The sequence below is a fragment of the Salsipaludibacter albus genome (assembly GCF_019798055.1).
Taxonomy (GTDB): Bacteria; Actinomycetota; Nitriliruptoria; order Nitriliruptorales; family Nitriliruptoraceae; genus Salsipaludibacter; species Salsipaludibacter albus.
Map to the genome: position 1 here is coordinate 1 of NZ_JAHOPH010000002.1, position 219092 is coordinate 219092.

The window sequence follows — 219092 nt, forward strand, 5'->3', positions numbered from 1 at the left end:
CGCCCTGGCCACCGTCCTGGCCACCGTCCTGGCCCCCGTCCTGGCCCCCGTCCGCACCATCGACCCCGAGCAGGTCCGACAGGCGCCCGGCCGCGTCGGCGACCCGGTCGCCGGCACGGTCCAGCACCTTGTCCCGGAGCCGGAAGGTCGGACCGAGCAGGCACACCGCCGCCACCACGTCGCCCCGGGCGTCGTGCACGGGCGCGCAGACGGCCGTCACCCCGTCCTCCACGCCGTCCCGCAGGACCGCGGCCGAGCCGGCCAGGGCCGCGCCGACCGCGGTGCCCCGACGGGGCACGAGCCGCCCACGCCACCCGGAGTGGCGCAGGTGGTGGGTCCCCTCGGCGGCTGCCACGTAGGTCGCCGAGTCCGTGTCGTGGACGACCGCCAGGTACGACGACTCGCCGGTCGTCGTGGCCAGCTCGGCGAGCACCGGCGCGGCGAGGTGTGGCAGCGGGTTCGTGCCGACGACCCGGTGCGACCACCGCACCAGCGTGGGCCCCACCCGGTACCCGCCGGCATCGCCGCGCCGCACCAGTCCGGCGGCCTCGAGCGACGCCAGTTGGCGGGTGGCCGTCGACGGGGCGAGGTCGACGGCGTCGGCCAGCGCGCTGAGCGTCTGTTCGCCGTCCGCATCGACGACCGCGCCCAGCAGGGCGAGCACGCGGTCGGAGGAGCGCGGGGTCGACATCTTGTGATTTCCGTCCAGTGGTGTTAGATTCCGCTGCATGGAAACTCTAGCACCCCTCGAACTGGGCGACAACGGCCTCCACCGCGACGAGGTGGTGGCCGTCGCACGCCATGGACGCCGGGTGGCCCTGGGCGAGGACGCGCGTGCGGCGCTGGCCCGCGGTGCGGCTGCGGTCACCGCACTCGGCAACGCCGACGAGCCCGTGTACGGCGTCTCGACCGGCTTCGGGGCACTCGCCAACACCGTGATCCCGTCCGAGCGCAGCGCCGAGCTGCAGGTCGCACTCGTCCGTTCACACGCCGCCGGCATGGGACCGCCCGTCGAGGCAGAGGTGGTGCGCGCGATGCTGGTGCTGCGTGCCCGGAGCCTCGCGATGGGCTACAGCGGGGTCCGCGTCGAGGTCGCCCAGGCCATCCTCGGCCTGCTCAACCACGACCTCACCCCGGTCGTCGGTGAACACGGCAGCGTCGGCGCCAGCGGAGACCTCGCGCCACTGGCCACCGCCGCGCTCGCACTGCTGGGCGAAGGCGAGGTCGACACCCCGACCGGCCGGCACCGCGCCGACGTCGCCCTCGCGGGGATCGGCCAGGAGCCGCTGGTGCTGTCGGCCAAGGAGGGGTTGGCCCTGGTCAACGGCACCGACGGGATGCTGGGCATGCTGGTGCTGGCCCTGGCCGACCTCGACGACCTCTACCTGGCCGCCGACGTCGCCGCCGCGATGTCGGTGGAGGCACTGCTGGGCACCGATCGGGCCTTCGATGCGGACCTGGTCGCGATGCGGCCCCAGCCCGGCCAGCAGGTCAGCGCCGCCAACCTCCGCGCCCTGCTGGCCGGTTCGCCGATCGTGGCCAGTCACCGGTTCGACGACGACCGGGTCCAGGACGCCTACTCGCTGCGCTGCACACCGCAGGTCCACGGCGCCGGTCGGGACACGATCGCGCATGCCGCGACCGTGGCCGACGCCGAGCTGCGATCGTTCATCGACAACCCGGTGGTGCTGCCCGACGGCCGGGTCGCCTCGTGTGGCAACTTCCACGGGGCCCCCGTGGCCTACGCCGCCGACCACCTCGCCGTCCCGATCGCCGACCTGTCCGCGCTGTCGGAGCGTCGCACGGACCGGCTGCTGGACCCCGCGCGCTCACACGGACTCCCGCCCTTCCTCTCCCCCGACCCGGGCGTGAACTCCGGGCTGATGATCGCCCAGTACACCCAGGCCGCCATGGTCACGACCAACCGCCGGCTGGCCGCACCCGCCAGCGTCGACACGGTGTCGACCAGTGCGGGGCAGGAGGACCACGTGTCCATGGGCTGGGGCGCGGTCCGCAAACTGCGCGAGGCGGTCGACAACCTTCGTCGCGTGCTGGCCGTCGAGCTGCTCGCCGCCACCCACGGGCTGGCCCTGCGCGCGCCCCTGGAGCCGGCGGTGGCCACCGGCGCGGTCGCCGACCTCGTGACCCATGCCGCCGGTGGACCCGGCCCCGACCGCCACCTCGCGCCCCGCCTCGCCGCCGTCGAGAACCTCCTGCACGACGGCTCCCTCCTGGCCGCTGCCGCTGACCACGTCGACCTCGCCTGACCACCCGCCCACTTCGAAGACCCGGACGTTGCGAGGCCCCAGCCGAGCAACTCCAACGCGTCCGAAGGACGCGCGCTGACCGACACGGAGAACGACCATGGGACTGCCGGGAGCGAGACCTGTACGGGCGCCACGGGGGACCGAGCTGACGGCGCGGTCGTGGCAGACCGAGGCGCCGCTGCGGATGCTGATGAACAACCTCGACCCGGAGGTGGCCGAGCGACCCGACGACCTGGTCGTCTACGGCGGCACGGGTCGGGCGGCACGGTCGTGGGAGGCCTACGACGCGATCGTGGCGTGCCTGACCGACCTGGCCGACGACGAGACCCTGCTGGTCCAGTCCGGCAAGCCGGTCGGGGTGATCCGCACGCACGAGTGGGCGCCGCGGGTCCTGATCGCCAACTCCAACCTCGTGCCGGACTGGGCGAACTGGGAGGAGTTCCGTCAACTGGAGGCGGAGGGGCTCACGATGTACGGCCAGATGACGGCCGGGTCGTGGATCTACATCGGGACCCAAGGGATCCTGCAGGGCACCTACGAGTGCTTCGCCGAGATCGCGCGCCGTCGCTTCGACGGCTCGCTGGCCGGGACGATCACGCTGACGGCCGGACTGGGAGGCATGGGCGGCGCCCAGCCACTCGCGGTGACGATGAACGACGGCGTGGCGCTGTGCGTCGAGGTCGACGAGGGCCGGGCCAGGCGCCGGGTGGAGCATCGCTACCTCGACGTGGTGGCCGACGACGTCGACGACGCGGTCGCGCGCTGCCTGGCCGCCCGGGACGCCCGCGAGCCGCTGTCGGTCGGGCTGGTCGGCAACGCCGCGCAGGTCCTGCCCGACCTGCTCGAGCGTGGCTTCCCGGCCAACATCGTGACCGACCAGACGTCGGCACACGATCCGCTCAGCTACGTGCCGGTCGACCTCACCCCCGAGGCCACGGCCCGGATGGCCACCGACGAGCCCGCCGAGCTGACCCGGCGGGCCCGGGCCTCGATGGCGGCGCACTGCGCGGCGATGGTCGGCTTCCTCGACCGCGGCGCCGAGGTGTTCGACTACGGCAACTCGCTGCGCCCCGAGGCGGAGCTGGGTGGGTTCGACCGGGCGTTCGCCTACCCCGGGTTCGTGCCGGCCTACGTCCGTCCGCTGTTCTGCGAGGGGCGGGGCCCGTTCCGCTGGGCCGCCCTGTCCGGCGACCCGGCCGACATCGCCCGCACCGACCGCGCCGTGCTCGACACCTTCCCCGACGACGAGCCACTCGCACGGTGGATCCGCAAGGCGTCCGAGCAGGTCGCGTTCCAGGGCCTGCCGGCCCGGATCTGCTGGCTGGGGTACGGCGAGCGTGCCCGGCTCGGGCAGGTGTTCAACGACCTCGTCCGCGACGGCGAGGTGTCGGCGCCGCTGGTGATCGGGCGCGACCACCTCGACTCCGGCTCGGTCGCGTCGCCCCACCGCGAGACCGAGGCGATGGTCGACGGCTCCGACGCGATCGCGGACTGGCCGTTGCTCAACGCGCTCGCCACCACCGCGTCGGGTGCGACCTGGGTCAGCGTGCACCACGGCGGCGGTGTCGGGATCGGTCGCTCGATCCATTCCGGGATGGTGTGCGTCGCCGACGGCACCGACCTGGCGGCCCAGAAGCTCGAGCGGGTCCTGACCACGGACCCGGCGACCGGGGTGATGCGCCATGCCGACGCCGGGTACACCCGTGCCATGGAGGTGGCGCAGGAGCGTGGCGTGACGATCCCGATGCCCCGCACCACGCCGCTCGACGGCCCCGACCGGGAGTGATCGCCATGGCCAGCCACACCGACGCGGCGACCCGCGAGGCGTTCCGGCGCGACGGCGCCGTGGTCGTCCGCAACGCCTTCTCGTCCGAGCACGTCGCGCTGGCCACCGAGGCCATCGAGGCCAACCTCGCCGACCTGTCGCCCCGCGCGAAGCGGGCCAGTGCCGACGACGACGGGGCCTTCGTCGAGGACTTCTGCAACTGGCAGCGCATCGCCCCCATCGAGCGCTTCGTCCGCGAGTCTCCCGCCGCCGCGATCGCCGGCGAGCTCACCGGCTCGGACACGATCCGGCTCTACCACGACCACATGCTGACCAAGGAGCCCGGGACCCGCCAGCGCACGCCGTGGCACCAGGACCAGCCCTACTACAACGTCGACGGCACCATGAACGCCTCGATGTGGTTCCCGGTCGACCCGGTCACGCGCGACGCCACGCTGGAGTTCGTGGCGGGCTCCCACCGATCGGGCGACAAGGGGGGCCCGTGGTTCATGCCCAGGACCTTCCTCGACGACCGTGCGGCGTGGTTCCCGGAGGGCTCGCTGGCCGAGCTGCCCGACATCGACGCACATCCGGAGCGCCACCCCATCCTGGGCTGGGAGCTCGAGCCCGGCGACGCGGTGTTCTTCGACATGCTGACCCTGCATGCGGCGGGCGGGGTGTCGGGGAACCGACGACGGCGCGTGCTGTCGGTGCGGATGCTGGGCGACGACATGGTGCACGCCCCGCGTGACTGGACGACGTCACCACCGTTCCCCGGACTGGCCGACGAGCTGCCGGCCGGCGCCCCGATGGACCATCCGCTCTTCCCGATCCTGTGGCGACGCGACGCCGACGAGCACGCCCACGACGGGCCTGGCGTCGAGCGGGCGGGCGAACCGGCGTGACGGTCCGCCCGCTGGTCCACGTCGGTGACCCGGTCCTGCGGGCCGGCACCCGGGAGGTGACCCGCGACGAGCTCGCGTCGAGCGAGGTCCAGCGGCTCATCGACGACCTGGTCGCGACCATGCGTGACGCCGACGGTGCCGGCATCGCCGCGCCACAGGTGGGGTCGGACCTGCGGATCGCCATCGCCGAGGTCAGCCCCGAGACGGCCAACCGGCGCTACCCGTACAAGCCACCGATCCCCCTCACCGTGCTGGTCAACCCACGCCTGCGACCGGTCGGCGAGGAAACGGTCGCGATCAACGAGGGCTGCCTGTCGGTGCCGGGCCTGCGTGGCGTGTTGGAACGCCACGTCACGGTCGAGGTGACCTGGTGGGACCGCGACGGGATCGAGCACGTCGAGGAGCGACGCGGGCTGACCGCCGGGACCTTCCAGCACGAGGTCGACCACCTCGACGGCCGCGTGTTCCTCGACCGGGTCACGGACCCGACCACGTTCACGACCTGGGACAACTATGAGCGGCACCATCGTGCGTCCTTCGAGGAGCGCATCGGGGCGTTCGTGGCGCGAGTCGGCTCGTGAGCGAGGCCATCCCGCCCGACCGGGCCCCGTCGTCCGCCACCGCGACCACGACGCGGTGGCTGGCCTGCGACCACGCCTGGCTGGGCGACCGCATGGCCCACGACACCTGGTTGGGCATCGGTGCGGACGGGACCATCACCGAGCTGGTCCAGGAACCGCCCGAGCGCCCCGACGCGCCGGTCCAACGGGTTGCCGGGGTGACGCTGCCGGGCCTGGTCGACACACACGGCCACGCGTTCCACCGACACCTGCGTGGCCGGGCCCAACCCGACGGTGTCGGCGACGGGTCGCCCCGGGGTGCGCGGGACGACTTCTGGCGCTGGCGCGAGAGGATGTACGCCGTCGCGCGCACGCTCGACCCGGACGGCATGTTCGCCATCGCCCGGGCGGTCTACGGCGAGATGGCGCTGGCCGGGATCACGTGCGTCGGCGAGTTCCACTACGTCCACCACCAGCCCGACGGCACCCCCTACGCCGACCCGAACGCCATGGGTCGGGCCGTGGTCGCCGCCGCCGACGAGGTCGGCATCCGGCTGACCCTGCTGGACACCCTGTACCTGACCGGCCGGGTCGGGGCGACCCTGGACGACCCCGACCTCGACGACGTCCAGCGACGATTCAGTGACGGCGACGCCCACAGGTGGGCCACCCGCGTTGCGGACCTGTCCGAGACGGCGACGACCCGGCTGGGAGCCGCGATCCACTCGGTCCGGGCGGTGCCGCCGGAGGCGATCGCGGACGTCGCAGCCCTGGCCGTCGGGACCGACGCCGGGTCGGTCCGGGTCCTGCACGCCCACGTGGCCGAGCAGGTCGCCGAGGGCGAGGCGACCCGGGCGGTGCACGGTCGCAGCCCGACCCGCCTGCTGGCCGACGCGGGGGCCCTGTCCGAGCGGTTCACCGCCGTGCACGGCGTGTGGCTGGACGACGACGACCGGGCCCTGCTCGGCGACGCCGGCGCGACCGTGTGTGCCTGTCCCACGACCGAACAGGACCTCGCCGACGGGATCGTCGACGGCGCGGCGCTGGCCGACGCCGGGGTCCGGCTCGCGCTGGGCAGCGACCAGCACGTGGTCGTCGACCTGTTCGCCGAGGCCCGCGGCCTGGAACTGGGACAGCGGCTGGCCACCCGGACGCGTGGCCACCACGACCCCGCCGCACTGCTGGCCGCGGCCACGACCGGCGGGGCGCACAGCCTGGGGTGGCCGGAGCTCGGCCGCCTGGAGGTCGGAGCGCCCGCCGACCTGGCCGTGGTCGCGACCGGCTCGGTCCGGCTGGTCGGCATCCCCGACGACGACCTCGCGAGCGCGCTGGTCTTCGCCGCCACCGCCGCCGACGTCACGGCCACGATGGTGGCGGGTCAGTGGATCGTCCGGGACGGCGCCCACGTACGACGTGACGTCGGTGACGACCTGCGCCGTGCACTGGACGTCGACCTGGCCGGGGGCCACCGGTGACGCTCCTGCTGTCCGGCATCGGCCGCCTGGTCACCCACGACCCGACGCACCCGACCGAGCCGTCCGACGCCCGTCCCGACGTCGGGGCCGGGCTCGACGACGCCTGGCTGGTGGTCGACGACGACCGGGTCGTGGCCACCGGCACCGGGGCGCTGCCCGCTGCCGACGAGCGGATCGACGTCGCGGGACGGGCGGTCGTGCCCGGCTTCGTCGACAGCCACACCCACCTGGTGTTCGCCGGGGACCGGGGCCGTGAGTTCACCGCCCGGATGGCCGGGCAGCCCTACGCGGCGGGCGGGATCGCCACGACGATCGCCGCGACCCGGGCGGCCGACGACGACCACCTCCGCGCGCTGCTCACGCGGCGGGTGGCGGAGTCGCAGGCCGCCGGGATCACGACCCGCGAGGTCAAGTCGGGCTACGGGGCGACCACCCGCGACGAGGCCCGCCTGCTCCGGCTGGCCCGGGAGGTCACGTCCCACACCACCTTCCTGGGCGCCCACGTGGTGCCGCCCGGCACGGACGCCGACGCGTTCGTGGACCTGGTGGTGTCCGAGATGCTGCCGGCGTGCGCACCCCTTGCCGAGTCGGTCGACGTCTTCTGCGAGGTGGGCGCGTTCGACGTCGACCAGTCCCGCGCGGTCCTCGAGGCCGGGATCGCGGCGGGCCTGCGCCCCCGGATCCACGCCAACCAGCTGGGTCCCGGGCCCGGGGCCCGGCTGGCCGTCGAGCTGGGCTGCGCGTCCGCCGACCACTGCACGCACCTCACCGACGCCGACGTGGCCGCGCTCGCCGGCTCCGACACCGTCGCCACGCTGCTGCCGGCGACCGACTTCTCCACGCGCCAGCCCTACCCGGACGGGCGGCGGCTCCTCGATGCCGGCGCCACGGTGGCGCTGGCTACGAACTGCAACCCCGGCTCCAGCTTCACGACCTCGATGGCGTTCGTGCTGGCCCTGGCGGTGCGGCACTGCGGGCTGACCCTGGACGAGGCGCTGTGGTCGGCGACCCGGGGTGGCGCGCGCTCACTGCGTCGCGACGACGTCGGGCACCTCTCGCCCGGTGCCCGGGCCGACCTCGTCGTGCTGGACGCGCCGGACCCGTCCCACCTCGCCTACCGCCCCGGGATGCCCCTGGTCGCGGCCACGTTCGCGTCCGGGCGCCAGGTCGCCGGCGCACCCCTGCCGCCAGCCTGACGACCGGGGGGCACGAGGTCCCCGCGGAACACCGCGGGGGCGGGCGACGTTCGCGCCACCACCACACACCGTGCCCGAACGAGGACCCGTCATGCAGTTGGACCGCGCCACCGACTTCGCCGCCGAACGCCACGGCGGCGTGCTCATCACCCTGAAGCGCGACGGACGACCCCAGGCCTCCAACATCAACTACGTCTGCGACGCCCGGACGGTGCGGATCTCGGTCACGGCCAGCCGGGCCAAGACCAACAACCTGCAGCGTGATCCTCGGGCCAGCCTCCACGTCACCAGCGACGACTTCTGGCGCTGGGTGGTGCTGGAGGGAACGGCATCGTTCACCCCGGTCGCCACCCCCGACGACCCGGACTCGCTCGAGGCGCTGCGGTCGCTGTACCGCGACATCCGTGGCGAGGACCACCCCGACTGGGACGACTACGACCGCGCCATGGTCGACGACGAGCGCCAGGTCCTGACCATCACCCTCGAGCGCGCCTACGGCCAGCTCCCGGACTGAGCGTGGCTCCCGCCCGGTCGCGCCATGCAGGGCGACGGACCGGCCCGGGGGTCACGGGCGTGGCGCCAGCCGCAGTGCGAGGGCACCGCTGCTCGTGCGCGACCAGGACAGCATGCCCGTGGTGGCGTGGATCGCGACGAGCACGCCAGACATCTCGAGCAGTTCCTCCAGCCCCGTGACCAGGTGGTAGAGCCGCCCGATGCCACGCGAGTTGTCGATCCACCCCGACACCGCCTCCACGCCCAGTGCCCCGGTGGCGAAGATCGCCATCGCCAGCAGGAACTCGCGGCGGATCCCGGACGGCAACGCGACGCTCCAGCGGACGAACACCGCGACCCCGATGGCGGCGACGACCACCCCGGGGAGGATCCAGCGGTACGAGCCGGTCTCGATCCCGGCGCTCGCGGCGAGGGTCCCGATCGGCAGCAGGAGCCGCTCGTGCAGGACGAGCGCCTCGTCAGCGGCCATCGCCAGGGCCGCCAACCCGACGACCGACCAGCCCACCCGGCCGCCCGGTGGGGTGTCGTCCGGATCGCGGCCGAGTCCGAGGACCAGCACCACGGCGAACGACAGCCCGATCAGCAGGACGGTGTTGACGAACGTCGGGAGGCTCTCCTCGCGATGCACGTCGATCATCCGCAGCACGTCGATCGGCACCGCCGGGACGTACGGCTCGAGCAGCCGGACGACGACGTGCACGGCGACGACCGTCGCGACGACCATCGCGCCGGCGCGGACGAGGCGGTGTCCGGGCCGGGGGCCGGCGTGCGCCGTGGACGAGGACGGTCGCGCCGAGGGCGATCTCCCCGGGAGGGGCCGGACCTGCTCCGGGGTGGGCTCGTCGACGACCCGGTCGGGTGAGTCGACGCCTGCGGATGCGTCCATGACCGGCCTCCGGAGTGGGTGACACCCGCCCGGTCCTGGGGGGTCCCGGTCACCCGGACGTCGTCTCCGGTGCGACCGGTCGCGGGGAACCTACTCGGTGGTCGGGTGGAACTCCACGAGGTGGTGCGGCGCCCAACCCGTGACGCCCCCACGACGACGCCACCGCAGTGTTCAGCGCTGCGATGGTGTCTCGGCCGGCTCCCCCGACGCGGGGCCGCCGTCGGGGTCGTCGCGCTCGTCGTGGAGGTCGTCGTCCCACGGCTCGTCGTCGTCCCGGTCCTCGACCAGCCCGAGGTCCCGCGCCACTGCGGCCGGATCGGGCGGCTCCCGGTCCTCGCGCACGGCCGCCCACCAGCGATCCAGTGCCGCGTACGCCGGCTCGTCGGCGACCGGCCCGGCCTCCAGGCGCAGCTCCAACAGCCAGTCCCATGCCCGGCCGACCCGGGGCCCGGGGTCCATGCCGGTGTGGGCCATGACCTGGTTGCCGTCCAGCGGCGGTCGCATCGCGGCGAGCTCCTCCTGGGCAGCGAGCTTGTCGATCCGCACCTCGAGGTCGTCCATCCGGTTCTGGATCGCCCGGGCACGTCGGGCGTTGCCGGTCGTGACGTCGGCCCGGGTCAGGATGTTGAGGCGCTCGAGCAGGTCGCCGGCGTCACGGACGTAGCGACGCACCGCGGCGTCGGTCCAGCCCATCTTGTAGGTGTGGAACCGCAGGTGCAGTCGGACCAGTTCCGAGATCGCCTTGATCGAGTCCTTGTCGAAGGTCAGCTCACGGAGGCGATGGCGGGCCATGCGGGCACCGACCACGTCGTGGTGGTGGAAGGTGACCGTGCCGTCGGCATGGATCTCGCGGGTGTCCGCCTTGCCGATGTCGTGCAGCAACGCCGCGAGGCGCAGCACGACGTCCGGTCCGTCCTGCTCCAGCGCGATGGCGTTGTCGATCACGGCCAGCGTGTGGGCCCACACGTCCTTGTGGCGGTGCAGCGGGTCACGCAGGGTCGACAGCACCCGCAACTCGGGGACGACGTGTACGTCCAGGCCCGTGTCCACGAGCAGTTGCAGGCCGGTCGCCGGATGTGCGCCGGCCATCAGCTTGAGCAGCTCGTCGCGGATCCGCTCGGCAGAGATCGTCGTCAACCGGTCGGCCATGTCGGTGGCGGCCGCGAAGGTGTCGTCGTCGATGTCGGCGTCCAGCCGCGCCGCGAACCGGGCGAGGCGGACCATCCGCAGGGGGTCGTCGCCGAAGGAGATCCGGGGATCCAACGGCGTGCGGAGTCGCCGCGCCTGCAGGTCCGACAACCCACCGAAACGATCCACGAAGGCGAAGTCGGGCACCTGCACCGCCATCGCGTTCATGGTGAAGTCGCGCCGCGCGAGGTCCTCGTCGATGGTCTCGCCGTAGGTCACCTCGGGGTGTCGCGAGTCGGGTTCGTAGTCGTCGGACCGGTAGGTCGTGATCTCGATGATGCGATCGTCGCGGTCGGGCCGCCGACGTGCGGCCGAGACGGTGCCGAACCGGGCGCCGGTCAGCCAGACGGTGTGGGCCCAGCCGTCGAGGATCGCCTCGGTGGCCTCCGGTCGGGCGGACGTGGCGAAGTCGAGGTCGACGTCGGCCGTCGCGTCGGGATCCCCACCGGCCAGCAGGGCGTCCCGGACGGTCCCGCCGACCAGGAACAGCTCGTGGCCGGCGGCGACGAAGCGCTCCCCCAGCTCGCGCGCCTCGGGGAACACGTCGACCAGGCGGCCGAGCTGGAGGGCCTGCTCCGGGCTGAGCGTGTTGGTCGCGGAGGGTGCGGCGTTCGCGGGACCGGGGACCTCGTCGTCAGCGGGGTCGGGGAGGGGGCGATCGGACACGCAGGCACCCTTCGGGTCTGTGCGGGGGCGCGGCGGGAGGGATGCCGGCAGGGGAGGACGGACGCCACACACCCTATGCGAGGGCTCGCGGCCCGGCAGGGCGCCCGGATCGGCCCGTCGGTCAGTCGGACCAGTCGGACAGTCGCGTGGCCCCGGTGCGACGCGGGTCCCCCGCAGCCTCCAGTCGACCGTCCGCGTGGCGCAGGGTCGCCGCGACCCCGCCGAAGAACATCGCCCGGGGGTGGAACGACTCGGTCGGTGCGTCCAAGGCCGACACGTCGAGGTCCTCTTCGTGCCCGACCCGCCACAGGCTGCCGTCGGGGTGGTGGCGGACGTGCAGTCGCGGCGCGGCGATGGCGGTGCGCAGGTCCGCGTCGCCGAACAGGTGGACCAGGGTCTGCAGGATGGCCGTCGTGATCCGGTCCGCCCCCGGCGACCCGATCGCCAGCCGTGCCCCGTCTGGCGCCTCGACCACGGTCGGGGCCATGTTCGACGGCAGGTGGTCACCGGGCTCCCACCGATGGAGGCCGTGCGGGTTGAGCTCGTGCTCCCCGAGGCAGTTGTTCAGCCACAGCCCCGTCCCGGGGGGCATCACGCCCGATCCGTACCCGGCAGAGGCCGTGACCGCGCAGGCCAGGCCGGTGTCGTCCACCGCGGAGACGTGGATGGTGGACGGCGACGCCATCGCGGCGTCGAAGGTGCCGTCGTCGATCGCCGCGAGCAGCGCGGTGGCGGCCGCGGGACGGTCCCGGGCCGGGTCGAGCTCGGTCACGCGTCGTGACAGGACCAGGTCCTGCGCCCGGGCCATGCGCACGACCAGGTCGTCGTCCCAGGCGCCCGGCAGGGGCCCCGACCGGGTCAGCAGTTCCAGCATCGCCGACAGCGTGACGCCGCCGATCGCGGGCGGCGGGTTGGTGGCGACGCGCCACCGACCGGCGGGCGTGGTGGCGACGGTCTGCAGGGCCGGGCGGACGGTGGGCCGGTAGCGGCGCAGGTCGTCGCGGGTGAGCAGGCCGTCATGGGCCCGGACATCGTCGACGATCCGGTCGCCGAGCCAGCCGTCGTAGAGGACCTCGACCCCGTCGTCGGCGATCGCCTGCAGCGTCGCGGCGAGGTCGGCGATCACCACGGGCTCGCCCTCGGCGACGAGCTTGCCGTCGCCGTCGTGGATCGCCGCCCGGCTGGGCTCGTGCCAGCCGTACAGGTCGTCGTGCACGTAGCGCAGGTAGTACGTCGCGGCCGAGCCCATCGGGAATCCCTCGGCCGCGGCCCGCACCGCCGGTGCCCACACGTCGGACCACGCGGCGCGGCCGTGGCGCCGATGGGCCAGCGCCAGCCCGGCCGGGGTCGTCGGGGTCGCGACCGACCCGTGACCGATGGTCATCTCGACACCGCCGCCGTAGTCCGTCTGCAGCGTGAAGGTCCCCTGGCCCGGGGTCACGTCCAGCCCGGCACCCGGCATGGTCACGTTGGCGTCGACCACCTCGACCGGGGCGCCCGGGGGGGCGACGATCACGTAGCACCCACCGGCCAGGGAGCAGATGCCCGGCTCCGACACCATCGCCGTGACGGCGGCTGCCAGCGCCGCGTCGACCGCGTTGCCGCCCACGTCGGCCATCCCCGCACCGGCGCGGGCAGCGAGGTCGTTGGGAGCGGCGACGGCGATGGTCATCGGCGTCACGGTAGGACGCCGTGGCGCGGCGGTCAGGCGCTCCGGTCGCGCGGCGTCGTGGGCCCGGTGGCGGCGACGGTCACTCGGTCGGGTCGGGCAGCTCGGCCACCACCCCACAGGTCACCGCGTCCACGACCAGCACGCGATCGGCCAGGACGTAGGCGATGGCAGCGCGCGCGGGGGCGAGCACGATCACCTCGGCCACGATGACCGGCAGGTCGGTCGGCAGGCAGTCGGCCACGGTCTCGACGTCGACGTCGGTCACCTGGCCGTCGGCGATGCCGACCGCGTCCGACGTGTCGGTGGCCGTCTCGCCGTCGGCCGAATCCTCCTCCGGCTCGTCGATCGCCCCGAGGTCCACCAGTGGCTCGAGCCGCTGGCGCAGGGCGGTCGGGTCGATGTCGGACACGTCCGGGACGACCCGCTGGTCGTCGATGACCGGGATCGCGGCCATCATCGGGTCGCCTGCGGCGGCCGCCGCCGTCTCGTCGCCCCCGGCCTCGGTGGCGGCCTCGGTGGCGGCCATCGCCTCCTCGGTGCCCGTCGGCAGCTCCATCATCTCCTCGGTGGCCGTGTCGGCCTCGGACGCCTCCCGCGGAGCCGCGGCCATGTCGGCCGACCCTGCCATGTCGTCCCCACCCCCCACGCCGTTGAGCGCGACCGCGGCCACGCCGACCACCACCAGCAACGCGGCGGCGACCCCGACGAGCCGCATCGGGTCGAACCACGCCTGGCCGGCACCGGTGGCCGTGGTCCGCGCCGACCGACGCGATGCCAGGTCCACCACCTCGCCCGGATCGTCCCCACCGGCCGAGGCCGCCGCACCCACACCCGCGGCGGCGCCGGCGCCCGCCGTCGCAGCGGCCGCTCGCTCGTCGGCCAGCGCGGCCAGGTCCGCGTCGACGGCCGACGCCAGCCGCGCGGCCTCCTCGTCGGTCATCGTCACCACGGGCACCCCGACCAGCAGGTCGTCCAGGCGCTGCAGCCGCGCGAGGCGGGCCGCGAGCTCCGGGTCCCCGGGCAGGGCCGACTCGACCCTGGCCACCAGGGCCGGGTCCGCCTCACCGGCCGCGTAGGCAGCCAGTTCCTCGCCGGTGATCACGTCGTTCCTCGCTGGTCGTCGGTTCGCGCAGGACAGGTCGTGACGCACGCCGGGACGCGTGCGTCACCGGTGGGACGCCGTCGGGTGGCGGGGCGTTGCATCCAGGTCCCGGTCATTCGCGCACCCCCGAGTCGGCCAGGGATTCCGCCAGCGCGGCCCGTGCCCGGAAGATCCGGGACTTGATCGTCCCGACCGGCATGTCGAGCACCTCGGAGGCCTCCGGATAGGTGAGTCCCTGCACGGAGCACAGCAGCACGAGCGTCCGGGACACCGCGTCCAGCTCGCCGAGGGCATCACGCAGGGCGCTCGACAACTCGACGCCCCGGGCCACGTCGGCCACCTCGTCCGCCCCGTCCACCCGCCGCGCGATCGCCGCCTCGATGTCGTCGGTCGGGGTCGACGGGCGCCGGCCGTGGTGGCGTTGCAGGTCTCGACAGGCGTTCACGGCGATGCGGTAGACCCACGTCGAGACCTTGCTGTCACCACGGAAGTCCGTCGCCGAGCGCGCCACCTTGGCGAAGGTGTCCTGGGTCGCCTCCTCGGCGTCGTGCCGGGATCCGAGCTCGCGGACGCAGATCGCGAACACGCGATGGCGGAACCGTTCGACCAGGTCGCGGAAGGCGGACTCGCGCTCGCCGCGGTCGCGATCCAGGTCCGCCCACGTCCCGAGCAGTTCGGCCTCGACCGCGTCCCCGTCGGTCACGACGAGGCGTCCGCCTCGGCCGGCACCGGCACGCCGCGGACCTGGATCTCGGAGATGCGAGCACGTTGGAGCGACGGCTCGATCTCGGGCAGACCGGTGAGCCACACCAGCACCCAGCGACCCGTGGCCGCCTCGTCCAGGGTGAGCGTGGCCTCCTGTGCCAGGTCGGGGAACTGCTGGACGGGACTCCCCCAGCCCATGATGCGATCGACCTCGTCGGGCAGTCGTTCCGCCACGTAGACGTCCAGGGACAGGCCCGGTTCCTCGCTCAGCACGACCAGCTCGTCGACGCGGGACCGGCCCTCGAGCTCGAAGACCAGTCCGACGCCGGGCTGGTTGTCGCCGAACGGCTGGTCCGCCGGGGCCCGGTAGCTGTCACTGCTCCAGGACGTGGCCCGGTTGTTGTCCCACAGCAGGGGGACCTGGTCCGGGTTCTCCGACCCGTCGCCGAACGGGTCGAAGTCGGACCCACCCGCGATCGTCAGTGCACCGTCGGTCGCCAGGGCCGGGGGTGCCGGGTCGTCGCGTGTGAACAGGACCAGCAGGACGGCGGTCACGACCACCCCGGCGACGAACGCCCAGGCTGCCGGGACGCGGAAGGATCGGCGGCCACCCGCCGGCATGCTCGGGTCGGTCGCCGCGTCCGGGTCCACCTGGTCGGGCAGGGTCGGCACGTGGGGCGAGTCCGGTGGTGTCTCGTCGAGCAGTCGTGCGGTCAGTTCCTTCGCCGGCTTGCCACGGAGGCTCGACTGCAGGGCGTGGGCGACCGACGCGACGTCGTCGTAGCGGTCGTTGACGTCCCGCCGGGTCGAGCGCACGACCACGTCGTCGAGACGCCGGTCGATGTCCGCCCGGACCTGGCGTGGTGGGCGGACCTCCCGGGTCAGGCGTGCGGCCGCCGTGGCCGTCGCCGTGTCCCCACTGAAGGCCGGGCTGCCCGTCAGGCACTCGTACATGACGATGCCCAGTGCATAGATGTCCGCCCGCGCGTCCACCTCACCGCCGGCGTACTGCTCGGGCGCGATGTAGGTGGCGGAGCCCACCGTGGTGCCCTCGGCGGTCAGGTCGACGGTGGTCTGGGACAGCGCCTTGGCGATCCCGAAGTCGGCCACCTTCACCACGCCGTCGGAGTTGAACAGGATGTTGGCCGGCTTGATGTCGCGATGGATCAGGCCCTGGTTGTGCGCCTCCGCGAGCGCCTCGGCGATCTGCTCGCCGATCGCGGCGACCTGGCGAGGATCCGGGAACGCCCCGTGGGCCCGCATCAGGGTCTTGAGCGTCGGCCCGTCGACGTACTCCATCACGAGGTAGACGACGTCGTTGATCCGCCCCGAGTCGTAGATCCGCGTGGCGTTGGGGTGGTGGAGGCGAGCCGCGTTGCGCGACTCGCGCTCGAACCGTCGCACGGTGTCGGCATCCGCGACGAGGTGCGGGTGGAGGATCTTGATGGCGACCGAGCGGCCCAGGTGCACGTCGTAGGCCCGCCACACCGTGGCGGCACCGCCGGCCGCGATGGGCTCCTCGAGGTGGTAGCGACCCTCGTCGCCGAGCCGACGGATGGGTGGCCATGCCGAGGTCTCGTCGGTGTCGAACTCGCCCCCCGCCCCCGGGTCGGGATCCACGCCCTCCGCAGCCACCGGATCCACCCCGTCGGTGCCGTCGGCGTCCCCGGATCGGTCGGTGAGGAGGTCGCGGCTCGCAGCCGTCCCACCGGACGGCCCGTGGCGCTCAGCCATGACGGGCCCCCCGGAACACCGGTCGGGCAGCAGGAATCACGTCGAGTCTCACACGCAGGGGTCGACGACGGGGGACGCAGGCACCTGCGGACGACACGACCCGACGGGTGGTCGAACGGGGGATGCCCGTTCGTACAGTGTCCCATGCTCGCGGCGATCCTGCACATCGATGCGCGGGATCCGTGCACGGAGATCCGGGATCCACTGTCGGAACCCGGGTCAGCCCGGTCGGTTCGTGGGGCGTGGCTGGGGGACGGCGGGCTCGAGCAGGCGCGCCTCCTCGACCAGTCGCCGCTCGTTGCGGTGGGCGAGCCGGACCAGGGCGATCTCGGCAGGCACCCACTCGACGTGCTCGGCCTCGTCGTCGCGCGGTCCCGGGGCCAGGCCGTCCCACCACATGAAGAAGTAGTGGACGAACTTGTGGTAGCGGATCCGGTCCGGTCGCCACACGAACCAGTAGTCGATGGTGCCCAGTCGATGGCTGACGATGGCCCCGTGGCCGGTTTCCTCGCGCACCTCGCGCAGCGCGGCCTGCCGGTCGGTCTCGCCGTCCTCCAGGCCGCCCTTCGGCAGGGTCCACTGGGCCCGACCGGCCGCGTTGCGACGAGCGATCAGGAGCACCCAGCGTCGCCCGTCCGGTCGATCGTCGCAGACGATGCCACCGGCAGAGGTCGCACGCTCCGTCGGGTACTTGGCCATGGCCCCAGCCTACCCGCGATGGATGTGCGCCAACCGCGCGTCGGAGTGCGCCAAGACGCCCGGCACGGGGTTCGAGGCGACACGCCGCCGGGGCGGCCAGCACCCTCGCCGACCGGTCGGGATCGACCCCCCACCACCCCGCCTCGGGGCGCTGGACACGCGGCCCACCACGCTCCCACCGACCACAGGAGCCCATCGTGCGCGCACTCGTCCAACGAGTCCATCGTGCCACCGTGACCGTCGACGGCGACCAGGTCGGTCGCATCGGACCGGGACTCGTGGCGCTCGTCGGGGTGACCCACGACGACACACCGGCCCAGGCCACGAGGCTCGCCGAGAAGATCCACGACCTGCGGGTCTTCCCGGACGACGAGGGGCGGATGGACCGCTCGGCGCGCGACGTGGGCGCCGCCGTGCTGGTGGTCAGCCAGTTCACCCTGTACGGCGACACCACCCGTGGCCGGCGGCCGTCGTGGGTCGCCGCCGCGCGACCCGAGCAGGCCGAGCCGCTCGTCGAGGCCGTCGTCGCGCACCTGCGAGAGCGCGGGTGCGAGGTCGCCACGGGCGTGTTCCGGGCCGACATGGACGTCGAGCTGGTCAACGACGGGCCGGTCACGCTCCTGCTGGAGGTCGAGGCCACCTGATCGACCTGCGCCGAGCCACGCCCGACCATGCTGGACCTTCCTGCGGGATCACCGACGACGCCGGGTGGACCCGGCCGGGGACAGCGTCTCCCCCACGCCTGAGAACACGGTGAGACCCCCTCGGGGGTCGGGGGTTGACGGACCCGTCCAAGAGCGACACACTGATTGTGAAGTTCTTCACAATCGACTCCCGAGTGGCACCCGCATGACGCGCTCCCCGATCGACGCGGCTCCCGGCAGCCCGCCCCACGTCGTGGTGGTGGGGGGAGGCTTCGGCGGACTCGCCCTGGGCGTCGCGCTCCGCCGGGCCGTCTCGCGTGGGGAGCTGGCCGTCACCCTGGTGGACCGCCACAACCACCACACGTTCCAGCCGCTGCTCTACCAGGTCGCCACCTCCGGGCTCCAACCCCAGGACATCGGCCGCCCCCTGCGCCCGATCCTGGGTCGGAGGAAGCGGATGTGGCGCCGGGAAGCGGGCCCCGGCATCACCGTGCGCCTCGGCGAGGTGACCGACGTGGACCGGGACGCCCGGCAGCTCCACCTCGACGACGGCTCGCGACTGGACTACGACCGGCTCGTCGTGGCTGCCGGCGCGATCACCAGCGACTTCGACCTGCCCGGCGTGGCCGAGCACGGCTTCGGGCTCAAGACGATCCCCGACGCGCTGGCCCTGCGCGACCACGTCCTGCGGTGCTTCGAGGAGGCCGGCGCGCATCCGTCGCGCGTGGACGACGGGCTGCTCACCTTCGTCGTGGCCGGCGGCGGACCCACCGGCGTCGAGGTCGCCGGGGCACTGTCCGAGCTGGTCGACCACGTCCTGCGTCGTGACCACCCCGAGCTGGACGTCGATCGCGCTCGCATCGTGCTGCTCGAACCGACCGAGCGCCTGCTGGGCGCCTTCGACCCGTCGTCGAGCGAGCGTGCACGGGCCGGGCTGGAGGCCAAGGGCGTGGACGTGCGGCTCGGCCGTGGGCTGGCACGCGCCCACCCCGACCGGGTCGAGCTGGACGACGGGACGTCGCTGGCCACCGCCACGCTGGTCTGGGTGGCCGGCGTGGCGCCCTCTCCCCTGGCGGGCCGGCTCACCGACGACCTCGACCGGGGCCGGGTCCCGGTCGACGCGCACCTGCGGATGCCGGACGATCCCGCCGTGTTCGTGATCGGCGACATGGCCGGCGCCCACGACGACGACGGCCAGTTGCTGCCGCAGCTGGCACCGGTCGCGATGCAGCAGGGACGCCACGTCGCCGACGAGCTGCTGGCCGAGTTGTGCGGCGAGGACGACCCCGGGGCGTTCTCCTACACCGACAAGGGCATCATGGCCACCATCGGCCGCAACCGCGCCGTGGCCGAGCTGCCCGGCGGGATCCGGTTCGGCGGGTGGCCCGCCTGGATCGCCTGGCTGGGACTGCACCTCGCCTTCCTGGTGGGCTTCCGCAACCGCACGGCCGTCGCCGCGTCGTGGGTGCACAACTACCTGACCTATGATCGCGCCGCCCGCCTGATCCTCCACGGCGACGCGCCCGGCCTGGACCACGAACGGCTCGGCGGCGACCACCGGCTCGGCCGAGACCGACTCGACGGTCCCGGCGACTGACCGCCGCGGGAATGTCGGTCAGGGGGCCGGTCGTTGACCAGGGTGACGTCTGCCCGATCATCTCCCCCGTGGCCGCCGCGTCGACCACGGCCGCACCCACGTCCCGGACGTCCCGCCACGCTCACCGAACATTCGCCCCACACTCCCAGGATCCCGCGACATGAGCACCACCACGACCCGCGACGTCGTCATCATCGGTTCCGGCCCGGCCGGGCTGACCGCGGCGACCTACGCCGCCCGCGCCAACCTCGAGCCGCTCGTCATCGAGGGCGTGACCGCCGGTGGCCCCACCGGTGGCCAGCTCACCCTCACCACCGACGTCGAGAACTACCCCGGCTTCCCCGAGGGGATCATGGGGCCCGACCTCGTCGCCGGCATGCGGGCGCAGGCCGAGCGGTTCGGGACGGCCTACCTCACCGACGACGTGGTCCAGGTCGACCTGTCGTCGCGACCCTTCCGGATCGAGACCTCGTCCAACGGCGACGTCTGGGCCAACACCCTGATCATGGCCACCGGCGCGCGACCCCGTCGCCTCGAGGTCCCCGGCGAGGACGAGCTGTGGGGCGGGGGCGTGTCCGCCTGCGCCACCTGCGACGGCTTCTTCTTCCGTGACAAGGAGGTCGTGGTCGTCGGGGGCGGTGACTCCGCGATGGAGGAGGCCACCTTCCTGACCAAGTTCGCCTCCAGGGTGACCATCGTCCATCGCCGTGAGGAGTTGCGGGCCTCCAAGATCATGCAGGAGCGGGCATTCAAGGACGACAAGGTCGAGTTCGTCTGGAACGCCACGATCGACGCCGTCCACGGCACCGACGGCGTGGTCAGCGGCGTCACCCTGCGTGACACCGTGACCGACGAGACCACCGAGTTCGCCACCGACGGCGTGTTCCTGGCCATCGGCCACATCCCCAACACCCGCCTGGTCGCCGACGTGCTCGAGACCGACGAGGACGGCTACCTCGTGGTCGAGCAGCCGTACACCACCACCAACGTCGACGGCGTGTTCGCCGCCGGCGACGTGTCCGACCACGTCTACCGCCAGGCCGTCACCGCGGCGGGCATGGGCTGCAAGGCCGCGATCGACGCCGAACGCTTCCTCGCCGCCAACGCCTGACCACCGGACCAGCGGACCGCCGGAGGACCCGGGCGGACTTCGTCCGGTTGTCCCGAACGACCACCGACACCGTCGCCCCGCCGGCATACCGTCACCGACCGACCAGCACCCACCGGACCGCCGCCCACGGCGCCCGACATCACCATCCGAGAAAGGTTGCGCGCATGGCCGCCACCGCCATCACCGACGAGCAGTTCCAGACCGAGGTCCTCGAGGCCGACCAGCCCGTGCTCATCGACTTCTGGGCCGAGTGGTGCAGCCCGTGCCGCAAGGTCAGCCCGATCGTGGACGAGCTCAGCGACGAGCTGGACGGCCTCAAGGTCGTCAAGATGGACATCGATGCCCACCCCGAGGCCGCCCGCAACTACGGCGTGATGTCGATCCCCACCCTGCTGGTCTTCAAGGGTGGCGAACAGGTCGCCCGGATCGTGGGCGCCAAGCCCAAGGCCGCACTGCGCTCCGAGATCGACCCGCACCTGTAGGTCCTGCCCACACGTGACGACCCCGGCCACCGGTCGGGGTCGTCGTTCGCATCCGGCCGGACCGACCACCAGCCCGCGGAATAGTCTCGGAACCGATGGAACCCCTCTACCGCCACGGCGACTCCGGCCCGGAGGTCCGCGACGTCCAGCGACGTCTCGTGGACCTCGGCCACGACGTGGACGACACCCCCGGCCGGTTCGGCGATGCCACCGCGCGGGCCGTCCGCGGCTTCCAGCAGGAGCGTGGCCTGATCGCCGACGGCATCGTCGGGCCCGACACGTGGCGGACGCTGGTCGAGGCCGCCTGGAAGCTCGGCGACCGGGTCCTGTACCAGACCCGCCCGACCATGCGTGGCGACGACGTCCGCGACCTGCAGGACCGGCTCGACCGCATCGGCCTGGAGGTCGGGGGTCCCGACGGCATCCTGGGACCCGAGACCACGGCGGCGGTCGTGGAGTTCCAGTTGATGCAGGGACTGAAGGCCGACGGCCAGGCGGGGGCGCTGACGATCGACGCCCTGCACCGGGTCGGCCGGGACCACCAGTCGATCGCCGCGAGCCAGGTGCTCGAGCGCCACCGACTCGGCCGCCGACGTCACCTGCGGTCCCTGTCGGGGAGCTGCATCGTCATCGACCCCGGCGGCCGGCCGGGAGCCGGCACCCACGACAGTCCCGACGGCGTCCCCGACCACGAGATCACCTGGGCGATCGCCAGCCGCCTGCACGGACGCCTCGGTGCCCTGGGGGCCCGTCCGGTCCTGGCCCGTGGACCCACCAACGACCCCAGCTCGTCGGAGCGCGCCGCCCTCGCCAACCGCGAGGACGCCGACGTGGTCCTGTCCCTGCAGACCAACGGCCTCGACCAGCCCGCGGCGCACGGCGTTGCGGCGTACTACTTCGGCTCCGGCGACACCGTGTCGGTCCCCGGACGCGAGCTCGCCGACCGGATGGTGGCCACCGTCGCCGAGGCAACGGGGACCCTCAACTGCCGTGCCCACGCGTCCACCTCCACCCTCCTGCGCGAGACCCGCGCGGTCGCCGTGACCGTCGAGCTGGGCTTCCTCACCCACCCCGACGAGGGCCGGGCCCTGGCCGACGCCGCCCACCAGGCACACCTGGTCGAGGCGCTGCTGACGGGCGTGCGTGGGTGGCTCCTGGAGCAACCGGGCAACGACGAGGCCCGGACGACGCAGGCCGCCCCAGAGGCCTGAAGAGGGGCCCTGACGAGGTGGCCGGGCCGGACGTCAGCGGGTGTCGATCCGACCCCGGGACTCGACGGCCGGGCGGGGTGCGGTGGCACGACGCGGCAACCGGTCACGGACCTCCTCGACGGCCTGCTCGAGGCTGTCGGCCCATCGCACGGTGCGGGCGACCTCGAGGTGCAGCAGCGGATACCGCGGGTGCTCCCGCGCCACCTGGAAGCCCTCGTGCAGCAACCACGTGATGGGCAGCAGGCAGGTGTCCGGGCGCCAGCGACGATCGGCGTGGGCCTGGACCTCGCCGTGGCCACGCTCGATGGCCGCCCTCACGGCCTCGCGGACCAGCAGCCGGCCGATCCCGTTGGTCCGGTGGGCCGGATCGACCCACATGGTGGTCAGCACCAGGGCATCGTGGTCGGTGGGCGGGACCGGTGGCCGGCGCGTGGCGAGCTCACCGGCGGGGGCGAACTCCACGAACCCGACCGGCTGGCCGTCGACCAGGACCGCACGGCCCGCCGGGGTGCCGGCGTGCAGCAGCGCGGTCGTCCAGGCCTGCTTGCGGACCCGCGCGGCCTCGGCCCCGTCGTCGTCGCGCTCGGCCGGCCCGGGCTCACCGAACTGCCAGAACAGGCAGCCGCGGCACGGCACGTCCAGGCGCTCCCAGACGTCACCGGTCAGGTGGACCACGCGGCGGCTCATCGGCGCGTGTCCCGGCCCCACGATCCGCGCAGGTCGTCGGGCGTCCCACGGGCCTCGTCCAGCCCACGCGCGAGGCGATGGACCGCACCGGCGACGACCCCGACGGCGATGCCGGTGACGGCGCGGCGCCACCCTCCCGGCGCCACGACGCGCCCACCCGGCGTGCGGATCGGCTCCGGGTTGGTGATCGGGTCCGGATCCGTGTGGGGCGCATCCGCGGCGTCCGCCCCGGTGACGGCCTCGGTCATCACTGCTCCTCCCCACGTCCTCGCGTCGACGGTACTCCCCGGGGCACGCGGGCTCGACCGGCGTCCGCGTCCCGTGGCCGGTGGACGGCACGCGCGGGCAGTACGGTTGGGGCACTCGCACCCCGGAACTCGTCGCCATGCGCCTCGACACCGACCCCTACCTGCAGCACTACGCCGACCGTGTCGGTGGCCTGTCCGCGTCGGCGATCCGGGCCCTGTTCGCGGTCGCGTCCCGGCCCGAGGTGGTCTCGTTCGCCGGCGGGATGCCGTTCACGGCCGCGCTGGACTTCGATGCCGTCACCGACGTCGTCGCCCAGGTGCTGGCCGAGCAGGGACCCACCGCGCTGCAGTACGGGATCGGGCAGGGGCGACCGGAACTGCGTGAGCAGCTGGTCGAGGTGATGGCCCACGAGGGGATCCCGGCCCATCCCGACGACCTCGTCGTCACGGCCGGTGGCCAGCAGGCGCTCGAACTGACGGCGACCTGCTTCGTGGACCCCGGGGACATCGTCCTGGCGGAGGGCCCGACCTACGTGGGGGGCCTCGGTGCGCTGACCAGCCTGCAGGCCGACGTCCGCCACGTCCCGATGGACGCCGACGGCATGCAGGTCGACGTGCTGGCGGACCGGCTCGACGAGCTTGCCGCGCAGGGCCGTCGGGCCAAGTACGTCTACACCATCCCCAACCACCAGAACCCCGCCGGCGTGTCCCTGTCGCTGCCCCGCCGCCACCGGCTGGTCGAGCTCGCCGAGCAGCACGACCTGGTGATCCTGGAGGACAACCCCTACGGCCTGATCGACTTCGAGGGCGAGGTCCGCACCAGCCTGCGCGAGCTCGCACCCGAGCGGGTCGTGTACGTGTCGACCATGTCCAAGACCTTCGCGCCGGGGGTCAGGACCGGGTGGGTCGCCGCACCGGCGCCGATCCGCGACAAGCTCGTGCTGCTCCGCGAGGCCGCGGACCTGTGCCCCGCCCACTTCACCCAGATGGTCGTCGAACGCTGGTTGCTCACCCAGCCGTGGACCGACCAGATCGAGACGTTCCGCAAGACCTACCGCCACCGCGCCGAGGTCATGCTGGACGCGCTCGCCGCCCACATGCCCGACGGGGTCACCTGGAACGCGCCCACGGGCGGGCTGTTCGTCTGGGTGTCGGTCGGCGCCGAACTCGACACCGCCGACCTGCTCGCCAAGGCCATCCAGCAGCGCGTGGCCTACGTGCCCGGTGACGGCTTCTTCGCCGACGGATCCGGGCGGCACCACATGCGACTGAACTACTCGTACCCGTCCCCGGAACGGATCGTCGAGGGCATCGAGCGCCTCTCGGCCCTGCTCGTCGACGAGCGTGAGCTGGCCCGGGCGGTGTACGGCACGGCATCGGTGCCCGGCGATCGCGACGACCCTGCCCGCGCCACCCCGGATCCGGCCTGATGCCCGCGCCCCTGCACGTCGCCGTCCTCAACGGGGGCTCGTCGCTCGAGCGCGAGGTCAGCCTCACGTCCGGTTCCCGGGTCACCGCCGCGCTGGGCGACCTCGGCCACCACGTGACCCGGCTCGACGTCGACGCCCGGCTGGTCACGCGACTGGTCGACCTCGACGTCGACGTCGCGTTCCTCGCCCTGCACGGCTCCACCGGGGAGGACGGCACGATCCAGTCGCTGCTCGACCTGGTCGGCATCCCCCACACGGGCCCCGACGCGCTGTCGTCGGCACTGGCGTGGGACAAGCCGGTGGCGCAGGGGCTGTATCGGCGCGCCGGCCTGGCCGTTCCCGACCACGTGGTCCTGTCACAGGCCGCCTTCCGGGACCTTGGCGCGGCGGCAGCGGTGACCCGGGTCGCCGAGGCCCTCGGCCTGCCGCTGGTCGTCAAGCCCGCGGCCGGGGGCTCGTCCCTCGGACTGGGGTTCGTCGAGGAGGTGGGGGCACTGCCGGCCGCCATCATGGGCGCGTTCTCGTTCGACGACCGGGTCCTGATCGAGCGCCACGTCACCGGGACCGAGCTCGCGGTGACGGTGTTCGACGGCGAGCCCCTCCCCCCGGTCGAGATCAGCCCGCGCGGGGCGCACTACGACTTCTCCGCCCGATACACCGCCGGCGCCACCGAGTTCCACGCACCCTCCCGGCTGCCCCGGGACCGCAACGACGCCGCGTGCGAGACCGCCCTGGCGGCCTGTGCGGCCCTCGGGGCGCGCGACATCGTCCGGGTCGACATGATCCTGGAGGACGACGAGCATCCCACCATCCTCGAGGTCGACACCGGACCGGGACTGACGACCACCTCGCTGGTGCCACTCGCTGCCCAGGCGGCCGGGGTGGCGTTCGGTGACCTGTGCCAACGACTGCTCGAGCTTGCGCTGGCCGATCCCGACGACGGAGCACCCACCCCATGACCGAGTCCCCCAGCACCGTGGCCCCGGCCGACACGCTCCCCGAGGACGACGACGTGCTCGACGACCTCGAGTTCGACGAGGACGACCTGGCGGCGGACGACTCGCTCGGGCCAGCGCCCGAGGTGGTCGTGTTCGACGTCGGCGAGGTGCTGGTCGACGAGACCCGCGTGTGGTCGACCTGGGCCAGCCTGCTCGGGGTGTCCCCCCTGACCTTCGCCGCCGCGTTGGGGGCGGCGATCGCCCAGGGGCTGGACTACGAGGCGGCGTTCGACCACGTCGCCCCCAACGTGGTGTGGCAGGACTTCGCGGCCGAGCACGAGCGCCGCTACGGCGGCTTCGGCGAGGAGGATCTCTACAGCGACGTCCGACCCTGCCTCGAGGAGCTGCGCGGCGCGGGCATCCGGGTCGTCGTGTCGGGCAACCAGCCGGCGCGCCGGACCGAGCAGCTGCGCGCCCTCGACCTGCCCTGCGACGCCCTGGCGATGTCCGACGACCTGGGCCACGACAAGCCCGACCCGGCCTTCTTCGCCGCCGTGGTCGACCTCGCGGGGGTCCCGCCTGCACAGGTCCTCTACGTCGGCGACCGGGTCGACAACGACGTGCTCCCGGCTGCCGCCGCCGGCCTGCGGACGTGCTGGTTGCGTCGTGGACCCTGGGGCGTGCTGCAGGACCTGCCGGACGGCCACGACGCAGACGTGGTGCTGGACGGGCTGGGCGAGCTGCCGCTGCTGCTGGCGGAGTGGCGCGGCCCGGGGAACGACCCGTCGCAAGACTCGTAAACTTTCGAACCTTACGGGGGCTGGTCGTGGATGACCCTGCAAAGCGTGCTGCCGGCGTCGCAGCCCTGGACGAGGTGCGCGCCGGGATGACCATCGGGCTCGGGACCGGCTCGACGGTCGCCTACTTCCTGGACGCCCTCGCCGCCGACGGACCGTCGGGCGTTCGCGGCGTGCCGACGTCCGAGGCCACCCGGCGTCGGGGTGAGGAGCTGGGGCTGGACCTGCTCGCCCCCGACGAGGTCGACCGGCTCGACCTCGTCGTCGACGGGGCCGACGAGCTCACCCCCGCGCTGGACCTGACCAAGGGGGGTGGCGGGGCCCTGCTGCGGGAGAAGGTCGTGGCCGAGATGAGCGATGGGATGGTCGTCGTGGCGACGCCCGACAAGGTGGTGGACCGCCTCGCCGAGTCCTTCGCCCTGCCGATCGAGGTGGTGCCGTTCGCCGTGGGCCCGGTCCGGCGACGGCTGGCCGCCCGTGGCTACGTCGTGCAGCTGCGGGACGGGCACACCGACAACGGCAACGTCATCCTCGACGCGCGACTGCCCGGTGGCATCGAGCAGCCCGGCGAGGAGGCGACCTGGCTGTCGTCGGTGGCCGGGGTGGCCGAGCACGGCCTGTTCATCGACCTGGCCGTCGTCGCGCTCCTGGGGCGTCCCGACGGCACGGTGACGCGGCTCGAGGCCTGAACTCAGTCCTCCGCACGACCGTGGGTGGACAGGCCACTCGCGATCACCTCGACCAACCGCTCGAGGTCCTCGGGGCGGCGGAAGTCGATGGTCAACGACCCCTTCCGTGCCCCCATGCGAATCTTGACCTTCTGGCCGAGCGCCTCGGCGAGGTCGGCCTGCAGGTCCTCCATCCCAGCCGGCAGCGGACGCGACGCTCGACGACTCCCCCCGCCCGACGAGCCACCACCGACATAGCGCAAGCGGACCAGTTCCTCGGTGGCGCGCACCGACAGGCCCTCGCGAACGATCCGGTCCGCGACCTCCTCCTGGTCTTCGCGTGACGCCAGGCCCAGCAGGGCCTTGGCGTGTCCTGCCGTCAGGACTCCCGCGGCAACACGACGCTGGACGGCGGCCGGCAGGGCCAGCAGGCGCATGGCGTTGGTGATCGTCGAGCGTGCCTTGCCCAGCCGCGACGCCAGCTCCTCCTGGGTCACCCCGAAGTCCTCCAGGAGCTGCTCGTAGGCCGCGGCCTCCTCCAGCGGGTTCAACTCGACCCGGTGGATGTTCTCGATGAGCGCCTCCTTGAGGAGGTCACGATCATCCGTCTGGCGCACGACGGCGGGGATCCGGGTCAGCCCGGCCCGCTTCGCCGCCCGCAGGCGACGCTCCCCGGCGATCAGCTCGAATCGGTCCTCGTCGAGCGGCCGCACGACGACGGGCTGCAGCAGCCCGACGTCGCGGATCGACGCGGCGAGCCCCTCGAGCTCGTCGTCGTCGAACACCCCACGTGGCTGGCGGGGGTTGGCCTGGATGGCACTGAGCGGGAGATCACGCAGGGATGGTGTCCCGTCGTCCCCTGCAGGGATCAGCGCTCCGAGACCCCGTCCCAGCCCACTTCTGCGTCCCGTGCTCATGCCCACTCCTCCTGCTCGACGGACGGCGACGTGTCACCCACGTCCGGGCCTCCCACGCGATCCTCGGTCGACGAGCCGTCCGGCGGCGGACCCAGGAGGTCGTCCAGTGGCGACGAGGGCCGCTGGTCGCTCCTGCCGAGACGGTGTGCGAGTTCGCGCGCGGCCCGCTCGTAGGCGCGTGCGCCACGACTGGACGGGTCGTAGACCGTGATCGGCTGGCCGTAGCTGGGCGCCTCGGACAGCCGAACGGTGCGCGGAATGATCGTGGTGTAGGCCGTTTCGCCGAAGAACCCGCGCACCTCGTCCGCCACCTGCGACGACAGGTTCGTCCGGGCGTCGTACATCGTCATCAGCACGCCCCCGATGTGCAGGTCGGGGTTCAGGTCGTCACGAACCAGGTCGATGGTCTGGATGAGCTGCGAGAGTCCCTCCAGCGCGTAGTACTCGCACTGGATCGGCACCAGGACCTCGTCCGCCGCGACCAGGGCGTTGAGCGTCAGGATGCCGAGCGACGGCGGGCAGTCGATCAGGACCACGTCGTAGTCATCGCGAACGGGTCCGAGCGCTCGGGCCAGCTGGCGCTCCCGATTCAGGGTCGAGACCAGTTCGATCTCTGCGCCTGCAAGGTCCAGACTGCTCGGAACGACATGGAGTCCATCGACCTGCGTCGACTCGATGGCGTCACGCACCGGCAACCGCTCGGCCAGGACACGATAGATCGATGGCCCACCCTCCGCCACGCGGAGCCCCAGCCCCGTCGTCGCGTTGCCCTGCGGGTCGAGGTCCACGAGCAACGTCCGCACTCCCTGGGCCGCCAGCGCCGCCCCCAGGGAGATGGCGGTGGTCGTCTTCCCGACTCCACCCTTCTGGTTCGTGACGCAGATCACGGACGCGGGGGCCGACTCGCTCCTGCTCGCCTCGGCCTGCCGACGTCGCCAGCTCATGTTCCCACCTTCGTTCCTCGACGGAGCACCACGACCCGAGGCTGGTGCGGATCCTCGCTGGGCTGGTCCGGCGGCGTCGCCATGACCTGCGCGTCCCACGTGCGCAACTCCCCCACCGCCTCGGCCAGTTCCTCGCGCCACCGCTCGCCCTTCACCGCGTAGAGCAGTCCACCCGGTACCAGGAAGGGGATCGTCCAGCCCAGCAAGCGGCCCAGCGGCGCCACGGCGCGCGCGGTGACGATGTCGAAGGACTGCCCCAGCGGCCCCGATCGCACGTCTTCCGCGCGCCCCCGCTCGACCGCCACGTCGACATCCAGTTCGGTGATCACGTCGGCGAGGAAGGTGGTCTTCTTCTGGCTCGAGTCCAGCAACGTGACCTGCAGGTCGGGGCGGCGGAGCGCTATGACCATCCCCGGCAGCCCGCCACCGCTTCCCACGTCAAGGAGACGGCCCGGGCCAGGCAGGATCTCGGCGAGGGCGGCGGACTCCAGCACGTGCCGCTCCCACAACTCGTCCTTCGCCCGCTGGCTCACCAGGTTGTGCGGCGAGGCGATGACAGCGTCGGCGAAGGCGCGCAGGCGCGGATCGTCGTGCACGTGGGGGAGTGGTGGCATGCCTGCAACCTACCGCGTCGCACCACGGGCTGTTGACCCCGGACGTCGTTCCTGGTTCCACGTGGAACCCACCCGGCACACACGGGAGAATGTTCCACGTGGAACGGGGCTTCGCGTTCTCCCGCCCAGTCCCCGCTGTTCCACGTGGAACGACAGAATCGCAGTCGAGGTGATGAGCGGGGTGTCGTGGAACCAACACCTGAACAGGGGAAATCGGTCACGTCGTCGCTGTGGCGGTCTGCAACCACTCATTCGCAACTTCCAGACATGAATGCGCCCACGCCCCGCAGGGGGGACGTGGGCGCGTTCTGCCTGCTCAGGGATCAGTCTGTCGGCTCGATGACGATCCGGCGCGAGGGCTCGCGGCCCTGGCTGCGTGACAGCACGCCGTCCACCGTGTTGACGAACTCGTGGATGGCCTTGCGCTCGAACACGTCCATGGGCTCCAGGCGCTCCGCCTCGCCCGAGTCGAGCACCTGGTCGATGACCTCGTCGGCCTTGTCGAGCAGCTTCTCGAGACGGCGGGCGCGGTAGCCCTCGACGTCCACGTGCACGTGCACCCGTCGCTCGAACTGCGACTGGAGCGCGCACCGCATCAATTCCTGGACCGCCTCGAGGGTGCTCCCGCGGCGACCGATCAGTGCACCCGAGCCCATGTCGACGACCTCGACCTCGGCGCGGCGCGTGTCCTCGAGCACCCGGATGCGCAGTTCGCCCGGCAGGTCCATCGCGTCGAGCAGGCCCTCCACGAAGTCGGCGCCCGCATCGGCCTCCTCGTCCAGTTCGTCCAGCTCCTCCTCCGACAGCAACGTCGGGGCATCGGCGTCGGCTTCGTCGTCCTCGCCGTCCGCCTCGGATTCGTCGTCGCCGGCGACGGCGTCACGCTCGTCGGCATCGGCCTCCTCGGCCGGCTCGTCCGCGTCGATCGCGTCGACGTCCGAGTGCTCGTCGACGTCCGAGTGCTCGTCGACGTCGGTGGCTTCGTCGACGTCAGGCGACTCGTCGACGTCGGGCCGTTCGATGGTGGCGCGCAGCGTGACCTCGATGTCGCGCAGTGCGATGCCCTCCGGCAATCGGGCCTCGACGGCCACGTCGTCGGCCAGCAGGTCACCTGCGGCCGCGGCCAGCACCGTGGCGAGATCGCTGCCCGTGGCGCGGGCGGTCTGGGTGGACATGGAGCACTCCTCGTGGGATCGAACAGGGATGGTCGTGGGCGGAGTCGGGGGAGCGGCGGGCCGAGATCAGCCGTCGTCGCGACGGCGCGAGCGCCCGGGCAGTCGGGACGACCGCTTCGGGGGCGGCCGGTCGGGATCCGCGCCGTTGGTGGACGAACCCTCGTCCCGGGTCACCTTGCGCGTGTTTCCCGCGGTCCCCAGCGCGTTGCCGGTGGCATCGACGTTGCGGGGCCCGGACGACGAGGTGGTCGGGACGGGCTTGGTGTCGACAGGACCGACCTCTTCGTCCAGTCGGCGCGTGATCAGCCACTGCTGGACCATGGTCCACAGGTTCGTCGTGACCCAGTAGAGGAGGACACCGATGGGCAGGTTCCACCCGAACACGCCCATCATGACCGGCATGACGTACAGCATCACCTTCTGCTGGGTCGCCTGGGCACCCTCCTGGGGTGCCGTCCGGCTCGACATCATCTGGCGCTGGCTGACGAACATCGACCCGGCCACCATCACGAGCAGCAGGATCCCGGCCCAGCCGGCCGCCGAGGCAGCCGTTCCCAGCCCGCCGTCCTCGGGCGTGAAGAAGTAGAACTGGGCGTTGGTGAGTGCGCCGCCGACGGTCGTCGGATCACGCAGGACGCTGAACAGGGCGAAGAAGATCGGTCCCTGTGCGAGCAACGGGAGACATCCAGCCGCCGGGTTGACGCCCTCCTCGCGGTACAGCTCCTGCAGCTTCTCGTTCTTCTTCGACTGCATCTCGCGATAGCGCTCGGGGTCGCTCCGCATCATCGAGCGGTCGACCTTGTACTTGTCCTGCAAGGCCTTGACCCGTGGCTGGATCTCCTGCATCTTGCGCATCGACGTGAACTGCTTGGCCGCGAGCGGCAGCAGGATGATGCGCACCACCACGGTCAGGGCGATGATCGCCCAGCCCCACGACGCGTCTGCCAGGAAGGGGACCTGCGCGATCCACGTGTGCAGGAGCTCGATGCCCCCTGCGAAGATGTCCTTGAAGCCTTGCCAGATCTCGCCCACGGAATTCGGTCCTCAGGTGGTGGTCAGGCGACGGCGGCGTCGGAGGACGCGGCGTCGGTGGTCGGGGTGTGCGGGTCGTCGTGACCAGCGTCGTCGTGACCGGGAACGTGGTCGACGCCACCCGGGTTGAACGGGTGACAGCGACCGATCCTGCGCAGCGCCATCCAGCCACCACGCAGTGCCCCGTGCCGCCCGATCGCCTCCACCGCGTACTGCGAGCACGTGGGGTGGAACCTGCACCGTGGCGTCCGAACGACGGCGGTCGACTGGTACAGGCGCACCAGGGCGAGCAGCACCCGGGCCACCGGTGAGGGGCGAGGTTCGTTCGTCATGCCGGGATCCGCTCGACCAGGTCGGTCAGTTCATCGAGCACGCGCTGCAGGTCGGCGCCCGCGATTCCGGGCCGCGCGACCAGGACGGCATCGACACCGGACGGCCAGTCGACCCGCCGCGACGCCTCTCGCAACAAGCGCTTCGCCCGGTTCCGGGCGACGGCGTTGCCGACCCGCCGCGACGCCACCACGGCGACCCGCAGGCCGGTGTGACCGGTCTGCGTCCCGACGTGCAGGGACAACTGGCGACCGCCACGGCGGGTGCCGTGGGCCAGGACGTGACTGACGTCGCGAGACGAACCGAGACGAGCCGGGCGGACCACGGGAGTGGTCGAGCCGGACGTCGGCGCCGGGGCCGACACGCCGTCAGGCCGTGAGCTTGGCACGGCCCTTCGCGCGGCGGCGCTTGATCGCGGCACGACCCTGGCGGGTCTTCATGCGTGCGCGAAAGCCGTGCTTCTTGGCACGACGGCGGTTGTTGGGCTGGAAGGTGCGCTTCATGGCAATCGCCCTCCGAGACGGTGGTGGGGACGCACACGACGAAGGTCCACTGGGAGAAGGTCGGGACACGACGTGGTGCACGAGGGCACAGATGACGCAGCAAGCGTACTGCACCACCACGAGGGGCGACAACCCGTGGCCGGGTCCGGCCGCGTGGGGCCCTGGTCCTTCGCGACCGGGCGTCACCCCGTGGGTGGATCGTTCGGGGTGGGCCATTCGAACCAACCGTCGCCGTCTCGGTTGCGGGACGGCGACGGGATCCCTACAGTTCGCCATCGCGCCTGATGCCGGGCTCGGTGGCGTCGCCCCCCAACCACGGGGGTTGAAGTTTCCCCCGCTGCCCCCGGCCTTCCCCGCAGGCCACCAGGGAGCTGCCGCACGGCCCTCGCCCGAACGGACATCGAGTTGTCCACAATTGTGGATAACCTGTGGACATGTAGTTGACCAGTCCGTAGTGTGCGCGTCGCCGCGACGACCGTGTGCAGATCTCGCCCCGGTCCGTACGAGCACCCGAGAGCACCCGAGCACGTCCCCGAACCCCGTCGCCGTCCCCCCTGTTCCTGGAGTTTCCGTGGAGCCCACCGCACCGTTGGACCTCCCGGCCCTGTGGGCGGACTGCCTCCGAGACCTGGCGGGCACCACGCCGGCGTCACGCCAGTGGCTCGAGGCCACGGCACCCGTCGGCTTCAGCGACGACACCATCATCCTGGCCGCCCCGCACTCGTTCGCCCGGGAGTGGCTCGACCTCAAGATGGGGGACACCCTCACGGCCCAGTTGTCGCGCGCGCTCAACCGCCCGATCGACGTGATGATCACCGTGGCCCCCGGGGCCGCCACGCTGTCCCCGGCCGAGGAGGCCGCGGTCGTATCGGAGCTCGACGCCGAGCTGCTCGAGCAGGCCACCCAGGACGCACCGAGCCACGACCTCCACGACCCGGCCACCCACGACCCTCGCGGCGAGCCCGCGACCGCGCCGCACCTGGACCCGCGCGATCCCGACCCGTCGGTGCTCAACGACCTGCCCGCACGCCGCGAGGCCAACGGCCACCGACCGGCCAGCGGCCTGGACGCCCGGCCCGCCGGACCGACGGTCTACGTGCCACGCAACGACGAGGTCGACGCCCAGCTCAACCCCAAGTACGAGTTCGGTCACTTCGTCATCGGCGACTCCAACCGGTTCGCCCACGCGGCTGCCGTCGCAGTGGCCGAGGCCCCGGCCAAGTCCTACAACCCGCTGTTCATCTACGGTCCGTCGGGGCTGGGCAAGACCCACCTCCTGCATGCCATCGGCCACTACGTCCAGCGTCTGTACCCCCGGCTCCGGGTCCGCTACGTCACCACGGAACAGTTCACCAACGAGTTCATCACCTCGATCCAGAACAAGGATTCCGTGGCGTTCCAGCGGCGCTATCGCGACATCGACGTGCTCATGATCGACGACATCCAGTTCCTCGAGCGAGCCGAGCGCACCCAGGAGGAGTTCTTCCACACCTTCAACGCGCTGCACAACGCCGAGAAGCAGATCGTCATCTCGTCGGACCGCTCACCCCGCGCGATCGCCAAGCTCGAGGACCGCCTGCGGTCACGGTTCGAGTGGGGACTGCTGGTCGACGTCCAACCACCCGAGCTCGAGACGCGCATCGCCATCCTGCGTCGCAAGGCCGAGGCCGAACAGCTCGACCTCCCCAACGAGATCCTCGAGCTGATCGGTGCCCGGGTCCGGTCCAACATCCGCGAGCTCGAGGGTGCCCTGCACCGGGTCGCGGCATGGGCCTCGCTGTCGGGCTCCCGCCCCGACCTCGCCACCGCCGAGAGCGTCCTCAAGGACGTCCTGCCTGACGAGCGGGAACGCGAGATCACCTCCGACCTCATCATGGACGTCGTGGCCGACTTCTTCGGGCTCACGGTCGACGACCTGTGCTCGAAGTCCCGCAGCCGCCAACTGGTCAACGCCCGGCAGATCGCGATGTACCTCACCCGCGAACTGACCGAGATGTCCTTTCCCCAGATCGGCAAGGCCTTCGGTGGCCGTGACCACTCCACGGTCATGCACGCCAAGGACAAGATCGCCGACCTCATGAAGGAACGCCAGACCACCTACGACCACGTCCAGGAGCTGACCGCCCAGATCCGGTCGACGGCTCGCGGCGGGGTCTGACCGGCCCTCCTCACGGTCGGACCGCCCCACTCCCGTGCGGTGCCCGCTCGTGACATCGATGGGATTCGAAGCGATCGTCTCCCACACCCGCAACACGTCGGTGCGCACCACTCACGAAGACCGTGACCGCACCCTTCCCACAGGTTGTGGAAAACCTTGTGGACAACAGGGCCGTGATGGTGTGATCGTCCTGTGGACAACGTCGCGCCCCTGGGGACGACCTGCGGAGTACGCGCCCGGCCTTCCTGTGGACCGACCGTGGACGACCCGTGGACGACCATGCCCGTCCACCACACAGACGCTGAAACTACACTGGCGGAAGTGGACGGCTGTGGATGGTGCCCTCTTCGCTCCACAGGAGGGTCAACACCCTCGACCCGGCCCTGAGCAGGCCAGACCCCACCTCGTCCCCAGTGTCGACACCCCCGATGGTGACGACGAAGGAAGAAGGTTCCCACCAGTTCGTCCTTCGGAGCTGGGGATGGACCGGACCGATCGAGGACCAGCCCACCCATCCCACGACCGAACCCCCTGGCCCCACCCCAGCGGCTGCGCCACACCGGATCGGCCGCCACACTGGCACCTCCACCCCGACACGGTCGCCGACTACCGTCGCCACACCGACCCCACGGCCGAGACCAGCCGCCGCACCAGGAGCACCCGTGAAGTTTCGCGCTGAACACGACGAGTTCGCCACGGCCATCGGCTGGGTCACCCGCACCGTCGGTGCCAGGGTCACCCTTCCGGCCCTGGCCGGGGTGCTGCTCGAGGCAGACGACGGACGACTGACCTGCCGGGCCACCGACCTCGAGGTGGCAGCCGAGGTCTCGGTGCCGGTCCAGATCACGGAACCCGGCAAGGTGCTGCTGCCGGGCAAGCTGCTCGCCCAGCTCGTTGCACGGTTCCCGGACGCGGCCGTGGAGGTTTCGGGTGGTCCGGACGGGGTCGAGGTGACGTGCGGACGCTCGACGTTCCACGTCCGGGGCATGCCGGTCGAGGACTTCCCGGCGTTGCCGACCCCGGACCCCGACGTCACCCCCGGCACGATCCGCTCGGGCGCCTTCGGCCGGCTCGTCGGCCAGGTGGCACGGGCTGCCGCGACCGACGAGGCACGTCCGGCCCTGACCGGCGTGAAGCTGACCTCCACCGCCACCGAGTTGGCCGCGACCGCCACCGACGCCTACCGGCTGGCGACCCGGACCGTCCCGTGGGAGACCGGGGTCGAGGCCGAGTCGCTGGTGCCGTCGCGCGCGCTGCAGGAGGCGGCGAAGGCCGCGTCCGACAGCGGCGGCAGCCTCGAGGTGATCCTCGAGCAGGGACAGGCGACCTTCCGGATCGGGGACCGGCGGCTGACCACCCAGCTGATCGAGGGCAAGGCCATCGACGCCAAGTCGCTCGTGCCGGACGCCTTCGAGATCACCGCGATCGTGGATCGCGATCCGTTGATGGAGGCGCTGCAGCGCGTGGCGATCGTCGCCCAGGGACGGGCCAACTCGCCCGTCAACCTGGTCTTCGCGGAGGGCAGCGTCGACCTGCGCGTGTCCAACCAGGAGGTCGGGGACGCCTCGGAGGCGCTGCCCGCCGACATCGACGGCGAGGACATCACGATCGCCTTCAACCCGGCGTTCCTCCAGGCCGGCCTGGACGCCATCGGCACCGACCGGGTCGAGGTCCTCATGAACGGCGAACTGAAGCCGGCCGTGTTGCGCCCGCACCACGACGCCGACGACGAGGGCCCGGTCGACGACTACACCTACCTGATCATGCCCATGCGTCCATGACGTGTCCCCGGTGACATCGTGAATCTCGGCAAGGCGCAGCGACCACTGACTCCGGGACACGTGTGCACCTGACGCGGGTGGGGCTGACGGACGTCCGCAGCTACGACCGGGCGGAGGTGCGTCTCGAGCCGGGCGTGACCCTGTTCCTGGGGGCCAACGCCCAGGGCAAGACCAACCTGGTCGAGGCCGTGCTGCGGGCGGCGATCGGCAGCAGCCACCGGGTGAGCGGTGACCAGGCACTGGTGCGCCGGGACCACGACCTGGGCGTGATCCGGCTGGAGGCGCGGACGGACAACGGGCGACGCAGGACCCTCGACGTCGAGATCGGGTCCGGCCGTCGGACCCGCACCCGCGTCGACGGCAACGACGTCACCCGTGCGGCCGATGCCGCCGGGGTCGTGAAGGTCGTGATGTTCGCCCCCGAGGACGTGGCCGTCATCCGGGGCGACCCGGGCGAGCGACGCCGGTTCCTCGACGACCTGCTCGGCCAGCGGCGACCGGCGTACGTGTCGACCCGCAGCGACTACGACCGCGTGCTGCGCCAGCGCAACCAGCTGCTCAAGCAGGCTCGCGGCCTGTCCGGCTCGTCGGCCGAGGCCGCGGTCGCGACGCTGGAGTCCTGGACCCGCCAGCTGGTCCACCACGGTGCGACGCTGATGGCGGCACGGCTGGCAGCCGTCCACGCACTGTCCGGCATCGTCCGCGACACCTACCACGACGTCGCGGACCGTCCCGAGCCCGTGACGATGGCCTACGAGTCGTCGACCGGGCGGACGGTGCAGGCCGATCCGGGGGCCGGTGTCCCGGACCCCGCGCCGCTCGCGGAGGAGTTGCGGGCCGCACTGGCCGAGGTCGCGGACGAGGAGCGCCGGCGGGGAATCACCCTGGTCGGCCCCCACCGGGACGATCTCGTGCTTGCGATCGACGACCTCCCGGCACGCACGCACGCGAGCCAGGGGGAGGCCTGGTCCCTGGCGCTGGCCCTGCGGGTGGCCACCCACGACGTCCTGGCCGAGGTGGGGGACCGGCCGCTGGTGATCCTGGACGACGTCTTCGCCGAGCTCGACCTGACCCGTCGTCGTCGTCTCGCCGATCGCTGCGACCACTGGGACCAGGTCCTGGTGACGGCCGCGGTCGAGTCCGACGTCCCGCTGCGTGCGGCCCACGTCGTCGAGGTGACCATGCGGGACCGGGTGTCCTCGCTGTCGCCACGTGGCGAGGTCGCGGAGGAGTCGGCATGAGCGGGTCGGGCGGCGAGCGACCACCCGACGGACCGGGTCGGGACGAGGATCCCACCGGCGGTGCAGGCGATCCTCCTGGCCGGCGGTCGCGTCGACCCGACCTCGACGACGCCCGCAAGGCCATTCGCCGGGACCTGGACGCATCGGTCTACGCCCGCCGTCGTCGTCGCCAGGATGCACGCCGCGACGCCCTGGAGCGTGAGCAGTTCGACCCGTCGCCGCCGACCGACGACGACTGGACCGTCCCCGACCGCGACGGGCTGCGTCGGCTGCCGGCCGCGCCCGAGCCGCTCGGTGACCTGCTCGGCGACCTGATGGAGTCGCGCGGGTGGTCGGCCCGGTTGCGTGCCTCGACCCTGTTCGCCCGGTGGGAGGAGGTCGTGGGCGCCGACGTGGCACGCAACTGCGAACCGGTTCGGCTGGTGGGGGGCGTCCTGGTCGTCACCGCGACCTCGCCGTCCTGGGCGACCCAGCTGCGCTACCTCGCCGGCGATCTCCAGCTGGCGGTCAACCGGGCACTGGGTGAGCCGGTGGTCGAGCGCGTCGAGGTCCGGGTCAGCCGCTGACGTCGGTCGGCCCGGCTGCCGGGTCATCGATCGTCGGGGCCGGGGAATCTAGTTGCAGCCCGATCTCGGTGGCCTTGACGGCGAGCCAGACGGGCGTGCCGACGGCCAGCCCGAGCGCCCCGGTGGACTCGCGGGTGACCTCGACCGTCAAGGGCAGGGGCTGGCCGCTGCGGAGCCGCACGCGGTCGCCCAGGCGCTCGAGTCGATCCACCGTGGTGTGCCAGGTGTTGCGCTGGCTGCCCTCCGGCTGCTCCCGGTGCACGCTGACCGCCGTGGGGCGGAGCGTGAGCAGGACCGGGCCGGTCACGTCGTGGTCGGCCACGTGGAGCTCGCGGTCCCCGTGGGGTGGTGTCACCCGGACGATCCCGTCCCGGGCCTCGCCGACCAGCAGGTTCGCCCCGGCGAGGTCGGCCACGTAGGGCGTGCGCGGCCGCAGCCGGACCTCGTCGGGGCTGCCGACCTGGGTGATCCTGCCGTGCTCGAGGACGTGGACCTCGTCGGCGAGGAGGAACGCCTCGGTGGGGTCATGGGTGATCAGGAGTCGCGGGCCCGCGAAGTCGGCGAGGTGGGTCGCGAGGGTGCGGCGCAGCGACACGCGGGTGGTGACGTCCAGTGCCGACAGCGGTTCGTCGAGCAGGAGCAGGTCGGGCTCGGTCACCAGCGCCCGGGCCAGCGCGACGCGCTGGGCCTGGCCGCCGGACAGCTGGTCGGGGCGGTGGTGGGCGAACGCCGCGAGTCCGAGCAGCTCGAGCCAGTGGTCGGCGCGCTCGCGTGCCTCCCGTCGCGGGACGCCACGGCTGCGGGGCCCGAAGGCCACGTTGTCACGGACGTCGAGGTGGCCGAACAGCAGGTGGTCCTGGAACACCACGCCGACGTGGCGGGACGCGGCCGGCACGAACGTGTCGGTGGTGGGGTCGTCGAGGACCCGACCAGCCAGGCCGACGTGGCCGTCGTCGAGGGCGAGCAGGCCGGCCAGCAGCCCGACGACCGTGGACTTGCCGGCGCCGTTGGGTCCGAGCAGGGCGGCGGTCCTGCCGGCCGGGATGGCCAGGCGCGCCCGGAGCCGGAACCCGTCGTCGCGGGTGAGGTCGAGCGAGGCGTCCAGCCCGCTCGCCCGGTCTGCACGTTCGTGGGGGGCCGGCGGCGTCACGACGTCGGCCACCAGCGACCGCGCAGCCCGACCAGGACGGCCAGGGACACCGCGACCATCACGAGGCTGATCGCGACCGCGGTGTCGCGCTGGCTCTCGAGGGCGACGAAGACGGCCAGGGGGAGGGTCTGGGTGCGTCCCTGGAGGTTGCCGGCGAAGGTGACGGTGGCCCCGAACTCGCCGAACGCCCGGGCCCAGGTCAGGACCAGCCCCGAGACCAGCGACGGGGCGATCACCGGGAGCGTGACCCGGCGGAGCACCGTCCAGCGGGACGCGCCGAGGGTCGCGGCGGCATCCTCCTGGCGTCGGTCCATCGTGCGAAGGGCCCCCTCGACGGTGATCACCAGGAACGGCATCGCCACGAACGTGCACGCCAGCACCACGCCGGCGGTCGAGAAGGGCAGGACGAGCCCGGTCATGCGCTCGAGCGGACCTCCGACCAGGCCGCGACGGCCGACCGCGAACAGCAGGGCGGCGCCGCCGACGACCGGGGGCAGCACGAGCGGGAGGGTGACCAGCCCCCGCACCAGCGACCGTCCGGGGAACTCCACCCGTGCCAGGACCCAGGCCAGCGGCACGCCCAGGAGCAGGGAGACGACCGTCGCCCCGAGCGACGACACCAGCGACAGGCGGAGGGCGTCGGTGACGACCGCACCGGTCACCAGGTCGAGCAGGTCCGCCCACGGGGTCCGTGCCAGCAGGCCCACCAGCGGCACCACGAACAGGGCCAGGCCGATGGCCGCCGGCAGGAGGAGTCCGATCGGGGGTCGCGGGGAGGCGCGGCGCGAGGTCGGGTTCGTCATGGTGGTCCGAATCCGGCGGACGACAGCAGGTCGCGTCCCCGGTCGGACACGACGAAGTCGACGAACGCGCTGGCACCGGTCGGGTTCGGCGCGTCCGCCAGGGTCGCGACGGGATAGGTCGCGACGACGTCGACTCCGTCGGGGAGGTCGATCGCCTCGACCGACCCGCTGCTCGACGCGACGTCGGTGACGTAGGTGATGCCGGCATCCAGCTCGCCGGCCGCGATCTTGGTGAGCAGGGCGCGGACGTCCGGTTCCTCGGTGTCCACGGCCGCGACCACCCCGGCCATGTCCAGGGCCCGCCGGGCGAACATGCCGCAGGGCACGGTGGGTGCGCACAGGCCGACCAGCAGGTCGTCGTCCGCGAGGTCGTCCAGGCCGGTGAGCGCCCCCGGGTTGCCCGTGGGCACCGCGATCACGAGGCCGTTGGTGGCGAAGGTCGTGGGGCCGTCCGCCAGTCCGGCGTCGACCACCTCGGCCATCGTGTCGGGATCGGCCGAGGCGAACACGTCGGCGGGCGCGCCCTCCAGCAACTGCTCGCGCAGGGCCGAGCTGCCACCGAGGTTCAGGACCACGTCCACGTCGGGATGGGCGTCCTCGAAGGCGTCCTCGATCGCCCCGAACGCGTCGGTCAGTGATGCTGCTGCCGACACCAGGACCTCCCCGCGGGGCGTCCTGTCGCCCCGGGTGTTCTCGGCCGTGGGCGTGGCCGACGTGGTGTCGCCGCAGGCCGTCAGCACCAGCGCACCGACGAGGACGGCCACGACCAGGGGACGTGGCACGGATCGGGCCGGTCCACCCGGGCGGTGATCGACGTGGCGGTCCCCGGTCACTCGGGCAGTCCCACGACCACGTTGGTTGCCTTGATCGTCGCGATGACCTCGGTTCCGGGGGCGAGGTCGAGCTCGCGGATGCTCTCGGCGGTGGTCAGTGCGAGGAGTCGGTGCGGGCCGGCCTGCATCTCCACCGTGCCGGCCGCGGTGCCCTCGACGACGGCGGTGACCACCGCGGGCAGCTGGTTGCGGGCCGACGTGGCCTGGACCACGGGGGGCTCGGGGCGTCGCGCCGTCAGCAGGCGGCGGACCTCTGCCAGCGGCACCAGGCGCTGGTTGCCACTGGACCGGGTGACGGTCAGCTCGCCGTCGTCGGCCCAGCGCCGGAGGGTGTCGACCGACACGTCCAGCAGGCCTGCGGCCTGGCCGATGCGCAGGTGGTCGTCCATCCTGAACCTTGGAACGATGTCGATTTGCTTCGATACTACCTAGGTATGATGGATCGACAGGTCGATTCCCGCAGGATCACGCATCGACGACCTACCGTGTGGTCGCCCCGACGGTGGATCACGAGGCCCGCCATGCCAGAACTTCCCGACATCGAGGACTACCGCGCGGCACTGCGTGCGCGCATGGTCGGCAACGTGCTGGCCAACGCCCGGATCCGGGCGTTCACGCTCCTGAGCACCTTCGACCCCCCGGTGGACGCGCTGCACGGACAGGTCGTGACCGACGTGCGTCGGCTCGGCAAGCGGATCGTGTTCGTGTTCGGACAGGTCGACCCCCAGCCGCTGTTCGGGGTGCTCCACCTGATGGTCGCGGGCCGGCTGCGGTGGGAGGAGTTCGGTGCCAAGGTCCCGGGCCGGATCGGGCTGGCGGCCTTCGACGTCGAGACGCCGGGGGGCGAGCCGGTCGGGGCCCTGGTGCTGACCGAGGCGGGGACGAAGAAGCGGGCGCGGCTGGCCGTGGTGCGCGAGGAGGGCCTGGCCGACCACGACCGCGGGGGACTGGAGCCGCTCGAGACCGATCGCGCCGGGTTCGTCGCCGCAGTGACCGCCACGAACCGGACGCTGAAGCGGGGCCTGACCGACCCGCGCGTCCTGTCGGGGATCGGCAACGCCTACTCCGACGAGATCCTGCACGCCGCCGGGTTGTCGCCGGTGGCGCGCACCCAGCAGCTCGACGAGGACGAGCTGACCCGGCTGTACGAGTCCACCGTCGAGGTGCTGACGACGTGGCAGCGGCGCCTGCGCGACGAGACCGGGGACGGCTTCCCCACGAAGGTCACCGCCTTCCGCGACGACTTCGCGGCCCACGGTCGCTTCGAGCAGCCCTGTCCGGTGTGCGGCACCCCGATCGCCCGGATCCGCTACGCCGACAACGAGACGAACTACTGCCCGCGGTGCCAGACCGAGGGCCGACTCCTGAAGGACCGGTCGCTGTCGCGCATCCTCAAGGACGACTGGCCCTCGACGATCGACGAGGCCGAGGCCGACTGACACCGCAGGTCCCGTGGCGTTCGTTGCCGGGATGTGCGGTCCCGAACGCCATCGCGTGGCGGGGTTCGGCGTGCTGCAGTCGGTGGCGTGACCCGTCCTGCCCGGTGGGCCTATCGTGGGACTTCGTCGCTGAGGAGGACGGGATGGCACGGGTCGCGGTGGTCACGGGAGCGTCGAGCGGCATCGGCGAGGCCACGGCCCGGCGCCTGGCCGCCGACGGCTGGGACCTGGTGCTGGTGGCCCGCCGGCGGGACCGGCTGGAGGCGCTGGCCACCGAGCTGGGTGGTGCCACCGTGGTCGCGGTGGACCTGACCGACCCAGAGGCACCGGCCAGGGTGCGCTCGGCGGTCGAGGTGCGCCACGACGGTGTCGTGGACCTTCTGGTCAACAACGCCGGTGCGAGGTTCCCGGGCACGTTCGCCGACACCGGCCCCGAGGGGATCCGCCAGCACCTGGCGCTCAACCTCGACGCAGTCGTGGCGATGGTGGCGGCGCTCCTGCCGGCACTGCGTCGCAGCGGGGGCGCGATCGTGACGGTCGCGTCGGTCTCCAGCTTCATCTCCCGCGCGGGTGCGATCGGCTACTCCACGGCCAAGGCCGCCGTTCGTGCCTTCTCGGACGGGCTCGCGCTCGAGGAGACCGACGTGCACGTCGGCCTGGTGGTGCCCGGGTTCGTCGCGACCGAGGGGTTCCCCCAGACCGAGCTGGTGGAGAACCCGCGCACGCGCTGGGCCGTGTCGACGCCGGACGCCGTCGCCGAGGCGGTCCTGCAGGCCGGGCCCGGCGGGGCCGGGCAGGTGCACGTGCCCCGTGCCTGGGCGATCGCGACGGCGACGAGGTCGATCGCCCCGCGGTTGATCCCGGCCGTGGTCCGGATGCTGGGCGCCAACGTCAACCCCGAGGTCCGGTCGGTCGCCGACCGTGAGGTGGACGCGCCCGAACGGACCTGAGTCAGTCCTCGGGCCCGTGGTAGCGCGGGCAGTCGTCGTCCTCGGAGGGGGAGGCCTCGTCGCCCTCTGCCTGCTGGCAGGCGCGCCCGGCGTCCGGGTCGTCGTCGCGGGAGCTCGAGGCCGCGGCCGGGCCGTCGTCGCAGCCCCGGTCCTCGTCCTTGGGTCCGGCGTGGTCGGGTGGTCCGGCGTGGTCCGGCGGTCCGGGTCCGTCGCGGTCCTTGTCCTTGGGCCCGGCATGCTCCGGTGGCCCCGCGTGGTCCGGCGGCCCGCAGCGTTCGCCCGCCTCGCCCGCCTCGTCGTCGCAGCCCCGGTCCTTGTCCTTGGGTCCCGCGTGGTCGGGTGGGCCGGCGTGGTCGGGCGGCCCGGGTCCGTCGCGGTCCTTGTCCTTGGGCCCGGCATGCTCCGGTGGCCCCGCGTGGTCCGGCGGCCCGCAGCGTTGGCCCGTGGCGTCGTCGCCCTCATCGGTCCCCGCCCGGGAATCCTCGCCCTGGTCCCCGGCGTCCTCGTCGTCGCAGTCACGGTCCTTGTCCTTGGGACCGGCGTGGTCGGGTGGTCCGGGTCCGTCGCGGTCCTCGTCCTTCGGTCCGGCATGCGGCGGCGGTCCACAGGGCTCCTCGCGCGGGCTCGCGTCGTCCGTGGACTCGTCGGACGTCGCGGCGCTGGCCGTCGGGGCAGGGGTCGTCGTGGGACCCACGGTGGGGGAGGGCGTGACGTCGGTGTCGGCGCTGGCGGACGGCGTCGGCACGGGTGGCGTCGGGTCGCCCTCCTGGGCGCTGGCGATCCCCGCGAGCACGACGACGGCGGCCACGCCCGTGGCCGCGGCGACGCGAGCGGTCGACCAGGCCATGGATCCCCCGGGTGGTCTTGACCGGTGCCGGTTGCACCGCTGACGACCCTACCCCAGCCCGGGTGGCCTCCGGCAGGGACCGGCGTCCCGCCGCGACCCCCCGGCGAGGGCCGCCTACTGCGCGGTGTAGCCGCCGTCGACCAGGTGGTAGGACCCGGTCACGAACGATGCCGCGTCGGAGGCGAGGAACGCGACGAACTGGGCGACCTCGTCGGCCTCGCCCAGCCGACCGATCGGGTGCATGCCCGCGAGCTGGTCCAGCACCTCCTGCTCGAGGTTGGCCTCCAGCAGGGGCGTGTTGATGAACGCCGGGCCGATCGAGTTGACCCGGATCCCGTCGGCCGCGTGCTCGAGGGCCGCCGACTTGGTCAGGCCGACCACGCCGTGCTTGGCCGCCACGTAGGCGGGAGAGGTGGCGAACGCGACCGAACCCAGGATGGAGGCGATGTTGACGATGCTGCCCCCGCCGCGCTCCCGCATCGCGGGGATCTCGTGGCGCATCCCCAGGAACACCCCGGTGAGGTTGACGTCGATCACCTGCTGCCAGCTGTCGATCGGGTACTCGCCGGTCGGCGCCTGGGCGCCACCGATCCCGGCGTTGTTGACCGCGATGTCGAGGCCACCGAACGCGTCGACGGCTGCGGCGACCATCGCCTCGTTGGCCTCGGGCGACGACACGTCGGCGGCGAAGAAGCGTGCGGCGTCGCCCAGGTCGTCGGCGACCCGGGACCCGCCGTCCTCGTCCAGGTCGACCACCAGCACCTGTGCACCGCCCTCGGCCAGGCGTCGCGCGCACGCCTCCCCGATGCCACTGCCGGCGCCCGTCACCAGGGCGACCTTGCCGTCGAAGTCGAGGTGGTGCGTCATCGTGGACCTCCTGGTCGTCGTGGGGCCGGTCCCGACCCTGCCCCGACCGTAGGACCCCCACGCATGCCCCGACCCGTCTGGACGACCGTCCCCCACCGGGCCGAACGTCCCGATCCACGCGTCGGCGGCGACGTCACCTCACGACACCCAGATCGTCTTGGCGTTGGTGAACGCCTTGGCGCCGTACTCGCCCAGTTCGCGGCCGTAGCCGGAGTCCTTGACACCACCGAAGGGGACCCGGGGGTCGGACTTCACGAGCTCGTTGACGAACACGGCTCCCGACTCGACCTGCGCGGCCACCTCCTGGGCGTGCTCGACGTCGGTGCTGAAGATGGCGGCGCCCAGGCCGAAGCGCGAGGCGTTCGCCAGGGCGACCGCGTCCTGTTCATCGGCCGCCGGGAGGACCGCGGCGAGCGGGCCGAACGTCTCCTCCCAGCCGGCGGCGTGGCGCATGTCGACGTCGGTCAGCAGCGTGACGTCGTGGAACCAGCCGGGCCGGTCCTGCACCTCGCCACCCAGGACGAGTCGCGCCCCGTCGTCGACCGAGCGTCGGACCTGGTCCTGGAGGTCGTCGCGCAGGTCCTCGCGGGCGAGCGGCCCGACGTCGGTGTCGTCCTCCATCGGGTCGCCCACCGTCGCCTCGGCCAACTGTGCCCGGAACGCCTCGGTGAACGGCTCCAGGGCGTCCCCGACCACGATGAAGCGCTTCGCGGCGATGCACGACTGGCCGTTGTTGATCAGCCGCGAGCTCGCGGCGACCTCGGCGGCGTGGTCGATGTCGGCGTCGGGCAGGACGATGAACGGGTCGGACCCACCGAGTTCCAGCACGGTCGGCGTGAGGTGGGCCCCGGCCTGCTCGGCGACGGCCCGCCCGGCCGGCTCGGACCCGGTCAGGGTGACGCCGCGGATCCGCTGGTCGGCGATGATGTCGTCGATGGGGTCCGACCCGATCAGCAGCGTGGTGAACACGCCGTCGGGCGCACCGGCCGCGGTCAGCACCTCCTCGATCGCCATGGCGCAGCCCGGCACGTTGGAGGCGTGCTTGAGCAGCATCGTGTTGCCGGCCGCCAGCGCCGGGGCGAGCGCGCGGAAGGCCTGCCAGAACGGGAAGTTCCACGGCATGATCGCCAGGATCGGCCCCAGCGGGTCGAACCGGACGTAGCTGCGGGCGGCGTCGGTCTCGATGACGTCGTGGGCCAGGTAGCCCGCGGCGTGCTCGGCGTAGTGGCGACAGGCCCAGGCACACTTGTCGACCTCGGAGCCGGCCGCCGCCAGGGTCTTGCCCATCTCGGTGACCATCAGCTCGGCGAGCTCGTCGCGCCGCCGGTCCAGCTCGTCGGCCGCGGCAGCGAGCACCTCGGTGCGACGCGCCAGGCCCGCCGAACGCCAGTCCCCGAAGGCGTCCCAACTGCGCGCCAGTGCCGTCGTGACCTGGTCGGCGTCGTGGGTCTCCCAGGTCGCGACCTGCTGGCCGGTCGTGGGGTTGATGGTCGTGAGCATCGTGTGGCCTCCAGTGGGGCAGCCGTCGTTTCGACCGTAACCCGCCGGTCGTGGCGGAGGCCGGCCGATCCACCACCCCCGACCCCCGCACGTCGAGTGTGCGGCCCGGGGCCACCGGCGGCCTCGATCCGCACACTCGACGAGCAGCGGGGGCGGGCAGGTCGTGGTGGCTAGGGTGTGGTCCGGTGCCTGCCGAGGTGGCAGGACGGTTCGCACGAAGGATCCTCGATGTCGGCAGTCTCGTCCGTCGCTCCCGCACGACCACTCGCACTGGCGATCACGCCCGATCGCACCTGGGTCAAGGTCGCCCTGGTCGTCGGTGGAGCCGTCGTCACGGCGCTGACCGCCCAGTGGGAGATCCCGCTGTGGCCGGTGCCGATCAGCGCCCAGACCCTGTCGGTCCTGGTCGTGGGCGCGAGCCTGGGCGCGACCCTGGGGGGCCTGTCGATGCTGACCTACCTCGGGATGGGTGCCGTCGGGCTGCCGGTGTTCTCCGGTGGCGCGGGCGGCGCCGACCACCTGGTGGGTCCCACCATCGGCTACCTGGTCGGGTTCGTCCTGGCCGCCGCCCTGATGGGCTGGATGGCCGAGCGAGGCGGGGATCGCACCGCCCGCAAGGCTGCCGTGACCTTCGGCATCGGCACGGTGGTGATCCTGGCCCTGGGGGTCGTCGGGCTGATGGTCACCCTCGGCTACGACCTGCCGGAGGCGATGGCGGTCGGCGTCTACCCGTTCCTGCCGGGAGCGGTCCTGAAGGGCGCGATGGCCACCCTGCTGATCCCGATGGCGTGGCGCTGGTCCGAGCGTCGTGGCCTGACCGACTGAGCCGATCCGGCCGGGTCGTCACGCCGTCGCCGGGTGCACGTCCCGGCGGTCGACGGTCAGGGCCTCGAGGCGTTCGGGCAGGGGCTCGACACCCAGGCCGGGGCCGGCCGGCACGCGGATGTGGCCGTCCTCCAGGACGAAGGGCTCGGTGACGTCCTCGCGGTAGAACCGTGACGACGCGGAGACGTCGCCGGGCAGCGTGAACCCGTCCATCGCGGCCAGGGCGGCGTTGGCGGCCCGGCCCAGCCCGGTCTCGAGCATCCCGCCGACCCAGGCGACCACCCCACGCTCACGGCACCGGTCGTGGATCGCCCTGGCCTGCAGGTAGCCCCCGACCCGGCCCGGCTTGACGTTGATGATGCTGGCGGCACCCATGTCCAGGGCGGCGTCGGTGTCGGCCACCGACTCGATCGACTCGTCGAGGCAGATCGGGGTGGCCAACCGTGGGGCCAGCAGGGAGTGTTGCCACAGGTCGTCGTTGGCCAGTGGCTGCTCGACCAGCAGCAGGTCGAATTCGTCCAGCTCGGCGAGGTGGTCGGCGTCGGCCAGCGTGTAGGCCGCGTTGGCGTCGACCTGCAGGGGCACGTCGCCGTACGCCTCCCGGACCGCGCGGACCAGTTCGACGTCGTGGCCCGGCTTGATCTTGAGCTTGATCCGGACGTAGCCCTGGTCGAGGTAGTCGCCGACGGTGTCGACCATGTCACCGATCGTGTCGTGCAGCCCGACCGAGACGCCCGACGGGACCCGGTCCCGGGTCGCGCCCAGTGCCCGGGCGAGGGACTGGTCGCGGGCACGCAGCTCCGCGTCGAGCAGGGCCATCTCCAGGGCGGCCTTGGCCATGTGGTGGCCGACGATGGGGCGCAGGACCGCGTGGACGGCGTCGGCGGACAAAGCCTCGTCGCCGGCGGCGACCACCATCGGCACCAGGTACGTCGCCAGCACGTGGCTCGCCCCGGCGACGGTCTCGGACGAGTACAGCGGGTGCTCGCCGGCCACGCACTCGCCCCACCCGACGACGTCGACCGGCTGGCCGCCGGGCCCCGCGGCGGTGGCCTCGACCCGCACCAGCAGGGCGAGCCGGGTCTCCTGGGTGCCGAACGAGGTGGTGAACGGGGCCACCAGGGGGAGCCGGAGCCGGACGAGCTCGACACGGTGCAGCTGCATGGGTCCCTCGGGGTCGATGGGTCAGGCGGGGTCGGACGGCGACGCGGTCACGGGGTCACCCGGGACCAACAGGTAGTGCCGGTCACGCGTGAAGCCCGCCAAGCGCCAGCCGCCGGGTCGGTCCGGGCCACCCAGGCGGTCGGCCATGGCGTCGCGGACGGCGTGGCGCCAGCGTGCCGCGAGGTCCGGGTCACGGCGGCGGAGGTCCTCGACGTCGGCGGGCAGTGCCACGGCCACCACGTCGTCGGGTCCCGGGGTGGCCCCGGTCGACCGCGGCCGGTCCCCGTCGTCGTGGAGCACGACGACCGGCTCGGCGTCGGCGGTCGCCGGGACGGCAGGCGCGGGCTCGAACTCGTCGGACCACGTCGAGACGTCCCATGCCACGTGGAGCCGGTCGCTGCCCTGGCCCCGGTTGACCGCGTCGGGCATGTCGCCGTAGAAGTCGACCAGGTACTCGGTCACGGTGACCCCGAGCCGGGAGAGGTTGAACCACGCGTTGCGCGCCACCAACGGGTCGTAGGTCCACGTGACCACGTCGATGCCGTGGTCGGTGCACCACCTGGCCTGGTGGGCCTTCAGCGCCCGGCCGACCCCGTGACCGGCCGCGTCGGCGAGCACGCCGGTGATGTGGGAGTGCAGGACCGGCGATCCCGGGTGCGCCAGGAAGCCCATGCTGGCGCCCACCAGCCGGTCGCCGAGCCACGCGCCCGCCGCGTAGTTGCCGGCATGGACGTTGGCGCGCAGCAACGAGGCCTGCACCGGCCACGCCGTGCCTCCCCAGACGGTCCGCCACAGGTCGGCGGCCGCGTACAGGTCGTCCATGTCGTGGACGAGGTCGATCCGCGGCTCGGTCACGGTCACGACAGCAGTTCCTCCAGCAGCCCGGTCAGCAGCCGTCGGCGGGGGACCAGCGAGTCGACCAGCACGTGTTCGTCGCGGGCGTGGGCACCGGCACCGGCGGGTCCCAGCCCGTCCAGGGTGGGTACGCCGATCCCCGCGGTGAAGTTGCCGTCGGACGCGCCGCCGACCGCCCGGGTCGGCAGTGGCCCGATCCCGAGACGCTCGGCCACGCCGACCGCCAGGGAGGCCAGCCCTGCTCCCGTCGTGGGAGCCATCGGTGGTCGGTTCGCGCCGCCGGCCACCTCCAGCCGGGCGCCGTCCAGGACCGGAGTCAGGGCGTGCATGGCGGCGTCGACCCGGGCCTGCTCGGCGTCGGTGGCGACCCGGACGTCGACCTGCACGGTCGCCCGGTCGGGCACGGTGTTGACGGTCGTGCCGGCCGTGGCCAGGGTCGGGGTCACGGTCGTGCCCGACTCCGGGTCGTCGAGTGCGTCGATGCGGGGGACCTGGTGGGCCAGCTCCACCAGGGCATTGACCCCCTGCTCGGGGTCGAGGCCGGCGTGTGCGGCGTGGCCGTGGGCCGTGACGGTGTAGAGCGACACGCCCTTGCGGGCGACCTTGACCGCACCGTCGGCCATGCCGGGCTCGCACACCAGCACCGCCTCGTGGTCGGCCGCCTCGGACTCGATCAGGTCCCGTGACGTCGTGGAGCCGACCTCCTCGTCGCCGGTCACCAGGAGCGTCACCCCGTCGACGGCCGCCGGGTCGTCGCGTGCCAGGTCCGCGATGGCATGGATGGCCAGCACGATGCCGGCCTTCATGTCGAAGCAGCCCGGACCGCGCATGACGCCGTCGGTGACGGCGAACGGCATCTCCGCGAGCGTGCCCAGCGGCCACACGGTGTCGTGGTGGCCCAGCAGCAGGACACGCCGGGGTCCGGTGCCCAGTCGCCAGCGCAGGTGCGGGACGCCGTCGTCGACCAGCACCTCGGCGGGGGTCCCCAGCCGCTCCTCGCCCAGCCCTGCCAGCGTGGACGCGCTGTGCTCCAGGGCGCTGGGGTCCGACGACGGCGACTCGACACGCACCAGCGTCGCGATGTCGTCGACGAGCGCGGACAGGGCCGGCTCGGTGACTGCGGATGACATGGTCTGGCGTCCTGGGTCGAGTGGTCGCGGCCGGGAGCCCGGGATGGTCCCGGACAGCCAGCACCCTACCGGTGGGCCGGTCTCGTCCCGTGGTCGTGGTGGGTCCGGAGGGGCCCGCTGACCGCCGTCCCGGGGACGGGCTGGATGCCGGTCCCGGGCAGCCCGGTCGAGTACCCTGTGGAACGTGCAACGGTGCGTGTTCCGGCGGTCCTGCGGAGCGTCTCTGTGGCCCTCGGACCCCCGTCCGACGACCCGGCGTCCGCAACGTCGCGGGGGTGTCGACCCGCGGTCCCCGGGACGCCGCGTCCCGGTGGCAGCGTGTGGCCATGAACGAGCTCCGCGGAGTCGTCGCAGACGGGTCCTCGGCTGACCACGAAGCGCCCGCGACCTCGCCACCCGTCCCGGATGCACCCACGCACCCACGCACCCACGCACGCGACCGTCACCACCCGCCCGTCGAAAGCCATGAAGTGGAAGCCGTCGAGCCCGCTGCCCGCCAGGACTACAGCGCGAAGAACATCACCGTGCTCGAAGGCCTGGAAGCCGTGCGCAAGCGGCCCGGCATGTACATCGGCTCGACCGGGCCACGTGGCCTGCACCACCTCATCTGGGAGGTCGTCGACAACTCGGTCGACGAGGCCCTGGCCGGTCGCTGTGACCACATCGAGGTCACGCTGACCGCCGACGGCGGGGTCCGCGTCGTCGACGACGGCTCCGGCATCCCGGTCGACATGCACGCCAAGCAGAACCGGCCGGCCCTGGAGGTCGTGCTGACGGTGCTGCACGCCGGCGGCAAGTTCGACTCCCAGGCCTACGCCGTCTCCGGTGGGCTGCACGGCGTGGGCGTGTCGGTCGTCAACGCCCTGTCCGAGAAGCTGGTCGCCCGGATCCGTCGCGACGGTGCCATCTGGACCCAGACCTACGTCCGCGGGATGCCCCAGGGCCCGATCGAGCGGGTCGGTGACGCCGACGACACCGGCACCGAGATCACCTTCTGGCCCGACCACGAGATCTTCGACACGACCGAGTACACGGTCGACACGATCATCCGGCGGCTGCGGGACACGGCCTTCCTGACCGCCGGCCTGCGGCTGTCGCTGGACGACGAGCGCACCGACGGGGGCCTGCAGGTCGAGGACGCCGACGAGGCGACCCGGCACTGGGACTTCCACGCCCCCAACGGGCTGGCCGACTTCGTCGACCACATCCGCACGACCCGCAACAAGGACGGCCTGCACGAGCCGATCCACTTCGAGACCGAGGAGAACGGGGCGGACGGCCCGCAGTCGGTCGAGGTGTCGCTGCAGTGGATCAACGACTTCACCGACTCGATCCTCAGCTTCACCAACACGATCAACACCCACGAGGGCGGGACCCACGAGGAGGGCTTCCGCACGGCCCTCACGTCGGCGATGAACCGCCACGCCAAGGACAAGAACCTGCTGCGCTCCAAGGAGGTCGACTCGCTCACGGGTGACGACCTGCGCTCGGGCCTGGTGGCGATCATCTCCGTGAAGGTGTCCGACCCGCAGTTCGAGGGCCAGACCAAGACCAAGCTCGGCAACACCGAGGTCAAGTCGTTCGTGCAGAAGGCCACCTACGAGCACCTGCAGCTGTGGCTGGGCGAGCACCCGACGGAGGCCAAGGCGATCATCTCCAAGGCCGAGGGCGAGGCCCAGGCCCGGATCGCGGCACGCAAGGCCCGTGACCTCACCCGGCGCAAGTCGCTGCTCGAGTCGACCTCGCTCCCCGGCAAGCTGGCCGACTGCCAGTCCCGCGACCCGGCCGAGTCCGAGCTGTTCATCGTCGAGGGGGACTCGGCCGGTGGCTCGGCCAAGATGGCCCGGGACCGTGGCTTCCAGGCCATCCTGCCGATCCGTGGCAAGATCATCAACGTCGAGAAGGCCCGGCTGCCCAAGGTGCTGGGCAACAACGAGGTCCAGGCGCTCATCACCGCGATGGGCACCGGCTTCGCCGACGACTTCGACGCCGGCAAGGCCCGCTACCACAAGCTGATCCTGATGGCCGACGCCGACGTCGACGGGGCCCACATCCGGACCCTGCTGCTGACGTTCCTGTTCCGGCACATGAAGCCGCTGATCGAGGCCGGCTACGTCTACCTCGCCCAGCCGCCGCTGTACCAGATCAAGCACTCGCGACGACGCAACTGGGTCGAGTACGCCTACACCGACCCGGAGCGCGACGCGATCTTCGCCGAGCTCCCCGAGGGTGGCAAGGTCGACGTGCAGCGCTTCAAGGGCCTGGGCGAGATGGACCCCGAGCAGCTGTGGGAGACCACGATGGACCCGGAGCGACGGATGCTGCGCCTGGTGACCCTGGACGACGCGTCGGCCGCCGACGAGATGTTCTCGATCCTGATGGGCGACGACGTCCCCAGCCGGCGCGACTTCATCCAGACCAACGCCCGGTACGCCACGGTCGACGTCTGACGTGGCGTCGTCGGCCCACGATCCGGGCGGTGCGCCCCCGTCGCGGGACGACTACGTCCACCACCGGGTGCTCGACACGCGGTGGCGTGACAACGACGTCTACGGCCACGTCAACAACGTCGTGTACTACTCGTGGTTCGACACGGTCGTCAACGACTGGATGATCGACCACGGCCTGGACATCCACGGCGACGTCGTGGGCTTCGTCGTCTCGTCGGGCTGTGACTACTACGCCCCCGTGGCGTTCCCGGACCCGGTCGAGCTGGGCCTGCGGGTGGGCCGACTGGGCCGGTCCTCGGTGGTGTGGGAGCTGGGCGTGTTCGCGGCTGACCGCATCGAGCCGGTTGCGACCGGTCGGTTCGTGCACGTGTTCGTCGACCGGTCCACCGGCAAGCCGGTCCCCGTCCCCCATCCGCTGCGGCCGGGCATCGAGGGGCTCGTCGCTGACTGAGCGACCGCCCCTGGAGCCGATCGGACCTCAGTCGGTCGCGTGGCCCGGGTCAAGCGCGGCCAGGACCATCGTCGCGGCCTCGACGAGCGCGCTCCGTTCCTGCACGACTCGCCCATCGCCCAGTTGCACGATCGGCCGCGTCAGCACGCCGAGGGTGGCGCTGGCCGCGACGTCGTCGTGGGACACCAGTCGGCGCCACCGGTGCTGGAGTTGCTCGACCCGTGGGCCGACGCCGGGTGCATGTCGGACGGCGAGGTCGAGGTTCGCGAGCCGGATCGGTCCCTGCCACCGCATCGCCGTGTCGAGGTAGGCCGTCAGGACGACCTCCGCGTCCGCTCGAGAGCGCTCGAGCAGGTCGACGAGTCGTTCGGCCTCGTCCAACCAGTCCTCGAGGTCCTGCGGCGTGCACTTGGCGTGGAGACGGTCGAGCTGCTCACCTGTTCGTACGGCACCGGCGTGGCCCAGGCGTACCTGGAGCGGCATCCCGGCCACGTGCGCCGGGCCGTCCTCGACGGACCGGTTGGGCTCGACGTACCGTGGTCGGACCGCACCCGGGCGGTGCGGAACGCGGTGAGGGAGTCGCTGGACGCGCTGGCCGACTCCTGCCGGGACGCCTGCGACCGGGAGCTCGCGGCGACGCTGGAATCCGGGTACGAGGCGGTTCGCTCGCGCCTGCTCGATGCTCCGGCGCGGGTGGGCAGCGGGGACCTGGTGCCCGGCAGGACGTGCGCGTGCTCGGATCGAGCGCGGACGTGGTCACGCCGGCCGCACTCGCGGACGCCTCCAAGACATTGCGGGCCATGGCCGACCGATGCACGGTGGGCAGGCCACGGCACACTGGCTTCAACGACTCCGATGTCGCCATCGTGGTCGAGGAGTTCTTGGTGGACGGTGTGCTCCCGACCCCGTCGTCGGCCTGTGTCCAACTGCAGCGGTCCGAGGACCCGGCTGCCTCGGGGAGCGGGTGAGGATGGACACCCTGGCACAACGTTCTGGGCTGCCGGTCGTCGTGGCGGTCCTCGTCGTCGCGGCCACCGCGGTCGTGGCCGTCCGGGTGGCCCGGGACCCACGACATCGCGAGCGCCTCCCGATGGTCCTGCTCCTGGGCAGCGTGGCCGTGGTGCTGGCCGCCACCGCCCTGCCGCACGGATGGCCGCCCGCACTGGCCAGTGACGGGGACCTCGTTCTGCGCCCGGGAGGCGGCGGGCTGCAAGACCTGCCCGTGTTGTGGGACGACCCGCGCTCGCTGGCGGCGCTCCTGCTCGTCCTCAACGTCGTCCTCTACGTCCCCGTCGGGGCCTTCGCGCGGCTCGCCCTGCCCGATCATGGCGCCCGGGCGTTGCTGATCCCGCTTGTGCTGTCCGTGGCCGTCGAGGCCTGGCAGTTCGTCGGGCTTGGGCGGGTGGGCAGCCTGGACGACGTCTTGCTGAACCTCGCCGGCGCGACGGTCGGCTGGTTCGCCGCCCGCCTGGTCACGGACGCCCGAGGGCGGTCGCACCTCGTGGGTCAGGATGGCCGTCCGACGACGTGAGGTGAGTCGCGGACCCGCCGGCGACGCGCCTCCCAACGCAGGCGCGGCCACGGCATCGCTGCAGGCGAGCCGTCGGCGCCGCTGCCGCTGCGGGTATCGTGCGGTCGACCTGATCCCGGCTGCGCGGAGGCGACGTGACGGCCTTGGTGGCCATCCTGGTCGTGGCGGCCGTGGTGGGCGCCGCGATCGGCGCGGCGGTGACCTGGCCGGTCGGGCTCGTGGTCGCCCTGGTCGTCGCGGTCACCCTGCTGCCGCTGACCCGTCGACGGGGCGATGACGACGCCTGAGGCGCACCTCGAGTCGGTGGTCTCGTCGCGGGGCGATCGCCATGCCGTCGCCCAGCGTGTCCGCGTTGTCGATCAGGGGGATGTACTCGGTGACGGGAGCCTGCATCACCCGGCGCGAGTGATGCCCGTCGAGAACGCCGGCGCGGGTACGGTGCCGCCGATCTGCTGCCCCCGCCACCCGCACGACCGGAGGACCGCCCATGGATCGCACGTTGCGCGCCGCCGTGGTCGCCGCCCTGATCGGGTTGGTGATCGTCGGAGGCATGGCCTGGTTCCTGGGGCTCCCGGTGGTGACCTCGGTCCTGGCGGGCGTGGTGGCCGGTGCCCTGTTCGGCGGGTTGATCCTGGCGGCGGCGCACCGGGCCGACGACGGCCGCGACCCGCGCGACCCGCGCTGACGGCCGGATCACCCGGCAGGGGTGATTCGACCACGAGGGACATCTCGTAGCGTCCCTTCCAGTCGGAGTGGAGGACGGGCATGGCACAGCTGGGCGCCGATGTCGACCAGCTCGAGGCGTTGGCCCGGGCGATGTCGTCGCGGGCCGACCAGTGCCGCACCCAGGTCAGCCAGGTGGACGGCGCGGTCCGCTCGGCCTGGTGGCGGGGACCCCACGCCGACGAGTTCCGACGATGGTGGTCCGGCCAAGGACGCCAGCAGGTCCTGGTCGCCGCCGACCTCCTGCGGGCGCAGTCCGAGCACCTGGTCTCGCAGGCCGGCCAGCAGCGCCAGGCCTCGGACTCGCTGGCGGGAGGCGGTGGCACGGGTGGTGCTCCGGGACCCGGCCCGGCGGGCAGCGAGCCGGGATCGACCGGGTGGCCGGGCGAGGTCGTCGGGCAGTTCTTCGGTGCCGAGTTCTTCAACATCTTCGGGTTCGGCGACCACTTCCCGCTCGTCCCCCTGGCCCTCGCGTTCGGGAAGATGACCCGCATGGCCCGCGGGATCCCGCCGATCTTCCAGACCGGCATGGTGGGCCGCCACCTGCTGCCCCTGCTCGGCACGGCCCCGGGCGTGCTCGGCACGGCGGCGACGTGGCTGGACGGCCCCGCCGGCCGGCTGCTGACCACCCGTGTCGGGATCGTGGGAGGCGTGGTCGGCACCGGCGCCGGGATCGTGGACCTGTACCAGCAGGGCAACCCGATCGACGCCTTCGAGCGCGAGGGAGCCGGCTACGTCGCCGACGTCGCCTCGACCGCCTTCAGTGCCTCGACGACGGCCTTCCTGGTCGCCCCCAACCCGGTGACCGGGGCCATCGCCGTCGGCACCGGCCTGGTGTGGGCGGGCGCCGAGGTCGTCGACCACTGGGACGAGATCACCGACTTCGCCTCGGACGCGTGGGACGCGGGCACCGACATCGCGTCCGACGTCGTGGACTGGGGGTCCGACGTCGCGTCCGACGCCTGGGACGCCGGGACGGACCTGGTCGGGGACGTCGGCGGCGGCCTGGCCGATGCCGGCGGGGCTATCGTCGGCGGCCTCGGTGGCCTGTTCGACTGACCCCGCCCCCCGAGCCCCGGGCCCCGGACACGCCGGGACCCCCGAAGGACAGGACCCACGGTGATCACCCTGGAGCGTGGCGACGCGCGCCTGACCGTGCCGAACGAGCGACTGGTCGACCTGGCCCAGTTGGCGACCGGCACCGCGTCGGCCGTCCCCGAGGACCTGGTCGACGCCGGCCTGGTGGACCCCGACGGCACCGTCGAGCCCCTCGTCGCGGCCATGGCGACGCTGGCAGTCGCCCCGGTCCGCGCCACCGTGGTCGAGCGCTTCGACGGCACGGTGATGAAGCCGCTGTTCGTCGCCTGGGGCGCCGGTGGGCGGGCGACCCTGTCGGAGCCGGACGCGCAGGGCAACGTCGTCGTCACCGCGACCCAGCTGCGGCTCGTGCCCGCACTGCTCCTGCAGTGGACCAACCTGCAGGCTCGCGCCGAGCCCGAGGGCCGTAGCCCGCTCACCACCACCGCCCACGACCTCGACGCGTTGCTGCGACCCGGTGACGGCCGTCCGGTGCCCGCGGCGCTGGACCGGCTGGCCGACGCCTGGCGCCTGGCCTGGCGCGCCACGGGCAGCTGGGGTGAGCACGACGCCGACACGGTCGTGACGGTCGTCGACACCGGCACCGACGGCGTGTGGGTGGTCGACCACCCGCCTCGGTCGGGCGACGAGGACGTCCCGGTCACCCTCGAGCCGGTGACCGTCGCCCGGGCCACCGAGTTGCTCGGCGACGTCGTGACGGGACGTCGTGCAGATCCGCCGCCACGGTCCGACACGGCAGCCCGGGAGGACGACCGATGACCGGAGACGTCCCCATCGGCGAGGTCGTGACGCTGTACCGACGTGCTCCGTGGGGTCCGCTGGAGCTGGAGGTGGCCGACGACCGGGTCCGGGCCCGGGTCGCGGACTCGCCGCTGGTCGAGATCGTCTGCCCCTCCGGGCATGCCCACGCCGATCGTCCGCTGCTCGACCTCCTGCAGCAGGGGGTGGCGGTCAGCTTCGACGGGGACCCCACGTTGACGCTGGTCCAGCCCCGACGCGGGCTGGCCCGTCGGCGTGACCGGGTGATCGAGGTGCACGGTCCGGCCGAGGTCGTCCCGGCGCGGACGGTGCTGCGCGCTCGCCGGTACTTCTCCATGGGCATGGAGGTGGCCGGCGACCCGACCCGTCCGCTCGTGACCCCGCCGTTCGACCTGTTCGACGCCCCGTACCTCGGCGGGTTCACGATCGGGACGCCGACGGTCGACCCGGTCGTGGGGCCGGGCCTGCTGGCGACCTGGGGTGCCGCGTCCTGGCACCTTCTGCGTGCCGTCCAGCGCTGAGCCGGGGTCGTCGCCGCGTCGGTGATCGCAGACCCCCGTTCGAGTACACTGGGGGACAGGCGCAGCCGTGGCGTGGATGGCGTTTTCGACGTGTGAAACGCGTGTTCGTGAGGATCTCGCTCGTCCCCTCCCCGGCCCCCGCCGTCGGACGCGACGCATCGCGCACGCAGCACCGACCCGATCGCGACGATGCACCCGACGACGGTGCCCCGATCCACCTCCGTGGGCCGCCTCCCCGACTGACCGACGACGACTGGACGACGCGTGGCCGACGAGCCCGATCCCACGACCGACGGGACGCCCGGACCGTCCGGCGACGGCGCCGTCCCCGACCCCGTGGACGCCACCCCCGCCGACGTCACCGGTGACGGTGGCACCGTCGAGGTGACCGCTGCCGACCCGATCCCGCGGGCCGAGGACGGCACCCCCCTGGACGAGCGCGGCGAGCCGCTGGCCGCCCGGGTGTCCACGGTCGTCATCGAGGACGAGATGCGGGCGTCCTACCTCGACTACGCCATGAGCGTGATCGTGGGACGTGCGCTGCCGGACGTGCGGGACGGGCTCAAGCCGGTCCACCGCCGGATCCTGTACTCGATGGAGGAGACCGGGCTGGGCCCCACCTCCCCGTACCGCAAGTGCGCGTCGGCCGTCGGCGACGTGATGAAGAAGTACCACCCGCACGGCGACTCGGCGATCTACGACGCCCTGGTCCGGATGGGCCAGGACTTCTCGATCCGCTACGAGCTGATCGACGGCCACGGCAACTTCGGTTCGGTGGACGGCGACCCGCCGGCGGCGATGCGCTACACCGAGTCGCGCCTGTCCCGCCTGGCGATGGAGCTGCTGCGCGACATCGACGAGGACACGGTCGACTTCGAGCCCAACTACGACGGCTACGAGGAGCAGCCGGTCGTGCTGCCGGGCCGGTTCCCGAACCTGCTCGCCAACGGTGCCACCGGCATCGCGGTCGGCATGGCCACCAACATCCCGCCGCACAACCTCCACGAGCTGGTCGACGCGACCAACGCGCTGCTGGACGACCCGACCCTGACCGCGGTCGACCTGATGGAGTACGTCCCGGCACCCGACTTCCCGACCGGCGGGCTGATCCTGGGCCAGGCCGGTGCCTACGACGCCTACACCACCGGGCGTGGCTCGGTGAAGGTGCGGGCCGTGGCCACCATCGAGGAGGGTGAGGGCTCGCGTGACCGCACCCGGATCGTCGTCACCGAGATCCCGTACATGGTCAACAAGGCCAACCTCCTCATCAAGATCGCCAAGCTGGTCAACGACCGGGTGATCACCGGGATCGCCGACCTGCGCGACGAGTCGTCGCGCCAGGGCATGCGGATGGTGATCGACCTGAAGCGTGACGCCAACCCGCAGGTGGTCCTCAACCAGCTCTACAAGCACACCCAGTTGCAGGACACCTTCGGGGTCAACCTGCTCGCCCTGGTCGACGGGGTGCCCAAGACGCTCACCCTGGACCAGGCCCTGCGCCACTACATCGACCACCAGGTCGACGTCGTCGAACGGCGCACCGCCTACCGGCTGCGCAAGGCCCGCGCCCGGGCGCACGTCCTCGAGGGACTGCTCACGGCGCTGGACCACATCGACGAGATCATCGACCTGATCCGCTCGTCGGAGTCGGCCGACGCCGCGAAGCTCGGCCTGATCGAGCGCTACGCGCTGTCCGACATCCAGGCGCAGGCGATCCTCGACATGCAGCTGCGGCGCCTGGCCGCGCTCGAGCGCCAGCGGATCACCGACGAGTACGCCGACCTGCAGGAGCTCATCGCCGACCTGACCGACATCCTCGGGGACCCCGAGCGGGTCAAGGCGATCATCAAGGAGGAGCTGGCCGACGTCCGGGAGCGCTTCGCCGACGATCGCCGCTCCCGGGTGATCCCCTACGACGGCGAGATGACCGTCGAGGACCTGATCCCGGTCTCGGACGTCGTCGTGACGCTGACCGAGGGGGGCTACATCAAGCGCACCCCGGTCGAGGCGTTCAAGGTCCAGCGCCGTGGCGGCAAGGGCGTGCGTGGCCAGGCCACCCGTGGTGACGACATCATCTCGACGCTGCTGACCACCTCGACCCACGACCACCTGTTGTTCTTCACCAACCAGGGCCGGATGTACCGGATCAAGGGCTACCAGATCCCGGAGAAGGCACGGGACGCCAAGGGCGTCTACGTCGCCAACGTCCCCGGCCTGGCGTTCGAGCCGGACGAGACCGTCGCGGCGGTGATGTCGCTGACGGAGTTCGACGACGAGCGCTTCGTGACGTTCGCGACCCGCAACGGCACGGTCAAGCGCACGCCGCTGGACGACTTCGACTCGGCCTACAGCGTCCTGATCGCGATCAACCTGCGCGACGACGACGAACTGATCAGCGTGGCCGTGACCACCGGCGACGACGACGTGATGCTGGTGTCGCGTGCCGGCAAGGCGATCCGCTTCCACGAGTCCGACGTCCGGTCCATGGGCCGGACGGCGACCGGCGTGCGTGGCATGCGGCTGGTGAGCAACGAGGACGCCGTGCTGGGCATGGCGCCCGTGACCGACGCCACCGACCGGTACCTGCTGACCGTGACCCGCAAGGGCAAGGGCAAGCGGACCAAGATCGCCGAGTACTCGCGCCAGGGCCGGGGTGGCCAGGGACTGATCACCCATCGCCTGGACGACGACGAGTGGCTCGCCGGGGCGAAGATCGTGCCGTGGGAGGACGCCGAGATCCTCCTGGTCAGCGACTCCGGCACGCTGATCCGCATGGACGTGCTGGACGTCCGGCCGCTGGGTCGGTCGACCTCGGGCGTCCGCCTGATGGACACCGGCAACCACGCGGTCGTGGGCCTCGCACTGGTCGTCGACTCCGACGACCCGGAGGACGACCCGGACCTCGACACCGACGCGGACCCGGACGGCGACATCGTTGCCGAGCCGGCCGACGCCACCGTCGACGAGGCGGACGTGGACGAGGCGGACCCGGACGAGGTCCCTGGCGAGGTCCCGGGCGAACCGGACGCGAACTGACCCCCGGCCGGCCCGGGGCCACCCCTGCGGTGACCCCGGGCCGGTCGGCGACCGCCCCGCTCAGCGCCTCATGCGGGTGATGGCCAGCCCCTGGAACTCGGCCGGGTCGCCGACCAGCACGCCATCGTCGATCGCGAAGTCGGCCCAGGTGCGCACCTTCCACGTGGTCCCGTCCGGGCTCGTGGCCATGCCGTTGACCCCGTTGGCGTGCTCCTGGTACCCGTCGGGGTGGACCGTGATGCGCTCGGAGAAGTTTGCGCTCCCGGTAGCGAACGGTGGGACCGGCGTCGTCGCCGGGTCGCCGTCGAAGAGCGCCGTGCAGGTCGCGTCGATGAACTCCGGGGCGCCCAGCGGGGACCGGTACAGGAAGATCGGCATGTCGCCCGAGTTCACCTTGAGGTCGACGCTGCCGTCCTGTCGGTCGAACACCCGTGCCAGCACGATCGGCTCGGCCGCCCCGGTGCAGATGTTGGTGACCTCCGCGCCGGTGAACAGCAGGACATCGACGTCGAAGTTGCCGTAGAAGCGCCCTGCCAGGTGGTCCTCGGCGGTGTGGCCCTGCGGCGTGGCGCTGGCCGTCGTCACCGTTCCGGCCAGCAGCAGCGTGGCAGCGAGCACGGCGACCAGCGCGCGGCCGGTCGTCGTGGAACGAGTCGTGGATGGTGTCATCGTGGGTTCCCCCGTCGTCGTGGACGTCACCACCACACCATCCTCGACCGGTGCAAGACCAGCGCAAGAAGGACCCCGGGCGACCCGTGGGCGGCGCCGGCGACGACCGTCCATCCCCCGGCAGGGGTGATGGTCCGGCCCGGTCGATGCGCCATACTTGCTCCAGGTGGCCGCGGACCGTGCTGGCCGGGCCGATCAGGAGGAAGCGTGGGCGACGTGCTCGGCGCCGATCCCGACCAGCTCGAGACGCTGGCCGGGCGGTTCGAACGGCGCGCGTCCGAGCTGGCGGGCAGCCGGTCCTCGCTGACCGCGATGCTGTCCCGGGTGCCGTGGGTCGGGGCGGACGCCGACCGGTTCCGGACCACCTGGCGTCGCGAGCAGTCCCGCCACCTCGACCTCGTGGTCGACGACCTGCGGTCGATGGCCGCCGACCTGCGTCGCGAGGCCGCCGACCAGCGGTCGACGTCCGGCGGCATGCAGGGTTCCGGCTCGGCCGGCGGCGTTCCGGCCGGGGTCGCCGGCACCGACCCGGGCGGGGGACTGGCCGACCACGGCGGGGCACCCGACGAGGTCGCCCGTCGTGGCGTCACGGCGATCGCCCCCACCAGCAGTGCGGTGCGTCGGGTCCTGGCCGGATCCTCCGGGCCACGCCTCGACGAGCTCACCACCGGTGGCGCCGTGCCGGTCGCGGGCGGACCCGTGACCGTGCCCGACGTGGCACCGGCCGACGCCGACGCGCGCTCGACCGGCCTGCCCGCCCCCGTCCGTGAGCCGGCCACGGTGCGGACGCACCTGGATCGGTGGTGGACATGAGGACCGTCACGCTGGCCAGCAGTGGCGGGGTCGAGCTCGCCCTGCCGGGGGACTGGCGGCTGGCCGAGACCGGGCCCGAGGCCGCCGCCTTCGGCTCGTCGGACCCCGACGGGCCGGTCCTGGTACTGCGCGAGGCGCCGGTCCGGCTGACCGTGGAGGCGTGGTGGGACGCGGCTCGCAGTGCCCCGGGCGCGGTCCTGGTCGACGTGGACGAACGAGGCGACGGGTTCGTGGCGCGCCATGCATGGCTGGACGAGGACCGGTCCACGACGACCTGCACCCGGGTCGTCGGGGCGCCCGGCCGCAGCCTGGTCGCGGCCGTGACCGTCCCGACCGCCGTCCTGCCCGAGCGACACGACGACCTGCTGGCCCTGCTCGACGGCGTCCAAGTCACCGGCGTGCCGAGCGGGTCGCTGGAGGACGGCTGATGGCCACCGCCGTGCAGCTGTCGCGTGACGCCCTGGACCAGGCACGACGCGGGTCACCCGACCGGCTCGCCGACGAGCTGGCCGAGCTGGTCGGCGCGGACGAGCTGGTCGGTGCGCTGGCCGGCACGCGAGTCGTCGCGCGGTGCCTGCTGGCCGCGCCGGACGGGCTGACCCGCCTCGACCTGCACGCGGGCGACGGGGTCGCCCTGCTGCTGGACGGGGACGGGGGCGACCCGGCGCGGACTGGCGACGGCCTGGTGTCGTCCCACCTCGACGCGTTGGTCCACCTGGTGGTCGAGTCGGTGGGCCTCCAGTGGCGTCCCGTGCCGGCGTCCCCGCCCTTCACGGTCGACGATCCGACCGACGTCCCGACGGCGGTGCTCGACTACCCCGGCTCCGCCCTCGCCACGCACCTGCCTCCCAGCGTCGACCCCGCACGACTGCGCTGGTGGTCGTTGCAGTTCCCCGGTCCGTCCGGGGCCGTCGAGGCGGAGGTGACCGTGCTCGACGCCGACCGTGCCGGCCTGTTCCACCAGGACGGGACCCGGCTCGAGCCGACGACGTCGGCGCTGGCGTGGGACCGATTGTGGGCCGGCCTCAGCCGGGGCTGACCTCGCGACGGTGCACGCGTGCCTCCCACGGGCGCAGCGCGGCGGGGTCGTCGGGCGGGTCGCCGGACACGTTGCCCAGCAGCACCTCCGTGCCGGCCCAGTCGCCCGCGGCCTCGCCCAGGTCCACCGTCCGGTCGGCGTCGGTGAAGTTGCCCAGCACGAGCAGCTCGACGTCGTCGTGGCGACGCAGGAACGCGTAGACGTGCGGGTCCTCGGGCGCCAGCATCGTGAAGTCGCCGATCGCGACCACGTCGTGGTCGTGGCGCAGGGCGATCAGTGCCCGGTAGTGGTGCAGCACCGACGTCGGGTCGTCGCGCTGGGCGGCCACGTTCCAGTCGACGTGGTCCGGGTTGACCGCGATCCACGGCTGGCCGGTCGTGAACCCCGCATGCTCCGTCGCGTCCCACTGCATCGGGGTCCGGGCGTTGTCGCGGCTCATCGGCGCCATGGCGGCGAGCAGGTCGTCACGGTCGGCGCCCGCGGCCAGCGCGGCCGCGTGGTGGTTGACCGACTCGATGTCGCGGAACTGGTCCGCATCGGTGAACGGGAAGTTGGCCATCCCGATCTCCTGGCCCTGGTAGACGTAGGGCGTGCCGTGGTGCAGGTGCACGACGGTGGCCAGCATCGTCGCCGAGCGGGCGCGCCACTGGCCGTCGTCGCCGAAGCGCGACACGCTGCGGGGCTGGTCGTGGTTCTCGAGGTAGAGGCTGTTCCAGCCGACGTCGGCCAGCCCGACCTGCCACCGGTTCATGGTCGTCTTGAACTCCACCAGTGACAGCGGGCGGTGGTCCCACTTGCTGGCCGCCTGGTCCAGCGCGACGTGCTCGAACTGGAACACCATGTCGACCTCGGCCCGGGCGGGGTCGGTGAAGTCCCGGGCCTGCTCGACCGTGACACCCGGCATCTCGCCGACGGTCAGGAGCCGGTCGGTCCGGTCGGCGAACACCTCCCGGTGCATCTCCTGGAGGAACTCGTGGATCCGGGGCCCGCACACGTAGTGGGCCGAGCCGTCGCCGTACGGGGACCCGCCCATGACCGGACCGTCGGGCAGCTCGGGGTCCTTGGAGATCAGGTTGATGACGTCCATGCGGAACCCGTCGACCCCGCGGTCCAGCCACCAGTTCATCATCTCGTGCACCGCCGTCCGCACCGCCGGGTTCTCCCAGTTCAGGTCCGGCTGCTTGCGCGAGAACAGGTGCAGGTAGTACTCGCCCGACGACTCGTCGAACTCCCAGGCGGACCCGGAGAAGAAGCTGCCCCAGTTGGTGGGCTCTGCGCCGGGGCTCCCGGGTTCGTGGCCGGGGCGCGGGGGGCGCCACCAGTACCAGTCACGGCGTGCGGAGTCGGGCCCGGACCGCGAGTCCACGAACCAGTCGTGCTCGTCGGAGGTGTGGTTGACGACCAGGTCCATGACCAGTCGCATGTCGCGGGCATGCAGCTCGTCGACCAGGTGGTCGAACCCGTCGAGGTCGCCGTAGAGCGGGTCGATGTCCCGGTAGTCGGCGATGTCGTAGCCGTTGTCGTCCTGGGGCGACGGGTACACGGGCGACAGCCACACGACGTCGACGCCCAGCCAGGCGAGGTGATCGAGTCGGTCGGCCATGCCGGCCAGGTCGCCGATGCCGTCACCGGTCCCGTCGGCGAAGCTGCGGGGATAGACCTGGTAGACGACCGCGTCGTGCCACCAGGTCTCGGGGCGGGTCCTGGACATGCCGTGGTCCTCGGGGTGCGGTCGGGCGGTGGACCGTCCATGGTGCCGCGCGGTGTCCGGGCGTGTTCGGTGTTCGGCTGGCTCCTCAGGGGGTGGGGCTCGGCGCGGGCGAGGGCGCGGCCTCACCCAGGCAGGCGGGGGGGCTGTCCTCGGACAGGCGGCCGTTGGCGCCCAGGGCCCGCACGACGACGCAGGGCCGCTGACCGACGACGTCGTCCAGGACCAGTGGTGAGGCCTCCGCCGTCATGGCGGCCTCGTCACCGGCGGCCCCGTCGACCCGCTGCACCTCGAAGGTGGCGTCCTCGGGGCCCTGCCAGCGGACCTGGACCCGGCCGTCGTCGAGCTGCTCGAGCCGGACGGCGGTCGGGGTCGCCACCAGGTCGAAGAAGTCGTCGTCGACCACGGCGTCGTCGGTCGCGAGTGCCGTCGGCACCGGGTCGCTCGGCGGGGTCCGGGCCGCCGACCACGCCAGCAGGCCGATCCCGCCGATCGTCACGACGCCCGCCGCCACGCTGATCGCCAGGCGCCGACGCGAGACCGGCGAGCGCTCCGGCTCGTCGCTGGCGCGGGTGCGCTGGGACGGCCGCGCGACCGTGGCGGTCGGCTCCTCGAGGTCGGGTCCGGCGCCGGCGGGCGACGGGGTCGGGGCGTCGCCCGACACCGTGAACCGGGTCCGGGTCAGGCCGAGCGACTCCTGCAGGGCCTGCAGCTCACGCCCGAGCGAGGCGGCCGACGCGGGCCGTTCCTCGGGACGCTTGGACAGCGTGGTCATCACCAGCTCGGCGACCGGACCCGGGACGCCGGCCAGGCGCGGTGGCGTCTCGCGCAGGACCCGCAACGCGACGTCGCGGGTGGACTGACTGCGACCGGGCGTGGCGAACGGTCGACGACCGGCCAGCAGGGTGTAGAGCGTCGCGCCCAGCGAGTAGACGTCCGACAGGTGGTCGGCGTGGCGTCGCTCGATGACCTCGGGTGCGGCGTAGTGGATCGAGAAGCCCCCCACGCCGGCCCCCTCGCCGGTGCCGTCACCGGCGAACGCCGAGATCCCGAAGTCGCCCAGCGCCGGCTCGCCGAACGCCGACAGGAAGATGTTCTGCGGCTTGATGTCGCGGTGCAGGACGCCGCGGTCGTGGGCCGTCTGCAGGGCGCCGCACATCTTCACGCCGATGTCGAGCACCTCGGCATGGTCGACGGCTCCGTCCGCGCGCAGCAGGTCGGCGGTCGTGCCCCGGTCGAACAGCTCCATGACGATGCACGGCTCGCTGGCCTGGGTCCAGCCGGCCGAGTAGACCGTGACGATGTGGGGGTGCTGGGACACGACGCCCATGGCACGGCACTCGCGCTCGAACGCGGCGCGCTGGCGGGCGTCCAGCCCGACGTTGAGGACCTTCACCGCGACGTCACGGTCGAAGTCGGCCTGGCGCGCCCGGTAGACGGTCGCGAAGCCACCCTCGCCGAGGAGTTCGAAGTCGGTGAATCCCGGAAGGCGCACGGCGGCCATGCGGAAACCTCGTGTTCGGGACGGGACGGACGCGATCCGGTGCCGTCGAACGATACCTGAAGACCACGAGATTCCCCTCAGTTCTCCGGCTCGCGCCACGCTGCGTGGAACGTCCGTGGAGCGCCCGTTCGGGCCGATCGCGCTCGCCATCACCCGTGATGGGTGAGGTAGCCTCCGGTGTGATCTGGTCCCCTGTCGGGGAGCCGCCCCGCTCGGTCGCGAGCGCCCCGTCACGAACACGAGAGTCCCCCCATGGCCCTGTCCGCACGTCGGCTCCGGGGCGTCGCCAGCCTCACGGTGGCCGTCGTCGCGGCGAGCTCGATCGCCTTCACCGCGATCCAGGCCGACGGACGGCCGGCGTCGACCGAGGAGACCAACGACGGCGGCGCATGGCTGCTGGACCGCCGGGCCTCGGCCGTGGGCCACGTCAACCGTGCCACCCGCGAGGTCACCGGCGCCGTCCGGGCGGCCGACGCGGGCTCGGACTTCTGGGTCGACCAGTCCGCCGACACGGTCCTGGTGCACAACACCTCCAACCAGTCGATCTCGGTCGTGGACGGCCGCACCTACGCCGCGACCGCGACGGCCCCGGTCGGCTTCCCGGCCGACGTCGCCGCGGTCGACGGTGGCGTGACCATCGCGACCATCGAGCCGCTGCAGGTCTGGCAGATGCCCGTGTCGGAGTTCACGGCGCTGGACACCGACCTCGCCGACGTCGACGCCACCATCGCCTCGACCGCCCCCGGGCAGGCCGTGGTGACGCCCACCGACGTCGTCGTGGCTGCTGACGCGGACGGTGTCGGCCACTGGCTGTTCCCCGACGGACGCCAGGAGGAGGTCGACCTGCCCCTGGAGGCCGAGCTCGTCGGGGTGACCGCCCTGGGTGACGACCTCGTGGCCGTGGACGCGGGGGGCCGACTCGCCGTGTCTGCGCCCGGGGGGACGGCGTCACTGGTCGAGTCCGACCCGGCCGCACTGGAGGGCGTCACCTGGCAGCAGCCCGGCCCGGCCGCGCCGATGGTGGTCGGGACCCGGGCCGACGGTGCGACCGTGGTGGTCGACCGTGCCAGCGGCGAGGTCGAGACGGCCGTGGCGCTGGACGGGCAGGACCCCGTGGCCCCGATCGTGCACGGGGGGTGCGTGTTCGCCCTGGTGCAGCAGCCGGCGACCTTCGCCCGACAGTGTGGCGAGGACGTGGCCGAGACCCCGATCTCCGGCCACGGTGGCGGCCCGCTGACCATGCGGCTCGTCAACGGCTGGGTGTGGATCAACGCCGTCGACACGGGCCAGGCCTGGGTGGTCGACGAGCAGGGCGACCTCGAGGAGGTCGACGACGTCGGCGACGCGCTCGAGCAGGACGAGGAGGAGACCGAGGAGGACCCCGAGGAGGGCGAGTCCACCCGGCAGCGCCAGGACAACGAGGCCGACGAGGTCGGCACGGCCGACAAGCTGGACGACGACGGACGCAACGAGCCCCCGACCGCCAACCCCGACGAGGTGGTCGGACGCCAGGGCGACCCGATCGTGGTCAACGTGCTGGCCAACGACACCGACCCGGACGGCGACGTCCTGCTGGTGACCTCGGCGGGCACGCGGGACGACACCGCCCTGGTCGAGGTCACCGCGGACCAGCGCTACGTCCAGGTCACGCCACCGGTCGACTTCACCGGGGTGGTCACCTTCGAGTACGCCATCTCCGACGGTCGCGGCGGCACCGACGGCACCACCTCGACGCTGGAGGTCGTGCCCGACGACGAGGCCGACAACCAGCCACCAACGCCCGAGACGGACTTCGTGGCGGCGGCGCCCGGGGCGGCCGCGTCGGTCAACGTCCTGGACAACGACACCGACCCCGAGGGCGACAGCCTCGTCCTGCTCGAGATCGAGGGCGAGGGTGCCACCGTGGTGTCCGCCCCGGACGGCGAGGTCACCGTGACGCCCGACGAGGCCGCGGCCGGTGAGCTCGAGCTGGGCTACACGGTCGCGGACTCCTTCGGGGCCACCGCGAGCGGCCGGGTCCGGGTCGACGTCCGCACCGTCGAGGAGGCCAACCGCCCACCCGACGCGCGCAACGACTCCGGCACGACGACGGTCGGCAAGCCGATCGTGTTCAACCTCCTCGACAACGACGCCGACCCGGACGGGGACCGCATCACCGTGTCGGGTCCGCCCACGTCCGTGTCGACCCCGTCCGGTGGCGACGAGGTCTACACCTCCCTGTCACCGGACGGGGTGTTCCTGATCGAGGCACCGGTCGCCGGCGACTACGTGTTCCGCTACCAGGTGTCCGACGGCGCCTTCTCCGACGAGGCCCAGATCCGGGTGCTGGTCCGCGAGGAGGAGGAGAACCGCCCGCCCGTGGCGGTCCGCGACGACGCCGTGATCCCGGCGGGCGCGACCCGGGTGGTCCAGGCACTGCGCAACGACGGCGACCCGGACGGCGACGTCATCGCGATCACCGGCTGGACCGGGTCCCCGGGCCTGGTCGTGGAACGCATCGAGGGGATCGGGTTCCGGGTCACCGCCCTGCCGACTGCCTCGCCACGCGAGGTGTTCACCTACGAGGTCTCGGACGGGGTCAACGACCCCGTCCTGGCCACGGTCGTGGTCACCGTGTCCGAGGCCACCGGCGAGGACCAGCGACCCGTCGCCAAGCCCGACGTCGTCGAGGTCCAGCCCGGCCAGTCGGTCGCCGTGCCGGTCCTGCGCAACGACTTCGACCCCGAGGGCGGGTCGTTGGAGGTCGTCACGATCACCGAGCGCGACGACGCGACCCTGGCGGTCGGCGGTGCCGGGCAGTCCGTCATCGTCACCCTGCCGGGGTCGGCCCGGCTGGGCTTCACCTTCGGCTACGAGATCACCGACGATGCCGGCAACCGTGCCTCGACCACGGTCGAGGTGCAGGTGGTCCAGCCCGGCGACCGCAACCGGCCCCCGGTCGCGGTGCCCGACATCACCACCACGCTCGAACGCACCCCGGTCGTCGTCGACGTGCTCGGCAACGACTCGGACCCGGACGGCGACGCGCTCCAAGTCGAGTCCATCGCCTCCCAGCCGGTCGGCGGCAGCGCCCGGGTGCTGGAGGACGGCACGCTGGAGTACACGCCCCTGGGCGACTTCACCGGGACCGACCGGTTCGACTACGCACTGGTCGACGCCCGCGGGGCGCGGGTCACCGGCCAGGTCCTGGTCGGGGTGATGCTGCCGGACGAGAACCGGCCCCCGATCGCGGTGCCCGACACGGTCGAGGTGGTCGCCGGCACGCAGCGTGGGCTGCTGGACGTCCTCGTCAACGACCTCGACCCCGACGGCGACCGCCTCGTGGTGACCGACACGTCCGACGTGCGGCTCGGGGAGGTCGCGATCGCGCCCGGTGGCACGGGCGTGCTCTACACCCCGCCGGACGTCCCCGAGGACGGCCAGGACCGCGACCTCGCCTTCCGCTACTCGATCGACGACGGCGCCGGCCACACGGTCGACGGCACGGTGCACGTCACCGTGCTGGCCGAGGCCGAGCCCGTGCCACCGGTCGCCAACGACGACCAGGCCGGCCCGACCACGGCCGGTGAGGCAGTGGTCGTCGAGGTGCTCGCCAACGACCTCGACCCCGACGGTGACCCGGCCGACCTCGACGTCTCCTCCGACGATCCGGCCGTGCGGGTCCGCCCCGACGGGCGCGTCTCGATCACGCCGGGGGACACGACCCGCAGCTACGTCTACGAGGTCACCGACGCCGACGACCTGACGGCGTCGGCCGCGGTGACGGTGATCGTGGTGGACAACCGGGCCCCGGTGGTCGAGTCTCGCCAGGTCGAGACCGCCTTCGAGACCCCCGTGGAGGTCGACGTCACCGGCCAGGCCAGCGACCCGGACGGCGACCGCCTCCTGTTCGTGTGCTGCGACCAGGTCCGCGGCGGCACCCCCGAGATCACCTCGGCCGACGCCACGACGCTGGAGGTCCGGTTCGTGCCCAACCCCGGCTTCGACGGCGAGGCCGGGTTCGCCTTCACCGTCGACGACGACAACGGCCACCAGGTCGCCGGCAGCGTGCTGGTCACGGTGGAGCCGGAGGCCAACCGCCCCCCCGAGGTCGCCGATCGCGAGGTGACGGCCGAGGTCGGACGCACCACCACGCTGGACCTCGCCGGCCTGGTCACCGACCCGGACACCGAGGACGAGCACACCTTCGAACTGTCCGAGCAGGGCGGCCCGATGTCGTTGTCGCGCTCGGGTGACCGGGTCGTGATCGATCCCGAGATCACCGCCACCGGCCAGACCGGGACCTTCGTGGTCACCGCCACCGACGAGGCCGGCAACACCGGAGCCGGACGCGTCACGGTCCCGCTGACGGCCTCGACCCTGCCCCCGCCCGTCGCCACCGGGGACCGGGCGCGCACGACCCAGGGCGTCGAGGTGTCCGTGCCCGTGCTGGCCAACGACATCGGTGACGGCCTGCGGGTCGTGTCCGCCTCGTCCCCGGACGGGACCGCCGACGTCCGCGGCGACCAGGTCGTGTTCCGACCCGACAACGACTTCTTCGGCACGGCGGTCGTCACCTACACCATCGGGGACGAGCAACGGACCGAGGCACGCCAGGACACCGCACAGGCCCGGGTCGACGTCATCGGCTTCCCCGGCAAGCCGGCCACGCCACGGGTGGTCGCCGACTCGCGCGAGGCGACGATCAACTGGTCGGCCCCGGCGGCAAACGGCTCGCCCATCGACGGCTACGAGCTCGAGCACGACCAGGGTGGATCGCAGGCGCTGGGAACGTCGACGACCCACCAGTGGACCGCGCTCGACAACGGCACCTCCTACCGCTTCCGGATCCGTGCCACCAACGAGGCCGGGCCCAGCCCGTGGTCCGACTGGTCACCCGCCGTCATCCCCAACGAGGTACCGGGTCGCCCGGCCGCCCCGCAGGTCGACTTCGCCGACGAGGCGCTGGACGTCGACTGGACCGCCCCGGCCAACGACGGGACGGCGATCCTGCGCTACGAGCTCGAGATCGGCGGCGGCACGACCGGCTCCCGCGAGATCCCGCCGGGCGGTTCCCGGACCGCCTACACCTGGGAGGGGCTGTCCAACGGGACCAACCACCAGTTCCGGGTCCGGGCGATCAACGCCGCCGGCGAGTCGGCCTGGTCGAGCTGGTCGGCCACCGAGCACCCGCTGACCACCCCGGACGCACCCGAGGTCGGCGACGTCAGCAACGGTCCCAACTACCTCCAGATCAGCTGGAACCGACCCTACGACGGTGGCGACACCATCCAGCGCTACCAGGTCCAGCGGCGGGACGCCGGCGGGGGATCCACCTCCGAGGCGTCGGTGTCGGGTGCCTCGACGACCTCCTACCGCTGGGGCGACCTGCCCAACGGCAAGGAGTTCCAGTTCCGGGTCCGCGCCATCAACCGGGCCGAGGCCACCTCCGACGGCTGGTCGGCGTGGTCGGCCCCCGCCAAGGCCTGCGACGTGCCGGACCGGCCGGGCGCACCGGGCGCGAGCCGGGGGGACCGCCAGGTCGACGTGAGCTGGAGCGCACCGGGGGCGAACGGTTGTGGCATCACCGGCTACGACGTGCAGCACGACCAGGCCTCCACGGTCCGGACGGCCGGCGCCTCGGCGACCTCGCTGAACTGGTCCGGGCTGACCAACGGCACGACCTACCGGTTCCGGGTCCGCGCCGGCAACGAGCAGGGCAGTGGCGGCTGGTCGGACTGGTCGTCGGCCGCCACCCCGGCCGGTGCGCCGTTCGCCCCGCCCGGCTTCTCCGGCGCGCCGGTGACGGGCGAGAACGGCCACGTCCGGCTGACCTGGAACGCGGCCGACGCCAACGGTGCGGGCATCGACCGCTACGAGGTGCGGGTGAACGCCGGACCGTGGCAGGGCGTGGGTGGGGCCGGCACGCGTGCCCACACCGTCACCGGACTCAACCCGGGCACCACCTACACCTTCCGCGTGCGGGTCGTCAACGCGGTCGGGCCGGGCGAGGTGTCCTCCACCAGCGTCGCCGCCAGGGGCTACCCCAGCCGGATCGGTTCGCTGTCGGTCAACGAGTCCACCCGTGGCCAGCTGACCTGGAACTGGGGCGCGCCGTCGGGCAACGGCGGCGGCGTGGACGAGTACCGCGTCCAGCGGGACGGCGCCGCCAACGTGACGACGTCGTCGCGGACCTACACCTGGCGCAACCTGGGTGACAACGTCACCCGTCGGGTCCAGGTGCGTGCCTGCAACGAGTACGGCTGCAACCCGGACTGGAGTCCGTGGCAGGCCGGCACGACCCAGGCGCCGCCTCCGCCACCGCGGACGATCACCATCACCCGTGGCGCCGACTCGGGCTGGGACGCGGACTGCACCTCCAACCTGTGCCACTACGCCCGGGTCAGCATGTCGGGGTGGGCGGCCAACCGGACCTACAACTACTACTGCCAGTTCCGCAACGAGAACACCGGCGCGCTGACCTACACCGGCGGCCCGTGGAGCTCGATGCACGACGGGTCGTCCATGCGCACGAACGGCTCCGGCTCGTTCGGCCCCAAGGACGCCCACTGCTTCATGCAGGGCGACCCGTGGGACCGCGAGGTCCGGATCGGCATCACCGCCAGCGGCAGCAGCACCGTGATCCAGTGGTCGGCCTGGTCCGACTGGCCACAGGGCTAGCACGCCCCCGCTCCCGACCGGCGCCCGAACACGCCGGCTCGGTCCACACCACCAGACACCGAACGGCCCCGAACCCATGACCACGACGCAGGAACAGGCAGACCGCTTCGCCGACGCCTTCACCCGGGTGCTCGGCAACGTCACCTCGGTGATCAAGGGCAAGCGGGACGAGGTCGGGATGGTGCTGGTCGCACTGTTCGCCGAGGGCCACGTCCTGCTCGAGGACGTCCCCGGCACCGGCAAGACCGTGCTGGCCAAGTCCATCGCCAACTCCTTCGGCGGCGACTGGTCGCGGGTGCAGTTCACGCCCGACCTGCTCCCGGCCGACGTCACCGGCGGCCTGGTCTACAACCAGTCACGGGGCAGCTTCGACGTCCATCGGGGCCCGGTCTTCGCCAACGTGGTCCTGGCCGACGAGATCAACCGCGCCTCGCCCAAGACCCAGTCGGCACTGCTGCAGGTGATGGAGGAGCGCCAGGTCACGATCGGCGACACCACCCACGACGTGCCCCGACCCTTCGGCGTCGTCGCGACCCAGAACCCGATCGAGCAGGAGGGCACCTACCGGCTGCCCGAGGCCCAGCTGGACCGCTTCCTGATGCGCATGGCGCTGGGCTACCCGGACCACGACCACGAGGTCGACGTCCTGCGCGACGCGGCCGCGGGGGTGCGCCCCGACTCGCTCAACGCCGTGATCAGCACCGAGCAGGCCCGCCAGATGATCGCGGTGGTCAACGGCATCCACCTCGATGACGCCATGCGGTCCTACGTCGTGCGACTGTGCGCCGCGACCCGCGAGCTGTCCGAGCTCCGACTGGGCGTGTCGACCCGTGGCGCCCTGGCGATCATGCGGGCCGCGTCGTCGCTGGCCGCGACCCAGGCCCGCATCTACGTCAACATCGACGACGTCAAGGCGGTCGCCCACGCCGTGATGGGCCACCGGCTCCTGCTCACGCCCGAGGCCGAGCTGCGGTCGGTCCGCACCGACGACCTGGTGGACCGGGTCCTGGCCCAGGTCGAGGCCCCCGCTGCCCGGCGCGCCGCGTAGGCGTGTCCCGCCTCGCCCCACTCCGACGGTTCGTCCCGCTCACCGGGACGGGCCTGGTCGTGCTCGTGGCGGGGGTGGGGTTCTGGATCCTGGGCTGGCGGCTGGGCTGGGTCGAGGCACTCATCGTCGCCGCCGGCTGCCTGCTGGCGGTCCTGGTGGCCGTCCCGTTCGTGGTGGGTCGGCTGCGCCTGGAGGTCTCCCGTGACCTGGAACCGGTCCGGGTGATGGAGGGCGAGCCCGCCCTGGCCGTGCTGACCGTCACCAACACCACGTCGCGTCCCCTGTCGCCCCGCACGGTCGAGGACACCGTCGACGACCAACGCCTCGAGGTCGAGGTGGGCGCGCTCAAGCCCGGCGAGTCGATGGAGTCGGTCTACAACCTGCCCACCGACCGACGCGGCCGCCACGTGATCGGGCCGGCGATGATCGTCAAGGCCGACCCGCTGGGGTTGATGCGACGCGAGGTCGTCCAGACCCGCCAGGACGTCCTGTGGGTGCATCCACGGCACCGGGTCGTGGCGTCCCTGCCGGTGGGCTTCGCCAAGGACCTCGAGGGACCGACGTCGGACGCCTCCCCGGCCGGCGACGTGGCGTTCCACGCCCTGCGCGAGTACCAGGTCGGCGACGACTACCGCCACATCCACTGGCTGTCGACGGCGCGCGCGGGCGAGGTGATGGTGCGTCACTACGTCGACAACCGGCGACCCCACCTGGGCGTGGTGCTGCACGACCGTCGGGCCGACTGGGAGGACCCGGACCGCTACGAGCTGGGGGTGCGGATCGCCGCGTCGCTGTCGGTCTCCTCGATGGTCCACCGCCAGCCGGTGTCGACCCTCCACGGGACCGACACGATCCTGGGTGCCCGACACGCCGGGACGAGCGAGGACCTGCTCGACCGCCTGACCGAGGTCCGGGCGGGGGAGGGTGCCAGCCTGGCCGACGCCGTCGGGCACCTGCGACGCACCGAGCTGCAGGTGTCGGCCACGGCGTTGGTGGTCGGCCCGGGCGTGGCCCGCGACGACCTCCTGGCATCGGTGCGCAGCGCTCGCCGGCTGGGCCGGGTCGTGCTGGTGCGGGTGGACGCCCCGGAGCCGTTGGCCGTGCCGGGCGCCAAGGTGCTCGAGGTCGCGGCGCTGGACGAACTGGTCGCCGCCTGGAACCGGATGGTCCGATGAGGGGTCGGATGCCACTCCACCTCACCGGGCTGGCGGTCGTCGTCGCCCTCCTGGCCGCGTTGTCGCTGGTCCCGGCGATCGGCTTCGGCAGCGTCCTGGCCGGCTGGTCGTTCCTGTGGGCACCGATCGTGGCCGTGGTGGCCGCGGGTGCGGTCACCGTCTTCGCCCAGTGGCGCCGGTTGCTGGTCGGCGAGTCGATCGCCCTGTCGCTGGTGATGTTCCTGCTGGTCGGTGTCGTGGCGATCGGTGGCAGCCCCACGCCGGCGGCGGTCAGCACGTTCCTGCACGGCCTGGTCGACGGCTGGGCCGAGCTGCTGACCTCGTTCGCGCCGGCCGACGTGACCCCGACCTTCCTGGTGCTGCCCTACACGCTGGCGTGGCTGGGGATGCTGACCGGTGGCGAGATCCTGCGTGGCACGACCACGCCCGGGCTGCCGGCGCTCGGACCGCTGGTGATGCTCGGCGTGTCGGTGCTGTTCTCGATCGAGAACCGCGCGATCGCGATCACCCAGGGGGTGGCGGCGGTCCTGTTGACCCTGGTGCTGGGGCTGGTGCAGCAGGCCCAGCAGCGCACGACCCGGTCCGACCTGACGACGGGGTCGAGCCACCGGTGGCGGGGTCGCGGCCTGGTCGCCGCGGTCGCGTTGCTGGTGCTGGTCGTCGCCCTGGCGCCGGTGCTCGGACCCCGCCTGCCGGGGGCCGACGCCAACCCCCGCTTCGAGCTGCGCGAGCGACTCGAGCCACCGTTCAACCCGCTCAACCTCCCGTCCCCGCTCGCCCAGGTCAAGGGCGAGCTGGAGGGCGACCGCGCCGAGGAGGTCGTGCTGCGTGTGACGACCGACGAGCCCGTGCGGCGCTGGCCGGTGGCGGTCATGGGCAGCTACGACGGGCGCGTGTGGACGGTGGCCGAGTCGGCCGACAGCGGGGCGGGGCAGTACCGCCCGGTCGACACCCAGTTCCCGGCCGTCGACGACGGCGAGGTGGACCTGTCCGTGGACCCGGTCGAGGCGACCGTGCAGGCCGTCGACCTCCGGGACAACTGGCTCCCCACCCCCGGCTGGCCACGCCGACTCACCAGCCCCGACGAGCTCGACGTGCGCTACAACGAGGTGACCGGCAACGTCGTGCTGCCCCAGCGGGTCCCCGACGGCGCCACTTGGACCGTCACCGCCGTGCCCCGGGTCGAGGTGGACGACGAGGCCATGGCCGGCGTCGACGTCGCCCTCGAGGAGGCCGGGTCCGACCTGGCGGCGGTGCCACCCGTGCTGCGGACCCTGGCCGGCGACCTGGTCGAGGGGCTCGACCCGGGCTGGGAGCAGGTCGCGGCGATCCGGGACCTGCTGCTGGAGGACGGCTACTACGACCTGTCGCCGGAGACCCCGCCGGGCCACAGCTTCTTCCACCTGTCGCGGTTCCTCGAGGACCCCGAACGGATCGTCGGGTTCGAGGAGCAGTACGCCGCGTCGGCTGCCGTGCTGGGGCGACTCGCCGGGGTCGGCGTCCGCGTGGTGGTCGGCTACGACGTGCCCGCCGAGCGCTTCGACGACCGCCCCACGGAGATCCGCGCCGGCGACCTGTCGGCATGGGTCGAGGTCCGGGCGGACGGGTTCGGATGGGTGCCGGTGGACGTCACCCCGACCGACGAGTCCGCTCCCGAGGCGTCCGAGGCCACCCAGACGGTCGAGGACGTGGCGATCCCGAACCCCCCGCCGCCTCCGCCCCCACCGCCACAGGTGGAGCGACCCGAGCAGCCGCCGGTCGAGGAGGAGTCCGAGGAGCCCGAGGAGGACGACGAGGACGAGGCGGCCACCGGACCGAACCTGCCGATCCTCGTCGCCGGCGTGGGCATCGGGATGCCGCTGCTGGCGCTCGGGCTGTTCATGGCTGTCGTGCTGGCACTGAAGGCCCGCCGACGGCGCCGCCGCGAGCACGCGCCGGACGCCGCGACCCGGCTGTCCGGGGCGTGGGAGGAGCTGCGCGACCGCTTCGACGAGCGCGGGCTGCGGGCGACGCCCACGGCGTCTCCCCGCGAGGTCGCGTTCGCCGTGGCCGACCGCTTCCCGTCGGCGCGTGGCGTGATGGTCGACCTCGCCGACCGGGTGGACCGGGGTGCCTTCCACCCGCTGCCGCCCGACGACGAGACCGCGGCCGGTGCCTGGACGCTGAGCGACGAGGCCAGCCGCGAGCTGGACCGGGACCGGTCGACGTGGGAGCGTTGGCGCGCCAGACTGAGCGTGGCGCCACTGCGCCGGAAGGACACGTGATGACCGACGGCGACCACCGCCGTGACCCGTCCCGGGAGCCCGACGACGCCCGGGACCGGCCCGCTGACCCCCTGGACGACGACCGGACCGTGGCGGCCGACGACCTCGACGCCCTGCTGGCGGAGGTCGACGAGATGCCTCCGGAGCCGGTGGACGACCTGGCCGACGACCGGACCGTTGCCGCCGACCCGGCGCCGGACCCCGCCCCGATCGACGACGACCTGACGGTCCCGGCCGACGACCTGCCGCCGACGACCTCCGACCCGGCGCGGGAGCGGACGGGCGACGACCCGTGGATCCGCCCCACCCCGGACCGGCCGGCGACGCCTCCCGCGCAGACCTCGCCGGCCCCGACCACCTCCGAGCCGACCGCTCCGGCGCCCACCGCCTCAGAGCCGCCTGCGCCCACCGAGCCGGCTGCGCCCGAGCCGACGGACGACCACACCGTCGAGTCCGGGACCAAGCACCCGGTGGTCGCACCGGCGGGGGCCGCGCCCGCCATGGTCGACGACGACGAGCGATGGCGCCCACCCACCCGGACCGGCGGAGCGCTCGCGACCGGGAGCACGCGGTCGTGGCCGGCCTTCCTGGTGCCTGCCGTCGCCATCGTGGTGGTCGCGGCGATCATCCTGCTGGTAGTGCTGTTGTGAGCCCCACGCGACTGGACGACGACGACACCATTCCGACCGACGGCCAGGCCGCGCTGGCCGACCTCGCCGCCGGGCTGGAGCTGGTCGTGGCCGACTGGGGTGTCGCCAGCGCGACCGGTCGGGTCCGCGACGTCAACGAGGACGCGTGGGGCCAGGACGGCCGACGGTTCGTCGTGGCCGACGGGATGGGCGGCCACGAGGGCGGTGCACTCGCCTCGCGCACCGCGGTCCGCGCCTTCCTCGCCGGTGATGCGGAGGCACCCTGGGCCGAGCAGGTCGCGGTCGTCAACGACCGGGTCCGGGCGGCTGCGGACCAGGCCGGGACACCCGGTGCCGGGACCACGATGGTCGCGGTGCGGGTGCGGGGCCGAGGTGCCACGATCGCCTCCGTGGGGGATTCGCGGGTCTATCGCTGGCGCGGCGGCACGGTCGACGCGGTGACCGCCGACCACACCCTGGCCAGCGACCTGCTCGCGGTCGGCGTGAACGCCGACCGACAGCGGCGGCGTGGCGTCCGGGTCAGTGGCCTGACCTCGTTCCTGGGGGTCGAGCCGGCCCGGTTGCGGGCCGACGTCACCGAGGTCGAGCTGCGCCACGACGACCGGCTCGCTCTGGTCAGCGACGGCATCCACGGGCAGCTGGACCGTGCCACGGTGGCCGGGCTGGTGGGACGGGACAGCCCCCAGGCGGCGGCCGACGCGCTGGTCGCGGCCGCCGAGTCGGCCGGTGGGCGGGACAATGCCACCGCGCTGGTCGTCGAGCTGGCGCTGGACGCGACGGAGGACGGATCATGAGCGAGCGCGACGGGACCGGGATCCGGGTGGCCGGGCTGCAGGTCGCGCCCGGCGAGGGACGACTCGCCCGCAGCGACGACGCGGTGCTGTTCGTCCCGGCGTGGGACGATGGTGCGGACGCGCTGCTGGCGGCCTTCGCGGACGCCCCGGCCGGTGGCGCCGTCGACGCCGTGACCACGGCCGTGGTCGAGCACGAGTTCGCGGTGCCCCCGTTCGCCTGCCTGGCGTGGTCGTCGGTGCTGTCGCTGGTCGTGTTCGGTGACCTCGCGGTCCAGACCGACCATCCGGCGGTGCCGCTGTTGTCCGGCGCCGGGTCACGCACCTGGGTCGAGCACACCCTGCGGCGTGCCGCCGACCGCGTGGTGGTCACGGTCGACCCGCCCGAGGGCGACCCGCCCAGCGACCTGGTCGCCGGGGTCGTCCCCGCCGCCGGCTTCGCCCTGGAGCTGGTCGGGACCACGGGGCCTGCCAGGGGGCCTGCGACGGGGCCGTCCGCGGGGCATGCCGATGCGGCCCCGGAGCCGGCGAGCACGCACGAGCCCGAGGTCGTCACCGGCCACGCGGGACAGGTCGTGTCCGGCTCCGCCCCGGTCCCGGCCGTCGACCCGGAGCCCGCGTCTCGGCCGGACACCGACGCCCCCTCTCCGTCCCTGGACCCCGAGCCCTCCCCGCCGCCTGCGTCGTCGCGCCCGGAGTCGTCACCTTCGTCGGCCTCGGACGTGTCGCCGTCCCGGGAACCGTCATCGGACGACCTCGACCTCCCACCGGCCGTGGGGACCCAGGACCTCGACTCCCTGGAGGCCATTCGGTCGGCCGTCGTGGGCGACCAGTCCGCCGCCGCCGCGTCGGGCACCGCGCCACCCGCGCCGCCCGCCGACGCGACGAGCGAGGACGCCGAGACGGACGGCGGAACCGCACGACTCGACACCCCGACGACGGTGCTGGGCGGGCCGGCGCTGGTCGAGGCCAGCACCTGCCCCCAGGGCCACCTGACCCCGGCCGGATCGACGTCCTGTCGGGTGTGCGGCGTGGGCATGGCCGGAGATGCCGACGTCACGACGGTCCGTCGACCCCAGCTGGGCGTGCTGCGACTCGACGACGGCAAGATGCTGCCGCTGGACCGCAACTACCGGATCGGTCGTCGCCCGTCGGCCGACGACACCGCGACTGCGGCCCAGATCGAGGGCGAGAAGATCTCTCGGACCCACGTCGAGGTGGTCCTGCGTGGCTGGGACGTGCTCGTGCGGGACTGCGACTCGACCAATGGCACCTGGGTGGCCTCGGGACCGGACGAGCAGTTCCGCCGGGTCGACCCCGACGTCCCCGTGCGCATCGAGCCGGGCGCAGTCGTGCGCCTGGACCAACGGACCTTGACCTACGACGGCCCCGCCCGCTGACCCGTTCCCGTCGCTCCGACGCCCCGGTCGACCGACGTTCCGCCCCGACCCCTGCGTCGCCGACCCTCCCTCGGATCGATGCCCCACCCGATGTGAGTCGCGCTTCCCGATGTGATCTCGACGCGAGGACGCGTCCAGGTCACATCGCGATCGTGAAGTCACATCGCGAGGAGGTGGCGGGCGCGCGGGAGGTGGCGGGACAATCCCCCGCTACGGGTGATGGACCCGTCCGGAGCCCGCCGTACCGTTCCATCCAGGAGCTCGGAGCAGCCGGGTTCGCCAGCCGGAGGCGGCCGACCCGCCCCCCCACCAACCACACGAGGAGCAGGACCATGGCACAGTTGGGTGCAGACGTCGAGCAGCTCGCCGCGCTGTCGCGCAAGTTCAACGAGGTCTCGGGCCAGATCGAGAGCATGGCCCAGCAGATCACCTCGCAGGTCGAGAGCGCCTGGTGGCAGGGCCGGGACGCCGACCGCTTCCGCAGCGAGTGGCGCAGCCACCACAGCCAGCTCAAGAACGCGGCCCAGCGGCTCGAGCAGGAGGCGCAGCGGGTCAAGAAGCAGGAGCAGCAGCAGCGCCAGACATCGGGCGCCTGAGCAGAGCCACGCAACGTTGTCGACCGCCGGACGGGCGTCCCGTCCGGCGGTCGGCTCGTGTCAGTGGGCGACCTGGACCAGGGTGAGCGTGCCGCCGTCGGAGTGGATGGCGCGCCCGACCGGCCAGGCCTGACGGGTCCGGGGCAGGTCGGCGTTGGCGAGGCTGGCATCCATGTCGCTGTCGGGCTGGAGCAGCAGGATCCGGCGACCGCGCTTGAGCGTCGACATGACGTCGGACCACGCCGAGCGGGCCAGCGACACCTCGCAGGTCGCGACCAGGGTCACGTGGGGCTCGCGCATCAGTTCGTGCAGCGGCAACTCTGCGGGGCCCTCGAACAGTTCGTGGACGTCGTCGACCAGCACCAGGATCGGCTCGGGTCGGGCCGCCAGGGCGCGCACCGCCACCTCCACGTCGTCGGCGCCGACGTGTTGGGCGACCCCGCGGGGCAGCCCGGGCACCGGTCGCTTGCCCGCGAACACCACGACCGGCACCCCGGCCCGGCTGGCGCTGGTCGCCAGCGTCGCGACGGTGGTGGTCTTGCCGGACCGTGCCGGCCCGGTGATCAGCAGGTCGTCGGACGGGTCGAGGGTGAAGGGCTCGAGCCGGTCGGTCAGCCCGATGCCCAGCCTGCCCGTGCCGTTGGTCGCAACCTCGGCCAGCGCGACCGTGTCGCCGAGCACCCGCACCTCGGGCCCGGGCCGGGCGCCCCGACGTTGGAGCGTGGCCCCCAGCCGACGCAGGGTGGTCGCCTGGCCGGCGGTGGTCAGGTCGTCGCCCGCCAGCGCGACCTGCACGACGTGCTCGCCGTCGACGGCTCGGCCCGCCGGCTCGTCACCGTCGACCAGGTCGGCGTCCACGCCCAGGTTGAGATACTCGTCGAGCGTCGCCAGGCGCAGGACCAGCCGCCGGCCCACGGTCGAGGTCAGCATCATCGGGAACGAGTTGCGACGCGTCCCGGTCAGCACGAAGTGGACCCCGACCCCGCGACCGTCGCCGACCAGGCGCAGCAGCAGGTCGAGCCACTGGCCCCGGTCGATGCGCTCCCAGGCCTGCACGAAGGTCTCGAAGCCGTCCACCAGCACCAGGATGCGCTGCATCGCCTCGCCACTGTTGCGGCGGTACTCGGCCAGGGAGGCGGCCTGGTGACGCATGAAGCGCTCGCCACGCTCCTCGACCAGCTCGGCCAGGTCGCCCAGCATCCGGGTCACGCGCTCGTGGTCGTCGCCGGTCACCAGGCTGCCGACCTGCGGCAGGGGGCTGAGCATCTCGAGCCCGCGTCCGGCCGCGTCGATGCCCAGGATGCCGACCGGGTGGTCGTCGTCGGTCAGGCACGCGGCCGTGGCGATGGTGCGCAGCGCGGCGGTCTTGCCGGAGCCGCCGACGCCGTAGACCAGCATCGAGCCGTCCCGGTCGGGGTGGAACGCGGCGACCTGCTGCGACTGGCTGGCCGGGTCGTCGCGGACCCCGATCGGCAGGCGGTCGTCGCGTCCCGTGCGGGGCAACCTCAGGAGGTCGTAGTGCTCGGCCAGCGGGTCCAGCCAGGGCCGGCGGGGGACGGGGGAGCCCGTGTCGCGGAAGGCGGTCGTGATGGTCGTGACCAGCCGTTCGAGGTCGGTCGGTCCGGTGTCGGTGTCGGTGGCCCGGGTGGGGTCGGGCCATGGGCGGACCGTGCCGAAGCCGACCGAGGCGACCTCCAACTCGACTCGCTCGGTGTCCTCGGCGCCGGTGTGCCCACCGACGTAGCCGGCCTGGAACGAGATCAGCTCGCTCGGCCCGAGCCGGGCGACGCCGCGGCCGGGGGTGGAGCGGTCGATGGTGGCGGCGACCGGTGAGTCCAGCACGTCGGTCGACTCGTCCTCGGACGCGACCCGCAACGCCACCTTGAGGTTGGTGTTGGCGCGGATGTTGGGCGTGATGACCCCGGCGGGACGCTGGGTCGCGAGCAGCAGGTGCAGGCCGAGGCTGCGCCCCCGCTGGGCGACGTCGACCACGCCGTCGACGAACTCCGGCACCTCGGTGGCCAGCGCGGCGAACTCGTCCACCACGATCACCAGGCTGGGTGGGGTGAGGGGGTGGCGCTCCTTCTCCATCTGGAGCTGGTCCTTGGCGTTGGCCTCGTTGAGGAGGTGCTCGCGCCGGTGCAGCTCGGCCCGCAGCGACGTCAGGGCGCGACGCACCAGTGCCTGGGTGAGGTCGGTCACCAGCCCGACCGTGTGGGGCAGGTGGGTGACGTCCTTGAACGCCGCACCGCCCTTGTAGTCCACCAGCAGGAAGTTGACCTTGTCGGGACTGTGGGTCGCGGCCAGTGCGACCAGCAGGCTCTGGAGGAACTCGGACTTGCCGGCGCCGGTCGTGCCCGCGACCAGGCCGTGCGGGCCGTCGTGGCGCAGGTCGATCGAGAACACCCCGCCGGCACCGGCACCGACCGCTCCCCGCAGCCCACCCCCGGGCTGGGACTCGCCCCACCGCGCCCGGACGACGCCGGGGCGGTCCAGCAGGTCGGGCCCACCGAGCAGGTCGACCAGCGAGGCGCGGCCCGGCAGCCCGACGTCCCGGGACTGGCGGGACGACACGTCCACGATCGGCGCGAGGTCGCGGGCCAGCCGTTGGGCGGCGGCGCGGTCGAACAACTCGACCGGGACGTCGTCGAACGTGCGGGCCTCGTCGACCTCGGCGATGCGGGCGTTGGCGCCACCCGGCGCGATGTTGACGACCGCGCCACAGGTCTTGGGGATCCGCCGGCCCGACGACGCCACCCACACGACGTGGATCCCGGCCCGGGGTCCGACCTCCAGCAACCCGGTCAGCCGGGCCCGCTCCAGGGGCAGGTCGTCGTCGACCACCACCACGACGTGCGGCGTCGTGACGACGTCGCGGCTGTCGCGGTCGTCGCCGATGCGCTGCTCGATGGTGGTGCCGAGGTCCTTGAGCAGCGCGAGCGCGTCGTCGACGGTGGCGGCGAGGTGGTTGACCCCGATCGGGCTGAGCGGCGCCCGGGTGTGGGGGAGCCAGGTCAGCCACTCCCAGTCGGCCCGGCGTGGCTCCGACAGCAGGGCGCACACCACCACCTCGGAGGGGGAGTGCAGCGCCGTCACCTGGGCGACGATCGAGCGGGCGGCGTGGGACGCGAACGGGTCGGGACCGGACACGCCGATCGAGCCGGTCCGGGCCAGCCCGACGGCGACCGGGACCGGGGGCAGGTCGGCGTAGCGACGGGGGATTGCGGCCAGTTCCTCGCGCAGCTCGCGGCCACCGCTGGTCGGCAGCGCGATGTCGATCCGGGCGGGCTGGGGGGCCAGCCCGAGGCGGACCTGGAGGAAGTCGGGGTCGCCGGGCTCGCGCTCCCACAGGCGCGGGGACAGGTCGCGGACGTGGTCGTCGAGCTGGTTGACCGCGGGCGAGGCCGCGAACCGGGCCTCGACCTCGGTGTCCTGGGCCGACTCGATCGCTGCGACGGCGCGGTCGCGGTCCTCCTCGAAGACCTCCAGGCGTTCCGCGTAGTCGGCCCGGCCGCTGCGCTTGGCGTCCCAGAACGACCCCATGACCATCAGGGGGCTGAGCGCGAAGAAGACCATCGTGAGGATGCCCATCCCGAACGCCCACATGATCCCGCCCATGGCGAGGGGGGCCAATGCGGCCGCCATGGGGAGGCGTTGCTTGCCGGGCTTTTCGGGTGGGGCGGGCAGTTCGATGCGGGCCTGGGGCAGGGGTCGCTGGATGCGGGGTGGCCGGTTGAACTCCACCGACGGACCCAGCACGTCCCCCAGTGCGGCCTCGGCCTGCTCGACGAACAGGGTGGTGTCGCCGATGCGGATCTCGTCGCCGTTGCGCAACCGGCGCGGGGCGACCACCGCCACCCCGTTGACGGCGGTGCCGTTGGTCGACCCGAGGTCCACCACCTCGATGACGTCGGACGCGACGAGCTTGGCGTGGCGCCGGGACAGCAGGTCGTCGTCGATCGCGACGTCGACGTCAACCGAGCGACCGATGATGGTCTCGCCGGCGGGGATCTCGACCCAGCGCGGGGCACTGTCGGTGGTGACGACGCGGGCCCGGCCGACCAGCCGACGCCGGCCGGGGTCGCGCAGTCCGGAATCGGGGGCGAGCCGGACCGCGTCACCGGACTGCAGGTCGGCCTGGGCCAGTGGCAGGTCGCGGGCCAGCGTGGCGCGGGTGCGGCTGAGCCGTTCGAGCGTCGCGGCACCACCCCACGTGACCGGGTACCGATCGACGAGGCGGTCGACCAGGTCGCCCACGGTGGTGCGGTCGTCGAACGACGCCAGCAGGTCGGTGGTGGCGTCGTCGTGGCCCAGCACGAAGCGCAGCTCGAACATCGACGTCACCTCCCGTCGGGGGTCGGGCGCGGCAGGGTCGCGACCAGGGTCGTGGCGGCCCGGTCGTGCAGCACCTGCAGGTCGCCGCCGGCGTCGGTCACCTGGCCACGAAGCAGGTGCAGGCCCATCCCATCGCCGGTCGCGTCGGGCCGGTGGTCGGACCCGTCCTCGCCATGGTGCAGCCTGCCGGTGGACCGCGCCACCACGGTGACCTCGGTGTCGTCGGTGTCGGCGTGCAGCTCGAGCAGCCCGTCGACCCGGTGTGCGGCGGTGTTCGCGGCGGCCTCGTCGACCAGTGCCACGACGGCGGCGGCCACCGGCGGGTCCACGGACGCGTCGCCGGACCTCGCGCCGACCTGCACGGTCAGCCGCCCGGCGTGGCGCCTGCGGGCCTCCTCGGCCGCGTCGGCCAGCACCCGGTGGACGTCCGCGACGCCGTCGTCGTCCGGGGGATCACGCAGCAGTCCGCGGGCCAGGTCGTGCGCCCGGTCGACTGCGTCGCCGGCCGCGTCGACGTCCCCGGCGTCCAGCCGTCGGCGGGCGTCGACCAGGGTCGGGACCAGGTGGGTGTGCACGGTCGCCCGCAGCGCCGCCAGCCCGGGCGCCCCGTCGGGCGGGGTCGGGTCAGCCACGGACGTACCAGGAGCCGATCAGGCCATGTTCGCGGGCCTGGCGGACGGCGTCGCCCCGGGTGGCGGCGCCGAGCTTGCGACGGATGCTGGTGACCTGGGTCTTGACGGTGTCGACGCTGGTGAAGCGGGCCTCGGCCACCTCGGCGTTGGTGAGGTGGAGGCTGAGGTGGCGCAGCACGTCGACCTCGGCCTCGGTCAGCCCGAACTCCTCCTGGCGTCGCAGGGCGCCGGCCAGCTCGGGGGTCAGCATCGGCAGGTCGGAGTCCGGGGTCTCCAGGACGTGGGCGACCGCCTGTTCGAGCGGGTCCGTGGAGGCGCCCTTCTGCAGGAACGCCCGGACCCCGTGGCCGAGGCTGGCGAGGATGTCGGTGTCCAGCGCCCAGGTCGAGTAGACGATCGTGGGGACCTCGGCCTCCGCGAGGGCGGCGAGGGTCTCCCACGACGGAGGGGCGTCGGGGCCGTCGAGGTAGAGGTCGCAGACGACGACGTCGACGTGGTCGGGGGACAGGAACGGCTGCAGCGACGCGTGGTCGGCGACGGGTCGCACGTCGTGGCCGGCCTGGCCGAGGATCGCGGCGAGGCCCTGCCGGGTCACGGCGGTGTCATCGACGACGATGATCCTGCCCAACGTGCTGCCTTCGACTCGGGTCGACCCCGTCCGGGTGCCCCGTGTGGCCGGTGCCTCGATCCGGACAGCCTAGGCGGGTGGGGCCGCCGGGCAATCGTCGAACGCTTTCGTTGGTCCACGTCCCCTGTGGGTGGGCCTGACACGCGCGAGTGCGGCTACCCTTCGGGGCGGTCCTGACACGCCAGGAGGCCGCCGTGGTCCAGCGAGGAGGCGATCCCGCGCAGATGCGCCGGGTCGCGGCCCGGATGGAGGACGAGGCCGCCGCGATGGAGGGTCACCTGCAGCGTCTGCTGGAGGAGGCCGACGCGGCGTTCTGGCAGGGGGCGGACGCGGATGCCTTCCGCGAGCGGCTCAACGCCGAGCACACCACGGCCGTCACGCGCACGGTCGAGTCGGTCCGCACGGCGGCGCGCGAGATGCGACGCCAGGCCGCCGACCAGGAGCGCACGTCGGCGGGCTGACCCTCGGGCCCGTTGTCCGGGGTTGGTGCGAGCGTGGTGGGCATGCCCGTCGGACGCCGGGCAGGGTCCGTGCGGGGCGGGACCAGCGGCCAGTCCGACCACCGGGGGCTCGGGACGCGGCTCCCGTAGACTGGCTCCTTGACTGGAGTATGGGGAATGATTCGTCGCCGGATGACCGTCAAGCGGGTCGACCCGTGGTCGGTCCTCAAGCTTGGCCTGGTGGTCAACATCGCCGGCGCGGCGATCCTGGTCGTGACCGGGGTCGTCGTGTGGTCGGTCGTGCGACGCCTGATGCTGGTCGAACGGGTCTGTGAGCAGGCCCAGGGGCTGCTGGGGTTCGAGTCGTGCGCCGTCGACGGTGTCCAGATCATGCGGACCGGGTTGATGCTGGCCGGGCTGTCGGTCGTGGTGGCGACCGGCGTGATGGTGTTCCTCGCGTTCCTCTACAACCTCATTGCCGACCTGACGGGTGGCATCGAGGTGTCGATGCTGGACCACTCCGGCCAGGTGCGCAGCGCCGGCGGGGTGGAGGTCTCGCCCGAGCTGCGGACCGACCACGGCCGCGGCCGACAACAGACCGGGCCGCCACGTGCGGCGGCCAACACGGGTGCTCCGGCCGTCGATCCCCACCCGACGATGGCATCGGCGACCGCGCGGCCGCAGACCGAGGTCCCGCTGGTCGATGCACGACCGCAGCCGCCCCGGGGCCCGGTGGAAGCCGCCCCCCGTTCGGCGCCCGCGACGCCGCCCGAGCCGCGTGGGCCGGGCATCTTCGAGCGTGCGACGGCGGTGGCCGGTGCGGCCGGTGCGGCGGTCAAGGGTGCCGCCGAGCGCAGCGGTGCCGCGGTCAAGGAGACCGGGACGAAGCTGGGCGATGCCGGCCGGCGGGCGACCACGACGCTGGCCGACGTGACCGAGCCGGAGGCCGCCGAGCGTGCCGAGCGTGCCAAGGCCCACCGCGAGTCCCTCGACCAGCTCACCATGCCACGCGACGAGCGTTCGTCGGGGCGGGGCGGTGGCTCGTCGGACGGCCGGTCGGGGTCGAGCGACGGCCGGTCGGGGTCGGGCGACGGCCGGTCGGGGTCGGATGGTGCCCTGCCTCCCCGGGCCGACGACGGTCGCTTCGTCTCGAGCAGCGAGTCGTCGGGGACGTCGCGGGCCACGTCGTCGCGCTCCGACGGGGGGTCGCAGGGTTCGTCGTCCCGCGGTGGCCGGCGCCAGGAGATGTCACCCCAGGAAGCGGCCGCAGAGCGCCAGCGGGCGCGTGCCCGCGCCGACGCATCGCGCCGAGGGTCGTCCGGGTCTCGCTCGTCGGACGACGTGGATGACGAGCCCGAGTTGATGTTCGGCAATCACCCGAAGGCGACCTCGGACGACGGTTCCTGACCGGCGTTCGGTTGGCCGCGTGGCCGACCCACCGCTACCCTCGCCGACCGCACCTCTCGGGCCCGTAGCTCAGCTTGGTTAGAGCGCACCCCTGATAAGGGTGAGGCCGATGGTTCAAGTCCATCCGGGCCCACACCGAGACAGCGGCTGAAGCTCCCGATTCTTGCAGTTTGGGAATCGGGGGCTTTGCGTTTTCTGGTCCGTCAGTGCACAACCAGTGCACATTTTCTCGTGGTGACGTCTGGCGGACATGCTCGGGCGGGACTGTGTGTGTAGTCATTCTGGGCTCTCTTGATCGTCGGCTGAAGAGTCGAAGAGGTCGGCAGCGAAGCGTTCTGCGGCTTGGCGTTGCATGCCTGGGACGAGGTGGGCGTAGGAGTCGAGGACGAATCCGGCGGACGCCCAGCTGCCATGTTCTTTGAAGAATTTGATCTGTTCGCCGCCGGCCTGGATGAGGCCGGCGGCTCGTTCATCCGCAGGCGACCTTGGTGGCGGGTCGTCCCGACCGGGACGCGTCCGCCACGTGGCGACGCGGGAACACCGTGCTCGTGGGGGTCCCGGCGTACCGTTGGCTGGCGGACTGGGTCGCACGGCTGGGAGCGCTCAGCCGTGGGATGCGTCCGTCGGCCACGCGATGGTCACGGATGGCGTCGAAGCGTACTTCCGGGGGACCTGCACCCAGTCGGAGGCTCCACGGGCGTAGGACCTGCCACCGTTGCGCTCGCCGCCACCTCCGCCACCGAAGCGGCCGCCACCTCCGCTGCCGGCACCGCCGTGCAGGGGCCCGAACTCGGTGTTGCCGCACCACATCGCTGCGCCCAGGGCGCCACCGCCCACGGCGACGAGCCAGATGTCACTGACGATGGTGGCGAGCCAACATCGCGCGACCGCGGTGGCTCTTTTTCCGACCGCGACGTGGAGGCGCTCGATCTCACCCGCAGTCGTGGACGTGCGGGCGATCCGTGACCGTCACGCGACCCGACGGAGAGATCGCGTGCGTCGACGTCACGGAGTGCCACACCTGGGTGCGAGACGGCCACGAGTTCGTGGTCACCGCCACCGCAGACCCGATCGCGGACTTCGCCGGCTTCGAGGGCGACTGCGACGTCGACAGCGACCGATGCACCACCACCTACGACCGCGGATCGGTCACGGCCAGGTTCCACACCCCGGTCGTGCCAATCGCCGTCCAGGTCGCCTCCGACGACCCGTGGATGCACTTCGCGGTCACCGAGGGCGGGTGGGGAGGTACCGGGTGACCGGGGTGTCCGACGACCACCTCTCCCGGACGACCGCCCTCTGATGCGCGGTGACCGGTGTGCCCGCACTCCGGCTCGACCTGCACTGTCCAGGACCCGTACCCCAGCCCACGCCACCGCGCACTCCAACATCACCGGGCACGGGAGGGGTGCTCGTCCTTCCATCGCGCCTGCCGCCTGTCGGCTCCCCTCGGCGACGCGTTCGGAACACAAGCGCGATGTTGGGGAAGGCGCGCGACGACGAAAGCAAAGGGGCCCCCGGCCCTGAAGGGCGCCGCCTCGCCGCACACGGATCCGGTGACACCACCGCCGAGCCGAAGGGAGTTGGTTGGTGGACCGTCCCCCGTCAACGATTCGTGCCCTGCCGCAGCCGCCGCGGCGTCCCGACGGCATGCATGGCGGTCGGGAACGGTACGGCCCGGACCCGGCGCAGGCGCTCGACGGTGAGGAAGCCGTCGGGGGCCTCGCGTTCCAGGTCGACGGCGATGTGTGGCAGCACACGATCGTCCACCACCACGTCGAGGACGGTGACGTCCCCACGCACCCCGATCGCCGGCGTGGTCGTGACGGGCCAGCCCAGGTCGTGCAGCCGGTGCCGAGCGTCCGTGGCATCGCCGTCGAGCACGAGCCGCACCCGGCTCTGGCCACCGGCGAGACGTTCGTCCGCCACGATGCCGAACAGCGTGCCGATCCCGACCCCGACGGCGTAGGCACCCACCCGCAGTGGGTCGTCCAGTGCCTGCAGCACGGTTCCGAAGACGAGTACGAACAGCAGCGCCTCGACCCCCGCCACGGTCGCGGCAGCGATTCGCTTGCCGGCCGAGGCCAGGGCGACCCGGAAGGTCCACAGGCCCACGTTGCCGGTGGCCAGGGTGGCCACGCCCAACACGTCCAGTCCGTCCAGCAAGGTCATCTCGCTGCCTCCGTGGGGGATCTCGTCGGCCCATCGTGGTGGCCCGCCGCCGAAACTCCATGGGTGGCACGTGCCCAGGTCGCCCCGAGGGCCTGCCCACGTTGGTCCCGTCGATGGTCAGCGCCACCCCGGATCGAGCAGGCCGGCCTGCTCGACGGCCTCGTGGCGTGAGGCGACGTCGAGTTTCTGCAGGATGGCCGCGACATGGTGGTCGACGGTGCGCACCGACAGCACGAGGCGGTCCGCGATCTCGTTGTTGGTCAGTCCCTCGGCCAGCAGGTCGAGTACCTCGGCCTGGCGCGGGGTCAGGCCGGACGGGTGCTCACGCGTGGCCCGGCGCGGCCCCCGGGGGATCCCCCGGATGCCGTGTTCCCGGAGTCGTCGTCGCGCCGCGGCGGCCACGGCCTCGGCGCCGAGGTCGTCCAGCACGCGCACGGCCTCCTGCATCGGCGCCGCCTCTCCGCTGGCGAGCAGCTCGAGGGCGCGCTCGTACGGGCGCGCGTCCTCCTCCCACGCCTGGGCGGCCTGCTGCCAGTCGCCGCGGAGTCCGGCAGCCCACGGCTCGGCGACGTCGGGCGGAATCGACACCTCGACCCCGGCCATCCTGGCGTAGCGCAGGGCCTCTGCTCGCAGGCGTGGCCGGAGGCGTCCCAAGGGCAGGGCGTCGAGCCGGGCGGCGGCCGCCTCGGCATCCCCGTCGATCCAGGACTGCTCCACGCGGATGACGCCGATCAGTCCGAGGTACGGGGCCGCGCCGGAGCGGCGCGCCAAACCCCAGGCGGTGCACAGCAGTTCGTCGGCGTCGGGGTCACCACGCCGGACGGCGAGGCGGGCGAGGGTCTCCAGCGCGATGAGGTCGATCAGGCCGTGCTGGTCCGTGGTCGCTCGCAGGTCCCGCAACTCGCGCTCGGCATCGTCCCAGTCACCGAGCAGGAACCGCACGGTCGCCTTTCGCGCGCGGATGTCGAAGGCATGTGAGGCGAAGTCGTGGTCCTCGAGGAAGTCCAGCGCTTCATCCAGGACGGGGAGTGCGTGCTCCGTGGGCTCCCGGCTCAGCATCAGTTCGAACGACAGGTTGACCCACGCCCGTGCCGCCAGTTCGAGGTGGCCACCCTCGAGGGCCAGGCGGATCGCCTCGTGGAAGTCCCGGATGTCGGGCTGCCCCCCCGCGGCACACTGCGAGATGGCTCGGTAGTTGAGTGCCAGCGAGCGCAGGTCCGGTCGCGCCATGCCCTCCGTGGCCACCACGGCCTCCTCGGCAAGCTGGCGCGCCAGTTCCGGTGGGTCCTCGATCAGCGCATACGTCTCGGCCCGCGCCACGAGTCCCTCGATGCGCTGTTCGTCCGTGCCGTGCTGCTCCAGCAGGCCGACGGCCTCCTCGGCGCTGTCGATGGAGGCGGTCGGGTCGTTGGCCATGAAGTGCATCCGGCCGCGTGTGGTCAGGGCGTGGGCCAGGGCAACGGGCTGGTCGAGGTCCCTCCGCAGGGTCACGGCCCGTGCAGCCGCATCGACGGCCTCGTCGAAACGATGCAGCGTGTAGAGGGTCCAGGCATGCTGCTCGAGCAGGTCGGCCAGGTCCGCAGCCTCCAGTTGGTCACCCCGGGCGAGCACGTTGGCCTGGTGGGCGACCGCCTCGCGGTGCGCGCCCAGTCGGAACGCCTCCCGGGCCGCTCGCGGACCCAGGGCGACCACGACGTCTCCGCGACCCGCCTCGACGGCGTGGTGCAGGACCGCTGCATCGTCGTCGGTGTCGAGCACCTGTGCCAGCACCGCCTGGTGGTGGGCGATGCGGGTCGACGCGGGCAGGGCGCCGAGCACTGCCAGGCGTGTCAGCTCGTGGCGGAACCGCACGTCGTGCTCGTCGACGGCGAGGATCCCGCGGGCCTCGGCGACGGCCAGGTCGTCCGACGCGATGCCGAGTCGCCCGACCAGGTCGTGGTCGGCGCCGGCCGGGATCACCGCGAGCAGTTCGACGACCTCCCGTGCCGGTCCGGGCAGGGACTGGACCCGTGCGAGGACGAAGTCGGCGACGTTGGTCGGGAGGTCCTCGGTGCCGTGGCGGACCACCTCGCCCACGAAGTAGGGGTTGCCGCGGGTCAGGCGGACCACCTCCTCGGCCTCACGGTCGTCGGCTCCGGTGAGTTCGCGTACGGCCCACGGCGAGAGGGGCTGCAGGGCCAGACGATGGGTCGTCGCCGGCAGCGCCGCCAGGACACCGTGCAGTGGGTGGTCGGTGTCCAGGTCGACGTCGCGGTAGGTCATGGCGAGCACGGCGGGGAGCGGCGCGATGCGGCGGCCGACGTAGCGCAGGACGTCCAACGTGGCGTCGTCGGCCCAGTGCACGTCCTCGACGACCAGCACCGTCGGGTACAGGGGGTTCTCCAACTCGGCCAGGACGGCATCGAGGATCGTGCCCGTGTTCGTCCCGGCGACGGCCTCGGCCAGGGGCCCGCCGGTCCGCCGGGCGATGTCGCGCAGGGGGCCCAGCGTCCGCTTCGTCAGGAAGTCGTCGCACCACCCCGTGAGCAGTCGCGTGTCGGGGCCCAGGTCGCGACACCACGCCGCGACCAGGCTGGACTTGCCGATGCCCGCCTCGCCGGAGATGGCCACGACCGCGCCGCGTCCCGTCGCCGCGTCCCGGACCAGCGACCTGAGCACCTCCAGCTCGTGGTCGCGTTCCACCAGTTCGATGCTCGCCGGCATCGGGACCTGCATCGGATCGGACACCGTCCCCGGCCTCCCCCGCGCGCCCACACCGGCGCGCCCTGACCCAACCTAGTTCACGCTCCGTGTCCGGCGCGCAGCGGGTCAGGTCCGGACGTGGTCGCGCCAGGAGTGGGCGGGCTCGTAGCCCAGCTCGGCGCGGGCCCGGTCGATGGCGAGCAGGGTGGTGTGGCCGGACACGTCGCCGCGGACCTCGACGTCGGGGTAGACCTGTGCCAGCAGGTCGGCACTGGGCGTCGTCATGCAGGTGTCGGCCGCGGCGACGAGGTAGCTCGGCGTGCCGTCGACGTCGGCGGTCAGTGCGAGCCGGGCGGCCTGGGCGACGTCGCGCGCGTCGACGTAGCCCCACAGGTTCCAGCGGCGGATCTCGGGGTCGTCCCAGAAGGTCGGGAAGTGGGCGTAGTCGTCGGGCCGCATGATGTTGGAGATGCGCAGGGCGACGATGGCGGTGCCCGACCAGCGGTGGAACTGGGTCGCGATGGCCTCGCCGGCGAGCTTCGACAGGGCGTAGTGCGATTCGGGCAGGAGCGGATGGTCCTCGTCGATCGGGGCGTAGCGGGGAGGTTCGTCATCGAAGGGCAGCCCGATCAGGGTCTCCGACGACGCCCACACGATCCGCTGCAGGCCCAGCCTCGTGGCGGCGCTGAACACGTTGTAGGTCGACAGGAGGTTGTTGGTGAAGGTCTCGGCGTCGGTGCGGATGCCAGGTGCCGGGATGGCCGCGAGGTGCACGACCGCGTCCGCGCCGTGGAGTGCCTCGATCGTCTGGCCCAGGTCGGCCAGGTCCACTGCCAGCGTGGGCTCGTCGGGGTTCAGGGAGGCGACCAGGTCCACCGAGAGGACTTCGTGTCCGGCCGCCGTGAGGTCGGCCACCACCGCCTCGCCGGCCTTGCCACTGCCACCCGTCACGACGACACGGTCCATGGGCGTTCCTCCGAGGTCGGGTCGGCATCGACGGTAGGCGACGACGCCCCGCGTCAGGGTGCGGGTGCTCGCGAGCATGGCGGACCGAGCGCCCCAGGTGGCCATGCTCGATCGCCGGGAGGCGGCAGGGCATCTGGGACAGGTGTGCAACAACGGGGCGGCGATCGGTCGTAGGGTCCGTCTCGCCCGTCGTTGCCACCTGCCCGCAACCCCATGGCCGTCCTCCCGGGATCGCCCGCCGGGGGCGACCGACCGCCCGGACGGCTGACCACGGGGACCACTCATGCGCGACATCATCGATGACCGGCTGGTCGGCGCGCTCCACCTGCGGGCACTGACGCGCCGCGGGTTCGCGCACGACGCCGCGAGGGAGCACACGGCGTTCCAGGCCGGCACGTTGCGCGCGCTGATGGAGGGCCACCTGGGCGGGGACGCCACCATCGGCGAGCTGCTGGAGCACGGCGACCTCGGCATCGGCACGGTGCAGCACGTCGGAGGTGAGCTGGTCATCGTCGACGGCGAGGCGTTCCTGGTGGATGGCGATGGCGTGGTCACCCGCGTCCCGTCGGAGACGCCGACGCCGTTCGCCGTCGTGTGCCGGTTCCCGCCGATCGCAGACGTCGAGGTCGACGGCGATCTGGACCTCCAGGGGTTCCGCCAGACGGGTGGTGCGCGGTCGGCGCCGTCCGGCGGTCACACGACCCAGGAGGTGGGGACACGCGGATCGGGGCGGTAGGCGCAGTACGTGCCGGTCTCGATGGTCTGTTCGAGATGGTCCCCGAGCGCGGGGTGGTGCTCGCTGATGCGATCGATGGAGTAGCGCAGCGTCCGGGTGACACTCGACCTGGCCCGCTCGGACGTCGACTTGGCGCGACGGCTCCGGCCGCCGATGCCCGTGGCGCGGGCGAGTTCGCGCACCAGGTACTCCCGGTCCGCCCGTGCCAGCGCGCGCCGCTCGGGGTCGTTCATCGCCTCCGCCTCCTCGATGTCCCGGTCGATCTCGGCGAGTCGCCGGCGGTAGGCGGCTCGCGCCTGGTCGTCCAGCACCGGACCGGCGTCGCCGCCGCGGGTGACGGCGTCGACGTCGTCCGTGGTGACCTCGGCCGTGTCGCCGCCCTCCTCGGCCGTGACCAGGTCCAGGACGTGGAACTCGCGGCCGGGCTCCGCCAGCAGGTGCGCGAGGTAGCGCATGCCCTTGAGGTCACGGACCAGCACGGTGTCGTCGTCGAACGTGATCGTGCGGACGTCGCCGTCGCACCGGAAGACCGGCCCGTCGACGTCCCGGTGCGGCTCGTGCGCCGTGGCCCGGTCCGACGAGCGGGCCGAGGCCGACTCGTCCAGTCGTCGCTCGACGCGGTCGAGCCACAGGCCGCTGCCGACTCGCGCGAACTCGCTGCGGGCGCAGCGCCACTCGAGCCGAGCGCAGGGGCCGTTGCCAGCGCGGTCGTGGGCGTCACCGAGCACGGTCCGGGCCACGGCTGCCTCGTACGGTGCGCCGACCTCGCCCCAGGTCGCCACGGCGTGCTTGAGGTCACGCACGGCCACGTCGGGGTCGCCGTCCAGAAGCGCGACTCGCCCGGCGGCCAGCCGGGCCGAGGCCTGCAGGGCCGGGCTGGTGAACACGTCGGCGATGCGATCCAGTTCCACGGCCGCCGTCCGAGCCGTGGCCAGGTCGTCGGCCGTGGCGGCGATCTCGACCTGCGCGGCGAGCAGCGGTGCTCGGCCCAGCTGTCCGAACGGGGGCTGTTCCTTGAACGGCAGGTTCGCGGGCTGGTCGAGCGCGTTGGCGACCATGGCGGTCGCTGTCGCGGTGTCCCCGCGGGCCAGGCAGACCAGGGCCAGGCCGGGTTGGGGGTCCCAGGCCTTCGCGTGGGCGGCTTCGAACGCCTGCTGCGCACCGTCGAGGTCACCACGTCGCATGCGGATGGTGCCGAGTTCCGTCAGGGGCCACCCGAACTCGCGTCGCATCCAGGGTCGAAGCTCCTCGCACGCCAGGGTCGCCTCGCGCTCGGCCACGTCGCACGACCCGCGCAGCCGCAGCAGCTCGGCACGGTGCACGCGGCAGCGTCCGTTGATCCCCCCGAAGGCCGCGTCCCGGCCCCACCGCTCCATGGCGGCGGTCCACTGCTCGGCTCGGTCGTGCAGGGCCAGGCCCCGGACCGCACAGATGAGCTCGCACCACACCATGCCGGTCGTCAGCGAGTCGAACCTTCCCGTCAGCAGCATCGCCGCCACGTCGTCCAGGTCTGCGAGCCCATCCTCCACCTCGCCGTCGAGGATCGACAGGCGCGCTCCGGCGACCCGGCCGAGCGCCACGGCGGGTGCGACGTCGTGGGCCGTCCCCAGCTCGACGGCCCGGGTCGCCCACTCGCCGGCCGCGACGCGGTCCCCGCACAGGAACCGCTCGTAGGTCCGGACCATCGCGACGAGCGCGTGCACCGATCCCTCGCCATCCCGGGCGGCGTCGGGCTGGTCCTGGACGTCGGCCAGGAGCCGGTCGGCGCGTGTGAGCCATGCCCGGACCGGGGCCATCAGGCCGGTGTCCATCATCAGGTACATCGCGACGGTGCCGGCCGCCCGGGCGGCATCGACCGCCTCACCGCGGTCACGATGCAGCGCGTGGAGGTCCTCGAAGGCGCCGATCGCACCCTCCAGGTCCCCCGCCCCGTAGCGCGCCACGCCCTGCAGCCGCAGGACCTCCGGACGATCCGTGACGTCGACGCTCGCGTGGGCCAGGTGGTCCAGGGCGGTCTGCCAGTCACCACGATCGACCGCCCCTCGCCCGAGCGCGAGGGCGGATTCCGACGAGTCACCCATGCGATTGCTCCCGTGCCCCCACCGTAGGGACCGAACACCAACCGGCACGTCGATCCTCACGGTCGTGACACGGTCTGTCACGCCTGAAGGATGAGCGCACGCAGGCCCGCGTCGCGCCGACCCGACCACAGGAGACAACGATGAGTACCCATCTCAACGACCTGCCCGTCGAACTCGACCAGGGCGAACTGGTGACGCGCTACGCCGAGTGGGGCGACATGGCGGTTCGCTACGCCCAGTTGCCGGCGGGCACGGACATGGGCCCCGTCCTGGAGGGCCTGCCCGGCGACCGGTGCCCCAGCGACCACTGGGGGATCGTGCTCGAGGGCTCGATCACGCTGGTGCACGCTGACGGCACGGAGGAGGTGACCGGTGAGGGCGAGGTCTACCACTGGCCCGCCGGCCACACGGCTGTGACCGACGAACCCGTCGCCTTCCTCGAGATCGGGCCGAAGGCGCCCATGCGACAGTTCAGCAACCATGCCAAGGCGAAGCTGGGCTGAACCTTCGGACGCGATCGACCCGGGCCACGTGGGCCCGGGTCGATGCCTGTCAACTGGGGGTGTCCCCAATGGTCCAGGCTCAGGACGTGAGCGTGGCCGGGTCGGGCCGGTGGACGTCGATGGTGCTGATCCGGTCGATGGTGGTGACCGGGAGGTCGGCGGCGCGGGCATGGGCATGGATGGCGTCGGTGCCGGTCGCCTCGTACAGGCAGATGGTGCCCACCGTGCCGTCCTCGTCGTCGAGGACGTAGCTGCGGATCTTGCGAACCTCGTCGCTGCGACGGTCGAGTTCGGCCTGTGACCGGCGGTCGACCTCCGCGAGTTCGGTCGGGTCGCACAGGCGCCGGCGGTGGATGGCGAACAGGTCCATCATGGATCCTCTTGGGTCGTGGTCAGTGCGGACGAGCACCACGGTGGGGGCCGGTGATCACGTCCGCGTCACGGCGGGATCCCGGACTGCGTGGCGGGCCGGCCGGCGGTGCGTCCGTAGTCTGGACTCCGGGGAGGTGTCGCGGATGCGCGTCGGTGCGCTCGGACCCTTCCGGATCGCCGTCGACGGCGAGCTGCTCGAGCTGGCGGGCCGGAGACGTCGTCGGCTGGCCGCTGCGCTGGTCCTGGGGTCGGGTCGGCCCGTGTCGATCGACCGCCTGGTGGAGGTCGTGTGGCAGGGGCGGCCACCGTCGAGACCCCGACGGGCCCTGCGAACGCAGGTCTATCGTCTCCGGCGCGAGCTGGGTGACGCGGCCGACCGGCTCGAGACCGCCGAACCCGGCTACCGGCTGCGTCTCCGGGACGAAGAGCTCGACACGGAGCGGTTCGTGTCCTTGGTGGCGGAGAGCCGCGAGACGGGGCTGTCGCCGTCGCGGCGGCTGTCGTGCCTCGACCGGGCCGAGGCGTTGTGGCGTGGACCGGCATGGGTGGACGTCGCCGACGAACCGTTCGCCCGCAGCGAGGCGCAGCGGCTGGACGAGCTGCGACGATCGGCGGCCGAGGACCGTTTCGCGGTGCGGCTCCGGCTCGCCGCCCCGGCCGAGGTGGTGGCCGACCTGCACGCGTTCGTGGACCGCCATCCCCTGCGCGAGCGTCCGCACGATCTCCTGATGCGTGCGCTGGTCCGCAGTGGCCGAACCGCCGACGCCCTGGAGGTGGCGCGCGACTTCCGGCGGCGGCTCGACCGCGACCTCGGCCTGCCGCTTCCACCCGCGATCGACGACCTCCAGACGAAGATCCTGCGCCACGAGCTCGACGCCGACGACGCGGCCGTCGACGAGGTGGAACCGTCGATCGACGCACGTCACCCGGACCGGTCGCGCGTGCCCACCTTCGCCAACCGCCTGGTCGGACGCGACGACGAACTCGACGCCGTTCACGACACCCTGCGCACGAATCGGCTGGTCACGCTCGTGGGACCGGGAGGAGTCGGCAAGACCCGCCTGGCCGTGGCGGTGGCCCGCGCTGGCCCGTGGGACCCCGCACAGGTGTGGTGGTGCGACCTGGCCACGGTCGACACCGCCCCCGACGTGGAGGCGGCGGTGGCCGGCGTGGTCGGGGCCAGGCTCACCGGCACGCAGGACGACCCGGTCGCGAGCCTGCTCGGCGACGCCAGCGGGCTGGTCGTGCTCGACAACGCCGAACACGTCCGCGACGGCGTCTCGGCCCTGGCCGCGCACCTCCTCGACCGCTGCGCCGCGATCACCCTGCTGGTCACGAGCCGCGTTCCCCTGGGCCTGGCCGGCGAACGAGTCCGTCCCGTCGAACCGCTCCGGGTCACGACGTCGGCGTCGACAGCGGCACCGCTCGCACCGGCCCTGGAGCTGCTGCAGGACCGCGCGGCAGCGGTGCGCCCGGGACTGGCGCTGGTGGACGAGCGGCCCCAACTGGCGACCGAGCTGTGCCGACGCCTCGACGGCATCCCGCTGGCGATCGAGCTGGCCGCGTCCAGGCTGCGCTCCCTGGGGCCGGACGACCTCGTCGACCGGCTCGACGACCGCCTGGACCTGCTGGTCGACGACCGGCGCGACGACCCACGGCACCGGCGGCTCCGCGCCACCATCGAGTGGTCGTTCGCCGACCTGTCGAGCGTGGAGCAGGCGGTGCTGGCACGCCTGTCGGTGTTCGCCGGCTCGTTCACCCTGTCGGCGGCCGAGGCCGTCGCCGCCGGTGGCGAGGTCGGCCGCGACGAGGTCCTGGACCTGCTGTCGCGACTGGTCGACCACAGCCTGGTCGCGCTCGTGTCGACCGCGCCCCGTTCGTGCTACCACCTGCTGGAGTCGGTGCGAGCCCGTGCCACCGAGCACCTCCATGTCCGCGACGAGCACGACGAGATCGCCGGCTCCCACGCGGCCCACCACCTCGCGCTGGCCGAGGACGCCGACCGGGCCGTTCGCGGCCGTGACGAGGCCGCCGCCGTGGCGCGCATCGACCGGGAGTTCGACGACCTGCGAGCGGCCCACCACCATGCGATCCGGACGGGCGACGTCGACGTCGCGATGCGCCTGGTGGTCGCGCTGTTCCGGTACGCCCTGTGGCGCCTGCGCCCGGAGGTGTTCGGTTGGGCGACCGAGGCGATCGACCTGCCCGGTGCCGTCGACCACCCGCTGCTGCCCGTCGTCGCCGGCGTGGGCGGGTGGGGTGCCGGACTCCGCGGCGAACTCGACGAGGCCGACCGGTTGGCAGCGTTCGGCCTGGACGCCACGGAGGATGTCGACGACCCACGTGGCCTGGTCGCACTGGAGGTGCGGATGCACGTCGCACTGTGGCGTGGCGACCTCGAGGCCTGCCTCGCCGCTGCCGACCGCGCGGCCTCGCTGCCCATCGACCCCTACGACCTCGTGCCCGCCTACGTCCCCGCGCTCGCCCTGACGTACGCAGGCCGACCCGACGACGCGTCGCTCCGTCTCGACCACGTCATGTCGCGGGCCCGGGCGCACGGCAACCCCACGATGCGCGCCCTGGTCCAGTACGCCCTGGGCGAGGCGTTGCACGGCTCGGACCCGGCGGCGGCACGGCGCGCGTTGCGAACCGCGATCGAACTGGCCGAGACCGTCGACAACCACATGGTCCTCGGTGTCGCGGACGTGTCGCTGGGTTCCCTGGCAGCACGCGACGGCGACCCTCGCGACGGACTCGCGACCTTCGACGGGGTCGTGCGACGGCTGCGCCGCGCGGGAGACTGGACCCACCTGTGGATCGGGCTGCGCACCCTGGTCGGGCTCCTGCGCGACGTCGCACGTCCCGAGGCCGCCGCGGTGCTCCTGGGAGCCGTGCGCAACGCACCCGGCGCACCTCCGGCCTACGGCGACGATGCCGCGGCCCTCGCCGACCACGACGAGGCCCTGGACGACGAGCTTCCCCCCGACGTGTTCGACGACGCCATCGCCCGGGGGAGCGCCATGACCGGCGCCGCGGCGGCGGACTTCGCCCTCGCGACCATCCACGACGAGCTCGGTCCGCGCACGGCGTGAGCCGCGGTCGGCGGAGGACGGGGAAGAACTCCCGCCAGCTCCGACAGGGCGTCGTGGGACTCGTCCAGGAGCGGATGGTCCTCGTCGTCGTTGAGCGCCGACGACAGGTCGCGGTCCGAGCGTGCGAACGCCTCCGACCCCCCGCCGTGGGCCACGACCACTCCTCGCCGCCGGTGTCGGTGGTCATCCCGACCGGATGATGTCGCCTTGGACGCGAGCGGCTGGAATGGAGCCATCGTCGACGACAGGCACCAGCCCAGGCGTTTCGCTGGCTGGCGAGGAGGAGCACGCGATGACGGCTGTCCCGCCCGGCTACAACACCGAGGTCCCCGCGTCGATCATGACGCCGGACCGGGTGGACACCAGGATCGGTGCCCTGGAGTTCTTCGACGGGATCCCGACGCCGGAGACCAGCCGGACCGTCTACGACCACCTCGACTTCGCCCGAGCCGTCGAGGCGTTCCTGAACTTCATCCCGGCGGCCTCGGTCGAGGGGTTGCGACGCGGACTCGCGTCGATCGGGGTCGATGCGTGCCATCGCCTGATGCTCATGGACCGCCTGATGGACTCGACGCCGCTGTTCCTCACGGGCAACACCGACACGGTGTACTGCGGGGGCATGCTCGACCTCGGCACGGACGGGCCGACCGTCATCGAGGTCCCGCCCGGGTGTGGACCCGGCACCGTCGACGACGCGTTCTTCCGGTTCGTGGTCGACCTGGGTGCCCCGGGGCCGGACCGTGGGCAGGGTGGCAAGTACCTGGTCGTGCCCGACGACTTCGACGGCGACCTGCCGGACGGCTACTTCGTCGCCAGGTCGCCGTCGTCGACCAACGTGGTCATCCTGCGGGGGTTCCTGGTCGACGGCAAGCCCGACGCGGCGGCCGAGATGTTCCGCAGCGGCCTGCGCATCTATCCGCTCCACGCAGCGGACGACCCGCCGGCCATGGAGTTCATCAGCACGTCGGAGATGCCCTTCAACACCGTCCACGCCAACGACGCCAGCTTCTACGACGAGGTCGCCGACGTGCTCGCGCGCGAGCCGGTCGACTTCCTCGACCCCGAGCTCCGGGGTCTGGCGGCCAGCATCGGCATACGCAAGGACCAGCCGTTCGAGCCGGACGACCGCATGGCGGCCATCCTCGCCGAGGGTGCCGCGGTCGGCAACGCCACGGCCCGTGCCATCGTGTTCGACACCCGCGACCGGGCCAGCTTCATCTACGACGATCGTCGCTGGCAGACGGTGTTCCCGGGTGGCGACTACCAGTGGCTGCTCGACGGCGGTGTCGGCGGTCGGGACCTGGACTCCCGGGTGCTGTTCTTCTACCAGGCCACCGTCAACACGCCGGCGATGGCACTGGAGATGGTCGGCGCCGGCTCGCAGTACGCGGTGGTCACCCGTGACCGGGACGGCCAGCCTCTCGACGGGTCGGGCCACTACACGCTGGAGATCCCGCCCGACGTCCCGGCCGCGGACTTCTGGTCGGTCGTGGTCTACGACCCCCAGACCCGCTCCGAGCTCCAGACCGGCCAGCCCTTCCCCAGCAAGAACGACGCGCGTGACGACCTGGTCCGCGAACCGGACGGCTCGGTCGTCCTCCACTTCTCGCCGACTCCACCCGAGTCGGGCCACACCGACAACTGGATCCAGACGGTCGCGGGCAAGGCGTGGTACCCGATCCTGCGGCTGTACGGACCACTGCAGTCGTGGTTCGACAAGTCGTGGCGGCCCGGCGACATCGAGCCCGCGTCGTAGCGGGCGACAGCAGCCAAAGGACTCCCAGATGACGAAGTCACGGTCGTTCGCGGTGCTCGAGGGCCTGCGGCCCCTGGATGCTTCCCAGGTCCCTCGCGACGTCGTCGCCGGGATCACCCTGGCAGCCCTGGCCATCCCGGAGGTCATGGGCTACGCGACGATCGCCGGCATGCCGGTCATCACCGGGCTGTACTCGATCGTCCTGCCCGTGTTCGTGTTCGCGTTGTTGGGCTCGTCGCGCCACCTGGTCGTGGGGGCGGACTCGGCGACCGCCGCCATCCTGGCCGCCGGGATCGGCGGCATGGCGACCTCCGGATCGTCCGACTACGTCGCAATGGCCGGCGTGGCGGCGCTGATCACGGGCCTGTTCCTGTTCGTGGCGAGGTTCGCGCGGCTGGGGTTCATCGCCGACTTCCTGTCGCGGACCGTCCTCATCGGGTTCCTGACCGGGGTCGGCATCCAGGTGGCGCTCGGGCAGGTGCCGGACATGTTCGGCCTGGAGAAGGTGGGCTCGGGGCCACTGGAACAGCTGTGGAACGTCGCGACCGACCTCGCTTCCGCGAGCTGGCCGACGGTGGCGCTGTCGGTCGCGATCATCGTGGTGGTGAAGGGTGGGCGGTTGCTGTCCACGAAGATCCCGTGGCCGTTGCTCGCCGTGGTCGGCGCGATCGTCGCCAGCGCGGCCTGGGACTTCGCCGACAACGGGATCTCCACCCTCGGGACGGTGCCGGGCGGGCTGCCCAGCCTGACCCTGCCGACGGTGGCCTGGTCCGACGTCGGACCCCTGGCCGGGGTGTCGGTCTCGCTGTTCGTCGTGATCCTGGCCCAGAGTGCGGCGACCTCGCGGGCCTATGCCGCCAAGTACGACGAGACGGTCGACGAGGACACCGACCTCGTCGGGCTCGGGATGGCCAACGTCGCCGCGGGCGTGACCGGGACCTTCGTGGTCAATGGCAGCCCGACCAAGACCCAGATGGTCGACACGGCCGGTGGTCGCACCCAGGTCGCCAACCTGTCCATGGGCGTGGTCGTCGTGGTGGTGCTGCTGTTCCTGACGGGACCGCTGCAGTACCTGCCGAACGCGGTCCTGGCGGCGGTGGTGTTCCTGATCGGCCTCGACCTCGTCGACCTGGCCGGGATGCGGCGGATCCTGGCGGTGCGGCGGGACGAGTTCTGGGTGGCGACGGTCACGGCGGCGGCCGTGGTGTTCGTCGGGGTGCTGCCCGGGATCCTGCTCGCGATCTTCCTGTCCATCGTGATCCACATGCGGCTCAGCTACAAGCCCCACGACACGCTGCTGGAGACCGGCGAAGACGGCCACGTGCACGTGGCCGAGCTGGACAGCCGGGCCGAGCTGATCCCGGGGCTGATCGTGTACCGCTTCGGCCACAGCCTCTACTACGCCAACGCCAACCAGTTCGCCGAGGAGGTCACCGCGCTGGTCGACACCGACGACCCACCCCAGTGGGTGTGCCTCGAGGCCAGCGCCATCGCCGATGTCGACTACACGGCCGCCGAGACCATCCGGCAGGTCCACGACCAGCTCGCCGAGCGCGACGTCCGGTTGGTCGTGTGCAACCTCACCCCGGACGTGCAGGCCGAGATCGGTCGCTTCGGGACGCTCGACCTGCTCGGCACCGACGCGGTGTTCGACACCGTCAACGACGTCGAGGAGCATGTCCGACGCGCGGCGCCCACCGCCTGAGCTGGCCCGGGCAGGTGCGGGGCTGCCGGGTTGCTCCGAAATGGATGATGACCGTGCTGACGGTCGTTCGTAGCGTTTCCCCCACCGACATCCGACAACGACAGGGACCACCATGGCCGGCAAGCCCACGACCGTCGCAGTGGCGACGTATCCAGACGCGGCAGGTGCGGAACAGGACTACGACGCACTCCGCGGCATCAAGCGACAAGGACAGATCGACCACCTCGCCGTGGCCGTCGTCGCCAAGGACGACGAGGGCAAGCTCCACGTCGATCGACACAACACCAGCGCAAAGCACGCGGCGTGGGGCGCCGGCCTGCTCGGCAGTGCCCTGGCCGTGATCTCCGCGCCGCTGGGCATCGTGTTCCTCGGGCCGTTGGTCGCCACGGGAGCGGTGTGGGCTGGCGCCGGGGGATTGGTCGGCCACTTCTGGGACAACATCCCCAAGGACGTGGTCCGGCGGATGAACGACGTCCTCGAAGACGGCCAGTACGGCCTGGTCGTCGTGGCGGTCAACCCCAAGGGCGCCGACGTGGAGGCCCTGTTGGCCAACGCCGACGAAAAGGTCGTCACCGACGGCATCACGGACTCGGACGGGGCGCTCGAACTGGCCTTCGAGAAGGCCGAAGCCGAGTGACCGACGCGGCAGCCCCGTCGATTGGGGGATTCCTGCCCGCTGGTGGGCACGGATCCGACACTCGACGGGACGCCGTTGCCGAGGCGGGGATCGGTGTCTGCAGCCGATCCCTCGCGAGCGCGGTCCGGACGTCGCGGGCGATCTAGGCAGCCGGCGGCTCGCTGCTCAGCCGGCCCTGGTCCACGGCGGCCCGGACGGCCGCGTAGTCGCGCTCGTTCTGGTCGGCGTAGTCGGCGGCGAACGACGCGATGGCCGTGTCGAAGGACGTGCCGCTGCCGAGGTAGCCGGCGATGGCCATGGGGTCCCCCGAGCGAGCATGTGCATGGGCCAGGGTCCAGCCGCAGATCCGCGCGTACAGCTGCATGCCGTCGTCGTCCATCCGGTCGATCCTCGCGGACCCCTTGTTGTCCCACAACTGGCGGACGTAGAAGTCCCGCTCGGTCCCGTCGATGCCCTCGGTGCGCGTCCAGCCGAGCAGGATGTCGCCGGCGGCCTGCAGGAGGCGCTGCCCGGCGACGACGCGTTCGCCGTGGTTGTCGTGGCTGCTTGGTCCCAGCGCGGTCTCGAGGACCGACTGCTGGGCCTCCTTGACCTGCAGCAGCAGCGGGTCGCTGGTGTCGCGACCCTGCAGCAGCACCACCCAGGCGCGCGTGCCGACGCTGCCCACGCCGACCACCTTGCGAGCCAGGTGCACGTAGCGGAAGCGACCCAGCAACTGCTGGCGGTCGTTGGGCAGCGACGCCCGATAGGTGTCGAGGGCGGCCCCGACCGCGGCGCTGACGTCGCGGGCGTCACGGTCGGGCACCAACTCCTCGATCGGCACCACCAGGGGAGGATCGCTGCGGAAGCGCAGCACGCCGTCCACGTCGTGGGTCAGCTTGTCGGCGGCCCGCAGGCTGTTCTTCGTCCGCGCCTTCGACACGACCTTGTCGAAGGTCTTGCGCTGTCGCTTGCTGGCCTCGCCACGATGGCGCCGCTCGATCTCGTCGACGTCCAGGCGGGCGTACCACACGTCCATCACGTGCTGGTCGGCGAACTCCCGCATGGCCTCGCGGTACGACTGCACCGCGGTCCGCACGATCCTGTCGCGGTGCTTGCGTCGGAAACCGCTGTCCCGCCCCGCGACGGCGAAGCTCGTCGCCAGCCGCTGGACGTCCCATTCGAAGGGGCCCGGCAGCGTCTCGTCGAAGTCGTTGAGGCTGAAGATCAGCCGGCGGTCCGGCGCGGCGTACACGCCGAAGTTGGACAGGTGGGCGTCGCCGCACAACTGCACGTCGAGGCCCGTCCGGGGCCGGTCCGCGAGGTCGTTGGCCATCAGCAGTGCGGCGCCGCGGAAGAACGTGAACGGCGACGCGAGCATGCGTTCATGGCGCAGTGGCACCAACTCCGGGACGCGGGTCGCGTCCTGGGACGCGAGCAGGTCGACGGGGTCGGCACGGCCCGCGGGCGGCTCCCAGCCGGCGTGCGCCGACCGCGGGACCTCCGCTCGCACGCCCTTGCCGCGGGCCGTGCGCTCCGCCGGGGTGTCGATGTCCGTCATGGTCCTGCTCCTCGCCGAGGCCCCGAACCTGCGGGCCGACGCCCGGTAGTGGGCAGCCTCGTCGCCCATGCCCGAACCCTAGGTCCGGAGCCGGTCCGTGGAGTCACCCGGACCGGATGAAACCCGCCACACGACGACGACGGCCACGCCCACCGTCGCCAGCCCGTAGAGACCGGGCAGGACCAGTCCGCCGTCCTGCCCGGACAGGACGGACGCGACGACCGGCGCAGTCCCCCCGAGGATGGCCGTCGCCAGGCCGTAGCTCAGCGAGATGCCACTGTGTCGCACGGGGGTGGGGAACAGTTCGGCGAGGAAGGCGGTCAGCGACAGGCACCCCAGCGGTACCCCGACCACGGCGAAGCCGAACAGGGTCCATGCGAGGCTGCCGGAGGTCGCCAGCCAGAGGCCCAGCGGGATCGCGGCCACCAGGCCGACCAGTCCTGCCAGGACCACGACGCGTCGGCCGACGCGATCGGACAGGCGGCCGAACCACGGCGCCGTGGCCGATCCCAGCAGGGGGGTGACGAACGCCACTCCCAGTGCGGTCGGCAGGTCCATCCACCCGTGGAGGACCAGGTGGTTGGGCAGGAAGACCGAGAACAGGTTGAACGTGACCGCGGCGGCCGCCACCGTCGTGAACCCGACCGCCAGTTGTGGTCGCGACTGCTCGAGCGCGTCACGCAACGGCCGGCGTGCGAGGCGGCCGGTCGCTCGCAGGTCCCGGAAGGCCGCGGAGTCGTCGACGCGTGTTCGCACGACCAGGCCGACGACGCCCAGTGGCAGCGCCACCAGGAAGGGAACTCGCCAGGCCCAGGCCGCTGCGGGCGACGACGCAGGGATCATCCCCACCAGTGCCCCCGCGGCGATCCCGATCGCCAGCCCGGCCCCGGTCGTCGCCCAGTGCCAGCCGCCGTACCAGCCGCGGTGCCGGGGCTCGACGCCTTCGACGACCAGCGACGCCGACCCCCCGAACTCGCCGCCGATGGCGACGCCCTGGACGGACCGGAGCACGATCACCAGGACCGGGGCGACCACGCCCACGCGCGCGTGGGACGGGACCAGTCCGATCCCCGCAGTGGCCACGGCCATGAGCCCCAGGGTCGCCACGAGCACGTGACGACGACCGACCCGGTCACCCAGGTGTCCGAACAGCAGGGCACCGAACGGACGCATGACGAATGCCAGCCCGAAGACCCCGAACACGGTCAGCAACGACCGGGCCGCATCCGCTTCCGGGAAGAAGGTCGCGGCGATCGGGGTCGCGAACGCCCCGAACAGGGCGAACTCGTACCACTCCACCAGGTTGCCCACCGAGCCGGCCACCACCTCGCGGCGGCCCGACGTCACGCTCGGCGTGACCTGCAGATCCACCCTGCCCATCGCCGCCCTCCGCCCCACGTGCTGCGGCGGATCCTAGGTGGCGGCACGGGAGGATGTCTCAGGCGGCGTGGCCACGTCCGGTCCGGGAGGCTGGTCGCGTTGGTCGATCCAGTGGGCAAGGGGGGTCGGCATCTCGGCTGGACGACCACCCCAGTCGTAGACGACCGTGGACCCGGCCACGAGGTCGTGCAGCGCCCGGCGCTCGTGGTCCACCATCATCCAGGCCCCCCCGAGGAAACCCGGCACGCTCAGCGGGATCGCCAGCGTGCGCACCAGCGCTCGGCTCGGGGGCAGCGGCGTGCCGTCGCGCGCCGTCACGCGCAGTCCGGCGAGGAGCATGGCCGGCGTGCGGCCCGCGACGATCGTGGTCGTGCTCCAGTAGAGGAACAACCAGGCGAGGCTCGCCAGCACCCACCAGGTGCTGGTCGAGCCGTCCCCGGGGATCAGGTCGATCCCGACGACCGTGTCCGCCAGCCAGGCCATGGCGGCCGTGCCGACGGTGAACAGGGTGGTGGCCAGGGCGAGGTCGGCGCCGAAGGCGAGCAGCCGGCTGATGGGGCCGGCGTAGAAGCCGCTCACCTCGGCGCGGGCGCGCACCCGGGACCTGTCCGGGTCGGGCAGCTCGACGGCCGCGGCCTCGTCCTCGACCAGGGTGGCGGGTCCGGCCGGCAGGCTGGCAGGGTCGCGACGGCCGAGCCGTTGGGCGATCCGCCAGGTCCCGACGTCGACGGCGACGAGTTGGCGGCGGGCGAGGTCCAGTGCCGACCCGGCCAGCTGACCCGTGCTGTCGGCGACGAGGTCCGGGATGCCGGCACGCTGGACGAGCTCCGCCACGTCCAGCCGGTCCACGATCGCGTCCAGGTCGATCCGGGCGACCAGGAGGTCCAGGTCGACGCGGGCCAGCACCCGTTCGAGGTCGATGCGGGCCAACACGACGTCGACGTCGACCCGGGCAAGGACGGCATCGAGATCCACGCTCGCCAGCACGGGGTCGAGGTCCAGCCGGGCGGCCAGCCGCTGCACGTCGACTCGCTGGACCAGGCCGTCGACGTCCGCACGCTCCAGCAGGCGGTCGACGTCCACGCGGTCGAGCAGCCCGTTCGCATCGACGCGGTCGAGCAGCCGATCGATCGCGACCCGGTCCAGCAGGCGGTCCATGTCCACGCGATCCAGCACCGCGTCGGCATCGACCCGGGCCAGCACCGCGTCGACATCGATCCGTTCCAGCAGCGCGTCGACATCGACCCGGGCCAGCACCGCGTCGAGGTCGACGCGGGCGAGGACGGCGTCGAGGTCGACGCGTGCCAGCACGCTGTCGACGTCCAACTGGGCAACCACGATGTCGGGGTCGAGCTCGCCGAGCACGCGGTTGCTGACCGCTCCGACCAGGTGTCCGACGCGTCCGAGCCCGCGCGCCTCGTTGCGCGGTGCCGGTCGGTCGTCCGCCCGGGTCACCATGTCGGCCTCGTGGTGCTCATGGGTGGGCGCCCGACGCGTCGGGAGGGGCCTCCGGCTGGGGTTCCGTGTCGTCGTCCGGATCGGGGCGCAGCCGGGCGGACACGACCCAGGACGTCACGACCGCGACGATGATGACCGGGACCAGTTGCAGCCCGTCGGCCTGGAGCACCAGGGCCGCCAGCAGGACCGAGACCAACGGCAGGCCGAGCATGGCGACCGTCATCGCCCCGATCCCCATGCCGACCGCGGCGACCAACGGCAGGCCCGGCAGGTGGGACAGCACGACACCGCCAGCCGCGCCCAGGAACATGGCCGGGAACACCGGACCGCCCCGGAAGCTGCTGAGCGCCAACGTGTACGCCAGCCCCTTGCACGCCAGCAGCAGGAGGAGGGCGCCGACCGTCCAGTCGCCCGCCCCGGAGATCAACGGCCCGAGTTGCTCCTGGCCCGAGAACAGCACCCAGCTCGCACCCTGGCCCGTCGTCTCCACGAAGACCAGCACGAGGCCCCCGATCGCCAGGCCCACCAGCGGCGTGCGCAGGCCCGGGCCACGCTCGACCACCCCCTGCAGGTGCAGCGACGCCCGCGTGATCGCCGCACCGAGCAACGCGGCCGCCAGTCCGATCCCGATCGCCCACAGGAACTGGACACCCGTGGGACTGCCGGCCGCCGGCAGGTCCGCCACGCCCAGCGAGAACGTGCCCAGCCCACTCCACTGGTCGAGCCCGACGAAGACCAGCGCGCCGATCGCCGCCGCCAAGAGGCCCGGCACGAGCACCACGCCCAGCATGGCACCTCCCAGCCCGACTGCCTCCATCAGCAGGAAGGCCCCGCTCAGCGGCGATCCCAGGAGGGTGGCGATGGCAGCGAAGCTCCCGGCGCCGCTGACGACCATCACGGCCATGTCTGGTGCGCCCCGGTCGAGCAGTCGCATCGCCAGCACACCGAGGCCGCTGCCGATGGCGATCAGCGGCGCTTCGGGACCCAGCACGACCCCCAGGGCGAGCGTGAGGAAGGCCGCCAGGGCGATGCCCGGCAGGTCGGCCGGGCGCACCGGGCCGCCGGTCTTGAATCCCTCGGCCGGCTTGTGGCCCCCGGTTCCGGGCAGCCGGCGGATCGTGGCTGCCACGCCCAGCCCGCCGAGCACCAGCAGGGGGATGGACCACCAGGACGGGGGCTCCGTGAATCCCAGTTGCCCGGGCAAGGTGGTGAAGAGGTAGTCCTGCACAGCGCCGACGACGCCCAGGAACCCGTACGCGACGACGGCGACCGGGAGGCCCAGGACCGCGCCCACCAGGAGCATCACGACGTAGTTCCGACGTCGGATGAGCGTGTGGGGGTCGTCCGCCCGGGTCGGTGGCGTGTCCGTGCTCATGCGCGGTCCTCGGATCGTGGGGCCACGGCCGTGATCGCCGGACGGGAGGCCGGGACCTTCCAGGAGCCGACCACGTGCGCGCGGGACCCACATCATCCGGTCCGGGTGAAGGAGGGGTGCTCGGCGCGCCCTAGTGTGGGCAGGAGGCCAGTCGACGTGTGACGACGTGTGACGTCGATTCACCGAAGCCATGACGGAGCGGGCATGAGTGGTGACCGGACTCCGGATGGTGCGGCCCGTGGCCCTGGGACGGGGTCACTCCGCCACCGGGTGCGGTACCACTTCGACAACCTGCTGGCGCGCGGGACGTGGGTCACGCTCGTCTGGCTGGGGCTGGTCACGTTGGCCGCCGTCCTGACCAGCTCGCTGCTGCTGGCCATCTTCGGGGTCACCTTCACCGATGGTGGTCGGAGTGGCTGGCTCGAGGACTTCTGGCAGAGCCTGCTGCGGGTCATGGACCCCGGGACGATGGCGAGCGACGTGGGCTGGGGACCGCGTCTGCTCGCGCTGCTGGTGACGGTCTTCGGACTGCTGGTGGCCGGCACCCTGATCGGGATCATCGCGGCGGCGGTGGAGCAACGCATCGAGGGGATGCGTCGAGGCCGCAGTGTGGTGATCCAGTCCGACCACCTCGTCGTCCTGGGGCGGTCCGACCGACTGCCGGTGGTGGTCCAGCAGCTCCTGTTGACCCAGTCCGGCCGGGCCGGCGGCGACGCCATCGTCGTGCTCGCCCAGGAGGACCCGGCCGAGCTGGACCGGCAGGTGCGGGCGGCCGCCGGTGACCTGCGTGGCAGTCGCGTGGTCTACCGGTCGGGCGACCCGACCAGCGCAGCCGACCTGCGGATCGCACGTCCCGACCATGCTCGTGGCGTTGTCGTGCTCGCCGATCCGGCCGGAGGCGACGCCCGCGCGGTCGAGACCGTGCTCGGCGTGCAGGACGTCCTCGGCCCGGACAGCCCCGTGCCCGTCACGGTCGAGGTCGAACGAGCGGACACGGCTGGACACCTCGGGTTGGCCTGCGGTCCGAATGTCCACCCCCTTGTCGCCCACCAGGCAGTCGCCCGCACGACGGCCTTCGCGCTGCGGGCGTCGGGCCTGGGTCGGGTGGTGGACGCGCTGCTGAAGGTCGGGGGCTGCGACATCCACGTCTGGGAGCATCCGGACCTGGTGGGACTCACCTTCGCGGAGGTGACCGTGCGCTACGGGCTCGGCCGCCCGATCGGGATCATCGGCACGGACTCCGGGGTCGAGTTGCTCCCCGAGCCCGGAGCCCGCCTGGGCGACGGCGATCGGCTCGTCGTGCTCGCACACACCGATCGGACCGGATCGGTCCTGCGGGACGAGCCCGCCCGCCCCGGCCCCGTCGGACCAGGAAACGGGTCGATCCGATGGCGTCCACGCCGCGAACGGCTGGTCGTCCTCGGGTGGAACGACTTCGGGACGCGCTTGCTGTCGACCTGGGGTCGGACCGTGTCGCCGGGCTCGAGCGTCGAGGTGGTGGTCGACGCGAACCGAGTGGGCGCCGGCGACGTGGTGGTCGGCGACCTCCCGGACGACCAGGTCGTCGTCACCATGGCCGAGTCGCCCCTGGCCAGCGTCGTCGGCCGGCCGGACCTGCTGGCCGGAGCGACGACCGTCCTGGTCCTCGCCGACCACTCGGCCGGTCCGGCGTCGGAGGCCGACGCCCAGACCCTGCTGGCCCTCAGGGCACTCCAACGGACCCGCGGATCCGGGCGTGACGAACCGCGCTTCCTCGTCGAGCTGCTGGATGCCGACAGCAACCGGCTGGTCGGTCGCCTCGGAGCCGAGGACTGGATCGCCAGCCCGGCCCGCACCGGTCAGCTCCTGGCCCAGTTGGTCGAGGAGCCGCTCCGCCGAGAGGTCCTGTTGACGCTGGCCGCCGACGTGGGACCGACGATCGACCTCGTGCCGGTGGACGAGCTCGGGCTGGACGGATCGGTGACGATCGCGGACCTGGCTCGGGCCTGCCTCGCGGGCGACGCCGTCGCGGTGGGGCTGCGCCGACGCACCGACGATGCCCTGCTGCTCGACCCGTCCCCGGACCTGGTCACGACCGTGGGTCCCGGCGACCAGGTCATCGCGATCGTGCGGACCGGAGGCTGAGCCGTGGCCCGACGACCGGTCAGTCCCCCGCCGGCGCCGGGTCGTCGAACGGCTGGTCCGGTCGGAGGAGGTCGCGCCCGAGCTGGGCCCGCAGCATGACCACGGCACCGATGGCCAGTCCTGCCAGCACAAGGACCGTGGTCCAACGGTCGAGTGCTCCGCCGGGACTCAGCCACACGAGGACCAGGAACGCGACGACGGCCCCGGCGGCGATCGCTGCCGTCGAGTCGGACCACCGCGCCAGGCCCCGGCGGACCCGCAGCGCCCAGCGGTGCGGCCCGAGCATCCAGGCGAAGACCAGGAACAGGACGCCGTAGAGGATCCCGGCCACGGCCATCTGCTGCAACAACTCGGTGCCGACCTTCCCGACCAGGCCGGCCAGCTCCCGGTTGCCCGCGTCGGTGACCAGGACGTCCACGCCCTCTCGGATCGCGATGGCCCGGAGCAGGATCACCGTCACGCCGGCGACCACCAGGCCCACCCCGACCTCGCGCAGCGATTCCCGGCGTCGACCACGCGCCAGGACCACTGCCAGCGCGTAGAGCCCCACCACGACGACGAACAGGAACCAGGACAGGGCGTCGAGCACCCGCACGGTCTGTTGCACGGATGCGAGCTGGTCGGACTGGAAGACCACGACCTGGCCCGCATCGGGCGGGATCCGTTCGAGGGTCGAGTCCGACACGCCGAGGTCGCCGCCGATCGCCACCAACGCGTCGCCCAGGTCCAGCGTGATCGCGCCCCCCGACGTGGACACGACCTCGGTGGAATCGCCGCGCAGCACGCCGACCAGTGTCTGGTGGGCGACGCGGTTCGCGCGTGCCCAGGCCTGGGCGAACCGGGGTGACCCCACCAACTGCTCGACGGCATCGGTGGCCGGCGGCCGCAGGGCAGCGGTGAGCGGGCCCGCGAGCCCCGACAGCTGGTCGGGAAGCGCGTCAGCCAGCTCCTGGGTCACGTCGGCCTGGGCGAACAACTCGTCGGTGAGATAGGTCGCCAGCGCCTGCTGGACCACCGGCTCGGCAAGCAGGTCGCTGCTGGCCGACACCCACTGGTCGGTGTCCAACGCCTGGGTCCTCACCCACGTCGTCATCACACTCACGATCGCCAGGATCGTGGCGACCACGATCGCCGTGGTGGTCACCCACCGCGGCGTCGCGGAGCTGTCGGCGCGGTCGACGGCGTCTCGGGCCTCGAGCCCGTCGACCCGGCTGGTCATGTCTGCCACGAGATCCTCGAGCGGTCGGGGTGCATGCGTCAGCCCGCGAGGATCCTGGACTTCTGGGTGGCGAACTCGTCGTCGGTCAGGACGCCCTGCTCGTGCAGCTTGCCGAGTCGTTCGAGCTGGTTCAGCATGTCGTCCTGCCCAGCGGCAGCGGTCGGCGCCGGAGCGGGCGCGGGGGCCGCCTGCACCTGCTGGGCCTCGGCCTCGTGGTAGGCCTGCTCGCGCTCGGCGTAGATGTTGGCGTCGCGGGTGGCGTAGCGCTCGGCCTGGCGGCGCTGGACGCGGCCGCTGACGGCCGTCGCCGTGCCGGCCACGACCGCGGTCCGGGCCATTCCTCGCAGGAGTCTGGGCATGGGTCTTCCTCTCTGGTCAGGCGACCGGCTGGGTGGCCTCGAGCTCGTCGAGCGCCTCGGTGATGTCGGTGGCGGGGATCCGCATGCTTGCCACGGCCTGGCCGCCGGCGGCCATGGCCGCGGTCACGAACGGCACGGCCCAGGCGTTCTCGTAGACGAGCAGGGCGGCCGTGGTGCCGGGTTCCATGATCGCGCCGGCGTCGTCGAGGTCGTCGTCGCCGATCAGGCCGGACCGGGCACCGGCGAAGACGGCCAGGCTCGCCGGTCCGTCCGCGGTCACGTCCTGCAGGTCGATGACGGTGACGAGGCCGTCGGCGTCCTTGCGTGCCACGAGCAGGTCCCAGAGTCGGATCGTGCCCTGTTCGACCAGTGCCAGCAGTTCGTCGGCAACGGCCGGGATGGGCTGGTCCGTGGGGAACTCCACGAGCAGGAAGTCCACGGGGCCGTGGGGTGTTGGTGCGGACATCTCGGCTCCTTCGCCGTGGTGGGTCCAACGTCCTCGGTGACGCTACGGACGTGTCGCCGAGGGGGCATCGTCCAGACCGGATGACGTCTGGGTGCGGTCCGGGTCGGACCAGTCGCCGTCGTCGAGGCGCTCGAGGGCACCGTCCAGGTCGTAGCCCAGTGCCCGCGCCAGCGAGGCAGCGCCGGCCGCCAGTCGCGGCGTTCCGGCCAATGGAGCGAGCGCCGCCAGGACCCCGAGCAGTTCGTCGGGAGCGATCCCCGCCGCCAGGGCCTGCTCGACATACACCTGGAACGTCGACGTCTCGGCATTGAGGCAGACCAGTGCCCCCACCTGGACCAGCAGCGCGCGACGGGCGGCCGGTGCCGAGGCCGTCGCCGACGGCTCGGCGTCGGCCAGCTCGGCCATCGCCCGATCGTCGTGCAGCGACAGGGCGAGCAGGCGGCGACCCAGTTCGTCGTCCACGGCCGGACCTCCCCGCCAATGGATCTCGGCCGCCCCGGGGCTCCGGGACGCCTTCCGACCGTAGGTCTCGTTCGGGGGCCGGCAATCATCTGCATCGGATGAGGTTCGGCGGGGACCGCCCGCTCGGCCTCGGGACCCGTCCGCTCGCCTCAGTCGTGGGCCGCCTGGTCGATGGCCACCGTCACCGCCAGGACCAGCGCGGCGTCCGCCTCGGGGTCGACCTCGACGCCGTAGGTGTCGCGTGCCCGGACCCAGCGCTTGGACGTCTCGGCCACCGGACCGTCATCGGAGTCGATGCGGTACTCGTGCTCGACGAGGTTGCCCTGGATCTTCCACGTGCCGATGTCGTCGGCCTCCAGGACCCACCGGTCCCGGAGGGGCCCGACCATGGCCTTGTGCAGCGTCGCGTCCGGACCACCGGGGCGCTCGATGTGCCACGTGTCCCGGACCCGGACCGGCCGATGCTTCATCCGCACCCGCCAGGACCCGTCCGGTCCCTCGATCACGAAGGTGTCCCGCAGTCGCAACACCTTGCCGTCGACCTTGAACGCCCGCCGACCGGACTGGGTCTCGATCCAGTAGTCGTCCCCGATGGCCACGAGCCGTTCGCGCAGCTGGTAGACCTCCCGGCCCGACGTGCGGGCATCCCTGCGGTGCTGGCGTCGCCTGCGCATGGCTTCCTCCGTGGTCGGCTGGGTTCCGTGACCACGGTGCTGCGCCCGGGTCGGGGCGTCATCATCCCGGCGAGGTGAAACGACCCTCGTTCACCTGATCCGGATGATGCGGGTCGCACGCCTCGCGGGCAGGGTCGCGGATGGCGTCACGCGTCGGATCGCGTCCGATGCGACGGACGCCGCCGGAACCGGACCGACCTTCCCGAGGAGCACGTCGTGACCACGCCCGATCGCCACGCCCGCGCGACCCTGCCGATCCCCGACCAGCCGCCCACGGGGTTGACGACGTACGACGCGAAGGACCCGGACACGTCCTACCCGCCGATCGAGCCACTGCGTCCGCCGGCGGGAGCGCCGAACGTGCTGGTGGTGTTGCTCGACGACGTCGGGTTCGGGGCGTCGAGTGCGTTCGGTGGACCGTGCAACACCCCGACCGCGGAGCGGCTGGCGGCCGGTGGCCTGCGCTACAACCGGTTCCACACGACGGCACTGTGTGCGCCGACGCGGCAGGCCCTGCTGACGGGGCGCAACCACCACTCGGTCGGGATGGGCTCGATCACCGAGACGGCGACGTCGGCGCCCGGCAACAGCTCGCTGCGGCCCAACACGAAGGCGCCGCTGGCCATGTCCCTGAAGCTCAACGGGTACTCGACGGCCCAGTTCGGGAAGTGCCACGAGGTCCCGGTGTGGCAGGCGTCGCCGCTGGGGCCGTTCGACGCCTGGCCGTCGGGCGGCGGCGGGTTCGAGACCTTCTACGGGTTCATCGGCGGCGAGAACAACCAGTACGACCCGGCGCTGTACGACGGCACGACCCCGGTGGAACCGCCGACGACCCCGGAGGAGGGCTACCACCTGACCGAGGACCTGGCGGACCGGGCGGTCGCCTGGATGCGCCAGCAGAAGGCGCTGATGCCCGACAAGCCGTTCTTCGTGTACTTCGCGCCGGGTGCGACCCACGCCCCCCACCACGTCCCCAGGGAGTGGGCCGACAGGTACGCGGGCCAGTTCGACGAGGGCTGGGACGTGTTGCGTGAGCGGACGCTGGCACGCCAGAAGGAACTGGGGGTCGTCCCCGCCGACACCGAGTTGACTGCGCGGCACGACGAGATCACGGCGTGGGACGACATGCCGGACGAGCTCAAGCCGGTGCTGGCGCGCCAGATGGAGGTTTACGCCGGCTTCCTGGAGCACACCGACCACCACGTCGGCCGGCTCGTGGACACGCTGGAGGACCTCGAGGTCCTCGACGACACGCTGGTCTACTACATCGTCGGGGACAACGGTGCCTCGGCCGAGGGCACCATGAACGGCGCGTTCAACGAGATGGCCAACTTCAACGGCATGGCCGCACTCGAGACACCGGAGTTCATGCGCTCGGTCATGGACGAGTTCGGCTCACCGGACTCCTACAACCACTACTCGGTCGGGTGGGCCTGGGCGATGAACTCGCCCCTGCAGTGGACCAAGCAGGTCGCGTCGCACTGGGGCGGGACCCGCAACGGCACGATCGTGCACTGGCCCGCCGAGATCGACGACGCCGGTGGCCTGCGTGACCAGTTCACCCACGTGATCGACATCGCCCCGACGATCCTGGAGGCGGCCGGCCTGCCCCAGCCGACCTCCGTCAACGGCGTCCAGCAGGCCCCCATCGAGGGGACGTCCATGCTGTACACGTTCGACGAGCCCGACCAGCCCGAACGTCACGACCTGCAGTACTTCGAGATGTTCGGCAACCGCGGGATCTACCACCGGGGCTGGACCGCGGTCACCAAGCACCGCACCCCATGGGAGATGGTCAGTGGGAACGTCCCGGCGTTCGACGACGACATCTGGGAGTTGTACGCACCGGACGACTACAGCCAGGCCCGAGACCTGGCGGCCGACGACCCGGACCGGCTGGCCAGGCTGCAACGGCTGTGGCTGATCGAGGCCACCAAGTACAACGTGCTGCCCCTGGACGACCGCACCGCCGAACGGCTCAACCCCGAGGTGGCTGGCCGACCCACCCTGGTGCAGGGTGACTCGCAGCAGTTCTTCCCCGGCATGGGGCGCCTGTCGGAGAACAGCGTGGTCAACATCAAGAACCGGTCGTTCTCGATCACCGCCGAGGTCGACGTCCCCGAGGGCGGGGCCAACGGGGTGATCATCGCCCAGGGCGGGAAGTTCGGTGGCTGGACGGTGTACTGCAAGGACGGCCACCTCGCGTTCACCTACAACGTGCTCGGCATCCACACCTACCGGACGACTGCAGACACGCCCGTCCCGGTCGGCAACCACCAGGTCCGCATGGAGTTCGCCTACGACGGGGGCGGTCTCGCGAAGGGCGGTGACGTCACCCTCTACCACGACGGCGAGCAGGTCGGCGCGGGGCGGGTCGACCAGACCCACCCGATGGTCTTCTCGGCCGACGAGACGACCGACATCGGCTACGAGTCCGGCACGACCGTCAGCCCCGACTACACCACCGCGACCAGCCGTTTCACCGGCACCCTGCACTGGGTGCAGCTCGACGTCGGCCAGGACGACCACGACCACTACATCGACCCCGACGAACGTCTCCGGATCGCGATGTCGCTGCAGTAGCGACCCGGCGCGCTGGTGCGGTCCGGGAAGGTCACCTAGAGTCGTCGCCGAGCTCCGGACGTGGGAACGCGTCCGTGGCGATCGACTCCAGGGACCAGGGTGGACCAGCACGCGATCGCGACGACGCTGGCGGCTGGACCACTTCGGCTGTCGGCCTCGAAACTGCGTCCACCGGTCCTGCGACCGGGCATCGTCACGCGCTCGGCGGCCCTCGACCAGCTCGACCACTCGTCGTCCTGGTCCGTGTTGACCGTGGTCGCCGGTGCGGGCTACGGCAAGAGCACGGTCCTGCACCAGGTCGCGGACCGGGTGCCCTGTGGCACGGCGTGGCTCACGCTCGACGGCGAGGACAACGACCTGACGGTCCTGCTGGCCTCCCTCGCGATGGCGGTCGCGGAGATCGGCCCACTCGACCCCGGCGTGCTCGAGCAGCTGGACACCGCGTTCCCACCCGTCGCCCAGGTCACCCGTGCGATCGTCACGGCACTGGTCGACGGCCCCGATCCCACACTGCTCGTCCTCGACGACCTGCACGTGCTGGCCAACCCGGCCTGCCTCGACGTGGTCGACACGCTGCTGCGCCAGGCCACGCCTTCGGGCCGTGTCGCCGTCGGCAGTCGCCACGAGGTCGGCCTCGCGGTGCCGCGGCTGCGGGCCGAGGGTCGCCTCGTCGAGCTCGGAACGGACGAACTGGCGATGGACCCGGGTGAGGCGGTCGAGCTGGCGGCCGGAACCGGGGTCGAGCTCGGGGAGGACCAGGCCGTGCGAGCCGTCGCGTCGACCGAGGGCTGGCCGGTCGCGCTGTACCTGGCGGCGCGTGCTGGCTCCCGGGGATCCGACGTTCCGGTCCTGGCCGACGAGCCGGGGCACGAGCGAGCCGTCGCGGAGTACGTGCACGCCGAACTGCTGTCGACCCTGGACGCGGACACCGTTCGGTTCCTGGTCCGGTCATCGGTCCTGGAGCGGATGTCGGGGTCGTCCTGCGACGCCGTGCTGCGCACGTTCGGGTCCGGGGACCGCCTGCGCGAACTGACCGAGTCCAACCTGCTGGTGGTGCCGCTGGACGAGGAGCGGACCTGGTTCCGGTACCACCAACTGTTCCGCGACCTGCTCCGCACGGAACTGGACCAGCGCGAACCGGACCTGGTCGCGCAGCTCGCGGGTCGCGCCGCGGACTGGTACGAGGCACAGGGCATGGCCGACGAGGCGGTCGAGTACGCGATGGTGGCGGGTGACCGTGACCGGGTCGCCGACCTGGTGGGCGACCGCGGCCTGTACCTGTATCGCTCGGGCCGCCTCACGACGATGGAGCGCTGGTTCGACTGGTTCGACAGTGGGGACTTCCTCGATCACCACCCCATGGTGGCCGTGGCCGGTGGCTGGACGGCCGCGTTGCTCGGCGACGCCACGGTCGCGGAGCGTCGCATGCGGGCCGCCTCGCGGGCCCGGCCGTTGGACCATGACGGCGACGACGAAGTCATCGACGGGCTGGTCGCGTTGCTGCGTGCGACCGTCTGTCGGGACGGCCTGGAGTCGGCGCTCGAGGACGCCCGACGAGCCCATGCAATGGTGCCGTCGGGGCATGGGTGGCGAGGAACCACCCTGGCCGTGCTCGGGCTCGTCCATGCGGTCCGGGGGGCACCCGACGACGCCGAGGAGGCCCTTGCCCACGCCATCGCCGTGACACGGGACCTGGGGGCGGCACCGGCGTTGTCGGTGTCGCTGGCCGAGCGGGGGCTGCTGGCCCTGGCCGACGACGACGTCGCGGGAGCCCGGGCCATGGTCGGCGAGGCCCTGGAGATCGTGGAGGGCCGGGCCCTCGAGGAGCACACCACCAGCGGGATCGTGTTCGCCGCGGCTGCCCGGATGGCGGCCCGTGACGGGGACCTCGACCGGACACGACGCCTGGCCACGCGTGCCCAGTCGGTGCGTCCACGGCTCAACCACGCCGTCCCGCACCTGGCCGTGCAGACGCGCCTGGAACTGGCCGCGGCGGCCCTGGCCCTGTCGGACACGGCCGGTGCGCGGACCCTGCTCCGGGAGATGGACGACATCGTCCGCCTGCGTCCGGGACTGGGTCGACTCGAGTCCGAGGTGACGGGCCTCCGCGACCAGCTGGCGGACCTGCCCATGGGACTGCTGGGTTCGTCGAGCCTGACGACCGCCGAGCTTCGCCTGCTCCCACTCCTGCGGACTCACTTCAGCTTCCGGGAGATCGGCGACTCCCTGTTCCTGTCACCCAACACCGTCAAGACGCAGGCGATCTCGATCTACCGCAAGCTGGGCGTGACGTCCCGGAGTGACGCGGTCGGGCGGGCCGTCCGGATCGGCCTGCTGGACGGTTAGGCGGTCAGGACTGGACCGCGTCGTCGATGCGGTGTCCCGCGTCCTCCAACTCCTTGGCGAGGCGGTCGTAGTCGCCGGCGTCGATCGCCCGGTCCACCTTCTTGGCCGACTTCGCCAAGGCCTTGTCCACCCGGTCCAGGTACGTGTCCTCCAGCACGACGACGACCGCCGACGACCCGGGAGGCAGGGAGTCCTGCAGGTCGACGCTGAGCTCGTTCTCGTGGTGGCGCTTCATCAGGGCCCCGATGCCCGCACCGATGCCGGCGCCGGCTGCGGTCGCCAGCAGCAGCGGTGGCGCGAACAGGCCGACGGCCAGGCCGACCAGTCCGCCACTGACGGTGCCCGTCGCCACCTCGCCCGTGCCGTGTTGGTCGACGGTGACCTCACCATCGTCGTCGCGGCTGAGGACGACTGCCGAGAGCACCATGAGGTCGGTGCTGCGCTGGGCGTCGTGCAACGCGTCGTAGTCGGTCCGTGCGTCGGACTCGTCGGTGTAGGTGGCTACGTACAGGACCAGGTTGTCGAGGGCCATGCTGGTGCTCCAGGGTCGAGGGTTCGCGAGTGGTGGTTCGTCGTCCGATCAGCCGTCCTCGGACAGCTCGGACTGGACGTCGGACAGTTCGGACTGGACGTCGGACACGGCGCCGTCGACCTCGGATCGGGCGTCGTCGACGTTGGACTGGGCGTCGTCGATCTCGGACATGGCGTCGTCGACGTTGGACTGGGCGTCGTCGATGTCGGTCGTCGGGGTCGAGTCGTCATCGCTGCAGGCCGCGGACCCGAAGGCCAGTGCGCCGGCGAGGACGACTGCGGCCGCGCGGTGGGTGGTCGGGGCGGTGATGCGCATGGGACGTGTCCTTGGTCTCGACGGTCGTGGGGGAGTCCCGTGGGCGAGGGACGACGGAGTCCGCCCTGCGTGGTTGGGCCCAGGTACCGGGACGGTACGGGTGGTCGTCGTCGCCGGAATCACCCCCATCGGATGAACCGTCCCCTGGTCGCGTCGGCCAGCGTGCTCATCCGATCCGGGGGATGCTCGCCGCGGCGTCGGGCCCTAGGGTCGCGGCGGCGCCGCTCGTCCGTGAGGGTGCCCCATGCCGAGCAGGGACCGTGCCATGATCCACGCCCACACCTCCGACGACGACGACCTCGCCCCGGCCTATGCCGGTCGACTCAACCAGGCACCCATCCCACGTCACGAGCTGCCTGACGGGGAGAACTCGCCGACGGCGGTGTATCGCCTGATCCACGACGAGCTGCTCCTGGACGGCAGCTCCCGGCTGAACATGGCCACGTTCGTGACGACGTGGATGGAGCCCGAGGCCGACCGCCTCATGGCCGAGACGTTCGACAAGAACATGATCGACAAGGACGAGTACCCGCAGACCGCCGAGATCGAGCGTCGCTGTGTCAACATCGTCGCGAACCTGTTCCATGCGCCAGCCGACGGGGATGCGATCGGGGTGTCGACCATCGGTTCGTCCGAGGCCGTCATGCTGGCCGGCCTGGCGATGAAGTGGCGCTGGCGCAAGGCCCGCGAGGCCGCCGGAGCGCCCACGGATCGGCCGAACATGGTGATGGGCTCCAACGTGCAGGTCGTGTGGGAGAAGTTCTGCCGCTACTGGGACGTCGAGCCCCGGTACGTGCCGGTGACCACCGACCGGTTCGTCGTGGACCCCGACGAGGTCATGGCGCGGGTGGATGCCGACACGATCGGGGTCATCCCGATCCTGGGCACGACGTTCACCGGCGAGTTCGAGCCCATCGAGGAGATCCACGACCGGGTCGTGGCCTTCAACGACGAGCACGACCTGGACGTGCCGATCCACGTCGATGCCGCAAGTGGCGGCTTCGTGGCGCCGTTCATCCATCCCGACCTCGCCTGGGACTTCCGCCTGCCGCAGGTCAAGTCGATCAACGTGTCGGGCCACAAGTACGGCCTGACCTATCCCGGCATCGGCTTCGCGATCTGGCGCTCGGCCGACGACCTGCCCGAGGACCTCGTGTTCCACGTCAACTACCTGGGCGGGGACATGCCGACGTTCACGCTGAACTTCTCCCGTCCGGGCAACCAGGTGGTCGGCCAGTACTACAACTTCGTCCGACTGGGTCGCGAGGGCTACACCCGCATCATGGAGGCGCTGCGCGACGTGGCCATGCACCTGTCGAGCCACATCGCGGCCATGCCGGCGTTCGAGGTGATCAGCGACGGCAGTGCCATTCCGGTCCTGTCGTTCCGGATGGCCGACGACCAGCCCTTCACGGTGTTCCACGTGTCGGAACGGCTCCGTGCCGGGGGGTGGCAGGTCCCTGCGTACACGATGCCCCCCGATGCCGAGGAGGTGGCGGTGCTGCGCATCGTGGTCCGGGAAGGGTTGAGCATGGACCTGGCCAACGGGCTGCTCGAGGACCTCGACGATGCGGTGGCCCACCTGCAGGCCGACCCACCGTCGCACCCACCGGAGCCGGCCCCCTTCAGCCACACGTGACGGCCTGGGGGGTGCCGGCGTGAGATGGCGTCGACGTCTCGGGTGGGATCCCGGCCGCGGCACCTGGCGGGTCGCCGTGCTGTTCATGGTGGGATCGCTGTTGTTCGCGATCGGGTCCTTCCCCGTCTACGGAATGCTGGTGTCGGCCTCGACCGTGGGGCTGACCTTCTTCGTGGGGTCGATCGCGTTCACCATGGCCGCTGCTGGTCAGTTCGCCGAGGCGGTCGCCGATCGACGTCGGGTCGGCCCCGAGTCCGGTGGTGGCGGTTCAGGAGGCGCGACAGGCCTGGCCGTGTGGGCGGGCGTCGTCCAGCTCCTCGGCACCTTGCTGTTCAACCTCAGCACCGGGGACGCGCTGCGAGACAACCTGGACGTGGCAGAGGTGAACCGGCTGGTGTGGGCCCCCGACGTGTACGGATCCGTCGCCTTCCTCGTGGCGAGCGCGCTGGCCTGGACGGCGGTCTGCGGTCCACGATGGTGCCGACGTCCCGATGACCCGGACTGGTGGATGGCGGCGCTCAACGCGCTCGGGTCGGTGTTCTTCATGGTGTCCGCGGTGGCGGCGCTGACGCTGCCGACCACGGGGCAGGCGCTCAACCTGGCCCTCGTGAACAGTGCGACCGTCGCCGGGGCGCTGTGCTTCCTGGTGGGGGCCTGGCTGCTGCTGCCCGACGATGACCGGGCCGCACGGACCTGACCGCGGCAGTCGACGCGGGTCACCTCGATGGTCCTGCACGACGACTCATGCGGACCGGGTGATGACGGTGGTGGCCCGCGGCGGAACCCTGTCGTCACCTGCTGCGAGTTCCCGTGGCGGGCCCGAGGAACGATCGAGTACAGGAGCATGCCGATGGCAGCCTTGACCGTGTGGAAGTTCGACGACGCCGACGAGGCGGAGCAGGCGCGTGACCAGGTCCTCGCACTGCAGAAGCAGGAGCTGATCTCGGTGCACGACGCTGCGGTGGTGACCTGGCCCGAGGGTGCCAAGAAGCCCAAGACGAAGCAGGGCGTGTCCACCACGGGCGCCGGGGCCGCCGGCGGCGCCTTCTGGGGCCTGCTCTTCGGCCTGATCTTCTTCGTCCCGTTGTTCGGCATGGCCTTCGGGGCGGCGATGGGTGCACTGAGCGGGTCGCTGACCGACTTCGGCATCGACGACGACTTCATCGACGGCGTCCGCGACAAGGTCACGCCCGGGACGTCGGCCCTGTTCCTGCTGTCGAGCGGTGCCGTGGTCGACAAGATCCACGAGCAGGTCGACCTGTCGCACGCCGAGCTGCTGAGCACCAACCTCAGCGTGGAGGACGAGCAGGCACTGCGGGAGGCCTTCGCGGAGTGACCCGCCTGGTGGTCACGGTGGCCCGGGCAGGCGCACGTGTGCCGGGGTGAGGTCGTCGACGTCGGTGACGCCCATCAGCTGCAGCGTCCGGGTCATGTCCGTGCGCAGCAGCTCGAGCACCCGGCGGATCCCGGCCTCGCCGCCCGCCATGAGCCCGTAGAGGTAGGCCCGTCCGACCAGGACGGCTCGGGCGCCGGCCGCGATCGCGGCGACGACGTCCGCGCCGTCGAGCACGCCACCGTCGAGGTAGATTTCCGCCCGGTCGCCGACGGCCGCCGTGACGTCGGTGACCTGCAGCATGGGTGTCGGCGCCCGATCGAGCTGGCGACCACCGTGGTTGGACAGCACCAGGGCATCGGCGCCCCGCTCGACGACCTCGCGTGCGTCGTCGGGTGTCTGGATGCCCTTGATGACGAGCGGCCCGTCCCACCGCTCGCGCAGCCAGCTGATCGCGTCGAAGGTCACGGTGGGGTCGAACATCGCGTCGATCAGCTCGGCGACGGTGCCGTCGAAGCTGGACAGGGTCGCGAACTCCAGTGGCTCCGTCGTCAGCAGGTCGCCCCACCAGCGTGGGTGCAGGGCCATGTTCAGCAGGCTCGTCGGGGTCAGCCGGGGCGGGATGGTCAGTCCGTTGCGAACGTCCCGCAGACGGGCGCCACCGACGGCCGTGTCGACCGTGAGCATGAGCGCCTCGTACCCGGCTGTCCGCGCGCGCTCCACCAGTGCCTCGGTCGCGTCGCGGTCCTGCCACACGTACAGCTGGAACCATCGTCGCAGGTCGGGCGCCGCCCGGGCGACCCCCTCGGGTGTCGTCGTCCCCATCGTCGACAGGGTGTAGACGACGTCGTGGGCCGCGGCGGCGCGGGCGACGGCGGTCTCCCCGGCGGTGTGCATCATCCGGGTGAACCCGGTCGGGGCGAGGATGACCGGCATCGACGTCGGCACGCCCAGCACCTGCCGCTCGAGCGAGACGTCGGCGACGTCCCTGAGCACGGCGGGCTGGAACTCCACGTCACGGAACGCCCTGCGTGCGCGTCGCAGGCTGGTCTCGGTCTCGGCCGCCCCGTCCACGTAGTCGAACACCGGCCGTGGCGTCCGGCGCCGGGCGAGCAACCGGAGGTCGCGGATCGAGGCGGCTGCAGCCACCTTCGCCTCGGTCGTCAGCGCGGGCGGTCGCATGCCCGCCAATGGGCGCACTTCGGACCACCGTGGCAGCCGGCGTTGCATCGTGACCCCTGTCGATCGCCCGTCGTGGGCCCCCACGAGGGTGGGCGAATCGTCCGCCATGGTCGTCTCGTCACCGGGGGGATTGGTCGCCGACCCTAGGCGTGGACCTGACGTCGCCGCCCGTGGTCCGACGTCCCGCGCTGGCGTGCGGGAGGGCGTCGGCGGCCTGTGACGGGCGGCGGCTCAGACCTGCGCGATGTCCCGGCCGTGGGCCGTCAGTGCCCAGATCACCGCCACCGACGCGGCCAGGAACACCGTCGCCCACAGGGGAGACAACGGCATCCAGGTGAAGGCGACCAGGGCGGCGAGGGACGCCATGACCACCCCGACGGTGCGTGCCCAGACGAGGCCGACGAACACCCCGAGGCCGGCGGCGCCGATCACCGTGCCCAGGACGAGGTGGATCCATCCCCACGTCGTCGGGTCGAACTGGAACAGGTACTCCTGGGTCGCCACGACGGCCTCGTCGCTGAACAGGGCCACCAGCCCGGACAGGATCCACCACGTGCCCTGGATCACCAACAGGACACCGGCGAACCCCGCCCATCCGACCGCCCACTCGCTCCAGCCGTCGTCGATGACCCCGTCGTGGTCACCCTGCACGGGAATGTCGCCCATGTCGCGTCCTCACACTCGTCGACGACGGGATCATGCCCATTGGCGGGCGACGTGGCGTCACCCCGACCGGATGAAGTCCCCCGGGATGCGTCAGGCGGTCGGCCCACGGTCGGCGGTGTCGACGACCTCCTGGCACAGGTCGTGGAGCCGGACGTTGGTCGAACGCGCCCGGTCCCGGAGCAGCTGGAAGGCCGCTGCCGTGGTCACCCCCCGACGCGCGGCGACGATCCCCTTGGCCTGCTCGATGATGACCCGACTGTCGAGGGCGCCCTGGAGCTGGTCGACCAGGGTGCTGGACTGGGCCAGGGCGTCGTGGTTGAGGATGTAGCCCGAGGCCATGTTCGCCAGCAGTTGCCCGGTGGAGATCTCGTCGTCGGTCCAGTCATGCGGATCGTGCTGGTAGAGGTTGAGGGCGCCGATCCGGCGGACGTGGGTGGGCATCGGCAGGCCGGCCACGGCCCGGCAGCCCTGGTCCATGGCGGTCTCGCGGTACTCCGGCCATCGACTCTCGTCGGCCAGATCGTGCACGGTCACGGCCTCGCCCGTGTGGTACGCCTCGTGGCAGGGACCCTCGCCCCCGGACTCCTGCTGGGCCTCGATGACCGCGACGTCGGCGTCGGTGGCCGCGACGAACGACAGGTCCTCGCCGTCCTGGGCGATCGACACGCCGGCGCCGTCGACCCCCAGGACGTCCACGACCTGGTCGGTCAAACGGTAGAGCACGTCACCGATCTGGTATCGGGTGAGCAACGCCGAGGCGTAGTCCTCGAACGCACGTCGCAGTGCCTGCTGGTCGATCATGGTTGGAGCCTCGGGTGGTGTGAGCCCGTGTCGGGCCACCTCAACGCCCGGGGGTCCGGTCATCGACGTGGACAGCCAAGTTGGCTGTCGAGGCGGGGCCGTTCGGCTTCTTGCGGGTCGGTCCTGCGCCTCGTCCCCACCCTACACCTGCGGGGTGGGGCGGGACGGACGGATCTCCCGGATTCTGGGGGTTCGGCAGGGTTTGGGCACTGGGCATGTGGGGAAGGAAGGGAGTCCACCTGACGAGGATCAATGATGCGGGTCGTGGTGACGGGCGCAACGGGCAACGTGGGCAGTGCGGTCGTGGCGGCGCTGGTCGCGCGTGGCGACGTCGACGTCGTCGGGGTGGCGCGACGGTGCCCCGACTGGCAACCGGGCGCCGTCGAGTGGCGGCAGGCCGACGTCGCCTCGGACCCACTCGATCCGCTCCTCGCCGGGGCCGACGCCGTGGTCCACCTGGCGTGGCTGATCCAACCGGTACGCGACGTCCCGGCCCTGCACGCCGCCAACGTCTCCGGCACCAGGCGGGTGGCCGAGTCCGCCGCCCGGGTCGGGGTCGAGGCGTTCGTCCACGCGTCGTCGGTCGGGGCGTACGCGCCCGGTCCGAAGGACGACCCCGTCGCCGAGGACTGGCCGGCCACCGGCGTGCCGGGTTCGCTCTACTCGCAGCAGAAGGCCCAGGTCGAGGGCTGGCTCGACCGGTTCGAGCAAGGCCATCCCGCCCTGCGCGTGGTCCGGATCCGCACGGGCCTGGTGTTCCAGGAGGGGGCGGCCTCCGAGATCGCGCGGTACTTCCTCGGCCCGCTCCTGCCGTCCCCGCTGGTGGCGAGGATGGTCCCGATCGTGCCGGCGAACCCCGAGCTGGCCTTCCAGGCGGTGCATGCGTCCGACGCCGCGGACGCCTACGTCCGTGCCGCCCTCGGAACCGCCCGGGGTGCGTTCAACGTCGCCGCCGACCCGGTGCTCCGTGGAGCCGAGCTGGCCAGGTCCCTGCACGCCACGACCGTCACCGTCCCGCCCGGCGTGCTCCGGGCGGCCGCGGCAGCCACCTTCCGACTGCACCTGCAGCCGACGTCGCCCGGCTGGGTCGACCTCGCCCAGGCGGTGCCGGTGATGGACTGCGCCAGGGCACGCGTCGAGTTGGGGTGGCATCCCGCCCGTTCGGCGACCGGGGCGCTCGACGACCTGGTCGCGGGGTTCGCGGACCGCGCCGGGATGGCCACGCCGCCCCTGCGTCCGGGCGGCGGTGGACGGCTCATGACGCCCGAACCGTGGCCGACCCAGCCGGAGACGGCTCACTCGCCGGGACGCGCATGACCGCGGACGCGACGATCGACGAGGGGGTCACGGTCTGCACCCTCACGCGCGACCGCACGTCGCACCTGGTCAACCAGGTCCACGGGCTCCGCGCGTCCCACCGTGCCCCCGCCGCCCACGTCGTGGCGGTGATGGGTGGCGAGGATCCCCGTCCACACGTGCCGGCGACGCCGTGGGAGACCCGGTTCGTCCGGGTCCCGACCAGCCGACACGAACTCCCGCTTGCCCGGGCCCGCAACGTCGCCGCCCGGGCCGCGGACACCGAGGCCCTGGTCATGCTGGACGTGGACTGCATCCCGTCGCCGGGACTGGTCGGCGCCTACGCACGGGCGCTGGGTCGGTTCGACGGGATCGTGATGGGCGAGGTCCGCTACCTCCCCCCGGGTGACGTCGACGTCGCCGGCCTCCGGGACGACCCGGGGCGCGCCCACCCCTCCCGGCCCCGGCCCCCGGCGGCGGACGTGCTGCGGACCACGGACGACTGGCACCTGTTCTGGTCGTTGTCCTTCGGGGTGCGACGCTCGACCCTCCTGGATCACCTCGACGGGTTCGACGTCGGCTACGTCGGGTACGGGGCCGAGGACACCGACTTCGCCCTGCGGGCCCACCGCGCCGGCGTGCCGTTCGCCTGGTTGGGCGGCGCTCGTGCGCACCACCAGTACCACCCAACCTTCGACCCGCCGGTCCAGCACCTCGCGTCGATCGTGGTCAACGCCCACCGCTTCCACGATCGTTGGGGGCGCTGGCCCATGGAGGGCTGGCTGCGGGCGTTCGCCGCGCGTGGCCTGGTCGACTGGGATCCGCAACGGGGACGACTGCAGGTCGTGCGTGCGCCCGACGAGGGCGACCTGGCGAGCGCACGTCAGGACACCGCCGTGCCTCGCTGACGAGCATCGTGCACCGCGGCGGCGTAGACCGCGGCGTGGGCCGCGAGGAAGCCCTCCCGAGCGGCGATCCGCTCGGCGATGGGCACGGCGGGTGCGGGCCCGTCGAGGGCGATCGCGCACAGCACTGCACGGAGACGTTCCGGGTCGACGCGGCCGTCCCGCACTGGCACGAGCCGGCAGGGCGCCTGGTCGCCGTAGTGGCCGACGTCGGTCGCCACCACCGCCACCCCCAGGTCGGTCGCCAGTTCCAGCAGGCCCGAGTGCGTTCCCCACGCGTAGGGCAGCACCAGCACGTCGGCCGCCGCGATCCGCCGGCACAGGGCCCGATGGTCCAGGCGGGGACCGACGGTCAGGTGGACGTGGTCCCGGTTCGCGGCGCGCTCGACCGCCACCCGGTCCGGGGCCTCGGCGTGCAGGTGCATGTCCAGCCGGACGGGCGGCTCGTGCGGGTTCCAGGTGCCCACGACCTCCAGCGGGGTGCGCCAGTCCAGGTTGGAGCGCAACGACTTCGCGAGCAGGAACAACCGCAGCGGTCGATCGCCGTTGGAGGACCGCTCGCGGCGACGTCGCCATCTCGCGATCCGGCCCACCGGGAGGATCGGTGGGTGCGGCACGACCACCGCGACCCGTCCCCACCGCTCCGCGATCCGGGTCGCCGCCCCCGGGGTCAGGGTGACGACCCGCGTGGCGTGCTGGGCCAGCAGGTCGAGGTGGGCGGCGTCGTGTGCCTCGTCGCGGGTGTGGGGGTTGCGCAGGTCGTGTGCGGTCCAGACCACCGGCGTGCCGTGGGCGAGGTGAGCCTCGAGCACCCGTTCGAAGGTCCCGGCCGGGTACTGCTCCCAGCCGAAGTGGAAGTGGGCCAGGTCCCAGTCGTCGGCGTGGCGGTCCAGCCATCCGGGGTCGTGGAAGTGCGGCAGGCGTGGCCACGGCTCGTCACGGTGGACGAGCATGGCGACCTCGCCGTGGAGCTGGTCGACGTAGTCGTGGCGCGGGGGATACGACAGGACCCGGGGTCGGCTCATGGCGTGTACCGGTCCGCGAGGTCCTCGAGCCACCGCGCCGTGCGGGTCGCGGCCGCCGGGTCGGCCACCGCGGCGAGCCGCGTCGTCGGGCGCCGTCGTGCCCGCTGCACGATCCCCGGCCAGGCCGCCGGTTCCGGCCAGCCGTCGAGCACCTCGGCCACGTCCAGGTCACGCAGTCGGGCCGCCTTCCGAAACTGTTCGTCGAAGGGGCGCCGCTGGGGGATGCACACGAACGACCGGGCCACCAGCGACGCCTCCATGATCGTGTTGTGACCTGCGGACCCCACGACGACGTCGGCCGCGTCCAGCCAGGGGAGGGGGTCGTCGACCCAACCCGTGGTCGACAACAGGGGCGCGGCGCCGGGGAGGTCGCCCACCACGAGCCACCGGTGGTCGGGCGTGGCGCGGGCCGCGGCCTCGACGTCGTCGGCGTGTGGCTGGCCCCCGCCTCGCCCGAGCAGCAATGCCACCCCGGTGGTCGCCGCGTCCCAGCCCAGGCGATGACGCGCCGTCGCACGCGTGGTGCGGGACCGGCGCGATCGGTCGTCCGGGTCCGACGTCCCGGGCAAGGTGCGACCCAGTCCGCCGGCGTACCAGGTCCGGCGCCGGACACGCTCGGGGACGTCGGGCTCCTCCAACTCCGGCCCGAACGGCGCCAGCAGGGCGACTGCACCGTCGTAGGCCGCGCGGTGGCCGGCGTCCCAACGGGCACCGTGTTGGCGCACGACCACGGTCGGGACACCCATGAGCCGGGCGAGCTGGGCGACCTCCGAGGACACGTCCACCACCAGCAGTGCCGGCGCGGTGTCCGCGAGGACCTGCGCGATCCGGGCCATCCTGCGACGCAGTCCCGGCACGCCCGCCGGGGCGTAGTGCACGTGGTCGGGCAGGGGCGGTTGCGCGTCCAGCTCCGATGGGCCGTCGTCCCGCGGCAGGAACACCAGGTCGGCGTGGCGCGCGAACGTGTCGTGGGCGGAGGCGGCACTGGTGAGCACGGTCACGTCCGCCTCCAGCGCGTCGAGCACGGCGCGGGTCCGGGCCGAGTGCCCGTGCCCGTGGTGGTGGACGTAGAAGGCCAGGCGTCGGGTCACGAGAGCATGCCTTCGTACAGGCGCTCGTAGCCATCCACCATCGCGTCGAGGCTGAAGTGCTCCTCGACGCGACGCCGGCAGTCGACCCGGGCCAGCTCACGGGCCTGGAGGGCGGCACCGGCGAGCGCCGCCACGTCTCCGGGCGGGGCGAGCCGCCCACACCGCCGTGTCAGGATCTCGCCGGTCGCCCCCCGGTCGAAGGCGGCCACCGGCGTGCCGCAGGCCAGCGCCTCGGGGACGACCAGTCCGAACGGCTCGTCCCAGCACGGCGTGGCCAGGTGCACGCCCGCGGCCCCGACGACCTCCGCGAGGTCGGCCTGGGGCAGGTGGCCCAGGTAGGCGTCACCGGGTCGCAGCCGTGGGAGGACGTGGTCGTGCAGGTAGGTCGGGTCCGGGGGCCCGGCCAAGTGGATGCGCAGCCCGGCCGCGTGGGCCGCGTCGATCGCCAGGTGGGGGCCCTTCTCGGGGACGATCCGCCCGGTCCACGACGCGCAGTCGGGGTCGCCGTCGGGGCGGAACGGCCATGCCGTCGGGTCGACGCCGTTGCGGATGATCCGGTGGACGGGGACCTGCGTCCAGGCGCGGGCATTGTGCTCCGACACCGAGACGAACGTCACGTTGGACACGTCCGTCGCGGCGTCGACGGCGCTCTCGATCCAGGGGGTCGGGGGCGTGTGCAGCGTGGTCACGAGCGGTGCCGCCAGCCCGTTGGCCATGGCCACCGGCAGGTAGTGCAGGGAACTGTTCTGGACCAGGTCGAAGTCGCGCTCGGGGAGACGCAGCATCAGGTGCAGGTAGGCGTGGTGCTCCGCCATGAACCGGTCCGTCAGCATGGAGGGGTCGATGCTGGCGGCCTCGCTCAGGTCCAGCTGGCTGGCCCGGGGGCACAGGGCCTCGACCCCGAGTGCCGGGTCCGACTCCGCTGCCGCGAACACGGTGACCTCGTGGCCCCGACCGCGCAGGCCGGTCGCCATGGCGTGGGTGTGCATCTCGAGCCCACCGGCGAAGGGCTCCCGGATGGGATGGCGCGCAGAGGCGATGATGCCGATGTGCATGCTGGTTCCTCGCGATGAAGCGACCACGGGGCCGGAGACGGCGCCGTGCAGCATGGTGATACCCCCCTCACGGCGCGCCAAACCGTCCGTGCGCGGGGGCCCCGATGGGTCAGTGGTGGCCGAGGGCCGCCCGGTACAGCCGGTGGTGGGCGTCGGCCACCCAGCGCCGCTGTTCCCGCCGCACCTCGACCGGCACGGGAGCGGGCCGTCCGGCGACCACCGCACGACGGATCGCCGCCGCGAGTCCCCCGACGTCCAGCCCTGCGTCCTCGCTGGCCGGGAACAGCTGGTGGGCGCCCTGGTCGCGGTAGCCGCCCACGTCGGGGGCGACCACGGCGGTGCCGAGGTCTCGACACGCTTCGAGCAGGCCCGAGTGGGTCCCGAAGGCGTACGGGAGCACGAACACGTCGACCTGGGCGAGGTAGGCCCACAACTCGTCCTCGCCGAAGTAGTGGTGGACGTGGAGCTCGATCCGACTGTCGGCTCGCGACACCAGCGCCAGCAACCGCTCGACGAGCGCGGCGTCGTGGTTCTGGCTGGCCGGGTCGAGCACGTCACAGTGGACGTCCACCCGGCCGCGGATGCCGTCGCCCACCGCTGCGAGGAGTCCGTCCAGGGCCTCGTGCGGTCGCATGTTGGCCCGCAGGCTCTTGAGGTGGAGCCCGACGACGGCGTCGCGGTGCACGACCCGAGTCCGTCGCGCCATCACTTCCAGTGGCACGACGTGCGGGTGGGGCAGGACCGTGGCCGACCGGGCGTGCAGGTCCAAGATCTGCTCGGCCGCCCACGGGGTCAGGGTGATGACGGCGGCCGCTCGCCGCAGCAGGGTCTCCAGCCCGGCATCGTGGAGCTCGGGGGTGGGGTGGTTGGGGTTGCGCAGGTCGTGGCAGGTGTAGACCAGCGGGATCGCCGCGGTGTCGAGGACGTCGCAGACCGCCTCGAGCTGTTCGACCGCGTAGTACTCGAACCCGAAGTGGACGTGGAGGACGTCGAAGGAACCGGTGTGCTCCCGGAGCCATGCCGGGTCGAGGAACAGCGGTGTGCGGTGGTCGTCGCCGCTGGGGTCGGTCACCTGGACCACGCCGGGGTGGCGTAGCGCCCGGACGTAGCGATGTGTCGCCGGCACACACGCCACGCGCAGCGGCGGCCGAGTGCCGGCGTGGGCCTGGCCGGTCGGGGCGTCGTCCACCCTCACCGCGGCGGACCCTCGCTGGGTGTGCATGGGGCGGGCGGTCACGGTGCCACCGCCCCGGACGGGTCCGGGTCCACGCCGAGGGTCCGCAGGTCGTCGTCGTCCAGCAGCCATCGCCACTCCTCGCAGCGGGCGGGATCCAGCGGCTCCGGCGGCCGGAGTCGCCGGACGGGCAGTCCCAGCGACCGCTGGAGCATCGAGGTGGTCTCGCCCGGCGCACGGACCAGCCGCTCGTGCTCGACCGTGGCCACCACGGTGCCGGGACGAGCGCGCTCGAACTCGTCCAGGTGGTCCTCGACCCGACCGTGGAACTCCGCCAGCACCCGCACGTCGCCACCCGGGAACGTCCGGGCGGGGTCGAACTCGTCGGCGCGATCGGCCGGGACGAAGTCCCAGCACGCGTCGGGCGCCTCCGGCAGGTGGTGGAGGCGGCCGTGGTCGCGCAGTGCCCGATCCCACAGGCGACCCAGGCTCGCAACGGTGGGCAGCATCCCGCGGCGGGTCCGGACCACCCGGGCGCCGGGCAGCAGCGCGAGCATGAAGGGGAGTCGGTGCCAGAAGTGGGGACTCTTGACGACGACCAGGTTCCGACGTGGGACGTCGCGGTCCCGCCGCATGCGCGTCAGCCCGGCCCGTGTCCGACGCGCCATCGAGGGGGAGGCCGCCATGGCGTGGAGTGGCGGACAGGCGACGTCGTCGGCGCCCGGCGCTCCCCAGGGAAGGCCGGTCCACGCCGACCAGTCCTCGGCCAGTTCGAACCCGAGGTAGTCGACCTCGGAGTGGGAGTCCAGCAGCCTCGCGACGAGGGTGGTGCCCGTCCGCATGGCCCCGACCACCAGGACGACCCCGGCATGGTGGAGCCGGGACGGCCCGTCGGTGGCGTCCCCGGCCCGATGGTCGGACGACCGGCCGTCCCCGTGGACGGTCTGTGCCCCTGACCGTGGTTGGTCTGTCGCCAATGTCGTTCCTCGCCCGCTGCAGGTCACCACCACGGTCCGGTTCGTCGTGGCGGGAGCGGGGACTACCCGGCCGCCCGTGGTGCCAAACCCCGACCGCCCGTCGGGCCGAACCCCCACCGGTCGGACGGGGTTCCGGGTTCCCGTCGGGGTTTGCGCCCGCCCGGCTGCGGGAAGACCCGAGCTGACGGTGGGACCGGCGTCGCCGGTCCGCCCCGGACGGCAGACCGACTCTGCCCCTCCCCGATGCCGAAGGAGTCATGATGTCGGCCACCGACACCACCGAGCACGGCCAGTCCACCGGGACCAAGGACGCCCACTACGACCTGCTGTGGTTCACCCAGGCCTGCCTCGACAACGCGTTGCGCCTGGAGCAGTACGTCGCGGACGCCGAGGACAACGGCGACGAGGAGCTCGCGGACCTGTTCCGCCGGGCCCGCGCCGACAGCCGCAAGGGCGCCGAGCAGGGCAAGGACCTGCTGCGCCAGCGACTCGGGTCGGGCAGCTGAGCCTGCTCCGGCCGAGCCATGCGGTCCGGGTCCCCGAGTCTCGGGGACCCGGGCCGTTGTCGTCGCCGGCAACGGACACTGCGATGACCTGGGCCAAACCAGGCCCCGCCGGGACAACTGGGCCAGGAGCTGTCCGTGCCGATGCAAGTCGAGCAGGCCATCGGCTGACCGACCACGGACGGTGCTCAGTCGTCGCCGAGCACGTCCGACTCCCAGTCCCAGCCGTGCTGGCTCGTGAAGGCGACGAGCAGTGCACGGCGACGTCCGTGCGTGGTGGTGGGATCGCCCCCGGCGTGGTCGTCGCCATGGGTGTCCGTGGCGGGGCCGGGCATGCGGGGTGGTTCCTCGGCAGGCACGACGAAGGTTCCCTGGAGCGTGCCCAGGAACACGGTCCTGGCGTGGTCCCACCTGGCCCAGGTCCATGGGTCGGGCCAGTCGGTCGTCTGGCTGCGGAGGAGCTCGATCCCCTCGTCCACCACGGCGAGGCTGGGGGCCAGTGCCGTCCGGCGGTCGCTGCTGTGGAAGTAGTGCAGGACCGGATAGGCCAGGTGCTGTTGTGCGAGGTGGTGGACGCGTGAACTGGCCTCCTCGAGCACGGTCCGCGCCACGGCCGGCGGAAGCCCGTCGGCGTTGCGCGCGACGTCGATCGGGGTCGCCCCGAGGGCGTGCAGGTCGGCGGCGAGGCTGCGCTTGTCGACGACCGCGTTCACCACCGAGATCACGAAGGAGATCCCGAGGCTGGCCAGGACGAACCCGCTCATCGAGGCGAGCACCTCCGCGATCTTCCATCCGTCGCCGACGGTCTCGAGGTGGCCGACACCGAGCGTGGTGATCGTGTAGCCCGCGAAGTACACCGCGTCCCAACCCGAGGCCCGTGCGCCGGTCTCGCTGGAGACCAGCGCGTCGCCCCCGGCGAGGAACACCAGGGACCACCCGGCCCACACCATCATGATCCACCACAGTGCCAGCAGCGCGAGGAGGATCGGACCGACCAGTGCCAGGGCAGCGTGACGACCTCGCAGGACGCGTCGTGCTGTCTTCCAGCCCAGTCCCACCAACCGGTTCGACGCCGAACTCCGGCCGACGTCGAATGCCAGCGCCGTCGCGCCGACGTCCAGCACGGTCACCACCAGCAGCGCCAGTCCCGTCAGGAGGAGGGCGACGTTCACGACCTGCGATCCTCACCTCGGCCATCGCGGGGAGGAGCGAGGAGTTCACCCACCCCCCGTGGGGTCACACCGACGTCCTGCCCCGATCGGCGATGCGACAAACACCACCGTGTACGTGGGTGGGGATGGTCGTGGCCGACGAGTACCTGCCGTAGCACGGGCGCTTGGACGCAGGGGGGCGCCGGACGGGCTCAGGGGTGGCGGAACCCGACCACCCGCAGGTCGAGGTCGTCCGGCTCGGGACGTGGGCCCGTGAAGAACAACCCGACGGAGGCCATCGATCCGGCGGACAGGTGGTCGACCTCGGCCCGCGACGGCGGGCCCGGGTCGTCCGTCCGGTGGCCCTCGACCAGCACGGCCTCGGCGGGTGCACCCCCCACGTTCGACACGTCCACGCGGACCAGGGACGTGTCGGCGTCCACGACGCTGACCTCGGTGACCCGGAGCTCGAAGCCCGGGGGCTCCCGGCGGGTGGTCAGCCCGACGACCACCAGCACGGTGACGAGCACGATCGCCAGGAGGGCGCCGACCCCGGCCATGGCCCACTCGGCCGGCGGCGTCGAGGAGCCGAAGGACACGGGGTCACGGCCCGACTGGTCGTCGCCGTCGAGGTCGTCGCTCACAGGACGAGCCGGGCGGCGCCGGCACCGAACGATCCCGGGACCGCGAGGACCACGGCCTCCACCAGGACCAGCCGGACGCCGGCCCCGTCGGTCTGGCCGAAGGTCCACAGCAGCGCGAGGCAGACCGCCAGGGTGATCACGTATCCGACGACCGTGTACCCGAGGAAGACCGACCAGAACGGTGCGTCGGAACGATGCTGTCCACGGAAGCCCAGGGAGTAGACGATCGCGTGGAGGCCGGCCATGGAGGCGACGGCGACCAGTGCTCCCTGCAGGGCCCCCACCCGTCCGGCCAACAGCACGACCTCGGCCGTGGGCGCCACGCTGAAGGCCAGGAGCGCACAGCCGACCGCCATCAGGAGCAGTTCGTAGCGGTAGCCACCCAGCTGACGCTGGTCGCCACCGGTTCCCGCCACGAAGTGGCTGCGTGCGATCGCGGCACCCATGCTGGCCGGAACCGACTGGATCGCGACCAGGCCAGCGAGCTCGCGGACCGTACGGCCACCGTCCAGCACGCCCACCACCAGCATCGCCGCGAGGGACGTCGCGACGCCGATCCCGAACGCGACCAGCGCGTCCGCGACGTGGTCGGCCAGTCCGAGTCCCTTCCCGTCCCGGAACCCCAGGTAGCGCACCAGCACCACGAGGACCGGCAGCGACAGCAGGACCAGGCCCGCCAGCCGCAGGGGCGGCAACACGACACCGAGTTCCCACATCTCCATGGTCATCACCAGGGGGAGCCCCAGCAGCAACGCACCCGCGCCGGCGCGGGCCGCGCCACGCCCCAGTTCGTGCGCCTGCGCCTGGTCCGACCCCACCGGCCCTCCTGCGGATGCTCGGGTGGGCAAGGCTAACCGGCAACTGCCTGCTGCATCCCTGCCGGTCGCCCCGAGTCCCCGCCCCGAGATCGCGGGCGTCGCGAGGGGAGGACCCGACCGTTCGGTCCCTTGACAGGTTGCACGCCCCTGCGCCATGTTGGTGGGGTTCCTCCCAGACCCCGGGAACGCCTCCCCGCGGGCCGGTGGCAGATCCGGTCGCGCGGCCCCCGCGCTCGTCTGGAAGGAACATCGTGGTGTCGACCCCCCGCCCCGGTACCCGCACCCCTCACCCGGCTCGTCCGGTGTCCGATCGCGCCACCGTTGGCGCAACGCGGCTCGAGTCCTCGTCCCTGGACGACCTGGATGCGTTCCGGACGTGGCAGGAGACCCGCGACCCGGCGATCCGGGACGAACTCGTGATGCGGCACCTGGGCCTCGCCCACGCCATGGCGCACCGCTACGCGTCCCGCGGGATGGATCCCGAGGACCTGCGCCAGGTCGCCGTGGTGGGGCTCATCAAGGCGATCGACCGCTTCGATCCCGACCACGGCACGGCGTTCTCCTCGTTCGCGGTGCCCACCATCCTCGGCGAGGTCAAGCGCCACTTCCGGGATCGCGGCTGGACCATCCGGGTGCCGCGCCGCCTCCAGCAACTGCGCCGCGAGGTCGAGCGGTCGCGCCGCAGGCTCGAGCAGGAGCAGGCGTGCACGCCACCACCGTCCGAGATCGCGGAGGACATCGACGAGCCTGTTCGTGACGTGATCGAGGCCATGGACCTCGGCAGCTGCTACCAGCCGTCGTCGCTCGAGGCCCGACGGCGACCGGACGTGCCGGACGGCTCGGTCGCGTCCGCCGAGACTGCCTGCGATCGCGCAGAGGTCGAGCGACTCCTCGGCCAACTGCCCGAGCGCGAGCGCCGGATCTTCGTGCTCCGCTACTACGCCGGCCTGACCCAGCAGGAGATCGCCGACCGGGTCGGCATCAGCCAGATGCATGTCTCACGGCTCTTGCGGGCCGGCATCCGGGACCTGCGTGAGTCCGCCGCCTGACCGGGTCCCGCTCCTCGTCGGGATGCCTGACGTCGTCCGACCGCGCAGTGCCTACCCTGTGCTCCGCCAGCCTGGGAGCAGCGATGAGGACGGAACGGTCCGACCCCGCCCGGGCGTCGGGGAGCAGCTCAGCAGGCCCGACTCCACGTGACCCGTTTGAGGATCGGCGCCGCGGGAACGCTGGCGGCGACTCGCACCAACCGTCGACCGACCGCCCCGTGCCTCGCCCTCCCGAGCCAGCCGTGCCGCTTCCCGCGCGTCCCGCCGACCTCACGCTCGACCTGCCTGCCGAGCCCGAACGGGCCGCCCTGGCCGGACGTGCGGCGGCCGTGGCCGTCACCAACACGAGCGATCCGCACGTCCATGACGACGTCCGCCTCACGGTCGAGGAGTTCGCCCACGTGCTGGCAGTCGTCGCCGCGCCGCTCGCGCGCCTGCGCCTGCGCGTGTGGGTGGACGCCACGACCGTGGTCGTCGAGGGCCGAGTGGCGGTGGCCCGGCCCGGATCCGCGCCGTCCCTGTCCGCGTTGTCATCCATCCTCCTGGACACCTTGACTCGGGCTCACGTGCTGGAGACGGAAGGCGACGAACTGGTCTTCCGGTTGTCGACCCTGGCGGCGGGCACGGGCCCGCCTGGTGCCCCCGGATCGTCGCCCGTCACCGGTCCCGACTGACGTCCGACCGCCGGTCCGCGGAGCGGCCGGACGGGCCGGGGTCGGGTGGCCGCGTCAGGCGCCGCCGCGGCGGCCGTCGAGGAGCGCGAGGGCGCCCGCCGCGGCCAGCCCGTAGACCAGGTGGGCGGTGGCGTCCTGCGCCAGGGTCTCGCGGTCGTACTCCCAGATCGGGTCGTAGAGTCCGAGCGCCCCCAGGACCGCGTAGCTGGCGGCGAACGAGCCCAGTCCGATCACGGTGCCGCGTCCCGGGACCGAGCGGGGGCCGGGCGCTGCTGCGCCGAGCAGGCCGTACCCGACCGCCGTCGCCCAGTGCACCGCGTTGCTCGCGAGATCCGCCCGCTCGTCCGGCACCTGGGTCCCGACTGACTCGGCCACCATCGCCGCCAGCTGCGCCGGTGGGCCCGCCTCGTCGACGTCGTCGGGGTCGCCGCCGAACTCGAACTCCCGGAAGCTCGACGTCCCGCCATCGGCGCGGTGGCGGGCATACCACAGCATGTCCATCGCCAGGCCCCCGAGCAGCCCTGCGGTAATGCCGTCGATGATCCGTGTCCCTGCCATCGGTTCTCCCGTTCGTGTGGCTCGAGGTTCAGTCGGACGGCCACGCACGCAGGTTGCGGGTGGCGGCCAGGAAGTCCTCGACGTCGCCGGGGCCGAGCGGCATCAGCGCGTCATGGTCTTCCACGGCCACGCCTGCGGCGCCCAGGAGCGCGGTGGCGTCCGGCCCGACCCCGACGTACTTGTGGTGGGCGACGGCGTCCGCGACGAACTGGCGCGCGGGGGGCTGGTCGGCCAGGGCGGCCGCGCCGTCACCCGAGGGCAGCAGCGCGACCGCGTCGAACAACACCGAGGGCCCGCCCTGCACGGCCTCGTCCACGTCGACCTCGTCGCCGTCGCTGTCGGTCACCCCCTGCACCGACGGCGCGACGACCATGACCGTCGCGCCCTCGTCGGTGAACGCGCTCCGGAGAGCGTGCAGGAGGTCGTGGTCGACCCCGTCGGTGACCAGGATCCCCAGGCGCCGACCCGCGAACGAGTCAGGCCCGTTCGCCAGGATGCTCAACGCCGGGGACGCGGCGAGGTCGTCACGCGGGGCGCGTGCGGCGTCCGCCGGGTCCGGGAGCGCAGACATGCCGAGCCCGTCGGCGACGCCCGTCGCGAGGTCCTCGTGGACGTGGCGAAGGTGCGAGACCATCCGCTCGCGGATGCGGGCCTCGTCACACTTGCCGAGTTCGAACGTGAACGCCCCCACGATGTGGTCCTGCTCCACCGCGGTCTGGCTGATCCAGAACTGCCTCGCCTGGCTGTAGTGGTCCGCGAAGGTCTCCGAACGCTGGCGCACCTTCGGGCCCTCGACGTGCTCGGGATAGGAGGTGAAGCCACGCTCGGGGTCCTCGCGCGGCCCCGCTTCCTCGCCCTCCCAGGAGTTGGGTTCGTAGTTGGCCCGACCCGTCGGGTTGCGCATCGCCATGTGGCCGTCCTGCTGGAACAGGTGCACCGGGCACTTGGGGGCGTTGACGGGGATGTGGGTGAAGTTCGGTCCCCCGAGCCGCTTCAGCTGGGTGTCGAGGTAGGAGAAGTTGCGTCCCTGCAGCAACGGGTCGTCGGTGAAGTCGATGCCATCGACGACGTTGCCGGTGTGGAAGGCCACCTGCTCGGTCTCGGCGAAGAAGTTGTCGACCACCCGGTCCAGGACGAGCCGACCGACGCGCCGCACCGGGACGTCCTCCTCGGGGACCAGTTTGGTGGCGTCGAGGACGTCGAACGGGAACTGCTCTGCGAAGTCCTCGTCGAAGACCTGCAGCCCGAGCTCCCACGACGGCGGGTCGCCCTCCCGGATGGCGTCCCACAGGTCCCGGCGGTGGAAGTCCGGGTCGGCACCGTTGATCTTGAGTGCTTCTTCCCACAGCACCGACTGCAGGCCGGCCAGCGGCTTCCAGTGGAACTTCACGAAGCTGGAGGCGCCGTCGTGGTCGACCAGCCGGAACGTGTGGACCCCGAAGCCCTCCATGAAGCGGAACGACCGAGGGATCGCCCGATCGGACATGATCCACAACAGCATGTGGACCGTCTCGGGGGTCAGCGACACGAAGTCCCAGAAGTTGTCATGGGCCGACTGTGCCTGGGGGAAGCCGCGATCCGGTTCGGGCTTGACCGCGTGGATCACGTCCGGGAACTTGATGGCGTCCTGGATGAAGAACACCGGGATGTTGTTGCCCACGAGGTCCCAGTTTCCCTCCTTGGTGTAGAACTTCGTGGCGAACCCGCGCACGTCGCGCGCCAGGTCCATCGAGCCCTTGTTGCCCGCGACCGTCGAGAACCGGACGAAGACCTCGGTGCGCTCCCCGGGGCGCTGGAACAGGTCGGCGCGGGTCAGGTCCGACAGGGACTCGTAGGTCTCGAAGTGCCCGTGCGCGCCGAACCCGCGGGCGTGCACGACCCGCTCCGGGATGCGCTCGTGGTCGAAGTGGAAGATCTTCTCGCGGAAGTGCTGGTCCTCGATCGCGGTCGGACCCCGCGCCCCCACCGTCAGCGAGTTCTGGTCGTCCGCGACGGGCGTGCCCTGCTGGGTCGTCAGCACGGGTCGGCCGTCGCCCGCGACCTGGTGGGGCTCACCGCCGGTGCCGGCGTGGTCTGGTTGCTCCTGGGTCATCGTGGCTCCGACGTTCGTGGTGGGGTCGCCGGGGCGACCGGCCGACCCGGCGTTCCCACTGGCGCGTCCGGTCAAACCCGGCGCCGCCGTCGCCACCACCATGCAGCGACCGGGGTCACCGCGACGGTGGCCAGCCCCGCCGCGGCCACCCGTCGGAGGGTCCGACGCTGGGCGCGGAACCCGCCGTCGACCCGGTTGTGCTCCGGCATCGGTGCGAACACGTTGCCGGTGCTTTCGGGCGCATCCTCGGATCGCAGCGCGAGCCGTTCCATGGCGATCGGCGCGGCCCACTCGTACAGGGCCGGCGCGAGTCGCTCGCCCACCATGAGCACCCTGCCCAACAGCCCCACGACCCGTTCCCGGCGCGGGCGTCGTGCCTGGCGCAGGATCGTTCGCACGACGCGTTCGGGTGCCATCGTCGCGGGCAGGGCGGTCACCTCGCGGCCGGTGTGGTTGGCGGCGTGCCGGTAGATGGGCGTGTCCACGGCCTCGGGGAGCACCTGGCACACGTGCACGTCGGCCAGGTGCCTGATCTCCTGGCGCAGGCTCCGCGTGAGCCCCACGATGGCGAACTTGCTGCTGACGTACGGGCTGACGAAGGGCGAGGTGATGCGGCCGTAGACCGAGCCGACGTTGACCACGACGCCGTGACCACGCTCGCGGAAGTGCGCCAGGGCGACCCGGCAACCGTGCAGGTAGCCGAACAGGTTCGTTTCGACGACGCGACGCCACGTCTCCGTCGGCACGTCCTCGACGGCGCCGTAGGCCATCACCGCCGCGGCGTTGACCCACAGGTCGTAGCCGCCGAACTCGTCCTGGGCGCGGGCGCCGAGCGCCTCGACGTCCGGTTCGGACGTGACGTCGGTGGGGACCGCGAGTGCGGCGACCCCCCGACGGCGGCAGTCGGCGACCACCTCGTCGAGTGCCTCGGCGTCGCGCGCCGCCACCACGACGGCGGTTCCGTGGTCGGCCAGGGCAAGGGCCGTCGCGCGGCCCAGTCCGCTGCTCGCACCGGTCACGACCGCGGTCGCGCCGTCCAGGTCGAGGCCGCTCACGGGTGCAGCACGACCTTCGTGGCTCCCTCGTCCTTGTCCTGGAAGATCTCGTAGCCGCGGGGCGCCTCGTCCAGCGGCAGGTGGTGCGAGGCCATGTCGGCGGTGCCGAGGTGGTCCTCGTCGTCCCGCAGCACCTCGAGGATGTCGGGGACCCAGCGCTTGACGTGGGCCTGGCCCATGCGCATCTGCACCCCCTTGTCGAACAGCTCCATCATGGGCAGGGGATCGGCGGCACCGCCGTACACCCCGATGATCGACAGGGTCCCACCACGTCGGACCGTGTGGATCGCGTCGGTCAGCGCGGCCAGCCGGTCGACGCCGACCTGCTCGGTGGCGGCCTCGGCGGCCGAGTCGGGCAGCAGCCCGGTGGCCTTCTGGGCCGCCTGGGCGAACGGCGACCCGTGCGCCTCCATGCCGACGGCGTCGATCACCCCGTCCGGGCCGCGCCCGCCCGTGCGGTCCCGCACCACCGACGCGATGTCGTCGTGCTCGGTGGTGTCGAGCACGTCGATGCCGTGCCGGCGGGCCATCTCGAGGCGCTCGGGCACGAGGTCGATCCCGATCACGTTCTCGATGCCGTGGTGGCGGGCGATGCGGGTGCAGAACTGGCCCACGGGGCCCAGGCCGAACACGGCCACCGAGCCGCCCTTGGGCACGTCGGCGAACTGGAACGCCTGCCAGGCGGTCGGCAGGATGTCGGACAGGTACAGCCAGCGGTCGTCGTCGTGCTGCTCGGGCACCTTGACCGGCCCGAAGTGCGCCATCGGGACCCGCAGGTACTCGGCCTGTCCGCCGGGCACCGACCCGTACAGCTTCGTGTACCCGAACAGGCGTGCGCCCTTGTCCTCGGCGTGGGTCTGGGTGGTCTCGCACTGGGCGTACAGGCCCCGCTCGCACATCCAGCACTCACCGCACGAGATGTTGAATGGGATGACGACCCGGTCACCGGGCTGGACGTGCTCCGCCGCCCGGTCGCCGACCTCCTCCACGATGCCCATGGGCTCGTGGCCGAGGACGTCGCCCTCCTCCAGGAAGGGCCCCAGCACCTCGTACAGGTGGAGGTCGGACCCACAGATGGCGGTGGAGGTGATCCGGACGATCGCGTCGGTCGGTTCCTGGATCGTCGGATCGGGCACATCCTCGACGCGGACGTCACGGGTGCCGTGCCAGGTCAGGGCCTTCATGGGTGCTCCTCGTGGTCGGGTCGTTCACAGGTCGGGTGGACGGTCGGACTGCGGCCAGCGACCGTCCACCCGTCCACGGGCTTCCCGTTCGCCCGCTCTGCGAAACGCGGCCGCGTTTGTCCCGGCGGCACGGGGGGAAGCACCAGGCCGTCGCCCCGCATCGGTCGGGGACGAGTCCACGTGCTGCCCACGAGAGGATCCACGGTGACTGCTGCCATCCAGCGATCGACCCCGCCACGACACGGTGGCATCGACGCCCTGCCGAGACTCCTGGCCGAGGGCTACGAGTTCGTGACGCGCGGCTGTCGTGCGACGGGGTCGCGCGTCTTCGCCACCCGGCTCGGCGGGATCCCGGTGGTGTGCATGCAGGGCGTGGAGGCGGCCCGGCTTTTCTACGACGAGGAACGCTTCCGTCGTGCCGGCGCCGTGCCGCGCCCGGTGCGGTCGGTCCTGTTCGGCATTGGCGGGGTGCAGGGACTCGACGACGCGGAGCACCGGCACCGTCGCCAGATGCTGCGGCGACACCTCACGCCAGCGGCCCTCGACGCCCTGCGCGACGACGTCGTCGGAGCGCTGCGCCAGCGACTGGACCGGGCCACGGGACCCGTCGACCTGCACCGGGAGGCCGGACTGGCGCTGACGGTCGCCGTGCACGACTTCTGTGGCGTGCCGCTGCCCGAGCCAGACGTCGGACAACGGTTCCGCGACATGCAGGTCATGGTCACCGGGGCCGCGGCACTGGGACCCGGACGAGTCCGTGCAATGGTGGCGCGGCGGCGAGTGGAGATGCTGCTGTCCGACTTGGTCGAGCGCACTCGGGCACAGGATGGCGACCGTCTTGACGACCCGCTCACGACCGTCAGCCTCCACCGTGACCTCGACGGCCGGCTCCTCCCGCCCGACGTCGCGGCCGTCGAGCTGCTCAACCTCATGCGGCCGACGGTGGCCGTGAACTGGTACGTCGGCCTGCTGGCCGTGGCACTGGCACGTCACCCGCACGTGCTCGACCAGCTCCGTGGCGACCCCGCCTGGCGCCTCCCCGTGGTGCAGGAGGTCCGTCGCCACCTGCCGTTCTTCCCCTTCGTGGCCGCCCGGACCCGGATGGAGGTCCCGTTCGGGGACACCACGGTGCCGGACGACACCCGCGTCCTGCTCGACCTGTACGGGACCAACCACGACCCGGACGCCTGGGACGACCCCGCGCGCTTCGAGCCGGCCCGCTTCGTCGATCGTCCCGTCGGGGCGAACGAGCTCGTGCCGCAGGGTGGGGGTGACGACGTCGCCGGTCACCGCTGCGTCGGCGAGCAGCTGACGATCAGGCTGCTGGAGGGTGCGGCCGGCCTGCTCGCCGACGACTTCACCTGGCGCCCCGACTTCGCGCCGGTGCTGCCGCGCGGCCACCTGCCGACCCTTCCCCCGGGCGGGGTCGTGCTCACCGACGTCCGCGCCCGGACCCCCTGACCCGAGCCCATCGGCTCACACGAAGTCGCGTGGGATCCGGGTGTCCCAGGTGCGACAGTGCACCCGGCGGTCGTCCTCCCAGGCGTCCAGGTCGGCCTGGACCCGGAAGCTCGTGGCGTCCGAGGTCATGACGGTCCGGGTGACCGTCCGCACCCGCCATCCGGGTCGCGTGAGCTCACGCTCGGATCGGGTCTCACCACGGACCGACAGGACGTCGTTGCCACGGTGGCTGTACCACTCGCGAGTCTCGCCGCGCATCGTCAGGCCGTGGTCGTCGATCCGGGTGGTGCCCCGGTCGTCGACCACGGTGAGCGTCGAGACGTCGGTCGCGAGGTTGCGAGACACGAGCCACTCGCGTTCCTCCGGGGCCAGCACGGTGGTGTCCAGTGGTGGCGCGCCCTCGGGCTCGCCGAGGTCGCGCAGCGCCACGTCGTCGTCACGCGGCGGTCGCTCGGGCAGGACGAGGTGGCTGCCCGACGTGTGGACGGTGAGGCGCACCGGGGCTGGCGGCGTCCACGCCAGGGGCCAGTAGGAGGTCGACACGGCCACCCGCAGCCGGTGGCCCGCCGGGAACCGTTGGGCGATCTCGTTGAGGCGGACGTCGACCGTGACGACACGTCCCGGCTCGAGGTGCTGCGGATGTCGACCACCGTCGCGATGCGTGAGGTTGAGCAGGCCGTAGGTCACCCGCGTGGCTGCACCGTCCGGTGCCACGTCCGACAGCCGCACCGCCACCATCGCGGTCGGCTGGTCGGCGGCCAGTCGCAGCCGGACCGTCGGCGCGCCCAGGACCTCGACGGGTTCGGCCAGGGGGTCGCTGTCGAACACGAGCGCACCACCGTCCTCCTGGCGCTGGTCGTGGGCCAGGTCCGGCGCGGCGCCGTAGCTGCACCACTTGCCGGCGAACGACCCGACGCCCAGGGGTGACTGGATCGTCAGCGCGACGTCGTCCTCCTCGACCCGGTCCCGGGGTTCGAGCCGGCCGTTGCCCAGCGGTCGTCGGACCATCGTGATCCGGTCCGAGGGCCAGGAAGGCTCGGCGACCCACCGGCCGGGGCGGTGTCGGTAGCTCGCGGTCGGCGGGACGCTGTCCTGCATCCACGCGCGCAGCATGGGCTCGTCGTCGACGCCGTTGTCGATGCCCTTGAGCCACCGGTCCCACCAGCGCACGCACTCCTGCAGGAACCCGATGGCCGGTCCGGGGATGCCCATGTGGGGGTACCGGTGGCTCCATGGCCCGACCAGCCCGCGGCGGGGGACGTCGAGGTTGGCCAGCATCCGGAACACGGCGTTGGAGTAGCCATCGGCCCAGCCGCTGACCAGCATCACCGGGCACTGCACGCTGGCGTAGTCGTCGCTGATCGATCCGTGGCGCCAGTAGGCGTCGCGCCGCTGGTGGCGCAGCCAGGTCGCGAGCCATGGCTCGTTGGCCTCGAGCCGTTCGAGCCACGTGTCCCGCCAGGAGTCGCCCACCACGCGGGGGTCGGGCGGCAGGCTGTTGTAGGCGAACATGACCGACGCCCAGCTGAGGTTGTCGCCCAGGAGGCAGCCACCCATGTGGTGCACGTCGTCGGCGTAGCGGTCGTCGGTCGAGGCGACGGACACCACGGCCCGGAGGTGGTCGGGCTGGTGGGCGGCGATCTGCAGGCCGTTGAACCCGCCCCACGAGATCCCGATCATGCCGATCCGGCCGTCACACCACGGCTGTGCGGCCATCCATGCCAGGACGTCGAGGCCGTCGAGCTGTTCCTGTGGCAGGTACTCGTCGCGCAGCACGCCCTCGGAGTCCCCGCTGCCCCGCATGTCGACGCGCACGCTGGCGTAGCCATGGCCGGCGAAGTACGGGTGGTTGCGGGCGTCCCGGGCGGCGGTGAAGTCGCCCCGCCGGTAGGGGATGTACTCGAGGATGGCCGGGACGGGTTCGTGCCCGGCGCCCTCGGGCAGCCACACCGTGGCGGCCAGGCGGGTCCCGTCGGTCATGGGGATCCAGCAGGGGTCGAGGGTCCGGACGGCGTGTGGGAGGTCGGCGACGTGCATCCGTGGCTTCCTCTCGCGGGTGTCGGGCGGCGGTGTCGCCTGGCGCCCGGGGGCACGACCCCGGGGGCGGTCACGACTCGTGGGAGATCGGCGCCAGCTCGATCGGGACCTGCTCGCGGCAGCGCTCGAAGCGCTCGCGGACCTGCTCCGGGTCGTCGCCACCGAGGAACAGGTCGGCCATCCGGTAACTGTAGGAGTCCTGCATCGGCAGGTCCGACAGTGCCATCCCGGGCTCGACGTGGACGTGCAGGCGCAGTTCCGGGAACTGTTCCTGCACGCGGGAGAGTTCGTCCGGGGTGGGCGAATGGACGACCCGGGCGTCGCCACCGTGGTGGCGCAGCATGAACTTGCTGGCGAAGGGGAACTCGCCCTCGCCGGACGGGAAGTCGGGGTCCTGACCCAGGGCGAGGCGGACGGCGACCTGGTGGTGGGACGCCCCGTCGACGAGCAGGAACAGGGGCGAGTGGGACTTCGAGATCCGCGGGTTGACCTCGAGCACGTGCAACGCGTCGGTGTCGGGGTCGTGGAAGAACTCGATGTTGAAGGGCGCGCGGTCGTAGCCCAGCGCCGCCATGGTGCGGTCGGCGATCGCGTGCATCCTGCGGGTCGTGGCCTCGTCCAGGGCGGACGGGTAGCCGTACTCGACGAGCGAGGAACCGTGGGCGCCGGCACGACCGGTGTCGATCGTGCCGTAGATCGTCGTGGTCCCGCGCCACCGGTACCCCTCCAGTGTGCACTGTCGCGGGGCGGAGATGACGGCCTCCGCGAGGCAGTGGTGGCCGCCGACGTCCGCCACCTCGGCCGGCAGGTCCGCGTGCTCGAGCACCACGTCGAACGGTCGCGCGACCTCGTGGATCCCGTCTCGCAGCCGCTCGACGGCGTCGGCGAAGTCGCGGTCGTCGGCGACGTGGAACCCGAGGTACGACGAGTGCGACTTGATCGGCTTCACCCAGAACGGGTAGTCCAGGTCGACCTGGTCACGGGCGTCGTGGTCGAACGGGTCGAAGACGGTGAAGTCGGGGACGTGCTCCGGGACCACCCGGGCCTGTTCCAGCCTGCTCCAGTACTTGTGCTCGCACTTCAGCACGGCCTCCAGGGAGGGCCCGGGGAGGTCGCAGTGATCGCGCAGGATCGGCAGGATGGTGCTGGTCGGGAAGTCCCAGTGCCCGATGATGCCGTCCACCGGCTCGTCGAACCGGTCGAGCACGTCGTGGGCGCGATCGAGTAGTCCGGCCATGGGCCCACCGGTCCAGTTCGCGATCTCGTCGGCGTCGAACAGGGCGTGGAACGCGATCTCGTCGGCGCCGCGCATGGTCGCCAGCAGGTCGCGATGGAAGCCGTCGAGCCCGACGACGAAGACGTTGCGGGGACGCTCGGGCAACTCCGGGGACGCCCGACGTCCTCGACCGGGCGGGGGGTCTGGCCACGGGCGGGTCGATGACGGGCCCACGGCCATCAGGCGGGCTGACTCGACAGGACGAGCTGGGCCGTGACCGTGCGGGCGGTCTGGGTCACGGCCCAGTCCTGGGCCACGGCCGACACCACCGTGTCGGCGACGTCGGACACGCGGGAGGCGTCCGAGGACCCGTCGTGGGCCACCGAGACCTCGATGTTCACCTGCGAGGGGTCCCGTCGCACCTGCACCCCGAGGCGCGCGCCGTCGGCCGCGTGGTCGACCAGCACGCCGGTCAACTCCTCCACGACCAGCCGGAGGTCGTGGAGGCGGGCGGCGTCGTCGATCGTCGGGGTCGCGGCCGCCGCACACCGGGTCCCGACGACCTCGGGCGCTGCCCTGTCTGCGGGGACGTGCAGGTGCAGCACCTCGCCCGACCCCCCGGTCCACCCCACCTCGGACTGCTGGTGTGCCACGGAGATGTCGGGTTGCGGGTGTCCCACGGACATTCGTCCTCCCACGACGGCGGCTCCGCACGGGGATACCCCGTCCCGCCGGCGCACAAACGTGGCGGGAGGATGTCTGGCCCGGAGGAGGATGTTTGGCCACGGAACGGAGTGGGAAGGTCCACGGGGGTCGCTGAAGTCGCCACAGGAGTCGTCGTGCCCGCGTCGCCGTTCCGGCCGTTGTCCGAGGATGCTGCCGCACCCGAACAGGAGCCGGTGGCCGTCAGGGTGGACGGCCACACGCTGTACCTGCCGATGGGCCAGCCACTCGCGACCGCCCTGGCCGCCACCGACCACGCCGTGCCCGCCGTGTGCCTCGAGCCGTCCCTCGGGCCGATCGAGACGTGTGACACGTGCCTGGTGGAGCGCGACGGCCGCCTCGAGCGCAGCTGTGCCGTCCCGGTCGAGGCGGGCCTGGAGGTGCAGGTCGACACGGCGCGGGCCCGGGCCGCGCGCGAGGAGGCCGGCCAGCGGCTGATCCGCACCCACGAGCTGTACTGCACGATCTGCGACAACAACAACGGGGACTGCGTGCTCAAGCACGGCGTCGAGGGCGCCGGGGTCCGCCGGCAGCGCGACGAGTACGAAGCGACGCCGTACGCCGTGGACGACAGCAACCCCTTCTACCAGTACGACCCGGACCAGTGCATCCTGTGTGGCCGGTGCGTGGAGGCCTGCCAGAACGTCCAGGTGACCGAGACCCTGTCGATCGACTGGGAGGCCGACGAGCCCCGCGTGCTGTGGGACGGCGGCGCCCCGATCGGCGAGTCGTCGTGCGTGTCGTGCGGCCACTGCGTGACGGTGTGCCCGTGCAACGCGCTGATGGAGAAGAGCATGGTCGGCCGGGCCGGGCTGTTCACCGGGCTCCCGCAGTCGTTCCGCGAACCCGCCATCGACCTGGTCAAGGCGGCCGAGTCCGAGACGGGGCTGCTGCCGCTGTTCGAGCTGTCCCGGGCGGAGGCGTCCGCCCGCATGGCCGACACGGAGGTCACCAAGACCGTGTGCACCTACTGCGGCGTCGGGTGCTCCTTCGACGTCTACACCCGTGGCCGGGAGATCCTCAAGGTCGAGCCACGTGAGGAGGGGCCCGCCAACGCCATCTCCACCTGCGTCAAGGGGAAGTTCGGGTGGGACTTCGTCAACGCCGACGACCGGTTGACGACCCCGCTCATCCGGGACGGCGAGCGGTTCCGCGAGGCGTCGTGGGAGGAGGCGCTGGACCTGGTGGCGCGTCGGCTCGGCGAGATCGTCGACCAGCACGGCCCGGACGCGACCGCGGTGATCGGGTCGTCCAAGGCCACCAACGAGGAGTCCTACCTCGCGCAGAAGCTCGCCCGCCAGGTGCTGGGCACGCACAACGTCGACAACTGCTCCCGCTACTGCCAGGCCCCGGCGACCATGGGGCTGTGGCGCACCGTCGGCTACGGCGGCGACTCCGGCTCGATCAGTGACATGGAACGGGCCACGCTGGTCATGACGGTGGGCAGCAACACCTCTGACAGCCATCCGGTCATCGCGGCTCGCCTGCGCCGGGCGCAGAAGCGCAACGGCCAGACGTTGGTCGTGGCCGACCTGCGCGAGCACGAGCTCGCCCAGCGGGCCGACGTGTTCCTGCGCCCCGAGCCCGGCACCGACCTCGTGTGGCTGTCGGCCATGGCCCGCGTGATCCTGGACGAGGACCTCGCCGACGACACCTTCCTGGCCGAGCGGGTCGACGGGCTGGACGACTACCGCGCCTCGCTCGAGCCGTTCACCCCCGAGTACGCCGAGCGACGCACCGGCATCGACGCCGACACCATCCGCTCCACCGCCCGGCTGTTCGCGGCGGCCGAGCGCGCCTGCATCCTGTGGGCGATGGGCGTCACCCAGCACCACATGGGGTCGGACACCTCGACCGCGATGGCCAACCTCCTCCTGCTGACCGGCAACTTCGGACGCCCCGGCACCGGCGCCTACCCGCTGCGCGGGCACAACAACGTCCAGGGCTGCAGCGACTTCGGCAGCATCAACAGCTTCTACCCCGGCTACCAGGACGTCGACGACGAGCAGGTCGCGGCGAAGTTCGCCGATGCGTGGGATCGCGACGACCTGGCGCGGCAGAAGGGGCTGGACAACCACGGCATGGTCGAGGCGATCCACGACGGCGACCTGCACGCGCTCTACGTCATCGGCGAGGAGATCGCGCTGGTCGACGCCAACGCGCACTACGTGCAGGAGGCGCTGGAGAAGGTCGACTTCCTGGTCGTCCACGAGCTGTTCTTCTCGACCACGGCCGAGTACGCCGACGTCGTGCTGCCCGCCGCCGCGTCCCTGGAGAAGGACGGGACGTTCACCAACACCGAGCGGCGGATCCAGCGGCTGTACGAGGTGATGCCCCCCGTCGGCGACGCCCGGCCGGACTGGTTGATCCTGACCGAACTCGCCGACCGGATGGGCCGCCACTGGGGCTACACCCACCCGTCGCAGGTGATGGACGAGATTGCCGAGCTGACCCCGATGTTCGCGGGGGTCTCCTACGACCGCCTCACCGGCTACGACTCCCTGCAGTGGCCGGTCGACGCCGACGGGACCGACCAGCCGTTGCTGTACACCGACGCCTTCACCCTGGACGGGACCGACCGGGCCCGCCTGTACCCGCTGGACTTCCGTGAGCCGTCCGACCAGCCCGACGACCAGCACGCCCTGCACTGCAACAACGGTCGGGTCCTCGAGCACTTCCACGAGGGCAACCTGACGATGCGCTCGGCCGGGCTGGCCGACCGCGTGCCCGACACCTACGTCGAGATGAGCCGGCGCACCGCGGAGGACCACGGTGGCCTCAGGTCCGGCGACTGGGTGACCCTGTCCAACGAGCGCGGCGAGATCACCACCCGCGTGCTGCTGTCGGAACAGGTGGCCGACGGCCAGCTGTACGTGCCGGTGACGTCGAACGATGCCCGGGTCAACGACATGACGTCCAACGTGGTCGACCCGGACTCGCAGACGCCTGCCTACAAGGAGCTGGCGGTGGCGATCCGCCGCGCCGACCACGAGGTCTCACATCCCGCCCCTGGCCGGCACGGGGCCGACCGTGAGCGCCGGGGTGGCCCGCCCGAGGACCCCACCGGCAGCCCGCTGCCGCGTGGCCACCATCGCTACGGCAGTCCCACCCCGCAGGACGGCGTGGAGGTCCGGCGCAAGTGGGCACGCGACGACTACACGTTCCCCGGACGCTGAGAGGCCCCCAATGGCTCGCCCCCTGTCGCACACCCCCGCCCACGTCGACCACCGGACGGCGCAGCGCCAGGTCGACGACTTCGTCGCAGCGCTGGACGAGTCCGGCCTGTTGCGTGCCCTCACCGGGGCGATCCGGGCCCATCCGGAGCTCGCCGCGCAGGTCACCGGGCGGATCGACCCGGACGACGCCACCGCCATGGCGGCCCTGGCGGGCCTGCTGGAGGTCCCCGATCCGGACGCCGCACGTCGACTCGTGCGGGCCACGCGTGCCGGGCGGGCTGCCGCCGACGACGCCCTCACGACGGCCGAGCCGCCCACCTGGCTGGAGTTGGTCCGACGCCTGCACGACGCGGACGTCCGCCGTGGGGTGGGCGCGGTGCTGGCCGGACTGCGGGCCTTCGGGAGGGTCATGTCCCGGCCGGCCTGAAGGTCGGTCGAGCGGCGACCCGTCGAACGGCGGTGGCCTTCGGGACGTGGGACACGGGGTCGTTCCGGGGGTGTCGCGGCAGCGCTCAGCCGACTTTACTGGTGGGTGCAGTCCGTCCGCCGACTTCGCCTGGAGACGATCGTGCCCGATGAGAGGTCCACGGTCGCACGCGGGGGAGGGACGTCACCGCCGCACGACGACGAGGACTGCGCGGACGTCCGGGAGTGGGTCGTCGGCCGCCTGGGCCACCTCGTCCGCACGCCGCTGAGCATCGCGGCGGCGACGACGCAACTCCTGGACAGCACTGACGACCTGGGTGACGTGGACCGCGAACTGGTCCGAGGCCTGGCCGATGCGATCGTCGACCTTCGCGACGGGGTCCTGCAGCTGGTCGAGGCCTCTCGATGGCCGGCCGGACCCGCCAGCGAGCCCGTGGCCGTCGACGACGTCGTCGAGGCAGCGGTGCGCCGGATCGAGGCCGACGCGCGGGATCACCACGACGTCCGGGTCCTGGCGGAGGTGGCGACCGGTGCCGGGGTGCTGATCCACCGAGAGGTGTTGGAGTGGGCGCTGGCCACACTCGTCCGCCAGGCAGCTCGTCGGGCCGCCCCGGGCGCGCTTGTCCGCCTCGTCGGGCAGTCGACTCCTCGAGGCCACGTGGAACTCCGGGTCGTTGCGGGAGCGCTCCGCGAGGACGATGGCCAGGCGCCATCGTCGCCGTGGGTCGACGACCCCACGGCCGAGGTGGCGTCAGAGCTGCTGGTCAGGAGTGGGGCAGACGTCCGCCAGGTCGTCGCGGGGAAGGAGGCCCCCGCGGTGGAGATCGTCCTCCCGACCGCCCAGGGCGAGATCCCCCCGCCGGCGGAACGGCCCGCCTCGGTGGTCGACGGTGTCGCGTCGGTCCCCGACCCGGTGGGTCCGGAGTACGGCCTGCTCGTCCTGGTGGTCGAGGACGACGATGCCCTGCGCCGCTTCCTCGAGGACACGCTGTCGTCGGAATGGCGCGTGGTGGCCGTGGGCAGCGCCGAGCAGGCGCTCGAGGCCGTTCGCGAGCAGCGTCCCGACCTGGTCATCTGTGACATCATGCTGCCGGGGGTGAACGGCGAGGCGCTGGTGCACGCCCTGCAGGAACTCGACGGCGTCGATCGGATCCCCCTGATCGTGCTGACCGGGCGCACCGACGAGCAACTCCGGGTCCGCCTGCTCCAGGATGGCGCCGACGACTACCTGACCAAGCCCTTCGCGCTGGGTGAACTCCAGACCCGGATGGCCAACCTGGCCGCCAGTCACGTCGACCTCGATGACCTGCGCACCAAGGCCGAGGAAGCGCAGACGCTCGCCCAGCAACTGCAGAACGCACTCACCAGCAGGATCATCATCGAGCAGGCCAAGGCCTACATCGCCTCCGAGCATGGCATTGACGTCGAGGAGGCCTTCGACTTGTTGCGGCGCCACGCCCGGGACAACCAGGCGAAGCTCCACGACGTCGCGCACGCGATCGTGGAGTCCCGCCAGCCACCTTCGGCGTGAGGGCTGGGGCGGGCGTGGCCTATCGTGGGCCCCGGGCCCCGGCAACGGGGCGGTCCAGCCGAGTGGGAGGGCCTGGTCGTGGTCGATGACACCGTCGCCCCCGACGCGGAGGCCTCGGCCGGTGGACCCGACGGACATGGCGATGACGCACCCCCCGAGCCCGTCACCATCGTGGGGATCGGCGCCTCCGCCGGTGGCCTGGCCGCGCTCCGGTCGTTCTTCGAACGAGTCGACGCCGACAGCGGTGTCGCGTGGGTGGTCGTGGTGCACCTGTCGCCCGAACACGAGAGCCGCCTCGCCGAACTGCTCCAGCCCCACGCACCCGTGCCCTTCGAGCAGGTCTCGGCCACCACGCGGCTGGAGCCCGACCACGCCTACGTCATCCCGCCCAACGCCAACCTCAACAGCATCGACACACACCTGCGCCTCAGCGAGCTCGAGGAGCAGCGGGCGGAGCGCGCCCCCATCGACCACTTCTTCCGCACCCTGGCGCGCACCCACGACGGGGACGCCATCGGCGTGATCCTGACCGGGACGGGCTCCGACGGGACACTGGGCCTGCGGGACATCCGGGAGCAGGGTGGCCTGACGATCGTCCAGGATCCGGCCGGGGCCGAATACGGGGGGATGCCCCAGTCCGCCATCGCCGCGGCGACGGTCGACCTCGTCCTCGAACTGGACGAGATCCCGGGTCGCATCCTCGAGTTCGTACGGACCAGGCCCCGACTGCCCGTGCCCCCGGCCGATGCCGAAGACGTCCTCGACTCCCGGGCCGAACACGACCTGCACCGCATCCTCGCGCAGGTTCGTACGGTGACCGACCGGGACTTCACCCGGTACAGGACGAGCACGATCCTGCGCCGCATCAGGCGCCGCATGCAGATGCGCCGCGCGGACGTGCTGGCCGACTACGTGTCGCTGCTGGGCGACGAGCCGCACGAGGTGCGCGCGCTGGCCGAGGACCTGCTGGTCACGGTGACGAGCTTCTTCCGCGACGAGACGGTGTTCCGGGTCCTGGAGGACGACGCCGTCCCGGGACTGTTCGTCGACAAGGGGCCGGGCGACACTGTGCGTGCCTGGAGCGTCGGGTGCGCGACCGGTGAGGAGGCCTATTCGCTGGCGATCCTGCTGCTGGAGGCCGCCGGCCGGCTCGAGGCGCCCCCACGGGTCCAGGTGTTCGCCACCGACCTCCACGAGGCCTCGCTCGCGACCGCCCGTGCCGGCTTCTATCCGGGGAACATCGCCGGCGACACGGGGTCGGGCCGCCTCGCACGGTACTTCGACAAGGAGGACGGGGGGTATCGGATCCGCAAGGCCGTCCGGGACGTCGTCGTGTTCTCGCCACACGACCTGCTGACGGACCCCCCGTTCTCGCGGCTGGACCTGGTGTCCTGTCGCAACCTCCTGATCTACCTCGAACGAGGCATCCAGCACGACGTCCTCGACCTGTTCCACTACGCCCTCAACCAGGACGGTGTGTTGGTCCTGGGCACCTCCGAGACAATCGAGTCCCAAGAGTTGTTCACGACCCTGGACGGGGACTCACGGGTCTACCGTCGACGGGACAGCCCGGCGCCCGAGCCGCGGCTCCCGGTGTTCCCGTTGCTCCCCGGATACGTGCCCGGCCTCCCCGTCGAAGGCCGCGAGGCTCGCACCTCGCCACCGATCGCGCCGGGTGCGCTCCACCAGCGCGTCGTCGAGCGACATGCGCCACCCAGCCTGCTGGTGGCCGCTGACGACCGGATCGTGCACCTCTCCGAACGTGCCGGTCGCTACCTGCTGCATCCCGGCGGGAGCCCGACCTCCAACGTGGTGAACCTGGTCCGCCCCGAGTTGCGCGCCGAATTGCGGTCAGCCCTGCATGATGCTCGTCGCGACACCACGCCTGTCCAGACGCCAGCTCGCCTCGTGGCGTTCAACGGTGATTCCGGCTGGGTGCGGCTGGACGTCCGGGCCGCGGTCGAACCGGGGCTGGAAGGTTTCGTGCTGGTGCTGTTCATGGACGTGCCCGGTGCTGACGAGCCGACCACCGGCACCACACGCAACGACGGCGAGGACGCCGAGCTGCAGTTGTTGCGCTCCGAGGTCGAGGTCAGCAAGCGGCGGCTGCAGTCCCTGGTCGAGCAGTACGAGACCAGCCAGCAGGAACTGCGAGCGTCCAACGAGGAGCTGCAGTCGTCCAACGAGGAACTGCGCTCCACCCTCGAGGAGCTGGAGACCGGGCGTGAGGAGTTGCAGAGCGTCAACGAGGAGTTGCAGACGGTCAACGAGGAGAATCGGCACAAGGTCGAAGAGCTGTCCCAGTTGTCCAGCGACCTGAAGAACCTGTTCAGGGCCACCGACATCGCCACCCTGTTCCTGGACCGCAGACTGCGCATCCTCCGGTACACCCCGCGCGTGGCCGACCTGTTCAGCGTCCGGCCCGCCGACCGGGGCCGGCCGGTGACGGATCTCGCGCACCAACTCGACTATCCGGACCTGAGCGCCGACGCCGAGGCGGTCCTTGGCAGCCTGGTCCCCGTCGAGCGCGAGATCCCCGACGTCTCCGGTCGCTGGTACCTGACAAGGGTCTCGCCCTACCGCAGCAACGACGACCGGATCGAGGGCGTGGTCGTGACCTTCGTGGACATCAGTGGCCGAAGGCAGGCGGAGCAGGACCTGCTGGATGCGAAGGCCGACACGGACGCCGTCGCCGAGACCCTCCGCCAGAGCGAGAAGCGCTACCGGACGCTGTTCGAGACGATGGACGAGGGGTTCTGCGTGCTCGAGGTGGTCGTCGACGACGAGCAGTTCGTCGACCATCGGTTCATCGAGACCAACCCGGCATTCGAGGAACAGACCGGGTTCCGGGACGCCGTCGGGTCCAGCCGGGCCGACCTCGACCCGCAGGACGGGCAGGAGTGGCTGGAGCGGTGCTGCCGGGTCGCGGTGACCCGCCAGCCCGTGCGCTTCGAGGGCAGGGCCGGCCGGTTCCCGGAGCGCTGGTTCGACATCTACGCCTTCCCCACGGCCGAGCACGAGGACCTCCGGGTCGCCGTGTTGCTGCGTGACGTGACCGACCGGCGCCGGGCCGAGGAGGACCTGCGTCGACTGACGGAGGAGCTCGAGCGGCGTGTCGCGACCCGCACCCGGCAGGCACAACTGCTGTCCGAGTCCTTGTCCTCGGCCGAGCAGCAGGAACGCACGCGACTGTCGGGACTGCTGCACGACGACCTCCAGCAACTCCTGTACGGCATCCAGATGCAGATCACCGTGGCCCGGCAGCAGGCTGCCAGCGGCGATGTCGACGAGACGGCGGTGGAACAGGCGTTGGCGTACCTCGACGAGGCCATCACGTTGACCCGCCAGCTGACGGTGGACCTCGACCCGCCGGTCCTTCGCGGTGACAGCCTGGTCGACGCCCTCCAGTGGCTCCAGACGCACATGCGGGACCTCCACGGCCTCGAGGTCGAGGTCCGTGACGAGCTCGAGGAGGCCGACATCGGTCCCGATGGCGCCGAGGCGGACCGGATGCGCCGGCTGGTGTTCCAGGTCGTGCGCGAGTTGCTGTTCAACGTGGCGAAGCACGCCCAGGTCGACAGCGCCGTCGTCACCGCCGAGCGCGTCGACGACGAGGTCCAGGTCACCGTTGCCGACCACGGGTTGGGTTTCGATCCTGCCAGGCTCGACACCGAGGACGAGGCAGGTTCCGGTCTCCACAGCGCCCGGGAACGGCTCCGCCTGCACGGGGGCGAACTGCAACTGCAGGCGGCACCAGGGGAGGGCGTGACGGCAGTGATCAGGCTTCCGGCAGGGTGACCATCCCCCGCAGTGACGCGGCGACGTGGGAGCCGCCGGCCACGACCCGGCGGAGGGCTTCGGGCACCTCCTCGGGCCGACCCTTGAGCACGTAACCCGCTGCTCCCCGGTCCAGCGCGCGCTGGACGTAGGACCGTTCCCCGTGTCCGGACAGGACCAGGCAGGGGAGCGGCCAGCGCGATCGGACGTCGTCCACGAGGTCGAGACCGCTCCGGCCGGGCAGGGAGACGTCGACCAGCACGACGTCGGGATCGGCGTCCTCGAGTCGCTCCATGGCCTGCTCGGCCGAGGAGGCCGCCCCACACACCACCAGGTCGTCCTGCAGGCCGAGGTAGTGGCGAAGGGTGGTGCGCATCACGTGGTGGTCCTCGACCACGAAGATCCTGATGGTCATTGCATGTTCTCTCTGGCCGCTCGTGGCGGCGAGTCATCGGCCCGCACCACAGCATGGCAGACGGACGCGCTGCCGTCACGACCGAACGTGGGGGTGGCCGCCTCCCCCGAACGGCCGGGTTTGGGGAGGCCTCCCCGGGGTCAGGCTTCGGACGAACCAACCGGTCGGACGACGCAGGACGAACCGTCCGGCAGGGCAGGACCGACAGCCACGACCAAGGAACCCCCCATGACCCAGGATCCAGCAGTTCCCCGCAGACCTGGTCCGACCGGTGACCATGGCTCGACCCGCGACCCAGAAACCGGCGACGTCGGTCGCGACCAGGCGTCGCGGGTCGCCGGCACGGCGTCGTCGGAGGCGTCCCGGCTCGGCGGCCGGGCCTCGGACGGCATGAAGTCGGTGGCAGGCGAGACACGGGCGCAGGTCCGTGGCATCGCCGACACGGCCATCGCACAGGTGCGCGAGCGGGCCGACGAGCAGGTCGACCAGGCCGGGCAGGGCCTGCGTCGCAGCAGCGAACAGTTGCAGGCGCTGGCCCGCGGCAACCCGGACGAGGCGGGCGCGATGGGCGACTACGCCGAGTCCGCGGCCGAGGTGGTCGCCGGTTGGGCCGATCGACTCGACGACCGCGGCATCGACGGGCTGCTGGGCGACATGAGCGACTTCGCCCGTCGCAAGCCCGGGCAGTTCCTCGTCGGGGCGTTGTTCGCCGGCGTCGTGGCGGGACGGGTCGGCCGCAGCGTCCGGGCAGCCGACGTCCACCTTCCCGAGCGTCCCGAGCAGGGAGCACCTGACGCAACTCCTGGTGCGGGGGCGTCTCGTGGACCGCTCCGGGAGCCCGTGGTCGCCTCCAGCGGGACGCCGCCGACCTCCCGGCACACGGATGGCGAGCGCCGCGCGGGCGGATCACGGGAACCGGACTGGATCGACGGGCTGGACGGGGACCCATCGCGGAGCACCAAGGAGTCGGGTTCGCAGCAACGCCGGGGCGAGGCGATCGAGGGTCGGCCATGAGTGCCGATCCGTCGGAGCGCCCCGCTGGCTCGTCGACCGGGAATGGCCACGCCGTGCGCGGCGAGGGGCTCGGCGTGGCGGACCTGCTCGGCCGGCTCAGCGACCAGTTCTCCACGTTGTTGCGCCAGGAGCTCGAGCTCGCCAAGGCCGAGGCCAGGCAGGAGGCCCGGACGGCCGCGCGGGCCGGGATGCAGTTCGGAGCGGCCGGACTCGCCGGCGTGCTCGCCCTGGTGCTGGTGTCGCTGGCCGCAGCCTGGGGCCTGGCCGAGGTCCTGCCGGTCGGGATCGCCTTCGCCATCGTCGGCGTGGTGTGTGCCGCCGTGGCCGGGGTCCTGTTCGGCCGGGCGAAGAAGGGGGCCGACCAGCTCCATCCGGGCCTGCCGGAGACCACCGCCAGCATCCGCAACGACCTCGACTGGGCCCGGAACGCCCCGAAGGAGACGCCATGAGCAACGACACGCCCGACCCCTCCACCATCGACCCGAGGCTGGCCAACGAACAGGCGCACCTGGACGAGGAACGTCGCGTCCGTGCGGCCGCCCAGGCCGACGACCCCGAACGCATCCGCGAGGAGATCCGCATGACCCGCGGCCGGATGGACGACACCCTCGGCCAGCTGGAGGACCGCGTGGCGCCGTCCCGGGTCGCCGCGCGTGGCCGTGCCCGCCTGCGCTCGAACTGGCGACGCCTGCGTGGGACGGTGATGGGGACCGTCGACGACCGCACCTCCCACGCCGCTGGTTCCTCCCGCAGCCCCGGCGACGTCGCCAGCGGGGCAGCCCACCAGGCGCGCCAGGCACCGGACGCCGCTCGGCGAGCCACACGTGGCAACCCGTTGGCGGCCGGAATGGTGGCCTTCGGACTCGGGGCCCTGGTCGCGGCTGCGCTCCCGGAGTCCGAGCAGGAGCGCCGGCTGGTCGAGGACGGCGTCGACCGGGTGGACCTGCAGCGCCTGCGCAACCAGGTCGAGGACGCCGTCGAAGAGGTGCGCGAACCCGTCGAGGCCCAGGCCCGGGAAGGGCTCGACCAGGTCAAGGACACTGCGTCGTCGGAGGCCGACGGGCTGCGTGACGAGGCCCGCTCGAGCCAGCAGCGCGTCACGGGTGAGGCACGCGGTGCGGGGGAGACGGCCCGCGACCGGACAGGGGACCCGTGATGGCCGATCGGTCCAACGAGGGCGGCGGACGCCACGCCGACAGCCCCGGCGACGTCCCGTCGTCGGGGTGGAAGGCCGTTGCGAGTCGGGTCGTGGCCGAGATCAAGGCCGACAACGTCCCGGTGGTCGCGGCAGGCGTGGCGTTCTACGCCTGGCTCGCGCTCATCCCGACGCTCATCGCGCTGCTGATGGTCTACGGCCTGGTCGCCGACCCGGCCACCGTCACCAGCCAGCTCGACCAGCTGACCTCGCAGCTGTCCAACGACGTCGCCTCGGTCATCCAGCGCCCCATCGAGTCCGCCACGCAGGTCAGCGGGCTGTCCCTCGGCCTGGTGGCAGCGCTCGCCGGCGTGCTGTGGAGCGCCTCGGGAGGGATGGACGGGTTGATCAAGGGCGTGAACATCGCCTACGACGAGGAGCCCCGCAGCTTTCCCAGGCGCCGTGGCCTTGCCATCCTGCTCACCCTCGGGGCGATCCTGTTCCTGGTCGTGCTGGTGACCCTGATCGGCGTCGTGCCACCGGTGATCGAGGCGCTCGGACTGGGCACCGTGGGCACCGTGCTGGCCCAGGTCGCCCGCTGGCTGCTCGTCGTCGTCCTCATGATGGCGGGCGTGGCCGTCGTCTACCGGATCGCGCCACACCGTGAGGACCCGAAGCTCGGCTGGGTCACCCCCGGCGCGGTCGTGGCCACCGTGCTCTGGGCACTGGGATCGGTCGGATTCTCGCTCTACGTCAGCAACTTCGGCAGCTACAACCAGACCTACGGTGCGCTGGCCGGGGTGATCGTGCTCGACCTGTGGCTGTTCCTGTCCGCCTTCTGCGTGCTGCTGGGCGCCGAGATCAACGCCGAACTCGAAGCCCAGACGGCGCAGGACACCACCACCGGACCTCCCGAACCGCTCGGCCAGCGCGGCGCAGTCAAGGCCGACACCGTCGCCGCCGACTGACACCCGCAGTGTCCTCACCACCCGTACCACCCCGGCCGCGCCCGCGACGGGCACCACCCGACAGGAGACCCCATGAAGATCAACAAGGACCAGATCATCGCCCTGCTGCGCAGCCCCGCCGAGCCGGGCGACTCCAGCAAGGTCGACCAGGCCCAGCAGGAACTGCCGCAACAGGTCGACACCGACAGCCAGCAGCACCAGGACCTGCTCGACAAGTTCGGCATCAACCCCTCCGACCTGCTCAGTCGGCTCACCGGCGGTGATGGCCTCAGCCTCTGACCCGCCGGGGCACCCGGCGCGGTCAAGGCCGACACCGTCGCCAGCGCCGAGTGAGGATCCGGGTGGGGCCACCACCCGGACAGCGTGCTCGCACGGCTCGAACCGTAGCCTCGTCGGCGACCATCCCGTGTTCCAGCGCGGTCACACCAGTCCGGCCCCCGCAGGGACCATCCTCTTCGTGAGCCGGGCTGCTGGGAGAGACGCCATGGATGACCTGTCAAGCACACCGCGATCGCTGTGGACGGTCGACGCGGACGCCAGTTCCCATCCTCCGCTGGCCGCCGACACGACGGTCGACGTGGCCGTGGTCGGCGGTGGGATCACCGGCACCACGACCGCGCTCATGTGCAAGGACGCAGGACTGACCGTCGCGCTGCTCGAGGCAGACACCATCGCCTCGGGCACCACCGGTGGCACGACGGGCAAGGTGACGTCCCAGCACCAGTTGTTCTACGCCAGTGCCGTGGAGGAGATCGGGACGCACGCGGCCCGACTCTACGCAGAGGCGAACCAGGCCAGCATCTCGATGCTCCTGGACCTGGCCGACCAGCACGGTGCCCAGGCGTGGCCCTCCCGCCTGCCGAGCTTCGTGTACACCCGCGAGCAGGCACGGGTGCCGGACCTGCAGGCCGAGGTCGCCGTTGCTGCACGCCTGGGACTGCCAGCATCCTTCGTCGACGACGTCGGACTGCCCTTCGAGGTCGCCGGCGCCGTCCGCTTCGACGACCAACTGCAGGTGCACCCGACGCGGCTGGTGCATGGCCTTGCCCGGGCGGTCGCGGGTGACGGGTCGAGCGTCCACGAGCACAGCCGGGTCGTGCGAGTCGCCGAGCGGGGCGACCACGTGGAGGTGCGAACACGTCGGGCCACGGTGCGTGCCCGACACGCCGTCATCGCAACGCTGCTGCCGATCGCGGACCAGGGCTTCGAGTTCGCCAGGACGCGGCCGACGCGCTCCTACGCGATCGCCGTGCAGTTGGACGAGGAACCCCCGGAGCCCATGTACATCTCCGCAGACTCCCCGACGCGGTCGTTGCGTCACTACCACGGCAACGACGGCGTCTGGCTCGTGGTCGTCGGACAGGCCCACGAGACCGGACATGGCGCCGACCTGGCGGACAACCACGTGGCCCTGGAGGAGTTCGCCCGTACGCACTTCGCCGTGCGGTCCGTGACGCACCGGTGGTCCTCCCAGGACTACCTCCCGGTGGACGGGGTTCCCTACGTGGGCCGACTCAGCTTCACCGACCGCATCCAGGTCGCCACGGGCTTCAAGAAGTGGGGCCTGTCCAACGGCCCGGTCGCGGCCAGGATCATGACGGACGCCATCCTGGAGCGTGACAATCCCTGGGCCGGCGTGTTCGACGCCAACCGCCTGCCCTCCGCATCGACGATCCCCACCCTCGCCAAGGACAACCTGCACGTGGCACGGCGCTTCGTCGGCGACAGGCTCGGGGCGGACGACGCCCCAGCTCCCGACGACCTGCCGTCCGGACAGGGCAGGGTGGTCCGAACGCGCGGTCGCCACGTTGCCATGTGCCGTACCCGCGACGGGGTCCTGCACGTGGTCGACGCGACCTGCACACACCTCGGATGCCTCGTGGCCTGGAACGACGCCGAGACCTCCTGGGACTGTCCGTGCCACGGCTCCCGCTTCGCCCCGGACGGCCAGGTCATCACCGGCCCCGCGGTGCGCCCACTGCGTGCCCGCACTGCCCCCTGAGCCAACCGTCGTGGTGCGGCCGATCAATGCCGGCGTTCGCTCCAGACCTGCGCCGCGTGCGTGAACGTGATCAGGAACAGCCCCCCGACCAGGTTGCCGAGGGCCGCCAGGCCAACGTTGATTCCCAGCGCGCCGTAGCCAACGGCGCCGCCCAGCCAAATTCCGAACAGCAGGTGGAGGGCGGACACGATGACGTGGTCGAAGGGGCCGAGTGCCAGGAAGCTCCCGACCATGAACGCCACGAGGATCCGCGACGCGACGCTGTTGCTCGCCGCGAGCAGGTAGGACAACAGGGTGATCAAGGCCCCCGCGAGCACCGCCCGGGCCAGGGTGGCCGCCCAGGCCCTGGTGCCGATCTTCTCCGCGATCCGGATCAGCACGTCGGACGGGCCGTGCGGCAGGGCACCGTCCACGGTCATGACGGCAAGCAGCACGCTGCCACCGACCAGATTGAACACCAGCGTCGTGGACCACAACAGCCCCAACCGCGACGGGCTCCGTTCGCTGTCAGGCTCCATGGCCGCGGCCACGGGGTCGAAGAAGTTCTCGGTGAACAACTCGGTTCGCCCCACGATGAGGAACACCAGGCCGATCGCGAATGCCACCGCACCCGCCACGGCACCGACACCCTCGCCCAGTTCCGGAGCGATCAGGCTCTCGACCACGCCCAGGGCGACGATCCCGAACACGATCGTCACGCCGGCGATGAACGCGGTGGTGACCTGCTCGATGACGGGCATGTCCAGACGCCGGCGCCCCTCGGCGACCGCACGCTGATAGACCTCGTCGGGGCTCGGTGCAACAGCCATCGGACCCACCCTCGGAACGACAACACCTGCCTCATTCGGGGAAAAGGCTACCTCCATGACCGTCGGGGATCGGGTCTGTGGGGGGTGGCCGTCCGTGATCCACGCGGACGGGGCCTCGTGATCCGGGGCGCCCAGACCTCCTGGGTGGGCGGCTGGCGTGCTGCGGCGGGTCGTCGAGGCGCCATGGGGGTCTTGACAGGCAATGCCGCGTCGGAGATCCTTGACGGGCTTCCTCCCAGACCCCGGGGAATGCCCTCCCGGACCCCGAGGTGCACGCGACCGGCCATGGCAGGCCGAGCCGGTCGAGTCGTCGCGATCGGGAGGAGCACCAATGGATCGGCAGCAGGGACCGACCCCCACGTGCCCGGTGTCGCCTGGCCATGCCCAGGCAGATGATCTGGCACGCGGCGCGGAGGAGATGCCATGAGCATCCTCCCCGGCCTGAGGCAGGCGCTGGTCGAATGGATGCTGGTCCGTCGGGATCGTCCGGCCATGCACGTCGCTGTCCCATGGCCGGCCTACGACGGCGATGCCGAGTCGTCGGCCGTCGAGTGCTGGTCGGTCGGCGAGGTGTTGTACGCCCTGTGGGACGACCCGCAGCCGGCACCGGACAGCGTCACCGCACTGTTGAAGCTGCCGGCAGGCGTCACGATCGGGCAGGTCGCACGACTGCTGTACGCCGTACGGGCGGACCGTCCCTCGTCCACCTACGGCGAGGTCGTCGAACGGCTCGCCCGCCTGCCCCGGTCCCAGGTCGCACGGCTGCTCGACGGGGTGGTCGACACCTTCCACGACCGGTGCCAGGCCACGACGGTCAGCACCCGGACCACGGATTCCACGAACGTCGCGCTCCGGCGATGAGCGACCCCGACCGCTGCACGGTGGCCCTGGCGGTGGCCGAGGCCCTGTCGTTGGTGTATCGCGAGGTCGATCCCGACGTGGCCCTCGCACGTGTGCGTGACTTCATCGGTGACGAGCCCGAGGTGTTGGCAGCCGCCCGCGACAGCTGCATCGACCACGACGGCGTCGACCGCCAGGTCGTCGCACGAGCCACCGACCTGCTGGCCACGGCGGCGATGCTTGCCCGTGGCCACGCCGTCACCACGGTGTCGCCGACCGACGCGACGAACCCCGACCCGAACCCCTGAATGCCTCGACGTCAGCTCGGCGACGGGTTTGCGCGCGGCGGTCATGGGTATCCCTGATGGTGGAACGCTCCTACCCGGAGGCAACGTGGACGTCCCGCCCCATGATCGGCGCGAGCGCCAGTCCGATCCGCGCGGCCGCCGTCACCGACTGACGGCGCTCGTGGATGATCGGGATGCCGCACGTGAACTGGTGGAACGGCTGTCCCTCGCCGGCATCGACGGCAGCGACATCCTGGTCGACGACCCGGGCCGTGCGCAGCCACCCTCCCGGGAGCGGGACCGCAGGACCGACGCCCGTGTCATGGCGCGACTGGCCCGACGTGGGGCCGTGGGGGCGTTCGTCGGCCTGGTTGCGGCCGTGCTCCTGCTCCTGCTCCTGGCCGGGATCGGTGCGAGCGTGTCCTGGTGGTGGGTGACGGGTGGGCTCGGACTGGGTGCGGCCGTGGGACTCGTCTCCACCCCGGTCATGGCCCCCGCCTGGGAGGCCGCGAACACGCCGGGCCCGGGCGTCCGGCGCGTGGTGGTCGACGACCTCGATGACCGGTCACTGCAACGGGTGCGCACGGTCATCGGGGACCTGCCGCGAGAACTCACCGTGGACTGACGACGGTCGCGTGTCGCACGGGCGACGGTTCCTGCACAGGATCCGACGGTGGGCCGGGGGTTTGGCTCCCGCGGGATGCGGGTATCCCCCGACGCGTCGCCTGCCGGACGGCGGTCGGTGCGTGCCCGAGACGCGATGCGAGGATCGACCAGTGCGGCAGCCCCACATCCGCGATCGTGGCGGGCGGTGGGCGCGGGCACTGGTGTGCTGGGTGCTCTTCGCCGCGACCGTCGTGGGGGCGTGGGGGATGCTGGGTCGTCCGGCCGGCGCGCGCCAGGAGGCCGGCACCTCGGCGCGGGCCGGCGAGTTCCTGTGGCAGCGGGACTGTGCGAGTTGCCACGGGGTCGCTGGACAGGGGACACGGTGGGCACCGGACCTCACCGGCCAGGGCGCTGCCGGCGTGTCCCTGGCGATCACCAGTGGACGCATGCCCCTGCCGGCCGACGCCGTCGGCCGTGACGACCCCCCGGCGCGCGAGCGACAGGTCCCCCGTGGCCCGGTCGTGTACACGCCGGAGGAGGTCGATGCCCTGGTGGCGCACGCCGGCCGGATCCTGTCTGGCCCCGAGGTGCCGCACGTCGACCTCTCGACCGCCGACCGCTCGGCAGGGGCCAGCCTGTTCCAACTGAACTGTGCCGCCTGCCACACCTGGTCGGGCCGGGGCGGTGCGCTCACCAGTGGCCAGGTGGCGGTCTCGTTGGTCGATGCCACCCCCGTCGAGGTGGTCGAGGCGATGCGGACGGGACCGGGCACGATGCCGGTGTTCGACGAGGCGACGCTGGACGAGCGCCAGGCCACGGACGTCACCGCGTACGTCGAGTACCTCGATCGGCCCAGGACTCCCCTCGGCCACCCCCTGTGGTTCATCGGGCCGGTCGCGGAAGGGATGGTCGCGTGGGTCGTGGGCCTGGTGGCACTGCTGCTGCTGGTCCGGTGGATCGGGGCGCGCACCCCAGCCCCGGGCTCTGGATCGGAGGACCACCGTGGCTGAATCCGGATCCGGAGACGGAGCGGCCGTGCGGAGGGTGCGGAGGACCGTGCTCGTGGCCTTCGCCGGCGCGACGCTCGGCGGGATCGGGTCCGTGGTGGCCTACGCGCTCGACCTCGGCCAACACTGGGTCGGGCTCGGGCTCGCCGTCGCATTCCTCGGGGTCGGCGGCGGACTCGTCGCCTGGGGGCACGGACTGATGCCCGGCGGGGGGGACGTCGAGGAGCGACCGCCGGTCGGGCCCCCCGCCGCCGACGAGCGTGCGGCGGGTGCGAGCCTGCGCGACCGAGGTGCCATGGTCGGCCGTCGAGGCTTGCTCGGTGGCGCCCTGGCGACCGCCCTGTCGGCCACCGGCCTTGCTGCGCTGGTCCCCACGCTGTCGCTGGGTCCCAGCCCCGGCGATGCCCTGCGCCACACGGCGTGGGCCGGTGCCGGGGCACAGCGGTTGGTCACCCGCGAGGGGCGGGCGGTGGCCGTCGACGAGCTCCAGGTGGGTGGCCTGCTGACGGTGTTCCCACGCGACCACGTCGGCGACGCCGACGCCCAGGCGGTACTGATCCGGCTCGCCGACGACGTGACCGTCCGGGCCCCGGCCGAGGTGTCCGCCACCGCCGCCGGTCACGTCGCCTACTCCAAGGTCTGCACGCATGCCGGCTGCCCCGTGGGGTTGTACGAGGCGATCGAGCAGCAACTGTTCTGCCCGTGCCACCAGTCGTCGTTCGACGTGGTCGAGGGTGCCCGTCCGCTGATGGGGCCGGCGGCCCGCCCGCTGCCCCAGCTGCCCCTGGGGGTCGACGACGAGGGCTTCCTGGTGGCCACCGGGGACTTCAGTGACGCCGTGGGGCCGGGATGGTGGTCACGGCCGTGATCGCGCGACTGGCGAGCTGGCTCGACCAGCGCCTTGGTGCGGCGCGGGCGGCCGAGGCGGGTGCGGGCAAGGTGTTTCCCGAGCACTGGTCGTTCCTGCTCGGCGAGATCGCCTTCTACGCCTTCGTCGTGCTGGTGGCCAGCGGCACGTTCCTCGCGATGTTCTTCGACAGCTCGCTCGTCCCCATCACCTACGAGGGCTCGTACGCCCCCTTGCACGGCGCGGAGGTCACGCCCGCCTTCGCGTCGGTGCTCGACATCAGCTTCGACGTGCCGGCCGGCCTGCTCGTGCGCCAGGTCCACCACTGGGCGGCGCTGGTCTTCGTCGCCGCCATCGTGGTGCACCTCCTGCGGATCTTCTTCACCGGTGCCTTCCGCCGACCCCGCGAGGTCAACTGGCTGGTCGGCGTGACCCTGCTGGGCCTGGCGATCCTGGAAGGGTTCGCCGGCTACAGCCTCCCCGACGACCTCCTGTCCGGCACCGGACTGCGGGTCGGCTACAGCATCACCCAGTCGGTCCCCGTGGTCGGGGACCACCTCGCCTTCCTGGTGTGGGGGGGCGAGTACCCCGGCACCGAGATCGCCAGCCGCCTGTTCATCGGCCACGTGTGGATCCTCCCGGCTGTCATGGGCGCGCTGATCGCCGGCCACCTGCTGCTGGTCGTCCGCCAGAAGCACACCCAGTTCCCGGGTCCGCGCCGGACCGAGGACAACGTGGTCGGCGAGCGCCTGTGGCCCACCTACCTGGCGAAGTCGGTCGGGCTGCTCTTCCTGGTCACGGGCGTGATGGTCCTCCTGGGAACCCTGTTCCAGGTCAACCCGGTGTGGTTGTACGGGCCGTACGACCCCGCGGCGGTCACGACCGGGGCGCAGCCGGACTGGTACATGGGCTGGCTCGAGGGGGCCCTCCGGCTGACCCCGTCGGTCGCGTTCCGGGGATTCGGCGTCGAGGTCCCCAACGTGTTCCTGCCCGGCGTCCTGCTGCCCGGGCTGACCTTCGCCGGCCTGTACGCCTACCCGTTCGTCGAGCAGTGGTGGACGGGCGCGGCCGACCGGGAGCACCACCTCCTCCAACGTCCCCGCGACCACCCGCACCGCACGGCGTTCGGCGTTGCGGTCGTCACGTTCTACGTGTCCCTGTTCGTCGGCGGGTCCAACGACGTGCTCGTGGCCCAGACCGGCTGGGACATCGCGGTGGTCATCAACGTGATGCGCGCCATGGTGGTCGTGCTCCCGCTGGTCGCCTGGTGGGTGACGCGTCGCCTCTGTCGACAGTTGCAGGCCGATGACGTGCACGCCGGGCAGGTCGAGCGCATCCGTGAACGTGTCCCCGACGCGTGATGCGGTGGCACGAACGGCTTCGGTGGTCCCGGGCCGGGGACGCGGCGACGTGGCCGGCAGTCCTCATGGTGGGCCGGCGATGCCGGGTGGGTCGGCCGGCGTGGGACCCGGGACCGGTCGAGGCGTCCCGCCCCCCGGGGCGAGCGCGTGACGTCGCTCGTCGGCCCGGAGCCACCGCACGACCGCGACTGTGCAGGTGGCCAGGTAGGCCATCCCCCCCGGGACCCACAGGATCGCCGCGGCCAACTGCTGGTCCTGCAGCGGGGTCAGTCCCCACGCGGTGGTCGTCGGCAGGTGCCCGGCGTACCACGCGGTGGGGGCGAAGGTCATGCCGGCCGCGAGGGCGGTCGCGGCCAGCGCCGCGACGAAGGCCGCCAGCCCGGCCGCGGCGACGGGGGTCGTCCGGCTGGTCCCGACCGCGATCCAGAAGGGGACGGCGGCGACGAGCAGGCTGACGTGCTCGAGCGCATGCACCGCTCCGGACTGCAGGCTGGCGGCGTAGAGGCCGGGGAGGTGCCACACCAGCATGACGCCCACGTGCAGTCCGAGCGCCAGGACCAACCCGAGCGGGGCCACGCGTCGCAGGGTCCGTGCGACGGGGGGCGCCACCCGACGTCGCCACGCCAGCGGTACCAAGTGCAGCGCTACGACATGTGTCCGTCCTGCCACGAGCAGGGGTGCCGCCAGGAGTGCCAGCAGCAGGTGCTGGACCATGTGGGCGGACAGCAGCGCCGCGCCGAGGGTGTCCAGCGGCGACAGCACCGCCACTCCGAGCACCACGATCCCCGCGACGAAGGCGGCGACGCGGGAGGGGGAGATGCCGGCGCCATGCCGGCGCATCCACAGTCGCCGCACCACCCGCGCGTACAGCACGACCAGGCCCAGCAACCCGACGGTGATCCCGAGGTCGGGTCGCCACGTCGCGAGCCAGGTGGCAGGGGTGGGGGCGAGGTCGGCGACTGGCGACGACGCCACTCCCATGGCCATCGAGGCGAGCGAGCCGGTCGTCATGTCAGCGCCCCGCCCAGGCACGGGTCGATGACCATGACCGGGACCCACTCGACCACGATGAGCACCAGGTTGAACACGTTCAGCACGATCGCGAACCACCCGAGGAGGTGGGCGGCACGGACGCGCGCCGACGGATCATCGGCGCGCACGACCCGCCAACCCGCCCAGAGGGCGTGTGCCGCGAGCGCGAAGGTCACGACGGTCAGGACGTGGAACGGCCACAGTTGGCCGGTGGCGCACGCTCTGCCCACGCTCCACGCCATCCCGACCAGGTGCACCATCCAGGCGAGGATCCCACCGAACAGGGCATGCGTGAGCCAGGGACCGGACGTCCCGGTCGCCTGACGGTCCTCGGCCGTGTCGGACACGTCACCCCCTCGCGAGCAGGTTCGGCAGCAGGTACAGCGAGGCGTACACGAAGACCCACACCCCATCGACGAAGTGCCAGTAGATCGACGCGGTCGACACCTCCACGTCGTCGTCGGGTCCGTAGGCACCTCGACCGAGTCGCACCAGCACGTACAACCACACGACCATCCCCACCGCGACGTGGGCCCCGTGCAGGTTCAGGATGGTCCACCACAGCGAGGCGTAGGCGTTGTCGGACCAGAGGAACTCGTCGGGCGTGACGGCGACGAACTCGTGCACGTGCGTGCCGAGGAAGAAGGCTGCTGCTCCCAGGGTCACGAGCAGCCAGGCCCACGTGCGCCGGCGGTCCCCGCGCCGCAGGGCACGCTCGCACGCCCACACCGAGGCGCTCGTGGACAGCAGCACCATGCTGCGGACCGCGGAGAAGCCGAGCTCGGGCAGCGCGATCCCCTCGGGTGGCCACTGGGGGGTACGGGCCCACGTGTAGAACCACGCGAACAGGATCACCGCGAACAGCACCCCCTCGGTCACCGCGAGCAGGATCACGCCCCAGAAGGCCAGGGACCGGCCGCGCGCGGGCTGGAGCCGGCTCCGCTGGACCACCTCTGCCAGGGCGTCGCCCATCACGATCCCTCCCGGGGCCAGAACCACGCACCGACGGACACGACCAGGAGCCCGCACGCGGTGAGCACCAGGTTCGCTGACCGCAACAGCATCGCGATCGACAGGAGGGTCAACACCAGCGCCACCAGCAGCGGGGCGAACGACGGTCCGGGCATCGTGCGGACCTGCTGCGGATCGCCCTCGGGACCAGCGGTCAGCGCCACCTCGTGGTGCAGGTCCGGCGGTGCCAGGGCGAGGTCGTCGTCGGTCGCCAGTGCGAGTGCCCCCGAGTCGTCGGGCGTCGTGCGGCCCGCCCACAGCGGGTACCGGTCCCGCACGATCGGCAGGCGTGCGAAGTCGTGGTCGGGGGGCGGCGAGCTGGTGGCCCACTCCAGGGTGCCCGCGCCCCACGGGTTCGGGCCGGCCTCCGGTCCGTTGCGCCAGCTCCACAACAGGTCGCCCAGCACCACCAGCAGGCCGAGGCCGAAGACGTAGGACCCGATCGTGGCGAGCAGGTTGGGCACCTCGAAGCCCAGCCCCGGCTCGTAGGTGGCGATCCGGCGGGTCATCCCCCACAGGCCCGCCCAGTGGAGCGGCATGAAGGTGAGGTTCACGCCGACGAAGGTCGTCCAGAACCCGAGTCGGGCGACGCCCCGGTGGGTCCGCCGGCCGGTCAGCTTGGGGAACCAGTAGTACAGCCCGGCCAACAGCCCGAAGACGACCGCGCCGGCCTGCAGGTAGTGGAAGTGGGCCACCACGAAGTGGGTGTCGTGGGCGAGCGAGTCGAACGGCACCAGCGCCACCATGACGCCCGTGATCCCCCCGATGAGGAACAGCAGCATCTCGCCCATCGCCCAGAGCATCGGGCTGTCCCACCGAGGGCGGCCGAGCCAGATCGTCGCGAGCCAGGCGAAGAACTGGATGCCGCTCGGGACCACGACGACCAGGGACACCGCCGAGAAGAACGACGTGGTCAGCTGGGGCAGGCCGGCCACGAACATGTGGTGCACCCACAGTCCGAAGCTGATGAACGCCGTGGCGAGCATGGCCGCGACCACCCAGGCGTAGCCCACCAGCCGGCGGCGGGTGAACACCGGGATGATCGTCGACACGATGGCGGTGGACGGCAACAGCTGGATGTAGACGATCGGGTGGCCCCAGAACCAGAACAGGTGCTGCCACAGCAGCGGGTCCCCGCCGGCCGACGGGTCGAAGAAGCGCATGTCCAGGGCCCGGGACAGCTCCAGCATCAGGGGTGCCACGGTGAACGACGGGAACGCGAACAGGATCATGAACGCGATCGCGACGATCCCCCACACGAACACCGGGATCCGGCTGACGGTCATCCCCGGTGCCCGCAGCTTGAACGTCGTCACCAGGAAGTTGATGGCGCCCGCCGTGGTCGACAAGCCCAGGAAGATCACGCCGATCGCGTAGAAGTCCATGTCACGGCCGGGGCTGAACTCGTCCAGGACGAGTGGGCTGTAGGCGAACCAGCCGCCGTCGGGGACGTCCCCGGTGACGAAGCCCGCGTACATGAACAGGCCGGCGAACAGGAACACCCAGTAGCTGAACATGTTGAGCCGGGGGAAGGCCATGTCGCGGGCCCCGATCATCAGCGGCAGGAAGTAGTTCGCGAAGGCCGACTCCGCCGGGACCATGAACAGCAGCATCATGGTGGTCCCGTGCATCGTGAACAGCTCGTTGTACTGCTCGGGGCTGAGCACCCCGGCCTCGGGTCCGATGAGCTGCGTGCGCATCAGCAGCGCCTGGACCCCACCCAGGAACAGGAACACGGCGGCCGTGACGAGGTAGCGACGCCCCACGCGCTTGTGGTCGACCGAGGACAAGAACCCGAGGATCCCCGGCTGGTCCCCCCAGGCGGCGGCCAGCCGCTCGGTCGTGGTCGCCGTCGTGGTCATCCCAGCCCCAACAGGTAGGCGACGAGCGCGTCCAGTTCCTCGTCCGGCAGGTCCTGGGGTGGCATGCGTGCCCCACCCTTGATGGACTGGGCGTTGTCGATCCAGGCCCGCAGGTTGGACTCGTCGAGCGGCAACGTCCCCGCGGCGATCTCGTCACGGGTCGCCAGGTGGGTGAGGTCCGGTCCGACGTCGCCCTCCTCTGCCACGCCGCGGATGGTGTGGCATCCCACGCAGCTCCTGGCGAGGAACACCTCCCGTCCCCGCACCTCCTCGGGTCCCTCGGGCGCCTGGGCGGGGCGGGTCTGGCCGTCGGCCCAGGCGGCGAAGTCGTCCGGCTCCTGGGCGACGATCCGCATCCGCATGCGGGCGTGCTGCATCCCGCAGAACTCCGCACAGGCCCCCTCGTACACGCCGGGTTGGTCCGCGGACAGCGTCAGGCTGGTCACGCGACCCGGCACCATGTCGACCTTGCCTGCCAGCTGCGGCACGAAGAAGCTGTGGATCACGTCCTCCGAGCGGAGCCGGAAGTCGACGTCGGTGTCAGTCGGGACATGGATCTCGTTGGCCGTCGCGAAGGGCTCGACCCCGGGCACCTGCCGGTAGGTCACCTCCCACCAGAACTGGTGGGCCACGACCTCCACGACCAGGTCGCCGGTCGGAGGTGGCCGCGACATCGTCCAGACGCCCAGCACGAACAATCCGGTCAGCACCACGCCCGGTAGCACGATCCCGCCGCCCAGCACCAGTCCACGCTCCACCGGATCGGGGTCGAGCTCGTCCCGGCCGGCGTCGAGGTCGTCCCCACGTCCCGGCCGTCGTACGGCGACGACCCAGGTGGCCACGACCAGCAGCGCCACGGCGCCACCGGCGATGACCAGGATCTCCGTGACGTCGAGGATCCGCTCCGCCTCGGGGCCCCGCGGCGCGAGCCCGCCCCGGGCACACCCCGCCAGCACCACTGCCAGTGCCACCGTTCCGACGGCCGCCATGACTGGCCGCTGTCGCATCCTCGGACCCTTCGTCGCGCACGACGCGACGGCCCCGGCCGTGGCGCGGGGCGACCGCCACGCACCCGATCATCCCCGGCAGGCGCCCACGGCAAACATGGCGCCTCCGGGGCGGAGACGGACCGGGCGAGCAGCAGCGTTTGCCGTGGCGCCATCGCGGGAAGCCCGGCCGCACCCGTCGTCGTCCACAGGATCGGCATGTTCGCGACCTGGCTGTTGGCCGTCGCCGGCCTGTCGCTGGTCGTGGCGTTCGCGGCTCGCCGCCTCGACGAGATCCCGGTGTCCGCGCCATTGGCGGCCGTGGTCCTGGGGGCCGTCCTCGGCCCGGAGGGGCTGACGTTGCTCGTCGCCCCGGACCACGCGGTCCTGCTGGAATCGACCCGGATCCTGCTGGCGATGACCCTGATGACCGTGGCGCTGCGGCACCCACTCGACGTGATGCGGCGACGCTCCGGCGGGGTCGCCCTGCTGGTGCTCGTCGTCATGCCGGTGATGATGCTCGTGGCGGCCGGCGTGGCCGCCGTGCTGCTCCCGCTCGGCGCCGGCCTGTGCCTGCTGCTCGGGGCCTGCCTCGTCCCCACCGATCCGGTCCTGGCCTCCGGCGTCGTGGAGGGGCACCGGGCGGAGGACGACGTCCCCGATCGCCTGCGGCAACTGCTCGGCCTGGAGTCGGCGGTCAACGACGGCCTCGCGCTGGTGCTGGTCGTGGTCACCGCCGCGGTCGCCGGAGTGGTCTCGTGGGACGTGGTGCTCACGCGGGGGATCGTGGGCGTACTCGGCGCGCTGGTGGTCGGCGCCGCCCTCGGGTGGGTCGCCGCGCGGGCACTGCGTGCCCTGGTACGCCACGAGTACGGCGACGACAGCACGGTGCCGCTGCTCACCCTGGTCTTCTCGCTGTTCGTCCTGGGCCTGGCACAGCTGCTGGGCCTCGACGGCATCCTGGCCATCTTCGCGGCCGGCGTGGTCTACAGCGCCGGCATCGGCGAGGGCGAGCGGGTGGCACAGCACCGCGTGGAGGAGGGCGTCGATCGCCTGCTCGCCCTGCCCGTGTTCGCGTTGTTCGGCGTCATGCTGCCAGTCGACGCCTGGGTCGACCGCCCGGTCGTGGCCGTGCTGGCGCTCGGTGTCCTGGTCCTGCGTCGTCTGCCGGTCGTGTACCTGTTGCGCCGGCGCCTGGGCATCGATCGCGTCGGGGCGACCTGGCTCGGCTGGTTCGGGCCGATGGGCGTGGCATCGATCTTCTACCTGTTGGAGGCCGAGGAGTTCGGCGGTCCGGAGGACCTGTGGGTCCACGGGTCGGCCGTGGTCGCCGCGAGCGTCCTCGTGCACGGCACCACGACGGGCGTGGGACGACGCCTGCTTCGCGAGCGCACGGGCGACCGGGACGTCCGCGACTCCACGACGACCGGTGCCCGGGGCTCGTGACGCCGCCGGGACGTGGCGTCGCTGCACCTTGGTGCTGTCCCGTGGCCAGCGTCCGCCCCGGGAACCGACTCAGTCGGAGGCGCGGCCGGCCAGCCACGTCGCCGTGGCGCCCGCCGCGGCACCGATCGCCGCGAGCACTCCGAGGTCCCGGCGGGACAGGCCACGATCGTCGTCGGTGGGCGACGCGTCCTCGGGTCGCGACGTCGTGGGACCGGCCGGACCCGTCGTCGAGGCGAGGTCGAGCACCTCGGCGAGGTGGAGGGGACGGCGGGGACGTGGACCGTCCTGCAGGTGGGCGACCTGGGTCCGGCAACTGAAGCCGTTGGCGACGACCAGGGTGTCGTCGGGGACGGCCCGGACGGCCGGGAGCAGCTTGCGCTCACCGGCCGCCACCGACACCTCGTGGTGCTCACCGGCCTGGAAGCCGAACGACCCCGCGAGTCCGCAGCACCCCGCGTCCAGTTCCTCCCAGTCCAGCCCGAGGCCGTCGAGTGCGGCTGCCTCGCCGGCCATCTCCAACGCCCCCTTGTGGTGGCAGTGCCCGTGCACGATGGCGCGCCGGTCCAGCGACGGCCAGTCGTGGCCCTGCTCGTCGAGGAACTCGCCGAGCATGAAGGTCGACTGGGTCAGCCGGCGGGCGTCGTCGTCGTGCGGGAGCATCTTGGGGAGCTCGTCGCGGAAGGTCGCCACGCACGACGGCTCCATGCCGACCACGGGGATGCCGGCTGCGACGTCGTCACGGAACTCCGCGACCAGGGCCTCCAACCGTCGACGGGCGAGTCCGAGGAAGCCGTAGTCGTAGAGCGGTCGACCGCAGCACAGGCGTCGACGAGGGACCCGGACGTGGTGGCCCGCGCGCTCGAGCACCCGCACGGTGGCGCGGCCGACGTGTGGCTCGAAGCGGTCCACGAAGGTGTCGGGGAACAGGATCACCGGCGGGCCGTCGGGATTGGCGGGCTCCCGGTCGGCGAACCACGATCGGAAGCTGCGGTGGGCGAAGCGCGGCGCCGGGCGACGCCGCGTGACCCCTGCCACGCCCTTGGCGAGGTCGCCCAGCAGCGGTGCACCGAGGGCGGCATTCGCCAGCCCGGGTGCCAGGGCACCCACAGCGGCCCACCGGTCGATCAGCCCCAGGGCGTAGTGCACGCGTGGGTGGAGCCGCCCGGCGTAGTGGTGGTGGAGGAACTCCGCCTTGTAGGTGGCCATGTCCACGTTCACCGGGCAGTCGGTCTGGCAGCCCTTGCAGGACAGGCACAGGTCCAGCGCCTCGCGCACCGAGTCGTCGCGCCAGCCGTCCAGGTCGCTGTCCGGTTGCAGCATCTCGAACAGCAGCCGTGCACGCCCACGCGTCGAGTGCTGCTCCTCGTGGGTGACCATGTAGGACGGGCACATGGTCCCGGCGCCGTCGTCACGTCGGCAGGTCCCGACGCCGACGCAGCGCAGGGCGGCACGGTGGAAGTCGCCGTCGTCGTCGGGGTAGGCGAACGCGAGGTCGTCGGGGTGCCACGGTCGGTGGTCGGCGCCCAGGCGAAGGTGTTCGTCGACCCCGTCGGCGTCCACGACCTTGCCGGGGTTCATCCGGTTGTCGGGGTCCCACACGTGCTTGAACGTGTGGAAGGCCGCCATCAGCTCGTCGTCGAACATCCGGTCGAGCAACTGCGCCCGCTGTTGCCCGTCGCCGTGCTCGCCGGACAGCGAGCCGCCGTGGGCCGCCACCAGGTCGGCGGCCTCGTCCAGGAACGTGCGGTACTGCGCGACGCCGGCGGCCGAGCGCAGGTCGAAGTCGATCCGGCAGTGCAGGCAGCCGTCCCCGAAGTGGCCGTAGAACGAGGCGTCGTAGCCGTGCTCGTCCAGCAGGGATCGGAGCTCGCGCGTGTAGGCCCCCAGGTCGTCGGGATGTACCGCCGAGTCCTCCCACCCGGGCCAGTGGTCGTCACCGCGGAAGTGTGCGGTCACGCCCAGGCCGGCCTCGCGCGCTGCCCAGACGACCTCGATGTCGTCCGGGTCGGTGTACAGGTGCATGGACGGGCCGCCGTCGGCGCTGCGGCGCAGGTCCTCGGCGAACGCGCGTGCCTCCTCGGGCGTGTCGGCCGCGAACTCGCACAACAGCCATCCACCGCCGTCGGGCAGGTAGGGGATGGCCCGGGCGTGCTCGCCCTTGTCGCGCATGTTGTCCACCAGGTGCTGGTCGATCCCCTCCAGGGCGACCAGTCCGTCGGCATGGCGGACCTGGGCGACCGCGTCGGCCGCCGCGTGGACGTCGTCGTGGCCCAGGACCAGCATCGTGCGTTCCGCCGGGGCATGGTGGAGGCTGAGCCGGGCACGCAGGACCGTCGCACAGGTCCCCTCGCTGCCGACCAGCGCCCGGGCCACGTTCGCGTCGCCGTCGACGCCCAGCGCTCCCAGCGAGTAGCCGGAGATCGGTCGCGGGATGTCCGGGTAGCCCGTGCGGATCGCGTCGGCATGCCGGTGGCGCAGGTCGTCGAGCTCCCCGTACACCCGGCCCAGGGCGTCGTCCCGGGCGGCCAGGCGGCGGAAGTCGGCGTCGCTCGTCGGTCCCACCCAGGTCCGCGTCCCGTCGGCCAGCACGACCTCGAGCGCCTCGACGCTGTCCTGGACGCGGCCGTACCGGAAGGCCTGCGCGCCACACGAGTCGTTGCCGATCATGCCACCGATGGTGCAGCGGTTGTGGGTCGACGGGCGGGGTCCCCACGTCAGGTCGTGCGGGGCGATCCGGTCGAGCAGGTCGTCCAGCACCACCCCGGGTTGCACGAGCGCCGTGCGGCCCGCGACGTCGACCTCCTCGATGGCGTCGAGATGGCGAGAGCAGTCCACGACGACGGCGGTGTTGCAGGCCTGTCCGGCAAGGCTGGTGCCGCCACCCCGCATCGTGACGGGCGCGCCGTGGTCGCGGCACACCTCGTGCACGGCGACGACGTCGTCGAGGCTGCGTGGCGTGATCACGCCGATCGGCACCTGCCGGAAGTTCGAGGCGTCGGTGGCGTACAGGTGGCGACTGCCCGGGTCGAAGCGCACCTCGCCCTCGATCGCGCTGCGCAGGGCGAAGGCCAGTGCCTGCTGGTCGTCGTCGTCCAGGGGAAGGGTCGTTCGTGGGTCGAGGGCGGTCATGTTCGCTCCGTGGGATGCGCCGGGGGCGGGGGCCTGCCATTGGCGAGTTGGTCGGCCGCCGACCGGTCCAGCTCGAGGCCGTGCCCGGGGCGGTCACGGTCGGGGCGCAGTGCGCCGTCGATCGGCTCGAGTCCACCGCGGAGCACCACCGACTCGATTCGGACATGGTCGTGGAACCACTCCAGGTGGCGGAACCGGCGGGTGGCACAGCCGGCGTGGGCGGCCAGGTTCGGGGCACAGTGGGCCGACAGGTCGAGCTGGTGGGCCCAGGCGAGCCCTGCCGCGTCGAACCAGCCCGTGAAGCCGCCGCACCGGGTGACGTCGGCCTGCAGGCAGTCCACGGCGCCGGCCTCGAGCAGGTCCCGGAGGCGGAAGGCGTCCCAGCCGTACTCGCCGGCCGCGACGTCCATGCCCGCGGGGCTCCGCCGCCGGACGCGTGCCAGTCCGTCGCGGTCGTCCGACGAGACCGGCTCCTCGTGCCAGACGACGCCGGAGTCGGCGAAGTCCTGCGACGCCCGCACGGCCTGCTGGACCGTGTGGGCGCCGTTGGCGTCCACCATCAGCGCCGGCGTGTCCCCGATGACCTCGCGGACGGCGGCCACGCGTGCCGGGTCCCGTCCCGGGTCGCGGCCGACCTTCATCTTCACACGGGGAATCCCCCGGTCGACCCAGCCGGCCAGCTGCCTGGCGACGTGGTCCACGTCGTGGTTGGTGAAACCACCCGACCCGTAGACCGGTGCGGCGTCGCGCGCACCACCCCACAGGTCGACCAGCGAGCTGTCGAGCAGCCGTGCACGCGCGTCCCACAGCGCGACGTCCAGCGCCGACACGGCGAGGGCACCGATCCCGGGACGGCCGGCGTTGCGCAGCGCAGCCACCATGTCGAGCCAGCGTGCCCGTACGTCCAGTGCGTCCGCGTCGACCAGCACCCCCGCGAGTTCGTCGCGGACGAGGGTGGCCACGGCCGTGGGGCCGTAGGTCCAGCCCAGGCCGGTGACGTCCCCCGCCGTGACCTCGGCGACCACCATCGTGGTCGAGTCCCAGGTGTGGGTGCCGTCCTGCTCGCGTGTCGTGGTGGTCGGGAACGTCCAGGGGGCGACGTCGACGTCACGGATCCGTGGCCGGGACGCGACGGGCACGTCAGGACCGCATGCGAACGAGGAAGTCCTGCACCCGTTCGCGTGCGCCCGTGCTGATGATCCCGGCGGCGTCGCGGTCACCGCCGAGCAGCGCCTTGACCAACGACTCGACCTGGTCGGATTCGACGTGTGGCGGGATCGGCGGGACGTCGGGGTCGACCCGGGCCTGGACCACGGTCGGGCGGTCGGCCGACAGGGCCCGGTCCCAGGTGGGGCCGACGGCGTCGGGGTCGTCCAGGTGGTGCCCGGCGAGCCCGAGCGACTCGGCGAAGGCGACGAAGTCGACCCGGGGCACCTCCTGGGTCTCCTCCAACTTGGGGAAGCCGCCCATCGCGCGCATCTCCCAGGTCACCTGGTTGAGGTCCTGGTTGTCGAGCACCAGCACGACCAGTCGGGGATCCTCCCACTCCCGCCAGTACTTGGCGATGGTGATCAGGACGTTCATCCCGTTCATCTGCATCGCCCCGTCGCCGACCGTGGCGATGACCGGTCGACCGGGATGGGCGAACTTGGCCCCGACCGCGTGGGGCATGGCCGGCCCCATCGTCGCCAGCGTCCCGGACAGGGAGGCGCGCATGCCCTCGCGCAGCCGCAGGTCGCGGGCGAACCAGTTGGTCCCCGAGCCGGAATCGGCCGTGATGATGACGTCGTCGGGGAGCCGGGAGGACAACTCCCAGTAGACCCGCTGGGGGTTCAGGGGATCCGCGTCGACCATGGCCCGGCGCTCGACCAGGTCCCACCACTGGGCGACCTCGCCCTCGAGCTTGTCGCGCCAGGACCGATCGACCTTGCGCTCGATGCGGGGCAGGAGCCGTCGCAGGGTCAGGGCCGCGTCCCCGACGAGGTTGAACTCGAAGGGGTAGCGCAGGCCGATGTTGTGCGGGTCGATGTCGATGTCGATGGCCCGGGCCTGGTCGAGTCCGGGCAGGAACTGCGTGTAGGGCATGTTCGAGCCTATGCACAGGAAGGTGTCGCACTCGTCCATCAACGTCCACGAGGGCTTGGATCCCAGCAGGCCGATCGGGCCCGTGACCCAGGGGAGGTCGTCGGGCAGCACGTCCTTGCCCAGCAGTGCCTTGGCGACGCCGGCGCCCGTCAGCTCGGCCAGTTCACGGACCTCCGCGGCAGCGCCACGTGCACCCTGGCCGACCAGGACGGCGACCCGTTCCCCCGCGTTGACCAGCTCGGCTGCCGCGTCCAGCGCGTCGTCGGGTGGGCTGATCTCGGGCTCGACGACCCCGCGGCTCGACGGGACCATCTTGAAGGCGTGGCTCGGGGCCACGTACTCCTGCTCCTGGACGTCGATCGGGACCACGATCGCGGTGACGGTCCGGCGAGTCAGGGCCGTGCGCATGGCGCGGTCGACCGCCAGCGGCAGCTGTTGGGGCGAGGTGACCTCGACCAGGAACGCCCCGGCGACGTCCTTGTACAGGTTTGTCAGGTCCACCTCCTGTTGGTAGGAGCCACCGCGGGCCGTGGTCGCCTGGGCGCCGACGATCGCCAGGACCGGCTGGCGATCGAGCTTGGCGTCGTACAGCCCGTTGAGCAGGTGGATCGCCCCCGGGCCCGACGTGGCGAGGCACACGCCCACCTGGCCGGTGAACCGGGCATGTCCGGAGGCCATGAAGGCCGCCAACTCCTCGTGCCGAGCCTGCACGAAGCGCGGTCCGTCCGCCCGCTGCATCGCCGCGTGGATGCCGTTGATCCCGTCGCCGGGATAGCCGAACATCCGATCCACCTCCCACTCACGCAGGCGCTGGAGCAGGGCATCGGCGACGGTGGTGGTCATCCGGGACTCCTTGTCGCGGTTCGGTTCGGGCGCTTGGGGCTGGGCCTGCCCGGCGGGTCGACGGCCCGTTCGGGGGCTTCCCGAGCCGATGACACGACAAACATGTCCCGATGACCGCCCCGCCGCGACGACGTGTGGGCCCGGGGCGATCCGGATGTGTAGCCCGGGGCACGAACGGGCACGGTGAGGTGCGAGCGCTCCGAGGAGGTCCACATGCACCCGACGGGTTGGTTGACGTTGGCGCTGGACTGGGGCGAGGCCGGCCTGACCGTCGTCACGGTCGTGGGGCTGTACGCCCTGACCATCCTGGCCAGTCGGTTGCTCGGGCAGCGGCAGTTCTCGTCGCTGTCGAGCTACGACCTGGCGTTCACGTTCGCCCTGGGGGCGATCATCGGTCGTGGGGTGCTGGTCGTCACCAACCTGTCGGGGGCGGCACTGGCGCTGGTCACGATGTTCGTGTTGCACGCCGGCCTGGGGTGGCTGCACCACCACGTCGAGGCGGTCCACCGGTTCACGCAGAACCGGCCGATCCTGGTTGTGGCCGACGGAGAGGTGCTGTCGGCCGGGCTGCGACGGGCACGGATGAGTCGGACCGAGCTGCGGCAGTGCCTGCGCAGCCACGGCGTCGGCAGCCTGGACGAGGTCCGGGCCGCGATCCTCGAGCGCAGCGGTGAGGTCAGCGTCGTGCCCGTGGCCTCGCGACTCGACCATGCCCTGCTCACGGAGGTCGTGGGCGCCCGTGAGCTCGCACCATCGGAGTGACGGGGAGGGGCGGACCAGCGCTCGTCCCGCCCGGTCGGGGAGAGGTGTTGCCGTCGACACGGGAACGGACATGGACGACTACCCGGACATCGCGGAGCTGGCGCTGGTCGGCGACTGCCACTCGGCTGCCCTGGTCGGGCTCGACGGCGGGGTCGAGTGGTGCTGCTTCCGGCGCTTCGACGCCCCGCCGGTGTTCGCCCCTCTGCTGGATCGCCGACGAGGTGGACGGTGCCTGGTCACGACCGTGGGGGAGCACACGACCACGCGTGCCTACGAGCCGGACACGAACGTGCTCCGCACGACGTTCGAGGCGCCGGACGGCGTGCTGGAGGTCGTCGACGCCTTCGTGGTGGACGACACGCGGGCCAGTGGGTCGACGGGCGAGGTCGAGCCGCACATGCAGCTGGTGCGCTGGGCACGGTGCGTGGAGGGACGCGTCGAGCTCGAGGTCGACGTGCAGCCTCGCTTCGAGTACGGGCTCACGAGGCCGCGGATCGACCTTGTGGACGACGGACTGGTCACGGTGACCGGTGGTCCGGACGCACTGGTCGTCACATCGGACTTGCCCTTGGAGTCGGCCGACGCCACCGGCTGCGTGGCCCGCGAACGCCTCACGACCGGCGACGTGCGCTTCCTGAGCATCGAGTACCAGCGTCCGCACCAGTTGGAGGTGCGGCCACGCTCGCGCGACGAGATCGAGCAGCGACTCGACGGGACCCGGCGGTTCTGGCGACGCTGGTCGTCGCGGATCGGTTACGACGGTCCCCATCGCGACGCCGTGGTCCGCAGCGCCCTGGTCCTGAAAGCACTCACCAACGCGCCGACAGGTGCCATCGTGGCCGCCCCGACCACATCGCTGCCGGAAGCACCGTCCGGCGGACGGTCCTGGGACTACCGCTACACGTGGCTGCGCGACACGGCGCTGATCCTGGATGCCCTGTTCGCACTCGGCCTGGTCGACGAGGGCGAGGCGTTCGCGGCCTGGTTGCAACGCACGACGGCCGGTCGGGCCCACGACCTGCAGCCGTTGTACGGGGTCGGTGGCGAACGGCTCCTGCACGAGTGGGAACTGGACGGCCTGGCCGGCTATCGGTCGGCTCCCGTCCGGATCGGCAACGCCGCCTCCCAGCAGTTCCAACTGGACGTCCACGGCGAGCTGGTCGACGCGGTGTGGCGCCTGCATCGGCACGGCGGACAGGTGGACCGTGGGCTGTGGGCGTTCGTCAAGGAGGTCGCGGACGTCATCACCGAACGATGGGACCAGCCCGACCAGGGCATCTGGGAGGTCCGCGGCCGTCCCCGGCACTTCGTGTCGTCCAAGGTCTTCGCCTGGATCGGCCTCGCCCGTGCCGCCTCCATGGCGACTGACCTGGAACCGGACCTGGACACCACGGAGTGGGAGGACGCCGCCGCGGCCGTCCGCAACGACGTGGCGGAGCGCGGGGTGGATCCCGACAGCGGGGCGCTGACGCGCTCGTACGACGACGATGCGGCCGACGCGGCCAACCTGGTCGCGGTGCTCGAGGGCTTCCCGGACGAGGACGGGTCGATCCTGCCCGCGACGGTCGACCGGGTCCTCGAGGAGTTGTCGGCGGCCGAGGGGTTGGTCCACCGCTACCGGGTCGACGACGGGATCGACCACGATGAGGGGGCCTTCGTGATCTGCTCGTTCTGGCTGGTCTCGGCGCTGGCCGCCGTGGGCGAGGTCGAGCGGGCCCATGAGCGGTTCACGGCGATCCTGGACCACGCCAACGACGTGGGACTGCTGAGCGAGGAGGTCGATCCCGACGACGGCGCGCTGCTGGGCAACTTCCCCCAGGCATTCAGCCATGCTGGCCTGGTCCAGGCGGCACTGGACCTCGCCGCTGCGGACGGGCGGGGAGCCGCATGACGACGCCGGACCTGGTCGACGCCCGGTGGATGTTTCCGGAGCGTCCGGGGCGGGGTACCCCCCGGGTGGTCGAGAGGGAGAGATGCCATGCACGAACACGAGACCGTCGTCGTGACCGGTGCCTCGGCAGGGGTGGGGCGTGCGGTCGCCGTCCGCTTCGCCCGCGACGGGTGCCGGGTGGGCCTGCTCGCACGTGGACGGGCCGGCCTGGAGGGTGCCTCCCGCGAGGTCCGCGACGCCGGGGGGCAGGCCCACCCCGTGGTCACCGACGTCGCGGACCCCGCGGCGGTCGAGGCAGCCGCCGACGAGGTCACGGACCGGTTCGGTGACATCGACGTGTGGGTCAACAACGCCATGGTCACGGTCTACGGCCGGTTCTGGGACCTGTCGCCGGAGGAGTTCCAACGGGTGGTCGAGGTCACGTTCCTCGGGTCAGCCTGGGGCCTGCAGGCGGCCCTCCGCCGGATGCGTCCGCGCGACGAGGGGACGATCGTGCAGGTCGGCTCGGCCCTCGGATCCAGGGGCATCCCCCTGCAATCGGCCTACTGCGCGTCCAAGCACGCACTCAACGGGATGCTGGACTCGGTGCGCACGGAGCTGGCCAGCAGCGGCAGTGCGGTCCACCTCGGGATCGTGCAGTTGCCTGCACTCGACACGCCCCAGTTCACCTGGGGACGCAGCAAGCTCGACGCCCATCCCCAGCCAGTCCCACCGATCTTCCGGCCCGAGGTCGCGGCAGACGCGATCCACCACGTCGCGCGCACCCGTCGTCGCGAGGCCTGGGTCGGGTCGTCGACGGTGCAGACCATCCTCGGCAGTCGCCTGTCCACCGCCGCCATGGACACCTACCTCGCGCGGACGGGCGTGGATGCCCAGCGGGCGGACCACCTCGACGACACGGGCCGGGCCGACAACCTGTTCGCGCCGGCGGACGACCACGAGGACGCAGGCACCGCCGGGCCCTTCGGTGACCGGTCGCGTGACCACAGCGCCCAGTGGTCGCTCGACCGCCACCGGGCGGGGATCCTGGCGTCACTCGCGGTCGCCGTGTCGGGGGCACTCGCGGCATGGGGCTTGGCACGGCCGGGTCGACCGGCGCGCTCGCCGCGTGCGGACCGGTCCGGCGTCCTGGCATGACGAGCCGTTGCGGGCGGGCACGGACCCGAGCGCCGACGTCGGCTCAGCCCCCGGCGTCCTCGTCGTCCCGATCGCGTGCCTCGGCCAGGGACGACGGTGCGTCCACGTATTCGGCGTGGGCACCGTCGTCGCGTTCGGCCAGCGTGGCCTTGTCGGACGGTGTCGGCTGGTCGGGCCGGGCGGCGGGGTCGTGCTTGTCCCGGGTCACGGGGGGATCCTCCTCGGCCTCGTCGTCCGGACGGCGGTCACGATCGTTGGTCACGGGGCTGCTCCTGGTCGCTGGCCATGGTGGCCCGGCGTGGTGCGAGACGACCCGGCCGGACGGGCGGGTCGGGTGGGGGACTCGCCGGTCACTCGCCCGGCGTCCGGAGGTCGGGGACCGGGTCCTCGACCTCGTCGAACTCCCGGCCGACCAGCCGGTTGCCCAGCCAGGCGTGCAGGATCACGAGCTCCGCGATGACCACGCCCAGCGTGGCCAGCCGCAGGTCGGACTCGGACACCCCCGCGAGCCCCGTCGTGAAGGACAACGCGAGCGCCACCCCCGATGCCAGGGCGAGCAGGGCGGCGAGGTCCATCCAGCGACCGCTGCGGCGTGGCGGCAGGGCCACCAGGGCCACGCCCAGCCCGACGGCGGCCAACGCGCTCAGCACGAACGCCAGGCGCAGCCAGGCCGGAGCCGAGTCGGGCGGGACGATGCCCTGCAGGAGGTGGATGCCGGCATAGACGAACAGTCCTGCCACCATCAGGCCGCGGGCCACGACGTCCATGTCGACTCCTCCACGAGCTGGTCGTCCCCGACCGGCCGCGCACGAACGCCCGGAGGGCGGGGTGCCCACCCGGATCGCTCGTCGCGCCGGGTGGCTCGGGGCCGTGCCGCCGGGCAACGGTCCTTCCCGGGCCTGTGTGAACCCAAACACCTGTCCGTGCTGCCGACCCGTCGTCCGGCCACCTGATGGCGCAGTCCATGCTCGGCGCGTTCCTGGCCGTGGCCACGGCCACCGTGGTGGCCGCGACCGCCGTGGCTGGCGTCGCCCTGTGGCGCCGGCCGGTGGATCCGACCGCGGTGGCGTGGTCGGCCACGCTGCCGTGGCTCGGGGGCCACGAACCCGAGACGCATGCCTGGAATCGCTTCCACGCGCGCTACTACCCGATGACGCTCGTCCTGCTCGCCTTCGAGATGGAGATGATGTTCATGTACCCCTGGGCCGTGGTGTTCGCCGAGCTCGGGACGAAGGCACTGGTGGAGATGGCGGTCTTCCTGGCCCTGCTGTCACTCGGGGTCGTGTACCTGTGGCGCGAAGGCGGCCTGGCATGGCAGTGACCCGTCCGGTCCCGGGCCGTCTCGCACGGTGGGCAGGCGCCGCGCCGGTGCCGGTCCACGTCGCGGTGGGCCACGGCGGTGACCCGGTGCTCGCCCAGTTGCGCGCCGATCGACGGGTCGAGGTCGTCGCGACACCGCGCCACGCCACCGTGCTGGTGGTCGCCGGCCACGTGCCCGAGGCGGCGCGCACCGCGCTGCACGCCACCCACGACCAGGTGCGCGCACCACGGGCAACCGTCGTGGTGGGCGTCGAGGGCACGATGGTCGGGATCCCGCATGCCGTGTCGGTCCCGCGGACCGGGCTGGTCGACGGGCTCGTGGCGGTGCAGCACGACCTGCTGGCCGGCGATCGCGACGATCCGTCGATCGGCCCGGACGACAACCCGGTCGCGTGGCAGGGGGTCGGCCCGCACGGACAGGGGGGCGAGGGGATGATGGGCGGCGTGCCGTGGGGCCGACCCATGGCGATGCCACCCGTGGAGGGCAGGGACGGCCTCGCCCTGGATCGACTCGCGCTGCGGCTCGGGCCCTTCCTCGCCGGTCTCCCGCCACTCCTGGTGGTCGACGTCGGGCTGCAGGGCGACGTCGTGGAGGAGGTCGCGGTCGAGCCGGTGCCCGCCGACGAGCCCCCGGGGTCGATGGGCACCGACGGGGAGGACCGCCCGAGCGTGGTGATCACCGAGCTCGTCGCGCTGGCCGAACTGCTCGCACTGGTCGGGCTGGCCGGGATGGCCGTCCGGGTGGCCCGCCTGGCGACGGGCCCGGTCACCCCGGGGGACGTCGCGGGCCTGCGTCGGCGGCTCGACCGGCCGCTGGGCCTGCGGACCGCGACCGACGGTGTCGGGCGGCTCGACCTGTCCGGACGTGCCGGTGACATCACCGCCCGATGGCGGGCGTGGCTCGACCGGGCAGCAGCGGCCGCGGCCGGGGACCGGGTGCCGCCCACCGGGACGCTCGATCTGGACGCCCTCGCCCACGAGCTGCTGGGCATGGAGCTGGGTGCGGCGTTGCTGTCACTGGCGTCGCTCCGCCCCCAGCTCGCGGCCGCCACGGCCCTGCCGGCGGTCGCCGCATGATCGAGGTCGCCGGTGCCGCCCACCCCGTCGTCGGGGCCCTCGTCGTGGTCGCGGTGCTGGCGCTCGGGGCGATGGCGGTCGCGGTCACGGAGTCCGTGGTGACGGCACACGTCGCCGGCTCGCCGCTCGGCTCGGCCTGGTCACGTCCGTGGCGCCGGGCAGCGCTGGTGCTGGCCCGGCCGCAGCCGGTGACCGAGCGTCCCGACACCCTCCTGTGGGTGCTCGCCCCCGCCGCCTACGTCGGGATGGCCGCGCTCGGCCTGACCGTGCTGCCGCTGGGGACGGTCTGGGCCGTGGCGGACGTGCGCACCGGCATCGTGGTGCTCGGCTCGGCCGAGGTCCTGGCCATGGTGGCGGTCTTCCTGCACGGCTGGGCGCCGAACTCGCCCCTGCCCCTGGTGGCTGGGTACCGGTTCGTGGCCGCCGGGTTGTCGTTCCTGCTGCTGTCGATATTCGTGCTGATCGCCGCGGCGTTGCCGGCCGAGTCGATGAGCTTCGGCCGGATCGTCGCGTCCCAGGAGGACGGGGCCTGGAACGTGCTGCGCCAGCCGCTCGGGCTGCCGCTGTTCCTGGTGGTGGCACTGGCAGTGAGCCTGCACGGCCCGCTGGACGTCGCCGACGCCGGCGAGCTGGCCGGTGGGACGACCGCCGAGGTCTCCGGACCCGCACGGCTCGCCTGGGGATTCGCCCGGCGCGCCATGCTGACCACCTACGCCGTGGCGACGGCGGTGGTGTTCCTGGCGGGTCCGGCGGGGCCGTTGCTCCCCGGATGGGCCTGGCTCGCGGTCAAGTCGCTGGCAGTCGTCGTGGTGCTCGTGTGGATCGGCCAGCGAACGGCCCGGGTCCCCGTCGAGCGGTTCGTGCGGGTCGCCTGGACGGTGCTGCTGCCGCTGTCGTTCCTGCACCTGGCGATCGCCGGGGTGGTGACGCTGGCATGACGGGGACCTGGGTCGACATCGCGTTCGGGGTGTTCGCCGTCGCGGCCGCCTGGTTCGGGTGGCGCGTGTTCGTCACCGACTCGATGGTGCGTGCCACGTTCAGCCTGCTGGCATCGTTCCTGAACGTCGGCGCGATCCTGGTCCTGCTGCTGGCGGAGTACCTCGGCGTGGCGATGTTCTTCATGATGGGCGTGGAGATGACCGTCATGGCGATCTACATGGTCGCGTTCATGATGAACCCGGCCGGGCTCAACCCCATGCAGATGGTGCACCAGCCCCGCGTCGCCGTCGTCGTGGGTGTGTTGTCGACCGCGGGGTTCGGCGCCGTCGCCCTCGCCGCCGATCTGGACACCGTCGCGATCGTCGACCCGGACGGGACCATCCGCGCACTGGGGCACGAGCTGATGGGCAGCTCGATGCTGGTGATGCAGGTCGTCGGGGTCACGTTGGTGGCGACCATGGTGGGCGCCGTCGTGCTGTCGGCCGCGTCGGGCCGGTTCGGCCCGGCCGACGTGGGCTCGGTGCCGCCCGCGATCGTGCCCGGTGACGACACCACCCGGCCGGGCGTCGACGTCGGCGGCGACGGCGGCGGCCATGACCACGACCATGGCCACGGCGGCGGCGCACACGGCCACGACGACGGGGGGGACGCATGACCGTCGTCACCGTGCTGCTGGTCGCCGCCGTCCTGCTCGGGATCGGGACCTGGGGCGTGCTGTCCCAGCAGTCGTTCGTGATGATCATGATGGGGTTCGAACTGGCCATCAACGGGGTCATGCTCGCCGCCGGCGCACTGTGGCGGTTCACGTCGGGAGGTGAGCCGCGTGGCCAGGTCCTCGTGGTCGTGGCGATGCTGGTGATGGCGGTCGAGGCCGCGATCGGGTTCGCGCTGGTCGTCGCGGTCTCCCGTGCCCGTCGCGCCGACACCACCGAGGGCATCGCGGAGCTGCGACGATGATCGCCTGGTCGCTCCCGCTCGTGCCGATGGTCGCTGGCCTGGCGATGGCCGCGACCGGTGGACGGGTCCCCGAGGGGCGCCGGCGACGAGTCGTCGGCGCGACGGGAGTGGCGGTCATGTTCGTCACGCTGGTCCTGGCCGGGGGCGCTGTCGTGGTGGAGTCCTCCGGGTCCCACGACGTGGGCGGCGGACTGGCGCTGCACGTCGCGGCGGGCGGCCTCCCCGGCTGGGCGGCGTTGCTCGTGTCGGGGGTCGCCACGGCGGTCGTGGCCTGGGCGGCCGCACACGAGGACGTCGACGGCCTCGGTTCGCTGCTCGGACTGCTGGTGGCGTTCGTCGGGGCCATGCTCCTGCTGGTGGTCGCCGACGACCTGGTGACGCTCGTCGTCGGCTGGGAACTGGTGGGGATCGCGTCGTGGGCATTGATCGGGCACCGGTGGCGGGATCCCTCCGCGCCGGCCGCGGCGGCCCATGCCTACAACGCCACGCGGTTCGGGGGGCTCGGGATCGTGCTGGCGGCAGGCGCCACCTTCGCGGCGACCGGCACGGTGGCCTTCGACGCGATCCGCCTGCTCGACGGGGCCGCGCTCGGTGTCGTCGCGGCCGGGATCCTGCTCGCCGCGGCCAGCAAGTCGGCCCTGGTGCCCTTCTCCCCGTGGCTGTTCTCGGCGATGGCCGGACCCACCGCCGTGTCGGCGCTGCTGCACTCGTCGACGATGGTCGCGGCCGGTGCCTATGCGTTGGTCCGTCTCGGACCGGCCCTCGAGCCGGTGGGTTGGTTCGGTCCGGTCGCCATCGCCGTGGGCCTGGTGACGGCGCTGGCTGGTGGGGTCGTCGCGCTCCTGCAGGGCCATGCCAAGAAGTTGCTCGCGGCGTCGACCTCGGCCCAGTACGGGTTGATGGTCGTCGCCGTCGGGGCGGGCTACCCGGTCGTCGCGTTCCTGCACCTGGCGGCCCACGCCCTCCTCAAGGCCCACCTGTTCCTGTCCGCCGGCGTGGCCAGGGAGGCCGTCGGCTCCCACGACCTGGCCCGGATGCGGCTTGGCAACCAGCTGCGGTCCACGGCATGGTTGGCCGCGGTGGCGGCGCTGGCGCTGGCCGCGTCCCCCCCGCTCGGTGCCGCCTGGACCAAGGAGGAGGTGCTCGCCGCCGCCGCCCACGACGCCGTGTGGATCGGGCTGGCCGTCGCCGTGGCGGGGGGGCTGTCGGCCGCCTACGCGACCCGCTACCACCTGCTGGCCTTCGGCGGTCGGCGGCACGACGGTCCCTCGCCGCGCCCGGCACCCCTGCGCCGACCGACCGGAGTCGAGGTGGCGGCCATGGCGGCCCTCGGGATGGGGACGGTGGCACTGTCGGTGCTGTGGGTGCCCTCCGTCCACGAGGCCGTGGTGGCGGGACTGGACGGCGAGCTGCCCACGCCGGCCGCATGGGAGTTGCCCACCTCGCTCGCCCTGGTCGCCCTGGGGGCCTACGTGGTGTGGTCGCGGGACCGGTCCGGCCGACTGGGCCATGTCCCGGCCGTCGGGCGGGCCCGGGCGTTGGCCGACTGGCTCGGCCTCCCGACGCTCACCCGACACGTCGTCGTCACCCCGACCCTGGCACTGGCGCATGCCCTGGCCCAGGTCGACGACCGGGTGGTCGACGCGGGCGTTCGTGGGGTCGCCCGGACCGCCACGCGGGTCTCGGACCTGCTCGGCCGACGGGTCGAGTGGTCGGTGGACCGGGTCGTGGCCGCCATGGCCGGCGGCGTGTCCCGGCTGGCCGATGTCTTCAGCCGGGACGGGGAGCGGGCGGTCGATGCCGTCGTCGCGGGCGTGGCGCGCGTCGTCGAACGGGGCGGTCGGGACGTCCGCCGCCTGCAGACCGGGTTCGTCCACCACCAGTACGTCGTCGTCGCTGTCGGGGTCGTGGTGGTGCTGGCCGCCGCGATCCTCGGGAGGTAGCCATGCTCACCACCGCCATCCTCGTGCCCCTGCTCGGTGCGGTCGCCGTCGCCGTCCTCGGCCGGCGCTGGTCCGACGGCGTCGCCCGGGCCGTCGGGGTCGGCGTGACCATCGTCCCGCTCGCGCTCGTCGTGGCCGCCTGGGCCGCCTTCGACCGCTCGTCGCCAGAGCTGTTCCAGCTGGTGACCGAGGTGGACTGGATCCCGACCCTGGGGGTGGGGTATCGCGTCGGGGTGGACGGCATCGCGCTGGCGGTGGCCGGGGTCACCGCCGTGGTCTTCACGGCAGCCGTCGCCCACCCCGCCGAGACGCGGGGGATCGCCCACCAGTACGTCGCGTGGTTCCTGTTCCTGGAATCGGCGTCCCTTGGCCTGTTCTTCGCGCTCGACCTGGTCCTGTTCTACGTCTTCTTCGACCTCAGCCTCGTCGGGATGTACTTCCTGGTCAGCCGCTGGGGTCACGACGACGCCGAGCGGGCGGCCCTGAAGTTCTTCCTCTACACCTTCCTCGGCTCGTTGTCGCTGTTGGTCGGGATCATCGCGCTGGGACTCTCGATGGACCCGATCACCTTCGACATGCGTGCCATCATCGACGCCCAGCCCCTGGCCGCGGCCGGCCACGCCATGGTCGTGCTGGTCCTCGTCCTGGTGGGACTGGGGATCAAGACCCCGGTCGTGCCGTTCCACACCTGGCTGCCCGCCGCCCACGTCGAGGCCCCGGCCACCGCGTCGGCCGTGCTCGCCGGCGTGCTGTTGAAGATGGGGACCTTCGGGTTGATCCGCATCCCGTACGCCATGATGCGCGAGACCTTCGCCGACGCGGCCGTGGTGGTCGGCATCGTGGCGGTGATCAGCATCCTGTACGGGGCCCTTGTCGCGCTCGGCCAGGGCGACCTGAAGCGCCGCATCGCCTACACGTCGGTCAACCACATGGGCTACGTCGTGCTGGGCGTGGCCGCGGCCGGGTCCGTGCTCACGGGCGACGAGGCGGCGCGCGGCCTGGCATTGACCGGCGCGACGGTGCAGATGGTCGCCCACGGGCTGATCACCGGCGCACTGTTCCTGCTCACGGGGTCGATCTGGCGACGCACGCACGACTTCGACCTGGACCACTACGGAGGGTTGTTGGCCACCGTGCCCCTGCTCGCCGGCGCCACGATCCTGGCTTCGTTCGCCAGCCTCGGGCTGCCGGGCCTGGCCGGGTTCGTGGGCGAGTTCCAGATCTTCGTGGGCACCTTCGCCGTGCTGCCGGTCCTGGCCGGGATCGGCCTGCTCGGGATCGTGATCACCGCGGCGCTGTTCCTGCAGCTGCTGCAGCGGCTGTTCCTGGGTGAGCTGCCCGAGGACCTGGCGACCATGCCCGACCTCGACCCGGTCGAGCGGACGACGCTGGCGGGACTGCTTGCGCTGGTCGTCCTGATCGGGGTCGCGCCGCGGTTCCTGGTCGACACCGCCAACGCCGCCGCGTCGATCCTGGTCGGGGGTTGACCCGGTGACGATGTCGATGCAGTTGTCGCACCTGGCACCCCAGATCGCGGTGCTGCTCGGTGCGGCAGCGACGCTGCTGGTGGCGATGTTCGCGCCCCGCGATCGCCAGTGGCTCAACGCCCCGGTGGCGCTGGTGGCGATCGCCGTGGCCGCGGGCCTGCAGGTCGGGCTCCTCGGTGGGGTTCCAGTCCTGGCCTTCGACGGCCTGTGGGCATTGGACGCCGTCACCAATGTCGCCTCCCTGGCGATCCTCGCGGCGACGGCCCTCGTGGTGCCGCTGGTCCCGCGCTGGCTCGCCCCGGACGCTCGGCACGGGGAGTACTACCCGATGCTGCTGCTCGGTGCGCTCGGCGCGATGGTCATGGCCGCCGCGACCGACCTCAACGAACTGGTCGTCGGTGTCGTGCTGTCCTCGGTCACGGGCTACGTCCTGGCTGCCTGGCATCGCAGGTCGGCCTGGTCGGTCGAGGCCGGGATGAAGTACTTCCTGGTCGGCGGCCTGGCGAACCTCGTCCTGCTGGTCGGCGTGACACTGGCCTTCGCGGCTGCCGGGAGCACGTGGTACCCGGCCCTCGCCAGCAGGCTCGACGGCGTCGACCCGTGGCTGCTCGTGCCCGCGACCGCGATGCTCGTCGTGGGCCTGGCCTTCAAGGCGGGTGCCGTGCCGACCCACTCGTGGGTCCCCGACGTCGCCGAGGGTGCGCCGGCGCCGTCCGCCGCCTTCGTGACGGTCGTGCCGAAGATCGGTGGCCTGGTCGCGCTGGCCCGGCTCCTGGCGGTCGTGCCCCCCGATTCTTCTGGATGGCGCGTCGTGGTGGCGACGGTCGCGGTCCTGACGATGACGATCGGGAACCTGGCCGCGCTCGGCCAGGACGACGTGCGGCGCCTCCTGGGGTGGTCGAGCGTGTCCCAGGCCGGCTACGCCCTGGTCGCGGTGGCCGCCGTGGGGGCCAGCGACCGGGCATTGCCCGCCCTGCTCCTGTTCCTGGTGGTCTACGCGGTCGCGAACATCGCCGCGTTCGCCGTCGTCACGGCCCTGCGGGGACGGACCTCGCTGGCCGACTACGCGGGTGTCGCACGGCGCCAGCCCGGACTTGCGGTCGCGCTGATCGTCGCCATGCTGTCCCTCGTGGGGATTCCTCCGCTGGCCGGGTTCGCGGGCAAGTTCGCCGTCTTCACCGCCGGCATCGACGCCGGCCTCACCTGGCTCGTGGTGGCTGCCGTGGTCAACACGGTCGTGTCCCTGGCGTACTACCTCCGCGTGGTGGCCGCGATGGTGTTGCGCCCGTCCCCCCACGACGTCCACCGGCTCGGACCGTGGTCGAGCACCGCGGTCGGCGTCGCCACCGTCCTGCTCGTGGTCCTGGGGCTCCTGGCGGGCGCGGTGCTCGAGGTGGCCAGCGGTCCGCTCGCCGGCTGACTGCGCAGCCGTGCCGTCGGACCCTGGTGCTCACGCCTCGTCGTCGAGCAACCCGAGCCGGCGGGCATGGGTGACGAGGTCCCGGACGTCGGCCTCGATCGCATCACCGGCCCGGCACTCGTCGACGGTCGCGTGGGCGAGCCGCCGCAGCTCCCGGGCCGTGGGTTCGTCCTGCTGGGCGCCCCGTCGCTCGTGGATGGCGCCCAGGGTCGACAGGAGCTGTCGCGCGACCACCGGCCACCGGGCCCCGTCGATCCGGAGGGGTTCGAACGCGCGTCGCAGGAGGTCCGGCCACGCCAGGTGGTCGACTGCCACGACGAGGGTGCCCGACTGGTCGCGTGCCGCGTTCGGTCCGGCGCCGCGGCGCTCCATGGTCGTGAACATGATGAGCCCGACGTGGCCGATCGCCTCCCGTGCCAGGGTCATGTCGCGTGCCTGGGCCCGGAGGGCCCGACTGCCGATGTCGACGATCTGGTCGATCGCGAAGACGACGTCGTCGGCCCGCGAACGGTCGGCCCTGATCGTCAGGTGCCCGATGACCTCCTCGGGCGAGGCCGCGGATCCGTGCCCGTCCCAGAGCAGGCCGACCCGCGTGCCCGCCATGACGAAGTCGCCGGCCGACACGTCGATCCTTGCGCAGGCCCCGGGCGGCAGGACACCGAGGATGGTGGCCGGGTCGACGTCGCCGACCCATCCCGTGGCCGGGGAGAGCAGGACCTGGTCCGGTGAGCGGTCCGGAGCGGCGGCAGGGTCATCGGTGCGGTCGTCCGGCCGGTCGAGGTGCGCCGTCGCACGGGCCGAGATCGCGCGGAGGACCCGGGACGGGTCGACCGCGGCCAGGCTGCGGGTCATGGCGACGAGCAGGGTGGCCAGGGACGCGATCGCCAACAGGACGCTGGCGATCACCCCGGCGAGCTGGACGTCCTCGCCGGACCCGTCCGGCAGGCCGACCAGGATGGTCGAGACGAAGGCGACGGCCGACGCGGTCGCCACCAGCAGGTTCGCCTGGAACCGGTCCCCGAGGTAGGCGGCGAGGACGCCGGGCGGGACCGTCCCGGCGACGAGGTTCACCGCGATGGTGCGCATCCAGAAGGCGAAGGCCGCCAGCGTGAACAACGCCCCGAGGACACCCACCAGCAGCGCCTGCGCCGTCGACGGTCCGAGGGTGAACGGCTGGGGCGGGGACCATGCCAGCCACCGGTTGCTCGCCCACGCCAGCGCGACCCCCGCGAGCACGCCCGCACCGGTCCCGGCCACGATCCGGAGACTGCTCGTCCCGCCCACCCTCGCACCTTCCGACCGGACGGGAGGGGGTTCTCCCACGGGATCCCGCCACCTTGGTCGTGCCTCCCGCAGCCTCGGCGACGTGTCGGCGTGCGACCCGGTGTGCCCCTTGGGCCCCGAGGCGCGACACGGCGTCCGACGTCACGGGGTCGACCGGTCATTCCCGCTCGGCGCAGGCGCCAAACATGCACGGACGCCGTCAACGTGACGAGGACCTGAGGGCGGCGGTGTCCACGACCTGCTGGCACAGGTCGTGGAGGCGGGTGTTCGTGGACCGGGCCTGGTGACGCAGGCGCTGGAACGCCTCGCTGGTCGTGATGCATCGGCGAGCAGCCACGATGCCCTTGGCCTGTTCGATGATGATCCGGCTGTCCAACGCCTCTTGCAGCTGGTCCACCACGGTGCGCGTCTTCGTCAGTTCGTGGTGGTTGAGGATGTAGCCGGAGGCCATGTTGGCCAGCAGTTGGCCGGTGGCGAGTTCGTCGTGGGTCCAGTCGTGGCGGTGGTGCTGGTAGAGGTTGAGCGCCCCGATGCGGCGCACGTGGGTGGGCATGGGCAGCCCGGCCACGGCGCGGCATCCCTGGTCCAGCGCGGTCGTGCAATAGTCGGGCCAGCGGGTCTCGTCGGCGAGGTCACACACGACCACGGCCCGGCCGGTGCGGTAGGCCTGGTGGCACGGCCCCTCGGCACCGGCTTCCTGCTGGGCCTCGACGGTGGCGACCCTGGCGTCGGTGGCGGCCACGAACGACAGGTCCTGACCGTCCTGGGCGACCGATACCCCGGCGCCATCGACGCCGAGCACCTCGACAGCCTGGTCGGTGAGCCGATAGAGCACGTCCCCTATCCGGTACGGGAGGAGCAGTGCCGCGGCGTAGTCGTCGAATGCTCGTCGAAGTGCGTCGGGGTCGACCATGGCCAGGCCTTCGGATCGGGCCCATGCCGGGCCACGCGAACGTCCGAAGTCCGGTCATCAACGCGGACAGCCGCTCGTGGCTGTCGGATCACCACCCAGCGAACCCTGGATCGTGCTCCATCTTCACCCTACATCACGGGTGGACGGACCCGACCAACCACCACCCCTCGTTTGCGCCGGGGGATCGTGGGGCACACCCGACCCAGCGCTGGGCCGTCAGCCCCGCGCGTCCGAGACCGAGCTGCCCCTGGAGGACCCCATGGCCGAGACCATCATCGACCACCTGCGCAAGGACCACGACACCGTGCGCGACCTGTTCGGACGCCTGGAGCAGACGGCTGCGGCCGAGCGCCGGGAGCTGTTCCGCGAGATCGTGTCCGAACTGGCGCGCCACGAGGCGGCCGAACAGGCCATCGTCCACCCCAGGACCCGGGAGGCTGCCCACGGAGACCAGGTCGCCGACTCGGTCATCGGCGAGGAGCAGGAGGCCGAGGAACTGATGGCCGACATGGAGTCCATGGACCCCGAGAGCGACGAGTTCCTGGCCGCCTTCCGCAAGCTGCACACGGCGGTCGAGAACCACGCCACCCACGAGGAGGAGAAGGAGTTCCCGCGGCTGGAGGAACAGTTCGACCACGACGAGCTGGTCGCCATGGCGACGCACTTCGAGCGGCTCGAGTCCGTGGCGCCGACGCGACCCCATCCCAACACGCCCAACGACCCCGTGGCGACGGCGGCGATCGGGCCGGTGGCCGGCGTGTTCGACCGGGCCCGCGACGCCGTCCGCGACGCGCTGGGACGCTGACCCCGCGGGCCGATGCGGGTGCCGACCCGGCCGCCCGGACAGGGTCGCCGGGCCACCGGGGGACGAGACCCTCGGGGCGACCCACCTCCCGCGACCAACGGACGACGTCGATGGCCCGCTACGGCTTCACCCTCTTCTCGGAACTCAACGGCCCCCGGGCGATGCTCGACCAGGCCCGCGCCGCCGAGGAGGGCGGCTTCGACTTCCTCGGGATGTCGGACCACTTCCACCCGTGGCTGAGCCGGCACACCGACAGCCCGTTCGCCTGGAGCGCGCTGGGCGCGGTCGCCGCCGCCACCGAGTCGATCGACCTCGTCACCCTGGTGACCTGTCCGACCGTGCGCTACCACCCGGCGCTCATCGCCCAGGCCGCCGCCACGGTCGCCCTGATCAGCGACGGCCGCTTCACGCTCGGGCTGGGCGCCGGTGAGAACCTGTCCGAGCACGTCGTCGGGCGTGGCTGGCCCCCGGTCGACGTCCGCCACGAGATGCTGGCCGAGGCCATCCAGATCATCCGGGCCCTGTGGACGGGGGAGTGGACCACCTTCCGTGGCGAGCACCTCACCGTCGAGGACGCGCGCCTGCACACGCTGCCCGACGAACTGCCACGCATCGGGGTGGCCGGCTCCGGCCCGGCAGCGCTCGAGATCCTGCGCGAGCACGGCGACGAGCTGATCACCGACGGGCCCGACCCCGACGTGGTCGAGCAGTTCCGGGACGTCCGCCCGGACGGCACGGTCTGGACCCAGGTGCCGATGGCGTGGGACCCCGACCACGACGTCGCCCTGGACCACGCGCACAACTTCGCGTTCTCGGCCCCGGGCTGGAAGGTGATGGCCGAGCTGCCCAACATCCCCGGGTTCGACGCGGTCGCCGACCTGGTGGACGACGACATGGTCCAGGACCTGGTGCTGACCGGCGACGACCCCGCACCCGTCATCGACACGATCACCCGGGCGGTCGAGTCCGGCCACGACAACGTGGCGGTGGTCCAGGTCGGCCCGCAGCGGACCGAGGAGTTCCAGCGCTGGTGGGGCGAGGAGGTCCGCCCCCACCTGCCCTGACGGGCGGATCGCCGCCCGGGCCCGACCGTCCATGCCTCATGTCCGGTGGCCGCACACACCTCCAACATTCCATGACTGGTTGGCGCACTTCTGACGTCTTTCGCAATTAGTGCATTGACTTGCCCAAATACGCCTTCCTAGAGTCGTTTGCTCCCGCAACACTTCCCCCCCTGGTGACGGAAGGTCCCCCACATGCAGCAGATCTCACACGGGCACAGACTGCCCCGTGGACTCGTGATCACCACCGCGCTGATCGGCGCGATGGTCCTCATGCTCCTCGGTACCGCCGGCCCCTCGGCCGCGCAGGTCGACGAGCCACTCGCCCCCGGTGAGGTGGCGATGAGCGGCAACATCCAGCACGTCGCGAACGTGCCGCGGCAGGGCGTCAACGACGGCGTCTTCCAGAGCGACATCGCCTTCTGGGGCAACATCGCCATCCAGGGCACCTACGGCGGCATCAACTTCTACGACATCAAGCACCCGCAGAAGCCGACCCTGATCAGCCAGTTCGGCTGTCCCGGTGGCCAGGGCGACCCGACGGTCAGCCCGGACGGCAACCTGGTGTTCATGTCGGTCGACTCGGCGCGCACCGACTCGAGCTGTGAGAGCTCGGGCACGTCGACGGCCAACCCCAACGGCTGGGAGGGCGTCCGCGTCATCGACATCAGCGACGGCGTCGAGAACGCCGAGCAGATCGCGGCCGTGCGCACCGACTGTGGCTCGCACACCCACACGCTGGTCCCCGGTGACGAGGACACGCTGTACCTGTACGTGTCGTCGTACGGTCCGAACGCGGCCTTCCCGAACTGCCAGCCGCCGCACGACTCGATCTCGATCATCGAGGTCCCGCTGGACGACCCGGCCTCGGCCTTCGTCCTCGACAAGGTCAACCTGTTCCCCGACGGTGGCGCGATCTCCCGCACGGCGGGCTGCCACGACATCACCGTGTACCCGGAGCTGGACCTGGCCGGTGGCGCCTGCATGGGCGAGGGTGTCCTCATGGACATCTCGGACCCGACCTCGCCGTACGTGATCGACAGCGTCACCGACACCAACTTCGCGTTCTGGCACTCGGCGACGTTCAACAACGACGCCAGCCGCGTGATCTTCACCGACGAGCTCGGTGGCGGTGGCGGTGCGACCTGCAACGAGGCGGTCGGTCCGGAACGTGGCGCCAACGCCATCTTCGACATCGTCGGCGAGGGTGACGACCGGGAGCTCGTGTTCCTGGACTACTACAAGATCCCGCGCATGCAGGAGAACACCGAGAACTGCGTCGCCCACAACGGCTCGATCATCCCGGCCGTCGGTCGTGACCTGTTCGTGCAGTCCTGGTACCAGGGTGGCGTGTCGGTGTCGGACTTCTCCGACCCGACCAACACCACCGAGATCGCGTACTTCGACCGTGGTCCGCTCGACCCGCCGGGGCTCGGCGGCAGCTGGTCCGCCTACTGGTACAACGGCTACATCTACTCCAGCGACATCACGTTGGGGCTGGACGTGCTGAAGATCACCGGTACGGACGGCATCCCCAGCGCCAACCGCATCAAGCAGGACTACTTCAACGCGCAGACCCAGTACGAGCTCGGCTGAGTCCGCTGGTCGGGCCCGGCGATCCACGTGCCGGGCCCGGCACCGACCGGGATCCACGTCCTCATCGGACGTGGATCCGGGTCGTTGCCCGATGAGGCACCGATGAAGGGATCCCCCACATGAAGTTCTCCAAGAACATCGCCCGGGGCGCCGGCGCACTCGCCGTCGCCGCCGTCGTCGTCGTGGCCGCGGTCGCGTCGGCGGGACCGCCGGACGGCAAGGGCGGTGGCAAGGGCAAGAACAAGCCCCCGCCGCCGGTCGAGTCGCCCGAGCCCGATCCGGACCCCGACCCACCACCATCCACCTCGGTGGACGCGGATGACGTGGAGTTCGTCGAGATGATGATCCCGCACCACTTCCAGGCGACGGTGATGGGCGACATGGCCACCAGCCAGGCCGGCACGGAGGAGATCCGCGCGTGGGCCGAGCGCATCAGCGTCGAACAGGACGTCGAGATCGGCATGATGCAGAACTGGCAGACGTGGAACGGCCTCGACGTCACCGACGCCGAGTCCGCCTACGAGATGATGCTCGGCATGCCCATGATGATGGAGCAGATGGGGATGGCCAGCCCCGAGGAGCTCGACCAGTTGAGCGCCTCGTCCGGGGCGGACTTCGACCGGATGTACCTCGAACTGATGATCACCCACCACGAGGGTGCCATCGACATGCTGGTCGAGGTGATCACCGACGGCAGTGACGACGTCCTGTCCGGGTGGGCCACCGAGATGCTCACCACCCAGACGTGGCAGGTCGAGGAGATGCGGATCATGCTGGACGAGATGTCCTAGCGCGACTGCCCGGACCACCGACGTGCGAGGGTCGACCCCGAGGGGTCGGCCCTCGTCCGTGTCCGCTCGACCGTGGGGCCGGTGTGGACAGGCCGGCGTGACGCAGGGCAGCATGGCCGCATGGACCTCGACGAACTGCGACGCCTGCGACGGGCCCGCGACCGGATGGATCGCGAGTACGCCCAGCCACTGGACGTCCCCGCGTTGGCGCAGGGCGCCTTCATGTCCACCGGACACTTCAGCCGCCGGTTCCGCGAGACCTATGGCGAGACGCCGTACTCGTACCTGCTGACCCGCCGCATCGAGCGGGCGACAGCGCTGTTGCGGATGGGGTGGAGCGTCACCGATGCGTGCTTCGACGTCGGCTACACCAGTCTCGGCTCGTTCTCGAGCCGCTTCACCGAGCTGGTCGGCGAGACCCCCAGCGACTACCGCGCCCGGGACCACGCCGAGCTGGAGGTCGTGCCGCGCTGCCGCCTGATGGTGCTGACCCGTCCCCGCAAGATCCCCCGCAGCCTGGCGAGCGGAGCGAGGCAGGCGATCAGTTCTGGAGAAGCAGCGTCGTCGGCCCCGTCGTAGGGTCGCCACCCGACGCCGATCCCCGACCGAGGCCACCTGCCATGTCCGTCGCCATCAGCACCGTGCACGTCATCGTCGACGACCCCGACGCCGCCGTCGCCTTCTACCGCGACACGCTCGGCCTGGCCGTCACCAACGAGGTCGAGAACGAGGGGCTGCGCTGGGTCACCCTGGCCACCGACAGCCAGCCCGAGATCCAGATCGTGCTGTCGCAGCCCCACGCGGGGAGGTCGCAGGCCGACGGCGATGCCGTGGCCGAGCTGCTCGCCAAGGGCGAGCTGACCCCGCTGCACTTCCGCACCGACGACCTGGACGCCACGTTCGACAAGGTCGCCGCCGCGCCCGGAGCCGAGGTCGTCCAGGAGCCCGCCGACCAGTTCTGGGGCGTGCGTGACGCCGCCGTCCGCGACCCCGCCGGCAACTTCCTCCGCATCGAACAGTCTTGAAGCGCCGAACCCTGTCGTCGAGTGTGCTCTTCACTCCACGGGGCTGGAGTGATCAGCACACTCGACGTGGTCCGTGGAAGTCAGAGGAGGAGACCAGATGACGTCGTTCGACCACATCGAGGTGCGGGGTGCGCGCCAGAACAACCTTGCCGGGGTCGACCTCGACATCCCCAAGCACGAGCTCGTGTTGTTCACGGGCGTGTCGGGGTCCGGCAAGTCGTCGCTGGCGTTCGGCACGATCGCGGCGGAGTCCCGACGGCTGATCAACGAGACCTACAGCGCGTTCGCGCAGGGCTTCATGCCGACCGTGGCGCGGCCCGAGGTCGACGTCCTGCGGGGCCTGACCGCCGCGATCACCGTCGACCAGGAGCAGATGGGCGGCGACATCCGCTCGACCGTCGGCACCGCCACCGACGCCGACGCCCTCCTGCGCATCCTGTTCAGTCGGCTGGGCGAGCCCCACATCGGCCCGCCCAGTGCGTTCTCGCCCAACGTCCCCACGGTCAGGGCCAGCGGCGCGATCACCGTCGAACGGGGCGACCGCAAACGCGAGCACGTGACCTTCAGCCGCACCGGCGGGATGTGCCCGACGTGCGAGGGACGCGGCGAGGTCCGTGACCTCGACCCCGACCAGGTCGTGGACCGCAGCAAGTCGCTCAACGAGGGGGCCGTGCTCGCACCGCTGTGGAACGCCGGCGACGCCGGCGAACTCGGACTGGTCGACCCCGACACGAAGGTGGAGGACTACACCGACCAGGAGTGGGACGACCTGTGGAGCAAGCCCGCGACCAAGCTCGAGCGCGAGGACGGCTCCGGAACCACCTACGAGGGCCTGTCGGTGCGGATCCACCGGACCTGGCTGGGGGAGCGGACCCCGAAGCAGAAGGCCATCGTGGAGTTCCTCGACCGTGCCGTCACCGACCAGCCGTGCCCCGACTGCGGCGGGACCCGGCTGTCCGAGGCCGCCCGGTCGGTCCAGCTCCACGGCCGCGGCATCGCGGACTGCTCCGCCATGGAGGTCAGCGAACTGCGCGACTGGCTGGCCGAGGTCGACGACGCCGCCGTCGGTCCGGTGGTGGGCAACCTCGCCGACCTGCTCGGGTCGCTGGTCGACATCGGCCTGGGCTACCTCAGCCTCGACCGGGTGGCGTCGACGCTGTCGGGAGGTGAGGCACAGCGCGTCAAGATGGTGCGCCACCTGGGCTCGCCGCTGTCCGACGTCACCTACGTGTTCGACGAACCGACCGCCGGGCTGCACCCGCACGACGTCCGCAGCATGGTCGACCTGCTCGGGTCCCTGCGCGACAAGGGCAACACCGTGCTGGTGGTCGAGCACGACCCGCAGGTGATCGTGCACGCCGACCACGTGGTCGACCTCGGTCCGGGCGCCGGCACGTCCGGTGGCACCGTCACCTACCAGGGTGGCGTCGACGGCCTGCGGTCCTCCGACACCGTCACCGGCCGCCACCTCGACCGCCGGACCACCCTCAAGAATGACGTCCGGACGGCGACGGACCACCTCACCATCGCGAACGCGAACCTGCACAACCTCGACGACGTCACGGTGGACCTGCCCCTGGGCGTCGTGTGCGTGGTCACGGGCGTGGCGGGCTCGGGCAAGACCTCGCTGGTGCACGGCTGCATGCCGGAACGCGACGACGTGATCGTGGTCGACCAGTCGTCGATCCGGGGGTCGCGGCGCTCCAACGCCGCGACCTACACCGGGGTGCTGGACACCATCCGGGCCGCGTTCGCGCGGGCCAACGACGTGTCGGCGTCGTTGTTCTCGGCCAACTCCGACGGCGCCTGCCCGGCGTGCAAGGGGCTGGGGGTCGTGCACACCGACCTCGGGATGCTCGGCGAGGTGTCCGCGACGTGCGAACTGTGCCGGGGACGCCGGTTCACCGACGACGTCCTCGAGCACCGCTACCACGGCAAGGACATCGCCGAGGTGTACGACCTGCCGGTCGACGAGGCGCTGGCCTTCTTCGACGAGGCCGGGTTGCCGTCGGCCACCGAGACGTTGCAGCGCCTCGCCGACGTCGGCCTGGGCTACCTGTCACTGGGCCAGCCGCTCAACACGCTGTCGGGTGGCGAGCGCCAGCGGCTGAAGCTGGCCGTGCACATGGCGGGCGAACCGTCGACCTACGTGCTCGACGAGCCGACCTCGGGGCTGCACCTGGCCGACGTCGAGCACCTGCTGGGCCTGCTGGACCGGCTGGTCGACGACGGCAACTCGGTCATCGTGATCGAGCACCACCAGGCGGTCATGGCGCACGGGGACTGGATCGTCGACCTGGGCCCGGGCGCCGGCAGCGACGGCGGCCGGGTCGTGTTCGAGGGCACGCCGGCCGACCTGGTCGCCGACGCGTCGACCCTGACCGGCGAGGAACTGGCCGACTGGGTCGGCTGACACGGGCCGCTGACCCTCTGCGGACCCGAGGCCTGTGCGCGCTGAACGCCCGCCCATCGCGCGATGTGCGCGGTTTCGCGCGTGTTCGCGCCATCACTCGGACCAATTCGGCCGGACGCGCCCCTTTATTGCAATCCGGTTGTCTATTGTCGACGATCCACACGTGGAGTGCAGGCCTCGTGGAACGTGCCACCACGAAGGGGCTCCCCCGATGCACACCATCCACCGTCGCCTGTCCATCGCCGCCGTCCTCGGCGCCCTGCTCGCGAGCATGCTCTCGGCGCTCGCCCTGCAAGCCACCCCGGCCGACGCCCAGGTCGCCGAGCCTGCACTCGACTGGGACAACTACGAGAAGCTCACGCTGACCCGGGACATGGGTGGGGAGCCGGTCGACATGGCCGTCCTGCCCGACGGGCGGGTGCTGTTCACGATTCGCGAGGGCCTGATCCGCCTGATGGATCCCTCCCAGGGCACGGTCGAGACGATCGACGCGCCCGACGTGTACTTCAACGGCGAGGACGGGATGCAGACCCTGACCCTCGACCCGGACTTCGAGGAGAACGGGTGGATCTACGTCTTCTACTCCCCGGAGACCATGGACGGGCTCAACAACGCGGGTCGGCCGTACCCGACCACGACGCCAGGTGGCAACGCACCCAACAGCCTTCCCGACGGCGAGGACATCACCTACTGGGACCAGTGGACCGGCTACAACCAGATGAGCCGGTTCCAGTGGGACGCCGACAACGACACGCTCGACCTGTCCAGCGAACAGGTCATCATCAAGGTCGAGACGAACCGTGGGCAGTGCTGCCACGTCGCCGGTGACGCCGACTTCGACGACGACGGCAACCTCTACATCTCCACCGGTGACAACACGCCGGCCACCACGCCCGGCTCCAACGGCTACGCACCCAACAACAACGCGCCGGGCATGAACCCCGGGTTCGACGCCCGTCGTGGGGCGGGCAGCACCAACGACCTGCGTGGCAAGATCCTGCGGATCCACCCGGAGGACGATGGGTCCTACAGCATCCCCGACGGCAACCTGTTCGACGAGGCCGACGACACCGCCGACCAGACCCGTCCCGAGATCTTCGTCATGGGTGCCCGCAACCCCTTCCGGATGGACGTCGACTCCGAGACCAACAGCGTGTCGTGGGGCGACTACGGCCCGGATGCCGGAAGCGCCGACCCCAACCGTGGCCCGATGGGCATCGTCGAGTGGAACACCACCGGCATCGACCAGCCGATCAACGCCGGCTGGCCCTACTGCACCGGTGACCAGTTCAACTACAACGAATGGGACTTCGAGACCGCCACCCAGGGTCCGTGGTTCGACTGCGCCGCCGGCGCGGAGAACAACTCGTCCTGGAACACCGGCCTCGCGGTCGTGCCGCCGTCCGTGCCCGCCGACCTCTACTACGGCGACAACGACGACGACCAGCCGTGGCCCGAGCTGACCAGCTTCGGCAGTGGCAACGGCCAGGCCCCGATGGGTGGTCCGGTCTACCACTACGACGCGTCCAACCCGGTCAGCGCCCTCCCGGAGTACTGGGACGGCAAGTCCTTCTTCGCCGAGTGGTCGCAGGACTACATCGCCGCGTTCTCCGTGGACTGGCCCGACGGTCCGGTCACCGAGATCGAGAACTTCCTGCCCAACGGCGCGCTGCAGACCGCGTTCCAGCCGATCCATGACAACATCATGGACCTGGAGTTCCACCAGGGATCGCTCTACACCCTGGAGTACGGCGACGGCTTCAGCAGCGTCAACCCCGACGCCGGGCTGCACCGCATCGACTACGTGGAGGGCAACAAGACCCCCCAGGCCGTGGCGAGCGCCGACCCGATCTCGGGCAGCACCGCCCCACTGGAGGTCACCTTCGACGGGTCCGGCTCGTCCGACCCCGACGGTGACGAGCTGACCTACGAATGGGACTTCGACGGCGACGGGACCTACGACGCCACCGGTGTCACCACCAGCCACACCTACACCGACCTGGGCGTCTACTCGGCCCGGCTGCGGGTCACCGACCCCGGTGGTCGCACCTCGCTGACCGCCGTGAACATCGCGGTCGGCAACATCGCACCGACGGTGACGATCGAGACACCGCCCGACGGCACGTTCTTCGACTGGGGCCAGGGCATCGCCTTCGAGGTCACGACCTCCGATCCCGAGGACGGTGACGACACCGTCTGTGGCAACGTCGCCTACACCTTCGGGCTGGGCCACAACAGCCACGCCCACCCCATCACCACCGGGACCGGCTGCACCTTCTCGCTGACCATGCCCGCCGACGCCCCCGAGCACGGTGAGGGCGAGAACATCTACGCCGTCCTCGAGGTCACCTACACCGACCAGGGCAACGGCGAGATCCCGCCCGCGACCGGGACGGCGACACTCCAGCTCAACCCGAAGGACCAGGAAGCCGAGTGGTCCGACGACTCCAGCGGCGTGGCCGTGGTCGAGGACATCGAGGCCAGCGGGTTCAACAAGGTCGGTCCGTTCGCCGACGGCGACTGGATCTCCTACGACCGCGTCAACCTGCTCAACATCGAGTCGGTCGCGGTGACCTCCGAGGGCACCGGTGACGTGCACCTGCGCTGGGGCAGCCCCGACGCCGAGCCGTTCGCGACGGTCGCGGTCGACTCGTCCGGCATCGACACGTTCTTCTCCGACGAGTTCACGCCCCCCGGGGGCACCGGGACGCTGTACGTGACGGCCACCGACGGCGTCACCCTCGACATCCTGCGCTTCCTCGGTGACGGTGTCGCGGACGTGACCCCGCCGGAGGTGACCATCACCACGATCCCGGCCGTGCCCAACGGGCCCGACGGCACCTTCATCGGGCCGGTGCAGTTCCGCATCAACGCCACCGACAACGTCGGCGTGGCGTCACGGCAGTTCTCCTACGACGGCGAGACCTGGGGGACCTACTTCCAGTTCGGTGCCACGTTCGTGTTCTGCAACCTGGGCGGCTTCGGCCAGTGCCAGGTGACCGGGATCGGGACCCACACCGTGTACGCACGGGCCACCGACGTCGGTGGCAACGTCTCCGAGCCGGTCATGATCGAGATCGAGATCGTCGCCGACGAGGTCCCGCCGGAGGTCTCGGCGAGCCTGCTCGGCACGTTCACCGGCGAGTTCACGCCCGCCGCCGGCTTCGACACCGCCGGCACCGCCACGATGGTGGTCGGGCCCGACGGCACGTCGGTCACCGCCGACCTGTCCGGCCTGGTCCCCAACGCCACCCACCAGGGCCACCTCCACGAGGGGGTCTGCGGCACGATGCCGATGGGCGGCCACTACCAGGACGACCCGGACGGGCCGTCCGAGCCGCCGAACGAGCTCTGGCTGGTCGACGACCCGGAGAACCCCGACGCCGGGTTCGTCTCCGACACCGACGGCGAGGCACAGGTGTCCGGGTCGGCCGACTGGACGGCCCGTGAGGACGCCCAGGCGGTCATGGTCCACGGCGGCGACGCCGGACTGCCGCGTGGCTGCGCGACCGTGGACACGGCATCGAGCTCGGTGCAGGTGACCTTCGAGGCCACCGACATCGGCGCCGTCGACTACATCGAGTACTCGCTCGACGGCGCGGAGTTCGTCGAGCTCGAGGGCGACCTGAGCGTCATCGAGCCGGGCGACCACACCGTCGAGTACCGCGCAGTGGACACCGCCGGCAACACGTCCGAGACGGGCACGGCGTCGTTCACGATCGAGCACGACCCCGACGTGTCGCGGATCCTGGTCTTCTCCAAGACCGCCGCGTTCCGGCACGGCTCGATCCCGGTGGCCCGCGAGGCCATCCAGGAGCTCGGTGCTGCCGACGGCGTGGCCGTCGACCTCACCGAGGACGCAGCCGCGTTCAACGACGACACCCTGGCGCGCTACGACGCCGTGGTGTGGGTGTCGACGACCGGTGACGTGCTCGACGACGACCAGCAGGCCGCGTTCGAGCGCTACATCCAGGCCGGCGGTGGCTACGCCGGCGTCCACGCTGCCAGCGACACCGAGTACGGCTGGGAGTGGTACGGCGACCTGGTCGGGGCCTACTTCGAGGGGCACCCGCCGGGCACCCCGCAGGCCACGCTGAACATCGAGGACGGCGACCACCCGTCGACGGACCACCTCCCCGAGGACTGGACCCGTGACGACGAGTGGTACTCGTTCCAGGACAACCCGCGTGGGGACGTCCACGTCCTCATGACGATCGACGAGTCCACCTACGCCGTGGGTGACGACCTCGCGATGGGTGACCACCCGATGTCGTGGTGCCACGACTTCGACGGTGGCCGCTCCTGGTACACCGCGCTGGGCCACACCGACGCCAGCTTCACCACCGACGAGCTCTTCCGCGAGCACATGTGGGAGGGCATCTCCACCGCGGCCGGCTGGGTCGAGGCGGACTGCTCCGTGCCGGAGCCGCTGTTCCTCGACGTCGTGCTGGACCCGGCCACGCCGGACGGTGACGACGGGTGGTACGTGTCGCCCGTGACCGTCACCGCGACGACCACCGATGACGCCACGATCGAGTTCTCGGTCGACGGCGGAGCGTGGGTGGCCGACGAGGACGGCGTGCTGACGGTGTCCGAGGACGGTTCGCACACGCTCGACGTGCGGGCGGTCCGGGACCCGGAGGTCACCGAGGTCCAGTCGTTCACGATGGACGTCGACACAACCGAGCCGACGACCGACATCGACGGGGTCGACGACGGGGCCACCTACGGCTCGTCCGAGGTGCTCGACGTCGAGGTCTCGGCCGACGACGCCACGTCCGGCGTCGACACGCTCACGGTGACGCTGGACGGCCAGGTCGTGCACGACGGCGACGCCACGTGGTCCGCCACGTGGAGCCTGTGGGAGCTCGACCTGGGCGGGCACACGCTCGAGGTGGACGCGGTCGACGTGGCGGGCAACACGACGTCGTCGTCGGTGTCGTTCACCATCGAGACCTCCTACGACGACGTGCTGACGTTGCTCGAGGTGCTCACCGATGCCGGCGTGATCACGCCGGAGGAGGCCCAGGACGTCCGTGACCAGGTCAACAACGCCGAGCGCATGGCGGACAAGGGCAAGGACGTCCAGGAAGGCCGCGCGCTCGAGCGCGCGATCGACCGGGCCGAGCGGATCGACGACCCCGACGTACGGGCGTTGCTGATCCGGGACCTCCAGGCGCTGCTCGACGACGTCTGATGACCGACCAACGCGCACGGTCCGCCTGACCGGATCGGGCGTACGGCGACGCCTCCCGTCCTTCGTGGCGGGAGGCGTCGCCGTCGTGACCGGCCCATGGTCGGGGGTGGGCTCCGGGTTCTCGGCGCCTACCCTCGCCGGTTCGTCCATGCGGAAGGAAAGACGTGGTCCAGGGTCGATCCACCCGATCGTTGGGCCTCCCGGCGCTGCTGGTGGCCCTGGTGTCCCTGGGAGCCTGCACGGGTGACCCCGCACCGTCGCCGACCGCTGCCGGGACGGAGGCGGCTGCCCAGTGTCCGGTCGACGCCGAGGAACTCTCCGAGGTCCTGGGGTGGGAGTTCGGGCCGGTCGAACCGACGGTCGTGGACGGCGCCCGGGCCAGCGGGTCCGACGAGGGCTTCGTGTACGTCGAGTGCTCCGCGCTGGTGGCCGAGGAGGGCCACGACGACGAGCCCGGGACCGAGGATGCCGAGTCCGATGCGGACGCCGGCGGGGAGCGTGAGGAGGCCCACGTCGTGGTGGTGGCCAACTACGCCTACTACGTCGAGCCGTTCGAGACCGGGTCGGAGGACTGCCACGGGGTCGAGACCGCCGACGGGGAGTGGACGCCTGCCGAGGTGGAGGTCGCCGGCCTCACCGACCTGCTCGGTGCCACCCAGGACATCACCGACCAGAGCGCCGAGTACGCGGCCTTCCGAGGGCTCACCGGCTGCCTCGAGACGGCGCCGGACCTGGCCGTGATCACGCGCCAGGTCGTCGGCGACCCAGCCGACCTCGTGTCGGAGGACGATCTCGCCACCCTCCTCGGCATGGTCGTCGAACGGCTCCCCCGGGACCGCGACGCGCTGCGCGAGCTGGGCGCCACGGCCGACTGAGGCCGGCCCCACCCGGGGCGGGCCATGGACGACCATGACTCGGGGCCGCGGACGTGGTGTCCGCGGCCCCGACGTGTCGAGCGGTGTCGTCCGGGTTCAGGTGTCCCGGGACGCGATCCGACAGACCCAGCCCATGACCGGGTCGGCCTCGTAGCCGGCGGTCGCGGCTCGGGCTGCAGCCGCGCTCATCGCCGGTGCCACGACCTGCTCGCCGGACGCCGCGACGTCCAGGGCAGCGTCGTCGAGACGCAGGATGTCGATGCCACGACCCGAGTCGGCCACGAAGACCAGGTCCTCGTACAGCATCGGGGTGTAGCTCGACGTCCCGTCCGGGCGGAAGTAGGCCACCTGGACCGGGTTGGCCGGGTCACGGACGTCGAGCACGCGGGTGCCCTGTCCGTACCACGACATGTAGACCAGGCCGTCTGCCATCCGGAAGTAGTGCCCGGAGCAGTTGTTGGTGTTGGCGTTGAACCCCTCCTCGGTGTCGGCCGGGTGCCACGAGGACACCACGTCGAGCCGGAAGGGATCCTCCGGGGTGGCGCGCCACGACTCGCCGCCGTAGCTGCCGTCCAGCGACACGATGTAGAACCGGCCGCGCTGGGCACACCCACCCACGAAGTTCTCGTGCGTGGCGTAGAGCAGCTCACCGGCCTCGTAGCCGTGGGCGGCGTAGTCCGCACCGTCGCTCAGCCACGGACGCTCGGGCCGCTCGGAGTCGGCGACGCCGATCCCCGACCGGGTGCCGGGCAGGCCGTCGATCGGCCGTTCGCTGTTGTGCATGACGGCTGGCCCACCCAGGCTCCAGATCTCCGGTCCGCCACCACCGGCGTACGGGATCGGGTCCCAGGCGGTGGCCACGCGGCTGCGACCCAGCACCGGGTCGTGGTGGCGTCCACTGGTGTGGTAGCCCCGCACGGCACCACGTCCGCTGACCCACGCGATCCCGGCGTTGTCGACCTGCACGTCGTGGGCATAGTCGGTGATGCCCTGGTTGCGGCCGATGTCGATCGGGGTCTCGTAGGTGAACGGCTTGTTGGGGTTGCGGATGTCGGTCACCCAGATCGGGCGGCCGTTCCAGTCGTCGGGCATGTCGTCACGCACGGCCGGTCCACCACTCCACAGGAACTGGCAGTCGTTGATGCAGGTGCTGGTGTGGCCTGCCGGCACGTCGTGGAACGTCACGAGTCGCAGCGCCGAGGGGTCGCGGGCGTCGATGACGTAGACGCCACTCTCGCTGTCGGGGCTGTCCTGGTTGCCGCTGTACGCACGCGGGTCGCGTGACAGGAAGATGTACTTGCGCTTCTGGTCCACGTTGGTGGACTCGCTCTGCCAGAACGTGCCCGACGAGTCGGTGTCGAGCATCAGGTCGTCGCTGGGCAGGTGGTCGAGGAGCTGGGGGTCGGTCGGGTCGGCCAGGTCGAAGGTCTTGACGCCGAAGCGCCCGACCGCGACCAGCACGTCGCCGTCCCCGTAGTTGAGGACGTTGATGGACGTGATGCTGTTCATCTCGTCGAGGTTGCGGATGAACTCGAAGTTCTTGATGTCACCGGGTGGGGGGGCTTCCTGGGCGGACGCCGGCAGTGCGGTGAGCACGGCCAGGATCAGCCCCATGGACAGGAGGAGGCTGCCGGTGGTGTGCCGGCGGCGCGTGGAGTGGGCCATTCACGGACCTTCGTGGTCGGGCGGCGCGCGCGGGCGCGATCGGTCCAGCGGACCGATCGGACGGAGCCTAGACGCAACGATCGAACGAAGGTCCCCGGAGCCTCGAACAAAGTGCCTCGCTGCACGGCCTTCGCCCGCTGCGATCGCGGGGCGCACGCGGGGCCGTGCTGAACGATCCGAAACGTGGCGAGAGTTCGCACGAGCGCTGGCGGCGACGCACCCGTCCGGCAGTTGGGGATCCCATGGGCAGGTGCGAGGTCTAGGGTCGTGAGGACGACGGACGAAGGAGACGATGATGGTTCGACGCATGCTCATGACGGCCGGGGCCACGCTCGCCGTGCTCGCCCTGTCGGCGGGTCCGGCGGCGGCCACCCATGTCCACGGCAAGGTGTTGCCGAACGGCGACTGCGTCCTCCTGGCGCCCTCGGGTGGCGAGAACGAGGTCCAGCTGCCCGGGGAGGACGGCTACCCGGAGAACCGGCGTCACCCGCTGCACGTCAAGGTGCACCTGGGGGTCCCGGGCGCCGAGGCACAGCCGGGCACCATCTTCGTGGCGATCGGCGACGACGGCTCGTTGACGGCAGACGCCATCGCGCGTTGTGGCGGCGAGTTCCTCAACACCCCGTAGGCACGCGACGCCGCGTCATCGATGCTCGACGGGGACCGTCACGCGTCGTCGGCGTCGGTGACCGACTGGTGGCCCTGGACCACGGCCTCCACCCGGTCCAGGTCGGGGGTGGGCAGGCGTGCGAGGACCTCCAGGTTGTGTCGCACGTCGCGCGATTCCCGCAGGCCCACCAGCCAGGCGACCGGGGTCAGCCAGCCGGGGCGCAGGATCGCGCGCCCGATGCCGACGACGACGTCGTCGAGGACGGCCAGCACGTCGTCGATGTCGTCGGCGGGTCGCGCCGGGATGGCCGGCATCAGCCGTCCTCGGCCAGTTCCTCGGCCGTCAGTGGCCGCAGGATGCAGAACTCGTTGCCCTCCGGGTCGGCGAGCACGACCCACGTCACGTCGCCGGACTGGCCCACGTCGACGTGGGTCGCACCCAGCGCGACCGCGCGGGCGACCTCCGCGTCGCGGTCGTCGGGTCGCAGGTCCAGGTGCAGGCGGTTCTTGACCTGCTTGTCCTCGGGGACACGCAGGAACAGGATGTCGGGTGACACGCCGTCCTGGGGCGAGCCTGCGGGTGGCTCGAGCACCACCTCGTCGTCGTCGGCGAAGGTCGTGCGCCACCCGAGCAGTTCGGCCCACCAGGCCCCCTGGGCCCGTGGGTCGTGGGCGTCGATGCAGATGCACTGCCAGCCGAGTGCCATGGTCGTGTCCTTCGGGTCTGCGCGCAGCGGGTGTGGTCGACGGCTGCTGCCATCCTGGGGTCAGTCCGGCGGAAAGGTCGCCAGCAGTGCCTCGAGGTCGGCCAGCCGTTCCGGGGTGAGGTCCGGCTCGACCACCGCCGCCCAGGCCCGGGCGTTGGACGGCTTGTCGTACAGGTGGGCGTAGCCCTCCGGGGTCGACCCGGCGGCGGGGAGGTCGACCAGCACCTGCCACATGGTGACCAGGGGCGTCCACACCATGCTGTCGGCGACCTCCGGGCCCCGCGGTCCCGGCTCCAGCCAGTCGGGCTCGTCGAACGCCAGGTTGGTCGAGAAGTTCACGACCGGGTCCGACGCGTGCTGGAGGTACAGCAGCCGCGTGTCGCCCCAGGTCGCGGATCCGGCCTCGTCGTCCAGCGGATCGCTGAACTGGTTCATGAACCGCACGGTCCGGCCGTCGTCGACGACCGGGAGGCTGGCGGAACTGCCCTCGTCGCGGGACTGCTCGAGGCGTTCGTGCAGCTCGTTGACGAACGGCGGTCCCACCATCAGGACGCCGTCGATCGGCTCGTTGACGATGTTGATCGAGTCGAGGATCGCCTCGACCCCGAACGAGCCCAGCGACAGGCCGTAGAGGTAGATGTCCGGGCGGTCGTCCTCCGGCAGGGTCCGCCAGTGCTCGTGGATCCGGTCGAAGACGGCGCGGGAGGTGTCCCGGACCTCCTGTTGGTCCGCGAGCAGCGAGATCCAGCTGGGCAGGTAGGAGTACTGGACCCCGACGATGGCGGTGTCCCCGTTGGTGACCCACTCCAGCGGATCCACACCGTCGGCGTCGAGGAACCCGGTGCCCGTCGTGGTGGCGATCAGCAGGGTGGAGCGGTCGAAGGCACCGGTTCGCTGCAGCTCGGCCAGGACCAGGTCGGCCCGCTCCTCGTTGGTGTCCGCCGACTTCAGCCCCGCGTACACCCGGATCGGTTCGACCGCCCCGCCCCCGTGGAAGCCGTCGAGCTCGGCGACCGTCGGACCGCCCGCGACGAAGTTGCGTCCCTGGCGTCCCAGCGTGTCCCAGGCGACCAGCGAGTCCGGGCTGCCCGAGCGCAGGGACGAGGTGGGTGCCACCACGCCCTCGTCGGTCGCGCTGTCGCGGGGTGCGAAGATCTGGTTCGCGGCGGTGAAGAACCCGTTGACGAGCACACCGCTCCACAGGCCCCAGGCCAGCGTCAGCATGACGATCCAGCCGACCAGCCGGGCCTGTCGCCCGGTCATGCGGCGGGCCAGCCAGGCGACGATCGTCGTGAACAGCAGCCGGATCGACCGTCCGATCACCAGCAGCAGTGCCGCGACGAGCAGGGCGGTCACGGCCAGCATCGGCCACAGGGTCGGCGAGGTGGGCTCCATCCCCATCAGTTCGCGGACGTCGTTCTGCCACCCGACGTGCTGCCACGTGGCCGACACGATCATGAAGCCGATGATCCCGACCAGGGTCCAGATGACGACCTTGCGGACGCGCCCACGGGTGCGTGGCAGGCCGACGTAGTCCCACGCCCAGTGGACGGCGGCGCCCATGCCGTAGCCGATGACGATCGTCACGCCGGAGATGATCCCCTGGGTGAGGCTCGTGCGGGGAAGCAACGACGGGAACAGGGACAACGTGTAGAAGATGCCGGCGACCAGCAGCCCCGTGGGGGACAGCTCCGGGGAGAACACGCGGCGAGGCGTGGCCGTCGACGGCTCGACAGGTGTCCCTGTCGTGGTCGTCGTCGCCGGCGCCGTCGTCATGCCTGGACCCCCTCGGTCGACGGCGACCCTAGCAACCCGGACCGGGCCCACCCCGGCAGCAGGATCGCCGCGACTCAACCGTCGAGGTAGCCGGCGGTGGTGGCCCGGGGGCTGGCGTCGACGAGCGGGTAGCCGGCGTCCTCGACCGCGGTGCGCACCGGCCCCAGTCGCGCCGGCGGATGGTCGAGCTCGGCCCAGGGGTCGAGGCGGTCCGGGGCGGTGTCGATCGTGAAGCGTGTGGGGTCGAGGTCGTCGCCCACCTCCGCCCAGTCGAGCGGCGTCGCGACGGTCGCCAACGGGTGCGCGCGTGGACTCCAGGCCGCGATCAGGGTCGCGCCCGGCGTGCTCCGTGACCAGTCCAGCAGGGTGCGGCCGTCGCGACCCGCCTTGCGCATTTCGACGGTGAGGTCGTCGGTGTGGCGGTCTGCCACCATCCGGGCGATCGCCAGGGTCAGGGGGCGCAGCACCTCCGCCCCTTGGCGGCGCTCGATCGGGACCAGGACGTGGAGGCCCCGACCGCCACTGGTCTTGACCAGTGACGGCAGGCCGAGTTCGTCGAGGACGTCGTGGACCCACCGGGCGGTCCGGCCGATCGGCGTGTCCCGTTCGCCCGGGTCGAGGTCGAGGACGAGCTGGTCGGGCCGGTCCGGGCGGTCGATGCGGACGATCGAGGGGTGGAACTCGATCGTGTTCTGCTGGGCGAACCAGGCCAGGTCCTCCACGTCGTCCACCAGGGCGTAGGCGACCTCCCGGTCCGCCGAGTCGGCCCACTGGCGCCAGCGCCGGATCCCCGCGGGGGCGTGGTCCGGCAGGTTCTTCTGGAAGAATCCCTGCTCGCCGACACCCCGGGGGAACCGCTTCACGGACAGCGGGCGGTGCCGCAACTGGGGAACCAGCCGGTCGGCCATGGTGTGGACGTAGTCCCACAGGTCCTGCTTGGTGTGCCCGGAGGCCGGCCACAGGACCTTGTCGGGGCTGGACAGTCGGGGTTGTGCCATCGGTGTGCTCCCGGTGCGGGGACGACCCGCACCGTCGCAGCATGCCAGCCCGTGAGCGCGCGTGTGGGCGTGTGCACGGACGGCAGTGGGCGTCCGGCGGTGGAGTCGAGCCGGCCCCGCACTACCCTCGAGGTCCAGCCCGACTTCGGAGGATGACATGGGACGCAGGGACAAGGGCAACGCGGAGGCCGAGAAGGCCGCCAAGGAAGCGCTCGCCAAGGCCGACGAGGCGCTCGCCGAGGCGCGCAAGGCCGCCGCGGCGGTGAGTGAGCAGGCCAAGGCAAAGCTGTCCGACGCGGCCGAGTCCGCTTCGGAGAGCATCGGCACGGCGACCGAGACGGTCAAGACCCAGGCCAGCCAGGCCAGTGACGCGGCCAAGGCCAACTACGCCGAGGCCAAGGGCAAGGTCGCCGAGAAGGTCGGCACGGCCGAGTCCGAGCCGGAGCCCGAGGAGAAATCGGGCGGGTTCTTCGGCAAGGTGCTGGTGGTGGGCCTGGTGGCTGGGGCCGTCGCGTTCGCCAACAGCCTCAAGCGCAAGCGTGACCAGGAACTGGACGAGTCGCTCTGGGACGACCCCGCCGACGTGTGACCCGATCGCTGCGGACGCCGGCGCGCTGCCGGCTCGCACTCGTCACGCCCCGGGCACCCCGCGTGCCCGGGGCGTCGTCGTTGACGGACGGGGTCTCGCTGTCCACACTCGCGTCCACAGCTGTGGAGTTCCACGCCTGTGCTTCGTCCCCAGCTGGGGACAAGCCTGTGGAAGCGTGACCTTCGGTCACGTTGGAGTTCCTCGCTGCGCTCACTGGGCAACCTTGGGGGGTATCAGCAGGTTGACTGCTGATGCGCCCTTGGTGTCCACCGGGCCATCGCCGGCTGCGCTTGCCCTTCGAGGGCCGTTCCGAGTTGT

191 protein-coding genes, 1 tRNA gene and 2 pseudogenes are annotated in these 219092 nt (G+C 72.1%); 106 read left to right on the top strand and 88 right to left on the bottom strand.

Annotated features, from left to right (window positions below; translation table 11 throughout):
- Positions 1 to 691, bottom strand: a 691-nt coding sequence (locus KR546_RS01810) for an IclR family transcriptional regulator (protein ID WP_238442994.1), incomplete at its 3' end; no start/stop codon positions are given.
- A gap of 37 nt (positions 692 to 728) precedes the next feature.
- On the opposite strand from KR546_RS01810, the gene hutH reads away from it, so the two are divergent.
- The 7 genes from hutH (at position 729) to KR546_RS01845 (ending at position 8682) form a co-directional block, all read left to right on the top strand.
- Positions 729 to 2267, top strand: a complete 1539-nt coding sequence (hutH, locus tag KR546_RS01815; protein ID WP_238442995.1) for a histidine ammonia-lyase — start codon at positions 729 to 731, stop codon at positions 2265 to 2267.
- 97 nt (positions 2268 to 2364) lie between these two features.
- On the top strand, positions 2365 to 4053 hold the full coding sequence (gene hutU, locus KR546_RS01820; RefSeq protein ID WP_238442996.1) for a urocanate hydratase: 1689 nt from the start codon (positions 2365 to 2367) through the stop codon (positions 4051 to 4053).
- 5 nt (positions 4054 to 4058) lie between these two features.
- The gene (locus tag KR546_RS01825) at positions 4059 to 4937 is read left to right on the top strand and encodes a phytanoyl-CoA dioxygenase family protein (protein ID WP_238442997.1); all 879 of its coding nucleotides are present in this window, start codon (positions 4059 to 4061) and stop codon (positions 4935 to 4937) included.
- Positions 4934 to 5518, top strand: a complete 585-nt coding sequence (def, locus tag KR546_RS01830; protein ID WP_238442998.1) for a peptide deformylase — start codon at positions 4934 to 4936, stop codon at positions 5516 to 5518. The genes KR546_RS01825 and def overlap by 4 nt, the downstream gene beginning before the upstream one ends.
- The gene (locus tag KR546_RS01835) at positions 5515 to 6972 is read left to right on the top strand and encodes a formimidoylglutamate deiminase (RefSeq protein WP_238442999.1); all 1458 of its coding nucleotides are present in this window, start codon (positions 5515 to 5517) and stop codon (positions 6970 to 6972) included. The genes def and KR546_RS01835 overlap by 4 nt, the downstream gene beginning before the upstream one ends.
- Entirely contained in the window at positions 6969 to 8168 is a 1200-nt protein-coding gene (hutI, locus tag KR546_RS01840) for an imidazolonepropionase (RefSeq protein WP_238443000.1), read from the top strand. Before KR546_RS01835 ends, hutI begins: the two co-directional genes overlap by 4 nt.
- A 91-nt stretch (positions 8169 to 8259) precedes the next feature.
- Positions 8260 to 8682 carry a PPOX class F420-dependent oxidoreductase gene (locus tag KR546_RS01845; protein ID WP_238443001.1) on the top strand — a complete coding sequence of 141 codons (423 nt, stop codon included), beginning with the start codon at positions 8260 to 8262 and terminating at the stop codon, positions 8680 to 8682.
- A gap of 51 nt (positions 8683 to 8733) precedes the next feature.
- Here KR546_RS01845 and KR546_RS01850 read toward each other — a convergent pair whose 3' ends face one another.
- The 7 genes from KR546_RS01850 to KR546_RS01880 all read right to left on the bottom strand — a co-directional run bounded on the left by KR546_RS01850 (position 8734) and on the right by KR546_RS01880 (position 17333).
- A complete protein-coding gene (locus KR546_RS01850) occupies positions 8734 to 9567 on the bottom strand; it encodes a hypothetical protein (RefSeq protein WP_238443002.1) in 834 nt (277 codons plus the stop codon).
- 171 nt (positions 9568 to 9738) lie between these two features.
- Entirely contained in the window at positions 9739 to 11421 is a 1683-nt protein-coding gene (locus KR546_RS01855; RefSeq protein ID WP_238443003.1) for a CCA tRNA nucleotidyltransferase, read from the bottom strand.
- Between the two features lie 121 nt (positions 11422 to 11542).
- Positions 11543 to 13093 (bottom strand): gamma-glutamyltransferase, encoded by a 1551-nt coding sequence (locus KR546_RS01860; RefSeq protein WP_238443004.1) that lies wholly within the window; start codon positions 13091 to 13093, stop codon positions 11543 to 11545.
- A gap of 79 nt (positions 13094 to 13172) precedes the next feature.
- Positions 13173 to 14195, bottom strand: coding sequence for an anti-sigma factor (locus KR546_RS01865; protein WP_238443005.1), 1023 nt, complete (start codon positions 14193 to 14195; stop codon positions 13173 to 13175).
- A 112-nt stretch (positions 14196 to 14307) separates the two neighbouring features.
- On the bottom strand, positions 14308 to 14898 hold the full coding sequence (locus KR546_RS01870) for an RNA polymerase sigma factor (protein WP_238443006.1): 591 nt from the start codon (positions 14896 to 14898) through the stop codon (positions 14308 to 14310).
- Complete coding sequence (locus tag KR546_RS01875; RefSeq protein WP_238443007.1) at positions 14895 to 16634, bottom strand: protein kinase domain-containing protein; 1740 nt, start codon at positions 16632 to 16634, stop codon at positions 14895 to 14897. The genes KR546_RS01870 and KR546_RS01875 overlap by 4 nt, the downstream gene beginning before the upstream one ends.
- Positions 16635 to 16853: 219 nt before the next feature.
- Complete coding sequence (locus KR546_RS01880; protein WP_238443008.1) at positions 16854 to 17333, bottom strand: NUDIX hydrolase; 480 nt, start codon at positions 17331 to 17333, stop codon at positions 16854 to 16856.
- Positions 17334 to 17530: 197 nt separating this feature from the next.
- Here KR546_RS01880 and dtd point away from each other — a divergent pair, with 197 nt between their 5' ends.
- The 5 genes from dtd to KR546_RS01905 all read left to right on the top strand — a co-directional run bounded on the left by dtd (position 17531) and on the right by KR546_RS01905 (position 22378).
- The gene (dtd, locus tag KR546_RS01885) at positions 17531 to 17977 is read left to right on the top strand and encodes a D-aminoacyl-tRNA deacylase (RefSeq protein WP_238443009.1); all 447 of its coding nucleotides are present in this window, start codon (positions 17531 to 17533) and stop codon (positions 17975 to 17977) included.
- A gap of 205 nt (positions 17978 to 18182) precedes the next feature.
- Complete coding sequence (locus KR546_RS01890) at positions 18183 to 19574, top strand: NAD(P)/FAD-dependent oxidoreductase (protein WP_238443010.1); 1392 nt, start codon at positions 18183 to 18185, stop codon at positions 19572 to 19574.
- Between the two features lie 160 nt (positions 19575 to 19734).
- On the top strand, positions 19735 to 20685 hold the full coding sequence (trxB, locus tag KR546_RS01895) for a thioredoxin-disulfide reductase (protein WP_238443011.1): 951 nt from the start codon (positions 19735 to 19737) through the stop codon (positions 20683 to 20685).
- Positions 20686 to 20849: 164 nt separating this feature from the next.
- The gene (gene trxA / locus KR546_RS01900) at positions 20850 to 21167 is read left to right on the top strand and encodes a thioredoxin (RefSeq protein ID WP_238443012.1); all 318 of its coding nucleotides are present in this window, start codon (positions 20850 to 20852) and stop codon (positions 21165 to 21167) included.
- Between the two features lie 95 nt (positions 21168 to 21262).
- Entirely contained in the window at positions 21263 to 22378 is a 1116-nt protein-coding gene (locus KR546_RS01905) for an N-acetylmuramoyl-L-alanine amidase (RefSeq protein ID WP_238443013.1), read from the top strand.
- A gap of 33 nt (positions 22379 to 22411) precedes the next feature.
- Here the strand turns inward: KR546_RS01905 and KR546_RS01910 are convergent, their stop codons facing one another.
- Complete coding sequence (locus KR546_RS01910) at positions 22412 to 23065, bottom strand: GNAT family N-acetyltransferase (protein WP_238443014.1); 654 nt, start codon at positions 23063 to 23065, stop codon at positions 22412 to 22414.
- The gene (locus KR546_RS01915) at positions 23062 to 23313 is read right to left on the bottom strand and encodes a hypothetical protein (RefSeq protein ID WP_238443015.1); all 252 of its coding nucleotides are present in this window, start codon (positions 23311 to 23313) and stop codon (positions 23062 to 23064) included. Before KR546_RS01915 ends, KR546_RS01910 begins: the two co-directional genes overlap by 4 nt.
- 137 nt (positions 23314 to 23450) lie before the next feature.
- On the opposite strand from KR546_RS01915, the gene KR546_RS01920 reads away from it, so the two are divergent.
- From KR546_RS01920 to rpiA, 4 genes are read left to right on the top strand one after another with little or no spacing between them, the layout of a single operon-like run.
- Entirely contained in the window at positions 23451 to 24743 is a 1293-nt protein-coding gene (locus tag KR546_RS01920; RefSeq protein WP_238443016.1) for an aminotransferase-like domain-containing protein, read from the top strand.
- Complete coding sequence (locus tag KR546_RS01925) at positions 24743 to 25702, top strand: D-alanine--D-alanine ligase (RefSeq protein WP_238443017.1); 960 nt, start codon at positions 24743 to 24745, stop codon at positions 25700 to 25702. Before KR546_RS01920 ends, KR546_RS01925 begins: the two co-directional genes overlap by 1 nt.
- Positions 25699 to 26481: an HAD family hydrolase gene (locus KR546_RS01930; protein ID WP_238443018.1), complete on the top strand. Its 783-nt coding sequence runs from the start codon at positions 25699 to 25701 to the stop codon at positions 26479 to 26481. The genes KR546_RS01925 and KR546_RS01930 overlap by 4 nt, the downstream gene beginning before the upstream one ends.
- Before the next feature lie 20 nt (positions 26482 to 26501).
- On the top strand, positions 26502 to 27167 hold the full coding sequence (rpiA, locus tag KR546_RS01935) for a ribose-5-phosphate isomerase RpiA (RefSeq protein ID WP_238443179.1): 666 nt from the start codon (positions 26502 to 26504) through the stop codon (positions 27165 to 27167).
- Between the two features lie 2 nt (positions 27168 to 27169).
- Here rpiA and KR546_RS01940 read toward each other — a convergent pair whose 3' ends face one another.
- From KR546_RS01940 to rpmH, 8 genes and pseudogenes are all read right to left on the bottom strand, one after another.
- Positions 27170 to 28063 carry a ParB/RepB/Spo0J family partition protein gene (locus KR546_RS01940; RefSeq protein WP_238443019.1) on the bottom strand — a complete coding sequence of 298 codons (894 nt, stop codon included), beginning with the start codon at positions 28061 to 28063 and terminating at the stop codon, positions 27170 to 27172.
- Between the two features lie 146 nt (positions 28064 to 28209).
- Positions 28210 to 29007, bottom strand: a pseudogene (locus KR546_RS01945) (ParA family protein); the annotation flags it as partial.
- A complete protein-coding gene (gene rsmG, locus KR546_RS01950) occupies positions 29004 to 29603 on the bottom strand; it encodes a 16S rRNA (guanine(527)-N(7))-methyltransferase RsmG (RefSeq protein ID WP_238443020.1) in 600 nt (199 codons plus the stop codon). The pseudogene KR546_RS01945 and the gene rsmG, both read right to left, overlap by 4 nt.
- 341 nt (positions 29604 to 29944) lie before the next feature.
- A complete protein-coding gene (locus tag KR546_RS01955; protein WP_238443021.1) occupies positions 29945 to 30796 on the bottom strand; it encodes a Jag family protein in 852 nt (283 codons plus the stop codon).
- Between the two features lie 66 nt (positions 30797 to 30862).
- A complete protein-coding gene (locus tag KR546_RS01960) occupies positions 30863 to 31828 on the bottom strand; it encodes a YidC/Oxa1 family membrane protein insertase (protein WP_238443022.1) in 966 nt (321 codons plus the stop codon).
- Between the two features lie 23 nt (positions 31829 to 31851).
- Positions 31852 to 32160, bottom strand: coding sequence for a membrane protein insertion efficiency factor YidD (gene yidD, locus KR546_RS01965; RefSeq protein WP_238443023.1), 309 nt, complete (start codon positions 32158 to 32160; stop codon positions 31852 to 31854).
- Complete coding sequence (gene rnpA, locus KR546_RS01970; protein WP_338019070.1) at positions 32157 to 32579, bottom strand: ribonuclease P protein component; 423 nt, start codon at positions 32577 to 32579, stop codon at positions 32157 to 32159. Before rnpA ends, yidD begins: the two co-directional genes overlap by 4 nt.
- A complete protein-coding gene (gene rpmH / locus KR546_RS01975; RefSeq protein ID WP_238443025.1) occupies positions 32527 to 32661 on the bottom strand; it encodes a 50S ribosomal protein L34 in 135 nt (44 codons plus the stop codon). Before rpmH ends, rnpA begins: the two co-directional genes overlap by 53 nt.
- 571 nt (positions 32662 to 33232) lie before the next feature.
- On the opposite strand from rpmH, the gene dnaA reads away from it, so the two are divergent.
- From dnaA to KR546_RS01995, 4 genes are all read left to right on the top strand, one after another.
- Positions 33233 to 34819, top strand: a complete 1587-nt coding sequence (gene dnaA, locus KR546_RS01980; protein WP_238443026.1) for a chromosomal replication initiator protein DnaA — start codon at positions 33233 to 33235, stop codon at positions 34817 to 34819.
- A gap of 662 nt (positions 34820 to 35481) precedes the next feature.
- Positions 35482 to 36600 carry a DNA polymerase III subunit beta gene (gene dnaN / locus KR546_RS01985; protein ID WP_238443027.1) on the top strand — a complete coding sequence of 373 codons (1119 nt, stop codon included), beginning with the start codon at positions 35482 to 35484 and terminating at the stop codon, positions 36598 to 36600.
- Positions 36601 to 36662: 62 nt separating this feature from the next.
- Positions 36663 to 37841 (top strand): DNA replication/repair protein RecF, encoded by a 1179-nt coding sequence (gene recF / locus KR546_RS01990; protein ID WP_238443028.1) that lies wholly within the window; start codon positions 36663 to 36665, stop codon positions 37839 to 37841.
- Positions 37838 to 38407 carry a DciA family protein gene (locus KR546_RS01995; RefSeq protein WP_238443029.1) on the top strand — a complete coding sequence of 190 codons (570 nt, stop codon included), beginning with the start codon at positions 37838 to 37840 and terminating at the stop codon, positions 38405 to 38407. The genes recF and KR546_RS01995 overlap by 4 nt, the downstream gene beginning before the upstream one ends.
- Here the strand turns inward: KR546_RS01995 and KR546_RS02000 are convergent.
- From KR546_RS02000 to KR546_RS02015, 4 genes are read right to left on the bottom strand one after another with little or no spacing between them, the layout of a single operon-like run.
- A complete protein-coding gene (locus tag KR546_RS02000; RefSeq protein ID WP_238443030.1) occupies positions 38397 to 39569 on the bottom strand; it encodes a sulfate/molybdate ABC transporter ATP-binding protein in 1173 nt (390 codons plus the stop codon). The genes KR546_RS01995 and KR546_RS02000 overlap by 11 nt on opposite strands.
- On the bottom strand, positions 39554 to 40360 hold the full coding sequence (locus KR546_RS02005; RefSeq protein WP_238443031.1) for an ABC transporter permease: 807 nt from the start codon (positions 40358 to 40360) through the stop codon (positions 39554 to 39556). The genes KR546_RS02000 and KR546_RS02005 overlap by 16 nt, the downstream gene beginning before the upstream one ends.
- A complete protein-coding gene (modA, locus tag KR546_RS02010) occupies positions 40357 to 41142 on the bottom strand; it encodes a molybdate ABC transporter substrate-binding protein (protein ID WP_238443032.1) in 786 nt (261 codons plus the stop codon). The genes KR546_RS02005 and modA overlap by 4 nt, the downstream gene beginning before the upstream one ends.
- A gap of 47 nt (positions 41143 to 41189) precedes the next feature.
- Positions 41190 to 41582, bottom strand: coding sequence for a TOBE domain-containing protein (locus KR546_RS02015; RefSeq protein ID WP_238443033.1), 393 nt, complete (start codon positions 41580 to 41582; stop codon positions 41190 to 41192).
- A 132-nt stretch (positions 41583 to 41714) separates the two neighbouring features.
- Between KR546_RS02015 and KR546_RS02020 the strand changes: the two genes are divergently transcribed.
- Both KR546_RS02020 and KR546_RS02025 read left to right on the top strand, forming a co-directional pair.
- Positions 41715 to 42632, top strand: coding sequence for an Fpg/Nei family DNA glycosylase (locus KR546_RS02020; RefSeq protein WP_238443034.1), 918 nt, complete (start codon positions 41715 to 41717; stop codon positions 42630 to 42632).
- A 143-nt stretch (positions 42633 to 42775) separates the two neighbouring features.
- Entirely contained in the window at positions 42776 to 43582 is an 807-nt protein-coding gene (locus KR546_RS02025; RefSeq protein ID WP_238443035.1) for an SDR family NAD(P)-dependent oxidoreductase, read from the top strand.
- A gap of 1 nt (position 43583) precedes the next feature.
- On the opposite strand, the gene KR546_RS02030 is transcribed toward KR546_RS02025, so the two are convergent.
- From KR546_RS02030 to KR546_RS02040, 3 genes are all read right to left on the bottom strand, one after another.
- Positions 43584 to 44429, bottom strand: coding sequence for a chromosomal replication initiator protein DnaA (locus KR546_RS02030; protein WP_238443036.1), 846 nt, complete (start codon positions 44427 to 44429; stop codon positions 43584 to 43586).
- 114 nt (positions 44430 to 44543) lie between these two features.
- Positions 44544 to 45296 carry an SDR family NAD(P)-dependent oxidoreductase gene (locus tag KR546_RS02035; protein WP_238443037.1) on the bottom strand — a complete coding sequence of 251 codons (753 nt, stop codon included), beginning with the start codon at positions 45294 to 45296 and terminating at the stop codon, positions 44544 to 44546.
- A 138-nt stretch (positions 45297 to 45434) separates the two neighbouring features.
- Positions 45435 to 46796 (bottom strand): NAD-dependent succinate-semialdehyde dehydrogenase, encoded by a 1362-nt coding sequence (locus KR546_RS02040; protein ID WP_238443038.1) that lies wholly within the window; start codon positions 46794 to 46796, stop codon positions 45435 to 45437.
- Positions 46797 to 47024: 228 nt separating this feature from the next.
- On the opposite strand from KR546_RS02040, the gene KR546_RS02045 reads away from it, so the two are divergent.
- On the top strand, positions 47025 to 47621 hold the full coding sequence (locus KR546_RS02045) for a biotin transporter BioY (protein WP_238443039.1): 597 nt from the start codon (positions 47025 to 47027) through the stop codon (positions 47619 to 47621).
- Between the two features lie 18 nt (positions 47622 to 47639).
- Here the strand turns inward: KR546_RS02045 and menC are convergent, their stop codons facing one another.
- The 3 genes from menC to KR546_RS02060 are packed head-to-tail and all read right to left on the bottom strand — an operon-like array spanning position 47640 to position 50770.
- Positions 47640 to 48785, bottom strand: coding sequence for an o-succinylbenzoate synthase (gene menC, locus KR546_RS02050; protein WP_238443040.1), 1146 nt, complete (start codon positions 48783 to 48785; stop codon positions 47640 to 47642).
- A gap of 21 nt (positions 48786 to 48806) precedes the next feature.
- Complete coding sequence (locus KR546_RS02055) at positions 48807 to 49646, bottom strand: GNAT family N-acetyltransferase (RefSeq protein WP_238443041.1); 840 nt, start codon at positions 49644 to 49646, stop codon at positions 48807 to 48809.
- Positions 49643 to 50770, bottom strand: a complete 1128-nt coding sequence (locus KR546_RS02060; RefSeq protein WP_238443042.1) for a M20 family metallopeptidase — start codon at positions 50768 to 50770, stop codon at positions 49643 to 49645. The genes KR546_RS02055 and KR546_RS02060 overlap by 4 nt, the downstream gene beginning before the upstream one ends.
- 326 nt (positions 50771 to 51096) lie before the next feature.
- On the opposite strand from KR546_RS02060, the gene gyrB reads away from it, so the two are divergent.
- Positions 51097 to 53220, top strand: a complete 2124-nt coding sequence (gene gyrB, locus KR546_RS02065) for a DNA topoisomerase (ATP-hydrolyzing) subunit B (protein ID WP_238443043.1) — start codon at positions 51097 to 51099, stop codon at positions 53218 to 53220.
- Position 53221: 1 nt separating this feature from the next.
- A complete protein-coding gene (locus tag KR546_RS02070) occupies positions 53222 to 53671 on the top strand; it encodes an acyl-CoA thioesterase (RefSeq protein ID WP_238443044.1) in 450 nt (149 codons plus the stop codon).
- A gap of 27 nt (positions 53672 to 53698) precedes the next feature.
- Here the strand turns inward: KR546_RS02070 and KR546_RS02075 are convergent, their stop codons facing one another.
- Complete coding sequence (locus KR546_RS02075; protein ID WP_238443045.1) at positions 53699 to 54154, bottom strand: hypothetical protein; 456 nt, start codon at positions 54152 to 54154, stop codon at positions 53699 to 53701.
- Here KR546_RS02075 and KR546_RS19880 point away from each other — a divergent pair.
- From KR546_RS19880 to gyrA, 9 genes and pseudogenes are all read left to right on the top strand, one after another.
- Positions 54101 to 54220, top strand: a pseudogene (locus KR546_RS19880) (hypothetical protein); the annotation flags it as partial. The gene KR546_RS02075 and the pseudogene KR546_RS19880 overlap by 54 nt on opposite strands.
- Positions 54221 to 54402: 182 nt before the next feature.
- Positions 54403 to 54639, top strand: a complete 237-nt coding sequence (locus KR546_RS02085; protein WP_238443046.1) for a hypothetical protein — start codon at positions 54403 to 54405, stop codon at positions 54637 to 54639.
- A 2-nt stretch (positions 54640 to 54641) separates the two neighbouring features.
- Entirely contained in the window at positions 54642 to 55202 is a 561-nt protein-coding gene (locus tag KR546_RS02090) for a VanZ family protein (protein ID WP_238443047.1), read from the top strand.
- A 134-nt stretch (positions 55203 to 55336) separates the two neighbouring features.
- Positions 55337 to 55489, top strand: a complete 153-nt coding sequence (locus tag KR546_RS02095) for a hypothetical protein (protein ID WP_238443048.1) — start codon at positions 55337 to 55339, stop codon at positions 55487 to 55489.
- A gap of 200 nt (positions 55490 to 55689) precedes the next feature.
- On the top strand, positions 55690 to 55887 hold the full coding sequence (locus tag KR546_RS02100; protein ID WP_238443184.1) for a hypothetical protein: 198 nt from the start codon (positions 55690 to 55692) through the stop codon (positions 55885 to 55887).
- 80 nt (positions 55888 to 55967) lie between these two features.
- Positions 55968 to 56984 (top strand): hypothetical protein, encoded by a 1017-nt coding sequence (locus tag KR546_RS02105; RefSeq protein ID WP_238443049.1) that lies wholly within the window; start codon positions 55968 to 55970, stop codon positions 56982 to 56984.
- Positions 56985 to 57044: 60 nt separating this feature from the next.
- Entirely contained in the window at positions 57045 to 57782 is a 738-nt protein-coding gene (locus KR546_RS02110) for a hypothetical protein (protein ID WP_238443050.1), read from the top strand.
- On the top strand, positions 57779 to 58303 hold the full coding sequence (locus KR546_RS02115) for a hypothetical protein (protein WP_238443051.1): 525 nt from the start codon (positions 57779 to 57781) through the stop codon (positions 58301 to 58303). Before KR546_RS02110 ends, KR546_RS02115 begins: the two co-directional genes overlap by 4 nt.
- A 429-nt stretch (positions 58304 to 58732) precedes the next feature.
- Entirely contained in the window at positions 58733 to 61339 is a 2607-nt protein-coding gene (gene gyrA, locus KR546_RS02120) for a DNA gyrase subunit A (protein ID WP_420804231.1), read from the top strand.
- Between the two features lie 60 nt (positions 61340 to 61399).
- Here gyrA and KR546_RS02125 read toward each other — a convergent pair whose 3' ends face one another.
- Positions 61400 to 62008, bottom strand: coding sequence for a hypothetical protein (locus tag KR546_RS02125; protein WP_238443052.1), 609 nt, complete (start codon positions 62006 to 62008; stop codon positions 61400 to 61402).
- Between the two features lie 207 nt (positions 62009 to 62215).
- Here KR546_RS02125 and KR546_RS02130 point away from each other — a divergent pair, with 207 nt between their 5' ends.
- Genes KR546_RS02130 through KR546_RS02140 form a run of 3 tightly spaced genes read left to right on the top strand, consistent with a single transcriptional unit; the run spans position 62216 to position 63860 of the window.
- Positions 62216 to 62821: a WXG100 family type VII secretion target gene (locus tag KR546_RS02130; RefSeq protein WP_238443053.1), complete on the top strand. Its 606-nt coding sequence runs from the start codon at positions 62216 to 62218 to the stop codon at positions 62819 to 62821.
- Complete coding sequence (locus KR546_RS02135) at positions 62818 to 63249, top strand: hypothetical protein (protein ID WP_238443054.1); 432 nt, start codon at positions 62818 to 62820, stop codon at positions 63247 to 63249. The genes KR546_RS02130 and KR546_RS02135 overlap by 4 nt, the downstream gene beginning before the upstream one ends.
- Positions 63249 to 63860, top strand: a complete 612-nt coding sequence (locus tag KR546_RS02140) for a hypothetical protein (RefSeq protein ID WP_238443055.1) — start codon at positions 63249 to 63251, stop codon at positions 63858 to 63860. Before KR546_RS02135 ends, KR546_RS02140 begins: the two co-directional genes overlap by 1 nt.
- Here the strand turns inward: KR546_RS02140 and KR546_RS02145 are convergent.
- Together KR546_RS02145 and KR546_RS02150 are read right to left on the bottom strand one after the other, a co-directional pair.
- Complete coding sequence (locus KR546_RS02145; RefSeq protein WP_238443056.1) at positions 63847 to 65571, bottom strand: glycoside hydrolase family 13 protein; 1725 nt, start codon at positions 65569 to 65571, stop codon at positions 63847 to 63849. The two genes, KR546_RS02140 and KR546_RS02145, sit on opposite strands and share 14 nt — an antisense overlap.
- Positions 65572 to 65656: 85 nt before the next feature.
- Positions 65657 to 67072, bottom strand: a complete 1416-nt coding sequence (locus KR546_RS02150) for a serine/threonine-protein kinase (protein ID WP_238443057.1) — start codon at positions 67070 to 67072, stop codon at positions 65657 to 65659.
- Between the two features lie 252 nt (positions 67073 to 67324).
- On the opposite strand from KR546_RS02150, the gene KR546_RS02155 reads away from it, so the two are divergent.
- The 8 genes from KR546_RS02155 to KR546_RS02190 all read left to right on the top strand — a co-directional run bounded on the left by KR546_RS02155 (position 67325) and on the right by KR546_RS02190 (position 81656).
- Positions 67325 to 73732, top strand: a complete 6408-nt coding sequence (locus tag KR546_RS02155; protein WP_238443058.1) for an Ig-like domain-containing protein — start codon at positions 67325 to 67327, stop codon at positions 73730 to 73732.
- Between the two features lie 76 nt (positions 73733 to 73808).
- Positions 73809 to 74780 carry an AAA family ATPase gene (locus KR546_RS02160; RefSeq protein WP_238443059.1) on the top strand — a complete coding sequence of 324 codons (972 nt, stop codon included), beginning with the start codon at positions 73809 to 73811 and terminating at the stop codon, positions 74778 to 74780.
- 2 nt (positions 74781 to 74782) lie between these two features.
- The gene (locus KR546_RS19530; RefSeq protein WP_238443060.1) at positions 74783 to 75955 is read left to right on the top strand and encodes a DUF58 domain-containing protein; all 1173 of its coding nucleotides are present in this window, start codon (positions 74783 to 74785) and stop codon (positions 75953 to 75955) included.
- A gap of 8 nt (positions 75956 to 75963) precedes the next feature.
- A complete protein-coding gene (locus tag KR546_RS02170) occupies positions 75964 to 78219 on the top strand; it encodes a transglutaminaseTgpA domain-containing protein (protein WP_238443061.1) in 2256 nt (751 codons plus the stop codon).
- Positions 78219 to 78869, top strand: a complete 651-nt coding sequence (locus KR546_RS02175; protein ID WP_238443062.1) for a hypothetical protein — start codon at positions 78219 to 78221, stop codon at positions 78867 to 78869. Before KR546_RS02170 ends, KR546_RS02175 begins: the two co-directional genes overlap by 1 nt.
- The gene (locus KR546_RS02180) at positions 78866 to 79663 is read left to right on the top strand and encodes a PP2C family protein-serine/threonine phosphatase (protein ID WP_238443063.1); all 798 of its coding nucleotides are present in this window, start codon (positions 78866 to 78868) and stop codon (positions 79661 to 79663) included. The genes KR546_RS02175 and KR546_RS02180 overlap by 4 nt, the downstream gene beginning before the upstream one ends.
- Positions 79660 to 81060 (top strand): FHA domain-containing protein, encoded by a 1401-nt coding sequence (locus KR546_RS02185; protein ID WP_238443064.1) that lies wholly within the window; start codon positions 79660 to 79662, stop codon positions 81058 to 81060. Before KR546_RS02180 ends, KR546_RS02185 begins: the two co-directional genes overlap by 4 nt.
- 332 nt (positions 81061 to 81392) lie before the next feature.
- The gene (locus KR546_RS02190) at positions 81393 to 81656 is read left to right on the top strand and encodes a hypothetical protein (RefSeq protein ID WP_238443065.1); all 264 of its coding nucleotides are present in this window, start codon (positions 81393 to 81395) and stop codon (positions 81654 to 81656) included.
- 60 nt (positions 81657 to 81716) lie between these two features.
- Here KR546_RS02190 and KR546_RS02195 read toward each other — a convergent pair whose 3' ends face one another.
- Genes KR546_RS02195 through KR546_RS02205 form a run of 3 tightly spaced genes read right to left on the bottom strand, consistent with a single transcriptional unit; the run spans position 81717 to position 87251 of the window.
- Positions 81717 to 85991, bottom strand: coding sequence for an FtsK/SpoIIIE domain-containing protein (locus KR546_RS02195; RefSeq protein WP_238443066.1), 4275 nt, complete (start codon positions 85989 to 85991; stop codon positions 81717 to 81719).
- A gap of 5 nt (positions 85992 to 85996) precedes the next feature.
- The gene (locus tag KR546_RS02200; RefSeq protein ID WP_238443067.1) at positions 85997 to 86623 is read right to left on the bottom strand and encodes a hypothetical protein; all 627 of its coding nucleotides are present in this window, start codon (positions 86621 to 86623) and stop codon (positions 85997 to 85999) included.
- Complete coding sequence (locus KR546_RS02205) at positions 86616 to 87251, bottom strand: response regulator transcription factor (RefSeq protein WP_238443068.1); 636 nt, start codon at positions 87249 to 87251, stop codon at positions 86616 to 86618. The genes KR546_RS02200 and KR546_RS02205 overlap by 8 nt, the downstream gene beginning before the upstream one ends.
- 194 nt (positions 87252 to 87445) lie before the next feature.
- Here KR546_RS02205 and KR546_RS02210 point away from each other — a divergent pair, with 194 nt between their 5' ends.
- From KR546_RS02210 to KR546_RS02225, 4 genes are all read left to right on the top strand, one after another.
- On the top strand, positions 87446 to 87712 hold the full coding sequence (locus tag KR546_RS02210) for a WXG100 family type VII secretion target (protein WP_238443069.1): 267 nt from the start codon (positions 87446 to 87448) through the stop codon (positions 87710 to 87712).
- Positions 87713 to 87868: 156 nt separating this feature from the next.
- A complete protein-coding gene (locus KR546_RS02215) occupies positions 87869 to 89098 on the top strand; it encodes a DUF3566 domain-containing protein (protein ID WP_238443070.1) in 1230 nt (409 codons plus the stop codon).
- Positions 89099 to 89156: 58 nt separating this feature from the next.
- Positions 89157 to 89231: transfer RNA gene (locus KR546_RS02220), tRNA-Ile, on the top strand.
- Positions 89232 to 90060: 829 nt separating this feature from the next.
- Entirely contained in the window at positions 90061 to 90357 is a 297-nt protein-coding gene (locus KR546_RS02225) for a hypothetical protein (protein WP_238443071.1), read from the top strand.
- A gap of 346 nt (positions 90358 to 90703) precedes the next feature.
- Here KR546_RS02225 and KR546_RS02230 read toward each other — a convergent pair whose 3' ends face one another.
- The 3 genes from KR546_RS02230 to KR546_RS02240 all read right to left on the bottom strand — a co-directional run bounded on the left by KR546_RS02230 (position 90704) and on the right by KR546_RS02240 (position 94918).
- A complete protein-coding gene (locus KR546_RS02230; RefSeq protein ID WP_238443072.1) occupies positions 90704 to 91270 on the bottom strand; it encodes a DUF5698 domain-containing protein in 567 nt (188 codons plus the stop codon).
- A 117-nt stretch (positions 91271 to 91387) separates the two neighbouring features.
- Complete coding sequence (locus KR546_RS02235) at positions 91388 to 93997, bottom strand: ATP-binding protein (protein WP_238443073.1); 2610 nt, start codon at positions 93995 to 93997, stop codon at positions 91388 to 91390.
- An 81-nt stretch (positions 93998 to 94078) separates the two neighbouring features.
- Positions 94079 to 94918, bottom strand: coding sequence for an NAD-dependent epimerase/dehydratase family protein (locus tag KR546_RS02240; protein ID WP_238443074.1), 840 nt, complete (start codon positions 94916 to 94918; stop codon positions 94079 to 94081).
- Between the two features lie 283 nt (positions 94919 to 95201).
- Between KR546_RS02240 and KR546_RS02245 the strand changes: the two genes are divergently transcribed.
- Complete coding sequence (locus KR546_RS02245; RefSeq protein ID WP_238443075.1) at positions 95202 to 95654, top strand: acetolactate decarboxylase; 453 nt, start codon at positions 95202 to 95204, stop codon at positions 95652 to 95654.
- Here KR546_RS02245 and KR546_RS02250 read toward each other — a convergent pair.
- Positions 95612 to 97735, bottom strand: a complete 2124-nt coding sequence (locus KR546_RS02250; RefSeq protein ID WP_238443076.1) for an ATP-binding protein — start codon at positions 97733 to 97735, stop codon at positions 95612 to 95614. The genes KR546_RS02245 and KR546_RS02250 overlap by 43 nt on opposite strands.
- 140 nt (positions 97736 to 97875) lie before the next feature.
- Between KR546_RS02250 and KR546_RS02255 the strand changes: the two genes are divergently transcribed.
- Entirely contained in the window at positions 97876 to 98238 is a 363-nt protein-coding gene (locus tag KR546_RS02255) for a cupin domain-containing protein (protein ID WP_238443077.1), read from the top strand.
- A 79-nt stretch (positions 98239 to 98317) separates the two neighbouring features.
- Here KR546_RS02255 and KR546_RS02260 read toward each other — a convergent pair whose 3' ends face one another.
- Positions 98318 to 98611 (bottom strand): nickel-binding protein, encoded by a 294-nt coding sequence (locus tag KR546_RS02260; RefSeq protein WP_238443078.1) that lies wholly within the window; start codon positions 98609 to 98611, stop codon positions 98318 to 98320.
- Positions 98612 to 98753: 142 nt separating this feature from the next.
- Here KR546_RS02260 and KR546_RS02265 point away from each other — a divergent pair, with 142 nt between their 5' ends.
- From KR546_RS02265 to KR546_RS02280, 4 genes are all read left to right on the top strand, one after another.
- Complete coding sequence (locus KR546_RS02265) at positions 98754 to 101702, top strand: AfsR/SARP family transcriptional regulator (RefSeq protein WP_238443079.1); 2949 nt, start codon at positions 98754 to 98756, stop codon at positions 101700 to 101702.
- Between the two features lie 292 nt (positions 101703 to 101994).
- Positions 101995 to 103458, top strand: coding sequence for a DUF1254 domain-containing protein (locus KR546_RS02270; RefSeq protein WP_238443080.1), 1464 nt, complete (start codon positions 101995 to 101997; stop codon positions 103456 to 103458).
- A 28-nt stretch (positions 103459 to 103486) separates the two neighbouring features.
- On the top strand, positions 103487 to 105163 hold the full coding sequence (locus KR546_RS02275) for a SulP family inorganic anion transporter (protein WP_238443081.1): 1677 nt from the start codon (positions 103487 to 103489) through the stop codon (positions 105161 to 105163).
- A 112-nt stretch (positions 105164 to 105275) separates the two neighbouring features.
- Positions 105276 to 105800 (top strand): DUF1269 domain-containing protein, encoded by a 525-nt coding sequence (locus KR546_RS02280; RefSeq protein WP_238443082.1) that lies wholly within the window; start codon positions 105276 to 105278, stop codon positions 105798 to 105800.
- A 142-nt stretch (positions 105801 to 105942) separates the two neighbouring features.
- Here KR546_RS02280 and KR546_RS02285 read toward each other — a convergent pair whose 3' ends face one another.
- The 4 genes from KR546_RS02285 to KR546_RS02300 form a co-directional block, all read right to left on the bottom strand.
- Positions 105943 to 107340: a DUF2252 domain-containing protein gene (locus KR546_RS02285; RefSeq protein WP_238443083.1), complete on the bottom strand. Its 1398-nt coding sequence runs from the start codon at positions 107338 to 107340 to the stop codon at positions 105943 to 105945.
- A 78-nt stretch (positions 107341 to 107418) separates the two neighbouring features.
- Positions 107419 to 108720 carry an MFS transporter gene (locus KR546_RS02290; protein ID WP_238443084.1) on the bottom strand — a complete coding sequence of 434 codons (1302 nt, stop codon included), beginning with the start codon at positions 108718 to 108720 and terminating at the stop codon, positions 107419 to 107421.
- A 33-nt stretch (positions 108721 to 108753) separates the two neighbouring features.
- Positions 108754 to 110178, bottom strand: coding sequence for an RDD family protein (locus KR546_RS02295; protein WP_238443085.1), 1425 nt, complete (start codon positions 110176 to 110178; stop codon positions 108754 to 108756).
- 16 nt (positions 110179 to 110194) lie between these two features.
- The gene (locus KR546_RS02300; protein WP_238443086.1) at positions 110195 to 111553 is read right to left on the bottom strand and encodes a chloride channel protein; all 1359 of its coding nucleotides are present in this window, start codon (positions 111551 to 111553) and stop codon (positions 110195 to 110197) included.
- Between the two features lie 204 nt (positions 111554 to 111757).
- Here KR546_RS02300 and KR546_RS02305 point away from each other — a divergent pair, with 204 nt between their 5' ends.
- Entirely contained in the window at positions 111758 to 113677 is a 1920-nt protein-coding gene (locus tag KR546_RS02305) for a CASTOR/POLLUX-related putative ion channel (RefSeq protein ID WP_238443087.1), read from the top strand.
- Between the two features lie 19 nt (positions 113678 to 113696).
- Here KR546_RS02305 and KR546_RS02310 read toward each other — a convergent pair whose 3' ends face one another.
- From KR546_RS02310 to KR546_RS02330, 5 genes are all read right to left on the bottom strand, one after another.
- Positions 113697 to 114905 (bottom strand): hypothetical protein, encoded by a 1209-nt coding sequence (locus tag KR546_RS02310; protein ID WP_238443088.1) that lies wholly within the window; start codon positions 114903 to 114905, stop codon positions 113697 to 113699.
- Between the two features lie 29 nt (positions 114906 to 114934).
- Complete coding sequence (locus KR546_RS02315; RefSeq protein WP_238443089.1) at positions 114935 to 115255, bottom strand: SHOCT domain-containing protein; 321 nt, start codon at positions 115253 to 115255, stop codon at positions 114935 to 114937.
- 16 nt (positions 115256 to 115271) lie between these two features.
- On the bottom strand, positions 115272 to 115721 hold the full coding sequence (locus KR546_RS02320; RefSeq protein ID WP_238443090.1) for a DUF6325 family protein: 450 nt from the start codon (positions 115719 to 115721) through the stop codon (positions 115272 to 115274).
- A 42-nt stretch (positions 115722 to 115763) separates the two neighbouring features.
- The gene (locus tag KR546_RS02325) at positions 115764 to 116183 is read right to left on the bottom strand and encodes a carboxymuconolactone decarboxylase family protein (protein WP_238443091.1); all 420 of its coding nucleotides are present in this window, start codon (positions 116181 to 116183) and stop codon (positions 115764 to 115766) included.
- Between the two features lie 149 nt (positions 116184 to 116332).
- Positions 116333 to 116857 carry an LURP-one-related/scramblase family protein gene (locus tag KR546_RS02330; protein ID WP_238443092.1) on the bottom strand — a complete coding sequence of 175 codons (525 nt, stop codon included), beginning with the start codon at positions 116855 to 116857 and terminating at the stop codon, positions 116333 to 116335.
- Between the two features lie 216 nt (positions 116858 to 117073).
- On the opposite strand from KR546_RS02330, the gene KR546_RS02335 reads away from it, so the two are divergent.
- Both KR546_RS02335 and KR546_RS19535 read left to right on the top strand, forming a co-directional pair.
- Positions 117074 to 119440, top strand: coding sequence for a sulfatase-like hydrolase/transferase (locus KR546_RS02335; RefSeq protein WP_238443093.1), 2367 nt, complete (start codon positions 117074 to 117076; stop codon positions 119438 to 119440).
- Between the two features lie 99 nt (positions 119441 to 119539).
- Positions 119540 to 121786: a winged helix-turn-helix domain-containing protein gene (locus KR546_RS19535; protein WP_238443094.1), complete on the top strand. Its 2247-nt coding sequence runs from the start codon at positions 119540 to 119542 to the stop codon at positions 121784 to 121786.
- A 4-nt stretch (positions 121787 to 121790) separates the two neighbouring features.
- On the opposite strand, the gene KR546_RS02345 is transcribed toward KR546_RS19535, so the two are convergent.
- Both KR546_RS02345 and KR546_RS02350 read right to left on the bottom strand, forming a co-directional pair.
- Positions 121791 to 122318, bottom strand: coding sequence for a DUF1269 domain-containing protein (locus KR546_RS02345; protein ID WP_238443095.1), 528 nt, complete (start codon positions 122316 to 122318; stop codon positions 121791 to 121793).
- A 48-nt stretch (positions 122319 to 122366) separates the two neighbouring features.
- Positions 122367 to 122633: a hypothetical protein gene (locus tag KR546_RS02350; RefSeq protein WP_238443096.1), complete on the bottom strand. Its 267-nt coding sequence runs from the start codon at positions 122631 to 122633 to the stop codon at positions 122367 to 122369.
- Positions 122634 to 122898: 265 nt separating this feature from the next.
- Between KR546_RS02350 and gad the strand changes: the two genes are divergently transcribed.
- From gad to KR546_RS02365, 3 genes are all read left to right on the top strand, one after another.
- Entirely contained in the window at positions 122899 to 124272 is a 1374-nt protein-coding gene (gene gad, locus KR546_RS02355) for a glutamate decarboxylase (RefSeq protein WP_238443097.1), read from the top strand.
- Positions 124273 to 124291: 19 nt separating this feature from the next.
- A complete protein-coding gene (locus KR546_RS02360) occupies positions 124292 to 124969 on the top strand; it encodes a hypothetical protein (protein WP_238443098.1) in 678 nt (225 codons plus the stop codon).
- Positions 124970 to 125122: 153 nt separating this feature from the next.
- Entirely contained in the window at positions 125123 to 125608 is a 486-nt protein-coding gene (locus KR546_RS02365) for a DUF1269 domain-containing protein (RefSeq protein ID WP_238443099.1), read from the top strand.
- Positions 125609 to 125620: 12 nt separating this feature from the next.
- Here KR546_RS02365 and KR546_RS02370 read toward each other — a convergent pair whose 3' ends face one another.
- The 3 genes from KR546_RS02370 to KR546_RS02380 all read right to left on the bottom strand — a co-directional run bounded on the left by KR546_RS02370 (position 125621) and on the right by KR546_RS02380 (position 128254).
- Positions 125621 to 126835, bottom strand: coding sequence for an alpha-hydroxy acid oxidase (locus tag KR546_RS02370; protein WP_238443100.1), 1215 nt, complete (start codon positions 126833 to 126835; stop codon positions 125621 to 125623).
- Positions 126836 to 127018: 183 nt separating this feature from the next.
- Positions 127019 to 127453 carry a DUF7144 family membrane protein gene (locus KR546_RS02375; RefSeq protein ID WP_238443101.1) on the bottom strand — a complete coding sequence of 145 codons (435 nt, stop codon included), beginning with the start codon at positions 127451 to 127453 and terminating at the stop codon, positions 127019 to 127021.
- Positions 127454 to 127543: 90 nt separating this feature from the next.
- Positions 127544 to 128254, bottom strand: coding sequence for a GAF and ANTAR domain-containing protein (locus KR546_RS02380; protein WP_238443102.1), 711 nt, complete (start codon positions 128252 to 128254; stop codon positions 127544 to 127546).
- A gap of 252 nt (positions 128255 to 128506) precedes the next feature.
- On the opposite strand from KR546_RS02380, the gene KR546_RS02385 reads away from it, so the two are divergent.
- On the top strand, positions 128507 to 129571 hold the full coding sequence (locus KR546_RS02385; RefSeq protein ID WP_238443103.1) for an NAD-dependent epimerase/dehydratase family protein: 1065 nt from the start codon (positions 128507 to 128509) through the stop codon (positions 129569 to 129571).
- Positions 129568 to 130458 (top strand): glycosyltransferase family 2 protein, encoded by an 891-nt coding sequence (locus tag KR546_RS02390; RefSeq protein WP_238443104.1) that lies wholly within the window; start codon positions 129568 to 129570, stop codon positions 130456 to 130458. The genes KR546_RS02385 and KR546_RS02390 overlap by 4 nt, the downstream gene beginning before the upstream one ends.
- On the opposite strand, the gene KR546_RS02395 is transcribed toward KR546_RS02390, so the two are convergent.
- From KR546_RS02395 to KR546_RS02415, 5 genes are all read right to left on the bottom strand, one after another.
- Positions 130434 to 131480, bottom strand: a complete 1047-nt coding sequence (locus KR546_RS02395; protein WP_238443105.1) for a glycosyltransferase family protein — start codon at positions 131478 to 131480, stop codon at positions 130434 to 130436. The genes KR546_RS02390 and KR546_RS02395 overlap by 25 nt on opposite strands.
- Complete coding sequence (locus tag KR546_RS02400) at positions 131477 to 132571, bottom strand: glycosyltransferase (RefSeq protein WP_238443106.1); 1095 nt, start codon at positions 132569 to 132571, stop codon at positions 131477 to 131479. The genes KR546_RS02395 and KR546_RS02400 overlap by 4 nt, the downstream gene beginning before the upstream one ends.
- Complete coding sequence (locus KR546_RS02405; RefSeq protein WP_238443107.1) at positions 132568 to 133626, bottom strand: glycosyltransferase; 1059 nt, start codon at positions 133624 to 133626, stop codon at positions 132568 to 132570. Before KR546_RS02405 ends, KR546_RS02400 begins: the two co-directional genes overlap by 4 nt.
- Before the next feature lie 109 nt (positions 133627 to 133735).
- Positions 133736 to 134863 carry a glycosyltransferase gene (locus tag KR546_RS02410; protein ID WP_238443108.1) on the bottom strand — a complete coding sequence of 376 codons (1128 nt, stop codon included), beginning with the start codon at positions 134861 to 134863 and terminating at the stop codon, positions 133736 to 133738.
- Positions 134860 to 135894, bottom strand: coding sequence for a sulfotransferase family protein (locus tag KR546_RS02415; RefSeq protein ID WP_338019074.1), 1035 nt, complete (start codon positions 135892 to 135894; stop codon positions 134860 to 134862). The genes KR546_RS02410 and KR546_RS02415 overlap by 4 nt, the downstream gene beginning before the upstream one ends.
- Positions 135895 to 136037: 143 nt before the next feature.
- Here KR546_RS02415 and KR546_RS02420 point away from each other — a divergent pair, with 143 nt between their 5' ends.
- The gene (locus KR546_RS02420; protein WP_238443110.1) at positions 136038 to 136283 is read left to right on the top strand and encodes a hypothetical protein; all 246 of its coding nucleotides are present in this window, start codon (positions 136038 to 136040) and stop codon (positions 136281 to 136283) included.
- Positions 136284 to 136468: 185 nt separating this feature from the next.
- Here KR546_RS02420 and KR546_RS02425 read toward each other — a convergent pair whose 3' ends face one another.
- From KR546_RS02425 to KR546_RS02435, 3 genes are all read right to left on the bottom strand, one after another.
- Entirely contained in the window at positions 136469 to 137452 is a 984-nt protein-coding gene (locus tag KR546_RS02425; protein ID WP_238443111.1) for a potassium channel family protein, read from the bottom strand.
- Positions 137453 to 137643: 191 nt separating this feature from the next.
- Positions 137644 to 138075 (bottom strand): hypothetical protein, encoded by a 432-nt coding sequence (locus KR546_RS02430; protein ID WP_238443112.1) that lies wholly within the window; start codon positions 138073 to 138075, stop codon positions 137644 to 137646.
- Positions 138072 to 138893, bottom strand: a complete 822-nt coding sequence (locus KR546_RS02435; RefSeq protein WP_238443113.1) for a TIGR02587 family membrane protein — start codon at positions 138891 to 138893, stop codon at positions 138072 to 138074. The genes KR546_RS02430 and KR546_RS02435 overlap by 4 nt, the downstream gene beginning before the upstream one ends.
- Positions 138894 to 139195: 302 nt before the next feature.
- On the opposite strand from KR546_RS02435, the gene KR546_RS02440 reads away from it, so the two are divergent.
- Both KR546_RS02440 and KR546_RS02445 read left to right on the top strand, forming a co-directional pair.
- The gene (locus tag KR546_RS02440; protein ID WP_238443114.1) at positions 139196 to 139942 is read left to right on the top strand and encodes a sigma-70 family RNA polymerase sigma factor; all 747 of its coding nucleotides are present in this window, start codon (positions 139196 to 139198) and stop codon (positions 139940 to 139942) included.
- 242 nt (positions 139943 to 140184) lie between these two features.
- Positions 140185 to 140616: a hypothetical protein gene (locus KR546_RS02445; protein WP_238443115.1), complete on the top strand. Its 432-nt coding sequence runs from the start codon at positions 140185 to 140187 to the stop codon at positions 140614 to 140616.
- A gap of 54 nt (positions 140617 to 140670) precedes the next feature.
- Here the strand turns inward: KR546_RS02445 and KR546_RS02450 are convergent, their stop codons facing one another.
- The 4 genes from KR546_RS02450 to KR546_RS02465 form a co-directional block, all read right to left on the bottom strand.
- A complete protein-coding gene (locus tag KR546_RS02450) occupies positions 140671 to 141174 on the bottom strand; it encodes a hypothetical protein (RefSeq protein WP_238443116.1) in 504 nt (167 codons plus the stop codon).
- Between the two features lie 28 nt (positions 141175 to 141202).
- Positions 141203 to 143266 (bottom strand): catalase, encoded by a 2064-nt coding sequence (locus tag KR546_RS02455; RefSeq protein ID WP_238443117.1) that lies wholly within the window; start codon positions 143264 to 143266, stop codon positions 141203 to 141205.
- A gap of 71 nt (positions 143267 to 143337) precedes the next feature.
- A complete protein-coding gene (locus KR546_RS02460) occupies positions 143338 to 144321 on the bottom strand; it encodes an SDR family NAD(P)-dependent oxidoreductase (RefSeq protein WP_238443118.1) in 984 nt (327 codons plus the stop codon).
- Positions 144318 to 145505 carry a zinc-dependent alcohol dehydrogenase gene (locus tag KR546_RS02465; RefSeq protein ID WP_238443119.1) on the bottom strand — a complete coding sequence of 396 codons (1188 nt, stop codon included), beginning with the start codon at positions 145503 to 145505 and terminating at the stop codon, positions 144318 to 144320. The genes KR546_RS02460 and KR546_RS02465 overlap by 4 nt, the downstream gene beginning before the upstream one ends.
- Positions 145506 to 145709: 204 nt before the next feature.
- Here KR546_RS02465 and KR546_RS19540 point away from each other — a divergent pair, with 204 nt between their 5' ends.
- Positions 145710 to 146966 (top strand): cytochrome P450, encoded by a 1257-nt coding sequence (locus tag KR546_RS19540; RefSeq protein WP_238443120.1) that lies wholly within the window; start codon positions 145710 to 145712, stop codon positions 146964 to 146966.
- Positions 146967 to 146981: 15 nt separating this feature from the next.
- Here the strand turns inward: KR546_RS19540 and KR546_RS02475 are convergent, their stop codons facing one another.
- The 3 genes from KR546_RS02475 to KR546_RS02485 form a co-directional block, all read right to left on the bottom strand.
- A complete protein-coding gene (locus tag KR546_RS02475; RefSeq protein WP_238443121.1) occupies positions 146982 to 149003 on the bottom strand; it encodes a CocE/NonD family hydrolase in 2022 nt (673 codons plus the stop codon).
- Positions 149004 to 149073: 70 nt separating this feature from the next.
- Entirely contained in the window at positions 149074 to 150384 is a 1311-nt protein-coding gene (locus KR546_RS02480; RefSeq protein ID WP_238443122.1) for an ATP-grasp domain-containing protein, read from the bottom strand.
- Between the two features lie 74 nt (positions 150385 to 150458).
- On the bottom strand, positions 150459 to 150899 hold the full coding sequence (locus KR546_RS02485; RefSeq protein WP_238443123.1) for a hypothetical protein: 441 nt from the start codon (positions 150897 to 150899) through the stop codon (positions 150459 to 150461).
- Positions 150900 to 151058: 159 nt separating this feature from the next.
- On the opposite strand from KR546_RS02485, the gene fdhF reads away from it, so the two are divergent.
- From fdhF to KR546_RS02505, 4 genes are all read left to right on the top strand, one after another.
- Positions 151059 to 154118 (top strand): formate dehydrogenase subunit alpha, encoded by a 3060-nt coding sequence (fdhF, locus tag KR546_RS02490; protein WP_238443124.1) that lies wholly within the window; start codon positions 151059 to 151061, stop codon positions 154116 to 154118.
- Positions 154119 to 154128: 10 nt separating this feature from the next.
- Positions 154129 to 154545, top strand: coding sequence for a helical membrane plugin domain-containing protein (locus KR546_RS02495; RefSeq protein ID WP_238443125.1), 417 nt, complete (start codon positions 154129 to 154131; stop codon positions 154543 to 154545).
- Positions 154546 to 154686: 141 nt separating this feature from the next.
- Positions 154687 to 156075: a response regulator gene (locus tag KR546_RS02500; protein WP_238443126.1), complete on the top strand. Its 1389-nt coding sequence runs from the start codon at positions 154687 to 154689 to the stop codon at positions 156073 to 156075.
- 78 nt (positions 156076 to 156153) lie between these two features.
- The gene (locus KR546_RS02505) at positions 156154 to 159873 is read left to right on the top strand and encodes a chemotaxis protein CheB (protein WP_238443127.1); all 3720 of its coding nucleotides are present in this window, start codon (positions 156154 to 156156) and stop codon (positions 159871 to 159873) included.
- Here the strand turns inward: KR546_RS02505 and KR546_RS02510 are convergent.
- The gene (locus KR546_RS02510; protein WP_238443128.1) at positions 159854 to 160267 is read right to left on the bottom strand and encodes a response regulator; all 414 of its coding nucleotides are present in this window, start codon (positions 160265 to 160267) and stop codon (positions 159854 to 159856) included. The genes KR546_RS02505 and KR546_RS02510 overlap by 20 nt on opposite strands.
- Before the next feature lie 228 nt (positions 160268 to 160495).
- Here KR546_RS02510 and KR546_RS02515 point away from each other — a divergent pair, with 228 nt between their 5' ends.
- The 6 genes from KR546_RS02515 to KR546_RS02540 all read left to right on the top strand — a co-directional run bounded on the left by KR546_RS02515 (position 160496) and on the right by KR546_RS02540 (position 165386).
- On the top strand, positions 160496 to 161281 hold the full coding sequence (locus KR546_RS02515; protein WP_238443129.1) for a hypothetical protein: 786 nt from the start codon (positions 160496 to 160498) through the stop codon (positions 161279 to 161281).
- Complete coding sequence (locus tag KR546_RS02520) at positions 161278 to 161730, top strand: phage holin family protein (protein ID WP_238443130.1); 453 nt, start codon at positions 161278 to 161280, stop codon at positions 161728 to 161730. The genes KR546_RS02515 and KR546_RS02520 overlap by 4 nt, the downstream gene beginning before the upstream one ends.
- Positions 161727 to 162437 carry a DUF3618 domain-containing protein gene (locus KR546_RS02525; protein ID WP_238443131.1) on the top strand — a complete coding sequence of 237 codons (711 nt, stop codon included), beginning with the start codon at positions 161727 to 161729 and terminating at the stop codon, positions 162435 to 162437. The genes KR546_RS02520 and KR546_RS02525 overlap by 4 nt, the downstream gene beginning before the upstream one ends.
- The gene (locus KR546_RS02530) at positions 162437 to 163384 is read left to right on the top strand and encodes a YihY/virulence factor BrkB family protein (protein ID WP_238443132.1); all 948 of its coding nucleotides are present in this window, start codon (positions 162437 to 162439) and stop codon (positions 163382 to 163384) included. Before KR546_RS02525 ends, KR546_RS02530 begins: the two co-directional genes overlap by 1 nt.
- 72 nt (positions 163385 to 163456) lie before the next feature.
- On the top strand, positions 163457 to 163663 hold the full coding sequence (locus KR546_RS02535; RefSeq protein WP_238443133.1) for a hypothetical protein: 207 nt from the start codon (positions 163457 to 163459) through the stop codon (positions 163661 to 163663).
- A gap of 205 nt (positions 163664 to 163868) precedes the next feature.
- Entirely contained in the window at positions 163869 to 165386 is a 1518-nt protein-coding gene (locus tag KR546_RS02540; protein WP_238443134.1) for an FAD-dependent oxidoreductase, read from the top strand.
- A 23-nt stretch (positions 165387 to 165409) separates the two neighbouring features.
- Here the strand turns inward: KR546_RS02540 and KR546_RS02545 are convergent, their stop codons facing one another.
- On the bottom strand, positions 165410 to 166195 hold the full coding sequence (locus tag KR546_RS02545; RefSeq protein ID WP_238443135.1) for a formate/nitrite transporter family protein: 786 nt from the start codon (positions 166193 to 166195) through the stop codon (positions 165410 to 165412).
- A gap of 423 nt (positions 166196 to 166618) precedes the next feature.
- Between KR546_RS02545 and KR546_RS02550 the strand changes: the two genes are divergently transcribed.
- The 6 genes from KR546_RS02550 to qcrB all read left to right on the top strand — a co-directional run bounded on the left by KR546_RS02550 (position 166619) and on the right by qcrB (position 171143).
- A complete protein-coding gene (locus KR546_RS02550) occupies positions 166619 to 167056 on the top strand; it encodes a hypothetical protein (RefSeq protein WP_238443136.1) in 438 nt (145 codons plus the stop codon).
- Positions 167053 to 167343 (top strand): hypothetical protein, encoded by a 291-nt coding sequence (locus tag KR546_RS02555; RefSeq protein WP_238443137.1) that lies wholly within the window; start codon positions 167053 to 167055, stop codon positions 167341 to 167343. The genes KR546_RS02550 and KR546_RS02555 overlap by 4 nt, the downstream gene beginning before the upstream one ends.
- Before the next feature lie 190 nt (positions 167344 to 167533).
- Positions 167534 to 167947, top strand: a complete 414-nt coding sequence (locus tag KR546_RS02560) for a hypothetical protein (protein WP_238443138.1) — start codon at positions 167534 to 167536, stop codon at positions 167945 to 167947.
- A 151-nt stretch (positions 167948 to 168098) separates the two neighbouring features.
- A complete protein-coding gene (gene qcrC / locus KR546_RS02565) occupies positions 168099 to 168938 on the top strand; it encodes a cytochrome bc1 complex diheme cytochrome c subunit (RefSeq protein ID WP_238443139.1) in 840 nt (279 codons plus the stop codon).
- 52 nt (positions 168939 to 168990) lie between these two features.
- Positions 168991 to 169803, top strand: a complete 813-nt coding sequence (locus KR546_RS02570) for a ubiquinol-cytochrome c reductase iron-sulfur subunit (RefSeq protein ID WP_238443140.1) — start codon at positions 168991 to 168993, stop codon at positions 169801 to 169803.
- Entirely contained in the window at positions 169800 to 171143 is a 1344-nt protein-coding gene (qcrB, locus tag KR546_RS02575; RefSeq protein ID WP_238443141.1) for a cytochrome bc1 complex cytochrome b subunit, read from the top strand. Before KR546_RS02570 ends, qcrB begins: the two co-directional genes overlap by 4 nt.
- 63 nt (positions 171144 to 171206) lie before the next feature.
- On the opposite strand, the gene KR546_RS02580 is transcribed toward qcrB, so the two are convergent.
- The 5 genes from KR546_RS02580 to coxB are packed head-to-tail and all read right to left on the bottom strand — an operon-like array spanning position 171207 to position 176055.
- The gene (locus KR546_RS02580; protein ID WP_238443142.1) at positions 171207 to 172154 is read right to left on the bottom strand and encodes a cytochrome c oxidase assembly protein; all 948 of its coding nucleotides are present in this window, start codon (positions 172152 to 172154) and stop codon (positions 171207 to 171209) included.
- Entirely contained in the window at positions 172151 to 172522 is a 372-nt protein-coding gene (locus KR546_RS02585) for a hypothetical protein (protein WP_238443143.1), read from the bottom strand. Before KR546_RS02585 ends, KR546_RS02580 begins: the two co-directional genes overlap by 4 nt.
- 1 nt (position 172523) lies before the next feature.
- Positions 172524 to 173147 carry a cytochrome c oxidase subunit 3 gene (locus KR546_RS02590; protein WP_238443181.1) on the bottom strand — a complete coding sequence of 208 codons (624 nt, stop codon included), beginning with the start codon at positions 173145 to 173147 and terminating at the stop codon, positions 172524 to 172526.
- Positions 173147 to 175048: a cytochrome c oxidase subunit I gene (gene ctaD / locus KR546_RS02595; protein WP_238443144.1), complete on the bottom strand. Its 1902-nt coding sequence runs from the start codon at positions 175046 to 175048 to the stop codon at positions 173147 to 173149. Before ctaD ends, KR546_RS02590 begins: the two co-directional genes overlap by 1 nt.
- Positions 175045 to 176055 (bottom strand): cytochrome c oxidase subunit II, encoded by a 1011-nt coding sequence (gene coxB / locus KR546_RS02600; protein ID WP_238443145.1) that lies wholly within the window; start codon positions 176053 to 176055, stop codon positions 175045 to 175047. The genes ctaD and coxB overlap by 4 nt, the downstream gene beginning before the upstream one ends.
- Before the next feature lie 198 nt (positions 176056 to 176253).
- On the opposite strand from coxB, the gene KR546_RS02605 reads away from it, so the two are divergent.
- Positions 176254 to 177480, top strand: a complete 1227-nt coding sequence (locus KR546_RS02605; protein WP_238443146.1) for a cation:proton antiporter domain-containing protein — start codon at positions 176254 to 176256, stop codon at positions 177478 to 177480.
- Between the two features lie 69 nt (positions 177481 to 177549).
- On the opposite strand, the gene KR546_RS02610 is transcribed toward KR546_RS02605, so the two are convergent.
- The 3 genes from KR546_RS02610 to KR546_RS02625 are packed head-to-tail and all read right to left on the bottom strand — an operon-like array spanning position 177550 to position 183537.
- Positions 177550 to 180609: an FAD-binding and (Fe-S)-binding domain-containing protein gene (locus KR546_RS02610; RefSeq protein ID WP_274387485.1), complete on the bottom strand. Its 3060-nt coding sequence runs from the start codon at positions 180607 to 180609 to the stop codon at positions 177550 to 177552.
- Positions 180606 to 181748, bottom strand: a complete 1143-nt coding sequence (locus KR546_RS02620; protein WP_238443147.1) for an enolase C-terminal domain-like protein — start codon at positions 181746 to 181748, stop codon at positions 180606 to 180608. The genes KR546_RS02610 and KR546_RS02620 overlap by 4 nt, the downstream gene beginning before the upstream one ends.
- Position 181749: 1 nt before the next feature.
- Positions 181750 to 183537, bottom strand: coding sequence for a thiamine pyrophosphate-requiring protein (locus tag KR546_RS02625; protein ID WP_238443148.1), 1788 nt, complete (start codon positions 183535 to 183537; stop codon positions 181750 to 181752).
- Between the two features lie 213 nt (positions 183538 to 183750).
- On the opposite strand from KR546_RS02625, the gene KR546_RS02630 reads away from it, so the two are divergent.
- From KR546_RS02630 to KR546_RS02640, 3 genes are all read left to right on the top strand, one after another.
- A complete protein-coding gene (locus KR546_RS02630; RefSeq protein WP_238443149.1) occupies positions 183751 to 184299 on the top strand; it encodes a DUF421 domain-containing protein in 549 nt (182 codons plus the stop codon).
- A 70-nt stretch (positions 184300 to 184369) separates the two neighbouring features.
- Positions 184370 to 186190: a glycoside hydrolase family 15 protein gene (locus KR546_RS02635; RefSeq protein WP_238443150.1), complete on the top strand. Its 1821-nt coding sequence runs from the start codon at positions 184370 to 184372 to the stop codon at positions 186188 to 186190.
- 87 nt (positions 186191 to 186277) lie between these two features.
- Positions 186278 to 187327, top strand: a complete 1050-nt coding sequence (locus tag KR546_RS02640) for an SDR family oxidoreductase (protein WP_238443151.1) — start codon at positions 186278 to 186280, stop codon at positions 187325 to 187327.
- Positions 187328 to 187370: 43 nt separating this feature from the next.
- On the opposite strand, the gene KR546_RS02645 is transcribed toward KR546_RS02640, so the two are convergent.
- Positions 187371 to 187589: a hypothetical protein gene (locus KR546_RS02645; protein WP_238443152.1), complete on the bottom strand. Its 219-nt coding sequence runs from the start codon at positions 187587 to 187589 to the stop codon at positions 187371 to 187373.
- Positions 187590 to 187677: 88 nt separating this feature from the next.
- On the bottom strand, positions 187678 to 188094 hold the full coding sequence (locus KR546_RS02650) for a hypothetical protein (protein WP_238443153.1): 417 nt from the start codon (positions 188092 to 188094) through the stop codon (positions 187678 to 187680).
- 185 nt (positions 188095 to 188279) lie between these two features.
- Here KR546_RS02650 and KR546_RS02655 point away from each other — a divergent pair, with 185 nt between their 5' ends.
- Genes KR546_RS02655 through KR546_RS02690 form a run of 8 tightly spaced genes read left to right on the top strand, consistent with a single transcriptional unit; the run spans position 188280 to position 196470 of the window.
- Positions 188280 to 188648: an NADH-quinone oxidoreductase subunit A gene (locus KR546_RS02655; protein WP_238443154.1), complete on the top strand. Its 369-nt coding sequence runs from the start codon at positions 188280 to 188282 to the stop codon at positions 188646 to 188648.
- Entirely contained in the window at positions 188639 to 189724 is a 1086-nt protein-coding gene (locus KR546_RS02660; protein WP_238443155.1) for a hypothetical protein, read from the top strand. Before KR546_RS02655 ends, KR546_RS02660 begins: the two co-directional genes overlap by 10 nt.
- Positions 189721 to 190662, top strand: a complete 942-nt coding sequence (locus KR546_RS02665) for a complex I subunit 1 family protein (RefSeq protein ID WP_238443156.1) — start codon at positions 189721 to 189723, stop codon at positions 190660 to 190662. The genes KR546_RS02660 and KR546_RS02665 overlap by 4 nt, the downstream gene beginning before the upstream one ends.
- Positions 190659 to 191318 (top strand): NADH-quinone oxidoreductase subunit J, encoded by a 660-nt coding sequence (locus tag KR546_RS02670; RefSeq protein ID WP_238443157.1) that lies wholly within the window; start codon positions 190659 to 190661, stop codon positions 191316 to 191318. Before KR546_RS02665 ends, KR546_RS02670 begins: the two co-directional genes overlap by 4 nt.
- Positions 191315 to 191620 carry an NADH-quinone oxidoreductase subunit NuoK gene (locus KR546_RS02675; RefSeq protein ID WP_238443158.1) on the top strand — a complete coding sequence of 102 codons (306 nt, stop codon included), beginning with the start codon at positions 191315 to 191317 and terminating at the stop codon, positions 191618 to 191620. The genes KR546_RS02670 and KR546_RS02675 overlap by 4 nt, the downstream gene beginning before the upstream one ends.
- Positions 191617 to 193563 carry an NADH-quinone oxidoreductase subunit 5 family protein gene (locus tag KR546_RS02680; RefSeq protein ID WP_238443159.1) on the top strand — a complete coding sequence of 649 codons (1947 nt, stop codon included), beginning with the start codon at positions 191617 to 191619 and terminating at the stop codon, positions 193561 to 193563. The genes KR546_RS02675 and KR546_RS02680 overlap by 4 nt, the downstream gene beginning before the upstream one ends.
- A 2-nt stretch (positions 193564 to 193565) precedes the next feature.
- Positions 193566 to 195050, top strand: coding sequence for a complex I subunit 4 family protein (locus KR546_RS02685; protein WP_238443160.1), 1485 nt, complete (start codon positions 193566 to 193568; stop codon positions 195048 to 195050).
- Between the two features lie 16 nt (positions 195051 to 195066).
- A complete protein-coding gene (locus tag KR546_RS02690) occupies positions 195067 to 196470 on the top strand; it encodes an NADH-quinone oxidoreductase subunit N (RefSeq protein WP_238443161.1) in 1404 nt (467 codons plus the stop codon).
- Between the two features lie 30 nt (positions 196471 to 196500).
- Here KR546_RS02690 and KR546_RS02695 read toward each other — a convergent pair whose 3' ends face one another.
- Complete coding sequence (locus KR546_RS02695; protein WP_238443162.1) at positions 196501 to 197754, bottom strand: DUF2254 family protein; 1254 nt, start codon at positions 197752 to 197754, stop codon at positions 196501 to 196503.
- Positions 197755 to 197953: 199 nt separating this feature from the next.
- A complete protein-coding gene (locus KR546_RS02700; protein ID WP_238443163.1) occupies positions 197954 to 198667 on the bottom strand; it encodes a GAF and ANTAR domain-containing protein in 714 nt (237 codons plus the stop codon).
- Positions 198668 to 198926: 259 nt separating this feature from the next.
- Between KR546_RS02700 and KR546_RS02705 the strand changes: the two genes are divergently transcribed.
- From KR546_RS02705 to KR546_RS02755, 9 genes are all read left to right on the top strand, one after another.
- On the top strand, positions 198927 to 199472 hold the full coding sequence (locus tag KR546_RS02705) for a hemerythrin domain-containing protein (protein WP_238443164.1): 546 nt from the start codon (positions 198927 to 198929) through the stop codon (positions 199470 to 199472).
- Between the two features lie 110 nt (positions 199473 to 199582).
- Entirely contained in the window at positions 199583 to 200536 is a 954-nt protein-coding gene (locus KR546_RS02710) for a TIGR03557 family F420-dependent LLM class oxidoreductase (protein ID WP_238443165.1), read from the top strand.
- A 192-nt stretch (positions 200537 to 200728) separates the two neighbouring features.
- The gene (locus KR546_RS02715) at positions 200729 to 202129 is read left to right on the top strand and encodes an LVIVD repeat-containing protein (protein WP_238443166.1); all 1401 of its coding nucleotides are present in this window, start codon (positions 200729 to 200731) and stop codon (positions 202127 to 202129) included.
- Positions 202130 to 202248: 119 nt separating this feature from the next.
- The gene (locus tag KR546_RS02720; protein ID WP_238443167.1) at positions 202249 to 202920 is read left to right on the top strand and encodes a DUF305 domain-containing protein; all 672 of its coding nucleotides are present in this window, start codon (positions 202249 to 202251) and stop codon (positions 202918 to 202920) included.
- A 120-nt stretch (positions 202921 to 203040) separates the two neighbouring features.
- Positions 203041 to 203499, top strand: a complete 459-nt coding sequence (locus tag KR546_RS02725; RefSeq protein WP_238443168.1) for a helix-turn-helix transcriptional regulator — start codon at positions 203041 to 203043, stop codon at positions 203497 to 203499.
- 41 nt (positions 203500 to 203540) lie between these two features.
- On the top strand, positions 203541 to 203945 hold the full coding sequence (locus KR546_RS02730) for a VOC family protein (protein ID WP_238443169.1): 405 nt from the start codon (positions 203541 to 203543) through the stop codon (positions 203943 to 203945).
- A 97-nt stretch (positions 203946 to 204042) separates the two neighbouring features.
- Entirely contained in the window at positions 204043 to 206358 is a 2316-nt protein-coding gene (locus tag KR546_RS02735) for an ATP-binding cassette domain-containing protein (protein WP_238443170.1), read from the top strand.
- Positions 206359 to 206569: 211 nt separating this feature from the next.
- A complete protein-coding gene (locus KR546_RS18945; RefSeq protein ID WP_274387486.1) occupies positions 206570 to 211555 on the top strand; it encodes a ThuA domain-containing protein in 4986 nt (1661 codons plus the stop codon).
- A 164-nt stretch (positions 211556 to 211719) separates the two neighbouring features.
- Positions 211720 to 212430 carry a hypothetical protein gene (locus KR546_RS02755; RefSeq protein ID WP_238443171.1) on the top strand — a complete coding sequence of 237 codons (711 nt, stop codon included), beginning with the start codon at positions 211720 to 211722 and terminating at the stop codon, positions 212428 to 212430.
- A 96-nt stretch (positions 212431 to 212526) separates the two neighbouring features.
- Here the strand turns inward: KR546_RS02755 and KR546_RS02760 are convergent, their stop codons facing one another.
- A complete protein-coding gene (locus KR546_RS02760; protein ID WP_238443172.1) occupies positions 212527 to 214095 on the bottom strand; it encodes an LVIVD repeat-containing protein in 1569 nt (522 codons plus the stop codon).
- Positions 214096 to 214387: 292 nt separating this feature from the next.
- On the opposite strand from KR546_RS02760, the gene KR546_RS02765 reads away from it, so the two are divergent.
- Positions 214388 to 214723, top strand: a complete 336-nt coding sequence (locus KR546_RS02765) for a hypothetical protein (protein ID WP_238443173.1) — start codon at positions 214388 to 214390, stop codon at positions 214721 to 214723.
- Positions 214724 to 214761: 38 nt separating this feature from the next.
- Here KR546_RS02765 and KR546_RS02770 read toward each other — a convergent pair whose 3' ends face one another.
- From KR546_RS02770 to ligD, 4 genes are all read right to left on the bottom strand, one after another.
- Entirely contained in the window at positions 214762 to 215019 is a 258-nt protein-coding gene (locus tag KR546_RS02770) for a hypothetical protein (protein WP_238443174.1), read from the bottom strand.
- Positions 215019 to 215411, bottom strand: coding sequence for a VOC family protein (locus tag KR546_RS02775; RefSeq protein WP_238443175.1), 393 nt, complete (start codon positions 215409 to 215411; stop codon positions 215019 to 215021). Before KR546_RS02775 ends, KR546_RS02770 begins: the two co-directional genes overlap by 1 nt.
- Before the next feature lie 60 nt (positions 215412 to 215471).
- Positions 215472 to 217187 carry an alpha/beta hydrolase gene (locus KR546_RS02780; RefSeq protein WP_238443176.1) on the bottom strand — a complete coding sequence of 572 codons (1716 nt, stop codon included), beginning with the start codon at positions 217185 to 217187 and terminating at the stop codon, positions 215472 to 215474.
- 74 nt (positions 217188 to 217261) lie between these two features.
- The gene (ligD, locus tag KR546_RS02785) at positions 217262 to 218185 is read right to left on the bottom strand and encodes a non-homologous end-joining DNA ligase (RefSeq protein WP_238443177.1); all 924 of its coding nucleotides are present in this window, start codon (positions 218183 to 218185) and stop codon (positions 217262 to 217264) included.
- Positions 218186 to 218342: 157 nt separating this feature from the next.
- Between ligD and KR546_RS02790 the strand changes: the two genes are divergently transcribed.
- Positions 218343 to 218774: a hypothetical protein gene (locus tag KR546_RS02790; protein WP_238443178.1), complete on the top strand. Its 432-nt coding sequence runs from the start codon at positions 218343 to 218345 to the stop codon at positions 218772 to 218774.
- Positions 218775 to 219092: the final 318 nt, after the last annotated feature.

Coding starts and splice junctions, on each gene's coding strand:
- hutH (WP_238442995.1), top strand. CDS start 729: ATGGAAACTCTAGCACCCCTCGAACTGGGCGACAACGGCCTCCACCGC.
- hutU (WP_238442996.1), top strand. CDS start 2,365: ATGGGACTGCCGGGAGCGAGACCTGTACGGGCGCCACGGGGGACCGAG.
- KR546_RS01825 (WP_238442997.1), top strand. CDS start 4,059: ATGGCCAGCCACACCGACGCGGCGACCCGCGAGGCGTTCCGGCGCGAC.
- KR546_RS01845 (WP_238443001.1), top strand. CDS start 8,260: ATGCAGTTGGACCGCGCCACCGACTTCGCCGCCGAACGCCACGGCGGC.
- KR546_RS01850 (WP_238443002.1), bottom strand. CDS start 9,567: ATGGACGCATCCGCAGGCGTCGACTCACCCGACCGGGTCGTCGACGAG.
- KR546_RS01860 (WP_238443004.1), bottom strand. CDS start 13,093: ATGACCATCGCCGTCGCCGCTCCCAACGACCTCGCTGCCCGCGCCGGT.
- KR546_RS01875 (WP_238443007.1), bottom strand. CDS start 16,634: ATGGCTGAGCGCCACGGGCCGTCCGGTGGGACGGCTGCGAGCCGCGAC.
- KR546_RS01880 (WP_238443008.1), bottom strand. CDS start 17,333: ATGGCCAAGTACCCGACGGAGCGTGCGACCTCTGCCGGTGGCATCGTC.
- KR546_RS01890 (WP_238443010.1), top strand. CDS start 18,183: ATGACGCGCTCCCCGATCGACGCGGCTCCCGGCAGCCCGCCCCACGTC.
- trxB (WP_238443011.1), top strand. CDS start 19,735: ATGAGCACCACCACGACCCGCGACGTCGTCATCATCGGTTCCGGCCCG.
- trxA (WP_238443012.1), top strand. CDS start 20,850: ATGGCCGCCACCGCCATCACCGACGAGCAGTTCCAGACCGAGGTCCTC.
- KR546_RS01905 (WP_238443013.1), top strand. CDS start 21,263: ATGGAACCCCTCTACCGCCACGGCGACTCCGGCCCGGAGGTCCGCGAC.
- KR546_RS01910 (WP_238443014.1), bottom strand. CDS start 23,065: ATGAGCCGCCGCGTGGTCCACCTGACCGGTGACGTCTGGGAGCGCCTG.
- KR546_RS01915 (WP_238443015.1), bottom strand. CDS start 23,313: ATGACCGAGGCCGTCACCGGGGCGGACGCCGCGGATGCGCCCCACACG.
- KR546_RS01920 (WP_238443016.1), top strand. CDS start 23,451: ATGCGCCTCGACACCGACCCCTACCTGCAGCACTACGCCGACCGTGTC.
- KR546_RS01925 (WP_238443017.1), top strand. CDS start 24,743: ATGCCCGCGCCCCTGCACGTCGCCGTCCTCAACGGGGGCTCGTCGCTC.
- KR546_RS01930 (WP_238443018.1), top strand. CDS start 25,699: ATGACCGAGTCCCCCAGCACCGTGGCCCCGGCCGACACGCTCCCCGAG.
- KR546_RS01940 (WP_238443019.1), bottom strand. CDS start 28,063: ATGAGCACGGGACGCAGAAGTGGGCTGGGACGGGGTCTCGGAGCGCTG.
- KR546_RS01955 (WP_238443021.1), bottom strand. CDS start 30,796: ATGTCCACCCAGACCGCCCGCGCCACGGGCAGCGATCTCGCCACGGTG.
- yidD (WP_238443023.1), bottom strand. CDS start 32,160: ATGACGAACGAACCTCGCCCCTCACCGGTGGCCCGGGTGCTGCTCGCC.
- rpmH (WP_238443025.1), bottom strand. CDS start 32,661: ATGAAGCGCACCTTCCAGCCCAACAACCGCCGTCGTGCCAAGAAGCAC.
- KR546_RS01995 (WP_238443029.1), top strand. CDS start 37,838: ATGAGCGGGTCGGGCGGCGAGCGACCACCCGACGGACCGGGTCGGGAC.
- KR546_RS02005 (WP_238443031.1), bottom strand. CDS start 40,360: ATGACGAACCCGACCTCGCGCCGCGCCTCCCCGCGACCCCCGATCGGA.
- KR546_RS02015 (WP_238443033.1), bottom strand. CDS start 41,582: ATGGACGACCACCTGCGCATCGGCCAGGCCGCAGGCCTGCTGGACGTG.
- KR546_RS02020 (WP_238443034.1), top strand. CDS start 41,715: ATGCCAGAACTTCCCGACATCGAGGACTACCGCGCGGCACTGCGTGCG.
- KR546_RS02025 (WP_238443035.1), top strand. CDS start 42,776: ATGGCACGGGTCGCGGTGGTCACGGGAGCGTCGAGCGGCATCGGCGAG.
- KR546_RS02030 (WP_238443036.1), bottom strand. CDS start 44,429: ATGGCCTGGTCGACCGCTCGCGTCGCCGCGGCCACGGGCGTGGCCGCC.
- KR546_RS02035 (WP_238443037.1), bottom strand. CDS start 45,296: ATGACGCACCACCTCGACTTCGACGGCAAGGTCGCCCTGGTGACGGGC.
- KR546_RS02040 (WP_238443038.1), bottom strand. CDS start 46,796: ATGCTCACGACCATCAACCCCACGACCGGCCAGCAGGTCGCGACCTGG.
- KR546_RS02045 (WP_238443039.1), top strand. CDS start 47,025: ATGTCGGCAGTCTCGTCCGTCGCTCCCGCACGACCACTCGCACTGGCG.
- menC (WP_238443040.1), bottom strand. CDS start 48,785: ATGCAGCTGCACCGTGTCGAGCTCGTCCGGCTCCGGCTCCCCCTGGTG.
- KR546_RS02060 (WP_238443042.1), bottom strand. CDS start 50,770: ATGTCATCCGCAGTCACCGAGCCGGCCCTGTCCGCGCTCGTCGACGAC.
- gyrB (WP_238443043.1), top strand. CDS start 51,097: ATGAACGAGCTCCGCGGAGTCGTCGCAGACGGGTCCTCGGCTGACCAC.
- KR546_RS02075 (WP_238443045.1), bottom strand. CDS start 54,154: ATGCCGCTCCAGGTACGCCTGGGCCACGCCGGTGCCGTACGAACAGGT.
- KR546_RS02090 (WP_238443047.1), top strand. CDS start 54,642: ATGGACACCCTGGCACAACGTTCTGGGCTGCCGGTCGTCGTGGCGGTC.
- KR546_RS02100 (WP_238443184.1), top strand. CDS start 55,690: ATGGATCGCACGTTGCGCGCCGCCGTGGTCGCCGCCCTGATCGGGTTG.
- KR546_RS02105 (WP_238443049.1), top strand. CDS start 55,968: ATGGCACAGCTGGGCGCCGATGTCGACCAGCTCGAGGCGTTGGCCCGG.
- KR546_RS02115 (WP_238443051.1), top strand. CDS start 57,779: ATGACCGGAGACGTCCCCATCGGCGAGGTCGTGACGCTGTACCGACGT.
- KR546_RS02125 (WP_238443052.1), bottom strand. CDS start 62,008: ATGACACCATCCACGACTCGTTCCACGACGACCGGCCGCGCGCTGGTC.
- KR546_RS02135 (WP_238443054.1), top strand. CDS start 62,818: ATGAGGACCGTCACGCTGGCCAGCAGTGGCGGGGTCGAGCTCGCCCTG.
- KR546_RS02140 (WP_238443055.1), top strand. CDS start 63,249: ATGGCCACCGCCGTGCAGCTGTCGCGTGACGCCCTGGACCAGGCACGA.
- KR546_RS02145 (WP_238443056.1), bottom strand. CDS start 65,571: ATGTCCAGGACCCGCCCCGAGACCTGGTGGCACGACGCGGTCGTCTAC.
- KR546_RS02150 (WP_238443057.1), bottom strand. CDS start 67,072: ATGGCCGCCGTGCGCCTTCCGGGATTCACCGACTTCGAACTCCTCGGC.
- KR546_RS02155 (WP_238443058.1), top strand. CDS start 67,325: ATGGCCCTGTCCGCACGTCGGCTCCGGGGCGTCGCCAGCCTCACGGTG.
- KR546_RS02160 (WP_238443059.1), top strand. CDS start 73,809: ATGACCACGACGCAGGAACAGGCAGACCGCTTCGCCGACGCCTTCACC.
- KR546_RS02170 (WP_238443061.1), top strand. CDS start 75,964: ATGCCACTCCACCTCACCGGGCTGGCGGTCGTCGTCGCCCTCCTGGCC.
- KR546_RS02175 (WP_238443062.1), top strand. CDS start 78,219: ATGACCGACGGCGACCACCGCCGTGACCCGTCCCGGGAGCCCGACGAC.
- KR546_RS02185 (WP_238443064.1), top strand. CDS start 79,660: ATGAGCGAGCGCGACGGGACCGGGATCCGGGTGGCCGGGCTGCAGGTC.
- KR546_RS02190 (WP_238443065.1), top strand. CDS start 81,393: ATGGCACAGTTGGGTGCAGACGTCGAGCAGCTCGCCGCGCTGTCGCGC.
- KR546_RS02195 (WP_238443066.1), bottom strand. CDS start 85,991: ATGTTCGAGCTGCGCTTCGTGCTGGGCCACGACGACGCCACCACCGAC.
- KR546_RS02215 (WP_238443070.1), top strand. CDS start 87,869: ATGATTCGTCGCCGGATGACCGTCAAGCGGGTCGACCCGTGGTCGGTC.
- KR546_RS02230 (WP_238443072.1), bottom strand. CDS start 91,270: ATGACCTTGCTGGACGGACTGGACGTGTTGGGCGTGGCCACCCTGGCC.
- KR546_RS02240 (WP_238443074.1), bottom strand. CDS start 94,918: ATGGACCGTGTCGTCGTGACGGGTGGCAGTGGCAAGGCCGGCGAGGCG.
- KR546_RS02245 (WP_238443075.1), top strand. CDS start 95,202: ATGCGCGACATCATCGATGACCGGCTGGTCGGCGCGCTCCACCTGCGG.
- KR546_RS02250 (WP_238443076.1), bottom strand. CDS start 97,735: ATGGGTGACTCGTCGGAATCCGCCCTCGCGCTCGGGCGAGGGGCGGTC.
- KR546_RS02255 (WP_238443077.1), top strand. CDS start 97,876: ATGAGTACCCATCTCAACGACCTGCCCGTCGAACTCGACCAGGGCGAA.
- KR546_RS02260 (WP_238443078.1), bottom strand. CDS start 98,611: ATGATGGACCTGTTCGCCATCCACCGCCGGCGCCTGTGCGACCCGACC.
- KR546_RS02265 (WP_238443079.1), top strand. CDS start 98,754: ATGCGCGTCGGTGCGCTCGGACCCTTCCGGATCGCCGTCGACGGCGAG.
- KR546_RS02270 (WP_238443080.1), top strand. CDS start 101,995: ATGACGGCTGTCCCGCCCGGCTACAACACCGAGGTCCCCGCGTCGATC.
- KR546_RS02275 (WP_238443081.1), top strand. CDS start 103,487: ATGACGAAGTCACGGTCGTTCGCGGTGCTCGAGGGCCTGCGGCCCCTG.
- KR546_RS02280 (WP_238443082.1), top strand. CDS start 105,276: ATGGCCGGCAAGCCCACGACCGTCGCAGTGGCGACGTATCCAGACGCG.
- KR546_RS02285 (WP_238443083.1), bottom strand. CDS start 107,340: ATGACGGACATCGACACCCCGGCGGAGCGCACGGCCCGCGGCAAGGGC.
- KR546_RS02290 (WP_238443084.1), bottom strand. CDS start 108,720: ATGGGCAGGGTGGATCTGCAGGTCACGCCGAGCGTGACGTCGGGCCGC.
- KR546_RS02295 (WP_238443085.1), bottom strand. CDS start 110,178: ATGGTGACCCGGGCGGACGACCGACCGGCACCGCGCAACGAGGCGCGC.
- KR546_RS02300 (WP_238443086.1), bottom strand. CDS start 111,553: ATGAGCACGGACACGCCACCGACCCGGGCGGACGACCCCCACACGCTC.
- KR546_RS02305 (WP_238443087.1), top strand. CDS start 111,758: ATGAGTGGTGACCGGACTCCGGATGGTGCGGCCCGTGGCCCTGGGACG.
- KR546_RS02315 (WP_238443089.1), bottom strand. CDS start 115,255: ATGCCCAGACTCCTGCGAGGAATGGCCCGGACCGCGGTCGTGGCCGGC.
- KR546_RS02320 (WP_238443090.1), bottom strand. CDS start 115,721: ATGTCCGCACCAACACCCCACGGCCCCGTGGACTTCCTGCTCGTGGAG.
- KR546_RS02330 (WP_238443092.1), bottom strand. CDS start 116,857: ATGCGCAGGCGACGCCAGCACCGCAGGGATGCCCGCACGTCGGGCCGG.
- KR546_RS02345 (WP_238443095.1), bottom strand. CDS start 122,318: ATGGCCCTCGACAACCTGGTCCTGTACGTAGCCACCTACACCGACGAG.
- KR546_RS02350 (WP_238443096.1), bottom strand. CDS start 122,633: ATGCGCATCACCGCCCCGACCACCCACCGCGCGGCCGCAGTCGTCCTC.
- gad (WP_238443097.1), top strand. CDS start 122,899: ATGATCCACGCCCACACCTCCGACGACGACGACCTCGCCCCGGCCTAT.
- KR546_RS02365 (WP_238443099.1), top strand. CDS start 125,123: ATGGCAGCCTTGACCGTGTGGAAGTTCGACGACGCCGACGAGGCGGAG.
- KR546_RS02370 (WP_238443100.1), bottom strand. CDS start 126,835: ATGCAACGCCGGCTGCCACGGTGGTCCGAAGTGCGCCCATTGGCGGGC.
- KR546_RS02375 (WP_238443101.1), bottom strand. CDS start 127,453: ATGGGCGACATTCCCGTGCAGGGTGACCACGACGGGGTCATCGACGAC.
- KR546_RS02380 (WP_238443102.1), bottom strand. CDS start 128,254: ATGATCGACCAGCAGGCACTGCGACGTGCGTTCGAGGACTACGCCTCG.
- KR546_RS02385 (WP_238443103.1), top strand. CDS start 128,507: ATGATGCGGGTCGTGGTGACGGGCGCAACGGGCAACGTGGGCAGTGCG.
- KR546_RS02390 (WP_238443104.1), top strand. CDS start 129,568: ATGACCGCGGACGCGACGATCGACGAGGGGGTCACGGTCTGCACCCTC.
- KR546_RS02395 (WP_238443105.1), bottom strand. CDS start 131,480: ATGAGCCGACCCCGGGTCCTGTCGTATCCCCCGCGCCACGACTACGTC.
- KR546_RS02405 (WP_238443107.1), bottom strand. CDS start 133,626: ATGCACATCGGCATCATCGCCTCTGCGCGCCATCCCATCCGGGAGCCC.
- KR546_RS02420 (WP_238443110.1), top strand. CDS start 136,038: ATGTCGGCCACCGACACCACCGAGCACGGCCAGTCCACCGGGACCAAG.
- KR546_RS02450 (WP_238443116.1), bottom strand. CDS start 141,174: ATGGCAGGGACACGGATCATCGACGGCATTACCGCAGGGCTGCTCGGG.
- KR546_RS02455 (WP_238443117.1), bottom strand. CDS start 143,266: ATGACCCAGGAGCAACCAGACCACGCCGGCACCGGCGGTGAGCCCCAC.
- KR546_RS02465 (WP_238443119.1), bottom strand. CDS start 145,505: ATGAAGGCCCTGACCTGGCACGGCACCCGTGACGTCCGCGTCGAGGAT.
- KR546_RS02475 (WP_238443121.1), bottom strand. CDS start 149,003: ATGCACGTCGCCGACCTCCCACACGCCGTCCGGACCCTCGACCCCTGC.
- KR546_RS02495 (WP_238443125.1), top strand. CDS start 154,129: ATGGCTCGCCCCCTGTCGCACACCCCCGCCCACGTCGACCACCGGACG.
- KR546_RS02510 (WP_238443128.1), bottom strand. CDS start 160,267: ATGACCATCAGGATCTTCGTGGTCGAGGACCACCACGTGATGCGCACC.
- KR546_RS02515 (WP_238443129.1), top strand. CDS start 160,496: ATGACCCAGGATCCAGCAGTTCCCCGCAGACCTGGTCCGACCGGTGAC.
- KR546_RS02520 (WP_238443130.1), top strand. CDS start 161,278: ATGAGTGCCGATCCGTCGGAGCGCCCCGCTGGCTCGTCGACCGGGAAT.
- KR546_RS02525 (WP_238443131.1), top strand. CDS start 161,727: ATGAGCAACGACACGCCCGACCCCTCCACCATCGACCCGAGGCTGGCC.
- KR546_RS02530 (WP_238443132.1), top strand. CDS start 162,437: ATGGCCGATCGGTCCAACGAGGGCGGCGGACGCCACGCCGACAGCCCC.
- KR546_RS02535 (WP_238443133.1), top strand. CDS start 163,457: ATGAAGATCAACAAGGACCAGATCATCGCCCTGCTGCGCAGCCCCGCC.
- KR546_RS02540 (WP_238443134.1), top strand. CDS start 163,869: ATGGATGACCTGTCAAGCACACCGCGATCGCTGTGGACGGTCGACGCG.
- KR546_RS02545 (WP_238443135.1), bottom strand. CDS start 166,195: ATGGCTGTTGCACCGAGCCCCGACGAGGTCTATCAGCGTGCGGTCGCC.
- KR546_RS02550 (WP_238443136.1), top strand. CDS start 166,619: ATGAGCATCCTCCCCGGCCTGAGGCAGGCGCTGGTCGAATGGATGCTG.
- KR546_RS02555 (WP_238443137.1), top strand. CDS start 167,053: ATGAGCGACCCCGACCGCTGCACGGTGGCCCTGGCGGTGGCCGAGGCC.
- KR546_RS02580 (WP_238443142.1), bottom strand. CDS start 172,154: ATGACGACCGGCTCGCTCGCCTCGATGGCCATGGGAGTGGCGTCGTCG.
- KR546_RS02590 (WP_238443181.1), bottom strand. CDS start 173,147: ATGGGCGACGCCCTGGCAGAGGTGGTCCAGCGGAGCCGGCTCCAGCCC.
- ctaD (WP_238443144.1), bottom strand. CDS start 175,048: ATGACCACGACGGCGACCACGACCGAGCGGCTGGCCGCCGCCTGGGGG.
- coxB (WP_238443145.1), bottom strand. CDS start 176,055: ATGCGACAGCGGCCAGTCATGGCGGCCGTCGGAACGGTGGCACTGGCA.
- KR546_RS02605 (WP_238443146.1), top strand. CDS start 176,254: ATGTTCGCGACCTGGCTGTTGGCCGTCGCCGGCCTGTCGCTGGTCGTG.
- KR546_RS02610 (WP_274387485.1), bottom strand. CDS start 180,609: ATGACCGCCCTCGACCCACGAACGACCCTTCCCCTGGACGACGACGAC.
- KR546_RS02625 (WP_238443148.1), bottom strand. CDS start 183,537: ATGACCACCACCGTCGCCGATGCCCTGCTCCAGCGCCTGCGTGAGTGG.
- KR546_RS02630 (WP_238443149.1), top strand. CDS start 183,751: ATGCACCCGACGGGTTGGTTGACGTTGGCGCTGGACTGGGGCGAGGCC.
- KR546_RS02635 (WP_238443150.1), top strand. CDS start 184,370: ATGGACGACTACCCGGACATCGCGGAGCTGGCGCTGGTCGGCGACTGC.
- KR546_RS02640 (WP_238443151.1), top strand. CDS start 186,278: ATGCACGAACACGAGACCGTCGTCGTGACCGGTGCCTCGGCAGGGGTG.
- KR546_RS02650 (WP_238443153.1), bottom strand. CDS start 188,094: ATGGACGTCGTGGCCCGCGGCCTGATGGTGGCAGGACTGTTCGTCTAT.
- KR546_RS02655 (WP_238443154.1), top strand. CDS start 188,280: ATGGCGCAGTCCATGCTCGGCGCGTTCCTGGCCGTGGCCACGGCCACC.
- KR546_RS02660 (WP_238443155.1), top strand. CDS start 188,639: ATGGCAGTGACCCGTCCGGTCCCGGGCCGTCTCGCACGGTGGGCAGGC.
- KR546_RS02665 (WP_238443156.1), top strand. CDS start 189,721: ATGATCGAGGTCGCCGGTGCCGCCCACCCCGTCGTCGGGGCCCTCGTC.
- KR546_RS02670 (WP_238443157.1), top strand. CDS start 190,659: ATGACGGGGACCTGGGTCGACATCGCGTTCGGGGTGTTCGCCGTCGCG.
- KR546_RS02675 (WP_238443158.1), top strand. CDS start 191,315: ATGACCGTCGTCACCGTGCTGCTGGTCGCCGCCGTCCTGCTCGGGATC.
- KR546_RS02680 (WP_238443159.1), top strand. CDS start 191,617: ATGATCGCCTGGTCGCTCCCGCTCGTGCCGATGGTCGCTGGCCTGGCG.
- KR546_RS02685 (WP_238443160.1), top strand. CDS start 193,566: ATGCTCACCACCGCCATCCTCGTGCCCCTGCTCGGTGCGGTCGCCGTC.
- KR546_RS02690 (WP_238443161.1), top strand. CDS start 195,067: ATGCAGTTGTCGCACCTGGCACCCCAGATCGCGGTGCTGCTCGGTGCG.
- KR546_RS02700 (WP_238443163.1), bottom strand. CDS start 198,667: ATGGTCGACCCCGACGCACTTCGACGAGCATTCGACGACTACGCCGCG.
- KR546_RS02705 (WP_238443164.1), top strand. CDS start 198,927: ATGGCCGAGACCATCATCGACCACCTGCGCAAGGACCACGACACCGTG.
- KR546_RS02710 (WP_238443165.1), top strand. CDS start 199,583: ATGGCCCGCTACGGCTTCACCCTCTTCTCGGAACTCAACGGCCCCCGG.
- KR546_RS02715 (WP_238443166.1), top strand. CDS start 200,729: ATGCAGCAGATCTCACACGGGCACAGACTGCCCCGTGGACTCGTGATC.
- KR546_RS02720 (WP_238443167.1), top strand. CDS start 202,249: ATGAAGTTCTCCAAGAACATCGCCCGGGGCGCCGGCGCACTCGCCGTC.
- KR546_RS02725 (WP_238443168.1), top strand. CDS start 203,041: ATGGACCTCGACGAACTGCGACGCCTGCGACGGGCCCGCGACCGGATG.
- KR546_RS02730 (WP_238443169.1), top strand. CDS start 203,541: ATGTCCGTCGCCATCAGCACCGTGCACGTCATCGTCGACGACCCCGAC.
- KR546_RS02735 (WP_238443170.1), top strand. CDS start 204,043: ATGACGTCGTTCGACCACATCGAGGTGCGGGGTGCGCGCCAGAACAAC.
- KR546_RS18945 (WP_274387486.1), top strand. CDS start 206,570: ATGCACACCATCCACCGTCGCCTGTCCATCGCCGCCGTCCTCGGCGCC.
- KR546_RS02760 (WP_238443172.1), bottom strand. CDS start 214,095: ATGGCCCACTCCACGCGCCGCCGGCACACCACCGGCAGCCTCCTCCTG.
- KR546_RS02765 (WP_238443173.1), top strand. CDS start 214,388: ATGATGGTTCGACGCATGCTCATGACGGCCGGGGCCACGCTCGCCGTG.
- KR546_RS02770 (WP_238443174.1), bottom strand. CDS start 215,019: ATGCCGGCCATCCCGGCGCGACCCGCCGACGACATCGACGACGTGCTG.
- KR546_RS02775 (WP_238443175.1), bottom strand. CDS start 215,411: ATGGCACTCGGCTGGCAGTGCATCTGCATCGACGCCCACGACCCACGG.
- KR546_RS02780 (WP_238443176.1), bottom strand. CDS start 217,187: ATGACGACGGCGCCGGCGACGACGACCACGACAGGGACACCTGTCGAG.
- ligD (WP_238443177.1), bottom strand. CDS start 218,185: ATGGCACAACCCCGACTGTCCAGCCCCGACAAGGTCCTGTGGCCGGCC.
- KR546_RS02790 (WP_238443178.1), top strand. CDS start 218,343: ATGGGACGCAGGGACAAGGGCAACGCGGAGGCCGAGAAGGCCGCCAAG.